This is a genomic window from Burkholderia sp. B21-005 (genome assembly GCF_020843965.1).
Classification (GTDB): Bacteria; Pseudomonadota; Gammaproteobacteria; order Burkholderiales; family Burkholderiaceae; genus Burkholderia; species Burkholderia ambifaria.
Map to the genome: position 1 here is coordinate 1,701,702 of NZ_CP086301.1, position 230,686 is coordinate 1,932,387.

The following is a 230,686-nucleotide window of genomic DNA, read 5'->3' on the forward strand; positions in this document are numbered from 1 at the left end:
ATCGTCGCGTTCGATACGGCGACGAATGCGCCGGTAGAGACCTATCCGGTCGATTCGGATTTCATCCAGGCTCAGCCTGGCGAGAAGGGCGCGGGCATCTGGATCTACAACAAGTCGTCGGTTCAGTGGCGAGATGCGTCGAGCCTTGCCGTACGCGACAGTTATCCGGTCTGCCAGGAGTCGATGCACAGCTTCGACGGCAGCGGCGACGGTTCGCTGATCGCCGTGACCGGCTATGACGACAAGCCGATGCGCGTGATCAAGACCGCGACGCGCCGCACCGTCGGCGAGTTTCCGGTCGCGGGCGGCGTGTCGCAGGTCATCTTCGCGCCGGATCACAAGACGTTGTTCGCGCTGGGCGCAGCGGGCACGCTCTCGTTCCTGCGCATGGACCGTTCGCTCGATTACCTGCAGGACGGCGGTGACGGCGAGTTCCTGTGCGCGGCGTCCGCGGCCGGCACCGACGACGACGGTAGCGAATGACCGCGAGCGCGGGTGCGTGCCGCGCGAGCGCGCGTCATCACGAAACCCGCAGAGCAAAGCACCATTTGTTGGTTCGGAATCGCCGCACGCGCTGATACGTTAGCGGCTTCGCGACGACACACCACGTCGCGACGTTCCTCGAACCGGGCCGCCGCGCGATCCGCGGCGGCCTTCATAACAAATCAGGTCGTGCTCATGAAAATCCACACTCTCGCCACGTGGCTCGTCGGGGCCGCACTCGTCACGGCAGGCACGGTCGCGCACGCGGACCGGCTCGACGACATCCGGAAGGCCGGCGTGCTGCGCGTCGCGACCTTCGACAGCAATCCTCCGTTCGGCTATGTCGACGGCAAGAGCAATCACATCGTCGGCCTCGACGTCGACTATGCGAAGGCGCTGGCCGACAAGCTCGGCGTGAAGCTGCAACTGCAGCCGACCAACCCCGCGAACCGCATTCCGTTCCTGACCTCCGGCAAGGTCGACCTGGTGCTCGCGAACTTCACGATTACCGACGAGCGCGCGAAGCAGGTCGACTTCAGCATCCCGTACTTCTCGTCGGGCCAGCAGTTTCTCGCGAAGAAGGGCGTGCTGAAATCGGCCGACCAGTTGAACAGCCTGCGCGTCGGCGCGGACAAGGGCACGACGAACGAGATCACGCTGCGGGAGAAGTATCCGAAGGCAACGATCGTCGCGTACGACGACACGCCGTTCGCGTTCGCCGCGCTGCGCGCCGGCAACGTGCAGGCGATCACGCAGGACGGACCGAAGCTGATCGGCCTGCTCGCGAACGTGCCCGACAAGCAGAACTACGAGATTCCGGCGTTCATGATCTCGAACGACTACATGGGCGTCGGCGTGCCGAAGGGCGAGACGCGCCTGCTCGGCTTCGTGAACGACACGCTGAAGGGGCTCGAGGCGAACGGCCGCGCGGGACAGATCTACGACGCGTGGTTCGGGCCGGCGACGAAGACGCCGCTCACGCGCATCTTCCGGATCGGCGACCGGACCTGAGTCGCGCACCGCGTGCGCCACCTGCGCCGCGATCCGCCGCCGGCTGTGCCGGTCTGCGCGGGGCGCGGCGCCTTCCGCTTGCTTCCGTCTTCGTTCGCCTTTTTCGATCGCGCGCGTCGCGACCGCACACAACAGCATGCTCGGCTTGGCTCCCAAATATCTGTCCTGGCTCTGGCAGGGCTTCCTGCTCACGCTCGGCCTCGCGGCCGCGTCGGCGCTCGCCGCGACCGTCGGCGGGCTGCTGCTCGCCGTCATGCGGCATGCGCGCGGCAGGGCAGTGCGCACGGTAGCGGCCGGCTACGTCGTCGCGTTCCGCAACACGCCGCTGCTCGTGCAATTGCTGTTCTGGTACTTCGGCGTCGCGTCGTTGTTGCCCGATACGTGGATCACGTGGCTGAACGCGCGTCATGAACTGAGCGCGGGCCCGCTCACGCTCGCGTGGCCGTCGTTCGAGTTCGTCGCCGGCTGGATCGGCTTGAGCGCCTACACGGCCGCGTTCGTCGCCGAGGAATGCGAAGCCGGGCTGCGCGGCGTGCGCCGTGCGCAACACGATGCGGCCGCGGCGCTCGGCCTCACGCCGATGCAGTCGCTGCGCTACGTGGTGCTGCCGCAGGCCGTGCGCATCGCGCTGCCGCCGCTGTTCGGCCAATACATGAATCTCGTGAAGAACTCGTCGCTCGCGATGGCGATCGGCGTCGCCGAGCTGTCGTATGCGTCGCGGCAGGTCGAGACGGAGACATTCAAGACCTTTGCCGCGTTCGGTGTCGCGACCGTGCTGTACGTCGCCGCGGTGGCCGCGATCGAGGCCGGCGCCTACGCGGCCACGCAATGGCGCGACCGGCTCGCGGCGGGGCGTTGACGATGGATGTCTCGCTGCTGCTCGACAACCTGCCGTACCTGCTCGTCGGCGCGTTCCCGGACGGCCCGCTCGGCGGCGCCGCGCTGTCGCTCGTGCTGGCGATCGCGTCGGCTGTCGCGTCGGCGGGGCTGGGGGTGGCGCTCGGCGTCGCGATGGCGCTCGCGCGCGGCCCGCTGCGCGTGCTGCTGCTCGCGTTCATCGGCTTCTTTCGCGCGATTCCGGTGCTGATGCTGATCTTCTGGACGTACTTCCTGCTGCCGATGCTGCTGCACGTGGATGTGCCGGGGCTCGCGACGGTCGTGTGTGCGCTGGCGCTGATCGGTGGCGCGTATCTCGCGCACGCGGTGCATGCGGGCATCGTCGCGGCCGGCGACGGGCAGTGGCAAGCCGGGCTGTCGCTCGGGCTCACGCGCTGGCAGACGGTGCGCTATGTGCTGCTGCCGCAGGCGATCCGGATCATGACGCCGTCGTTCGTCAACCAGTGGGTCGCGCTCGTGAAGGACACGTCGCTCGCATATATCGTGGGTGTGCCGGAACTGTCGTTCGTCGCGACGCAGGTGAACAACCGGCTGATGGTGTACCCGGCGCCGATCTTCCTGTTCGTCGCGGCGCTTTACCTGGTGCTGTGCACGTCGCTCGACGGCGCGGCACGCTGGCTGCTGTCACGTCGCCCCCGTGCGGCGCGCATCGCGCAGGCCGCGGCCGAACGCACGGAACCCGTGCGGTGACGGCGGGCCGCGTCGCTGCTGCGCGCGCGGCGACGGGCGTGGCGGTGTGCTTCGGCGCGTTGGCGCGTTGGCGTCAGGACGCGCTGTAGTGCGTATTGAAGACCGCGCGCAGCGTTGACGAGTCGGTCGCGAAGTCGCCCCACAGCGGGCCGTCGTTTTGCGCGAACGCGAACGGCGACGTATTGATCGACGCGAGGCGGAAGCGCCATTGCGCGGCTTCCTGGCGGAACGCGGTGAGCTGCATGTCGGACAGGCCCGTCTGCGCGTTCGCGAGCGTGACGAGCGGATCGACCGGATCGTTCGCGACGCGCACCTCGAAGTGCAGGTGCGGGCCGGTGGCCGCGCCGGTCATACCGACCGAGCCGATGCGCTGGCCTTGTTTCACGGTTTCACCCGTCTTCAGCCCGCGCGCATACGCGGACAGATGGGCGTAGTAGGTCGAATAGCCGTCCGCGTGATCGACGATCACGTAGTGGCCATAGCCGCCCGGATCGGTGCCGACGAACGACACGACGCCATCGGCCGCCGCGTTGACGGGCGTGCCGGACGGCGCGGCGAGATCGACGCCCGTATGGAACGCCATCGCCTGCGACAGCGGGTGGACGCGTTCGCCGAAGAACGAGCTGATGCGCGTCCACTTGACGGGCATCGTGAACGCGGCCGCCTCGAGCGGCGCGCCGTCGAGCGTGTAGTACGCGCCGTGGTCGGCGCCCGGTGCGCGGAACCAGATCGCACCGAACGTGCGGCCCGCGACGCGCAGCTCGAGCGCGGTGAGGTGCGGCGTGCCGTTGTTCGTGTCGTACGCGACGCGGTAGTAGTCGCCGCGCTGCGCGCTGGCGCGCATCGCGACCTTGCCCGTGACGAGATCGCCGAGCTGGATGCGCACCTCGGGCGGCACGTCGAGACGGTTCAGCGTATCGGAGAGCGTGAGCTCGATGTCGCCGGCGCGCGTCCCGTGCTGGTTTTCGGGCGCCGCGAACTGGAACAGGCTCGCATAGCCGAGCATGTCGTTGCGGTGCGCGCTGAGCGGCGCGAACAGGCCGGGTTGCGCGCTGCGGTCGCTATGTTCGTTGAGTTCGTTGCGCTCGCCGAGCGTGCGCGCGAGCTCGCTCGTCACGAAATGCTGCGCGGTGGGAAACGGCGTGTCGGACAGCACGCGCTGCGGCAGCGCGGCCGTGCCCGAATCGACGGCGCCCGGCAGTTGCGAGACGGCGGGCAGCGCGGCGGCGAGACCGAAGGCGGCGAGGGCGCCGAGCACGGCGGCCGGCACGAGCGCGCGCACGAGGCGCTGCGCGCGCCCGGGCGCGAAAGCATCAGGAGTTGCGGCAGGCTTGACCAAAAGTGTCCACATCCAGGAAAACGGTTCAAAGAGGTGTGGGCAGGAGCCATCGGCGGCACATCCGTCGGGTGACGACGGGGCGGGCGACGGGCGTGCAACAAAACAGGCCCCGCCAGGGGCCTGTGTCGTTTCCGTTCGACCCAACTTGCGGGGTGCCCGCTTCGAACGGCGGCGTGAGCTTTCCGGGTCGAACCCGGATTATCACGAAGACGCTAAAGAAAGATGACAGCGTCAGTCTACCGATGTTCCGCGGAATGTTAAAAATTTTAAAGAGGGTCAGCGTATTCGTTTCGCACTGCGGTAAATCGGGTTAAATCAGCATTTATTGCGCGGCTTTTCGTCAGACAGGCAATTTTTGCGTGCGCACGCGCAGTGCGCTGGAGGTCCTGACCGCGTCGAAACCGGCGTCGAGCATCGCTTCCGCGTCGTTCCACAGATTGCCGCGCAGGCGGTTGGTCCAGATCATCGACGCGAACACGCCTTCGAGCAGCGACACAAGGTGGACGGCCGCGAGGTGCACGTCGAGATCGGCGGCGATCTCGCCGGCCGCGATCGCGCGGCGCAGCAGCGCCTTCGTGATGCGCAGCATCTGCAGCTCGAGCAGCATGCGGCGCCGCTGCAGCGCGCCGTTCTCCTCGCTCTGCTCGCACTTCGTATAGAGGATCACCAGCACGCGCTGCATCGGGCCCGGCTCCCCGCATTGCTGCAGGTAGTGCGACGCCGCGCGGCGCAGCGTGGCGAACGCGGGCAGGCTGTCGACCGCGTCGAAGCCTTCCGAGGTCCGTGCGAACGCGCGGTCGCACATCGCGAGACACACTTCCATCTTGTTGCGGTAGTGGCCGTAGACGGCGCCCCGAGACATCCCGGCGGCCTCGGCGAGGTCCGCCATCGCGGTTTGCGCGACGCCTTTTTCGAGCAGGACGAGCTCGGCGGCGTCGAGGATCCGGTGCTTGATGGCGAGCGATTCTTCCCGGGTCTTGCGGGCCATGGCGTGAATTTCCTTACAGTTTGCTGTCGTTTTATTGAGACAGTATGGCGGTCGAATGGCAACCGCATGTATTTAATCAGTCGTGACTGATTATAATCGGCCACCCTGAGCCGCCGCATTGTATCGGCGGCGAACGATCCGAGGTCACACATGAATAACAAACGCTCCCTGGGGCGCCGCCTCCGGTTGGCGCCCGTCGCGCTCGCGGCCATGCTGGCCGTGGCCGGATGCGGAAAGGGCGACAAGGACAAGGCGCCGGAGGCCATTCAGAACGCGACGGTCGTGACGGTGCGTCCGACGGCCGTGCCGATGACCGTCGAATTGCCGGGCCGGCTCGACGCGTATCGGCAAGCGCAGGTGCGCGCACGGGTCGCGGGCATCGTCACCGCGCGGACTTACGAGGAAGGCCAGGAAGTGACGCAGGGCGCGGTGCTGTTCCGCATCGATCCCGCGCCGCTGAAGGCCGCGCGCGATGCCGCGCAGGGCGCGCTCGCGAAGGCGCAGGCCGCCGCGCTCGCGGCGAGCGACAAGCGCCGCCGTTACGACGACCTGGTGCGCGACCGCGCGGTCAGCGAGCGCGATCACACCGAGGCCGTTGCCGACGACACGCGGGCGAAGGCCGATGTCGCTTCCGCGAAGGCCGAACTCGCACGCGCGCAACTGCAGCTCGACTATGCGACCGTCACCGCGCCTATTTCGGGCCGCGCACGACGCGCGCTCGTCACCGAAGGCGCGCTCGTCGGCCAGGACCAGGCAACGCCGCTCACGACCGTCGAGCAGCTCGATCCGATCTACGTGAATTTCTCGCAGCCGGCGGCCGACGTCGACGCGTTGCGTCGCGCGGTGAAGAGCGGGCACGCGACGGGGATCGCGCAGCACGACGTCACGGTGACGCTGCGGCGCGCCGACGGCACCGCGTATCCGCTGAAGGGCAAGCTGCTGTTCAGCGATCTCGCGGTCGATCCGACCACCGATACCGTCGCGATGCGCGCGCTGTTCCCCAACCCCGAGCGCGAGCTGCTGCCGGGCGCGTATGTGCGGATCGCGCTCGACGCGGCCGTCGACCAGCGGGCGATCCTCGTGCCGCGCGATGCGCTGCTGCGCACGGCCGAGCGCACGTCGGTGCGCGTGGTCGGCACGAACGGCAAGGTGAAGGACGTCGAGGTCGTCGCCGACCAGATGAGCGGACGCGACTGGCGCGTCACGCGCGGCCTGTCCGGCGGCGAGCGCGTGATCGTCGACAACGCCGCGCAGTTCGCGCCCGATACCGCCGTCAAGCCCGTCGAGCAGGCATCGCCGACGAAGGCCGCGTCACCCGCGGCCGCCCGTCAAACCTGACCGGTTCAATAGACCAACATGGCACGTTTCTTCATCGATCGCCCCGTCTTCGCGTGGGTGATCGCACTCTTCATCATGCTCGGCGGTGCGTTCGCGATCCGCGCGCTGCCCGTGGCGCAATACCCGGACATCGCGCCGCCCGTCGTCAGCATCTATGCAACGTACCCCGGCGCGTCCGCGCGGGTCGTCGAGGAATCGGTGACCGCGCTGATCGAGCGCGAAATGAACGGCGCGCCGGGGCTGCTGTATACGTCCGCGACGAGCAGCGCCGGGGCCGCGTCGCTGTACCTGACGTTCAAGCAGGGCGTCAACGCCGATCTCGCGGCCGTCGAAGTGCAGAACCGGCTGAAGACGGTCGAGGCGCGGCTGCCTGAACCGGTGCGGCGCGACGGCATCCAGGTCGAGAAGGCCGCGGACAACATCCAGCTCGTCGTGTCGCTGACGTCGGACGACGGCCGGATGACCGACGTGCAGCTCGGCGAATACGCGTCGGCGAACGTCGTGCAGGCGCTGCGCCGCGTCGACGGTGTCGGGAAGGTGCAGTTCTGGGGCGCCGAATACGCGATGCGGATCTGGCCAGACCCGGTGAAGCTGGCCGGTCACGGCATCACCGCGTCGGACATCGCGTCGGCCGTGCGCGCGCACAACGCGCGCGTGACGGTCGGCGACATCGGCCGCAGCGCGGTGCCGGACAGCGCGCCGATCGCGGCGACCGTGTTCGCCGATGCGCCGCTGAAGACGCCGGCCGATTTCGGCGCGATCGCGCTGCGCACGCAGCCGGACGGCTCCGCGCTCCACCTGCGCGACGTCGCGCGCATCGAGTTCGGCGGCAACGACTACAACTATCCGTCGTACGTGAACGGCAAGGTGGCGACCGGCATGGGCATCAAGCTCGCGCCGGGCTCGAACGCGGTGTCCACCGAGAAGCGCGTGCGCGCGACGATGGACGAGCTGTCCGCGTATTTCCCGCCGGGCGTGAAGTACCAGATCCCGTACGAGACGTCGTCGTTCGTGCGCGTGTCGATGAACAAGGTCGTCACGACGCTGATCGAGGCCGGCGTGCTGGTGTTCCTCGTGATGTTCCTGTTCATGCAGAACCTGCGCGCGACGCTGATTCCAACGCTCGTCGTGCCGGTCGCGCTCGCGGGCACGTTCGGCGTGATGTACGCGGCCGGCTTCTCGATCAACGTGCTGACGATGTTCGGGATGGTGCTCGCGATCGGCATCCTCGTCGACGATGCGATCGTCGTCGTCGAGAACGTCGAGCGGCTGATGGTCGAGGAGGGGCTCGCGCCCTACGACGCGACCGTCAAGGCGATGCAGCAGATCAGCGGCGCGATCATCGGGATCACCGTGGTGCTGACGTCGGTATTCGTGCCGATGGCGTTCTTCGGCGGCGCGGTGGGCAACATCTACCGGCAGTTCGCGCTGTCGCTCGCGGTGTCGATCGGCTTCTCGGCGTTTCTCGCGCTGTCGCTCACGCCCGCGCTGTGCGCGACGCTGCTCAAGCCGGTGTCCGGCGACCATCACGAGAAGCGCGGCTTCTTCGGCTGGTTCAACGGCTTCGTCGCGCGTTCGACGCAGCGTTATGCGACGCGCGTCGGCGCGATGCTGAAGAAGCCGCTGCGCTGGCTGGTCGTGTACGGCGCGCTGACCGCGGCCGCGGCATTGATGCTCACGCAACTGCCGAGCGCGTTCCTGCCCGACGAGGACCAGGGCAACTTCATGGTGATGGTGATCCGGCCGCAGGGCACGCCGCTCGCGGAAACGATGCAGAGCGTGCGCGAGGTCGAGTCGTATATTCGCCGCGACGAGCCGGCCGCGTATACGTTCGCGCTCGGCGGCTTCAACCTGTACGGCGAAGGGCCGAACGGCGGGATGATCTTCGTCACGCTGAAGAACTGGAAGGAACGCAAGGCCGAGCGCGATCACGTGCAGGCGATCGTCGCGCGCATCAACGAGCGCTTCGCGGGCACGGCGAACACCACGGTGTTCGCGATGAACTCGCCGGCGCTGCCCGATCTCGGCTCGACGAGCGGCTTCGACTTCCGGCTGCAGAACCGCAGCGGGCTCGACTACGCCGCGTTCAGCGCCGCGCGCGAGCAACTGCTCGCGGCGGGCGGCAAGGATCCGGCGCTCACCGACGTGATGTTCGCCGGCACGCAGGACGCGCCGCAGCTGAAGCTCGACATCGATCGCGCGAAGGCGTCGGCGCTCGGCGTGTCGATGGACGAGATCAACACGACGCTCGCGGTGATGTTCGGCTCCGACTATATCGGCGACTTCATGCACGGCACCCAGGTGCGCCGCGTGATCGTGCAGGCCGACGGGCTGCACCGGCTCGATCCGGCCGACGTGAAGAAGCTGCGCGTGCGCAACGCGGGCGGCGAGATGGTGCCGCTCGCGGCGTTCGCGACGCTGCACTGGACGCTCGGGCCGCCGCAGCTCACGCGCTACAACGGCTATCCGTCGTTCACGATCAACGGCTCGGCCGCGCCCGGGCACAGCAGCGGCGAAGCGATGGCCGCGATCGAGCGGCTCGCCGCGAAGCTGCCGGCCGGCATCGGCCACGCGTGGTCGGGGCAGTCGTTCGAGGAGCGGCTGTCGGGCGCGCAGGCGCCGATGCTGTTCGCGCTGTCGGTGCTCGTCGTGTTCCTCGCGCTCGCGGCGCTGTACGAGAGCTGGTCGATCCCGTTCGCGGTGATGCTGGTCGTCCCGCTCGGCGTGATCGGCGCGGTGCTCGGCGTCACGCTGCGCGCGATGCCGAACGACATCTATTTCAAGGTGGGGCTGATCGCGACGATCGGGTTGTCCGCGAAGAACGCGATCCTGATCGTCGAGGTCGCGAAAGACCTGGTCGCGCAGCGCATGTCGCTCGTCGACGCCGCGCTCGAGGCCGCACGCCTGCGGCTGCGGCCGATCGTGATGACGTCGCTCGCGTTCGGCGTCGGTGTGCTGCCGCTCGCGTTCGCGTCGGGCGCCGCATCCGGCGCGCAGATGGCGATCGGCACCGGCGTGCTCGGCGGCATGATCACGGCGACGGTGCTCGCGGTGTTCCTCGTCCCGCTGTTTTTCGTGATCGTCGGCCGCCTGTTCGACGTCGGCCCGCGCCGGCGCGGCGGATCGCAGCCGGCGACGATGGAGGGTTCGCAGTGATGTTTGCATTGAAAGCATGCGCCGCACCGAGGCTTCAGCTCGCGCTGGCCGCCGTGCTCGCGCTCGCGGGCTGCTCGCTCGCGCCGCGTTACGAGCGGCCGGCGGCGCCGGTGCCGGCCAGCTATGCGACGGTCGATGCCGACACGCAGCAGGGTGCCGCGCCGGCTGAGGCGGCCGACGCCGCGCTGCTCGACAACTGGCGCGCGTATTTCACCGATCCGGCGCTGCAGGCGTGGATCGATGCCGCGCTCGCGAACAATCGCGACCTGCGGATCGCGGCCGGCCGGCTCGACGAAGCACGTGCGATGTACGGCGTGCAGCGCGCGGACCTGATGCCGTCGGTCGACGCGAACCTCGGCTACGAACGCACGCGCCAGTATGACCCGGTCGTGCGCGAGAGCGCGGTGAGCGGGCTGTATCGCGCGGGCGTCGGCGTCAGCGCGTACGAGCTCGACCTGTTCGGCCGCGTGCGCAACCTGTCCGATGCGGCGCTCGCCGAGTATTTCGCGACGGCCGACGCGCAGCGCACGGTGCGCATCGGCGTGATTGCCGAAGTCGCGGGGGCGTACGTGTCGGAGCGATCGTTGCGCGAGCAACTGGCGCTGGCACAGCGCACGCTCGACGCGCGCGAGCGCATCGCCGCGCTCACGCGGCGCCGCTACGCGGCCGGCACGAGCGACGCGATCGAACTGCGTTCGGCCGAGATGCTGGTCGCGTCCGCGCGGGCATCGCAGGCCGCGCTGCAGCGCGAGCATGCGCAATCGGTGCGCGCGCTGCAATTGCTCGCCGGCGATTTCGCGCGCAACGTGCCCGCCGACGGCACCGCGCTCGACACGCTCGCGATCGCGCCGGTGGCGCCCGGCGCGCCGAGCGCGCTGCTCGAACGGCGGCCGGACATCCGGCAGGCCGAGTCGCGGCTCAAGGCCGCGAACGCGCAGATCGGCGCCGCGCGCGCGGCATTCTTCCCGCGCGTCGCGCTGACCACCGACTACGGCTCGGTCAGCGATGCGTTCTCGAGCCTGTTCGCGGGCGGCACGAGCGTATGGACGTTCGCGCCGCGCATCACGCTGCCGATTTTCGCGGGCGGTCGCAATCGCGCGAATCTCGACGTCGCGAATGCGCGCAAGCACATCGCGGTCGCCGAGTACGAGAAGACCGTGCAGACCGCGTTCCGCGAAGTGGCCGACGCATTCGCCGCGCGCGACTGGATCGATCGCCAGCTCGCCGCGCAGCAGGACGTCTACGCGGCCGACGGCGCGCGCCTGAAACTCGCCGAGCGCCGCTATGCGGGCGGCGTCGCGACGTATCTCGAACTGCTCGACGCGCAGCGCAGCACGTACGAGTCCGGGCATGAGCTGATCCGGCTCAAGGCGCTGCGGCTCGCGAATGCGATTGCGCTGTATCGCGCGCTGGGCGGTGGCTGGGCGCCGGCCACGGCAGGCGAAGCTGCCGCGTGATGGCTTGACCGGGGCCGGCCAGGTGGCGGCGGTGCATTGCGATGCGTTGCCGCTGTCCCGGTCGGTGTTACTACTGTCGGGTCGCCGACCGCGATCGACGATGCGTGCATGCGCGCGTCGTCGACTCCGTTTTTCCTCCACGCAGTCGGGTTGAAGGGCCGCCTTCCACTCGACTCGCATCCCGGCGACCGATCGTGTCGCCGCCGGCCTCCGATCGCGCCGGACTTCCTCCTGATTCGACTCCATCCAGTGCCGCGCATGTCGTCCTGGCGCACGGCTTTATGCGTCGCTTTAATCCCGGGTTGACGATTCGATTAATTCGCGCATTGGGAACAATAAGGGGCGACAAAGTGTCGCGGTAAAACGTTTGTGCGAATTTCGCAATCGTTTGCGCGAAAGTTTCGCAGCGTTGAATATCGCTGGTTAATTTCCTGTCAGTTGAAAATCGTCGAATGTTTTCGTTGCGGTCGAACAACGATGGCGGGATCGGACAGAGTTTTGTCATTTCGTATCCGGTATCTGGAAAGTCCTTGTCCAGCAAGGAGGAGCGGGGAGATTTCAATCCGGAAAAGGAATTGTCTTTAATTTTCAGTCGGTTCCGGAAAATAAAAAAGGACTGCGGACGAAAATGTTGGGATTGAGAATCGGCGGGAAGTAGTCGGTTTAAAAATGCGTAAAACGAAGATTGTCATTGAGATTTGACAATGATTTACAGAATTCTTTCACCTGTATCTCGATAATGCCGCCTCGTGACGGACGGGAGCCAACCACATGCTGCCTTTTGTATCCGCCACGTCGTCTGTTCCCTTTGCAATTCTCACGGAAAACGTCATGAAAAAATCCCTCCTGAGCGCGGTCGCACTCGCAGCCCTGTCCAGCTCGGCCTTCGCAGCGGGCACCGGCACGATCAACTTCACGGGCGAGATCGTCGCGGGCGCATGCGGCATCGATTCGAACTCCGTCAACCAGACCGTGCAGCTCGGCAAGGTGCCGACCAACAAGTTCAAGCAAGCCGGCGACAAGTCGGACGCGGTGTCGTTCGACATCAAGCTGACGGACTGCGACACCAGCATCGCGCAGAACGCGTACTTCACGTTCACGGGCACGTCGAGCGCGGGCCAGCCGAAGCTGCTCGCGACGATCGGTTCGGCAACCAATGTGGGCATCCGCCTGCAGGCCGCGTCGGGTGAATACCTCGACAACGGCGCCGAACAGAAGGCGCCGACCCTGCTGCAAAACGGCACGAACGTCGCACGCTTCGCGGCGATGTACGAAGCCACGGCCGCCGGCGTGACGCCGGGTACGGCCGACGGCGTCGCGAACTTCACGGTCCGCTACCAGTAAGCGGCCGTGCCGGAGAAGGGGTGTGCACACCCTTTCTCCGTCTTCCTTGCCTTCACGTCTCTACTTCCTCGGATTTCCGGTAGCGCCGCGTGCGAATCAGACATTCCTTCCTTTGCGTCTCCGTGCTGGTCGTCGGCAGCCCGAGCCATGCGACGGAATTCAATTCGTCGTTCCTCGACATCGACGGCACGAGCAATGTCGACCTGTCGCAGTTCTCGCAGCCCGACTTCACGCTGCCGGGCGAGTACATGCTCGACGTGCAGGTCAACGACCTGTTCTACGGGCTGCAGGCGATCCAGTTCATCGCGCTTGACGCATCCGGCGCGGGCAAGCCGTGCCTGCCGCCGGAACTCGTCGCGCGGTTCGGGCTGAAGCCGTCGCTCGCGAAGGACCTGCCGCGCTTGCAGGGCGGACGTTGCGTCGATCTCGGCGCGATCGAGGGCGCGACCGTGCGTTACCTGAAGAGCGACGGACGGCTGAAGATCACGATTCCGCAGGCCGCGCTCGAATTCACCGATTCGACCTACCTGCCGCCGTCGAGCTGGTCCGACGGGATTCCGGGCGTGATGCTCGACTATCGCGTGATCGCGAACACGAACCGCAACTTCGGTTCGGACGGCGGACAGACGAATTCGATCCAGGCCTACGGAACGATCGGCGCGAACTGGGATGCATGGCGCTTTCGCGGCGACTACCAGGCGCAGTCGAACGTGGGCAACACGGCCTACGCGGACCGCACGTTCCGCTTCAGCCGGCTTTATGCGTTTCGCGCGCTGCCGTCGATCCAGTCGACGGTGACGTTCGGCGACGACTACCTGAGCTCGGACATTTTTGACACGTTCGCGCTGACGGGGGCGTCGATCCGCAGCGACGATCGCATGCTGCCGCCTTCGCTGCGCGGCTATGCGCCGCTGATCTCGGGCGTCGCGCGCACCAACGCGACCGTGACCGTGTCGCAGGCGGGCCGCGTGCTGTACGTGACGCGCGTGTCGCCGGGTGCGTTCGCGCTGCAGAACATCAACACGAGCGTGCAGGGCACGCTCGACGTCACGGTCGACGAGGAAGACGGCAGCGTGCAGCGCTTCCAGGTGACGACGGCCGCCGTGCCGTTCCTCGCCCGTACCGGACAGCTGCGCTACAAGGCCGCCGTCGGCAAGCCGCGGCAATTCGGCGGCGCCGGCATCACGCCGTTCTTCGGGTTCGGCGAGGCCGCGTATGGGTTGCCGTTCGACATCACGTTGTACGGCGGCTTCATCGCAGCCTCCGGCTATACGTCGATCGCACTGGGCGTCGGCCGCGATTTCGGCACGTTCGGCGCGGTATCGGCCGATGTCACGCATGCGCGTGCGCACCTGTGGTGGAACGGCGCGACGCGCAACGGCAACTCGTATCGCATCAATTATTCGAAGCACTTCGACGGCCTCGACGCGGACGTGCGCTTCTTCGGCTATCGCTTCTCCGAACGCGAGTACACCAACTTCGCGCAGTTCTCGGGCGACCCGACCGCATACGGTCTCGCCAACAGCAAGCAACGCTACTCGGCGACGATGTCGAAGCGCTTCGGCGACACGTCGACCTATTTCTCGTACGACCAGACGACCTACTGGGCCCGCGCGTCGGAGCAGCGCGTCGGCCTCACGCTCACGCGCGCGTTCTCGATCGGCGTATTGCGCAACCTGAACGTCAGCGTGTCGGCGTTCCGCACGCAAAGCGCGGGCGCGAGCGGCAACCAGTTCTCGGTGACCGCGACGCTGCCGCTCGGCGGCCGCCACACGGTCACGTCGAACCTGACGACGGGCAGCGGCAGCACGAGCGCGAACGCGGGCTACATCTACGACGATCCGGCCGGCCGCACGTACCAGATCAACGCGGGCGCGACCGACGGCCGCGCGTCGGCGAACGCGAGCTTCCGCCAGCGCACGTCGACTTACCAGCTGAGCGCGCAGGCGTCGACGCTCGCCAACGCGTATGCGGCCGCGTCGCTCGAAGTCGACGGCTCGCTCGTCGCGACGCAGTACGGCGTGTCCGCGCATGCGAATGGCAACGCGGGCGATACGCGCTTGCTGGTATCGACCGACGGCGTGCCCGACGTGCCGCTGTCCGGCACGCTCACGCATACCGACTCGCGCGGCTATGCGGTGCTCGACGGGATCTCGCCGTACAACGTGTACGACGCGACCGTCAACGTCGAGAAGCTGCCGCTCGAGGTACAGGTGTCGAACCCGATCCAGCGCATGGTGCTGACCGACGGCGCGATCGGTTTCGTGAAGTTCTCCGCCGCGCGCGGCAGCAACCTGTACCTGACGCTGACCGATGCGGCCGGCAAGCCGCTGCCGTTCGGCGCATCCGTGCAGGACGCGGCGAACGGCAAGGAGCTCGGCATCGTTGGCGAAGCCGGCGCCGCGTTCCTGACCCAGGTGCAGCCGAAATCCGCGCTGGTGGTGCGTGCAGGCGAACGCACGCTCTGCGCGGTGAACGCACTGCCGAACCAGCTTCAACTCGAAGGCACGCCGATTCCGGTGACGTGCCAGCCGCCCGGCGAGCCGCATGCAGCGGCCGCACGGGTCGACCGATGATTTCACGGATCCCGCATGAACCCTGTTTTCTCTCTTTCCTTCCCGCGCCGCGCATCGTGCGTGCTGGCCGTGGCCAGCACGCTGCTCGCAAGCGCCGCGCACGCGGCGATCGTGCCGGACCGCACACGCGTGATCTTCAACGAAGGCGAACCGGCCGCGATCGTCACGATCACCAACAAGAGCACGACGTATCCGTATCTCGTGCAGTCGTGGCTCGAGGACACGCGCGGCAACAAGATCACGTCGCCGCTGATGGTCGTGCCGCCGCTGCAGCGCGTCGAGGCGAACGAGCGCAACGTGCTGCGCATCGCGAAGCTGCCGGGGGCCGCGCTGCCGGCCGATCGCGAATCGGTGTTCTATCTGAACATCCGCGAAGTGCCGCCGAAGACCGATACGCCGAACACGCTGCAGATCGCGCTGCATACGCAGATGAAGCTGTTCTATCGGCCGAAGGGCGTGCAGCCGGCGCGTGACGAGGACTGGACGCTGCCGATGACGCTGCGCGTCGACGCGGCCGCGCACCGGCTCGTGTTCGACAATCCGACGCCGTACCACGTGACGGTGGTCGACGTGACGGCGGGCGCGCAGAAGACGCCGGTGCCGATCGAGCCCGTGATGGTGGACCCGATGAGCACGGCCGACGTGCCGTTCAAGGCCGCGACGCCGTCGACGCTGTTCATCACGCATATCGACGATTACGGCGGCCAGGTGGCGGTCGAATATGCGTGTGATGCGGGGGCTTGCAAGAGCGTGAAGCGATGAGCGGCGCAATGCATGAACGGCCCATGCCGGCGCAATGGTTGCGCTGGATCGTGCTCGCATTGCTGGTCGTGGCGGCGCAGCCCGCGTGGGCGTTGCGGTGCCTGACCAACAGCGGCGCGACCTCGCTGACCGAGCCGATCGGCGGCGTGGCGTCGTATCCGACCGATGCGCCGGACGGTTACGTGATCTGGGTCTCTCCGGTGCGCACGACGTCGGGGTATTGCTACAAGGACCTCGGTGACGCCGGCAGCCTGAAAGTCGTCGACAACATCTATTTCTACGCGAACCCGAATCGCACGGACCCGGCCGCATGGGGGCTCGAGATCGGCATCCGCTACCGGGGCATCGACTATTTCGACAAGACGAGCAATCGCGGCGGCGGCGTGTTTACCGGCTATTCGGTGCCGCCGTGCAGCAGATACGATTTCGATCGCGGGCGTTGTCAGCAGACCCGAATCAGCATCGACTATCAGGTCGTCGTGCGCAAGAAGGGCAACTGGGTCCAGCCGCCGAGCGATATCTACACGGTCTTCCAGTTCGACGGCGAGTTCGGGCTGAATGCGTACAACCCGAGCTTCCAGTACCGGTTGAGCGGCCTGCGCAACCTCAAGCCGACGCCGTGTTTCGTCGACGTGCTCGTCACGCCCGAACCGGGCGTTGTCAACTTCGGACAGGTGCAGGCGGCGGGTAACGGCTTCATGCCGGCGGTGCCGCGCAAGCGGTTCTCGTTGTCATTGACCAAGAAATGCAACGTCGCGGTGCGGGTCGACGGGTATTTCGAAACGAGCTTTCCGGTTCAGAACGGGTTGCTGGTGCCGGCGAAGGACAGCAATTTCGGTATTGGCATCGAGGACAGCCAGGGCAAGGCCATTCCGTTCAATCAGCAGTTCACGCTGGCGCAGTTCGCGTCCAACGTGATGAATCAAAGCGTGTTGATGGACGCGGTGCTGAAATCGTTCGGTCCGCCGAAGATCGGGCGATTCGATGCGACCGCAACGATCCGGTTGTTCATCTACTGACGTAACGTGCCACCTGCACGCGATGAAAAAAGCGCCGGCGTGCCGGCGCTTCTTGCTCAACCGCGCGGTGCGATGCTCAACGCACCCAGCGGCACACCTTGTGATGGTGATGCTCGAAGTGGCACACGCGGTGCGGATGCGCTTCGGCGATGGCCGGCACGAGCACGGCGGCGGCAACGGCCGCGGCGGTCAGGGTTTTCAGTAGCGTCTTCATGTCGAGGTCCTGTCGTTCGGTGTCGGGGCACGGGAGGGGAAGGCATTACCACTGCGGGCGCTGGTCGTCGCGGCGCTCGTCCCTGCGATCGTCACGGCGCTCGTCGCGACGGTCGTCCCGGCGATCGTCATAACCGCGCGGATGCCGCGCTTCCCAGTCGTGGCGCTCCCAGTAGCGTTGTCCGTCCCAGTAGCGATCGCCATGCCAGCCGATCGTCACTTCAGCCGGGCCAGGGTAGGCGACGCAACCGGTCAGCATCACGCTCGACAGCGCGCCAACCATGACAGCGGATAACACGATGGATTTCATGTCGTTCTCCCTTGGAAACGGCAATTCGATCGTACGAGCCCCCAAAATTTCGCGTGGTAATAAGTTGCTACGGCACATGACAGCCGTAGGCTTTTAGTCAAACCGATGAAAGCTTGTGCCATCGCCATCCACGCGATGTGCGTCGCGCGATCGCGCCGTGCGCGCGGCACGGTGGCGTGCACGGCATGGATGCGGGGCCGCTTCCGGCATCGGGCCTCTTCCTTTCACGCGGAAAGCTAGCTGAATGCAGCGGCATCCGTGACTCCCGGTCCGTCCGCCAAAACGCCGATCCCATCGATTGATCAGACAAATCCGGATAACCGAAAGGGGTATTTGTTAATCGGATTGAGAATGATTTGCGTTTACGCTAAATTGCCTTATCTCGGAATTCGACGGAGCAGATCGATGGCAATGGCGGAAGTGTTCGAACGCCCGGCAGCGGCAACGGCGAACCCGTTCCTCGGCGGTTATCCGGACCTGCCGTCGCGCCCCGCGCCGCGTGCGCGTCGTGCCGCGGAGCCGCATGCGCACGGCGCGCTGCTCGACGTGCTGATTGCCCATCGCGCGATGCTCGTCAACGTTGCGCGCGGCTTCGTCGGCTGCGCGAGCCGCGCCGAGGACGTCGTCCACGACGTATTCGTGAAGCTCGTCGAATTCCCGAACCAGGACGCGGTGCGCCAGCCGGTCGCGTACGTGACGCGGATGGTGCGCAACGCATCGATCGACGCGTGCCGCCGGCAAAGCCTCGAGAACGTCTATCACACGGAAGAGGACGACGGCTTCGACGTGCCGTCGCCGGAACCGACGCCCGAGGCCGCGCTGATGACGCGCGACACGCTGCGCCGCGTGTGGGCCGCGCTCGACGACCTGCCGGCGCGCAGCCGCGCGGCGTTCGAGATGGTGCGGCTGCGCGAGGAGACGCTGCAGACCGCGGCGCGCGCGTTGAACGTGTCGCAGACGCTGGTGCATTTCATGGTGCGCGACGCGGAGCGGCACTGCGCGGAGTGTCTCGACGCGTGCCATCGCGGCGTCGCGTGTCCGGTGTTTCTCGGCGGTCGCGCGCGGCGCCGGTAAAAAATCGCGCCGGCCAATCGTCTTCAAGACAGGAGCGGCCGATTCGACAGTTCGCCGCTTCGCTTCCTTCAACCGTCTCCCGCTTTTTTCCGATCATGACGCAAGCCACGACGCCTTCCGCCGACACCGACGACCTGGTCTACACGGTCGTCATCAACGACGAAGAACAGTATTCGATCTGGCCGACGTTCCGGCCCGTGCCGGCCGGCTGGCGCGAGGTCGGCGTGCGCGGCCCGAAGGCCGACTGCCTCGCGCACATCGAGACGGTCTGGACCGACATGCGCCCCGCGAGCCTGCGCCGCGCGATGGACGGCGAGCGCGCGACGCGCGCGTCGTGACCCGTTGCGCCGCGCTGGCGGCGCGCCACCTGAAGAGGACGTTGCATGACCCTGCTTTCGTTGCCGACGCTCGACGACCTGCGTATCGAGCCGGGGCTGCCCACCGTCGTGTCGCCGCGCAGCGCCGACGGCATGTCGATCGACGAAGTCGCGCCGCTGGCGCGTGCCATCGCGGCCGACACGCTCGAACGGGCGGGCGGTGTGCTGTTCACGGGCTTTCACGTGCCGTCGATCGATGCGTTCCAGCAGTTCGCGGCATCGTTCGGCGATCCGCTGATCGGCTATGAATACGCGTCGACGCCGCGCAGCCAGGTCGAAGGCGCCGTCTACACGTCGACCGAATACCCGCCGCACCGCGCGATTCCGCTGCACAACGAGCAGTCGTACACACGCGAGTGGCCGCTGCGGATCTGGTTCCATTGCGCGCTCGCGGCGCCGAAGGGCGGGGCGACGCCGATCGCGGACAGCCGCGCGGTCTATCGCGCGCTCGATCCGGCGCTCGTCGCGCGCTTCGAGCAGCGCGAGCTGCTGTACGTGCGCAATTTCGGCCAGGGGCTCGACCTGCCGTGGCAGCAGTCGTTCGGCACCGACGAGCCGGCAGAGGTCGAGCGGATGTGCGCGGCGCGCGGGATCGAATGCACCTGGCGCACCGACGACGACGGCGAACTGCTGCTGCGCACACGCGAACGCTGCCAGGCCGTCGCGCGCCATCCGCGCACCGGCGACCGGGTGTGGTTCAACCAGGCAAACCTGTTTCACCTGTCCGCGCTCGACGACGACATGCAGGAAGCGCTCGTCGATGCGGTCGGGCTCGAGAACGTGCCGCGCAACGTGTACTACGGCGACGGCGCGCCGCTCGAGGCCGACGCGCTCGCGGAAATCCGCGGGGTGCTCGAGCGCCAGCGCATCGTGTTCCCGTGGCGCACGGGCGACGTGCTGATGCTCGACAACATGCTGACCGCGCATGCGCGCGATCCGTTCGAAGGGCCGCGCAAGGTGGTCGTGGCGATGGCGCAGAGCTACACGGTCCCGCGCGCGACCGAACGGAGGACCGATGACGCGTAGTACCGCCGCGCTTGCCGCGCGCGGATTGACGGTGGGTTATCGCGACCATGTCGTGATCGACGGGCTGGACCTGTCGATCGCGGCCGGCCGCGTAACGGCGCTGTGCGGCCCGAACGGCTGCGGCAAGAGCACGCTGCTGCGTACGCTCGCGGGCCTGCAGCCCGCGCGTGCGGGCCACGTCGACGTGAATGGCAGGCCGCTCGCGTCGTTTCGCCGTCGCGCGCTCGCGCGCGAGCTCACGATGCTCGCGCAGTTCAACCAGATCCCGTCGGGGCTGACCGTGCGCGAGCTCGTCGCGTACGGACGCTACGCGTATGGCGGCTTCCTGCGCGGGCTGTCGCGTGCCGACCATGCGGCGATCGACGAGGCGCTCGACACAAGCGGCCTCGCCGGCGATGCCGAGCGTGACGTCGGCGCGCTGTCGGGCGGCGAGCGCCAGCGTGCGTGGATCGCGATGGCGCTCGCGCAGCAGGCGCCGATCGTGCTGCTCGACGAGCCGACGACCTATCTCGACATCCATCACCAGCTCGACATCCTCGACGCGCTGCGCGCGCTGAACCGCGCGCGCGGGCTGACGATCGTGTGGGTCCTGCACGACCTGAACCAGGCGGCCGCGTACAGCGACGAGATCGTGCTGATGCGGGCCGGCCGCCTCGTCGCGCAGGGGTCGCCCGACGCGATGCTGGAGCCGGCGCAGTTGCGCGCCGCGTTCGGCGTCGACATGCTGAAGCTCGCGCATCCCCAGACGGGCGCGCCGATGTGCGTGCCGGCCTACGGGCCGCCGGCGTCCGGCACGCCGCACGCGTTCGAGCACGCGGTCGACCGGGATATCGCCGTATGACGACGGTCGCGGTGCGCAAGCGGCTCGCGGCGAGCGGGCAGCGCACGGTATCCGGCCGCCGCGCCGGTGCGATCGCGCTCGGCCTCGTCGTGCTGATCGCCGTGCTGGCGGTGCTGCGCGTCGCGCCGGACCTGCGCGTGTGGTGGGGCGCCGTGCCGGGCAGCGACGCCGCCGCGCTCGCGGGCGTGTTCCTGTTCGATCTCAACCTGCCGCGCGTCGCGGCCGCGCTCGTCGCGGGCGGCTGTCTCGGCATTGCGGGCGCGCTGTTCCAGTCGCTCACGCGCAACCCGCTCGCGTCGCCCGACCTGCTCGGCGTGACGGGCGGCGCGCAGCTCGGCCTGCTCGCGGCGATGCTGGTGCCGGCGCTCGCCGGGGTCGCATCGGTGCCGCTGCTGTTCGTCTGCGGACTGATCGCCGCCGCATGCGCGATCGTCGCGGCCGGAGGCTGGCGCGCGACGCCGCTGAGGCTCGTGCTCGCGGGCAGCGTCTGCATGCTGCTGTTCGCGGCGCTGTCGACGCTCGTGCTCGCGTTCTTCGAGCAGAACATCGCAGGCGCCGCGCTGTGGACCAACGGTAGTCTCTATCAACCAGGCGCGACCGGGCTCGCGCTCGCCGCGCGCTGGCTCGTCGTGCCGCTGGTCGCGCTGCCGTTCGTGATCCGGCCGCTGAATCCGCTCGCGCTCGGCGACGAGGCGGCGGCCGCGGCCGGCGTGCGTGTCGATGCGACGCGGCTCGCCGCGACGATCGTCGCGGTCGCGTTCACGAGCGTCGCGGTCAGTATCGCGGGCCCGCTGTCGTACGTCGGGCTCGTCGCGCCGAACCTGCTGCGCCAGGTGCGCGGGGCCCGCGCGGCGCGGCTCGGCGTACTGGTGCCGCTGTCGGCGCTCGCGGGCGGTGCGCTCGTGCTGGTCACCGACAGCGCGGTGCTCGCGTCGGGCCTCGACGCGACGCTGTCGACGGGTGTCGCGATCGCGCTCGTCGGCACGCCGCTGATGCTCGCGATGATCCGGCGCGGCGCCGCGTGGTCGGGTGTGCTGCATGCGCAAGCCGAACGCGCGGCCGGCAGCGGCTCGACGCGCTTGGTCGGCTGGCTCGAAGGGCTCGGCTGGCCGCTGCGCACCGTGCTGTTCGTCGCGGCTGGCGTGCTCGCGGTGTTCGTCGGCGTGTCGGCCGGCCCCGAATGGCTGTCGCCCGCGCGCTGGTCCGCCGCGCTGTCGGGCCACGATGCGCTCGCGCGGATGCTGATCGACCTGCGCATGCCGCGGCTGCTGTGCGCGCTCCTCGCGGGCGCACTGCTCGCCGTGAGCGGCGTCGCGATGCAGAGCGTCGTGCGCAACCCGCTCGCCGGCCCCGAAGTGCTCGGCGTCACGCAGGGCGCGGGGCTCGTCACGTTGTTCGCGTTGTCGACGTGGCCGCTGATGGGCCACGTGACGCTCGCAGTAGCCGCATTGACCGGCGGTGCGCTGTCGCTCGCGATCACGCTCGTGCTGAATCATCGGCATCGTTACGCACCGCTCGCGGTCGCGCTGACCGGCATCGCGATCGGCGCGCTGTGGACCACGCTCGCGCAATGGCTGATCACGCAGGAAAGCGTGCAGCCCGCGCGCTTCGTCGTCTGGCTCGTCGGCGGCACCTACGGCCGCAGCTGGGGTGAGGTGTCGATGCTGCTGCCGTGGTGCGTGCTCGCGGTCCCCGTATTCGCATGGCTCGCGCGGCCGCTCGACATGCTCGCGCTCGGCGACGACCAGGCGGCCGCGCTCGGCCTGCCGGTCGCCGCGTTGCGGCCGCTCGCGCTGACGATCGCGACGCTGGCGGCTTGCGCGGCCGTCGCGGCCGTTGGGCCGGTCGGCTTCATCGGGCTGATGGCGCCGCACGTCGCGTCGATGCTCGGCGCACGCCGGCATCGCACACGGCTGTGGCTCGCGGCCGCCTGCGGCGCGCTGATCCTCGGCATGGCCGATCTGGCGGCCCGCACGGTCGTCGCGCCGCGCGAAGTGCCGGCCGGCGTGCTGACCGCGCTGATCGGCGCGCCGTACCTGCTCGGGCTGCTGATCGTCGAGGGGCGCCACGCCCGGCGCACGGGGCGATGACACCGGCGCTCGACGGCGCATGCGCCACGCGCTTCTCCGCGTTCGCGCCGGAACCGTTCGCCGAGCATCTCGACGTCGTGTGGCTCGGGATGCCCGACGACACGCACGCGCCGGGCCGGATCGTCGTGCCCGTGAGCGCGCTGCCCGAGCATCGAGACGCGGTGCTCGACGCGATGGTCCGCCACTACGGCGGCGATCCGGCGCAGCATGCGCGCGCGCTGATGTCGCAATGGAGCAAGTACTACTTCGGCCGCGCGGCGCCCGCCGGCGTGGTTGCCGCGCTGACGCTCGGCCGGCCGCTCGACATGGCGCCGGAACGCACGTTTGTCGCGCTCGACGACGGGATGCCGGCCGCGCTGTATTTCGCGCCGGACGCGCTCGGCGCGCCGTGCAGCGATCCCGCTCCGCGCTATGCGGGGCTCGTCGCGCATCTCGGCGCGGTGATCGACCTGCTCGCGGCAATGGGCCGCGTCACGCCGCGCGTGCTGTGGAGCAACGCGGGCAACCTGCTCGACTATCTGCTCGACACGTACCGGTCGCTGCCGTGCGCGGCGGATCCCGTTCGGGATGCGGACTGGCTGTTCGGCGCGTCCTGCGTGCGCGGCGAGTCGAATCCGCTGCGCCTGCCGGTGCGCGATGCCGTGCCGCGCTCGCCGCTGCTGCCGACACCGTTTCGCGCACGCCGCGTGTGCTGCCTGCGCTATGAAATTCCTGGAGAAACGCAACTGTGTGGAAGCTGCCCCCTGCTATTGACGATGGACGACGCGGCGCTGACCGGGCAGGACGCGATCCGGTGACGCGTGCCGGCCGCCGCCATGCGCTCGGCGCACTGGCCGCGCTCGGCGCCGCGTGCTGCGGCGCGCTGGTTGCACCGGCCGTCGCGCTCGCTGACGACGCGCACGGCGGGCCGGGCAGCACGGCCTCGCCACCGGGCCACTCGCTTGCCGGCAACCCCGTCGTATCGCAGGCGAGCGCGACGATGCCCGTGCGGCCGCAACGGGTGGTCGCGCTCGACTTCATGTTCGCGGAAAGCGTGATCGCGCTCGACCTCGTGCCGGTCGGCATGGCCGATACGGCGTTCTATCCGGGCTGGCTCGGCTACGGGAGCGACCGGCTCGCGCACGTGACCGACATCGGCTCGCGCCAGGAGCCGGGGCTCGAGGCGATCGCCGCGGTGAAGCCCGATCTCATCATCGGCGTCGGCTTCCGGCATGCGCCGATCTTCGCCGCGCTCGACCGGATCGCGCCGACGATCCTGTTCCAGTTCAGCCCGAACGTGTCGGAAGACGGCGTGCCCGTCACGCAGCTCGACTGGATGCGGGAGATCTTCCGGACGATCGGTGCCGTCACCGGGCGCGACGCGCGCGCGAAAGCGGTCGACGCGCAACTCGACGCGGGAATCGCCCGCAATGCGGCGCGGCTCAGCGCGGCCGGGCGCAGCGGTGAACGCATCGCACTGCTGCAGGATCTCGGTCTGCCCGACCGCTACTGGGCCTATACGGGCAACAGCACGTCGGCCGGGCTGGCGCGCGCGCTCGGGCTCGATCCGTGGCCGCGGAAGCCGACGCGGGAAGGCACGCTCTACGTGACGTCCGCCGATTTGCTCCGGCAACGCGATCTCGCCGTGCTGTTCGTCACCGCAACGGGGATGGATGTGCCGCTGTCTTCGAAACTCGATTCGCCGGTGTGGCGTTTCGTGCCCGCGCTGCGCGACCATCGGATCGCGCTCATCGAGCGCAATATCTGGGGGTTCGGCGGACCGATGTCGGCGCTCAAGCTGGCTGACGTGATGACCGATACGATGCTGAAGCTGCCGGCCGTCGTGCGTTGAACGGCAGCAGCGCATCGTGAGCGGGCGGGGTGGTGTGGTCGGGAAACCGCGTTGCCGTCCGCATGCCGCCCGAACGGGCTGCAACATCCCGTGGCGTCACGCGTATGCAGGCACGCCGGACAACATTTCCTTCTGAATTTTCCGAATCTTCCCGATCCTTCCAACCGGACGCCGCCTGCGCGCCGCAATCGCTGCGCGCAGGCGGGCGGTGTTCACCACATGCTTACGCACTCAGCGCATCGGCACCTGCTTGTGCGCGTGAACGCGCGGGCGTCGTGTCGCTGACGATCTGACCGTTGTCGAGCTTCAGCAGTCGATCGGCGAGATCGAAATAGCGGTCGTCGTGCGTGATCACGATCACGGCCTTGCCGCGTGCGCGCAGCTCGGGCAACAGCTGCTCGTAGAACACCGCCTTGAACGACGGATCCTGGTCGGCCGCCCATTCGTCGAACAGGTAGAACGGGCGGTCTTCCAGATACGCGACGACGAGCGCGAGCCGCTTGCGCTGCCCGGTCGACAGCGCACGGTTCGAGAACGCGCCGTCGACAACCTTCACCTTGTGATCGAGCGCGAGCTTCGCGACCAGCGCGTTCGCGCGCGCATCGGCCTGCGTGCGCGCCGGGTCGTCCGGATCGACGATGCCGAGCAGCGCATCGAACAGGTGGAAGTCGTTGAACACCGCGCTGAAGCGCTGCCGGTACGCGGCGCGCTCGCGCCAGCCGATCGTGCGGCCGTCGACCTCGATCGTGCCTTCCTCCGGCTCGTAGAGTCCGGTCAGCACCTTGGCGAGCGTCGTCTTGCCGCTGCCGTTGCCGCCGACGATGAACACGAGCTCGCCCGGCCGAATCGTCAGGTTGATCGGCCCGATGCGGAACATCCGCTCGTCGCGCTCGTGGAAGTACGCATGCGTGACGCCGCGCAGCGTGACGGCGCCGGCCGGCGGCACATCGGGCGCGTCGCTGGCGGGCGGCACCGTGCGCAGCGCGCCGAACTCGGCCATCACGCCTTCGATGCGCCCGAGCGACACGCGCGCCGCGTTGACGGTCGGCAGGTTGTTCAGCAGCCCGTCGAGCGGCACCAGCATGAACAGGAACACGACGACGTAGCCGGCCGCCGTACCGGCATCGGCATGCACGCCCAGCTGCGGCCAGAACGCGGCCGCGCCGAGGAACACGTAGAACAGGAAGATGATCCAGCCCACGCCGACCGCATACGCGCTGAACGCGCGGCGGCGGTGATCGCGCACCTCGCCGATCGCGGCGCCGAGCTGGCCGTCGACGAACTGGCGTGCGCGCGCGTCGTGCAGCTTCAGCTCCTTCGCGCCGGAGAACAGCGAGCCGAGATAGCCGAACAGGCGGTCCTGCGCCTGGCCGGCCGCTTCGAGCGACGCGATCGCGCGGCGATCGCCGGTGTGATAGCCGAGCGAGCCCGCGACGATCGCGGTCAGCGCGAGCAGGCACACGGGCCACGACAGCCACGCGAGATAGCCGAGGCAGCCGAACACGATCGAGCCGTGCATCACCAGGTTCGGCAGCGCGAAGAACAGCATCGACACGTTGGTCGCGTCGTCGGTCAGCACCGACTGCACGGGCGCCGCGCCGATCCGCTCGATGTCGCGCAGCTCGGCCGCGCCGACGCGCCGCGCGAGATGCACGCGCAGCCGCGCCATCGTGTCCTGCGACAGCCGGGCGAACAGCGTGCCCGACACGATGCGCGTGACGAGCGCGATCACCGCGCACAGCGCGAAGCGCCACGCGAGCGACGCCTCGGCCGCGCCGGGCTGCGCGAGCGCGCGGTTCAGCGTCGCGACGAGCAGCACGCTCGCGACGCCGTTGAGCACGCAGGCGACGAGCGCCAGCGTGAGCGACGCGCGGCTTTCGCGCAGCAGCGCGAGGATCAGGCGGGCCGCGGGGCGGCCGGGGGAGGCGTCGAGGGACGGCGGGGAAGAAGGCTCGTGGGCGGCTGTCATCGGCAACGTCGGTAAATGAAGGGCAAGCAAACCAGGCGGAAACGGCAAGACTGACGCGAAAGCAGCGTGCGGGCCGGGCCCGGTTGCGGCTTTCCTTCCTGATAGACGAACGGGCCGCGCAAATATTTAGCCGAGTCGTCAAAAAAAGCATCAGTTCGGACTTTGCACGCAAAACGGTAAAAAACCGGCCGCGCCGTTCGTCACACCAGTGAAGCCGCCCCTTGCGGCCCCGAGACTTGGCCGAAGCGGCCGGACCGAAGGACTTCACGCACATGACGAGTTTCCCGACTGCGTTGCACCACCGAATTCGCGACCTGGCGCGCCGTGCGCCCGACGCGCCCGCGCTCGCCGCGCCTTTCCAGAACGACCTGCGCCTGTCGCGCGGCGCGCTCGACGCGCGTGCGTCGCACCTGGCCCGTCAACTGCGCGCGGCCGGGGTCGGCGCGGAAGTGCGGGTGGGCGTCTGCGTCGAACGCTCGTGCGAGCTGTTCGTCGCGCTGCTGGCCGTGCTGAAGGCGGGCGGCGTGTTCGTGCCGCTCGATCCGCGTCATCCGGCCGCGCGCCTCGACTGGATCGTCCGCGATGCGCAGCTGCGTCACGGGATCGTCGATGCGGCGGGCCGCGCGGCGCTCGGCGCACCGTTCGAACACGCGTTCGACGCGATGTCGGCCGCCGGTGACGGCGCGGATGCCGCCGCGTTCGCCGACGACGAAGACGTGCCGGTGCATCCGCGCGCGGCCGCCTACATGATCTATACGTCGGGCTCGACCGGCACGCCGAAGGCGGTGGTCGTCGAGCACGGGCCGCTCGCCGCGCATTGCGACGCGCTCGCGGCCGCGCTGCCGATCGAAGGCGGCGACCGCCTGCTGCATTTCGCGTCGGTCAATTTCGACGCCGCGCACGAATGCTGGCTCGCGCCGCTCGCGGTCGGCGCGAGCGTGACGATTGCGCCGCCGCAGCCGTTCGCGCCGGATGCCGCCCATGCGCTGATGGTGCGCGAATCGGTGAGCGTCGCCGCGTTTCCGCCGGCCTACCTGCGCGAATTCGCGGCGCACGCCGCGCGCGACGGCGTGCCGCCGGCGCTGCGCGTGCTCGCGTTCGGCGGCGAAGCACTGCCGCAGCAGGCATTCGAATTCGTGCGCCGCACGTTCCCGTCGGTGCGCCTGATCAACGGTTACGGGCCGACCGAGGCCGTGATCTCGCCGATGCTGTGGCCGGTCGAGCCGGGCGACACGCCCGAGCTGGCCGTCCACGATGCGTATGCGTCGCTGCCGATCGGCCGCGTGATCGGTCCGCGTGTCGCGCGTATCGATGGCGACGAGGCCGGTGAGTCGGGCGAGGGCGGCGAGTTGCTCCTCGGCGGCGTGTGCATCGCGCGCGGCTATCACGGCCGCCCGGCGCTGACGGCCGAACGCTTCATTCCCGATGCGCACGGCGAGCCCGGTGCGCGCGTGTACCGCACCGGCGACCTCGCGCGCCTGCGCGCCGACGGGGCATTCGATTATCTCGGCCGTCTCGACGACCAGGTCCAGGTGCGCGGCGTGCGCGTGGAGCCCGCGGAAATCGCCGCGTGCCTGCGCACGCATCCGGCGGTGGCCGACGCGGCCGTGATCGCCGAAACCGGCAACGGGCCGACGCGGCTGATCGCGTGCGTCGCGCTGCGCGCGGCCGCCGCCGACGCCGCGCTGAAGGCGCACGTGGGCGCGCAGTTGCCCGCCGCGTGGCAGCCGCACCGGTTCGTGCGCTGCGCTGGGCTGCCGTATACGCTGAACGGCAAGATCGACCGTGCCGCGCTGCGCGAGCGTATTGCCGCCGCGCGCGACACCGAACAACAGGCGGGCGACGCACCGCGCACGCCGACCGAAGCGCAGATCGCCGGCTTCTGGCAGACGCTGCTCGGCCTCGATGCGACGCCGTCGCGCGACGACCGCTTCTTCGCACTGGGCGCCGATTCGCTCGCCGCGATGCAACTGCAGGCCGCGATTCGCGCCGCGTTGCGCGTGAACCTGCGGCTCGACTCGCTGTTCGCCGATCCGGCGCTGGCTGAACTCGCCGCGCACGTCGATCGCGCGGAACGCGAAACGGGCGGACCGCTGGCCGCGATCGCCGCGCGCCGTGTGCCGGCCGATCTGGATGTGCCGCACGTCGATCGCGCGGCATCGCTCGCCCAGCAACGCTTCTGGGTACTCGCGCAAACGCGCGACGCAAGCGCTGCCTATCACATCGCCGCGCACTGGACGATTGACGGCGCGCTCGACCGCGCGGCACTGCAGCGCGCGCTCGATCACGTGATCGAGCGGCACGACGCGTGGCGCACGACGCTCGTCGACAACGACGACGGCATCGTGATGCAGCGCATCCATGCACACCTGCCGGTGGCGATCACGACGCTCGACCTGCGCGAGCAACCGCCGGCGGCACGCGACGCGGAAGCCGCCCGCATTGCCGAACGCGACGCGGGCGCGCCGTTCGATCTGTCGCGCGGGCCGCTGCTGCGCGCGACGCTCGTCGTGCTCGCCGACGAGCGCCACCGGCTGCTGCTGACCGCGCACCACGCGATTACCGACGGCTGGAGCTCGCGCTGCGCATTCGACGAGTTGTCGGCCGCGTACCGCGCTTACGCACAAGGCCGCGAGCCGTCGTTGCCCGAACTGCCGATCCAGTACGCCGACTACGCGGACTGGCAGCGCGACATGCTCGCCGGCGGCGAAGGCGAGCGTCAGCTCGACTACTGGCGCGGCGCATTGCGCGACGTGCCGGGCCCGCTCGCGCTGCCGGTCGACCGCCAGCCGGGCGCGACGCGCACGCTGCAGGGCGCACGCGTGTCGGTCCGCCTGCCCGACGCGGCGGCGGCCGACGTGCGGTGTCTTGCGCGCGACGCGCAGGCCACGGTCTTCACGGTGCTGCTGGCCGCGCTCGACGCATGGCTGTCGCGCCTGACCGGCGAGACGGACGTGGTCGTCGCGGTGCCGGTCGCGCATCGTCAGCGCCCGGAGACGCGCGCGCTGCTCGGCCTGTTCCTGAATACGGTCGCGCTGCGCGTGCGCGTGGCGCCGACGCTGCCGTTCCGCGCGCTGGTCGACGCGGCACGCACGGCGGCACTCGACGCGGTCGCGCACCAGGACGTGCCGTTCGAGCGCGTCGTCGATGCGGTGAAGCCGCCCGTCAAGCGCGGCGACGAATGGCTGCGCGTGAAATTCGCGCAGCAGTTCGATGCGCGGCACGATAGCGTGCTGCCGGGCGCGACCGCGGTGGCGACGCCGGGCCCCGATCTCGCCGCGCGCTTCGACTTCGCGCTGGACTTCACCGACGACGCGAACGGGATCGAACTCGTCGCCGCCTACGCGACCGACTGCATCGACGCCGATACCGCGCGCGCATGGCTCGACAGCTATGCGGCGCTGCTCGCGTGCGCCGCACATGAACCGCAATGCGCGACGGCCGCGCTGCCGTGCGATGCGTCGCCGGCGACGCGCCAGCCGCGCGACGGCCGTGCGCTGAGTGTCGAACACGCCGACATCGTCGCCGCATTCGCGCGGCAGGCGGCCGCCTATCCGCATCGCGTCGCGTTGGCCGATGCGTCGGCGTCGCTGACGTTCGCCGAACTCGACGACGCGTCGAACCGCATCGCGCACGCACTGAAGCTGCAGGGCGTGACGGCCGAAGCGCCCGTCATCGTCTGCATCGAGCGTTCGGCCCGCTTCGTCGTCGGCCTGCTCGGCGCGCTGAAGGCCGGCGCGCTGGCCGTGCTGCTCGACCCGGCGCAGCCGGCCGCGCGCCTGGCGGCCGCGGCCGCCGATTGCGGCGCACGCCGGGCGCTCGTCGCGGATGTGGCCGCGTGGCCGGCCGGCCTCGACGCCCAGCCGCTCGACGTCGACACGCTCGCGCAGGACGCGACGCTCGCCCATGCGGCCGGCGTGCGCGTCGCACCGCATCCGGAACAGGGCGCCTATCTGATCTATACGTCGGGCTCGACCGGCACGCCGAAGGGCGTCGTCGTGTCGCACGGCGCACTGGCCGATTACGTGCAGGGGATGCTCGACGAACTCGCGTTCGCGCCGGACGCATCGTTCGCGATGGTGTCGACCGTCGCCGCGGACCTCGGCCACACGACGCTGTTCGGCGCACTATGCGCGGGCCGCACGCTGCATCTGCTGCCGGCCGCGTGCGCGTTCGATCCGGACCTGTTCGCGCAGGAAATGCGTCGCCGCGACGTCGGCGTGCTGAAGATCGTGCCGAGCCATCTGCAGGCGCTGCTCGACGCGCGCGTGCCGGCCGACGTGCTGCCGCGCCACGCGCTCGTGACCGGCGGCGAAACGCTGACGTGGGCGCTCGTTGCGCGCCTGGCCGCGCTCGCGCCGGCCTGCCGCGTGATCAACCATTACGGGCCGACCGAAGCGACCGTCGGCGCGATTGCATGCGACACCGCGTCGATCGCGGCCGATACGCGCGATCCGGCGAGCGGCGTGCCGCTCGGCGTGCCGCTGCCGAATGCGCGCGCGCTGGTGCTGGACGCGTTCGGCGCGTGCGTGCCGGCCGGTGCAACGGGCGAGCTGTATCTGGGCGGGCCGGGCGTGGCGCGCGGCTACCTGAACCGACCGGCGCAGACCGCCGAGCGCTTCGTGCCCGATCCGTTCACGCCCGGTGCACGCCTGTATCGCACCGGCGACCGCGTGCGTCTGCGCACGGACGGCCGTCTCGCGTTCCTCGGCCGCATCGACGATCAAGTGAAGATTCGCGGCTATCGCGTCGAGCCGGGCGAGGTGAGCGCGGCGGTGCGCGCGGCCGGCCCGATCGCGCAGGCCGAGACGCTCGCGATCGAGCACGACGGCCGCCTGCGGCTCGCGACGTTCGTCGTGATGCGCGACGGCGCGGCATTCGACGAGGCCGCCGTGCGCGCGGCGCTCGGCGCGACGCTGCCCGACTACATGGTGCCCGCGCAATTCGTCGCGCTCGCCGGCCTGCCGGTGACCGCGAACGGCAAGATCGATCGCGCGGCGCTGCGCGAACGGGCGGCCGCGCCGGTGGCGACGGCTTCCGGCGACGCGCCGCGGGGCCCGGTCGAGACGGCGCTCGCCGAAGTCTGGCAAGCGGTGCTGAAGGCGCCGCACGTCGGTCGCGACGACAACTTCTTCGAACTCGGCGGCGACTCGATCCTCGTGCTGCAGGTGATCGCGCGCGCCCGCAAGCGCGGCGTGCGCTTCACGCCGAAGCAGCTGTTCGATGGCCCGACGGTCGCCGAACTCGCACGCATCGCGAAGACCGGGGACGCCGCCGCTGCAATGACGACCACGCCGGCGCCGGCGCAGTCCGCACCCGCTGCCGCGGCGATCCTGACGCCCGCGCAGCAGCGCTTCTTCGCGCTCGACGTGCCGCATCCGGGCCACTGGAACCAGTCGGTCGCGTTCGACGTGCGCGGCCCGTTCGACGCCGATGCCTTCGCGCGTGCGTTCGATGCGTTGCTGACCCATCACGACGCATTCCGTCAGCGCTTCGCGCGCGGCGCGGACGGCAAGTGGCACGCGAGCGATGCGGCGAAGCCGTACGACGCGCTGCCGTTCGTCGAAGTCGCCGCCCGCGACGAAGCCGACGCACTGGCGCGCTTCGACGCGTTGCAGTGCCGCCTCGACCTTGGCCGCGGGCCGCTCGCCTGCGCCTGTGCGGCGCGGCTGCCGGACGGTTCGACGCAACTGTATCTGGCGATCCACCATGCGATCGTCGACGGCGTGTCGTGGCGCATCCTGCTCGACGACCTGGACGCCGCGTATCGCGCCGAATGCGAGGGCGTGCCGGCTCGCCTGTCGCTGCCGGGCCTGCGCGCGGATGCATGGGCCGCCCGCCTGGCGCGTGCCGCGACGCAGCCCGCATCGCCGTTCGCTGCTGAAACCGCATACTGGGCCGGCATGGCCCACGGCGACGACCTCGTGCCCGACCATCCCGACGCACCGGCGACGAACGCCGATGCGGCCGTGGTCGTGCAGACGATCGACGCGGCATTGACCCGCGCCGCGCTGACCGACGCACACGCCGCGTATCGCACGCAGACGATCGAACTGCTGGGCGCGGCGCTCGCCCTGGCGCTGGCCGGTGCCGGCAGCGCCGCGTCGTGCCGCGTCGAACTCGAAGGACATGGCCGCGAAGCGCTGTTCGACGATGCGGACGCGAGCCGCACGATCGGCTGGCTGACGAGCCACTATCCGGTGACGCTGCCGGTCGAAGCCACCGCGCGCGACACGCTGTGCGCGGTCAAGGATGCGTTGCGCGCGGTGCCGCACAAGGGGCTCGGCTTCGGCGTGCTCGCGCACTACGGCGATGCGGCGACGCGTGCGGCGCTGGCTGCCGTGCCGCGTCCGCGCGTCACGTTCAACTATCTCGGCCAGTTCGACGCGCCGCGCGCCGCGACGCTCGTGCCGCGCTTCGGCGGCACCGGCATCGAGCGCGACCGCCAAGGCCCGCTCGGCAACACGCTCGCGATCCATGCGTACCTCGATACCGATCGCGACGGCGCACGCACGCTGAAGGTTCACTGGGTCTACGGCGCGCCGCAGTTCGAGCGCGCGACGATCGACGCATTCGCGGAGCGCTTTGCCGCCGCACTGCGCGAACTCGCCGATGCCTGCGCGTCGCGGGTCGCGCATCGCGGCGGCGGCGCGACGCCGGGCGATTTCCCGCTTGCGCAGGCCGCCGGCCTCACGCAGGCCGCGATCGAACGCGCGCCGCTCGACTGGCGCACGATCGACGACGTGTATCCGCTGTCGCCGATGCAGCAGGGGATCCTGTTCCATGCGCTGTTCGTGCCCGGTCACGCCAGCTACGTGAACCAGCTCGTCGCGACCGCGACGGCGCTCGACGCCGACCGGCTCGCGGCCGCGTTCGGCGCCTCCGTCGCGCGCCACGACATCCTGCGCACCAGCGTGATGCCCGACGAGGCCGCGCCGCTGCAATGCGTGCATCGCCATGCGCAAATGCCGGTCGAGCAGCTCGACTGGCGCACGCGCGGCGACACGCTCGACGCCGATTTCGACGCGTGGCTCGTGGCTGACCGCGCCTGCGGTTTCGACTGGCGCGAGCCGCCGCTGATGCGGCTCACGCTGATCCGCGTGACGGACGACGCGTGGCGCGTCGTCTGGACGCGTCACCACGTGCTGCTCGACGGCTGGAGCACCGCGCGGCTGCTCGCGGACGTGCTGCGCGACTATCGCGACCCCGATGCGGTGTCGCCGTTCGCGAGCCGCCCGGCGCTGCGCTATCGCGACTTCATCGCGTGGCTCGGCACCCGCGATCGCGCCGCGGACGAACGCTTCTGGACCGACCGGCTCGCGCGGCTCGATGCGCCGACGCTGATCGCCGAACGCGTGGCCGATCGCGCCGACGCCGAGATGGTCACGTGGCGCGCGACGATCGACGCGGATGCGATGACGCGCATCGCACAAACGGCGCGTGCGCTGAAGCTGACCGTCAACACGCTGGTGCAGGGCGCGTGGGCGCTCGCGCTGCAGCGCATGACGCACCAGCCGGCCGTCGCGTTCGGCGCGACCGTCGCGGGCCGTCCCGATGCGCTGGCGGACGTCGACACGGTGCTCGGCCTCTTCATCAACACGCTGCCGGTGATCACGGCGCCGGCGCCGCAGCAGCGCGCGGCCGACTGGCTGCAGGCGCTGCAACGCGAGAACGCGGCCGCCGCCGAGCATGCGCACACGCCGCTCGCCGATATCCAGCGCTGGGCGCGCGGTGCCGGCGGCGCCCTGTTCGACACGCTGGTCGTATTCGAGAACTATCCGGTCGACGAGACGGTGCGCGACGCCGATCCGCGTGCGCTCGCGCTGAGCGACGTGCGCAGCATCGAAGCGACCGATTTCGCGCTGACGCTCGTGATCGAGAGCGGTGCCGAGCTGACGATCGACTACGGCTACGACACCGCGCGCGTCGATGCGCACCAGGTCGAGACCTGGCACCGCGCGTTCGCGTGCGCGCTCGACGCGCTGGCCCGCACGCCGGATGCGCTGCTCGGCACGCTGTCGATCGCCGATGACGCGGCGCGCGCCGCACTGGCGCGCGCGCAGGACACCGCGCGGACGTGGCCGCACGCGCAACGGCAGCCGCTGCATCTGCAATTCGCGGCCGCCGCACAGGCGACACCCGATGCGATCGCGCTCGAATACGCGGATGCCGACGGCGCCGTGCAACGCGCGACCTATCGCGAACTCGACCTGAACACGACGCGCGTCGCCGCCGCATTGCGCCGGCGCGGCGTGCGGCCCGATACGCCCGTGGCGTTGTGCGTCGAGCGCTCGTTCGACATGGTGACGGCGCTCGTCGGCGTGTTGAAGGCCGGCGCGGCGTACCTGCCGGTCGATCCCGACTATCCGGCCGAGCGCATCGCGTACCTGCTGCGCGACGCGCGGCCGGCGGTCGCGATCACGCAGGCTCATCTGCGCGAGCAGGTCGAGGCCGCGCTCGGCGACGACGCGACGACGCAGCTGCTGACGGTGGCCGATCTGCTCGCCGACGAAGCAAACGAGGCGAACGAAGCGAACGAAGCGAACGAAGCCGCCGCCGACGTCGCGACCGACATCGACGACGCCCGCCTTGCGTACCTGATCTATACGTCCGGCTCGACCGGCAAGCCGAAGGGCGCCGGCAACTCGCACGGCGCGCTCGCGAACCGGATCGCGTGGATGCAGCACGCGTACCGGCTCACGCGCGACGACGTCGTGCTGCACAAGACGCCGTTCGGCTTCGACGTGTCGGTATGGGAATTCGTGTGGCCGCTCGCGATCGGCGCGAAGCTCGCGATCGCCGCGCCCGGCGACCACCGCGATCCGGCCCGCCTCGCGGCCGCGATCCATGCGCACCGCGTGACGGTGCTGCACTTCGTGCCGTCGATGCTGGCCGCGTTCGCCGCGTATCTCGACGATTTCTCGGCCGCCGCGCAATGCGACAGCGTGCGCCTGATCGTCGCGAGCGGCGAAGCGCTCGCGCCCGAACTCGTCGCGAAGGTCGCACGGCTCATGCCGAACGCGACGCTCGTGAACCTGTACGGGCCGACGGAAGCCGCGATCGACGTGTCGCACTGGACCTGCGGCCCTGACGACGCGAGCGCCGTCGCGGTGCCGATCGGCCATCCGATCGCGAACCTGCAGTTGCACGTGCTCGACGCGGCATGGCAGCCGGTGCCGGCCGGCGCGACCGGCGAACTGTATCTGGCGGGCGCGGGCCTCGCGCGCGGCTATCTCGGCCGCCCCGGGCTGACCGCCGAGCGCTTCGTGCCCGATCCGTTCGTGCCGGGCGCGCGCATGTATCGCACCGGCGACCTCGCACGACGCCGCGCCGATGGCGCACTCGACTACCTCGGCCGCATCGACACGCAGGTGAAGCTGCGCGGCCAGCGGATCGAACCCGGCGAAATCGAGGCGCTGCTGCGCATGGCGCCGGGCGTGCACGACGCGGTCGTGATCGTGCGCGACGAGCAACTGATCGGCTATGTCGCACGCGGCGACGCGGCGTCGCTCGACCGTGCGGCACTGCTGGATTCGCTGCGCGCGCAGTTGCCGGCGTACATGGTGCCGTCGCAACTGATCGAGCTCGACGCGCTGCCGGTCACGCCGAACGGCAAGTGCGACCGCCATGCGTTGCCGGCGCCGGTGCGCGAGGCGGCCGCGGCCGTCGAGCTCGCAACCGACACGGAGCGCGCGCTCGCCGCGATCTGGCAGCGCGTGCTGCATGTGGACGCGATCGGCCGCGACGACGATTTCTTCCTGCTCGGCGGCCACTCGCTGCTCGCGACGCAGGCCCATGCGCAGGCGAACCTGCACTGGGGTCTCGCGCTGCCGCTGCGCACGCTGTTCGACACCCGCACGCTCGCACGCTGCGCGGATGCGATCGACGCGGCCTGCGCGGCACAGGGCGGGACCGACGCGGCGAGCGCGATCGACGCGCTGCTCGGCGAACTGGAAACCCAATAAGGACGACGGATGACGAAGGTTCAACCCGACTGGCTCGCGCTCGCGACGCGTTTCGCGCAACTGCCCGACGCGCAGCGCGCGGTGTTCATCGACAAGCTCGGCGCGGCCGGCATCGATTTCCGCGTGCTGCCGATCCCGCCGCGCACGCCGCGCAGCGATCGTGTGCCGGCGTCGTTCGCGCAGACGCGGCTGTGGCTGCACGCCCGGCTGATCGACGCGCCGGACGCATATCACATCACCGAGCGGCTCGCGCTGACGGGCCCGCTCGACGCGCACGCGCTGCGGCTCGCGTGCGATGCGCTGATCGCGCGCCATGAAGCGCTGCGTACGACCTTCGACGAAGCGGAGGACGGCGTCGCGCAGACGATTCATCCGCCGCTGCGCTGCCCGTGGCGCGAAACCGATCTCGACGCGCTGCCCGATGCGCAGCGCGTCGCGCGCGCCGAAAGCGTCGCCGCGGCCGACGAAGCCGCGGCGTTCGATCTCGGCGCGGCGCCGCTCGTGCGCGCACACCTGATCCGCTTCGACGCGACGCATCACTGGCTCGCGCTGACCGTGCACCACATCGTGTCGGACGGCTGGTCGTCGGGCGTGATGCTGGACGAGTTCGCGGCGTTCTATCGCGCGTATGCGTCGGGCCAGCCGGTGCCGCTCGCGCCGCTGCCGATCCAGTACGCGGACTATGCGTTGTGGCAGCGCCGCTGGCTCGATGCCGGCGAGCGCGATCGCCAGCTGGCGTTCTGGCGCGAACGGCTCGATCCGCAGCGCGGCGTGCTCACGCTGCCCGGTGCGGCCGCGCGGCCCGCTCGCCGCAGCGTGCGCGGCGCACGCCATGTGTTTTCGCTCGACGCCCGTATCGGTGCTCGGCTGCGCGCCTTCGCGGCCGCGTCGGGCGCGACGCCGTTCGCGGTGCTGCTCGCGGCGCTCGACGCGCTGCTCGCGCGTGCGACCGGCGATGCGCGGATCTGCGTCGGCGTGCCGGCCGCGAACCGCGAGCGCGGGGAAACGGCCGGTCTGATCGGCTTCTTCGTCAACACGCTCGCGATCGACGTCGACGTGCCGGCACACGGTGATTTCTCGTCGCTGGTCGCGCGCACGCAGCGCGCGCTCATCGATGCGCAGATGCACCAGGACGTGCCGTTCGAGCAGGTGGTCGACGCGCTCGGCGTGCCGCGCAGCGCCAGCCACCATCCGCTGTTCCAGGTGATGGCCGCATACGGCGAGCGCCGCGCGCTGCCGGCGCTCGGCGCGGCGTCGGCCGCATTGCTGCCGTCCGGCACGCCGTCCGCGAAATTCGACCTGACGCTTGCCGTCGAGGCGACGCCCGACGGCACGTTCGATGCTGCATTCATCTACGCGCTCGACCTGTTCGATGCGGACGCGATTGAGCGGCTCGCCGCACGCTTCGTCACGCTGCTCGGCGATGCGCTCGCTCGCCCCGAATTGCCGATCGGCGATCTCGACTGGCTGCCGGCCGACGAACGCGCGCAATTGTTCGCGTGGAACGCACCGGCGGGCGCGGCCGAGGCCGAGCCGTTCGTGGCGGTGCACGCGCGCATCGCCGCGCATGCGAAGGCACGGCCCGACGCACGCGGCGTCGCCGACATCGATCGCGCGCTGACGCGCGGCGAGGTCGACGCGCGCGCGGCACGCATCGCGCGCAATCTCGTCGCGGCCGGCGTGCGGCCCGAGATGCGCGTCGGCGTCGCGCTGCAGCGTTCGGTCGACCTGCTGGTCGCGCTGATCGCGGTGCTGAAGTCGGGCGCCGCGTTCGTGCCGCTCGATCCGGCTCATCCGCGCGAACGGCTCGCCCAGATCGTCGGCGATGCGGGCATCGCGCACGTGCTGACCGACGGCGCGAGCGTCGCCTCGCTGCCCGAGTTGCCGGCACTGCGCATCTGGCGCGCGGACGAAGTCGACGCGCTCGACGAGGCCGCTGACGTCGCGCTGCCGGACGTGCTGCCCGGCCATGCGGCGTATGCGATCTACACGTCGGGCTCGACCGGCAAGCCGAAGGGCGTGATCGTCGATCACGCGGCGTTCGCACGGCATTGCGTGGCGATTGCCGAGCGCTACGGCGCGGGCGAGAACGACGTGTTCCTGCTGTTCCAGTCGGTCAACTTCGACGGCGCGCACGAAGGCTGGTTTTCTCAATACCTGTCGGGTGCCGCCGTGTCGGTGACGGCCGACGTGCTGTGGCCGCCCGCGCAGACCTGCGCGATGATGGTCCGCGACGGCGTGACGATGACCTACGTGCCGCCCGGCTGCGCGGCTCAGCTCGCCGAATGGGCGCTCGCGCATGGGGCGCCGCCGACGCTGCGCTCGCTGACCGTCGGCGGCGAAGCGACGTCGCGCGAAGCGTTCGCGATGCTGCGCCGCGCGATGCCGAACGTGCGCGTGGTCAACGGCTACGGCCCGACCGAAACCGTGATCACGCCGACGCTGTGGATGTTCCGTCCCGGCGACGATCTCGCGAAGCTGGGTGACGCTGCGTATCTGCCGATCGGCACGCTGGTCGGCGCGCGCACCGCGCACGTGCTCGACGAGCGGCTGCATCCGCTGCCGGTCGGCGTGATCGGCGAACTCTACCTGGGCGGCGAGGGGATCGGCGTCGCACGCGGCTACCTCGATCGTCCCGCGCTGACGGCCGAGCGTTTCGTGCCGGATCCGTACGGCGCGCCGGGTGCGCGCCTGTACCGCACGGGCGATCTCGTGCGACGCCGCGCGGACGGCGTGTTCGACTTCATCGGCCGCGTCGATCACCAGGTGAAGCTGCGCGGGCTGCGCATCGAACTCGGCGAGATCGAGGCCCAGCTGGCCGCGCACGACGCGGTGCGCGAAGCATGCGCGGTCGTGCACGGGCAGGGCGCGCACGCGCAGCTCGTCGCGTACGTCGAACTGAGCGCCGATGCGCAGGCCGCCACCCAGCCGGTCGAGGCCGCGACCCTCGATGCGCACTTGCGCCGCACGCTGCCCGACTACATGGTGCCCGCGCAGCTGATCGTGCTCGACGCGCTGCCGCGCAACGCGAACAGCAAGGTCGACCGTGCGCGGCTGCCGGCCCCGGTGCGCGTCGAACGCACCTACGAAGCGCCGCACGACGGCGACGAAACCGCGCTCGCGGCGATCTGGCGCGACGTGCTGAACGTCGAACGCGTCGGCCGCGGCGATCACTTCTTCGAACTCGGCGGCCATTCGCTGGCGGCGGTGCGCGTCGCGACGCGCGTCGCCGAGCGGCTCGGCCGCGACGTGCCGGTGCGGGCGCTGTTCGAAGCGCCGGTGCTCACGCAATACGCGCGCCAGGTGGCCGACGCGCCGCGCGCCGCGCACGCCGGCGCCGCGGCGCCGGGCGTCGCGGTGGTCAAACCCGATGCGCATGGCGTGTGGCCGCTGTCGCCCGCGCAACTCGGCCTGTGGTTCCTGTGGCGCGCGCAGCCGGACAGCGCCGCGTACAACATCCCGGTCGCGCTGCGCGTGCGCGGTCCGCTCGACGTCGCTGCGCTGCGCGCGGCGTTTTCGGCGGCGGCGGCCGCGCATCCGGCGCTGCGCGCACGGCTCGTCGCGCGCGACGGCATGCTGCCGGGCCAGCGCATCGACGCCGCGGCGCCCGTCGCGCTGCCGCTCGTCGACCTGTCCGCGCAGCCCGACGTGCTCGCCCGCGCGGCGGCGCTGACCGACGCCGATGCGCTCGCGCCGTTCGATCTCGCGGCCGACGCGCCATTGTGGCGCGCACGCGTGCTGCGGCTCGGCGCGGACGATCACGTGCTGTCGGTGACGATCCATCACATCGTGTCGGATGGCGAATCGATCGAGCTGTGGCTCGACGCGGTGCGTGCGGGATATGTCGCGCTCGTGCGGGGCGACGCTTCGGCAGCGGCGGCACAGGCACCGGCAGCGTCAACGACGGAAAGCACGTCGCTCGTGCTGCCCGCGCCGTGCCATCCCGCCCGCGTCGCGTACTGGCGCGACGCGCTGGCCGACCTGCCGTCGTCCGTGCTGCCCCAGCGCGCAAACGCGCCGGCCGTCCCGCAATGGCGTGCGGCGCGCATCGCGTTCGCGTTCGACGCGGCGCTGATCCGTGCCGCTCGCGACGCCGCGTCGGCCGCGCACGCGACGTTGCCGATGCTGCTGCACGCGGCGCTCAACACCGCGCTGTTCCGCGTGACCGGCGCGGCCGACCAGCCGGTCGGCGTACTCGCGTCGACGCGTGAGCTGACGGGCGACGCGGCGCGCGATGCGCTCGGTCTGTTCATCAATTCCGTAGTCGTGCGCACGCGGCTCGATGTGGCAGCCAGCCGCACGGACGTGCTCGCGCAGGTGCGCGATACGGCGCTCGCCGCGTATGCGCATGCCGACGTGCCGTTCGCCGACGTCGTTGCGGCGCTGCGCGCGCCGCGTGCCGTGCACGCCAATCCGCTGTTCCAGGTGATGTTCAACTACCTGCGCCCGACCGGCGCCGCCGCGCGCGACTGGGGCGGCCTGTCGCTCGCCGAATTCGACGACGTGCGCCATCGCGTGGTGTTCACGCTGGAGCTGGACGTCGTCGAGCATCCGGACGGGCGCGTGAGCGCCGCGTTCTCGTATGCGGACGAACTGCTCGACGGCCGCGTCGTCGACGCGCTCGTCGATCTCTATCACGACGAAGTCGCGCGTTTTGCCGGTGCGCCGGAAGCGGCGCTCGGGGTGCCCGATGCGCTGTTCGCCGCGCAGGCGACCGCGGCCGCGCCGCGCGTCACGGCGTCGAGCGACGTCGCGCCGAACGCGGCAGCCGCGCTCGCCGCGCTGTGGTCGGACACGTTCGCGACGGCCGCGCCCGCACCCGACGCCGACCTGTTCGAGGCCGGCGCGACGTCGTTCGACGTCGTGCGCTTCGTCGACGCGGCCGGCCGCGCCGGTCATGCGCTGACGGTAGCCGACGTGTTCGCGTCGCCGACGCTCGCAGCGCTCGGCGCGCATGTCGAGGCCGCGGCCGAAGCGGAGCAGGAGGTGCGTGATGCTGGCTGAAGTGCGTCCGGACGGATTCACGATGCCCGACACCTGTCGTCTCGCGTTCGCGGACGGCCTGTTCGCCGTGCGTGACGACGCGGAGATCCGCGTCGCGCAGGGCGACGGCATCGGCGCGCAGTTGCTGCGCGCGCAACTCGCGGACGACGGCACGCTGCGCCTCGTCGCGTACAACCATCGCGCGGCGCCGGCCGACCAACGCCGTGCGCTGCTGGCCGCGCTCGCCGCCGCGTTTTCCGACGACGTGCGCCGCGCGGCGATCCGGCTCGACCCGGCCGCGTGGCCGGCGGTCGCGCGCGATGCGCTGCGCGCGAGCGGCGTGCTCGCCGACGGCGGCCTGTGCATGCGCGAAGGCTGGGCGCAGCAGGCCGATCTGTGGCGCGTCGGCACGCCGCTGCCATGCGCGACGCTGCCGATGCTGACCGACGGCCGGCGTCATCCGCGCCGGCCGCCCGCGCCGCGCGGCGACGTGTATGCGCGCGACCTGCCGGCGCTCGGCGTGCGCTTCACGTTGCGCGGCTGGCAGCCGGGCGAGGACGCCGCACGCGTCGCGCACTGGTTCGACGAGCCGCGCGTGCGCGACGGCTGGCCGGGCACGCAGCCCGGCGCCCACGGCACGGCGCCCGACGCCGATCCGCACGTCACGCCGCTCGTCGGCTGCTTCGACGGCGAACCGTTCGCGTATGTCGAGGCGTTCTGGCTGAAGGAAGACCCGCTCGCGCCGCACGTCGGCGCGCGCGACTACGACCGCGGGCTGCGGATGCTGGTCGGCGAGTCGCGCTGGCGCGGCCCGCATTGCGTGGCCGGCTGGCTGCCGTCCGTCGTGCATTACCTGTTTCTCGACGACCCGCGCACCGAAGCGGTCGGCTGCGCGGTCCCGGCCGGCCGCGCGCGGGTCGTCGACACCCTCGCGCGGCATGGCTTCGCGCGGCAGCGCCGTCTGGCGCTCGCCGACGCACAGCCGCTGTGGATGCGCACGCTGCGCGAGACCTTCTTTTCCGGCCGTCACGTCTGACGGGCCGGTTTCACCGACAAGGGAGCTGAGAGACATGCAGAGAGAAACCGTATTCGACCTGATCGGCGTCGGCTTCGGGCCGTCGAATCTGGCGCTGGCCATCCGTCTGGAGGAGCGGCGTGCGGCGCGCCCGCTCGCCCATTGCTTCATCGAACGACAGCCGGAATTCGGCTGGCACCGCGGCATGCTGCTCGACGACTGCCGGATGCAGATCTCGTTTCTGAAGGATCTCGTCACGATGCGCGATCCGAAGAGCCGCTACACGTTCATCAACTATCTGTTCGAACGCGGCCGTCTGAACGAATTCGTCAATCTGAAGAACTTCTATCCGACCCGCGTCGAATTCCACGACTACCTGAGCTGGGTCGCCGATGCGTTCGACGAGCACGTCCATTACAGCGAGACCGTCATGGCGATCGAGCCCGTGCGCGGCGACGGCGCTCGGATCGACGCGCTGCGCGTGCTGTCGCGCGACGCGACCGGCCGCGAGCGCCAGCGCGTGACGCGTGCGCTGTCGGTCGGCGTCGGCGGCACGCCGGCGGTGCCGGATGCGTTCGCCGCGCTCGGCCGCGATCGTGTGATCCATTCGTCGTCGTACCTGACCGACATCGACCGGCTGGTCGCCGCGCCGGACGGCGAACGCCGCCGCGTCGCGGTGATCGGCGCGGGGCAGAGCGCGGCCGAGGTGTTCATCGACCTCGCGCGCCGCTTCCCGCATGTCGACGCGAACCTCGTGATGCGCGCGGGCGCGTTGAAGCCGGCAGACGACAGTCCGTTCGTCAACGAGATCTTCAGCCCCGAGTTCACCGACGTCGTCTACGCGCAGCCGCACGATGCACGCCGCGCGCTGCTCGAGCGCTACCGCGACACCAACTACGCGGTGGTCGACCGGCCGCTGATCGAGCAGATCTACGAAATGCTGTACCTGCAGCGCATCGACGGCACGCCGCGTCATGCGCTGCTCGCGAACAGCGCGATCGAGGGCGCGGTGCGCACCGCCGACAGCCGCATCGAGCTGACGCTGCGCGACCGGATGAACGGCGCGACGCGCGTCGAACGCTTCGACGCGCTCGTGCTCGCGACCGGCTATCGGCGCGACACGCATTCGGCGTTGCTCGAAGGGCTCGCGCCGCATCTCGGCGATGCGCTCACGCGCGGCGACGTCACGCGCGACTACCTGCTCGCGACGCCCGAGCACTTCGCGCCGCGCATCTACCTGCAAGGCTGCTGCGAAGACAGCCACGGCCTGTCCGACACGCTGCTGTCGGTGCTGGCACGCCGCGCGGACGAGATCTGCGCGTCGCTCGAGGACGGGATCGCGCCCGCCCATGATGATGGCGCGGCCCGGGCACTGCATGAACAACGACATCAAAACGGGGCGAGCGCGGGCCGCATGGCTTTCGCTCTTTGACAAAGGCGCGGTCGGAGACCGCATCAAAAAAGTGGAGCAGAGAAAGATGGAGTGGGCAACAGGCACGCGTTTGCGTGCGATCGCGGCCGCGGCGAGCGTGACGTTCGGGATGGCGGCAGGGCACGCATTCGCGCAGACGGCACCGGCCGTGAACGCAGGCGCCGCGACGTCGGCCGACAGTGCGCGCAACGGTGCGGCGGCGAGTGCGGGGGCCAGCGCGCCGACCGGTTCGTCGACCGGTTCGTCGACCAACGCGCCGAACGGCCAGGCGACCGGCACGCTGCCGGCGATCAACGTCAACGCGGGCCCGGAAGGCGACGGCACGGTCGGTCTCGTCGCGAAGCGCAGCAGGACCGGCACCAAGACCGATACGTCGATCAATGAAATTCCGCAGACGATCAACGTCGTCACCGCGCAGCAGATCGAGATGACCGGCGCGACCGACGTGAACGCGGCGCTGCGCTACGTGCCGGGCTTCTCGTCGTACGGCTCGGACAACCGTTCCGACTGGTACGCGGCGCTGCGCGGCTTCACGCCGACGGCCTACGTGAACGGCCTGCAGGTGCCGAACACGCTGAACCTGTCGAGCTGGCGCGTCGATCCGTACATGATCGACAGCATCACCGTGCTGCGCGGGCCGACGTCGGTGCTGTACGGCGCGGGCGACCCCGGCGCGATCATCGACGTGCAGACCAAGACGGCCGACGGCGAGCGCGTGCGCGAAGCCGGCGTGCAGTTCGGCAACTATGCGCGCAAGCAGTTCATGATCGACGTCGGCGACAAGCTCGACGCGGACGGCAAGTACGCGTACCGGTTCGTCGGCGTCGCGCGTGACGGCAACGCGCTGACGGGCCCGAACAACGACCAGCGCGTCGCGCTCGCGCCGTCGTTCCGCTGGCGCCCCGACGCCGATACGTCGCTGACGCTGTCGGCCACGTACCTGCAGGACTGGGGCGACATCTCGTCGAACTTCCTGCCGGCGCAAGGCACGGTGCTGCCGAACCCGAACGGGCAGCTCGACAAGGACGTCTACGGCGGCGACCCGAATTTCAACTACTACCGCAAGAAGCAGTGGTCGCTCGGCTATCAGTTCGAGCGCAACCTGAACTCGATGTGGACGTTCCGGCAGAACGTGCGCTGGATGCACCTGTCGCTCGACAACGGTTCGGTGTTCGGCGCGGGCTTGGCGGACGGCAGCCTGACCGACATCAACCGCTGGGCCGGCGTGTTCCAGACGAACTACAGCCGCTTCGACATCGACAACAACCTGCAGGGCCGCTTCGGCACCGGGCCGCTCGAGCACACGCTGCTGCTCGGCTTCCAGTACAACCGGCAGACCGCGACCGACAGCGAATGGCTGGCCGCCGCGCCGCCGCTGAACATCTACAACCCGGTCTACACGCCGGTCACGCTGTCCGTGTTCTCGCCGCCGAACACCACGTACCGTACCAACACGTACACGACGATGAACACGTTCGGGCTGTACGTGCAGGACCAGGTCAAGTGGAACCGCTGGACGCTGACGCTCGGCGGCCGCGAGGACTGGGTCAACCAGCGGCTGGACGACCGCGAGGGCGGCACGCAGTCGAAGGCCGACATCACGGCGTTCACCGGCCGCGTGGGCCTCACGTACCAGGGCGACTACGGGCTGTCGCCGTACATCAGCTACGCGACGTCGTTCAACCCGGTGATCGGCGTGAACCTGTACGGCGGCGGCCTGCCGCAGCCCACGCGCGGCAAGCAGATCGAGGCCGGCCTGCGCTGGCAGCCGCCCGGCAAGAACATGATGCTGAGCGCTGCGATCTACCAGATCAACCAGACCAACGTGCTCACGCCGACGCCGCTGAATCTCGATCCGGCCGGCACGACGTCGATCCAGACCGGCGAAGTGCGCTCACGCGGGATCGAACTGAACGCGACCGGCAAGCTCACGCGGAACCTGTCGCTGATCGCGTCCTACGTGTACCAGGACGTGAAGAACGTGAAGGCCAACGACGCATCGCTGAACAACTGGCCGGTCGACATTCCGCGGCCGCGCCAGATGGCGTCGCTGTGGGCCGACTGGACGTGGCACACGGGGCCGCTCACGGGCTTCGGCCTGGGCGGCGGCGTGCGTTACCAGAGTGCGTCGGCCGGTGCGGCGGACAACTCGCTGACGGTATCGAGCTACACGCTGTTCGATGCGGGCGTGCATTACGACACGCGCAACTGGCGCTTTGCCGTGAACGGGACGAACCTGTTCAACCGCCACTACATCAGCGGTTGCCAGTCGACGAGCGTGTGCATTTTCGGTACCGACCGTACGGTGCTCGCCACCGCGAAATACAACTGGTGACGCCGCGCGCCGCGGCGCGCCGGCCGGCCTTCGTGCCGGTGCGGGCGGGTCGCGGCGCCGTCGTCCGCTTTTTCCACGACGCCTCCATGCCGAAGAAAAATCTCGTCTACATCCAGTCGCTGCGCAACGGCGCGGCCGATCGCGCCGGCCAGCCGGTCGCTTACCAGGGCGGCACGCGCTACATGAAGGCGCCGCTCGAATTCCTCGTCGAGCGCCTGAACGACTCGCCGCTCGGCGAGCGCTACACGCTCAAGGGCGTGATAGTCGACGACGACGAAGGGTCGCCCGCCGATCGCGCGAAGGTCGCCGACTACGGGTTCGCGCGCACGCCGGGCCGCCCGTGGATCCTGCCCGACGGGCTGACCGTGCAGGGCCGCCCGGTCGACGAACTGTTCTGCACGATCGCGTCGACGTACCGCCGGCTGCCGCGCGACGCGCGCGAGCGCGTGACGGGCAAGCAGGCGTTCGAGCGCCGCCTGCTCGAACGCCTGCTCGAACTCGACGCCGACGTGGTCGTGCTCGACGGGCTGCTCGTGATCCTCGACGAGCTCGTGCGTCCCGGCGCGCGCTTTCACCGCCGCATCGCGAACATCCACCCCGGCATCACGGCCGACGATTCGCCGTACCAGCGGCGCGGCGCGTGGGCGACGCTCGATGCGCTGCACGGCGCGCGCGGCGAACGGGTCGACTGGGCGAGCGGCGCGACGTCGCGCGTCGCTCCGGTGACGATGACGGGCGCATCGTTCCACTACGTCGACAACGGCATCGATTCCGGCGAGGTGATCTGCGACGTGCTCGACACGCCGATCGCGCCGGACGACACGATTCTCGAACTGCGCTGGAACAACTTCCAGCGCAGCCTGTTTCCGGCGCTCGAGCGGGGGCTGCACATCCTCGCCGACCGCCACGACGCGGGAGTACTGTGATGGAAGACACGCTCACGAAACCGGCCGGCACGGCGGACGCCGTCGAAGGCGAGGTGGCCGCGGCGCTCGACGGCGCCGCGCCCGCGCATGCGGCGGCTGCCGCCGAACGCACGCTCGACGCGTGGCGGCCCGACGATGCGCCGGCCGCGCTGCTTGCGGAATTCGTCGCCCTGTTCAACACGGACACGCGGCACGACGCGGCGACGGTATCGGTGCCGCTCGGCGGCGCCGAGCCGGCGGCCGTCGCGTCGTACGTCGAGCGCGCGGTGCGCGAGGGCGTGATTGACGGCGCGCAGGTCGTGGGCGACCGGCTGCGGCTGAGCACATCGCGCGCGACGTTCTGGCAGAACCCGCGGCCGTGGCTGAAGGCGCCTGCATCGGGCGGGATGCCGCTGCGCTATGCGATCACGAACGGCCACCGGCATCCGGTGCGGCCGCCGTCGCCGGCCGGCGAGATCTATGCGCGCTACATGCCGCAGGTCGGGATGACGTTCAGCCTGCGCACCGTCGACATCGACGAACATGCGCAGTTGTTCAGCGACTGGATGAACCTCGATCGCGTCGCGCATTTCTGGGATCAGCGCGGCACGCGCGACGAGCACGCCGCGTATCTCGCGGAGCGGCTCGCCGACCCGCACATGCATCCGATGATCGGCTATTTCGACGATACGCCGTTCGGCTATTTCGAGTTCTACTGGGCGAAGGAGGATCGCCTCGCGCCGTTCTACGACGCGCACGACTACGATCGCGGGCTGCATCTGCTGATCGGCGACTCGCGCTTCCAGAGCGCGGGCAAGCTGCATGCATGGTGGAGCGGGGTGCTGCACTACATGTTCGTCGACGAACCGCGCACGCAGCGGCTCGTCGGCGAGCCGCGCGTCGATCACGTGCGGCATATCGCGTACATGCATCGGCTCGGGTTCTACACGCTGAAGGAGTTCGACTTTCCGCACAAGCGCGCGGCGCTCACCGTGATGGAGCGCGAGACATTCTTCGACACTTTCCGGTTGCCGTGATGGGACGGGGGCGCGAAGCGTCGATGCGCCGATGCGTCAATTCGCAAGCGACGACGTTTCGCGCGGCTTGAAGGGCCGCCGACATCGGCCGTTCGGGATATGGATCGGGCGGGCGGCATGAGGAAGAATGGATTGCATCCTCATCACGGACAGGTCCCGCCGACATGGCAAGCACACCCGCGATAGCATCGGGCGCGATCCCCGGAGCACGTTCCCTAACGTTGACATATGTCAGCATATGCCTAGAATGGGCGCATCGTACTCCTGTGGAGTGGCTCATGCGCACCGTTTCCATTTTCAAGAACGCCCGTAACCAGGCAATCCGCATCCCGAAGGACATGGAGTTCGAGGGTGTGACGGAACTCGAGATCCGCCGCGAGGGCGACACGTTGCTGCTGCGTCCGGTGCGGCCGACGTGGCTGTCGTTCGCGAGTGAACCACGGGCCGATGCCGACTTCCTCGTCGAGCGCCCGACGGTCGTCGAACTTGGTCGTTTCGACCTGCCCGGCGCCGATGACGATGCACCGACGGAGTCGAACCGGTGACGACGCTCTACATGCTCGATACGAACATCTGTTCGTTCATCATGCGCGAGCGGCCATCCGCGGTGTTGTCCCGGTTGCAGTCGTGCGTCAATGCGCAGCACCGGATCGTCGTGTCGGCGATCACCTATGCCGAAATGCGGTTCGGCGCAGTCGGCAGAAAGGCGTCGCCGAAGCATGCGGAACTCGTGACGGCCTTTGTCACGCGGCTGGATGGCGTGCTGTCGTGGGACACCGCGGCAGTCGATGCAACGGCCGCGATTCGCGTCGACCTTGCCGCACGTGGCACGCCGATCGGCGCGAACGACGCGTCGATCGCCGGTCACGCGATCGCGGCCGGTGCCGTGCTTGTAACGAACAACAGTCGCGAATTCAGCCGTGTCGCGGGGTTGTCGCTCGAAGACTGGGCAGCCTCGGCCTAGGGTGGCGAATGCACGATGTCGTTACTGTCGCGCGGCAGCACGTCACGCGCGAGGAACGGGCGGTTCCGAGAGGAAAGCCCTGCGGAACGCGTCGAGATACCGGTCGGCGTCATCGTTGAATTCGCCGGGCAACAGCGCGAACGCGCGGGCCTGCAGGTCCTGCGCGAGGGTTGCGTAAACCGCTTCGTCCGATAACAGCGCGCGGATCGCATCGTGCGTTTGCGGCGAAGCAATCCGCTTCGCATCGCGCGCGAGCAACCCGGCGGCCGCCAACTCCGGCTGGAAACCGTGCCGTTCGAGCAGATCGGGCGCGACGTCCCAGATGCGCTCGCGATTGCCCGCGTCGTGAAAATGCGTGAGCAGGAACAGCAGGTCGTACGCGTCGCTGTTCTGGCGCGCGCGCCGATCCTTCCACGCGAGCAACTTCAGCAGCGCGAGCGCCGGCAGGCTCGCCACCGGCACCGCGATATCGGCGCCGATCGACACGGCCAGCGCCGTATCGACCGCCTCCTGAAAGCCCAGCACGTTCAGCACGAACTCGCCGCGCGGCGGCCACGCGATTTCGCCTGGCGGTGCTTCGAGCGGCCCGAACGGCACGAGATCGAGCTCCGTGCGAAATCCCCGCGTCCCGCTGTCGAACAGCAGTTTCTGCTGATGCTTCGGTGCGCGCGCGAATTGCCCGGTCGCGACGAGCGCATCGACGAGCCGCTCGTGAAACGGCCAGCTCACCGCGCACACCGCAACGTCGACGTCCCGCGTCGCTCGCACCGGCCGGATGCCGTGGACATGCCACATCAGGATGTCGCGCGCGGTTGCGCCGGCGACGACAAATGCCGTGTCGAGTTGCACGCAGGTCGTGCCGACCGCCTGCAGCAGCGCGGCCGCCGCCGGCTCGAGCGGCCGGCGCGCGTCGACCTCAAGCGGGCGGGTGGGCAAGGTATCGGTCATGGATGTGTTCAGCGGCGGCGAGATTGCGGCTGTCTCCGGACGAGACGAGATCCGCGTAGATCAGCAGCGGCGGCACGAGCGGCACGTCCTGCTCGCGCCAGTCGAGCGCCGGCGACGGCGGCCAGAACGCTTCGAGCAGCTCGACGTCGCCGCGCTCGTCCGGGCGCAGGCGCGCCTGGAGCAGCAGGCGGTTCGACACGGTGCCGTGCGTATAGACGGTGATCACAACTGGCTTCAGGTCGTGCGTCAGCAGGTCGGCCGCCGGTTCGCCGCCGAGCCGCGCATCGAATGCCGCGAAATCGAAGTCGCGCCACCAGTCGGGCGTGACGGCGGCAAACCGCCGGGCCGGCAGTTTCGCGCGCAGGCGGCTCGGATACAGCGCGACCCATTCCTGCACGAAGCGCGGCCAGTCGGGCATCAGGCGCTCGCCATTGCGCCGCTGCGCGACGAGGCCGCGCGCGAGGAGGTCGTCCATCGCGAGATTGACCGTGCCGAGCGCGACGCCCGACGCGGCGGCGATCGCCCGGTACGGTTGCGCGACGAGGCCCGGCTGCGTCGCGAGCGCGAACATCACGGCGAGCCCCTTGGGCGTCGTCGCGCGCGACGCCTGCCGGCGCGGCGTGCGGGCCGGTTTCGGCCGGCCGCAGATCAGCACGGTCGCCTCCGGCAGGATCAGGCTCGCGTTGCCGGCGGTATCGAGAAACGGGATGCCTTGATCGGTCAGGTGCGCGGCCAGCTCGGCCGACACATACGGCGCGACCAGCATCAGCTGCCGCTCGCCGGGCAGCGGGGCGCCGCCGCGCCGACGCAGCGCCGCGCGGGCGTCCTGCACCGATTCGACACCGACGGTCACGGCGGCGGGCATCTCGAAGGTCTGCCCGCCGATGCCGAAGCGGATCATCGCGTCGGCATGCGCGCGGGATGCGGCCGGCACGCGCACCGGCCGTGCGTTGAAGCGTCGGGTCGCGCGTTCGAACGCAGCGCAGGCTTCGTCGAGCACGTGCTGTTCCGCTATCGACAGGGTGGCGTTCTCGGGCATCGGGAGGAATCGCTTGTTCACTTTTCCGTCATCGTACACAAAAAATGTACAGACGTCAAAAAATGAACAAGAACGCTCAACTCTTTGATGTGACGGAATTATTCCGGAATGTCTAACGGCAATCAACACACCTTCCCACCTGAGAAATCGAGACCGTACACCCAGTGTCGCGAATCCGGCTCAGGCGCGGCAGTCGCCCGGATGGTCGGTTTCCGCCGACGGACGATTTCTCATGTGTTGAGATGACCGACCGGCAACTCCAGGTTGTCGCCGCGACGACTTTCTGTCTGTTCGGTTGCCGCTCAACGGACTATCCTTGCCTGCACATTCCCCACTGAACCCAGGAGACGACACTGTGACGCACAGCGTGATCCCCGCAGGCCTCGCCGACGAAATGATCGAGATCCGGCACCGCATTCACGCCCACCCCGAACTGGGCTTCGAGGAATTCGCGACGAGCGACCTCGTTGCCGAGCAGTTGCAGGCATGGGGCTATACGGTGTACCGCGGGCTCGGCGGCACGGGCGTGGTCGCGCAGCTGAAGGTCGGCAAGGGCACGCAGCGCCTCGGCCTGCGCGCCGACATGGACGCGCTGCCGATCCACGAGTCGACCGGCCTGCCGTACCAGAGCACGATCCCCGGCAAGATGCATGCGTGCGGCCACGACGGCCACACGGCGATGCTGCTCGCGGCCGCGAAGCACCTGGCGCGCGAGCGGCGCTTTTCCGGCACGCTGAACCTGATTTTCCAGCCGGCCGAGGAAGGGCTTGGCGGCGCGAAGAAAATGCTCGACGACGGACTGTTCGAGCAGTTCCCGTGCGACGCGATCTTCGCGATGCACAACATGCCGGGCTTCCCGACGGGCAAGTTCGGCTTCCTGCCGGGGCCGTTCATGGCGTCGTCGGATACCGTGATCGTCGACGTGCAGGGGCGCGGCGGCCACGGCGCGGTGCCGCACAAGGCGATCGATTCGGTCGTCGTGTGCGCGCAGATCGTCATCGCGCTGCAGACGATCGTGTCGCGCAACGTGTCGCCGCTCGACATGGCGATCGTCACGGTCGGTGCGATCCACGCGGGCGACGCGCCGAACGTGATCCCCGATCGCGCACAGATGCGCCTGTCCGTGCGCGCGCTGAAGCCCGAGGTGCGCGACCTGCTCGAGACGCGCATCAAGGAAGTCATTCATGCGCAGGCGGCCGTGTTCGGCGCGACCGCGACGATCGACTACCAGCGCCGCTACCCGGTGCTCGTCAACGATGCGCAGATGACCACGTTCGCACGCGGCGTCGCGCGCGAATGGGTGGGCGAAGCGAACCTGATCGACGAGATGGTGCCGCTCACCGGCAGCGAGGATTTCGCGTTCCTGCTCGAGAAGCGGCCGGGCTGCTACCTGATCATCGGCAACGGTGACGGCGAGGGCGGCTGCATGGTGCACAACCCCGGCTACGACTTCAACGACGCGGTACTGCCGAACGGCGCGTCGTACTGGGTCAAGCTGGCCGAGACGTTTCTGGTGTGACGGTGAATGCGGGGGTGGGGCCGTCCCGGTTCAATCGCGGCTCGTGCCGAACCAGAACCCATCCCCGCTGAACAACGCCACCGCCGCATCCGGATTCGACGGCCAGTACATGTGCATGTACGTCGCGACGATCGAGCCCGTGCGATACACGGCTTCGCCGCTGCCGGGTTCCCCATCGGGCCGGGCGGCGGCCGCCACCGGCGCCAGCGGCGTGTCGAGCCGCGAATAATGAAACGTATGACCGCGCATCGGCCCGCTGCGCGTGTCCAGCTGCTGCATGCCGAGCGCCGCGAACCGGCGCTGCATCGTCGCATGGCCTGACAGCAGCCCGAGCATCGATGTCGTCGCGCCTTCCACGTCGGTCAGCGACTCGCACAGATACACCATTCCCCCGCATTCGGCGACGATCGGCCGGCCGGCCGCCGCGTGCGCGCGAATCGTCCGCGCGGCCACGGCATTCGCCGCGAGCGTCGCCGCATGCAGTTCCGGGTAGCCGCCCGGCAGGAACAGCGCGTCGCACGCGTCGGGCACGGGTTCGTCGGCAAGCGGCGAAAAGAACCGCAGCTGCGCACCGAGCGCATCGAGCAGCGCGAGATTGGCCGGATAGATGAACGAGAACGCCGCGTCGCGCGCGATCGCGATTCGCTTGCCGGCGAGCGCGCGCGGCAGCGGGGCGCGGGCCGCCGGTTCCGCGAACGAGACGGCAGGCGGCAATTCGGCGAGCGCCGTCTGCGCGAGCACGTCGGCCGCACGGTCGAGCCGCGCGTCGAGATCGCCGATGTCGGCCGGCTGGTGCAGGCCGAGATGCCGTTCCGGCAGCGCGATGCCCGCATCGGCCGGCACGTGCCCGAGCCAGCGCAAGTCGTCCGGCAGCGCCTGCCGCAACAGCTCCGCGTGTCGCGGCGACCCGACGCGGTTCGCGAGCACGCCGTGGAACGGCACCTCCGGCCGGAACCGCGCGAGCCCGAACGCAATCGCCGCGAACGTCTGCGCCATCGCCTTCGCGGATATCACCGCGACGACCGGCACGCCGAACGCGGCCGCGAGATCGGCGCTGCTCGGCGTGCCGTCGAACAGCCCCATCACACCTTCGATCAGGATCAGGTCCGCGTCGCGCGCGGCATCGGCGAGCAGCGCGCGGCAGCCGGCTTCACCGACCATCCCGAGGTCGAGCACGTGCACGGGCGCGCCGCTCGCGCGTTCGAGCAGCATCGGATCGAGAAAATCCGGCCCGGTCTTGAACACGCGCACGCGCCGGCCGAGCCGGCGGTGCAGCCGCGCGAGGCCGGCCGTCACCGACGTCTTGCCCTGGCCGGACGCGGGCGCGCTGACGAACAGCGCGGGGCAGGCCGGCATCGCTCAGAACTCCACGCCGGGCTGTGCCTTCACGCCTTGTTCCTTGTACGGATGCTTGACGAGCCGCATTTCCGTGACGAGGTCGGCCGCATCGATCAGTGCATCGGGCGCATGCCGGCCCGTGACGACGACGTGCACCGAATCCGGCCGCGCGACGAGCGTCGCGAGCACTTCGTCGAGCGGCAGGTATTCGTACTTTAGCACGGTGTTCAGCTCGTCGAGGATCACCATCCGGTACTCGCCGCTTTCGATCATCCGGCGCGCCTCGTCCCAGCCCTTGCGCGCGGTTGCGACGTCGGCGTCGCGGTTCTGCGTATTCCACGTATAGCCGTCGCCCATCGTCACGAAGTCGCATTGCGCGACCGCGCCGAGGAAGTCGCGCTCGGACGTGTGCAGCGCGCCCTTGATGAACTGCACGACGCCGAGCCGCATGCCATGGCCGAGCACGCGCACGGCCATGCCGAAGGCGGCCGTGCTCTTGCCCTTGCCGTTGCCGGTGTTGACGATCAGCAGGCCCTTTTCCTGGGTGGCGGCAGCCTGCTTCTTTTCATGGCCGGCGCGGCGGCGTTCGGCCATCCGCTGATGGGATTCGGCATCGGTCTTCATCGGGAATCGTCCTGTCGAAAGCGAAACAAAGGGTTCAGAGCGGGCCGGCGAGCGCGACCGTCACGCCGTCCCGGCTGGATTTGGGGCCGAGCAGCCGGCCATGCGGCGCCGCGAGTTGCGCGCACGGCTCGGCCACGCCCGCGACGCCGAAACGCGCCAGCGCGGCAGCCGACGGGCCGCTCAATGCCGGTGCGGGGCAATGCGCGAGCTGTGCCGCGTCGAACGCGACGAGCGGCCAGCCGCGCCGCGCGCACAGCGTGCGCAGCGACCGGGCACGCGCCTTGTCGGCGAGCGTCGCGACGACGGCTGGCTCGGCGCCCGGGTGGCTTGCCAGCGCCGCGCGGATCGCGGCATCGAGTTGCGCGGCCGTCACGCCCGCGCGGAAACCGACGCCGAGCGCGACGCGCATCATGCGCGTCCGCCAAGCGCCGCGCGCACCGCGGGATCGTCGGCGAGCGCCGCGACGCGGCCGATCACGACGATCGCGGGCGAACCGATACCGGTCGCGCCCACGCGCTCGACGATCGTGTCGAGCGTCGCGAGCACGTGCCGCTGTCCGTCACGCGTCGCGTTCTCGATCACCGCGCACGGCGTGTCGCCGGCCACGCCGCCATCACGCAGCGCGGCCGCGATCGCGTCGAGCCGGCGAATACCCATGTAGATCACGATCGTCATCCGCGTCGCGGCCAGCGCGCGCCAGTCGGGTTCGTCCGCGCCCGCGCCGTGGCCCGTGACGAAGATCACGCCCTGCGCGTCGCCGCGATGCGTGACCGGAATGCCGAGCGCGGCCGGGGCGGCGATACCGGCCGTGATGCCGTTCACGATCTCGACCGGGAACCCGGCCGCGCCGAGCGCGAGCAATTCCTCGCCGCCGCGGCCGAACACGAACGGATCGCCGCCCTTGAGCCGCGCGACGCTGCGGCCCGCGCGCAGATGCGCGAGCATCGCGGCGACGATCGTTTCCTGCGGCGTCGACGCATGGCCGCCGCGCTTGCCGACGTGCTCGATCAGTGCGTCGGGGCGCGCGTGGCGCAGCACGTCGGGGTTCACGAGATCGTCGACGAGCAGCACGTCGGCCGCGGCGATCGCGCGCACGGCCTTCAGCGTGAGCAGATCGGCGTCGCCGGGGCCGGCGCCGACGAGCCATGCGCGGCTCATCGGGCGCGGCACGGCGCGCACCGTGTCGTGGCAGTGGAAAGGGGACAGCGAGCGGCACATCGGCGGCCGGCGGACAGGCAATGCATGACGGATCGAGCGAAGCCCGCGCGAGCGCGGGCGGAAAGCGCACCCCATCCGTCCCCCGCGGATCGGGCGTTCGGCGAGCAGCGGGCTCGCCCCTTGCGTCGGCCGGTATCCGGGCTGGCCGCTTGCCAGGCCGCAGCCTTCCCGCCCGCTGAAGGGCAGTGGCATCGCGGGCAGCCTGGGCGCGTGCGGGGAACCGCGACGCGCGGGCGGCGTACCGTTGCGGGGACAGCACAGGCCGGGCGGACTTCCGCCTCCTGTTTCCCGTTTAACTGCGTGCGCCGGAGGAGCGCGCGCGAGCACCGAACGCGGCGCATACGATAGCACAGCGTGTATCGGGCGCGGGGCCGGCGAATCGCGCCCGCATCCGTTCGCGATCCGATCCGGGGGCGATGCATTGCGCAGTCGTAAATTGGTGTGCAATTATCTGGCCAGAGTCACAAGCAAGGCTCAGTTTCGGGCTGCCGGTCGCACGAGCCTGACGAAATCCATACCAAAATCGGCTCGCTCTGCCGGACCTGCAGGGCGATGGCCACTACATCGCGAAGTGCCGCGCCTATGGCGAACGTACGCAGATGGACAACCTCCAGCGGGGCCGGCCATGCGCTCGCGATCGGCATGCTGGTCGTTTCGGCCGGATTGGCGCTGGGAGCCTGGCCGCATGTCACGAAGGCCGTGCTGGCGCAATCGGTTGCCGGGCTGGGGACGCAAGTCGTGCAGCAGATCGACGTTGTGTTCGATTCGGCGGCCACGACGCTTGCCGACTTGGACGCATCGCCGTACGCGGACTGCTCGCCGCAGGATCTGCGCCTGTTGCGATCGGCTTCCGTCCGGTCGAAGTACGTCAAGGACGTCGGACGCCTGTCGGGCGCCGATCTGCTCTGCATGACGATGCTCGGCGTGCTGCCGAGGCCCTTTTCCCCGAAGCAGCAGCCATTCCGGCTGACCGACGCGATGTCGGCCTTCTGGACCGTTCCGTTGTTGTCGAGCCCTGGGACGCTGGGGCTCGTGGTCACGGGAAGGAGGACGAACCTGCTGATGGATCTGGACGCCTTCAGGGTACTGCCGCCGCCGTCAGATCTGCACTACGTGATCGGGCTCAGGGGCCGCCCGGCCGCGCTCGTCATCGGACTCGCCAAGGGCGGCGTCCCGGAGTACGTCGATGCCGGCCTGGTGCCGGGGTTTCGGGACGGCAAATCATTCTGCTCGGCCCGGGTGCCGCTGTGCACCATCGTCGTCGCGACGCCGCGAGCGCTGGCGAGCGCCAGTCGGCGCGCTGCCTGGCTGCTGGGGATCGCCGGCGGCGCGGCGGGCTGCTGTCTGGGGCTCGGGGCGCTGATGCTGCACCGACGCTGGGCCGCGCTTCCGGCGCAGATACGGCGAGCGCTGGCAAACGGGCAATTTGTCATGCGCTATCAGCCGATCGTCGCGCCCGGCGCGTCATCGCGGATCGTCTCCGCCGAAGCGCTGATCCGCTGGATCGACGGGCCAGCCGCCCCGGACGTGTTCATTGCCGAGGCGGAACGCGCCGGAATGATCGTCGACGTCACGGCCTTCGTCGTGCGCACGGTCCTGCGGGAGATGCGCGTGCTGTTCGACGGCGAGCCGGACTTTCGCATAACCATCAACGTCAGCGCTCCCGAGTTGCTGGACGGCAGCCTGATGGCGACGCTGGACAGTTGCTGGCCAGCCGGATTGTCGCGCCAGCATGTCGGTTTCGAACTGACTGAGCGGTCGACCGTGGAACTGCCGGAGATTCTGCCGGCGCTTCGGCAATTGCGCGACCTCGGGCATCCCGTCTACATCGACGATTTTGGCACGGGCTACTCCAGCCTGAGCCTGCTGCAGCATCTTCCGATCGACTACATCAAGGTCGACCGTTCGCTGCTGCCGGCCGCGCCGCAGCATGACGGCACGTCAATCATTCCGGAGATCCTGGCGATTGCCCGTCGGCTCGGGGTCGGCCTGGTCTTTGAGGGTGTCGAGACCCGTGAGCAGGCGCACATGCTCGACATCCAGGGGCAGTCGATCGGAGCACAGGGCTGGTATTTCGGGCGTCCCGATACAGTGGAAGCGCTGCAGAAGGCGATCGCGGAGCAGCCGCTGCGAACAGGCTGAGCATCCGGACCGAAAAGCCGGCCGCGACGCGCGCCCGCATTGGCACGCGGGCCGCCACCTTGACGCTCCCCGCACCGCCGCCTACACTCGCACGCGTTTTGGTGCTCGCGCGCGCTCCTCCGACGCGCGCAGTTAAACGGGAAACAGGGAGCCTGCCTGCGCCGCAGTCGAGCCAACCTGTGCTGCCCCCGCAACGGTAAGCGAACGCGTCGCGCCCAGCGCGACGCAGCGCCGCTTCGCCGCATGCCTGCCGCATGCGGACGACCGCCACTGGATGCCGCGCATCCGGGAAGGCGAAGCGGCGTGTTCGTCAGCCCGGATACCGGCCGAAACGTTGGGGTTCAGCGCCGCGGGGAGGCGGCGCATCGTCCACGGCCGCAGCATGCCCGACACCCGAGTGTTTCCCGCTTCCTCCGCCGATCCGCCCGCCGCCGCACGCGCGCCGTGCCGGGCCGGCGCGATGAACGGCAGGCGGCGCGGGCAGGGCCGGCGGCAGCCGTGTTGGCATTGACCATGCCGACCGTTCACAAGGAAGCGTCATGTCCGATTCGTCGTTCCGTGCGTCGTGCGGCCGTCCGGCCGGACTGCGCCGCGCCATTCCCGCGATCCACCCGACGACATGCCGCGCCGCATTCGACGCGACGATCCCGGCCTGATTCCATTTTCGCCACAGGACCTACCATGACCCTACGCAAGCTTCCCGTCACGATCGTCACGGGCTTTCTCGGCAGCGGCAAGACTACGCTGATGCGCCACATCCTGCAGCACGCCGAAGGCCGCCGCATCGCGGTGATCGTCAACGAATTCGGCGAGCTCGGCATCGACGGCGAAATCCTCAAGGGCTGCGGCATCGGCTGCGACGATACCGACGGCGCGCAGGGGGAAACATCGGGCCAGCTGTACGAACTCGCGAACGGCTGCCTGTGCTGCACCGTGCAGGAAGAGTTCTATCCGGTGATGGAAGCGCTCGTCGAGCGCCGCGCCGACATCGACCACGTGCTGATCGAGACGTCGGGCCTCGCGCTGCCGAAGCCGCTCGTGCAGGCCTTCAACTGGCCGACGATCCGCAACAGCTTCACGGTCGACGCGGTCGTGACCGTCGTCGACGGGCCGGCCGCCGCGAGCGGCCAGTTCGCCGAGAACCCGCAGGCCGTCGACGCGCAGCGCCGCGCCGATCCGAACCTCGACCACGAATCGCCGCTGCACGAACTGTTCGCCGACCAGCTGTCGTCCGCCGATCTCGTGATCGTGAACAAGGCCGACCTGGTCGCCGACGCGCAGTTCGCCGAAGTCGAAGCCGCGATCCGCGAAGAGATCCCGCCGCAGGTGAAGATCGTGCGCGCGACGCGCGGCGAACTGGATCTCGCGATGCTGCTCGGGCTCGAATCGGCGTCGGAGGAAACGATCCACCTGCGGCACGACCATCACGGCTCGGCCGACGACGGCGATCACGACCACCATCACGACGATTTCGATTCGGTGGTGGTGTCCGGCGACGCAGGCTCGCGCGAAGCGACGATCGCCGCGCTGCAGCGCGTCGTCGAGACGCACACGATCTACCGCGCGAAAGGCTTCGCGGCGCTGCCCGATGCGCCGATGCGGCTCGTGATCCAGGGTGTCGGCCGCCGCTTCGACAGCTATTTCGACCGTCGCTGGCAGGACGGCGAAACGCGCGCGAGCCGCTTCGTGCTGATCGGCGAGGATCTCGACGCGGCCGAACTGCAGCGCGCGTTCGAGGCCGCGTGCGCGGCCCAGACGCAGCAGGCGTAACGCGCGATGCATCTGCTGCGCACCACGCCGGGCGGCTTCGTCGACGATACGCAGGGCGTCGTCCGGATCGACCAGCAACCGGCCGACATCGTGATCCTGAGTTCGGCCGATACGACCTTGTCGCTGCTGGCCAGCGTCGTGCCGAAGCTGCCGGCCGGCTTTCCGAGCGTGCGGCTCGCGAACGTCACGTTCCTGCGACAGCCGGCGTCGGTCGATTTCTATGTCGACGACGTGCTGCGTCATGCGAAGACGGTCGTGATCGATCATCTCGGCGGCGAAGCGTACTGGCCGTACGGGATCGAACAGGCCGTGTCGCTCGCGTCCAAGCGCAAGCAGCAGCTCGCGATGTTCTCGGGCGACCTGCAGGAAGACCCGAACCTCGTCGCGAAGAGCACGGTCGCGCCGGCGCTGTGCCGGCTGTGGTGGCGCTACCTGCGCGACGGCGGGATGCACAACGCCGAAGCGCTGCTGCGCAGCATCGCATTCCATACGCTCGGCTTCGGCGACGAACCCGAGCCGCCGCGCCCGCTGCCGGCCGCCGCGCTGTATCACCCGGCGCGCGACCCGGCGAGCGTCGACGACTGGCGCGCGCGCTGGACGCCCGGCGCGCCCGTGGTCGCGATCCTGTTCTACCGCGCGCACTGGCAGGCCGCGAACACGGCCGTGTTCGACGCGCTGGCCGATGCGCTCGTGCACGAAGGGCTCAATCCGCTGCCGATCGCGGTCACGTCGCTGAAGGACGCGGTGAGCCGCGAGGTCATCACGCAGCTCTGCGACACGCACGGCGTCGCGCTCGTGCTGAACACCACGGCCTTCGCGGCCGGCGCGATCGACAGCCCCGAGCCCGACGTACTCGCCGGCGACGCGCCGGTGCTGCAGGTGATCCTGTCCGGCGGCAACCGCGACGCATGGGTGGCCGACAACCAGGGGCTGCACGCGCGCGACATCGCGATGCACATCGCGTTGCCTGAAGTGGACGGGCGCATCGTCACGCGCGCGGTGAGCTTCAAGGGGCTCGCGTATCGGTGTCCGCATACCGAAGTCGACGTCGTGCGCTACCAGCCGGACGCCGAACGCATCGCGTTCGTCGCGGCGCTCGCGCGCGGCTGGTGCCGGCTGCGCACGCTCGACAACGCCGACAAGCGCATCGCGCTGATTCTCGCGAACTATCCGCAAAGCGAAGGGCGGATCGGCAACGGCGTCGGGCTCGATACGCCGGCGTCCGCGCTGCGCGTGCTCGCGGCGCTGCGTGACGCGGGCTATGCCGTGGCCGACCTGCCGGCCGACGGCGACGCGCTGATCGCGCGGCTCACCGAAGGCGTGACCAACGACCCGGCCGTGCGCGCACTGCGCCCCGCGTTCCAGAGTTTCGCGCTGGCCGACTACGTCGCGCATTTCGCGCGGCTGCCGGCCGCCGTGCGCGATGCGCTGAACGAGCGCTGGGGGCCGCCCGACACGGACCCGACGCTGCGCCAGGGGCGCTTCCCGATCGCCGGCTGGCGCGCGGGCAACGTGTTCGTCGGTATCCAGCCGTCGCGTTCGCGCGGCGAAAACGACTATGCGAGCTACCACGACGCGGACCTCGTGCCGCCGCACGCGTACCTCGCGTTCTATTTCTGGCTGCGCGATGCGTTCGGCATCGACGCGGTCATTCACCTCGGCAAGCACGGCAACCTCGAATGGCTGCCGGGCAAGAGCGTCGCGCTGTCCGACGCGTGCTGGCCGGACCTGACGCTCGGGCCGCTGCCGCACCTGTATCCGTTCATCGTCAACGATCCGGGCGAGGGCAGCCAGGCGAAGCGTCGCGCGCAGGCCGTGATCATCGATCACCTGATGCCGCCGCTCACGCGCGCGGAAAACTACGGCCCGCTGCAGGATCTCGAACGGCAGGTCGACGAGTACTACGAAGCGCTGATGGTCGATGCGCGGCGCGCGAAGCTGCTGCGCAAGACGATCCTCGCGACGATCGCCGAACACCGGCTGCATGACGAGCTGAGCGTGTCGCCGCCGCGCGACGCCGGCGACGAGGATGCGCTGCTCACGCGCGTCGACGCATGGCTGTGCGAATTGAAGGAAGCGCAGATTCGCGACGGGCTGCACGTGTTCGGCGCGTCGCCGATCGACCGTCAGCGGCGCGATACGCTGCTCGCGCTCGCACGCTTTCCGGTCGGCGACGGCAAGGGCGAACGCGCGGGGCTGATCGCGGCGCTCGCGCGCGATCTCGCGCTCGGCGACGATTTCGATCCGCTCGCGGCCGACTGGGCCGCGCCGTGGACGGGCCCGCGGCCGGCCGTGCTGCAGGCGCTCGACGCGTCGCCGTGGCGCCATGCGGGCGATACGCGCGAGCGGCTCGAGCGGCTCGCGCAGCAGTGGCTCGACGGACTGTGCGCGGCCCCCTCTGTCGACCGCAGCCTCGACATCCCGCCACCCGGCGACTGGCCGCACACGCTCGCCGTGATCAATCGTGCGCGTGCGACGCTGCTGCCCGCGCTCGACGCGTGCGGTGGCGAGGAACTGCGCCAGCTGCTGCGCGGGCTCGACGGCCGCTTCGTGCCGCCGGGGCCGAGCGGCTCGCCGTCGCGCGGCCGTCCCGACGTGCTGCCGACGGGCCGCAACTTCTATTCGGTCGATACGCGTGCGGTGCCGACGCAGGCTGCGTGGTCGCTCGGCCTGAAATCCGCGCAGCAGCTGATCGAACGCCATCTGCAGGATCACGGCGACTATCCGCGCGCGATCGGGCTGTCGGTCTGGGGCACGGCCACGATGCGCACCGGCGGCGACGATATCGCGCAGGCGTTCGCGCTGATCGGCGTGCGGCCGAAATGGGCGCACGGCAGTCATCGCGTGACCGACTTCGAGATCCTGCCGATCGAGATCTTCGACCGGCCGCGCATCGACGTGACGCTGCGCGTGTCGGGCTTCTTCCGCGACGCGTTCCCGAACCTGATGCACCTGTTCGACGCGGCCGTGCAGGCCGTCGCCGCGCTCGACGAGCCCGAGGCGCTGAACCCGATCCGTGCGCGCATCGAGCGCGAACGCGCGACCTGGATCGAGCGGGGCGTGGCGCCCGACGAAGCGCGACGCCGCGCCGGCTGGCGCGTGTTCGGCGCGCGGCCGGGCAGCTACGGCGCGGGCCTGCAGGACATGATCGACCAGCGCCGCTGGCAGACCGACGCCGATCTCGCCGACGCGTACCGCCAGTGGGGCGGCCATGCGTACGCGCAGAACAGCGCGGGCGACGCGGCTCCCGACGTGTTCGGCGAGCGGCTCGCGACGATCGACGTCGTCGTGCAGAACCAGGACAGCCGCGAACACGACATCCTCGACTCGAACGACTACTACCAGTTCCAGGGCGGGATGACGGCGGCCGTGCGCCACCTGTCCGGACAGCAGCCGAGCATCTACCACGGCGACCATGCGAACCCGGTCGCGCCGAAGATGCGCACGCTGCGAGAGGAGATCGCGCGCGTGATCCGCTCGCGCGTCGTCAACCCGAAATGGCTCGACGGCGTGAAGCGTCACGGCTACAAGGGCGCGGCCGAAATGGCCGCGACTGTCGACTACCTGTACGGCTATGACGCGACCGCACGCGTGCTGTCGGACCACCAGTACGCGCTCGTCGCCGATGCGTACCTGTTCGACGACGACACGCGCGCGTTCCTCGAACGACACAACCCGAAGGCGCTGCACGGCATCTGCGAACGCTTCGTCGAAGCGATGCAGCGCGGGCTGTGGCAGCAGCCGGGTGACTATCGCGAGCGGATCGAAGCGGTCTGGCTCGACAGCGAACAACTCCAGGAAGGAGGACGGCAATGACCGATCCGACGACGCCCCGCGCCCGCGCGGTGTTCCCGTTCGCGGCGCTGGTCGCGCAGCAACCGTTGCAGCAGGCGCTGCTGCTCGCCGCGATCGACCCGTCGCTCGGCGGCGTGCTCGTCAGCGGGCCGCGCGGCACCGCGAAATCGACCGCCGCGCGCGCGCTGGCGGAATTGCTGCCCGAAGGCGAATTCGTCACGCTGCCGCTGTCGGCGAGCGACGAACAGGTCACCGGCACGCTCGATCTCGCCCATGCGCTCGCCGCCAACGGCGTGCGCTTCCGGTCGGGCCTGCTCGCCCGCGCGCATCGCGGCGTGCTGTACGTCGACGAAGTGAACCTGCTCGCCGACGGGCTCGTCGATACGCTGCTCGACGTCGCCGCGAGCGGCGTGAACGTGGTCGAGCGCGATGGCGTGTCGCACGCGCACGATGCGCGTTTCGTGCTGGTCGGCACGATGAATCCCGAGGAAGGCGAACTGCGCCCGCAACTGCTCGACCGCTTCGGGCTGATGGTCGAGCTCGAGAACTGCTTCGACGCCGCGCAGCGCGAACGGATCGTGAAGGCGCGCCTCGCGTTCGATCTCGATCCGGACGCGTTTCGTGCGCGTCACGCAAGCGCACAGCGAGCACTCGGCGACGGGATTCACGCGGCGCGGGCCCGGCTGTCGACGCTGGATTTCGACGATGCGGTTCACGCACGCGTGAGCGCGCTGTGCATCGACGCGGCCGTCGACGGCCTGCGCGCCGACCTCGTGATGCTGCGCGCCGCGCGCGCGCTCGCGGCGCTGGAGCAGGCCGACGCAGTGACGGTGTCGCATGTCGAACGCGTGGCCGACGCGGTGCTGCGGCATCGGCGTCATGCGGGCACGCCGCCGTCGTCGGGCGCGTCGCCATCGCGCCGCGACGGCGAGCACGACCGCGACGAGCGTTCGCCACCGGACACGCGCCGGCAGCCCGACGATCAACCGGGCGCGGCACGCAACGATGCGACGGCGTCGCAAGGCGAGTGGGGCTACCTGCCGCCCGAACCGGCCGGCCTGCGCGACGTGAAAAGCGTGGTGCCGCTGCCGCTAAAAAAACGCTGAGCCATCGAGCCGACGCCGCCGCGAACGCCGTTCGCGGTCCTCGATGGCAGCCAGGCGCCGCCGCGCGCGTGCCGGGGACGGCACGCGCCGGCACGGCCGTGGCGTGGCCGGCGACGCTCGCCGCGAAGCGCGGCGGCCCGCTGCAGGCCGGCCATCTGCGTTTTCGCAAACAGGCCGGCGCCCCGCGCGCACTCCATTGCTTCGTGCTCGACTGTTCGGCGTCGATGCTGTCGCACGAACGGCTCGCGCTCGCGAAAGGGTTGATCGTCGCGTACTTCGACCAGGCCGCGCGCGACCGTGTGGAAACCGCGCTGATCTGTTTCGGCGGCAACGGCGCCGCACGACGTTTCGGACCGGCCGTGCCGCGCTGGTGGAACGCGCGCTGGCTCGAACCGGTGGACGGCGGCGGCGGCACACCGCTCGCGGATGGCATCGCGGCCGCCGCGCAATTGCTCGCGTGCGCGGCACGCCGTACGCCGGACCAGCAGCGTTGGCTATGGGTGCTGTCCGATGGGCGCACGCGCGAAACGCCACCGAAGCCGGCCGCCGCCGATCACGTCGTGTTCGTCGATTTTGATGACGCGGCCGTGCGGATCGGGCAGGGCAGGCGGCTCGCCGACGCATGGGGCGCACAATGGACGACGGCCGCGTCGCTGTGCCCCGGGCTGACCGGCTGACCGGCTGATCGGGGCAGCCGCCGCGCGGGGCGATCGCCGGCGCTGCGCTATGATCGCGGTTTCTGCTTACCGGAATGTCTGCCATGCAAGTACTCGTCGATGCCGACGCGTGTCCCGCCGTCATCAAGGACATGCTGTTTCGCGCCGCGCGTCGTGCCGAGATCTGCGTGACGCTGGTCGCGAACCAGTTCCTGCGTACGCCGCCGTCGCCGTTCATCAAGGCGGTGCAGGTGCCGGCCGGCTTCGACGTGGCCGATGCGCGAATCGTCGAGCTCGCGCAAGCCGGCGATCTCGTGATCACCGCCGACATCCCGCTGGCCGCGGCCGTCCTCGACAAGGGCGCGCATGCGCTCGACCCGCGCGGCAACTGGTTTAGCCGCGAGAACATCGAAGAACGCCTGTCGACGCGAGCGATGATGGATCAACTGCGCAGCTCGGGCGTCGACACGGGTGGCCCGGCCCCGTTCAGCGCACGCGACGGCAAGGCGTTCGCGTCGCAGCTCGACCGGTTCCTGGCGCGCCACGGCAAGCCCTGACGCCCCAAGGCGCCGGTCGTGCGGCGTGTGATGCGTCACCGGTTTCGCGTCGAATCGTCGGCTGCGGCAGAATACGGATTCGCGCCGACATCGATATCGTGGCGCGAACGAACCACCGGAGAGCATGGATGTCACCAACCCAACTTCTCGTTCCGACGTTGACCCAGATGCTGCGCGCGCAATCCGCGTGGCTCGACAAGGCCGTGGCGCACCGGCAGGCCGCCGGCGACGCACCCGATGCGGTGCTGACGCTGAAGCTCGCGCCCGACATGTATCCGCTCGCCGCACAGGTGCGGTTCTCGTGCTTCCAGGCGATGGAACCCGTCTACCGGCTGCGTGGCGAACCGCTGCCGGACGCGCTGCTCGCGCTGCGCGAAGCCGGCTGGCACGCCGATGCGCAGCCGGGCACGGTGAGCGACGCGCAAGGGATCCTCTCCGGCACGATCGCATTCCTCGGCGAACTCGCGCCCGACGCGCTCGATGGCGGCGCCGCGCGGCCGATCGCCCTCGAGCTGCCGAACGGCACCGCGTTCGACATGACGGGCGAGCAGTACGTGCGTGACTGGGCGCTGCCGCAGTTCTACTTTCACGCGATCGCCGCATACGCGATCCTGCGCCATTACGGCGTCGAGCTCGGCAAGGCCGACTACGTGCCGCACATGCTGGCGTACGTGCGGCCGACACGATTCCGCAGGGTTGAACGGATGACCGGACGATCGGGCCGCGGCGCGCCGGCATGACGCGGGCGCTCTTCATCTGCAGCCGCAACCGGCTGCGCAGCCCGACCGCCGAGGCGGTGTTCGCGGCATGGCCGGGTGTCGAAACCGACTCCGCGGGACTCACGCCCGACGCCGACACGCAAGTGTCCATCGAGCAGCTCGAATGGGCCGAGATCGTGTTCGTGATGGAACGCGCGCACAAGGCGAGGCTGTCCGCGCGGTTCGGCGCCCGACTGAAGCACAAGAGGATCGTCTGCCTCGACATTCCCGACCGCTACACGTACATGCAGCCCGAGCTGGTCGCGCTGCTCGAACGCAAGGCCGGGCCGTTGCTGCGCGCGTGAGCGGCGCGGGGCCGCTTCAGCGCAGACGAAGCGGGCCGTCCGCGAGCGGGGAAAAGCGGTCGAGGTGCAGCAGTTCGATGATCTTGCGGGTCGGCACGCTCGCGCGCAGCGTCTCGAGGCGTTCGACGTCGAACCACTTGCAGCGCGCGATCTCGTTGCTCGCGCGCGGAATCAGATGTTTCGGCACCTCGGCCACGAACACGTGGTGGAGCTTCGTGAGACCGCCGAACTGCACCGCATAGTCGAGCGCGAGCCCTTCGAGCCGCGTTTCCTCCGCCAGCTCCCGCTGCGCGGCCTCCAGCGGTGTCTCGCCGCGCCGGATCGTGCCGCCCGGCAGCGTCCAGCGCGCCGCGGTGCGCGCGACCAGCAGTACGCTGCTGCGCTGGCGGCACACGATCGTGGCGCGCTCCTTGATGCTGGCGACGGTATCCGGCCCGGTATTCATGTTCGGCAAAACAGGTACTGAATCGTGGAGTGAAATGCACGTCGACCGGCGTTGCCGGCCAGTCGCCCGATGGTCGGGCACGACGGCATGCAAAGCCGCCGCGCCGATCATACCGGCCGTTCGTGACAGTTCCGTGCGTTGCCGCGCGCCACGCGCATCGCGTCACGCGTGCGTGTAAAGCACCGGGCGTGCCGGCTTCCCGGACTGCCCGTGGCGCCGTTTGTGCAGGGCACGCCGGTGGTGCGGTGGCGTCACATGCCGACGCGCGGGCGCGGGCCGTGCCGCCGGCGCGGCGGCACGCGGCTGTAATTGTCCCTCGCCAAAATGGAAGGTCTGGGTTTGCGCGCGGGCGACGCCCAACGTCGACGCGAGCACGAGGGCCGCGAGCAGCATGCGTTTCATGAAATTTCCGCCTTGGTTCGGATGAGCACCGTCCGCAGCTTAGCGAACCGCGGCCCGGCGCGGCAACCGGCGCGCGTTCGGGGTCGTCCCCACGGCTGCCGCATTCTCCACCGGCTTACCGGCGTATGCCCGGCTTGACAATAAAATTCTCCAGTGTGAATATAAATTCACGCACAAGAATTATTATTCGAGCCAGGAAAACCGTGCCGCAAAGTCGACATGGCGAAACCGGCGGTCCGAACAACCGGAAGCAGGAGCGAGACGCATGGCGAAGCTGGAGCAGCAGGGCGCGTTGGCGGGGTTGCGCATCATCGATCTGTCGCGGGTGCTGGGCGGCCCGTACGCGACCCAGATTCTCGCCGACCACGGCGCGGAGGTGATCAAGGTCGAGCCGCCGTCGGGCGACGAGACGCGCACCTGGGGCCCGCCGTTCGACGGCGACACCGCGTCGTATTTCCTCGGCGTGAACCGCAACAAGCTCGGCATCGCGCTCGACCTGACGAAGCCGGACGATCGCGAGCGGCTGCTCGGGCTGCTCGAGCACGCGGACGCGCTGGTCGAGAACTTCAAGATCGGCACGATGGAACGCTGGGGGCTCGGCTTCGACGCGCTGCATGCGCGCTTTCCGCGCCTCGTCCATTGCCGCGTGTCGGGCTTCGGCGCGGACGGCCCGCTCGGCGGGCTGCCCGGCTACGACGCGGCCGTGCAGGCGCTGGCCGGGCTGATGAGCGTGAACGGCGAAGCAGGGGGCGCGCCGCTGCGCGTCGGCGTGCCGATCGTCGATCTCGTCACCGGGCTGAACGCGGCGCTCGGCGTGCTGATGGCGCTGCGCGAACGCGATGCGAGCGGGCGCGGCCAGTTCGTCGAATCCACGCTGTTCGACTGCGCGCTGTCGATCCTGCATCCGCATACGCCGAATTTCTTCCATTCCGGGAAGGCGCCGGTGCGCACCGGCAACGCGCATCCGAACATCACGCCGTACGACAGCTTTCCGACCGCGAGCGTCGACATCTTTCTCGCGGTCGGCAACAACGGGCAGTTCGCCGCGCTGTGCGACGTGCTCGGCACGCGCGACTGGCCCGACGACCCGCGCTTCGCCGACAACCGCGCGCGCAGCGCGAACCGCTCCGCATTGCGCACGCTGCTCGAAACGGCGCTGGCCGCACACGACGGCGCGGCGCTCGCCGAACAGCTGATGCGCCGCGGCGTGCCGTGCGCGCCCGTGCTGGGGCTGGATGCGGCGCTCGACCATCCGCACGTCGCGCATCGGCGGATGAAGGTCGAACTGGGCCGGCATCGCGGCATCGCGTCGCCGATCAAGCTCGGCCGCACGCCGGCCTCGTACCGGCGGCCGCCGCCCGCGCTGAACGAACATGCGGCGCAGGTGTTTGCCGACGCGCAACGAGACGACGCCGGCAAGCACGGCGACTGACACGCATCGCGGCCGGCGGCCGAGCGGTGGCGTTGCACGCCGCCGCACGGCCTCACGCCGCTTCGAACATCACGCCGCGCCGCGCCCGACGCGCGCCGGCGCCAGAGGAGACACATCATGCTCGCATGGATCGGCGCGATCGCGATCGTCGCGCTGTTCGGCCTGATCATCACGAAACGGCTGTCGCCGCTCGTCGCATTGATCGTCGTGCCGGTGGCCGCGTCGCTCGCGGCCGGCTTCGGACTCTCGACCGGCAAGTTCATCGTGCACGGCGTGCAGAACATCGGCCCGATCGCCGGCATGTTCGTTTTTGCGATTCTATTTTTCGGAATCCTCACCGATGCGGGGATGCTCGACCCGATCATCGCGGGCGTGCTGCGCGTGATCGGCTGCCATCCGCCGCGCATCGTGATGGGCTCGGCGCTGCTCGCGCTGTTGATCCATCTGGACGGCTCGGGCGCCGTCACGTTTCTCGTCACGCTGCCCGCGATGATGCCGCTCTATACGCGGCTCGGGATGGATCGGCGAATTCTCGCGTGCGTCGCGTCGATGGCGGCCGGCGTCAACTTCCTGCCGTGGGTCGGGCCGATGCTGCGCGCGTCCGCGGCGCTGCATATTCCCGGCTCGGCGATCTTCATGCCGATGATCCCCGTGCAGATCGTCGGGCTCGTGTTCGTGTTCGGCACCGCCTACGTGCTCGGTGTGCGCGAGGCGAAGCGGCTCGGGCTCGATCGCGCCGGCGCGGCGTCGCTCGCGATCGCGCCGCGCGAGCTGACCGACGCCGAACGCGCGCTGCGCCGGCCCGGGCGCTTCCGGATCAACCTGGCGCTGACGCTCGTCGTGCTCGGCACGCTGGTGTCGGGCATGGTCGACCCGATAGTGATGTTCATGCTCGGCACGGTCGCCGCGCTCGTCATCAACTATCCGGACGTGCAGGCGCAGCGCGAGCGGATCGACGCGCATGCGAAGGCCGCGCTGATGATGGCGAGCGTGCTGCTCGCGGCCGGCGCGTTCACGGGAATCATGTCCGGCACCGGGATGCTGAAGGCGATGGCCGAGGTCGTCGTCGCGCACGTGCCGGTCGAACATGCGCGCCACATGCCGTTCGTGCTCGGCCTGCTGTCGATGCCGCTCAGCCTGCTGTTCGATCCCGATTCGTTCTACTTCGGCGTGCTGCCGGTGCTCGCGGAAAGCGGGAAGCTGCTCGGCGTGCCGCCGATCCAGATGGCGCAGGCCGCGCTGCTCGGCCAGATGACGACCGGTTTCCCGGTCAGCCCGCTCACGCCGGCGACGTTCCTGATCGTCGGCCTGACCGGCGTCGAGCTGGCCGAGCACCAGAAATTCACGATTCCGTTCCTGTTCGCCGCCACCGTGCTGATGGTATTCGCCGCGGTGATCGTGGGCGTGTTTCCGTTGTGAGCGCGCCGGACGTGCCGCTTCGCGCCGATATTCCGGGTGGGCTATCCCGCAAAGGGACGTTTTTCGACGCGCAAGCCCTCGCGCCATCCGGCGTGTTGCTGAGAGCGGCGCGGCCGCTCGCCTATTTCCAGGAGAGCAATCCATGCAGTTCGACCTGACCGACGACCAGCGCGCGATCGAAAGCGCGATCGAGAAAATCTGCGAACGCTTCGGCGACGACTACTGGCTCGAACGCGATCGCGCGGGCGGGTTTCCGTCCGACTTTCACGCGGCGCTCGCCGAGGCCGGCTGGCTCGGCATCGCGATGGACCCGGCCCACGGCGGCGCCGGTCTCGGGATGACCGAGGCCGCGCTGATGATGCGCACGATCAGCGCGTCGGGTGCGGGCCTGTCGGGCGCATCGGCCGTCCACATGAACATCTTCGGGCTGAATCCGGTGCAGGTGTTCGGCAACGACGCGCAGAAGGCGCGCTTCCTGCCGCCGCTGATCGCCGGGCGCGACAAGGCCTGCTTCGCGGTGACCGAGCCCGACGCGGGCCTCGACACCACGCACCTGAGCACGCAGGCGCGCCGCGATGGCGACCACTACGTGCTGAGCGGGCGCAAGATCTGGATCTCGACCGCGCAGGTCGCGAACAAGATGTTGATCATCGCGCGCACGACGCCGCTCGACGCGGTTGCGAAGCCGACCGACGGGCTCAGCCTGTTCTATACCGACCTCGACCGGTCGTGCGTCGAGGTGCGCGAGATCGAGAAGATGGGCCGCAAGGCCGTCGATTCGAACATGCTGTTCATCGACAACCTGCGCGTGCCGCGCGACGACCTGATCGGCAACGAGGGCGACGGCTTCCGTTATCTGCTGCACGGGCTGAACCCCGAGCGGATCCTGATCGCCGCCGAGGCGATCGGCCTCGGGCAGGCCGCGCTGCGGCGCGCGACGCAGTATGCGTGCGAGCGCGTCGTGTTCGGCCGGCCGATCGGGCAGAACCAGTCGATCCAGCATCCGCTCGCGCAGGCGTGGATGCAGCTCGAGGCCGCGTGGCTGATGGTGATGAAGGCCGCGACGCGCTACGACGCGGGGCAGTCGTGCGGGGCGGAGGCGAACGCCGCGAAGTACCTCGGCGCGGAAGCCGCGTTCCAGGCGTGCCAGACGGCGATCGCGACGCACGGCGGGATGGGCTATGCGAAGGAATACCATGTCGAGCGCTACCTGCGCGAGTGTATGATTCCGAGGCTCGCGCCCGTGAGTCCGCAACTGATCCTCTGCTACATCGCGGAGAAGGTGCTCGGGCTGCCGAAGTCGTACTGATCGTACCGGCCCGGCGGCTCGCCCGGCGCGCGGCTTCCCGTTCCGAATCAAGCGCTCGTCATGGACGTCAAACTCGTTGCCCGCACGCTCGACCTGTTCGAGCTGTTCGCCGCCGAACGGCGGCCGCTGCCGCTCACCGAGCTCGCGCGCCTGCTCAATGTGCCGGCGTCGAGCTGTCTGGCGATGGCGCGCACGCTCGTGAGCCGCGGCTATCTGTACGAGGTGCGCAAGCGCGGCGGCTATTACCCGACGCGGCGCCTGCAGACGATCGCCGCCGCGATCGATGCGACCGATCCGGTCGTCGACATCGTGCATCCGCATCTCGTCGCACTGCGCGATGCGAGCCGCGAGACGGCCGTGCTCGGCAAGATCCAGGGCGCGTCGGTCACGTATCTCGACGTCGTCGAATCCGAGCAGGCGATCCGCTATACGCGCGAGCCGGGCGAACTGCGCCCGCTGCATGCGAACTCGATCGGCAAGGCGATCTTCGCGGAGCTCGCGAGCGATGCGCAGCAGGCGCTTGGCGCACAGCTGTCATTCGAACGCTTCACCGACGCGAGCGTCGCGGACCTGCCGGCGCTCGTCGCACAAACCGCGCGGTTTCGCGAACTCGGCTGGGCCGAGAACTTCGGCGAAAGCGCGCCCGAGCTGTCGGCGATCGCGGTCGCGCTGACGCTCGACGGCGACTGGTACGGGCTGTCGGTCGTCGGCCCGACCGAGCGGATCCGCCAGCATCGCGACACGCATGCGGCGCTGCTGGTCGACGCGAAGACGCGGTTGCTGGCCGAGCAGGGGCGCGGGTAGCAAGAGCCGCGAAGCAGGGCGCAGCGCCTGCTTCGGCGGCCGTTCGCCGCTGCGCCGGACAGCGCCCCGGGGAACGGCCGCGGCCGGTCTGTCATGCGCCGGCGCGTCACGACTTCACGACTTCACCCACACGCCACCCGCGCTCGGGTTGTCGCCTTGCGTCCACCATTTCGCGCAGTATTTAGCGCCCTGATACATCACGCACGTGCCGCCCTGGTATGCGGTCGTTGCCGACCACGTCGCCGTGCCGCCGCCGATCGCTTTCCACACGCTCGCCTGGCCCGGCACGTCGCCCTGCGTCCACCATTGCGCCTGATACGTCGTGCCCTGATAGGTGACCGTCGCGCCGGCCGTATAGACCTGGCCGGCCGACCAGGGCGCGCCGGGCTGCGGCGTTCCGCCGTTCGAGCCGCCTCCATAGTTCGGGTCCTGCGTGACGCCTGTGCCCCACTTGCCGTCGAGCTTGCGGAAGATCGACGCGAACGCGTACGGCTGCTGCGCGATGCCCGAGCAGGTCGGCGACACATACGCGCCGTTGTTCGGGCACGGCTGGTCGCGGCCCACCGACCAGTTGCCGAAGAAACCGTAACCGTTGTTGATCGCCGTATTCAGCACGCTCTGCGCATTGGCAAGCGTGAAGGTTTCGCCCTGCACGTCGTTCATCCCGATCATCGGCGTGACACCGACCATCTGCCATAGTTGCGCGCCGGTCTTCGGCTGGCCGGCCGACTTGAACGCCGTGTCGAGCTGCGCGTAGAGCGCCTGCGCGGCGCTGATTGCCGCCGCGCCCATGTCGATGTTCGCGGGGCCGTAATCCATCGTCATCAGGTTCACGGCGTCGAATGCGACCTTGTTCGCGATGGCCGCGGTCACGACGTTCACGCCATCCTGCGTGAGCCCGGTCGGCATCGTCGGCAGTGTCAGCGTGACGTGCAGCGGCCGGCCTTTCGCCGCGTAGTCGGACTGCAACTGCGCGAGCGCCTGGAAGTTGCGGGCGACGGCGGCGCTGTCCTGCTGCGAGGCGCCCTCGATGTCGAAGTCGACATGCGTGAGGCCGTAGGTGTCGATCACGGTCTGATAGGCCGTCTTCAGCGCGGGAACGGTCGAGCATGCCTGCATCAGCGGCGTGCCGTTCGCGCCGCCGAACGAGACCGCGATCTCGCCGCCTTTCGCGCGATAGCTCGCAATCGACGTCGACAGCGACGCGAGCAGATCGCCGCTCGCACCGTTGCCGATCGGCTGCACGCCGCCCCAGGACGGCGCACAGCCGCTGCCCGCGATCACAAATGCGAGCGTGAACTGCTGGATGCCTTGCTGGACGCCGATCCGGTCGACAAGCGGCGTCGGGTAGAGCGTCACGTCGACGAACGGCGCATAGACGCCGGCGCCATGGGACACGCTCGCGACGGCGAGCAGGCAGCCCGCGACGAGCGCGCGTGGATTGAAGCGCGGCAACACGTTGTTGTTCATTGTTTTCTCCAAGTGGAAGAGGGATACGCTGGCCCGCGTATCGCCGCCGGGCGGGCGGCTGAGCATGCCCGCCCGGCGGCATGCACATCTTGAAGGATTGGTTCCGAACAATGAACAGTTGCGCGCTATTTTTATTATTGCATCACGTAGGATTAACAATCCTACCGATTCGAGCACATATCGAAACGTAAAGCGGGCGATTTGTCCGCTTGATCGCGCGTTGAAGTGGAAGCGCCGGACGCGCGACCCGTGCCCACGGGGCACGGCCGACGCGTGCATGGACGAGTCAGCGCACCGGCAACGACGGCCGGCATGCTGGGCACGGGCGCGCCGCGATGTGCGCAGCGGCCTTCAGCGATACCAGCGCGGCGTATACACCCACTCGCGGCCGTCGCCGATCGCGAAACGCCGCGTCGTCGACGAACCGACGATCACCATCGTGCGCATGTCCACCTGGTCGCTGCGCAGCGCGCCGAGCGTCGTCGTCGCGAGCGTCGCGCCCGGCCGGCCGATATCGCGGCCGAGCACGACGACCGTGTCGGCCGCGCGGTGCGCGCGCACGACGTCGAGCGCACGATCGAGCTGCCACGGTCGCGCACGCGAGATCGGGTTGTAGAACGCCATCACGAGATCGGCTTGCGCCGCATGCCGCAGGCGTGTCTCGATCACGTCCCACGGCTTCAGGTTGTCCGACAGCGAGATCGCACAGAAATCGTGGCCGAGCGGTGCGCCGGCCTGCGCGGCGGTCGCGAGCGACGCCGATACGCCGGGTTCGACCCGCAGCTCGACCGCGGCCCAGCGCGGGTCGCGCGCTTCGTCGAGCGCCTCCAGCACGGCCGCGGCCATCGCGAACACGCCCGGATCGCCCGACGACACGACCGCGACGCGCCGGCCCTCGGCCGCCAGTTCGAACGCATGGCGCGCACGCTGCATTTCCTCGCGATTGTCGGTGCCGTGTACGCGCTGGTCCGCGCGGAACGGGCCGGCCATCGTCACGTAGGTCGTATAGCCGAGGATATCGGTCGCTTCCGCGAGCGCGCCGCGCGCGGCGGGCGTGAGCCACGCCGCATCGCCCGGGCCGAGGCCCAACACCGTCAGGCGGCCGCGCGCCCGGCCGAGCGCGGCGGGATCGACGGGTTGCGCCGCGACCGCGCAGGCGAGGCCGTCGGACGTTGCGCGCAGCGTGTGCGCGACACGCAATGTGTTGCCGAGCAGTGCGGCGGCATCGGTGTCGCCTTTGCCTTCGACATCGCCGAAGCGCAGCGGCACGCCCAGCGTGTGCGCCGCCGCTTCGACCCGCGCATCGCCGAGCAACGTTGCCGGCGCGACGAGCGCGGCGAGCGCCAGCCGCGCGAGGCCGTGTGCATCGAGCAGCGCCTCGATGCGTTCGGCGAGCGACGGCGAGGCGTCGGCCGGCACGCCGCGCGCGTCGATGCCGACCACCACGCTGCGCGGATGGATCACGAGTTCGTCGCGCGCGCCGCGCCACGCATCGGGCGTCACGCGGATCGCATGCGCGGCCGCGTCGTCGCGCGGCAGCGCGACGTCGTCGAGCCACGGCGCCGCGCCGTCGATGCGCGTGGCCGCGCCCGCGAGCAGGTCGGACACGAAGCGCTTGCCTTGCTGGAGATCGGCGAGCGCATAGCCGTCGGGCGGATTGAGTACGCACGCGCCGAAGCGCAGTTCGCCGCTCGTCGTGATCGCCGGCGCGACGCCGAGGCATTCTGCGATTTCGCGCGCGATCAGGTTCACGCCCGTCAAACCGCCGAGCAGCGGCACGACCGCCGAGCCGTCTTCCGCGACCGCGAGCACCGGCGGCTCGACACCCTTGTCGGCCAGCGCGGGCGCGACGCAGCGAATCACGATGCCGGCCGCGCACAGCGCGACGATCGGCAGGCCGCGCGCGTAAAGCGCGCGCAGGTGCGCGCCGAGTTCGTCGAACGGCACGTCGGCCTCGACGCGCGACGCGAGCCCATGCACGCGAGAGCCCGGATAACGCGCCTGGATGCGGCGCGCGGTGTCGAGCGCGCCTGCGCCGAGAATCACGATCGCGGGCGGAGTCGTCATCCTTGCCATTTTTCCCCCGGCACGACCAACAGCGAGAAATACGGCGACGCCATCGGATCGACTTCGTCGAGCGGCACGATGCGCTGGGCCGCCATCGTCGCGCGCTCGACGTACAGCGCGCGCTTCGCGAGCCCGAGTTCGTCGAGCACGCGCCGCACCTTGTCGAAGTTGCGGCCGAGCTTCATCACGACGGCCGCGTCGGCCTGCGCGAGCCGCACGCGCAATTCGTCCTCCGGCAGCACGCCGGACAGCACCGACAGGCTCTGGTTGCGATAGACGAGCGGCTGGCCGAGCACGGCCGTGCCGCCGAGCATCGCGCACACGCCCGGGATCACTTCGGTGTCGTAGCGCGTCGCGAGGCGATCGTGCAGGTACATGTACGACCCGTAGAAGAACGGATCGCCTTCGCAGATCACCGCGACGTCGCGCCCGGCGTCGAGATGCGCCGCGACGATCTCGGCGGCCGTGTCGTAGAAGTCGGCGATCACCGTCTCGTAGCAGAGCGGCGGCGGCAGCGCCTCGGTCGTCACCGGATAGACGAGCGGCAGTTGCGTCTGCGCGTCGAGCAGGTGCGCTTCGACGATCCCGTACGCATTGCCTTTCTTGCCCTTCGCGACGAAATACGCGACCACCGGCGCGGCCTGCAGCACCCGCAGCGCCTTGATCGTCATCAGTTCAGGATCGCCGGGGCCGACGCCGACCCCGAACAGGCGTCCGCGCGGGGCCGTCATTCGGCCTCCGTCGCGAGTGCGTTGACGGCGGCGGCCGCCATCGCGCTGCCGCCGCGCCGGCCAAGCAGCGTGACGTAGGGCACGCCGCGGCTGTGGGCGTCGAGCATCGCCTTCGATTCGGCCGCGCCGATGAAGCCGACCGGAAAGCCGAGGATCAGCGCGGGGCGCGGGGCGCCGGCGTCGATCATGTCGAGCAGGTGGAACAGCGCGGTCGGCGCATTGCCGATCACGACGACGCTGCCGGCCAGATGCGGGCGCCACAGTTCGAGCGCCGCGGCCGAACGCGTGTTGCCGAGATGCCGCGCGAGGTCGGGCACCTCCGGTTCGCCGAGCGTGCAGATCACGCGATTGCCGGCCGGCAGCCGCGCGCGCGTGATGCCTTCGGCGACCATCCGCGCGTCGCACAGGATCGGCGCGCCGGCTGCGAGCGCCGTGCGGCCCGCCGTGCCGGCGCCGGCCGAGAAGCGCAGGTCGTAGACGACATCGACCATCCCGCACGCGTGGATCACGCGCACCGCGAGTTTCTCGAGATCGGGCGGAACCTGCGACAGGTCGGCCTCGGCGCGGATCGTCGCGAACGACTGGCGGTAGATTTCCTGCCCGTCGCGAATGTAGTCAAGCATCAGTGGTGTCCTAGGGTCTGTTTGCATATGGAACGTGCATGCGTTGCCACGAGAACGGCCGCTCGCCACGTTGCGCTCCTTGCGAATACGTCAGTATTCGCGGCGTCGCGCGCCTCGCGAGCGGCCGTTCTCGTGGCAACCCCAAATTAAAAAACCATTCCAGGGGAATGCCCGAAATCGCCCGTATGGCGGCGTCGCTCGTCACTTGTCCCCCAAGGGGACTTCCTTCGGGGCGTTTGGCTCGGCCAAACGGCGCTCCTCACTTCTTGCCCTACGAGCGATTTCGGGCATTCGCATGTACGTTCCATATGTAAACAGACCCTAGCTGCGCCGCGTGCCCGTCAATCGGGCCGCGGCCTGGTCAATCGTCAGATGGCGCGCGAGCGGGGCGCCGAGGCCCGCGGCGGCGTCGCGCCGGTAAAGGTCGTAGTGTGCGGGCGCAACCGCGACGAGCGTGTACGTCGCGGGATGCGGCAGCGCGCAGTGGCGCTCGCAGCCGGTCAGGTGCACGTCGACCGGATGGCCGACGCGCGCGGCCAGCGCGAGCGCATCGTGTTTCGTATCGGCGCGCGCCTTCGCGCAGCCCGCGCTGCCGGTGCAGGCAACCAGCGCCGCCAGCGGGTCGGATGTCGTGCACACGAGACCGAGCGACGCGAGCGCATCGAGCACGGCCGGCGCGCGTTCGCGCCGCACGCCATGCACGAACACGCCTTGCCACGGCGTCATCGACAGCGTGGCGTCGCCTTCGGCCTCGGCAAGTGCCGCGAGCCGTTCCAGTTGCGTCGCGTCGAGCCGGCCGAGCACGAACTGCGCGCCGACGCTGCAGCGCGCCGCGTCGAGCGACGGCCGCGCGCCGAAACGCAACGCGGCATCCGCGGGCATGCGCCGCCAGCCGGCCAGTGCGGGATCGGTCTCGAGCGGGAAGGGGGCGTAGTGCCGCGCGCGCTCGCGCAACGCGCGTTCGCCGCCGGTCGCGAGCAACGCGCGCATCCGCGTGACGTCGGCCGGCGCAAGATCGAGGAAGGCGAGCAGCAACGCGCGCACCAGCGCAACGGCCTGCTCCGGCGTAACGTCGAACGAAGCGGGCGAATCGTCGGACGAGACGGGCGGACAGCCGGCCAGGCCCGCGGCGATGCGCAGCGCGCCGTCGCCGCGACGTCGCGCGGCAAGCCAGATATCGTGCGGATGATCGAGCGCCGCGACCGATTCGCCGCCGTCGAGCTGGATCGAGAATTTCGGCGACAGTTCGCCGCGGCGCGGCTCGTGGGTCAGCATGTCGAGCAACGGCAGCGCGAGTGCACGGCTGTCGAGCAGCGCGGCGGGATCGAGCCCGGCGAGCGGGCTGAGCATCAGGTTGCGGACGTCGTCGCTCGCGGCGAGCGCGGCCCGGTCGTCGGTGGCATCGGTGGCATCGGCTGCGCTCGCGCGCGGGCCGAGGCCCGCGTCGAGCAGTGCAGCGGCCAGCGGATCGCCCGCGCCGTCGCGAATGCCGCGCAGCTGGAGATTCGCGCGATTGGTCGCGTCGATCGCACCGGAGCCGTAGCTGCGCGCCGCGGCGGCGATCGCGCGCGCCTGCCGCGCGTCGAGCCGGCCGCCCGGCAGCTTGATCCGGCACAGCCCGCCGTCGGCGGCCGCGACGACGCGCACGAGCCCCGGGCACGCCGACGGGCGCACGACGGGCAACGCAGGAATCGAAACGGGGGCGGAACTCAACGGGATACCGGGGCAGTGTGGCGCCGCGGCCAACGCATCGGTACACCCCGCCCGACGCCGACTGGCACGCACGCACTTTCAGGCCGGCAGGTCTCCTGGCTGACAGGTCGGCGCCGGCTCCCGGCCTTCCCGGTGAAACCAGTGGCATGAGGGGGGAGATCGGCTCGCTGTCTACAGTTGCGGGGGCAGCCACAGCGGCGCGATGCGCGCCCTGTGTTCCCTCTTCGGCCCCGAAGGGCACCGGCGAACGAACGGCCGTAGGATACCCGATTTCACCGGCGCTTCGCGACCGTCGAGCGGGCGCCATGACCGAAGCGAAACGCGGCCCGGCGCGGGCAGTCCCGCAGATGAAACGTGCGGTGGAACACGGTACCATGCCGACTTTCGCAACGCGGACGGCCGCACCGGCGTCTTCACGGCCGGCGTGCGGCGACTCGATGGAATCGGACGATGGGGAAGGGTGCATGACGGCGTGGCTGACGGTAGTGGGCATCGGCGACGACGGTTACGCGGGGCTCGGACGCAGCGCGCGGCGCGCGCTGCTCGACGCCACGCGGATCGTCGGCGCGAAGCGGCACCTCGACATGCTGCCCGCGCGGCTGCGGGCCGCGCGCGAGCCATGGCCGTCGCCGTTCGACGTGTCGGGCCTGCTCGCGCGGCGCGATGCGCCCGTCTGCGTGCTGGCAAGCGGCGACCCGATGCTGTTCGGCGTGGGCGCCACGCTCGCGCGCGAGCTCTCCCCTGACGAATGGCGCGTGCTGCCCGCCCCGTCGTCGCTGTCGCTGGCGGCCGCACGGCTCGGCTGGGCGCTGCAGGACGTCGGCGCGGTGTCGCTCGTCGGCCGGCCGCTCGCGACGCTGGTGCGCCACCTGCTGCCGGGCCGGCGCCTGTTCGTGCTGAGCGCCGACGGCCGCACGCCGGCCACGGTCGCCACCGAACTCACGGCACGCGGCTTCGGCCCGACCCGCATCAGCGTGTTCGAGCATCTCGGCGGGCCGCTCGAGCGGCGTCTCGACGGCCTCGCGCAAGACTGGCCCATCGCAGAAACCGCCGCGCTCAACCTGATCGCGCTCGACTGCCGGGCCGGCCCCGATGCGCCGCGCCGCGCGCTCACGCCCGGCCTGCCCGACGACGCGTACCGCCACGACGGCCAGCTCACCAAGCGCGACATGCGTGCGTTGACGCTCGGGCGCCTCGCGCCCGCACCGGGCGAACTGTTGTGGGACGTCGGCGCGGGCAGCGGCTCGATCGGCATCGAATGGATGCGCGCGCATCCATCGTGCCAGGCGATCGCGATCGAGTCGCATGCGGAGCGTCAACGCTTCATCGAGCACAACCGCGACGCGCTCGGCGTGCCGGGGCTGCAACTCGTCGCGGGGCGCGCGCCCGACGCGCTCGCGGGGCTCGCCGCTCCCGACGCGATCTTCATCGGCGGCGGCGCGAGCGCGCCCGGCGTGCTCGATGCGTGCTGGTCGGCGCTGAAGCCCGGCGGCCGGCTCGTCGCGAATGCGGTCACGCTGCAGGGCGAGCTGGCGCTCGCGGCCTGGCGCGACGCCCATGGCGGCACGCTCACGCGCGTGTCGCTCGCGCATGCCGAGCCGCTCGGCCGCTTCGACACGTGGCGGCAGCCGTTGCCGGTCACGCTGTATGACGGGCGCAAGCCCGATCCCGCGGCAACGGAATTCACGGGCCCCGCGTAATGCGCGACGAAACCCCCGAACGACCGGCGCCGCTGCGGTTCGGCTATACGACCGGCAGTTGCGCAACCGCGACGTCGCTCGCCGCCGCGCGCCTGCTGCTCGCGGGCCACGCGGACGATGCGGTCGAGATCGTGTTGCCGAAGGGGCAGCGCGTGATGATGCGGCTCGAGTTCTGCCGGACCACCGCCGACGGCGCCGAGGCCGGCACCGTCAAGGACGCCGGCGACGATCCGGACGTCACGCACGGTGCGCTGGTGTTCGCGCGCGTCGCGCTGTCCGCCGCGCCCGGCGTGCGTTTTCATGCGGGGCCGGGGGTCGGCACGGTCACGCGCGCGGGGCTCACGCTGCCGGTCGGCGAACCGGCAATCAATCCGGTGCCGCGCCAGATGATGACCACCCATCTCGACGCGCTCGCGGCCGAATATGGTTACGCAGGCGGCTTCGACGTGACGATCGGCGTCGAGGGCGGCGAGGCGCTCGCACTGAAGACGATGAACCCGCGCCTGGGCATCGTCGGCGGATTGTCGATCCTCGGCACGACCGGCATCGTGCGGCCGTTCTCGTGCTCGGCGTACATCGCGTCGATCCACCAGGGCATCGACGTCGCACGCGCGAACGGCGTCGCGCACATCGCCGCGTGCACCGGCAACACGAGCGAGGATGCGATGCGCGCGCACTACGGCCTGCCCGACATGGCGCTGATCGAAATGGGCGATTTCGCGGGCGCGGTGCTCAAGCACCTGCGCCGTGCGCCGGTCGCCCGCCTGTCGATGTGCGGCGGCTTCGGCAAGCTCAGCAAGCTCGCGGCCGGCCATCTCGACCTGCACAGCCGCCATTCGAGCATCGACCTGCCGCTGCTCGCGCAGTGGGCGGCCGAGGCCGGTGCAAGCGATGCGCTGCAGGCCGCGATGCGCGCGGCGAATACCAGCCAGGAAGCGCTGAAGCTCGCGCATGCGGACGGCGTGCCGCTCGGCGACCTCGTCTGTGCGCACGCGCTGCGGGTCGCGCGCGACATCGTGCCGGCATCGGTGGCCGTGGAGATGTTCGCGATCGACCGGCAGGGCCGTTTCGTCGGACGTGCACGATGAGCGTGCGCATCCTGCTCCTCGGCGGCACCGGCGACGCGCTGACGATCGCGCGCGCGCTCGGCCCGCGACACGTCTATAGCCTCGCGGGCCTCGGCAAGGTGCCCGACGACCTGCGCTGCGACGTGCGTGTCGGCGGGTTCGGCGGAGCGGCAGGGCTTGCCGCCTATCTGCGCGGCGCCGGCATCGGTCTCGTGATCGACGCGACGCATCCGTATGCCGCGCAAATCAGCGCGAACGCGGTCGCCGCCGCGCACGACGCGGGCGTGCCGCTGTGGGCGCTGCGCCGCGCGCCGTGGACGCCAGGGCCCGGCGACGACTGGCGGATGGTCGACGACTGGGCCGGGATCGAGGCCGCGCTCGCGCCGTTCCGGCGGCCGCTGTTCACGCTCGGGCGCGAACCGCTGGCGCATCTCGACGAGATCCCGCCCCACCAGTTCTGGCTGGTGCGCTGCCTCGATGCGCATCCCGGCAACGCGCGCGCGCAGATCGTCGCGACGCGCGGGCCGTTCACGCTCGACGGCGAACGCGCGCTGTTCGCGCTTGCGGGCATCGACGTCGTCGTCAGCAAGAACAGCGGCGGCGCCGCGACCGAGGCCAAGCTCGAGGTCGCGCGCGAACGACGGCTGCCGGTCGTGATGCTGCGCCGGCCGCCGCTCCCCGACGCCGATCGCGCGTTCGACTCGGCCGCCGCGCTGCTCGAGGCGCTCGATCCGGCCGCGCGCACGTGATGCCGCGCGACCGGCTGCCCAATGAATGAATGGATGGAGATTTCTGGATGACGGTGTATTTCATCGGCGCGGGCCCTGGCGACCCCGAACTGATCACGGTGAAGGGCCAGCGCCTCGCGCGCACGTGCCCGGTGATCCTGTATGCGGGCTCGCTCGTGCCGCCGGCCGTGCTCGACGGCCATCGCGCGGAGCAGGTCGTCAATACCGCCGAACTCGATCTCGACGCGATCGTCACGCTGCTCGCCGATGCGCATGCGAAAGGGCAGGACGTCGCGCGCGTGCATTCGGGCGATCCGTCGCTGTATGGGGCGATCGGCGAACAGATCCGCCGGCTGAAAACGCTCGGGATTCCGTATGAAATCGTGCCGGGCGTGACGGCCACGGCCGCATGCGCGGCGACGCTCGGCGTCGAGCTGACGCTGCCCGGTGTCGCACAGACGGTGATCCTCACGCGCTTCGCGGGCAAGACGACGATGCCGGAAGGCGAAGCGCTCGGCGCGCTCGCCGCGCACCGCGCGACGCTCGCGATCCATCTCGGCGTGCGCCATCTCGCGCGGATCGTCGACGAAGTGCTGCCGCACTACGGACCCGACTGCCCGGTCGCGGTGATCTATCGCGCGAGCTGGCCCGACGAGGAACGCGTGACCGGCACGCTGGCCGACATCGTCGGCAAGGTGCAGGGCACGCAGATCGAACGCACCGCGCTGATTCTGATCGGGCGCGTGCTCGACGCGGAAGGGTTCGCGGATTCGACGCTGTATGCAAGCGGCAGCTGATTGCGCGTAAGCGAAACGCGATGCGCGCCGAGGCACACTCTCTACGCACGCGCGACGCGCCGCTCAAACTGCGGCGCGAAACCCGCCGCCAGCGCGAACAGCACGACACACAGGCAAGCCATCGCGACCCACGCAGGCGACAGATCCGCGAGATGCTGGCGCACGACGCCCGCCGCGAACGGAAACAGCCCCGCGACCAGATAGCCGACGCCCTGCACGAACCCCGTCAACGATGCCGCATCGGCCGGCGTCGCCGCATGATCGACCGTGACGATCAGCGATAGCGGGAACAGCGCGCCGATGCCCGCACCCAGCAGCAGCGCGGCCGGCAACGCAAGCGCCTGCGGCGCGGCCAGCATCACCAGCAGCCCCGCCAGTAGCAACGCGATCGCCGCGTGCAGCGCCGGCCGGCGATCGGGCAGGCGGTCGATCGTTGCGGAGATCGTCAGCCCCGCGACGACTTCCGCGAGTGTCACGCCGCCGAGCAGGCTGCCGGCCGCGGTCGGCGACCAACCGAGCCGCATGTAGTACGGCGGCAGCCACGCCAGCACGAGCGTGTAGGCGCCCGTCGCGATCCCGAAGAACACCGCGAGCCGCCATGCGCGCGGCGAGCGCGACGGCCGCCCATGCACCGCCGATGCCGAGGTCAAGGCCGATGCCGGCAGCGCCGCGGACGCCGGCGCGTCGCCGCCACGACTGGCCAGCGGCCACGCGAGCGCTGCAAGGGCGGCCGGCAGCGCCCAGCCCGCGAGCGCGACGAGCCAGCCCCAGCGGGCCGCGGCGAACGGCGCGACGACGCTCGCGAGCACCGCGCCGCCCATGATCGACGTCGAATAGACGCCCATCGCGCCGCCGATCCGCGTCGCGAAATGCGTCTTCACGAACCCCGGCAGCAACGCCTGCACCATGGCGATCCCGATGCCCGCGCAGCATGCGCTTGCCAGCAGCACCCACGCGTGCCGCGCGCCGATGCGCGACGCGCAGGCGAACCCGATCAGCACGACGCCGAGCCACACGCCGCCAGCGATCCCCGTCAAGCGTTGCAGCCGCCGAGCGCTCAGCGCGCCCATGCCCATCAGCAGGATCGGGATCGTGGTCAGCAGGCTCGCCGCGCCGTCGCCGATGCCGGTCGCGCGCTGGATCATGTCGAGCAGCGGACCGATCGCGGCCAGCGCCGGCCGCAGGTTCAATCCGACCAGCACGATGGCGGCAAGCCGCCAGCCGGGGGAAATGCAGCGATTCATGGAAGGCCCCTCGATATCGGTGCACGGCCCTGCGTGGGGGGCGCGTGCGTTTTCATGTAAAGTATCTCGACATCAAGATAAATCGTCATTTATCTCGACGTCAAGATAACTGGTGAGCCGAGGAGGGTTAATGGATCGAGCCGCGCATGCGCTCGCGCAATGGCGCGTCGAGCGCCCGTATCTGGATGCGTCGTCGATGCTCGTGATGGGACGGCTGCAGGAGGCCGCGCTCGTGATCGCGCGCGACGGTCTCAATCCGCTGTTCGCGCGCTACGGGTTGCAGCCGGGCGAATTCGACGTGCTGGCGACGCTGCGGCGCAGCGGCGCGCCGTTCGCGCTGACGCCGACCGCGCTGTACGACGCGCTGATGATGTCGTCGGGCGGGATGACCGCACGGATCGACCGGCTGCACAAGGCTGGCTGGGTCGAGCGCCGGCCGAACCCGGCCGACGGCCGCGGCACGCTCGTCGCGCTGACGGATGCCGGCCGCGCGCTGATAGACGAGGCGGTGGTCGCGCACGTCGACAATCAGCGCGCGATGCTGGCCGTGCTGTCGCAGGCGGAGCAGGCGCAGTTGTCGGCGCTGCTGGAAAAGCTGCTGGCGGGATTGGAAGAAGGGAAGCCGACGCCGGGCGAAAAGCAGCGGCGCGGATCGTCACGCTGAACGCGACGCGCGGAAAGCACAAACGCAGGAAAGCAGAAACGCAGGAAAGCAGGAAAGCAGGAAAGCAGGAAAGCAGGAAAGCAGGAAAGCAGGAAAGCAGGAAAGCAGAACGGTAACCAGCAAACCGCCCGCCGCGCGAGGCGGCGGGAAGGACAGGCAGCGGGCCACACCCGGCGCGCCCGCTGCCGCGATCAGCCGCGTGCCGGGATAGTGAGCCCGCGCGCGACGGCCGGACGCGCGACGAAGGCTTCGAGCGCCCGCGCGACGTGGCGGAACTCGCCGAAGCCGACGAGATCGCCCGCTTCGTAGAACCCGACCAGGTTGCGCACCCACGGGAAGATCGAGATATCGGCGATCGTGTACGTATCGCCCATCATCCACTTGCGGTTCGCGAGATGCGCGTCGAGCACGGCGAGCAGGCGCTTCGACTCGGCGGCGTAGCGGTCGCGCGGACGCTTGTCCTCGTAGTCGCGGCCGGCGAACTTGTGGAAGAAGCCGACCTGGCCGAACATCGGGCCGATGCCGCCCATCTGGAACATCACCCACTGGATCGTCTCGTAGCGGCCCGCGGCATCTTTCGGGATCAACTGGCCCGTCTTGTCGGCGAGATAGATCAGGATCGCGCCCGATTCGAACAGCGGCAGCGGCCGGCCGTCGGGGCCATTCGGATCGATGATTGCCGGGATCTTGTTGTTCGGGTTCAGCGACAGGAATTCGGGCGACATCTGGTCGTCCGTGTCGAAGCTCACGAGGTGCGGCTCGTACGGCAGGCCGGTCTCCTCGAGCATGATCGACACCTTGACGCCGTTGGGCGTCGGCAGCGAGTACAGCTGGAGACGGTCGGGATGCTGGGCCGGCCATTTTTTCGTGATCGGGAAGGCGGACAGGTCGGGCATGAAGGTTCGCTCGTCAACGTGGAGGATCCGCGATCCGCCGGCCGGCCGTGCGCCACGGAGCGCCCCCGGCACGGCGGCGGGGACGGGACGAGCGCATCGGCAAGCGGGCGGGCCGCGCCGAAAACGCCCACTGTAGCCGATCCCCGCGATCGCTGCAGACGGCGGCCGCACACCACTTCGTCGTCAGAAGTTGTGCCGCAGCCCGACCATCGCGGCCGTCGTGCCGACCCCGGGCGCGACCGGCTGCCCGTACACCAGCATCTGGTCCATCGTGCCGCGGTTGTTCACGTGGCCGGCCTGCGCATAGACCATCGTCCGCTTCGACAGGCTGTAGTCGGCCGTGAGCACGACGGCCGTCGACCGGTTCGCGGAGCGGTTGCGGTCCTTCAGGTAGTACACGGCGGAGGCGACCTGCAGCGCGGGCGTGAAGCGATAGCCGACACCGGCCGACAGCATGTCGAGGTTCACGCGGTCCGCATGCGCGGGATTCCGGCCGTTGCCATACGACGCCGACACCGAGAAATCGCGGATCGTGTATTTCGCGCCGACGTAGACGAAGCGGTTGTTGTCGACGCCGGTCGGCGCGACACCCGGTGCCGGATTCGTGTCGTGGCCGTTGTAGTAGACGGCCGATGCATTGAGCCCGTAGTTGGAATACCTGAGCACGACCGATTCGCGCGTGCCGCCCTGAAACTGTCCGGCGACGCCGCCGGGTGCGTATTCGAGCGCGAGCGACACGCCCGCGAACGTCGCCGACTGATACACGAGCGCATTGCTGTCGTACAGCGCGCCGATCGCGCCGTTGGTGCTCGTCGCCGGCCAGCCGGCCGCGGTGTTCAGGCCGAGCCAGGCGGTCAGCACGCTGCCGAAGAACTGCGCGTTGCGCACGTCGGTGTCGGCCATCGCGTAGATCATCGGCACGATCTGGCGGCCGGCCGTCACCGTGCCGAACGGCCCCGATACGCCGAGCGACGCAATCTGGTTGAAGATCGCGACGACGCCCGGCGTGTCGCTCAACTGGAGCCGGCCGGTGCCGCTGTCGAACGAACCCTGCAGCTTGAAGTTGACCTTGTAGCCGCCGCCGAGATCCTCGCTGCCCTTGATGCCCCAGAAGCTCGAGTAGATGCCGCCGTCCTTCATCCGGAACACCTTGCCGGTGTTCGGCGCGCTCGGGCTGAACGAAGCGGCCGACGTGCTCTGGTACAGCAGGCCCGTGTCGACCACGCCGTACAACGTGACGGAGGATTGCGCATGCGCGAGCGCCGAACAGCCGGCAAGCGCCGCGAGCGCGGCCAGTTTCGTCTTCATCGAAGTCTCCAGGATCGTAATGGACCCCGCACGGGATCGAGCCCGGGCGGGTAAAGCGAGTGAAACGGGGAAGCATCGAGGCAGGCGGGAAGGCGCGCGAGGCGACGCCGGTGCGAGCCGTGCGGAAAGACTACGCAACGGCGCGCGGCCGCTCCCCCCCATGCGCGGGGGGCAGGGTTGCGGAGAATCTAGAGGGGACTGGCGCCGATGCCGCCGTCAATAGCCGCAGGCGCAACAGCCGGCAACGCCGGCCTACGCAGCGATCAAGGCGCGCTTTCGAGCAACCCGAGCACCAGCGCGCGGCGCACGACGTGCTTGCGCGAGCTGGCGTCGAGCTTGCCGAACAGGTTCTTCAGGTGCCATTTCACGGTTTCCTCGCCGACGGCGAGCGCCACCGCGATCTCCTTGTTCGACAGGCTGCGCGCGAGCAGCTCGAGAATCGCGCGCTCCTTTGGCGTCAGCACGACGCTCGGCACCGCGCGCGGGCTGGCCGTGCTGCGCGGCGCGGGTGGCACGATGCGCGGCTGCGGTTGCGCGGACCTTGCCGGACCGTCGCGCTCGATCGCCTCGTCGCCGATGCGGCGCGCCCAGTCGGCGACGGCCGGATGCGTGTCGGCGAGCGTGCGCGTGAGGCCGAACATGTCCGCGAGGTTCATCGCCTCGTCGAGCCGCGCGCGGCCGTCGTGCCCCGACTGTTCGAGCGCGAACGCGCCGAGCGCCATGATCTCGATGCGCGCGCCCCCCATGCTCATCTCCCGGGCCAGCACGGCCGCTTCGTCGAGCGCCGCGCACGCATCGTCCCAGCGGCGCGCGGCAAGCGCGGCGCCCGCATGCGCGATCGCCTGCAGCAGCACGACGGGGCGCCGCCACAGCGGGCCGTGCGACGGAAACTCGGCCGCGGCGATCGCATCGATCCGTTCGACGAGCGCATGACAGGTCGCCTCGCGATAACGCGCCGCGTGAATGCGCACCTGCTCGGCGAGACTCGCCACCGACAGCCGCGGCAGCCGGCGCGCGACGCCCATCGCGTCGAGCGCCTCGAGCAGGTCGATCGCCCGATGCTCGACGCCGCGCAGCAGCGCGATGCGCGCGGCCGTCCGATAGCCGAGCAGCACGGTGTCGGGTGTGCCCGCATGCTCGAGCACGTCGAGCCGGTTCGCGAGCAGCGCGGCGGCCTGATCGACGCGATCGGCCTCGTATGCGATCGCCGCGCACATCGCCGCGAGCATGCAGGTCAGCGGATGGCGGCGCCCGAGGTCGGCTTCCGCGCGCGCGAGTGCCGGCGACAACGCGTCGTCCGCGAGCCGGATCTGGCCTTCGCACAGGTAGCTCAGGCCGGTGATCAGCTCGCCCCAGCGCGCGACGTAGCCGAAGCCGGCAGCCGTCCCGCCGCGCGGCGCGGCCTGCTGGTAGCGGCGCGCCTGCGCCGGCTCGCCGACGATGATCGCGCGTGCCGACAGGCGGTTCGCATGCATCTGCGCGAGCCACGTCGCCGCGGGCGGCGTGAAGTCGGCCCACGGCTCGAACAGCTCGACGAAACGGTCGATTTCGTCCGCGTAATAGGCCGCCGCGCTGAGGATCAGCGCACATTCGTAGCGCATCGCGGCCGGCGTGCCGGCGTCGGCGAGGATGCCGGCGATCTGGCGCTGCGCCTCGACGTGACGCTCGCCGAGCGCCAGCGCCCAGGCGACCGCGATCCGCAGCGTCGGACGCTTGTCGAGTTCCGCATCGGGCAGCAGCGCGAGCCAGTCGAGCACGTCGTTGATTCGGCCCTGCTTGATCGCATCCTCGAGGCAGCGCTGCGCGAGCGCGTACGCGGTCTCGACCTGGCCGGCCGCATACGCATGGCGCGCGGCTTCCTCCGTCATCCCGTGCGCATCGAGCCACGCGGCCGCGCGTCCATGCAGCGCGCTGCGCGCCGCGGCCGGGCCCGCCGCCAGGCGGTCGCGCAGCGTATCGCGCACGAGCGGATGCAGCCGGCACCAGTCGGAGTCATCCGACGCGATGAACAGCGGCGTATCGCGCGCGAGCCGCGCGAGCCGGTCGGGCGCATCCGCATCGTCGAGCAGCGCGGCGCACAGCGACGGATGCAGGCGGTCGGCGATGCTCGTGCGCGTCAGGAACGCGGTGTCGTCGGCGGACAGGTTCGCGAGCAGCAGCTCGACGAGCCGGTCGCGGGTGCCGTCCATGCGCGCGGCGAGCGCGTCGACGGCCTGGCGCGGATCGGCCGACCGCGCCATCGCGGCCATCGCGAGCTGCAACCCGAGCGGCCAGCCGTCGACGCGCTCGAACAGCCGCGCGCACGCATCGGCGTCGACCCGCTGCGCGAAGCGCGCACCGACCAGCGCGATCGTCTCGTCGAGCGTGAAGCGCAGCCACTCGGGGCCCGCGAGCGTGCATTGCCCGCCGGCGAGCAGGTCGCCGGCCGCGCGATCGAGCCCGCGCCGGCCCGCGACGATCACACGCAGGTTCTGTGGCGCGTTGTGCAGCACATAGGTCAGCGCGTCGAGGCCGGCGGCCGGCAGCCGCTCCGCGTCGTCGACGATCAACAGCGCGTCGATCGACAGTTGCGCGACTTCCGCCAGCCACGCGGTCAACCCCTCCAGCGCGCGCGCCGCGCCGCCCGCAATCAGGCGCCCGAAGCCGGGCCGCGCGCAACCGGTGCGCACCGCCTGCACGAGCCCCTGCAGCAGGCGCGGCGCGTCGTCGCGCTCGTCGGCGGACAGCCACACGACCGCGCGGCCGAGCGCGAGCGATTCGCGGCGCCATTGCGCGAGCAGCGACGTCTTGCCGTAGCCGGCCGGCGCCTGCACGAGCATCACGGGCCGGGCGTCGAACGCCGGCGCGGCGAGGCTCAGCCGCGCACGCGCGAGCAACTGCGCCGGCACGCGCGGCGCGGTCGTCTTCAGCACGAGTTCGGTGGGGGGCGCGTCGGCGCGATCGGGTGGGTGGGCCATCGGGGCAGCAGTGGGATTCCGGCGATGCCGTGCGGGCCAGCGTCCGGGGTGGGCGTGGGGGGAAGGATCGGTCGAACCGCGCTCGCGCGTCAATCCCCCCCACGACGAGTGGGGCCGCGCCGCGGCGCGGTCGATAGCATGGGTTCCGAAGCGTGACGAACGCAACTGAATGAATGCAATTTACCCCTGCAACGAGGAGCGGACCATGAACATCGTATCGACCGGCGCGCGACCCAGCGTGCCGAGCGCCGGATAAGCGGAGCGACACGATGTATCGCCATCTGCTCGTGACGGTCGACGGCGTGCCCGGCGGCATCGACGCGATCGGCCATGCGCTCGAACTGGCGCGTGCGGTCGGCGCGCGGGTCACGTTCGTGCTGTCGGGCGCCGTGCCCGACTCGCGTTTATCCGGAGCGCGGATGCCGCGACACGATGCGAAAGTGGAAGCCGCCGCGCGGGCGCAGGGCCTGTCCCATGCGATCGCGGGGGCCGGCCAACCGGGGGCCACCCACCCGGCGGCCGGCGACACGTCGCCCGCCACGCTCGCCGCCGAGCTCGGCTGCGACCTGATCGGCGTGGCGGCGCTGCCGCTCGACGCCGATGCCGCGGCAGCCGCGCAACGGCGGGGTCTGCTCGCGACCAGCAGCGTGCCGGTGCTCGTGTGCCCGGCGCGGCACGGGCCGGCCGAGGCGCGCGTGATGGCCCGCTGTCTCGCCGCGCATCGTGCGCTCGGCGAGCGGTTGGGGGCGCTGATGATGGCGAGCGAAGGCCCCGACGCTGCCGAGCACCCGACGGCCGACACGGGAGGCACGCTGGCCGCGCTGGAATCGCTCGCGGCGCTGCAGAACGCACGCTTCGGCACCTGCGCCGAAGCCCGTCTCTGCGCGGCATTGCGCATGCGGGCGCAGAGCACCGCGGCCGAACTCGACGAGCTCGATCGCCAGCGGCGCCGCGATGCGCACGCGCTCGACGCGCTGGCGCGGCTTGCCGCCGACGGGTTGCCGTCGAGCGCGTTCGATACCGCGCTCGCCGTCTATGCGCGTGGCGCATTCGAGCAGATGGGACGCATGGAAGGCGTGATTTTCCCGGCCGCGCGGCGCTATCTGGTCGACGCCGACTGGAACGAACTGGACGCGCCCCCGGCGAGCGGCGCAAGCGCGACGCCACCGGGCGCGGACGAACCCGACGATGCGTGACACGCATCCGACTGAATACCTACGGAGAACAACATGGCACATGCAGTGCGATTCCACGAAACCGGCGGCCCCGACGTGCTGCGCTGGGAAGAAGTCGACGTCGGCGATCCGGGCCCCGGCCAGGTGCGCCTGCGGCACGAGGCGGTCGGCCTGAACTTCGCCGACACGTATTTCCGCAGCGGCCTGTATCCGGTTGCGCTGCCGGCCGGCATCGGCGTCGAGGCGGCCGGCGTGGTCGAGGCCGTCGGTCCCGGCGTGACGAACGTCGCCGTGGGCGACCGCGTGACCTACACCGGCTTCCTGAACACGCTCGGCGCGTACAGCACCGAGCGGCTGATCGCGGCCGCGCCCCTCGTCCGGCTGCCGGCCGGCATCGCATGCGAAACGGCCGCGGCGATGACGATGCGCGGGCTCACGTCGGCCTACCTGCTGCGCCGCATCCATGCGTTCGCGCCGGGCGACACGATCCTGCTGCATGCGGCAGCGGGCGGCGTCGGGCTGATCGTGTCGCAATGGGCGAAGCTGCTCGGGCTCACGGTGATCGGCACCGTGTCGAGCGAACACAAGGCGGCAGTCGCCCGTGCGCACGGCTGCGACCACACGATCGACTACAGCCGCGAGGATGTCGCGAAACGCGTGCGCGAACTGACCGGCGGCGCCGGCGTCGACGTCGTGTTCGACAGCGTCGGCAAGGACACCTTCGAAGGCTCGCTCGATTCGCTGAAGCGGCGCGGGCTGATGGTCTGCGTCGGCACCGCATCGGGCCCGATCCCGCCGTTCGATCCGCAGCGCCTCGCGATGAAGGGCTCGCTGTACCTGACGCGCCCGGCGCTGGCCGACTACATCGCCGATCCGGCCGAGAAGAACGACCTGGCCGGCGAACTGTTCGCGCACGTCGCGGCCGGCCGCATCCGGATCGGGATCAACCAGCGCTATGCGTTGCAGGACGCGGCGCAGGCGCACCGCGACCTCGAGTCGCGCAAGACGACCGGCTCGTCGGTATTCATCGTCTGAGGAGACGCGCATGCGAGTCGAACCCCTGACCTGTGCGATCGGCGCGGAACTGCTGGACGTGAGCCTCGCCGACGCCGTGCACGACGACGGCCTGTTCGCCGAAATCCGCACGCAGTTGCTGCGCCATCGCGTGCTGTTCCTGCGTGACCAGGACATCACGCGTGCCGAGCATGTCGCGTTCGCGCGCCGCTTCGGCGAACTCGAGGATCACCCGGTCGCCGGCAGCGACCCCGAGCATCCGGGGCTCGTGCGGATCTACAAGTCGCCCGACCAGCCGAACGACCGCTACGAGAATGCGTGGCACAGCGATGCGAGCTGGCGCGTGGCGCCGCCGTTCGGCTGTGTGCTGCGCTGCATCGACGGTCCGCCGGTTGGCGGCGACACGATGTGGGCGAACATGGTGCTCGCGTACGAGAACCTGCCGGACCACGTGAAGCAGCAGATCGCGGACTTGCGCGCACGCCACAGCATCGAGGCGAGCTTCGGCGCGGCGATGCCGATCGACAAGCGCCTCGCGTTGAAGGCGCAGTATCCGGATGCCGAGCATCCGGTCGTGCGCACGCATCCCGAAACGGGCGAGAAGGTGCTGTACGTGAATGCGTTCACGACACATTTCACCAACTTCCACACACCGGGGCGCGTGCGCTTCGGGCAGGACGCGAACCCCGGCGCCGGCCAGCTGCTGCACTACCTGATCAGCCAGGCGGCGATCCCCGAATACCAGGTGCGCTGGCGCTGGAAGAAGAACAGCGTCGCGATCTGGGACAACCGCGCCACCCAGCATTACGCAGTAATGGACTACCCGCCGTGCGTGCGGCGGATGGAGCGCGCGGGCATCGTCGGCGACGTGCCGTTTTGAGCACGCGCGCACCGTAACCGATCCGCAACCGATACAACGCGCCGGGCTCGCCGCCCGGCACGGCGGGATACGCACGCCCGTACACCCGAAACACAACGATTTCCACTGGAGGACGACATGCAATTTTTCGACGATTCGCTGCACCCGGAAAACCAGGACAAGGTAGTCATCACGGTCGCGCCGTACGGCCCCGAATGGATGCCCGCCGATTTTCCGGAAGACATTCCGGTGACGATGGACGAGCACGTGCAGAAGGCCGTCGACTGCTACAACGCGGGCGCGACGGTGCTGCACATGCATGTGCGCGAACTCGACGGCCACGGCAGCAAGCGGCTGTCGAAGTTCAACGAACTGCTCGGCCGGCTGCGCGAGGCGGTGCCCGACATGATCCTGCAGGTCGGCGGCTCGATCTCGTTCGCACCGGAAGGCGAGGGCGCCGATGCGAAATGGCTGTCCGACGACACGCGCCACATGCTCGCCGAGCTGACGCCGAAGCCCGACCAGGTGACGGTCGCGATCAACACCGTGCAGATGAACATCACCGAGCTGATGAACCGCCAGGACATCGCCGGCACGTCGCTGAACGAACCCGCGCTGTGGGACGCGTACCGCGAGATGACGGTGCCGGCCGGCCCCGGCTGGGTCGACGAACACCTGCGCCGGCTGCAGGCGGCCGGCATCCAGCCGCATTTCCAGCTCACCGGCATGCATGCGCTCGAGACGCTCGAACGGATCATCCGCCGCGGCGTCTATCGCGGCCCGCTGAACGTCACGTGGGTCGGCATCGGTGGCGGCTTCGACGGCCCCAATCCGTACAACTTCATGGAATTCGTGCGGCGTTGCCCGGACGGCGCGTGCATCACGTTCGAATCGCTGATGAAGAACGTGCTGCCGATCAACACCGTCGCGATGGCGCTGGGCCTGCATCCGCGCTGCGGGATCGAGGACACGATCATCGACCAGAAGGGCAACCGGATGACGTCGGTGCAGCAGGTCGAGCAGTGCGTGCGGATTGCGCGCGAACTCGGCCGCGACATCGCGACCGGCAAGGAGGCGAAGGCGATCTACAAGATCGGTGTGCAGTACGACGGCATCGACGAGACGCTCGCGCAGCTCGGGATGGCGCCGAACCGCCGGCCGGGCCAGGCGAGCGTGCCGCTGCGCGCGGCCTGACGCGCCGCGCATCCGGGCGGCCTGCGAACGCCGCCCGCCGATCGATGTGGCGCGGCACCCACCCTCGCGCCGGGCGCGAGGCAAGCTCCGCTTGACGGAGCGGGGCCGCGCAAGCCGCGCCGGCGCGTTGCCGCACCGGTGCCGGAGGAGACACGCATGCTGATTCATCACGTCGAGCCGTCGCTGCAGGAGGCGGCCGCCACCGGCCGGCGCGCACCGGCCTATGCCTGGCTCGTGTTCGGGCTGACCGTCGGCCTGCTGCTGTCGGACTACATGTCGCGGCAGGTGCTCAACGCCGTGTTTCCGCTGCTCAAGCATGCGTGGGGGTTGTCGGACACGCAGCTCGGCTCGCTGTCCGGCGTCGTCGCACTGCTGGTCGGGCTGCTGACGTTTCCGTTGTCGGTGCTCGCCGACCGCTTCGGGCGCGTGCGCAGCATCGTGCTGATGGCCGCGCTGTGGAGCGTCGCGACGCTCGGCTGCGCGCTGTCCACCAATTACGCCGAAATGCTCGTCGCGCGCGGCCTCGTCGGGCTCGGCGAAGCCGCGTACGGCAGCGTCGGCGTTGCACTGATCCTCAGCATCTTTCCGGCCCGCCTGCGCGCGACGCTGACCGGCGCGTTCATGGCCGGCGGCGCATTCGGCTCCGTGTTCGGGATGGCGCTCGGCGGGCTGGTCGGCGCGCATCTCGGCTGGCGCTGGTCGTTCGGCGTGATGGCCGCGCTCGGCATCGTGCTTCTTGTCGCGTACCGCGGCGTCGTCACCGAACGGCGGCTCGCGGCGTGCCGCGTCGAACCGTGCCGGCCCCATCCCGATGCGCCGCGCGACCTGCGCGGCAGCGCGCGCGTGCTGATGTCGGGGCTGTTCGCGTCGCGTTCGGTGATCTGCGCGTATGTCGGCAGCGGGCTGCACCTGTTCGTGCCCGGCGCGCTGTTCGCGTGGCTGCCGAGCTACCTGAACCGCTATTACGCGATGGCGCCCGACCGCGCCGCCGTGCTCGCAGCCGGCTTCGTGCTGCTGTCGGGCGTCGGGATGGTCGGCTGCGGGATCGTCACCGATCGCGTCGGGCGTGCCGACGGCGCGAACAAATGGCTGACCGCGATCGCGTATTGCGTGCTGACGGGCGTGTGCCTCGCGATCGCGTTCCGGCTGCCGCCCGGTCCGCTGCAGCTCGCGCTGATCTGCGCGGGCATGCTGGTCGGCGCGGGGGCGTCCGGCGCCTCGGGCGCGATGGTCGCGAACCTGACGCCGGCCGCGATCCATGCGTCGGCGTTCGCGACGCTCACGCTCGCCAACAACCTGCTCGGCATGGCGCCGGGCCCGCTGCTGACGGGGTGGGTCGCCGATCGCGCCGGTCTCGTCGGCGCACTGCAATGGATTCCCGCCGTGCCGCTGGCGGCCGCCGTGCTGTTCGCGATCGGACGCGCGAGCTACTCGGCCGATATCGCGCGCGTCGAACGCGAACGGCGCGCATCCCGTCTTTCCTGAACCTTCCTGAACCGAACCCTCCCGGAGACTGCATGACCCTCGCGACCGCACCCACCATCCTGATCGTGCCCGGCTTGCGCGATCACGTCGAAGACCACTGGCAGACGCATCTGCAACGACGCCTGCCGAACGCGCGCGCCGTCGCGCCGCTCGAAGCCGACAAGCTGAGCCGAGCCGCGCGCGTCGCGGCGCTCGATGCGGCGCTGGCCGCGATCGACGGCCCCGTGATTCTCGTCGCGCACAGCGCGGGCGTGATGATCGTCGTGCATTGGGCGCTGCAGGCCACGCGTGCGATCGACGGCGCGCTGCTCGCCGCGCCGGCCGATCTCGATACGCCGATGCCCGCAGGCTATCCGGCGCCCGATGCGATCGACGCGCATGGCTGGACGCCGGTGCCGACCCAGCCGCTGCCGTTTCCGAGCATCGTAGCCGCGAGCCGCAACGATCCGCTTGCGCGCTTCGAACGCGCCGAGGCGTTCGCGGCGGGGTGGGGCAGCAAGCTCGTCGATCTCGGCGAGGTCGGCCACCTGAACCCAGCGTCGGGATATGGCGAGTGGCATGACGCGGAGCGGCTGATCGGGGAGGTGATCGCGCTCCGTGCGGCCTGAGCGGCCTGAGCGCGCACAACGCATCGCAACACGGCGCGCGGGATTTCATGCCTGCGCGTCCCCGTGAACCGATTCCATTTCAGCGTCGATTGATATACGACGTCCTAACACGCAGCTTGTCCGTTGCACCGTCGCGCCGCGAAATCGGTCAATCAGCCAATCGTTGGCGAACGGAAGGTTTTTGTCAGGGAAAGTCCCGCCCCGCGCCGCTCGGTTTTTTGTTGACCGACATCGTATAACGCCGTCATGATTCCCCGAAAGAAAGGTCCCATCCACCGACCGAAGCGAGGAGACATGAACACCACCACGATCGCGCGCCGTGTCCGCCGGATCACCCTGGCGCTGGGCCTGACGCTGTCGGCCGCGGCTGCCGTCGCGGCCCCCGTGTCGCTGAATGTCGTCGACGTCGCGGGTAACCTGCAGCTCACGCGGGGTGCCATCGAGGCGTTCAGGGAGAAGAACCCGAATCTCGTGTCGAACGTCACGTTCACGAACGCGCCCGCGCCGCAACTGCCGGGCAAGATCAAGGCGATGCAGGCGGCGGGGCGCTCCGACATCGACCTCGTGCTGACGGGCACCGACGCGCTGGCCGCCGGCATCGAGCAGAACCTGTGGATGAAGCTGCTGCCCGACAACGCGGGCGCCTTCCCCGGCGTGCTCGACAAGTACGCGCCCGGCCCGCGCAAGATGCAGGATGTCGCGCAGGGCTTCGGCCTCGAAGTCACCTACATGCCGGCCGGCCCGCTGCTCGAATACAACCCGGCGAAGGTCAGCGATCCGCCGAAGACGCCCGCCCAACTGCTCGCGTGGTGCAAGGCGCATCCGAACAAGCTGATCTACGCGCGCCCGGCGAACTCGGGCCCCGGCCGCACGTTCCTGATGGGGCTGCCGTACGTGCTGGGCGACAAGAATCCGCAGGATCCGATCAACGGCTGGGACAAGACCTGGGCGTTCCTGAAGCAACTCAACGACTGCGTCCCGTATTACCCGGGCGGCACGTCGGCCGTGATGAAGGAGCTCGGCGAGGGCACGCGCGACATGACCGTGACCGTCACCGGCTGGGACCTCAACCCGCGCGCGCTCGGCATCGTGCCGGCCGACTTCCGGATCCAGGCGTTCGACGACATGACGTGGGTCAACGACGCGCACTACATGGTGATCCCGAAGGGCGTGCCGAAGGAGAAGCTCGACGTGCTGTTCAAACTGATGAACTTCCTGCTCGAACCGGCGCAGCAGGCGATGACCTACGACGACGGCTACTTCTATCCGGGCCCGGCGGTGAAGGGCGTGACGCTCGAGATGGCGCCCGCGCACAGCCAGGAGGTGATCAGGAAGTTCGGCCGCCCCGAGTACGCGAAGCTGCTCGCGGATCGTCCGCACGTGCAGCCGCTCAATGCGCAGGCGATGGTCGCCGCGTTCCAGAAGTGGGACCGCGAGATCGGTTCGCAGAAGTCGAAATGACGCATGAACCCGCGGGCGCTGCGGCGCCCGCGCCGACGGAGTTCGCGTAATGAAGCACAGTTTCGAACGGTTGCGGCTCGACGGCGTGTGTCGCAGCTTCACCAATGCGGAGGGGGCGCAGGTCGCCGCACTGGACGGGCTCGATCTCGACATCCGGCGCGGCGAGTTCATCGCGCTGCTCGGCCCGTCGGGCTGCGGCAAGTCGACCGCGCTGAACTGCATCGCCGGGCTGCAGCCGCTCACGCGCGGCGGCATCTGGCTCGACGACACGCGCATCGACGTGCTGCCGCCCGAGCGCCGCGGCTTCGGGATGGTGTTCCAGAACTACGCTCTGTTTCCGCACATGTCGGTGCTCGACAACGTCGGCTTCGGGCTGAAGATGCGCGGCGTGCCGAAGCAGGAAACGCGGCGGCGCGCGCAGCAGGCGCTCGAACTCGTGCAGCTCGTCGGCCACGAGGGCAAGCTGCCCGGGCAGCTGTCGGGCGGGCAGCAGCAGCGCGTCGCGATCGCGCGCGCGATCGTCATCGAGCCGCCGCTGGTGCTGATGGACGAGCCGCTGTCGAACCTCGACACGAAGCTGCGCATCGAGATGCGCGCCGAGATCCGCCGCATCCACACGCAGCTCGAACGCGCGACGATCTACGTGACGCACGACCAGGACGAGGCGCTGTCGATGGCCGACCGGATCGTCGTGATGAAGGAGGGCGTCGTGCAGCAGGTCGCGTCGCCGAAGGACGTGTACACGCGCCCGCACAACCTGCACGTCGCGCGCTTCATGGGATATCGCAACGTGCTGCCGTGTACGCTCGAAGGGATGGCCGGCGACTACGTGAACGTCGCCGCCGCCGGCGTGCGCATCACCGGCGTGCCGATGGTCGGCTTCGACGGCAAGGACGTCGTGGTCGCGCTGCGTCCCGACGACATCGAGCGTGCGGAAGCCGGCGCCGACAACGCGTTCGATGCGACCGTCGAAACGGTCGAGTATGGCGGCCGCGATTCGCTGATCCGTGCGATCACGCCGTTCGGCTCGATCTGGGCGCGGGTCGCCGGCGAATTCGTGGAAGGCGAGCGGTTGCGGCTGCGGGTGGCGCCGGCCCGCACGCTCGTCTATGCGGGAGACGTGCAATGAACGGCCGCTGCGCCGCGTGCGCGGCAGCGCGCCAGCGGGAGGCCGCATGAGCACGCTCGCGACCGGCGGCACGCCGCGCGACGCGAAGGCGTGGCTCGTCACGCCCGCGCTCGCGTTCATCGTCGCGCTGTTCATCTATCCGTTCGCCTATGGCCTCGTGCTGTCGTTCCAGCCGATGAACGGCGGCGGCGCGCTCGCGAACTACGTGCAGTTCTTCACCGACATCGCGATGTGGCCGACCGTGCTCGTCACGCTGAAGCTCGCGGTGCCGGCGACGCTGATCAACGTCGGCATCTCGGTGCCGGTCGCGTTCGCGCTGCGCCGCAACTCGCCGTACCAGAAGTTCGTCACCACGCTGCTCGTGATTCCGGTCACGCTCGGCACGGTGCTCGTCGCCGACGGGATGCTCACCTACTTCGGCCCGAACGGCTGGTTCCCGCAAGCGCTGCAGGGGCTGCACCTGTACACGGACGAAGTGCGCCTCACGCACAACTACTGGGGCGTGCTGCTGTCGCTGATCGTGTCGGGCTTTCCGTTCGCGTTCCTGCTGATGCTGTCGTACATCAGCGGCATCGACCCGACGCTCGCGCGCGCCGCGGCCACGCTGGGCGCGAACCCGTGGCAGCAGTTCCGGCAGATCTACCTGCCGCTGCTCGTGCCGGGGCTCACGATGGCCGCGTGCCTGTCGTTCGTGCAGGCGTTCTCGGTGTTCCCGTCGGCCGTGCTGCTCGGTGCGCCGGCTGGGCCGACGCGCGTGATCTCGATCGCGGCCGCCGAAGCCGCGTTCGAGAGCTACGACTATTCGCTCGCGTCGGCGATCGCGATCGTGATGGGCTTCGTGCAGTTGCTGGTGGTCGCGTCGATGCTCGGCGCGCGCCGCTTCTTCTATACGGGGCCGGTGACTGGGGGCAAGGGCTGATGGCGACCGACAATCATGCCGCGCCGGCCTGGCCGCCGAAGCAGGACGCGCCCGATGCCCGCCCCGTCAACGCGAGGACACCGCAGAAGATGAGAAGCAACCTCGCCGGCCGGGCATGGAAAGCCCTCGTGTGGGGGCTGATGGCGTTCTTCCTGCTGAACGTGATGCTGCTGATCGCGACCGTCGCGGTGAACTCGGTCGCGACGCGCTGGTTCGGCACGCCGCTGCCGCAGGGCTTCACGCTGCACTGGTACGCGAAGGCGTGGGAAGACTTCCAGCTCGCGAGCGTGCTGTGGGTGACGGTCGAAGTCGTCGGCGCGGTCGTGCTGCTGTCGGTCGCGCTCGGCGTGCCGGCCGCCTATGCGCTCGCGCGTGTGCAGTTCCGCGGCAAGCGCTTCGCGCTGCTGGTGTTTCTGCTGCCGCTGATGGTGCCGCCCGTCACCTACGGGATCCCGATGGCGACCGTGATGTACAAGGTCGGGCTCGCCGGCACGCTGCCGGGCGTGATCCTCGCGAACCTCGTGCCGGCGCTGCCGTTCGTGATCCTCGTGATGACGCCGTTCATCGAGCAGATCGACCCGAATCTCGAGGCCGCCGCGCGCATCTTCGGCGCGAACACGTGGCGCTATTTTCGCTACGTGCTGCTGCCGCTGCTGGTGCCCGGCATGCTCGCGGCCGCGCTGCTCGTGCTCGTGCGCACGATCGGGATGTTCGAGCTGACGTTCTTCACCGCCGGCCCGAGCACGCAGACGCTCGTCGTCGCGCTGTATTACGCGGTGTTCTCGACCGGCGTGCGCGCGCCGCAGTCGATCGACGCGATGGCGATGATCTACATGGCCATCACGTTGATATGGGTCGTGATCGCGCTGCAGTTCGTGAGCCCGACGCAGCTCGTCAGCCGCGTGAAGCAGGAGCGGCAGTAAGCGCGAAGAAAAGCGGCGGGGTGGTGACGCGGGCGCGCCGTGCCGTGCAGGCCGTCCGTGCTTGCGCAAGCCTGCGTGCAATTCGTTACAAATGGATACCGCGAACGACGCGCCGACGTTGCAGACTACGCAGCGTACCGGCCCGGCGATGCGTTCACTGGCATCGCCGCATGCCGCCCGACGCTCACCCGATCCACGGAGTTCCATGAAGTTTCCCACGCTGCTGACGCTCGGCTGTGCCGCCACGCTGCTGGCCGCCTGCAACCTGCTTCACGACGGTCCCGGATCGAGCGACGTCGACGCCGCAGTGCGTCGCGCGCTCGAAGCGGAAAACCACGGCGGCCTGAATGCGCTGTTCGGCCAGCCGCTGCCCGTGTCGGCCGACGTGATTTCCGCGAAGCCCGACGGCGACTGCAGGAAGGTCCGCGAACGCACCTACACGTGCGATGTCGTGGTCACGTGGCGCAACAACGATTACGCGCCGTCGCGGGCGAACCTGACCTTCGTGCAGGCCGCCGATGGGTCGTGGCAGACCTCGGGCGTCGACGCCGCCATCGCGACCGGCGCCGCCAAATCGCTGATCGACAAGATCGGCAAGGCATGGCCCGGCAACGCGGCCAGCGGCGCATCGGCGCCGCAGTAAGTTGTCCATCTCGCCGCTTCGCATCTTCTCGAACCTTCTCCCGAATTTTCCGATTCGCCGGCACGACGGGCCCCGGCCCGCTCGAACCGATTCCGGCAACAACGCCCCGCATTGACGACCATATCGAAATTCCGCCAGCGTAATCCCGGCGCCGCCGCGGCCCCCTCACGCCGCATTGCTGCGGTGCACGGTCCGACGTGAACGGTGTCGTTCGCTCCTCGCCTTGCAGTCCTAAGGGATGCAACCTATATATATGACTAATTGACGCGTACCACGGCAGCGGCGCGGCGCACCATCACATCGACAAAACCGGGTGCCGAAGGGGAACCCAGCATGGACGAGAGCGTGTCTGTCGCACGGATGTGTTCGGGTACCTCGTCTTCGAACGTGTTGCACAGGCTTGCCCGTCACGGCTACCGACGCACGCTTGCGCTAATCGCGTGCTGCGCCGCGATGGCTGGGCCCGCCACGTGCATCGCGGCGGAGCCCGGCGTGAGCGACGACACGATCCGCCTGGGCATGGTCAACGCGCAGTCGGGCAATTCCGCCGGGCTCGGACGCGGTCTGCTGATGGGTGCGCAGGCCGTGTTCGACGATGTAAACGCGCGCGGCGGCGTGCACGGCCGGAAGATCGAGCTCGTGGTCGCCGACGATCGCTACGAGCCCGAGCGGACCGTCGACGACACGCTGGAGATGATCGAGCGGCGCAACGTGTTGGCGCTGTTCGGCTATGTGGGCACACCGACGACCACCGCGGTGCTGCCGATCATCCGGGACGCCGGCATTCCGCTCGTCGGCACGTTCAGCGGCGCGATGGCGCTGCGCAGGCCGGTCACGCCGGAGGTATTCAACATCCGCGCGAGCTACGAAGACGAAACGCGCGCGCTGGTCGAGCGTTTGCTCGCGCACGACCACGCCAAGCGTTTCGCGGTGTTCTACCAGGACGACGGCTTCGGGCTCGCGGTGCTGGCGGGCACGCGGCTCGCGCTGCAGCGCCATGGCCTCGACGTCGTCGCGACGGGAACGTTTCGCCGCGGCACCACAGCCGTCGACACCGGCCTGGCGGCCGTGCTCGAAGGGCGGCCGGACGTCGTCATCATGGTCGGCCCGTATACGCCGGTCGCCGCATTCATTCGCGCGGCGCACCGCGAAGGGCTGAACGCGCGGCTCGCGGCGGTGTCGTTCGTCGGCACCGACGACTTGCTGCGCCTGCTCGGCGAAGAAGGAAACGGCACGCTGATCTCGCAGGTCGTGCCGCTTCCGCAGAGCGAGCGCCCCGTCATCCGCGACTGCGTCCGGCTGATCGAGCAACGCTTTCCGGGCGAACGGGCAGGTGTGGTGCACATCGAGGGCTGCCTCGACGCGAAGATCGCGCTGATCGGGCTGGAGCGCGCGGGCCCGGCGCCGACCCGCGCGACGCTGAAGCAGGCGCTCGAATCGATCCGGCATGTCGACCTGGGCGGCCTGGTGGCCGACCTGAATGCCGACGATCATCAGGCGTTCGACGACGTGTTCCTCACCGAAATCGCACACGGCCGCGTCACGCCGCTCGACGCACCGGCCAGATAACCGGCCGGGCGGCCGCGCTGGCCATCCCGATTGGCCATCCCGATTGGCCATCCCGATCCTGGAGGGCTGCATGGACATCAAGGCGAAGCTCGTCACCAGCACCAGCCTGATGCTGCTCGGTGCGGTGGCGATTGCCATGACCAGCCTGATCGCCGTGCACGGTATCGCATCCGGCGTGCGCACGCTGACGACGGAATCGCTGCCTCTGCAGATGCACAGCAACGAGCTGCAGCGCGCGTACGCGGAACTCGCGGTGAATTTCGGCGAGCTCGAGCGGGCGCGGGACGCATCGGAGCGCGAGCAGTCTTCATCGGAGATCGACACGCAATTGCAGCGCATCGCGCGCATCACGACGGCCGTGCACGCGATCGACGGGCACGGCGGCCTCGATGCGCCGTCCGCCGATCTGCGCACGATGCTCGGATCGATGAACGAAGGCGTCGACAAGCGCCTGCGGGGCGACGCGCAACTCGTCGCCGAACGCCAGCTGATCGAACGCGTGCAGGCGCGGGGCACCACGCTGCTGAGCGAGATCGGCAAGGAAACCGATCGGTTGGGCGCCGACGCCGATGCCCGGGTGAACGACGCGCTCGCGGCCAATTCCGCCTACAACCGGACGATTCATGCGCTCGACCAGGTCCGGACGAACGTGAAGGACGTCACGACCGTTGCCAGCCGCGTCGACGTCGCGCCGAACCGATATCGGCTCGCGCCGCTGCGGGAGCGCATGCAGGCGTCCATCGACGGCGCGCGTAATGCACTTGCGATCGCGGCGCCGAACCTCGATGCCGCGACCGCGCAGGGCGTCACGAGCGCGCTCGGGCGCGTGGCGGCCGACATCCTCGACGGCAACGACGGGCTCGTCGCGCTGCGCGCCGGCATGTTCGCGCAACCGTCCGTCACGACACGCTACCGCGCGAAAGAGGACCAGGTGCTGCGCTCGCTCGACGCGCTGGATGTGAAGCTCGCGGAGATCGCCGATCCGTTCGCGTTGCGGATCGTCGCTGCGCGCCAGCGCCTCGACGAAGCGATCGCGTTCCGGGGGCGAGCCGCGCGGATTGCGTCCCTGTCGGCCGCCGTGAACGGCGGCATCAACGCACTGGCGTTCCAGCTGCGCATGGTCGCGCAAAGCGAGACGGCCGAGCATCTGCAGCATGCCGACGCCGAGCTGCACAAGCTTGCCGGCGCTCTCGCGCAGTCCGCGAGCGCCCTGCGCGATGCCCTCGTCACGGACGGGCAGGGCAACGCGAACCGCGCGCAAGCGGTGGTCGCGCTCACCACGGAACTCGCCGGCGCCGCGCGCCGCATCATCGCGGTGAAGTCGGACATGCTGTCCAACGACGTGGCGATGCAGCGCATCGTCGCGGACGTCGACACCACCGCCAATCGCCTCGCGGCCTATACGGAACAGCAGGCGGTGCGCGTCGATCTGCAACAGCGCGGCATCGTGTCGGACGTGTACCGCGCCGTGACGAGCGCGTTCCTGATGATCGTGGTGGTATCGTTCCTGCTCGCGATCGGCGGCTTCGTGATCAGTCATCGGCTCGGCACGTCGATCGCGCGCCCGCTGTCGAGCCTGACGCGCACGATGGCGCGCATCCGCAGCGGCAGCGACCTGTCGCTGCGCATGTCCCATAAAGGCCGCGACGAAATCGCGGCGCTGATCGCCGGCTTCAACATGATGCTCGACGAAATCGAGCGGCGCGACGTCGATCTGCAGGCCGCGATCGCGACGGCCGAAGCCGCGAATTCGGCGAAATCGGATTTTCTCGCGAGGATGAGCCACGAGATCCGCACGCCGATGAATGGCGTGCTCGGCATGACCGAGCTGCTGCAGCGCACACGGCTGACGTCGAAGCAACGCAAGTTTGTCGACACCGTGTATCGATCCGGCCAGACGCTGCTCGTCATCATCGACGACATACTCGATTTTTCGAAGATCGAGGCCGGCAAGCTGACGCTCGAGCGCATCGATTTCAACCTGCATCAGTTGCTCGACGACGTCGTCGCGCTGATGGAGCCCAATGCCCGGCGCAAGGAGCTCGAGCTCGTGTACCAGCGCGCGGATTCCGTTCCGCAGCGCATGCGCGGCGACCCGGTGCGCCTGCGCCAGATCCTGACGAACCTGCTCGGCAACGCGATCAAGTTCACCGAGCACGGGCACGTCGGGCTCAGCGCCGCGTATTCGGACGACGGGCGCATCGTGTTCAAGATCGCCGACAGCGGCATCGGCATCGCGCCCGATGTCGCCGCGCAGTTGTTCCGGCCGTTCCAGCAGGCCGACAGTTCGACCGCGCGCAAATACGGCGGCACCGGCCTCGGGCTCGTGATTTCCCGCCAGCTCGCCGAGATGATGGGCGGCACGCTCGCGCTGGACTCGACGCCCGGCAAGGGCTCGGTATTCACCGTGACGACGCCGTTCGAGCCGGCATCCGGCGAGGTCGGCGTGGCTGCGCACGGAAGGCCGTCGCTCGCCGGTCTGAGGGTGCTGATCGTCGACGACAGCGAGACCGATCGCAGCGTGCTGCTCGAACATGCGATCGAATGGCACCTGTGCGTCGCCTCGGCGATCGGCGGCGACGATGCGCTGTCGCAGTTGCGGGCCGCCGTCGCCGACGGTGCGCCGTTCGACCTCGCGATCATCGACGTGCGGATGCCGGGCATGGACGGCATCTCGCTCGTGCAGCACATCCGCCGCGATCCGGCGCTGCGTGCGCTGCGGATCATCACGCTGACCGCGTTCGAGATGATGGACAGCATCCAGGTCGCGCACGAACTCGACATCGCCGCCCGGCTGACGAAGCCGCTCCATGGCAACGATCTCTATACGGCGATCGCGGCGGCGGTGCACGTGATGCCGCCCGGGCTGGCGTCGGCCGCGCCGGTGTCGGATGAAGCCGGGCCGGACCCGGGCAGGCCGCTTGACGAGATCGCCGCGCGCGTGCTGCTGGTGGAGGACAACGCGGTGAATCAGCAGATCGCGCTCGCGATGCTCGAAGACACCGACTATCGGGTCGCCGTGGCCGACGACGGCGAGCAGGCATTGAAGATGCTCGAGCAAGACGCGTTCGACGTGGTGCTGATGGACTGCCAGATGCCGGTGCTGGACGGCTTCGAGGCGACGCGGCGGCTGCGGCGGCGCGAAGCCGAAGCCGGCGCGCCGCGCCTGCCGGTCATCGCCCTGACGGCCAATGCGCTCAGCGGCGACCGCGAGCGCTGCCTGGCCGCCGGCATGGACGACTATCTCGGCAAGCCGTTCCGCCGCGACGCGCTGCTGCAGACGCTCGCGCGCCATGTTCGCGGCGGCGCCCACGTGCCGGCCGCCGCGGGCGAGCACGCGGACGCGGTGGCCCGGGCCGGTATCGAAACGAACGTCGAAGCAAGCATCGAAACGCGTCCCGCAACGAGCGTGGCACCGAGCGCGGCAGCGGCCGCCGATCCGGACGAAGACGCGAACGTGATCGACCGCAAGGCGCTCGATGCATTGCGCGCGCTCCAGCGGCCCGGCCGCCCGGACGTGCTGACGCGGATCATCGATCAATTCACGATGGACGCGCCGCGGCTGATCCGCGACATGCACGCCGCGGTCGAAGCGGGCGATGCCGACGCGCTGAAGCTCGCCGCCCATACGCTGAAATCGAGCAGCGCGAACGTCGGCGCGCATCTGCTGTCGGCCCGCTGCCGCGAGATCGAGCGGCTGGCGCGCGCCGCCGACGTGAACGCGGCCGTCGAGCTCGTCGCCGGCACGGATGCGGAATTCGAACAGGCGCACGCAGCGCTGGTCGCGGAGCGCGTCGAAAGTTGACTGGCCGCCGGCCGATCGCCACCGCGATCGCGAAGCGACAGATACAGGAACAGGAGGACGGTCGTGAACCACGAACATGCCGATTTGCCGGCGATTCTGATCATCGACGACGACGCGATGACGCGGATGCTGGTCGTGGAAACGCTGGAGCCCGACGGTTTTCGCGTCGAGGAAGCGACGGGGCCGCAGGAAGGAATCGAAGCGTTCCTGCGTCATCGTCCCGCCGTCGTGCTGCTCGATGTCGAGATGCCCGGCGGCGACGGCTTCGACTGTTGCCGCGCGCTGCGCGCGTTGCCGGAAGGCCGCCGCGTGCCGATCGTGATGCTCACCGGCAACGACGACGACGCATCGATCGCCAGCGCGTTCGACGCCGGCGCGACCGATTTCGTGTCGAAGCCGATGCGATGGAAGCTGCTCGGCTACCGGATCCGATATCTGCTGCGCGCCGCCGCCGCGGTCGAAAAGCTGGCGACCACCGAGGTCAGCCTCACGCACGCGCAAGCGCTCGCGCATGTCGGCAACTGGGAATTCCAGGCGGGCCGCACGGATGGCTACTGGTCGCCGGAGCTGTACCGGATCCTCGGGCTCGACGCGGCGCATGCGCCACCGACGTTCGAGCGGCTGCTGCAGGCCGTGCCGGCCGACGAACAGCCGTTGCTCGTGCAGTCGTTCACGAGCCTGCGCACCGAAGGCGTGCCGTTCTCGCTCGAGCATCGGCTCGTTCACGCGGACGGCACCGAGCGCTGCGTGCTGCATCAGGCGGAGTCGGGGCGCGATCCGAATCACGCGATCATCCTGCGCGGCATCGTGCAGGACATCACCGAGCGCAAGATGCAGCAGGGCCGCATCGAATACCTTGCCAACCACGATGCGCTCACCGGGCTGCCCAATCGCAACCTGCTGAGCGACCGGATGGAGCAGGCGATGTCGCAGGCGCGCCGCACCGGGCAGCTCGTCGCGGTGATGGTGCTCGACCTGGACCGCTTCAAGCACATCAACGACAGCTTCGGCCACTCGGTCGGCGACGGGCTGCTGCGCGTGGTCGCCGCGCGGCTGAAGCGCTCCGTGCGCGACGGCGACACGGTCGCGCGGCTCGGCGGCGACGAGTTCGTCGTGATGCTGGTCAACCTCGCGACGCAAGCGGACGCGGACGTGATCGCACGCAAGATCCTCGACACGTTCATCGAGCCGTTCACGCTCGACGAACACGACCTGCACGTGACGACCAGCGTCGGCGTGAGCCTGTGCCCGACCGACGGCGCCAACGCCGAAACGCTGCTGAAAACGGCCGACGCCGCGCTGTATGCGGCGAAGGAACACGGGCGCAACTGCTACCGCTTCTATACGCGCGAGCTGGGTGCGCGGGTCGAGGAGCAGACGATCCTCGAGAACGCGCTGCATCAGGCCGTCGCCAACCACGAGCTCGAGCTGTACTACCAGCCGAAGGTCGATCTCAAGACCGGCCAGATCAGCGGCGTCGAGGCGCTGATTCGCTGGCGGCGGCCGGGTATCGGCGTGATTCCGCCCGACCGCTTCATCCCGATCGCCGAAGACTGCGGGCTGATCTTGCCGATCGGCGAGTGGGTGTTGCGCACCGCGTGCATGCAGGCCGTCGCATGGCGCCGGGAAGGCCATCCGCCGATCCGGATCGCCGTCAACCTGTCGGCGCGCCAGTTCCGGCAGCAGGACGTGGCCGCCATGGTGCGCACGACGCTCGAGGAAACCGGTCTCGCGCCCGACTCGCTCGAACTCGAACTCACCGAAAGCGTGCTGATGCAGGACTGCAACGCGATCGCGCACACGCTGCGCGAACTGAAGGCGCTCGGCGTCGTGCTGTCGCTCGACGACTTCGGCACCGGCTATTCGAGCCTGTCGTACCTGAAGGACTTGCCGATCGACGTCGTCAAGATCGACCGGTCGTTCCTCGACGACGTCACCACGAGCGCCGAAGGTGCTTCGCTGACGCGCTCGATCATCGCGATGGCCGAGTCGCTGCACATGGAGACGGTGGCCGAGGGCGTGGAGACCGAAGCGCAGCTGTCGTTCCTGAACCGGCATCGCTGCCATGCGATGCAGGGCTACTACTTCAGCCATCCGGTCACCGGTGATGAAATCGCCGACATGCTGTCCGCCGGCTCGCAGCTTCCCGAGCACTGCCGGCAACGCGAATTGCTGCACCGGACGCTGCTGCTGGTGGACGACGACCGCGAGGTCCTGCGCAGGCTCAGGCAGGCGCTCGGCCGCGACGGCTACGAGATTCTCGACACCACCGATCCCGACGAAGCGCTCGTCCTGCTCGCACAGCATCGCGTCGGCGTGATCGTGTCGGATTTCCGCATGCCGAGCCTGTCCGGCATCGACCTGCTGCAGCGCGTGAAGGCGCTGTACCCGGACATCGTGCGCATCCTGCTGTCGGGCTACGGGGAAGGGGCGTCGCTCGCCGACGCGGCCGGCAACGGCTCCGTCCAGAAATTGCTGATCAAGCCGTGGGATGTCGCGCTGCTGCGCAGGCATATTGCGGAGTCGTTCCAGCGGTTCGAGCACAGTTCGCTGCAGAACCGGGTGGGCCTCGGCGCGGGCCATCTCGGCATTCATCCGTCTCCGCTCAGGGCCGTCGACGTGGCGCAGGCGCCTGGGCGGACCTGAACGACGGTGGGAATCGACGGATAAAAGGGGTACGACCTGGGTGATGTTCGGTATGCAGCCGCGAATACAGGGAAAACCCTTATTCTTCGTTATAATGTCGGCCTAGAAGAAAGGTCGAGCCATGCCAGAACGTTTCCAACCCCTTGAAAAATTTGTGTTTTCCCTGGTCGTGATGTCCGCGGTCGTCTGCTCCGCCTTCCTGGCGTACGAGCGTCATCCCGAGATCAAGATCGCGCTGCACGAAGGCGAGGCGCTGATGCGCGAAAGCGCCAAGTATTCGGTTATCTGCTCGCCGTCCAAGGTCGATCCTTGCGTCGAGATGTCCGCTTACTGAAGCCTGGCCGTCCACTGACCGCTCCATACTGATTCCCGCCGACGCGCGGCCGATGGCCGACACGCGTCGGCGGCGCGCATCGCGCATCCGCGCGCACCGGTTCGGGCTGCGCGTCGGCTGAACACCATCTCCCCCGGTTGTCCGATCCCGCTGCGGCGAGTTGTCCGCAACGCGGCGTTGCGTCTTTCTCTCTTCCTGTCTTGATGCCCCCCCGAGCCGGCGCGTCGCTGCCGACGCCAGGCGCGCCCGGCGGGCGCGCAACGGTAACGATTCTGCCCACGGCGCGCGTGATCGGGCTTGAGCATTGGGCGAGCGCGCTTTCCCGCGCGGAAAGGCAGCGCGGCGTTTTTCCGTTCTCCGCCGTGCATGCCTTTCCGTTCAGGAAAGGCTGGTTGAGCATCGATCGATTTTCGCCGGGCGCGAACGCCGTCATGATCGCCGTCATCGACAACACGATTTCATCGGAGACAGTCATGACGCGACCCCTGGACGGTATCCGCGTGCTGGAACTCGGCCAACTGATCGCCGGGCCGTTCGCGGGCCGGATGCTCGCCGAATTCGGCGCGGACGTGATCAAGGTCGAGCCGCCCGGCGTCGGCGACCCGCTGCGCAAATGGCGGCTGCTGCACGACGGCACGTCGGTCTGGTGGGCCGCGCAGTCGCGCAACAAGACGTCGCTCACGCTCGACCTGCGCACGCCCGAGGGGCAGGACGTCGTGCGCCGACTCGTCGCCGAGACCGACGTGCTGATCGAGAACTTCCGGCCCGGCACGCTCGAAGGCTGGGGGCTCGGCTGGGAGACGCTGTCCGCGATCAACCCCGGGCTCGTGATGCTGCGCGTGTCGGGCTTCGGGCAGACCGGCCCGTATCGCGACCGGCCCGGCTTCGGCGTGATCGCCGAGGCAATGGGCGGCCTGCGCCACCTGACCGGCGAACCGGGCCGCACGCCGGTGCGCGTCGGCGTGTCGCTCGGCGATTCGCTGTCGGCGCTGCACGGCGTGATCGGCATCCTGCTCGCGCTGCGGCATCGCGAGCAGCAGGGCGGCAACGGGCAGGTCGTCGACGTCGCACTGTACGAATCCGTCTTCAACATGATGGAAAGCCTGCTGCCCGAATACTCGGCATTCGGCGCGGTGCGCGAGGCGGCCGGCAGCAGCCTGCCCGGCATCGCGCCGACCAACGCGTACCGTTGCCGCGACGGCAGGTACGCACTGATCGCCGGCAACGGCGACAGCATCTTCCGGCGCCTGATGGAGCTGATCGGGCGTCCCGACCTCGGCCGCGACCCGGCGCTCGCGCACAACGACGGGCGCGTCGCGCAGGTCGCGCGCATCGACGCGGCGATCGGCGAATGGAGCGCGCTGCACGACCTCGACGACGTGCTCGCCGCGCTGAACGACGCGCGCATCCCGTCCGGGCGCATCTACGACGTCGCGGACATCGCGGCCGATCCGCATTACCGCGCCCGCGACATGATCGTCGACGCCGCGCTGCCCGACGGCACGCCCGTGCTCGTGCCGGGCATCGTGCCGAAACTCGGCGCGACGCCGGGGCGCATCGAGCGTCCCGCACCCGCGCTCGGCGCCGATACCGACGCGGTACTCGAATCGATCGGCATCGATACCGCGACGCGCGACGCCTGGCGCACGCGCGGCGTGATCTGAACCGGCCAGCGGAGCGACGACATGAGCAAGCCCCCCCAACGACTCTACATCCACGAAGTCGCAACACGCGACGGTTTCCAGAATGAAGCGGCGTTCGTCGACACCGACGACAAGATCGCGCTCGTCGACGCATTGAGCGCCTGCGGTTACGCGAAGATCGAGGTCACGTCGTTCACGTCGCCGAAGGCGATCCCCGCGCTGCGCGACGCGGAGGCCGTGATGCACGGCATCGTGCGCGCGCCGGGCGTCGTCTATACGGTGCTCGTGCCGAACGTGCGCGGCGCGCAGCGCGCGCTGTCGTGCGGCGTCGACGAGGTGAACCTCGTGATGTCGATGAGCGAGAGCCACAACCGCGCGAACCTGCGGATGACCCGCGAGCAGTCGTTCGCCCAGCTGCGCGACGTGATCGACGCGGTGCGCGGCACCGGCGTCGCGATCAACGTGTCGCTGTCGACCGCGATGGGGTGTCCGATGGAAGGCGACGTGCGTGACGAAACCGTGCTCGCGTGGATGCAGCGCTTCGCGGATCTCGGCGTGCACGGCTTCACGCTGTGCGACACGACCGGCATGGCGTATCCGTCGCAGGTGCGCGCGCTGGCCGAACGCGCGCGCGAGCGCTTCGGCGCGCTGCAGCTCACGCTGCACTTTCACAACACGCGCGGGATGGCGCTCGCGAACACGCTCGCCGCGCTCGACGCCGGCATCGACCGCTTCGACGCGTCGCTCGGCGGGCTCGGCGGCTGTCCGTACGCGCCGGGCGCGACCGGCAACGCATGCACCGAGGAGCTCGTGCACATGCTCGCGCTCGACGGCTACGATACCGGCATCGACCTCGCGGCCGTGCTCGCCGCGGCCGCACGGCTGCCCGCGCTGATCGGGCATGACGTGCCGAGCCAGATCCTGAAGGCAGGCCGCCGCTCGGACCTGCATCCGCCGCCGCGCGCCGAAGTCGGCGACATGCCGGCGCAGCGGGCTTTCTCGTGAACAGTCGTCAACAGGAGCGAATCACATGGCGCTGATTGACCACCTCGACCATCTCGTACTGACTTGCGTCGATCCGGAGCGGACGAAGCATTTCTATACGGAAGTGCTGCAAATGCAGCTCGAAACCTTCGGCGCGGGCCGGCTCGCGTTCCGCTTCGGCAACCAGAAGATCAACCTGCACGTGCGCGGCGCGGAGTTCGAGCCGAAGGCGCACGTGCCGGCGCCCGGCGCGCTCGATCTGTGCTTCATCGCGTCGGTGCCGCTCGACGACGTGATCGCGCATCTGCAACGCGTCGAATGGCCGATCGTCGAAGGGCCCGTCGAACGCACCGGGGCGACGCAGAAGATCCGGTCGGTGTACGTGCGCGACCCGGACCTGAACCTGATCGAGATCTCCGAATTGATCTGAGCGGTGCTCGTCGTGCGCTTTGTCGTGCCGCTTTGTCGTGCCGCTTTGTCGTGCCGCTTTGTCGTACTGCTTAGTCATACTGCTTAGTCGCGCCGATCCGCCCGCTTGCTCGCGGGCCGGCAAGACGTGCGCGCCAAGCGGCAGTCCTCCGCCGAAAGCGGACAGGCGCACGCCGCAGCCGCCGATTCCGGATAGCCGGCCCCGGTCACGCTGCGGATAATGGTGCAACGGCGCTGGCCCGTCCGGCGCCTTCGCCGCGGGCACCGCGGGCACCGCGAATGTCCCGCGTAATCCGCCTATCCGCGTATTCGCCTATCCGACCGGACGCTTCCCGAATGACGATCCTCTATCGCGGCATGGACCGCGCGGCGCTCGACGCCGCCTACCTCAACACGAAGGCCGTTGCCGATTTCCCGGCCGTGCTCGCATCGTGCCAGGCGCGCAGCAGGGCGCTTTACGACGCGACGCCCGGGCAGCGCGACCTGCGTTACGGCGCGCGCCCCGCGCAGCGCTTCGACTGGTTGCGCTGCGGCCGGCCCGACGCGCCGCTGTTCGTGTTCATTCACGGCGGCTACTGGCAGCACTGCGCGAAAGAGGATTTCGCGTATGCAGCGGCCGGGCCGCTCGCGCGCGGCTTCGACGTCGTGCTCGCGGAATACACGCTTGCCCCGGCCGCATCGATGACCGACATCGTCGGCGAGATCGGCGCGTTGCTCGACTACCTCTCGACCGATCCCGACGGCATCGGCACCGCACGGCGGCCGATCCACCTGAGCGGTCATTCGGCGGGCGGCCACCTGACTGCCGTGCATCGCGCGCATCCGGCCGTCGTGTCGGCGCTCGCGATCAGCCCGCTCGTCGATCTCGAACCGATCTCGCTGTGCGTGCTCGACGACAGGCTGCAGCTCACCGCGCACGAAATCGCCGCGTACAGCCCGCTGCGTCATATCGGGCCCGGCGCGCCGACCGTCGTCGCGGTCGGCGCGGCCGAGTTGCCGGAGCTCGTGCGCCAGGCCCACGAATACGCGCACGCATGCGAGGCGGCCGGCGAGCGGATCGCGCGCGCCTGGCTGACCGGCATGCAGCACTTCACGGTGCTCGACGATCTCGCGACACCCGACAGCGCGATGCTCGCCGCGTTGCAGGCGGTCGCGCCGCGCTGAGCGCGCCGTATTGCACCGATTCGCACGAATTCGCATCGATTCGCGCCGCGCGCGGCCGGGCGTATGATCGGCATCAGGCCGGGCCGGCGTCGTTCGTCCACGCAGCATGGCTTTCCCCAGGACCTCATCATGGTGAACCCGCTTCATTTCGATCTGCAGTCGCTGCGCGTGTTCGCGCTCGTCGCCGAGCACGGCAGCCTGACCAAGGCGGCCGAACACGGCCAGCTCACGCTGTCCGCGGTCAGCAAGCGAATCGCCGAGCTCGAGAGCGTGACCGGCAGCGCGCTGTTCGTGCGGCATGCGCGCGGCGTCGAGCTGACGCCGGCGGGCCGCGCGCTGCTCGACCATGCGGCGAAGGTCATCGAGCAGGTCAACCGGATGGCGCACGAGATGAGCGACTACGTCGCCGGCGTGCGCGGCCACATTCACGTGTGGACCAACACGTCGGCCATCGTCCAGTTCCTGCCGGCCGATCTCGCCGCGTTCCTCACCGACAACCCCGGCATCAAGGTCAGTCTCGAGGAGCGGCTGAGCCACGAGATCGTCGACGCGCTCGGGTCCGGCAAGGCCGATCTCGGCGTGTTCGCGGACAACGTGCCCGCACCCGGCATCGAACGGCGGCTGTACCGGCGCGACGAGCTCGTGCTGCTCGTGCCGCGCGGGCATCGCTTCGCCGCGCACGACAGCATCCGCTTCGCGGATACGCTCGACGAAGACTACGTCGGCCTGAGCGACGGCAGCTCGCTGCTCGCTCGGATGACCGACGCCGCGTTCGCGGCCGAGCGCTCGCTGAAGCTGCGCATCCAGGTATCGAATTTCGACGGTGTGAGCCGGATGATCGAGGCCGGGCTCGGGATCGGCGTGCTGCCGCGCGACGCGGTGACCGGCGAGCGCGCGGCGCGGCTCGGGGTCGTGAAGCTCGACGACGCGTGGGCGACGCGCACGCTGTGGGTCGGCGTGAAGGCCGGCACCGTGCTGACCACCGACATCGCGAAGCTGTTCGATTTCATGTCGGCACGCTGAACGAGCGGAACGCGCCGCACGCGCGATGCACGCCGGGGCACGCATGCGCACGCCCCGGGCAGCGCGTCGCGTCATACCGGGTTGATGTCGTCCTGGCTGCGCCGCGTGGTCAGCGGCCCGAGCACGCGCAACGTGACGGCAACGATGCCGAGCGCGACCGATATCGCGCCGAACATCGCACCCGCGCCGTGTGCGACCAGCACCGGTAGCAGCACGAACGGCAGCGCGCCGCTGACGATGCGCGACAGTGCGTACGTGCTGCCGATCGCGGTCGAGCGTACACGCGCCGGGAAAATCTCCGCCTGGTACACGTGATAGGCGTTGCTGAACACGTTCGACGCGCAGGTCGTCAGGAAACCGAAGCAGACGATCAGCGCCGTATTGCCCGAATACGCGAAGCACAGCCCGAACGCGGCGATCGACAGGATCGACACGATCACGAGCGTGCGCCGCTCGATCCAGTTCAACAACGGAATCGACAGCAGCGAGCCGATTGGATAACCGATGAACGACAGCGCAATGAACAGCGTGCTGTCCGTCACGTCGAAACCGCGGCTCTTGACGACCGTGCCCGCGAGCGTGCCGAAGCCGTAATAGCCGAAGCCCTGGAACAGGTGGAACACCGCGAGCATCAGGTAGCGCGCACCGTAGGGCCGGCGGCGCAGCAGCGCGATGCGCTCGCCGAGACTCAGCGGCCGCTGCGGTTCGGCCGACGCCGCGAACTGCTCGGGCACGCGCACGCCGGCGCTGTCCGCGAAGCGCCGCGCCGCGGCATGCGCCTCCGCCGTGCGGCCCTGCGCGAGCAGCCAGCGCGGGCTCTCCGGCAGCCGGTGCTGGATCAGCAGCACGTATACGGCGCCGAGGCTGCCGATCGCGAGGATGATGCGCCAGCCGGCCACGCCCGCGATGTGAAGCGGGTTCAGCCAGAGCGCGAGGAAGCCGACCAGCGGCACCGCGACGTATGAAGTCGTATAGGCCCACGCGGCGAGCCGCCCGCGTTTTTCCCTCGGCAGGATTTCCGACAGGAAGCTGTCGGCGACCGGGTAGATCGCGCCGACACCGATGCCCGTCAGGAATCGGCATGCCACCAGCATGTCGGCATTCACCGAGAACGCGCCGATCAGCGAAAACGCGCTGTACCAGACGAGCGTCATCAGGAATGCCTTGCGCCGGCCGATGCGGTCCGCGAGGCTGCCGAGACACATCGCGCCGACGAACATCCCGATGAATGCCGATGCCAGCAGCAGCTTGAAATCGGCGCTTTGCCGGCTCAGCCCGTATTCGTTCTGCAACGCGGAACCGATCGTGCTGACGAGGAAGATCTCGTACATGTCGAAGAACAGCCCGATGCCGATCACCCAGACGACGAACCGGTGCAGCGCGCCGACCGGCAGGTCGTCCATGAATTCGCCGAGCGTGATGCCGCGGGCGGGCAGGGCCGTCGCATCGGCGCCGGCCCGGGCCGCGGGCGGTACGGCGGACGCGGGTCCACCCGCGGTGCCGCCAAGGTCGAGGGATTGGCTGTTCATCGTGTCTCCTGATTATCGATTTGCCGTGGCGCGACGCCCGGCCATTCGCGGCCGGCGTTGCGGGCCCGGTCGCACGACGCGACGCACGTGCCCGCCAGGCCCGTGAAAGGCCGGATGCGCGGGTGACGCCGATCGTCCGAAACATGGTGGGCGAATTTGCGCGGCGCGATAATTGCGGATGCCTCAAGCATCCTTTCCTGCGCAGAAAGGCTGCGGAACGCCCGTGGGACGGGCGTCGGACGGTGCGGCGGCCGCTGCGGGAACACGAGGGCAGGGAAAACCATGGGTGAAGTGGCGCGTGTCTGGCGTCCGTGATGCCGTAGCGCGCGGTTCGGTGTCGGCCAGATCGGCCGGCGTCGCACAACGGAGCCGCGGGCCTGGCTCCCGCGTTCGTCGGCGTCCGTCGATCGATGGAACGCATCGGGCGAGCACGTTGCCGGTCATCGCGACGCGCACGGATCGGAACGTCCGGCCGTCGCGGTCGCACCGGCATGGACCGCGGCGTCGCCCCGTTCATCCCGGACCGTATCGGACGCAACAGCCTGCAACCTTGCCGCCAGGTCGGGCGCGATGCCGAGCTGCGCGGCCGCTTGCTCGCGCGGGCCGAAGGTGCGGACGTCCACGCCGGCGATCTGCTGGAACAGCACGAGCGCGCTCAGGTAAGCGCCCGGTGCGCCCGGATGCAGATAATCGGGCCGCGAGATTGGCGGGTCGTTCTGCGCATGCATGCCGTACCACAGCAGCGGCGCGCCGGACGGCACATACGGGTCGGGATCGGCAACACCGGTCGCCCATGCACGCTGCCACGCGCGGCCGACCGGCGCGACCGCGGCGATCGACGGATCGGTGCGGCGCGCGCGATCAAAAGCATCGCGATACGCGGCGACGATCTCGGCGAGACGCTCGACGTAGCGTGCATGAAAACCGTCACTGCCCGGCTCGCCCGCGAGCGCTTTCGCGAGATCGGCGCGCGGCCAGGTTTCATACAGATAGACACGCGCTTGCAGCGCCGCCGCACGAATGCCGCGCGCCAGCTTCGCGACGCTCGCGCAGAAACCGGCCGGATCGCTCGCGCGGCTGTGCGTGAGCGCGAACGGCAGCGGCTTGACGCTCAGTTCCTGCAGGACGACCACATCCCACGCGGGCCGATCGATCACGTCCGATGCAACGCGGTCATGTTTCGCGAGACTCGTCGCCGACATCGCCTCGAGGTGCACGTCGTAGTCGAGCCCGGCTTCGACGGCAAGGCGCGCGAAGATACCCGGAATTCCGCCCCACGGGCCCGGCTCGCGTTCCGCGCGGGCATCGGTCCGCCCGAAGTTTTCGTCGACGACCTGCGCGGTGCCGGCGACGCCCTGGCCGCCGGTGCGCATTGCGCCGTACGAACGCACGGGCGCGTAACGGCCGTGTGTGAGGCTGTCGCCGACGAACAGGATGCGCTGCGGGACGTGGGCCGCCGGCACGTCCGCGGCAAAGGCGGCCGTCACCGGCCCGGCGACCAGCAACGCGGCGATGCACGTCAGCGCGCAACGCGTGACCAGGCAAAGGAACGAGGGTACGGCAGGCATGTCGGTCATCTCGAGGTTCCGGAAGGACGCGTGGCCGCAGTATTTCACGAAGCGGCGCGACGGGGCATCTGCCGTTCGGCAGACTTGGAGGCGGTTTCCCGGTCCGCTATCCTGAGCGCTGGATTTCTGAAACGCCGGCACGCCGGCCCCCCCGCGTGCCACCCGCGGCACGCTCCCCGTTTGCGTTCGCGCCGCCCACAGGAGACGCACGACATGATTCCCTCGACCGACAACCGGACGCTGTTGCGCACGCTCGGCATCCGCACCCCGATCATCCAGGCGCCGATGGCCGGCGTCAGCACGCCCGCGCTGGCGGCAGCCGTGTCGAACGCGGGCGGGCTCGGCTCGCTCGGCGTCGGCGCGACGAACGCCGACGGCGCGCGCAAGATGATCCGCGACACGCGCGCGCTCACCGACCGGCCGTTCAACATCAACCTGTTCTGCCACCAGCCGGCCCGTGCCGACGCTGCCGTCGAACGCGCGTGGCTCGACTGGCTCGCGCCCGCATTCCACGAACAGGGCGCGACGCCGCCGGCGTCGCTGTCGGAGATCTATACGAGCTTCGTCGCGGACGATGCGATGCTCGCGATGCTGGTCGAAGAAAAACCGGCCGTCGTGAGCTTTCATTTCGGGTTGCCGTCCGACGAGGCAATCGCGATGTTGAAGCGCGCGGGCGTCACGCTGTTCGCGGCCGCGACGAATCCCGACGAAGCCCGGCAGATCGCCGCGGCCGGCATCGATGCGATCGTCGCGCAGGGCATCGAGGCCGGCGGGCACCGTGGCGTGTTCGACTCGACGGTGCACGACGATCGGCTCGGCACGTTCGCGCTCACGCGCCTGATCGTGCGCGAATGCGCGCTGCCGGTGATCGCCGCCGGCGGCATCATGGACGGCGACGGCATCGCCGCGGCGCTCGCGCTCGGCGCGCAGGCCGCGCAGCTCGGCACCGCCTTCGTCGCGTGCCCGGAGACATCGATCGACGACGGCTATCGCCACGCGATCCTCGGCGACGCGGCGCGCCGCACGACGTTCACGAGCGCGATCTCCGGGCGGATCGCGCGCGGCCTCGCGAACCGGCTGACCGCGCTCGGCGACGATCCGCACGCACCGGCCACGCCGGCCTATCCGATCGCGTACGACGCCGGCAAGGCACTGCATGCGGCCGCGAAGGCGAAAGGCGAGTTCGGCTACGGTGCGCAGTGGGCCGGGCAGGCGGCGCCCCTCGTCCGGTCGCTGCCGGCGGCCGAGCTGTTCGCGACGCTCGAGCGCGAGACGCGAGCGGCTATCGCGCGGTTGCAGCACGTGCTGGACTGATTCCCGGGCCCGCGCCGCGCGCACCGGCGCTGGGCCAATGCGCCGCAATGCCACCGCAACGCGCGGTGCCGGGCACAAAATTGCAATGTTCTGTATCCGCACGCCGCGCGGATACAGCGCGATACAAAGCATGGGCCCGGGCCCGCTATAAAGCAGACATGACCTCCTGAGGAGCACGACATGTCTGCTACATGGTTCAACGGATCCTGCCATTGCGGCGCCGTGAAATTCGAAGTCCGGACGGCGCTTGCGCCGGCGGTCCGCTGCAACTGCAGCCTCTGCCGCCGCCGCGGCGCGCTGATGAGCCCGATGTTCGACGCAAGCGAACTGAAGATCGTCGCAGGCGAGGGCGCGCTGACGAGCTACCGGTTCAACACACGCACGGCCCACCACTTTTTCTGCAGCCAGTGCGGCATCTATCCGTTCCACCAGACTCGCAAGGATCCCGCGTGCTGGCGCGTCAATCTCGGCTGCCTCGAGGGCGTCGATCCGTACGCGCTCGAAGCCACGGTCGCCAACGGTGCGAGCCTTTCGGTCGTGGAGGACGCATGAAACGCTGGCTGATGATCCTGCTGTTCGCCGCGGGCGGCCTCGCGACCGAAATCGCCCATCCGGTGCAGTGTTCACTGCTGTCGATCAGCCGGCAGCGGGTCGGCACCCGCCGGGGCCGGAACGACAGCCAGTACTGAACATACAAGCGCGGGCGGGCGCCGCGCGAATCGCATCCTGTAGATCGGAAACGATAATCATGCTTCCGATAAGATCGCACGCGATATATAATCGGTTCATCTGCGACACGATCCCGTGTCGAGGGAGGACGCTCATGAAACCGACTGAAGCACCATCGCCCGCCACGCCGAAACTGTCCGAGTTCCTGTGTTTTGCGATCTACTCGACGAACCTCGCGTTCGGCAAGGCATACAAGCCGATCCTCGAAGAGCTCGGCCTCACGTACACGCAATACATCACGATCATTGCGCTGTGGGAGGAGGGCAACCAGACGGTCGGGCAGCTCGGTGAAAAGCTGTTCCTCGAATCGAACACGCTGACGCCGATCCTGAAGAAACTCGAGGCGATGGGCTATCTGGAGCGGCACCGCGATCCGTCGGACGAGCGCCAGGTGCTCGTGAGCCTGACGAAAAGCGGCCGCCGCGTGCGCGAGAAGGGGCTCGACATGGACCTCGTCGAAGCCACCGGGTTGAAGCCCGACGAATTCGCGAAGATGCAGAAGGCGATCGTCACGCTGCGCGGCAACCTGATCGATTCGATCGACGAATAGACACGAGCCGGCGGCGCACCTGCCGCCGGCCATTGCCGCAATTTCCGCACGCGTCCGGCGATCGCGTCCGACGCACCGCCGCGACGCGGCCGTTACGGCCGGCTCTCAGGCTGGCCCGTCCGGGTCTCCTCACGCTCCAGCACCAGCAAATGCATGTCGCGGCGCGTCACGAAGCCGAGTGCCCGATAGCGCTCGATCGCGACGTGATTCGACGTGAGCACGTGCAGGAATGGCGTTTCCGCCCGCGCGCGGATGGTCGCGATCAATGACCGGATCAGTCGGCCCGCGAGGCCCTGGCCCCGAAACGCGGCATCCACGCACACGGCGCTGATCTCCGCATGGCCGCCGGCCCTCAGCCGCTGACCGGTCATCGCGACGAGCCGGCCCTGCCTGCGCACACCGATATAGCCGCCGAATTCGACCGTACGCGGGCCGAACGGGCCGGGTTCCGTCGCCGCGATCAGCGCGAGCATCTCCGGCACGTCGGCTTCGGTCAGCGGCACATGCTCCGAAGGATCGGCGGCGTCGAGCGCTCCCTGCCAGATCATCTGATGCAGCGTCGCACGCCGGACTACCGAAAGACCGGCCGGCGTCGGGATCTCGTCCGGCGAGAACAGTGCCGCCGGCCCGTAGGCGTCGATCAGTCCGCGCAACGCGTCGAACGCGGCCGGGCTGCGGTCGGCCATGCCGGCAAATGGCGCGAGCGCCGGTGGAAACCGCCGCGCACGCGCGTCGCCGAGCGCAAAACGGTGCTGCTCGCCGGCGAGCGCATGCCATACGGCGTTGTCGAGCGGATGCGATCCGCCTTCTTCGTGTCCCGCCGTTGCTTCCTGCATCGAATGCTCCTTGATTGAACGCCGTCCGTCGCACAGCATAGACGCGATCGGTCGCGCAGGTTGCAGACAAACAAAAAGCGCACGCGATTACATCGCATGCGCTTTATTTGACGGACGGTATCGCCGATTTCGTCGTGACGTTCAATGACCGAAATAGATCGAGCGCTCGGCCATGCTAATCGCGCTGCGACCGCCGGATTGCGTCGCGCCGTCGGCGTTGCTGCCATAACCGGCTGACTGCGTGTCGGCCGCCGTCGCGCCGTTGTCGCGAACCCGCTTCAGCGCTGCCTGCAGGTTGTCCGGGTAGTTCGGATCGTTCGGGCGATTCGGCAAATAGCCGGCCTGCTGGAGCGCGGCCAGCTCCGCCCGCACCTGCGCGCGCGTCACGGTGCTTTCGGTTGCGAAGGCCGGTGCGGCAACGGAAGCCGACACGGCGACGAGCAGGGCTGCAATCAGTTGAGTCTTCATCATTCACCTCGATAGAAAAGAGCGTATTCAGGGTTGTCCGGGCACGCCGGCAATCAATGTCGGTCGCGGTTTCGTTCAATGGCCGAAGTAGATCGAGCGCTCGGCGACACGCGTGACGGCACGGCTGCCCGACTGCGTGACGGCGGCGGCGTCGCTGCCATAACCGGACGTCGCCGTATCGGCCGCGACGGTGTCGTTGGCGTGGATACGCGTCAGCGCGGCCTGCAGGTCGTCCGGATAGTGCGGATCGTTCGCGCGGCCCGGCACATAACCGGCTTGCTGCAGCTGGACGAGCTCGGCACGCACTTGTGCACGCGTCACGACGGCTTCACTGGCAAAGGCCGGGGCGGCAACGGCGGCGGACACGGCAACGAGAAGGGCAGCGATCAGTTGGGTTTTCATCATTTACCTCGACAAGAAAATAGCGGGAGATTCGTGAAGGCGGCGCCTGACCGCCCGATGCAATGCTCAGACGATGCGGATCTCGACATCGATGTTGCCGCGCGTCGCCTTCGAATACGGGCAGGTCTGATGCGCGGTATCGACGATGTGCTGCACGACGTCGCGATCGATCCCCGGCACGCTCACGTTCAGGCGAGCCTGCAGAAAGTACGCGTTGCCGCCCATGCCCAGGTCCACTTCGGTGTCCACCGCGAGATCGGCCGGCAGCGTCACCTTCGCCGCGCGCGCCGCAAGCTGCATCGCGCCGATGAAGCAGGCCGACCAGCCGGCCGCGAACAGTTGTTCCGGGTTGGTGCCGGTGCCGGCGCTGCCCGGCGACGACAGCTGGATGTCCAGGCGGCCGTCGGAACTGCGCGCCGCGCCGTCGCGGCCGCCGGAAGTCGTGTGCGTCTTGCCCGTGTACAGCACTTTTTCGATCTTGCTCATCATTCACTCCGTCAGGTTTGAAGGTTTTTTCAGATGCGATTCGATCGCATGCGATGCAGTTTCGTCGAGGCGCCGCCTCACGTCAAGCGTATTCGATTAAATCGGATGCGATATTTTGTATTCCAATGTATCAGGATCGTGTCGAGCCTTGCGGGACAAGGCTTTTCATCGATACGCCCCTTATATTAAAAAGGCGATGCGGAGAGGAAAATTCACGGCGGGCAGGGCAGACACCGGTCGGAATGGCCGTTGTCTCGGCGGCGGCAACCCGGTTATGCCGGACGGATTTCGGCGATCACGACCAGGATCACGGCCGCGTCGGCAGGCAACTGGCGCTGGGAAAAGGCCGAGCGAGCGTGTCCGGCCTTGTCGCCCAGCACCGCGGCGAACAGGTCGGAGGCACCGTCGATCACGGCCGGCTGGCCGTAGAAGCCGTCGGCCGACGCGACGTGGCCCTCGACCCGCACGATGTGATGCAGTCGATCGAACCCACCCAGGTACTTGCCGATCTGCGCGAGCACGTTCAGCGCCGCGAGCTGCGCCGCGTGCCGACCGTCATCGACGCTCAGTTGTTCGCCGACGCGGCCCGTATAGGCCACCTTGCCATCGGCGAGCGGCAGTTGCCCGGACACGAACAACAGGTTGCCGGCTTCGCTGACGGCCGTATAACTGCCGAGCGGTTGGGGCGGTTCGGGTAGCGTGAAGCCGAGTCCGGCCAGTTTCTGTTCGATCGTCATCGCGTTCTCCTTCGGGGATGATTGATGGGTCTGTCAGTCACTCTAGTGAGGCGGTCGGCGCCGGTAAATATCGTTCGCGCAATTGATTTGGCACACGATGTAACGAATCGCGCGCGGCATCGAACGACGCGAACGCGTGCCGGCGAAGCCGCCCGGTGCCGCCCGCCGTGTTCGCCGGTTCGCTGGTTTGCCGCCGGGGATTCATGCACACTCGTTGCTTCGACGTCCCACGACGCAAGCACCGGACACCGCTGGAGCCGCTTCATGCAACGAAAATTCGACGACCTCCTGCTCGGCAGCATCGAGCTGTTCTGCCTGGCAGCCGAACTCGGCAGCTTCACGCTCGCCGCGACGGCCGCGAGCGTCACGCCGGCCGCCGTCAGCCGGTCGGTCGCGCGGCTCGAGGAGCGTCTCGGCGTACGCCTGTTCGTCCGGACCACGCGGCAAATCCGCCTGACCGATTCCGGACGGCGCTACTTCGAGCAATGCCGTGATGCGCTGTCTCAGCTCGTCGATGCGGAGCGCGAGGCAACGGGCCAGCAGGCAACGCCGGCGGGCGTGCTGCGCATCAGCATGCCGACGCCGTACGGACACTATCGGGTGCTGCCGCTGCTGCCCGCGTTTCGCGAGCGCTACCCGGACGTATGCGTCGAAACGCATCTGAGCAACCGCAACATCGACTTCGCCGAGGAGGGCTTCGACCTTGCGATCCGCGGCCGTGCGCCGGCGGACTCGAGCCTCGTCGCGCGCAAGCTCGAGGACGCCGAACTCGTCGTCGTCGCGACGCCCGGCTACCTGAAGCGCGCCGGCGTGCCGCGCGCCGTCGACGATCTGCACGCGCACGAATGCATCCAGTTCGAGCTCCCGAGCAGCGGGCGGCCGATTCCGTGGCTGTTCAACGACGGCGCGGCAGAACTCGAAATCGCGACGACCGGCGGCTACGGCACGTCGGGCGACGTCCTCGCAGGCGTCACGCTCGCGCGCAGCGGTGCTGGCCTGTTCCAGACCTACCGCTTCATCGTCGAACGGGATCTGCGGGAGGGCACGCTCGCGGAGGTGCTGTCCGGCCAGGGCGGCCGGTCGCGGCCGTTCATGCTGCTGTATCCGCATGCACGCTACCTGTCGTCGCGCGTGCGCGTCTTCGTCGACTTTCTCGTCGAACATCTGGAGCAGGCGCCCGGCAAGCGGAAGCGCTAGCTGCGTGCGGCCGGTGCGCGAACGGCGCGGCTGAGCCGGTAGCGGGCCGGCTCGCGCCATCCGCACCGGCCGTTCTCACTACTTTGCCGCTCAGTGCCCGGCGCTCTGGCCGCCGTCCACGTGCAGGATCTCGCCGGTGACGAACGGCGCCGAATCGAGATACAGGATCGCGCCGACGATGTCGCTCATCTCGCCCATCCGGCCGACCGGATGCAGCGCTGCGAGCGTTGCATGCGTGTCGGGCGCATGCATCGGCGAGTTGATGATGCCGGGCGACACGGCGTTCACGCGGATACCGGCCTTCGCATATTCGATCGCGAGCGACTTCGTCGCCGCATTGAGCCCGCCTTTCGTCAGCGATGCGAGTACCGACGGCACGTTGCCGTTCGCGTGGTCGACGAGGCTCGTCGTGATGCTGACCACGTGTCCGCCGCCGTGCCGCTGCATCGCCGCGATCGCGCGCTGCGTGACGTGGAAGAAGCCGTCCAGGTTCACACGGGTGATGGCCGCATAGTCGTCCGCGGTGTATTGCGTGAACGGCTTCGCGATGAAGACGCCGGCGTTGTTGACGAGCGTGTCGACCCGACCGAAGCGCTCGATTGCGGTGTCGACCACCCGCCGCGCGACCGCCGGATCGCCGATGTCGCCCGCGACGGTGACGAGATCGGGATCGTCCGACGTCCCGATCGACCGGGACGTCGCGACCACCCGATGGCCCTGGGCTCGGAATGCGTTGACCGTTTCAGCACCGATGCCTTGCGATGCGCCGGTGACGATGATGACTTTGGACGTGCTCATGATATGCCTCGACAGGTGACTGGTATTCGGCTTCAGTGCCGACCGGATCGATGAATCCGATGGACCAGACTCTAGGCGTGTCGGGCCGGAGTTCGAACACCCACCATGGAGCAACAGTCTTGCGTCGCGGGAACAAATGCGGGGAGGGTGGTGGCGGTCGCAGCGGTGACTGGCGCGGTGGCGGTGTTGGCGCAGGGGGATCGACGTGATCGTCAACGAGCGGGCAATCGGGAGGGCACGCGCGTCGAATCTTCGTGAATGCGGGGGTTTGCGCGGTCAAATGCTGCGAACGCCGGGCGCTGGTTTGTTCGTAACACGGCGGGCACTTCGAAAATTTATCAATGCTATCCGGATAACTTTTCTTATCACAATAGCTCGATTAAAAAGACGAACTCGCTCATTCCAGAATGCGCCTGACGTGGGGCTCCGGCCGCCGGGTGCGTGGAAGAAGCGAATGCACGCAGTCAATCCGGCGCGTTCACCACGCATGCAGCACCGTCAATACGTTTGCCGTTGCCGCTCGTATGGGACGGCGAGCTGTTCGCGCTACCCGAGCAGCGGCGGTGTTGCGAAGCGGCGTCCGCGTACGGCATGCGCACCAGTGTCGTGCTGCCGGCGCGCGGCGCGAAAGGGGAGGTCGGCATGCTGTCGTGCGCGAGCGTGGACGACATCGCCCGTCCCGGAACGCCACGCTGGATATCACGCGCGCTCGTCCGTTCGTCCCCGATCGTAGAACATGGCAAACAGCTCGGATTGCGATCCGACGCCGAGCTTCGCGTAGATACGCTTTTTGTGCGCACGCACGGTCTCGAACGAGATCGACAGCTTCTCCCCGATCGCGCGTGACGAGAATCCGCTCAACGACAGCATTGCGACTTCGATTTCGCGCATCGTCAATGCGCCGCGCCCGTTCTTTCCGGTCAGCATGCCGAAGCGCGCATGCGGATCGGGCGCATCGATTTCCGCTGTGCGCGACGCGCCTTTGACCGCGAACGTTTCGAACCGCAAGCGCTGCTGCATCAGCGACAGCACCCATGGCGTGTACAGCGTGAGCAGTGCCATTTCGCGCTCGTCGTACTTGCTCGTCTTGCCGAGCGAGAAGCCGAGCGTGTGATCGCGATCGATCACGACGTTGAAATGCACTTCGTCGCCGACGATGTTCTTCTTGAAGTACCGCTCGTAGTACTCGGTCATCCGGAAGTTGTCCGGCGCGACGTCGGCAAGCGTGTAGAAGCCCGGCGACTGCGTTTCGAACGCGGCGAGATAGAACGGATCGAGCTGATAGAGCGCGGCCAGATAGTCCTGAAACATCAGGTCGATCTTGCCGTCGGGCATCGCCTGTTCGGCGAGCACGAGCGGGGCGGCGTCGCGCGCGAAACGCAGCGCGACCCAGTTGCCGACAGCGACGTGCCGTTCGAGCACCCGCGTGAGGCGTGCCCAGAAATGCGGGCCATCGAGGGCATCGATGGCCGAACCAATCTCCCGATGAAAAGCGAGATCTCGCCATTCGAAGTCCATCGTGTCCTCCGGTGAGGTAACCCTGGCGGGGAATTTCAGGTCAAAAATAATAACCCGATAATTTGCCTCACTTCGTCACGCAGCAGACCATGCAGCGCTTTGCTCGGCACGCATGGCTGAGACCTGCAACTGAAAGGCGATTGGAAGGAGATGACTTCATGCAGGTAGAACTCGCGCAACTGACGCTCGTCGACGGCGACGTCGTGCACAACACGCGCAAGGTGATCGATACGATCGAACACGTCGACAGCGCAGGCGGTACCCGGCTGATCGTGTTCCCCGAAACGACGCTGTCCGGCTTCCCGACGCGGGACACGGTGGCCGACGTCGCGCAGCCGCTCGATGGCCCCGCCTTGTCCGCGGTACGCGACGCGGCACGGCAAAAAGGTGTTGCCGTGGCCGTGGGCCTCGCCGAGCGCGACGGCGGCCGGTTCTACAACACCACGGTGCTCGTCGACGAGCAGGGCGATATCGTGCTGCGCTATCGCAAGACGCATCTTTGGGCGTCGGATGTCGGCGTCTTCACACCGGGCGACCGCTTCGCGACCTGCAGCTGGAACGGTCTGACGGTCGGCCTGCTGATCTGCTACGACATCGAATTCCCCGAGACGGCACGCGCCGTCGGTGCGCTCGATGCCGATCTGGTGATCGTCACGAACGGCAACATGGACCCGTTCGGTCCGGTGCATCGCCGTGCGATCGCCGCGCGCGCGATGGAGAACCAGATGTTCGCGGTCATGGTGAATCGCTGCGGTTCCGGCGACGGCAACCTGACGTTCGCCGGCCTTTCCACGCTCGTCGATCCATTTGGCGACACGGTGATCGAGCTGGGCCGAGACGAGGCGGTCGTGCACGCGAGCGTCGATCCGACGCGTCTCGAAGCGAGTCGTGAACACTACAGCTATCTGCACGATGCCCGTGTGGCGCTCGGTCTGTCGCCCGTCGAACAGGCCGGCGGGAACCGCGCGGTCACGATCGACCCGCGCCGTCACCGCGCCGAATAGCCGGAACCCACGGTCCATTGAACGCATGGGGCAGGGCGCAATGCCCTGCACGTGCTCGCCCGTCCCATTGAAATGCCGACCAGACGGCACACAGGCTTTCGTATTGGCCGCCGAGGCCCAGGAGACAACATGCAAGCATCATCATCCCATGAACCCGCACGCCTGAAGCGCACACTCGGCCTGCCGTCCGTGCTGCTGTTCGGGCTCGCCTACATGGCACCGCTGATCGTCTACGGTACTTACGGCGTGCTGGCCAAGGCCAGCGACGACACGGCCGCGCTTGCCTATCTGCTCGCGCTGATCGCCATCGCCTTCACCGCGCTCAGCTACGGCAAGCTCGCGCGGCTCCATCCGGCAGCGGGCTCGGCTTATACGTACACGCGCAAGACATTCAACCCGCATCTGGGTTTCATGATCGGCTGGGCAACGCTGCTCGATTACTTCTTCCTGCCGATGGTGATCTGGCTGATCGGCGCAGCGTATCTGAACGCGGCATTTCCGCACGTGCCGACCTGGATCTGGATCGTGGCGTTCATCGTGTCGACGAGCGGCCTGAACATCGTCGGCATCGATCTGGCCGCGCGGTTCAACATCGTGCTAATGGTCGTGCAACTGGCGGTCGTCGCGATGTTCGTCGTGCTGTGCGTGCACTATGCGTCGGCTGCGGCAGGCGCGGGCGGTATTGCAATGGCGCAGCCGCTCTTCAAGCCGCACGTGCCGTTCGGCGCGACGATGGCAGGCGCCGCGATTGCCGCATATTCGTACCTCGGCTTCGACGCGGTCTCGACGCTGACTGAAGAGACGATCGATCCGAAAAAGAACATGCCGCGCGCGATCCTGCTGATTGCGCTGATCGGTGGAGCAATCTTCGTGATCGCGGCGTACACGATGCAGCTTGCGCATCCGGGGGTCGAATTCAAGGATACGGATTCGGCCGCGTTCGAAGTGGCGAAGATGATCGGCGGCGATCTGTTCGTCACCGTGTTCCTCGCAGGCCTGATCCTCGCTCAGTTCGCGTCGGGCATCTCCGCGCAAGCGAGTGTCGGCCGGTTGCTCTATGCGATGGGCCGCGACGAAATCCTTCCGAAGCGCATCTTCGGTTTCATCCATCCGCGTTTCAAGACGCCCGCGATCAACATCGTGCTGGCCGGCAGCGTCGGATTGATCGCGCTGAAGCTGGATGTCGCCACCTCCACGTCGTTTATCAACTTCGGCGCGTTTCTGGCCTTTACAGCCGTCAATCTGTGCGTGATCCGCCTGTACCTCCGGGGGCATCGGGGCGAACACCGAATCGGCGTGGTCGGCGGACTCGTTTTTCCCGCGATCGGCGCGGTATCCGATATCTGGCTGCTCGTGAGCCTCGAGAGGGCTGCACTCGTGCTCGGCGTCGCGTGGTTCGTGCTCGGGCTGGTGTATCTGTGCTGGATTACGCGCCTGTTCCGCCAGGCACCGCCGGAAGTTGCGATTTGACCGGGCCGCGGAAGGATGGGCAGCGAGCATTCAAATCCGGTTGGGGACATCACACAAACCTTCGACGGTCGGTGCCGGCGCGGAATCTACAATCCAGCGTTCGGTCCGTTGCAGCGATCGCAGCGATCGCAGCGATCGCAGCGTCCGGCGCCGGACACCCGGCGGCCGTTCAGCTTACGCGGCACGAAAGCGGACATTTCTTATATGGTCGCCTCCCATTTGCAAGGTGATTTTTGATCGTGGCGAGGAGGGTGGTTGCGGACTTATATCCGGACTCGATCGCAGGACGTGCCTGCCGGCCCCGATGGATTTCGCCGCAAGGTTCCTAATCTAAATAGCGGACTCGAGGTCCGAGAAATGTCTCAGGCTTGCCCTTGCGCGGTCCAACCTGTCTTGCCATCTTTCAGCATCGCCTGTGCAACCGTGGATCGGTTAAAGGGATTGAAGCTTGACTACTGCGACGGTGCCGCCTCGTACGTTCGGCCATACGCCAGCAGCGCCCAGATTGTTCGCGCCATCTTGTTTGCGAGTGCAACAGCCACGACGTTCGTTGGTCGTCGGGACAGCATCTGACGCAAACGATCCGGCAAGTGCTTTGAGCTCGAGATGACCGATCGCGCGCCGTGGATCAGTAGCGTCCGCAGATAAACGTCACCGCGTTTGCTGATCCCACCGAGCTTGATCTTGCCTCCCGAGCCGTTCTGCCGCGGCACGAGACCGAGATAGGCGGCAAACTCCCGCCCCGAGCGAAACGTTCTTGCCTGTCCAATGACCGAAACCGCGGCAGTTGCCGTGAGCACGCCCACGCCCGGAATCTCCGAGATGCGCAGGCATGCATCGTCATTGCGCCGCCAATTGAGAATGCGTTGCTCGATCCGAGCAATCTGCTCATCGAGTGCACGGAGTCGCGAAAGCTGATCCTGCAGGCTGTCCAGCAGCATAGCCGGCAACTCGTCGGCCAGTGACGCCAGCGCGGCTTTGGCGGCGTCAATCGATGCACGACGGCCTTGAGGCAACACGACGCCGAACTCGTAGAGCAATCCGCGAAGTTGGTTGACCTGCATGACGCGAATCCGGACCAGTTGCTGGCGTATCCGGTGCATCGCCAGCATGGCCTGCTGGTCTTCGGTCTTAACGGCCACGAACCGCATGCCGGGACGCTGGGCAGCTTCCCAGATCGCCGCGGCGTCAGCTGCATCATTCTTGTTCGACTTCACGAACGGCCGCACGAACTGAGCCTGCGATGAGCCGCACGTCGTGGCCGAGCCGCGCCAGGACCCGGGCCCAATGATGAGCGCTGCCACAGGCCTCCATAACGACGCGGCTCGCCGGCCGGTTGGCGAAGAACGGCGCGAGCTGGGCACGTTTGAGTACCTTGCTGCGAATCGCGCCGGTTTCAGGCTCGACATAATGAATCTGGAAAACGCGCTTGGCCAGATCGATGGCAATGGTCGTGGGTTCCATCTGGTTCTCCTTGGCGGCTGGGTTGCCGAACCAGCAATGTCGCATGCTCTGGACGCGAGATTGCGGCGCCGGACGACCCGTTAAGGCGGGAGGCGACCATTCCATCTATGTAGCCAAAAGCGGACATTTCAATCTAGCCATTACAAGATTTTGTCATACCCGGATTCAGATGTCGTAGCGCCAGCTAAATACAGATGTCGCATGTTTCATCGGTCGTTCCGTCCTTCAGCGTTGAAGCGCCGAGCTTGAAGCAGCAGGGCGCTGACGCTCACCCCCGGGCCTTGGCAGACCGCCGATTCGATTCCGCTTGATGTGTCTGTGACGCGACCTGCAAGATGGCTGCTTCGATGTCGGCTTCCGTGAAGGCGCGCTGCTTCTTGGCACCTGGCAACGATCCCTTCGCCCGCACCGGTAGCCCTCGATTGGCGCGCGACGGCGAACCCGAGATCCGCCGGTTGTCACGCTGCGCCTGGATCGCTTCAGCCACCTGCAGCGCGTGACTCAGGCGCTTGTGTTCGATGATCGCGCCTTGATCGACCTCCGCCAGCTTGTCGTAAAGGCGGCATCGCAATATCTCGCCATCGGCCCGGATTTCAATCCGGCCATCCGGGTACTCCCAGACGTCGATATAGCGATGAATCAGCTTCCGATTCTCGAGCGTATCGTCCAGCAGATACAGCACACGGTCGTACAGCACCGTCAGCGACTTCGAGACCCGACGCGTTTCGCGCCAAGTCATCAACCGGTCCAGATTCTCGTCGTCCCGTAGCGGCCGATGCGCATTGAAGTCGCTGCGCGGCGGCTTCGCGAAGCGCGCGTTATACATGGCGATGAAGGAGGGCGCATAAGCGTTGGCGTCGGCCACCGTGTTGATCCCGCGCAATCGCATCTCCTTGACCAATCGATCCTGCAACGTCAGATGCGCACGCTCGACACGCCCCTTGGCCGAGCTGCTGTTTGCGCAGAACGTGTCGATGTTCAGCTCATACATGGCCCGGCCAAACTGCGTCACGCTGCGGCCGGTCTTGCCGGCCTTAGGACTGCGGAACACGCTGTACTTATCGCTGTAAAGCGCCACCGGCTTGCCATGGCGCTCCAGATACGCCCGCGTCGCCTCGAAGTAGCTGAAGGTCGATTCGGTCGCCGTAAAGTGCAGATGCTGCAGCCGGCTCGTCGCGTCGTCGACGTACACCAGCAGCGTGCAGGCCGGCGCCCGTTCCTCGAACCATCGATGATCGCTGCCGTCGATCTGGATCAGTTCGCCCAGGCAGGCACGGCGTGCTCGTGGCTGGTAGATCTTCGGCGGTCGTTGCCGGCGCGGAATCCAGAGCCCAGCGTCTGTCATCAGCCTTCTGACCGTTTCCTTCGACAACTGCAGCCCATGGCATTCCCAAAGCTTCTCGCAGGCCAGCGTCGGCCCAAAATCGGCGTAGCGCTCACGAATCAGGCTCAAGGCACGATGTGCCAAATCCTCGGGCAGTTGATGGTTGCTCGCGTGGCCACGGCGCTGCGAAAGCAACCCGCAGGGGCCAGCAGCCCGATACCGGGCGACCAGCCGTTCGATCTGCCGTCGACTGATCCCGAGCCGCTCCGCGGCTCGCCAAGGCATCAGACGCTGCTCGATCACGGCTTCCACGACCTTCAGACGATCCAGCTCCCGCATGCTCATGGTGATCAGTCCAGGTTGGCCCACGATGCGCTCCGGCAGTTCGACCCGCCGCCAGCATGCGCCGAAACCCTCGGGCTACGACATTTCAACTTTGCCCAGATGCGACATTACAACTTTGCTCTTACACCAGTCATATCGATAATTCACCTTATGTCAAATCACAAATTCACCCGAAAACACCTCTGAAATCCCGGCCAACCGCCGCCGCAATCCCGCCTCACCGGCCGCCTCCAGCCCCGTTTTCCAGGCAAAAACCGTCTGGACAAAAATCAATCGCCCACGATTTCCCCGACGGCCGCCCACCAGACGCCGTCTCCATCCACCGCAAACCGCCCGCATCACGACGATCAGGAAACCCACATCCCCTGCATCTTGTGCGAGAAATGCGCGCGCTCGGCCGTCTCCATCAGCGACAGGAATTCGTCCTGCGTCATGTGGATCAGCGCTTCGTGGTCGCCGGCCTCGAAATACACTTCCGGCTGCTGCGCGAGATGTTCCTCGAGGAACGTCTTCATCCCGTACGCCATGCATACCGGCGGCAACGCGCCCAGGTCGCAATCCTTGAACAGTTCGCGCAGTTCGATTTCCCTGGCGAGCACGAGATGGCGGCCGGTCTGGACCCAGAGGTCCGACAATCGCACCGCGTGCGATGTCGGCAGCACGGCGGCGACGTAGCCTTCGTCGTCCTCGAGCAGCACGGTTTTCGCGAGGCGATCGCCGGGGATATGCGCGGCGGCGGCCGTCTCCATGCTGGTATGGCTATACGGGTGGTACACGACTTCGTACCGCGATGACTTCTGGCGCAGGCAATCCTGCAGGGTGGCTGATACAGGCATGGCACACCTCGTCTGGGCGAATCGGGCGAACGAAGTTCGCTCCGGATTTGTCCAGCATAGGTCGCATTGCGGCCAATGGAAACGCCTTCCCGCGGCACCCCGTACGGACGGCCCCACACCCGGCTTCGGCCCCTTTTCCGATCACGCGACCGCCCTCGCCGGCATGTGAAATTCGGGCCCGGAATGCGCGTCCATACACTTGCCGAACCCACCTTGCCTGAAGACCAAACCTGCGATACGCCGTGCGGTGCGATGACGCAAACTCATGCGACGGCGGATCGGCATTAGACCGTTAGTTGCATTTAAGGGAAGGGTATCGAAATGCCGAACTCATCCCGGACAGCCGCCAGGGTTCGGCAACCCGCCACAAGCCGCCCCGACAAAGATCGGGCCGCGCCCTATACTGAGCCCAAGCGCCCGCCATCCCGCGGCGGCCGATTCCGGGAGCGACCATGCATTACCAGCTGATCTACGAACTCGTCGACGATTACCTGTCCCGGCGCGAGCCATACCGCGCCGAGCACCTCGCGCTCGCGAAGGCAGCAACCGAACGCGGTGAGCTAGTACTCGCCGGCGCGCTGCAGGATCCGTCCGACCAGGCCGTGCTCGTGTTCGAAGGCGATTCGCCGGAAGCCGCCGAATCGTTCGCGCGCGCCGATCCGTACGTGCAGAACGGCCTCGTCAAGTCGTGGCGCGTGCGGCCGTGGCGCGTCGTGGTCGGCAAGCACGCACCGCACTAGCCATCGCGGCTACAGCCACCCCGCCCGCTTGAAGCGCCACCACAGCGCGAGATCGGCCGCGACCATCACCGCGATGCAGCCGTAGAAGCCGTACTTGAGGTGCAGTTCGGGCATGTTCGCGAAGTTCATCCCATAGATGCCGGCGATCATCGTCGGTATCGCGAACAGCGCGGCGAACGAGCCGAGCCGCTTGGTCACCTCGTTCTCCGCGAGCGAGATCATCCCGAGGTTGACCTGGACCGCGGTCACGACCATCTCACGCCGCCCTTCGATCGTCTTCACGATCCGCTGCAGGTGGTCGTACACGTCGCGGAAGTAATGCTCCATGCCGCTGCAGACCTGCGGAATGCGGCCGCCGGTGAGCTTCGCGAGCGGCTCCATCAGCGGCGCCGTGTGCTGGTGCAGCATCACGAGCCGGCGTTTCAGCGAATAGAGATCCTCGATGATCGCCCGCGACGACGCGAGCGTGGCCTTCGCGAAGATGCGATCCTCGAGTTCTTCGAGCTCGTTGCCGAGCGTCTCGAGGATCGGGAAATAGCGGTCGACGACCTGGTCCATCAACGCATAGAACACGAACGCCGACCCCTCCTGCAGCAGATGCGGCTCGCGCTCGCAGCGCTTGCGCACCGCGCGGAAATCCTGCTCGGTATGGTTGCGGATCGACAGCACGTAGTTCGGGCCGACGAACACGTTCAGCTCGCCGACATTGAATTCGCCGTCGCCATCGAACTCGACCGTATGCAGCACCGCGAACAGCGAATCGCCGTACTCCTCGATTTTCGGGCGCTGATGCCCCTTGCGGGCATCCTCGAGCGCGAGCTCGTGCAGCGCGAACTCCTCGCCCATCAGGTCGATCTCTTCCGGTGTCGGATCCTTCAGGGCGACCCACACGAAACACTCGGGCTTCGACACGTAGTCGCTGATGGCGTCGATATCGATGTCGGCCAGCTTGCGGCCGTCCTGGTATGCAGCACAATTGATCAGCATGGTGTCTCTAATGTTGCGGTTTTCGCACCAGTTTACCGGTTTGGCGCGCGGGCGGCCCGCCTTGCGCGGTGCGCCGATATTGGTCATGATCGGAGTGCCTGCGCCGCAGCACGCGCGGCACCGCTTCGGCAGACGCACGGCACGGCTGTGCGGCCCAACCATCAAGGAGACAGGCCCATGTGGTATTTCTCGTGGATACTCGGCATCGGCGTGGCGCTCGGCTTCGGCATCATCAACGCGATGTGGCTGGAGGCGGAAGTGTTCTCGCGCGACGACAAGCGCACCGGCGCAGCGCGCTCGGGCTCGGGGAGCCGCTATTCGTGACGCATCTGGTGTTCTTCTGCGGTCATGCCGGCACCGGCAAGACCACGCTCGCGAAGCGGCTGATCGGGCCGCTGATGCGCGCCACCGGCGAGGCCTTCTGCCTGCTCGACAAGGACACGCTCTACGGCCGCTACAGCTCGGCTGCGATGGGCGCCCTCACCTCCGATCCGAACGATCGCGACAGCCCGCTCTACCTGAAGCATCTGCGCGATCCCGAATATCAGGGCCTGCTCGACACGGCGCGCGAGAATCTCGCGCTCGGCATCGGCGCGCTCGTGGTCGGCCCGCTGTCGCGCGAAGTGCGTGACCGGCGCATCCTCGACCGCGCCTGGCTCGGCATCGGGCCGGACATCGCGCTGACGGTCGTCTGGGTGCATACGGCGGAAGACGTGGCGCACCAGCGGATCGTCGCGCGCGGCAACCCGAACGACGCGTACAAGCTCGCGCACTGGGACGAATACCGGCAACGCCGCTTCGTGCCGACCGGCCATGAATGCGACGGCATCGTGATGTTCGACAACACCGCGCCGTCCGACGCGGACATCGATGCGCTGCTGTACCGCATCGTGCCGCCGGCGCCGCAGGCAACGATGGTCCCGCCGCTACCCGCCTGAGCGGCACGCACCGCCCCGCTCCTTTCCGCTTCGACCCGCCTCAAAAAACAACGCCGGAAGCGCTGTTGCGCTCCCGGCGTTGCACGGCCCTCGTGCCGGAGATCCGTCAGGCGACTTCGTGCACGCGCTCCATCGTGCCGCCTTCGTACAGCTTGCCGAAGCGGTTCGACAGGAACGCCTTCAGCGACACCTTTTCCTGCGGAATGAAACCGCTCTGCGGCAGCTTCTTTTCGCGGAACAGATCCAGCACCGCGCACATCGCGCCGGCCGTCGTGATCTGGATCGCGCTCATGTGCATGCCGCACACGTCCTTCGCGAAAATCTTGCGCGTGAACACGTCCTGCACGAGCTGGCCATCCTTCACGCCCGTTACCGTGACGAACACGAGCACGACGTCCTGCTTCGTCGACGGCACCGCGCGGCGCATGATCGACTTCAGCGTGTCGCGGTCGCTCGCCAGGCGCAGGTCCTCGAGCAGGAACTGCACGAGTTCGCGGTGGCCCGGATAGCGCACCGACTTGTAATCGAGCGTCTCGACCTTGCCCGACAGCGTCTCGCACAGCGTGCCCAGGCCGCCCGACGTGTTGAACGCCTCGTATTCGGTGCCATCGAGCGAGAAGTGCTCGAGGCCTTCGAGCGGCTGCACCCACTGCTTGCGGCCGTCGCGGATCGCTTCGCACGGCTGGCAGTATTCGTTGATCAGGCCGTCGACGCTCCACGTCAGGTTGTACTTCAGCGCGTTGGTCGGATACTCGGGCAGCGCGCCGACGCGCATCTTCACGTCGCGCACTTCGCTGAAGCCGTTCACGAGCTCGTGTGCGGCGATGCCGATGAAGCCCGGTGCGAGGCCGCACTGCGGCATGAACGCACGGTCCGAACCATCGGCCAGTTCGCGGATCGCGTGGGTGGCGCGCACGTCCTCGGTCAGGTCGAAGTAATGAACGCCGGCCGCCTTGGCCGCCGCGGCGACGTTGACCGCGAGGTAGTACGGCAGCGCGTTGACGAGCGCATCGAAGCCCTTCACGGCTTCACGGATCGCATTGGCGTCGGCCGAATCGACGCGTTGCGTCGCGATGCCTTCACGCGACAGCTTGGCGAGCGCATCCGCATCGCGGTCGAACGCAACGACTTCGTAGTCGCCCGTTTCACGCAGCATGTGAGCAATGGTGTGGCCGATCAGACCTGCGCCGACGATGGCGATTTTCATGCGCTTATCTCCTGATGATGGGTTTGGTGTTGGTGTACGGCGTCGAGCCATGAACACAGTTTAGGGACGCGCAAAATCAGTTCCAAGACGAAGAATGATGCGAAACGACCTATAAATTCGACGAAATGACGATGCATTTCGTCACAACGACCAAATCGTCTAAAAATTGCATATATGACGGCCCGCAAACGGGCCGCCATCGATGCGTCTGGACGGAGAGAAAGAAGCGGGCAAAGCGGGACAGGCGCCAAGCGAAGGAATCGTTACGCGTGTGCAGGCCGGCATTCGACCCGACGACGCTCGCGTGACGATGCGCGAGACAACGCCCCGCCCTGCGGCGAACGCAAACGGCGGGGGTTCAACGGAAGGTAAAGGAGCAACAACCTGCGCGACGAATCGCGCCGCGGCGTCACGCGCGACGCCGCATGCGACGCATCATCCGCCGATCGTGCCGCGATCGATCTTGCGCGACAGAATGATCGACGTCGTCGTGCGCTCGACGCCTTCGAGCGTGCCGATCTGGTCGAGCAGGTCGTTGAGCCGCTCCGGCGAATCGGCACGCAGCCACGCGACATAGTCGTATTCGCCGCTCACCGCGCACAGCAACTGCACTTCGGGCATCCGGTCGAGCCGGCGCAACACGTCCTTGCCGAACTTCGGCGTGAGGATGATGCCGACATACGCGTAAATGCTCGCATCGAGCACGTCCTGCCCGAGCCGCACGCTGTACCCGGCGATCACGTTGGTGCGCTCGAGCCGCGCGATGCGCGCGACGACCGTCGTGCGGGCGACGTCGAGCTGTCGCGCGAGATCGGCAACGCTTGCGCGCGCATCCGCTTGCAGCAGCGCAACGAGTTGCCGGTCGAGGTCGTCGAGTTGGTCGAGGCGAGGTGGACGCATGAGGCTGGGCCGGCGGCAGCGCGCCGGCGAAATGGAACGTGACGCGATGATAGCGCCGAACGCCGGTGCGCCCAAACGGCGTCGCACGCCTTCACGGGCTCACGCGTTCGCACCGCTCTTCCCGCTCGCGTGCGACGCGCGGCGTGCCGACACACACACAACCGAACGCCATCGACCGCCGCCCGTCCGCGATGTCCGTTTCCTTTCAATTTCGATTCGTTTCGGATGTAAGCAAGTGTCGCTTTCACTGCCGCGTGACACGCAACGTGCTACTAATAGCAGGCGACGCGAGATGCGTGCTCGCGGCACAGGCCGCGGCGCCCGCTCGCACGACACCACCCCGGAGAGCCAACCATGAAGAAAATCTCGCTCACCCTCGCGATGCTCGCCGTTGCAGCAGGCGCATTCGCACAAACGCCGCCGCAACCGCAGACGCCCGCCCCGGCGACGGCAGCGGCCGCGTCGGCGCCGAGCGCCGAACAACGCGCGGCACGCCGCGAAGCGCGCATCGAGCAGCGCATCAAATACCTGCACGATCAGCTGAAGATCACGTCGGCGCAGGAGCCGCAATGGAAGACGTTCGCCGACACGATGCGCGAGAACGGTGAAACGATGGGTCACCTGTATCGCGCACGGATGGAAAGCCACAACGTGTCCGCGGTCGACGACATGAAGCAGTACGCGGAACTCGCGCAGGCGAACGCGGACGGCGCGAAGAAGCTCGCCGACGCATTCGCGCCGCTCTACCAGAGCTTCCCGGCCGAACAGAAGGCACTGGCCGACACGACGTTCCGCAGCTGGCTGCACCATGGCGGCGAACACCGCGGCACGGGCAAGGCCAAGAACAAGGAAGGCAAGGCAGCCGCCGCGCCGGCCGCAAGCGCACCCGCGCAACCCTGACGTCCGCCTCGCCGGCGCCGCGTTGCCCGGACGGGCGAACGGCGTCGCGCATCCCGCGGGATTTCGGCGCGTCACACGGCGCGCCGGATTCGGGATAAGCTCCCGGCTTTTCCCGCACTTCCCCCGCCATGCTCGAACTCAAGCACATCGATCTGCGTACCGACCCGCAGGCCCGTCACGTCGTCAAGGACGAAACCGTCACGGTCGCCTTCGCGGCTGCCGACGGCGAACTGATGAGCCTCGAGGGCCCGAACCGCTATGTCGCGGGCGACGCACTGATCACCGGCTCGACCGGCGACCGCTGGGTCGTGTCGCGCGCACGCTTCGACGCGAAGTACCTGCCCGCCGACCCGGCGCTCGCGCACGGCACGCCGGGCGCGTACCGGAACCGGCCAGCTGTCGTGCTCGCCCGCCGCATGGACGAGCCGTTCACGATCGCCCGCTCGGAAAACGGCGACACGCTGCGCGGTGTCGCCGGCGACTGGGTGATGCAGTATGCGCCGGGCGACTACGGTGTCGTGCAGGCGCAGCGTTTCGCGCAGGTCTACCGCGACGCATGACGCACCGCAGCGGCGCGACACCAGCCTCGCGCCGGCGCGCGCTCACGTTCACGCGAAGTCTTCGTCGAGTTCGAGTTCCGCGTCACGCTCGATGGCCTCGCCGGCCGCGTGGCGCTCCTCGAGCGAGCCCAGCATCGCTTCCGTGTACGCATGCAGCACCGCATGGCTGCGGGCGCGCTGCATCGGCTTGAGCGCCAGATAGCGCGCCAGCGCGGGCGGCACGATGCGGATGTCGAGCGTCATCCGTTTCGGCGCGGAGCCGAAACGCATCGCAAGCCAGTGCACGGACAGGAACCGCCCGCGCTCGTCGCTGGTTTCGGCAAAGCGCGTCTGCTCCGGAAAGAGATCGCAGATCACGCGCGCGAGCGCGTCGAATTCGGCGCTCTGGCATTCGATCAGATAGTCGTCCATTCCGTCTCTCCCGTCAGGCAGCCGTACGCGACGGCCGGCACGCCTTCACCAGCACGACGACCAGGATCGCAGCCAGCACGAAATACCCGGCCTCGACCCAGGCGGGCGGCAGCACGCGCACCTGGTACAGCAGCGCCGGCGCTGCCGCCAGTGCATGCAGCACGATCGCGAGCGGCAGCACGCCCGCGCGGCCGGCGCGCACGCCGCGCCAGACCAGCACCGACAGCGCGAGCTGCAGCACGAATGCCGCACAGCGCTCGAGCAGCAACAGCAGGATCGACTGTGCCGACAGCGTTGCCAGCATCACGTGCAGCCGCACGACGGTATCGCCGGGGAGATCCGCGAGCTGCGTCTCGAGCTGCCCGCGGCTCGCGAGCCACGCGAGATACGACCACTGGCCCCATACGAGCACGCCGACGAACCAGGCTTCGGCACCGGCATGGCCGATCCCGTAGCCGATGCCGCGCCCGTCGCCGGCCGACGCGCCGTAGCGGCGGTTCAGGATCCGCATCCCGAGATAGCGGCCGACTTCCTCGAACACGGCGGTGGCGAGCGCGCTGTACGCGACGAACGCGAGCGGCTGCGTGAGCCAGCCGCCGGCGGGCGTCTGGCTCAGCACGAGGCCATGGAACGCGCGTTCGACGATCATCGCGAACAGCGTGAAGACGGCGACGCCGACGATCGTGTCGCGGCGGTCGAGTGCAAGCGGCTTGCGCAGGATACGGAAGAGAACGAACGGCAGTAGCGCGATGATCAGCGTGGCGGCGATCAGCACCGCCAGCGTGACGGGAGCGACAGTCATGAATTTCCTTGTTCGGGGCAGCGCACCTGGCGCGCTGCGTGCCCCGAATGATACTCAGCTTGCGGTCGACGCGCGCGCAATCAGCTCGCCGGGCAGCATCGCGACGCGCACGTCGCCGGCCGCGCCGTCGATGCGCTCGTGCACGAATTCGACGGCCTTGTAGCCGATCTCGTAGGTCGGCTGGCGGATCGTCGTGATGCCGATCAGTTCGGCCCATTCCGGATCGTCGATCGACAGCAGCGCGGCCTTCTCCTGCCACGCCGCGCCGAAACGCGCGCGCAGATGGCGCGCGATGGCGAGCGCGACCGGCGCATTCGCGGCGAACAGCGCCGCACGCACGCCGCGCCGGGTCGCGTCGTCGAGGCGCGCGTCGAGGTCGGCGAGCGCCGCGGCGGCCGCCGCCGGCTCGTTCAGGTCGAGCACGACCGTAGGCGGCACCGGCAGCCCGCGCGCGTCGAGCGCCGCGCGGAACGCGGCCTCGCGCAGGCGCCGCGAGCTGACGCGCTCGAACGGCTGCACGACGAAATGGATCGCATCGAAGCCGCGCGCGATCAGGTGCGCGAGCGCCGTCTCGATCGCATCGGTGTTGTCGAGCCCGATCAGGTCGGCCTCGAAGCCCTCGACCGTCCGGTCGACGAGCACGGCCGGAATGCCGGCGCCGCGCAGCGGGCGCAGCACGTCTTCATCGGCGCCGAGCGCGTTGACGATCAGCCCTTCGACCCGGTAGGTCGTGAGCAGCTGCAGGAAGCGCCGCTCCATCTCGACTTCGTTCGCCGCGTGACAGATGAGCGGCATGTAGCCAAGCGCGTGGCACGCGGCCTCGACGCCCTGCAGCACTTCGATGGTGTACGGATTGGTCAGGTCGGCCGCGAGCATGCCGAGCAGCCGGTTGCGGCCGCGCTTCAGCCCGCGCGCCATCTGGTTCGGCCGGTAGTTCAGGCGCGCGATCGCTGTCTCGATCCGCTGGCGCAGATCGGCGGACAGCACGTGCGTCTCGCCGTTCAGATAGCGCGAAACGCTGGTCTTGCCCGTGCCGGCTTCGCGTGCGACGTCGCTGATCGTCGCGGGACGCTGCGTGGAAGGTTGCGAATCGCTCAAGTCGTGCCTCGCGACGTACGATCCGCGCCGCTTCGTGTGCGGACGGACCTTTGTTGTTGGATACGAAAGCCACCGGGCGGACGCCGCCGATCCCCTGCCGCGCGCTCGCCCGAAGCCGGCGCACTCGCGCCCGCCCCGGTCACCTGAAACGCACGGCGATCGGCCGCACCCGACCTGGCACGGATGCCCGTCGCCGAACGCTGCCGGCCGCGTGGCCGGGTCATCGCTGCAACGAGCGGGCGATCATAACGCAGCCTGCCCTCCCGCACCAAGACCATCGACTCTAACCGCGCCTGAGGCCCCGCCGGCCGGCCCGCGCCGGTCAGGCGTGCGCGAGCGCGTCGGGATTGACGAGATTCGTGCGCAGCGTGCCGGCCAGCGCGCCGACCAGGTTTTCCGCGGCGCAGCGCGCCATCGCATGGCGCGTCTCGTGCGTCGCCGAGCCGATATGCGGCAGCGCGACCACGTTGTTCATCCGCAGCAGCGGCGAATCCGCCGGCAACGGCTCCTTCTCGAACACGTCGAGCCCCGCGCCGCGGATCGTGCCCGCGCGCAGCGCGTCGATCAGCGCGGCCTCGTCGACCACCGGCCCGCGCGACGCGTTGATCAGGATCGCGCCGCGCTTCATCTTCGTGAATTCGGCCGCGCCGATCAGGTGATGCGTTTGCGGCGACAGCGGCACCTGCAGGCACACGAAATCCGACTGCGCGAGCAACGCGTCGAGCGTCACGCGGCGCGCGCCGTACTGCGTCTCGGCTTCGGCGTGCGCGGAACGGTTCGTGTACAGCACCTGCATCCGGAAACCGAGCGCCGCGCGGCGCGCGACGGCGCCGCCGATCCGCCCGAGCCCGACGATGCCGAGCGTCTTGCCCTGCACGTCGGTGCCGTACAGATCGGGGCCGATGCTGCGATGCCAGTGGCCGGCCTTCACCCACTCCGCCAGTTCGACCACGCGCCGCGCGGACGCCAGGATCAGCGAGAACACGGTGTCGGCGGTCGATTCGGTCAGCACGTCGGGCGTATGCGCGAGCATGATCCCGCGCCGCGTGAGATCCGCGACGTCGAAGTTGTCGTAGCCGACCGAAATCGTCGACCAGGCCTTCAGCTTCGGCGCGCGATCGAGCATCTGCGGCGTGACCTTCAGGCTCGCGCCGATCGCGCCGTGCGCGTCGCCCAACGCATCGGCGAGCGCGGCGGGGCCGTCGGCCTGCACGACGTCCGCATGCTCGCGCAGGTACGCGAGAACATCATCGGGCAACGGCTTGTACGCGACGATACGAGGCTTCATCGTTTTCATTTTCCTTGCAGCGGCGCCGCGAGCGAGTGCGCATCGCGCGCCTGGGGTTTGACGGACAGCGTGAGGATCACCGCGGCGACGAGCGCGGCGCTCATGAACGCATACGACGCGACGGGCGACCCGGTCGCACCGTTCAGGTAGCCGACGAAATACGAGCCGACGAACGAGCCGAGCGCGCCCATGCTGTTGATCAGCGCCATCGCGCCGCCGGCGACGTTCTTCGGCAGCAGTTCCGGGACGATCGCGAAGAACGGGCCGTACGGCGCGTACATCGCGGCGCCCGCGACGACCAGGAGCGCATACGAGATCCAGAAATGCGACGAGCCGAGCGCATACGACGCGGCGAACGCGGCCGCGCCGATCAGCAGGAACGGCCACACGAAGCCGCGGCGCGAGCCGACCTTGTCGGACGCCCACGACGCAACCAGCATCGCGATCGTCGCCGCGAGGTACGGCAGCGCCGACAGCCAGCCGGTCGCGACCATCCCGAGCTCGGACCCGTTCTTCACGATCGACGGCAGCCACAGCACGAAGCCGTACACGCCGATGCTCCAGCAGAAGTACTGCGCGCACAGCTTGATCACGGCCGGCGAACGGAACGCCTCGCCGTAATTGCGCACCGGCTTGATCGCCGCCTGCTCGGCCGCGAGCACGGCGTCGAGGTCGCGCTTTTCCTGTGCGGTGAGCCACGGCGAATCGGCCGGCTTGTCCTGCACGAGGAACCACCAGCACACGGCCCAGATCACGGCCGGCACGCCTTCGGCGATGAACATGTGACGCCAGCCGAATTCGTGGACCAGATAGCCCGACACGATCGACATCCACAGCACGGTGACGGGGTTGCCGAGGATCAGGAACGTGTTCGCGCGCGAGCGCTCGCTCTTCGTGAACCAGTTGCTGATGTAGATCAGCATCGCCGGCATCACGGCCGCCTCGACCACGCCGAGCACGAAGCGGATCACCATCAGCGACGGGATGTCGGCGACCACGCCCGTGAGCGCCGCGCAAGCGCCCCACAGCACGAGGCTGACGAACACGAGCTTCTTGACGCTGCGGCGCTCCGCATAGATCGCGCCCGGAATCTGGAAGAAGAAGTAGCCGAGGAAGAACAGCGCACCGATCAGCGACGACAGGCCCTTGCTGATCCCGAGGTCCTGGTTGATGCCGGCCGCCGCCGCGAACCCGTAGTTCGCGCGATCGAGGTAGGCAAGGCTGTAGGTGATGAAGACGATCGGCATGATCGTCCACCAGCGTCGGACTGCGAGATTGGCTGCCATCAGAATGTCTCCTAGGTAGATCGGAGTGGCGAGTCGTCGCCTGGCTCCGCTCCCGTCCTGTCGGGAATCGACCGGCCTCGGCGTCTGGTCGCCTCGTCCGGCCTCATGCAAAACCGTGCGTGAAGCACGAAATGGGTCCGCGGATTGTGCCGTGTCCGGCCTCTCATTGCGCGGTGACGGTTTCCTCTAAGCGATCGGCGCGATTGCTGACGTTTTCGAGCTGATCGAGTGCCGCACGGGTCGGCAGGCCTTCCGAATCGCCGATCACCTGGATCGCGAGCGCGCCGATGCGGTTGCCGCGCGCGACAGCCTGCTCGACGGAGCGCCCTTCCAGCAGCGCGCTGACCACGCCGACCGCGAAGCCGTCGCCGGCGCCGACCGTGTCGACCACCTTCGCGACGCGCTCGCCCGCCACCGTGCCCGCGCGGCCGTCGGCCGTGCGGAAATACGCGCCTTCGGCGCCCAGCTTGATCACCACCCCGCGTGCGCCGCGTGCCAGATAGAAGCCCGCAATGTCGGCCGGCGTGTCGTGCCCGGTGAGTTGCCGCCCTTCGGCGAGCCCCGGCAGCACCCAGTCCGCGAGCGTCGCGAGCGCGTTCAGCGTCTTCGCCATCACGTCGGCGGACGGCCACAGGGTCGGGCGCAGGTTCGGGTCGAACGAGATCGTCTTGCCGGCCGCGCGCATCTCGCGCGCCAGCTGGAACGCGAGCTCGCACGACGTCGCGGAGATCGCCGGCGCGACGCCCGTCAGGTGCAGGTGCCGCGCGCCGAGCACGTAATCGGCGACGTAGTCGTCGCACGACAGGTGGCTCGCGGCCGAGCCCTTGCGGAAATATTCGACGGTCGGGTCGCTGCCGTCGTCGTTGCGCGACTTCAGCTGGAAGCCGGTCGGATAACGCGGATCGACGGTCACGCACGACGCGTCGATGCCTTCGCGTGCGAGCGTGTCGAGCACGTAGGTGCCGAACGAATCACGGCCGACCCGGCTCATCCAGCCGACCCGGAAGCCGAGCCGCGACAGGCCGATCGCGACGTTCAGGTCCGCGCCCGCGATCCGCTTCGTGAATTGCGCGGCGTGCGCGAGGTGGCAGGGCTCGGCGGCGACGAACATCGCCATCGCTTCACCGTAGGTCACGATATCGAGTGCTGCTTTCATGAGTGAACTCCTCCGTATCCTTCCGGCGTCACGCGGCGGCGAGCCACGCGACGCGCCGCCCGGCATCGCCCGCCAGGTCGGCCGCATCGAACGGGAACTCGATGCCGCGCGGCACCGCGTGCGGCAGGACCGCGAGCACGCCCGTGACGAGCGGATCGCCCGGCGCGGGCGCCACCGCGAAGCGGCGCGCGCCGTCGCCAACGACCGCCTTGCAATGAATGTATTCCACATGCGGCGCGAGCGCGTGCGCACACGCGAGCGGCGCTTCGCCCGGCCACTGCCAGTTGCCGATGTCGAACGTCATGCCCAGTGCATCCGGCGTGCCGGCCTCGGTGAGCGCATCGAACAGCCCGCGGAACTGCGCGAGCGCACCGCCCACCGGCAGTTGGCCGTTCTCGACCACCACGCGGGCACGCGCGCCGCGCGACAGCGCGACGATCTGCGCCGCATGCGCGTCGCCGGCAAAGCCGCCGAGCTGGAACTTGACGAAGCGCGCGCCGAGGGCATCGGCTTCCACAAGCGTGTCGCGCAGCGCGTCGGCGTCGAGCGCGCCCGCTTCCGTGTACAACGTGGCCGGCGTCGAATAGACCGACCACAGCCCGTGCGCGGAGAGTGCCGTGCCGAGCGCGGCCAGCGCGGCGGGCGTCGCGTCGTCGTCGGAGGCGAACAGCTCGCGGCGCACCTCGAAGCCGGTCGCGCCGGATGCCGCCGCGGTCGCGAGAAATGCTCGGTGGCCCTCCTGGCGCACACGGTCCATCCCGAATGCGCTCGCCACGATCACGATGTCTGCCATTTCTGCCCTTTTTTCACCGGCATGGAACCGGTTCCATTTGCTTGAGACGGATGGTGCGCTTCGCTGCGGGTGCGCACCATAGAGGAAATCCCTAAGGCTCGCCGACGCGCGAATCCGGTGGCCGCGCCCCTGCATCCGGCGTTCCCGGCAAGGGTTCGGCTGCTTATGCGGTGTCGTGCGTGAGGCTCATGTCGAGGAACCGGGCGGCCACGCGCGACGGCGCGGCGCCGTGCGGCACCAGAATCGAGAAATGGCGTGTGAGCGGCGCGGGGGCCAGCGAACGCGGCACGAGCGCCGCCTCCTCGTGACGCAGCGACATCGCGGACACGAACCCGACGCCCATCCCCGCACGCACGGCCTCCTTCACGGCCTCGACGCCCGCGATCTCGAACGCGACGCGCATCGGCGCGCCGCCGTGCGCGAACGCGCGTTCGACGAGCTGCCGCACGCCGGAGCCCTCCTCGCGCAGCACGAGCGGATGCGCGGCGAGTGCGTCGAGCGTGACGCCGCCTTCGTACTCGGGCGCGGCGAGCGGATGCCCGGCCGGCACGACCGCGACAATCTCGTCCTCGTGCCACGCATGCACGGCGGTGCCGGGCGGCAGCGCCTCGCCGGGCGGCCCTTCGATCATCGCGATATCGAGCGACGCGAGCGCGGCGACCACGTCGGCCGTATTGCCGCTCATCGTCTGGATCGTCACCCGCGGCACGCGCGGCTGGAACGCCGCGATCAGGTACGGCAGCAGGTAGCTGGCCGGCGTCGTGCTCGCGCCGATCCGCAGCGTGCCGGCGTCGAGCCCGCGCACCGCGTCGCGAAACGCGCGCGCCTGCGCGAACGTGTCGCGCTGCGCCTTCGCGTACTCCGCGAGCTGTTCGCCGACCGGCGTCAGGCGGATGCCGCGACCGTCGCGGTGGTACAGCAGCTCGCCGAACTCGTCCTGCAGCAGGCGCAGCTGCCCCGACACGGCCGGCTGCGACAGATGCAGCGCCACGGCAGCACGGCTGATGTTCAGATGTTCGGCGACGGCCGCGAACGTTATCAGTTGATCCGGGGTCATGGGATTGAATTATCGGCTTTCCGGATAGTTTATGTCACAAATCACAATTTTTCATATCGATATATCCAAATTAGGATTAGGCCATCACAACAGGCTTTGCCACGGTGCCCCATGTCCACTGCTCCGACTCCCCCTCTCAGCCACGCCGCGCCGTCGATGCGCGGCCAGTTGAACGGCGTGCTGTTCGTCGCGCTGTTCGCCGCCGCCATCACGAGCCTGTCGCAACTGCCGGTGATCGCCGGGCTCGGCCTGTCGCCGCTGATCGTCGGGATCGTCGCCGGCGCGCTGTACGGCAACGCGCTGCGCGACGGCATGCCCGCGAGCTGGGCGGCCGGCGTCAACTTTTCCGCGCGCAAGCTGCTGCGCATCGCGGTCGCGTTCTTCGGCTTGCGCGTGAGCCTGCAGGAAATCGCGCAGGTCGGCCTGCCCGGTCTGACGGTATCGGTGCTGGTCGTCGTCAGCACGCTCGTGATCGGCACCTGGGTCGGCATGAAGGTGATGAAGCTCGATCGCGACGCGGCGCTGCTGACCGCCGCCGGCAGCGCGATCTGCGGCGCGGCCGCCGTGCTCGCGTTCGAGTCGACGCTGCAGTCGAAGCCGCACCAGAGCGCGATGGCCGTGGGCAGCGTGGTGCTGTTCGGCACGCTGTCGATGTTCCTGTACCCGCTCGCGTATCACGCCGGCCTGCTCGGTCTCGACCCGACCGGCCTCGGCCTGTTCTTCGGCGGCACGATCCACGAGGTCGCGCAAGTGGTCGGCGCGGCGAGCGACATCAGCCCGCAGGTCACGCACGTCGCGACCATCGTGAAGATGACCCGCGTGATGCTGCTGGTGCCGGTGCTGCTCACGCTCGGCTGGTGGCTCGCCCGCTCGGCCAGCGCGAGCGCCGACGGCGCGCAAGGCAAGCGCAAGGTGGCCGTGCCGTGGTTCGCGCTCGGCTTCCTCGGCTTCGTGATCGTCAATTCGCTGAACGTGCTGCCCGCCGATGTCACGCATACGCTGAACCTGCTCGACACCTTCGCGCTGACGATGGCGATGACCGCGCTCGGCATCGAGACCCGCGTGTCGCAGATCCGCGAGGCAGGCCCGCGCGCCCTGACCACCGGCCTGATCCTGTACGTCTGGCTGATCGCCGGCGGTTACGGGATCACCTGGGCCGTGCAGCACTGCCTTGGCTGAGCCGCACATCCACGCCGCGACACGCGCCGCGCCCGACGGGAAGGTCCCGCGGGCGCGGCGCAGTGCTATGCTTCGCGTCGTTTTCCTTCGTCCTCTTCATCAATCTCTTTCAGCCGTGCTCTCGTTCCTGCTGAAGCTGCGCACTCGCGCCCAGACGCTGTTCCGCCTGTCGGACGCCCATACGATGCTGATCTGGTCGGCCATCGTCGGCGTCGGCGGCGCCTTCGCCACCATGACGTTCCGCGAAGGCATCGACCTGATGCAGCACCTGATCTCCGGGCACAGCGGCAGCTTCGTGCAGATGGCGAGAAGCCTGCCGTGGTACGTGCGCTTCTGGATGCCGGCCGCGGGCGGCTTCCTGGCCGGCTGCGTGCTGCTGCTCGCGACGCGCGGTGACAAGAAAACCGACAAGACCGACTACATGGAAGCCGTCGCGCTCGGCGACGGCGTCGTGCCGGTGCGCCAGAGCCTGTGGCGCAGCGTGTCGTCGCTGCTGACGATCGGCAGCGGCGGCTCGATCGGCCGCGAAGGCCCGATGGTGCAGCTCGCGGCGCTGGCCGCGTCGCTGGTCGGCCGCTTCGTGCACTTCGACCCGCCGCGCCTGCGCCTGCTCGTCGCCTGCGGCGCGGCGGCCGGTATCACGTCCGCGTACAACGCGCCGATCGCCGGCGCGTTCTTCATCTCCGAAATCGTGCTCGGCACGATCGCGATGGAGAGCTTCGGGCCGATGGTCGTCGCATCGGTCGTCGCGAACATCGTGATGCGGGAATTCGCCGGCTACCGGCCGCCGTACGAGATGCCGGTGTTCCCGGCCGTGACGGGCCCCGAGGTGCTGCTGTTCGTCGTGCTCGGCGCGCTGTGCGGCGTGCTCGCGCCGCAGTTCCTGCATCTGCTCGATGCATCGAAGAACCAGTTCAAGCGGCTGCCCGTGCCGCTGCCGGCGCGGCTCGCGCTCGGCGGCCTCGTGGTCGGCGTGATCTCGGTGTGGATTCCGGACGTGTGGGGCAACGGCTACAGCGTCGTGAACCAGATCCTGCATGCGCCGTGGACCTGGCAGGCGCTCGTCGCGGTGCTGGTGTTCAAGGTGATCGCGACCGCCGCGACCGCCGGCTCGGGCGCGGTCGGCGGCGTGTTCACGCCGACGCTGTTCGTCGGCGCCGTGTTCGGCTCGCTGTTCGGCCTCGCGATGAACGCGCTGTGGCCGGGCCACACGTCCGCGTACTTCGCGTATGCGATGGTCGGGATGGGCGCGTTCATGGCCGGCGCCACGCAGGCGCCGCTGATGGCGATCCTGATGATCTTCGAGATGACGCTGAGCTACCAGGTGGTGCTGCCGCTCCTGGTGTCGTGCGTGTTCGCGTATTTCGTCGCGCGCGCGACCGGCACGACGTCGATGTACGAGATCACGCTGCGCCACCACCAGGACGCGCAGGAACGGCTGCGGCTGCGCACCACGCAGATGCGCGAACTGATCCAGCCCGCGCAGACGGTCGTGCCGCTCACCGCGAGCGTCGCCGACATGACGCGCGTGTTTCTCGAATATCCGGTGAAGTATCTGTACGTGACCGACGACGCCGGGCGCTTCCGCGGCGCGGTCGCATTGAAGGACATCACGTCCGACCTGCTCGACAAGCGCGACACGACCGACAAGACGGCCGCGCACTACGCGCACACGCCGTTTCCGCTGCTCACGCCCGACATGCCGCTCGCGACCGCGCTCGAACGCTTCATGGCGTTCCAGGGCGAACGGCTTCCGGTGATCGAAAGCGAAGCCGAGCCGACGCTCGCGGGGGTCGTCTACAAGACGTCGCTGCTCGACGCGTACCGGCGCATGACCGGCGAGCGCTGACGCACAAGGTGCGCGGCGCCCGGTGCGGCGGTGCCGCATCCCAGGCCGGCGCGCCGCCCGCCTGATCGTTCAGCCCGGCTCGCGACCCAGCACGACCCGTGCGAAGAACCCCGCCAGCACCGCTTCGGCCGCGTCGGCCGACACGTGCTGCGGATCGGCCGTGTAGTACGACTGCACGCCGTCGCACAGGCACATCAGCCCGAATGCGAGCGTGTCGGCCGGCAGCAGCAGCGGCGTGCCCGCGCGCTCGGCGAAGCGCTGGATGAACTCGGCCATCTGCAGCCGCTTGCCGTGCAGGAACTGGTTGAAGCGCACGCGAAACTTCGCGTCGCGCGCCGCCTGCAGCTTCGCCTCGCCCCACAGCAGCGAATACTCGTCGTCGCGAAACAGCGTCCGGTAGTACGCGAGCGCCATCGACTCCATCTGTTCGCGCGGCCCGCCTTCCTCGAAGATCGCCTCGAAATCGGCCCGCACCGAATCATGGTCGCGCTCGAGCAGCTCGAGGAGCAGCTCCGACTTGCTGCGGAAGTTCGAGTAGAACGCGCCGCGCGTATAGCCAGCCGCCGCCGCGACGTCCTCGACGCTCGCGGCGACATAGCCTTTCTTCAGAAAAATCCGGTGCGCGGCTTTCAGCAGACGTTCGCGCGTCTGGTCCCGGCTCTGCTCGCGAGTTAAGCGCTGTGGTTTCATGGCGCGCAGTCTAGCATCAACCCCCTTTCGGATTCATCTTTGCATTCAGATACAGGTGTGTATTAGAATTCGCCGCAGTTTCCGAACGACCTCGTTCGGCACTGTCCGTGCGCGCCGACCCGGCGCCACTCGGGGCAAGCGCTCGCCGCGCTTGCCGGCTTCGTTCCGCTCTCACCTGATCTGGGGGTTTCGTGAATCGCTCCGGTTCCCGCGCCGTGCTGCTGATCGGCACCGCGCTCATCCTTGCCGCCTGTCACCCGAAGGAAGCCGCGCCGCCCGCGCCGCGCCCGGTCGTCGCGCTGCCCGCGCACGCCGACGGCGCCGCGGTCGCGGCCACGCTGCCCGGCGAGATCCAGCCCCGTTATGCGACGCCGCTGTCGTTCCGCATCGCGGGCAAGATCGTCGAGCGCAAGGTGCGGCTCGGCGATACGGTCAAGGCCGGCCAGGTCGTCGCGCTGCTCGATCCGTCCGACGTCGAAAAGAACGCCGCGAGTGCGCAGGCGCAATTCGATGCCGCGACGCACAGCCTCGCGTTCGCGAAGCAGCAGCTCGACCGCGACCGCGCGCAGGCGCGCGAGAACCTGATCGCGACCGCGCAGCTCGAACAGACCCAGAACAGCTACACGTCGGCGCTCGCGCAGCGCGACCAGGCGCAGCAGCAGCTCGCGCTCGCGAAGAACCAGCTCCGCTATGCGACGCTCGTCGCCGATCACGCGGGCACCATCACCGCGGAACAGGCCGACACCGGCCAGAACGTATCGGCCGGCCAGGCCGTCTACCAGCTCGCGTGGTCGGGCGACGTCGACGTCGTCAGCGACGTGCCCGAGGCCGCGCTCGCGTCGCTCACGCCCGGTCATGCGGCGAGCGTTACGCTGCCGTCGCTGCCGGGCCGCCAGTTCGCCGCGAAGGTGCGCGAGATCGCGCCGGCCGCCGATCCGCAGAGCCGCACCTATCGCGTGAAGCTCACGCTCGCCGCGCCCGATCCGGCCGTCCGCCTCGGGATGACCACGAACGTCGCGTTCGACGGCGCACCGGTTGCCGGCAACGCGCCGAGCATCACGCTGCCCGCGACCGCGCTGTTCCACGACGGCCCGCATCCGGCCGTGTGGGTCGTGCGCGCCAAGGACGACACGCTCGAACTGCGCCGCGTCGACGTCGCCCGCTTCAACGAACGCACCGTCACCGTGTCGCAAGGGCTGCAGCCTGGCGAACGCGTCGTGCTGCAGGGCGTGCATACGGTCAGCGCGGGCGAGAAGGTGCGGCCGGTCGCGCCGCTGCACCCGCAGGACTTCGCATCATGAGCGGCCCCCGCGAAGAAGGCCGCTTCAACCTGTCGGCATGGGCGCTGCGCCACCAGGCGCTGGTGGTCTACCTGATCGCGCTCGCGACGCTCGCGGGCATCCTCGCGTACACGCGGCTCGCGCAATCCGAAGACCCGCCGTTCACGTTCCGCGTGATGGTGATCCGCACGTTCTGGCCCGGCGCGAGCGCGCGGCAGGTGCAGGAACAGGTGACCGACCGGATCGGCCGCAAGCTGCAGGAAACGCCGGCCATCGACTTCCTGCGCAGCTATTCGCGGCCCGGCGAATCGCTGATCTTCTTCACGATGAAGGACGCGGCGCCCGTGAAGGACGTGCCCGAGACCTGGTACCAGATCCGCAAGAAGGTCGGCGACATCGGCTATACGCTGCCGCCCGGCGTGCAGGGTCCGTTCTTCAACGACGAGTTCGGCGACGTCTACACCAACATCTGGACGCTCGAAGGCGACGGCTTCACGCCCGCGCAGCTCCACGACTATGCGGACCAGCTGCGCACCGTGCTCTTGCGCGTGCCGGGCGTCGGCAAGGTCGATTACTTCGGCGACCCCGATCAGCGGATCTTCATCGAGGCCGACAACACGCAGCTCACGCGCCTCGGCATCTCGCCGCAGCAGCTCGGGCAGGCCATCAACGCGCAGAACGACATCTCGTCGGCCGGCGTGCTGACGACCGCCGACGATCGCGTGTTCGTGCGGCCGAGCGGCCAGTTCGACAACGTCGCGGCGATCGCCGACACGCTGATCCGGATCAACGGCCGCACGTTCCGGCTCGGCGATCTCGCGACGGTGAAGCGCGGCTATGACGATCCGGTCGTCACGCAGATGCGAACGAACGGCCGTGCCGTGCTCGGCATCGGCGTGACGATGCAGCCGGGCGGCGACGTGATCCGGCTCGGCAAGGCGCTCGATGCCGAATCGAAGGACCTGCAGGCGCAACTGCCGGCGGGCCTCAAGCTGACGTTGGTGTCGAGCATGCCGCACGCGGTCGCGCATTCGGTCGACGATTTCCTGGAAGCCGTCGCCGAAGCCATCGCGATCGTGCTGGTCGTGAGCCTCGTGTCGCTCGGCCTGCGCACCGGGATGGTCGTCGTGATCTCGATTCCGGTCGTGCTCGCCGTGACCGCCCTGTTCATGTACCTGTTCGACATCGGGCTGCACAAGGTGTCGCTCGGCACGCTGGTGCTTGCGCTCGGGCTGCTCGTCGACGACGCGATCATCGCGGTCGAGATGATGGCCGTGAAGCTCGAGCAGGGCTACAGCCGGGCGCGCGCCGCCGCGTTCGCGTACACCAGCACCGCGTTCCCGATGCTGACGGGCACGCTCGTCACGGTGTCGGGCTTCCTGCCGATCGCGCTCGCGAAGTCGAGCACCGGCGAGTACACTCGCTCGATCTTCGAGGTGTCGGCGATCGCGCTGATCGCGTCGTGGTTCGCGGCCGTCGTGCTGATCCCGCTGCTCGGCTATCACCTGCTGCCCGAGCGCAAGAAGCACGCGCACGAAGCCCACCTGCCGGACGATCACGAGCACGACATCTACGACACGCGTTTCTACACGCGGCTGCGCGGCTGGGTCGAGTGGTGCATCGAGCGGCGCTTCGTCGTGCTGCTGATCACCGGCGCGCTCTTCGTCGTCGCGCTGATGGGCTTCTCGCTCGTGCCGCAGCAGTTCTTCCCGAGCTCGGATCGCCCCGAGCTGCTCGTGGACGTGCGATTGCCCGAAGGCGCGTCGTTCGCCGCGACGCTGCGCGAGACCGAGCGCCTCGAGAAGGTGCTCGACAAGCGGCCCGAGATCGATCATTCGGTGAGCTTCGTCGGCAGCGGCGCGCCGCGCTTCTACCTGCCGCTCGACCAGCAGCTGCAGTTGCCGAACTTCGCGCAGTTCGTCGTCACCGCGAAATCGGTCAAGGATCGCGAGAAGCTCGCCACCTGGCTCGAAACCACGCTGCGCGACCAGTTCCCGGCCGTGCGCTGGCGCCTGTCGCGGCTCGAGAACGGGCCGCCCGTCGGCTACCCCGTGCAGTTCCGCGTGAGCGGCGACGACATCGCGACCGTGCGCTCGATCGCCGAGAAGGTCGCGGCGACGATGCGCGGCGACGCGCGCACGGTGAACGTGCAGTTCGACTGGGACGAGCCGGCCGAGCGCTCGGTGCGCTTCGAGCTCGACCAGAAGAAGGCGCGCGAGCTGAACGTCACGTCGCAGGACGTGTCGAGCTTCCTCGCGATGACGCTGTCCGGCACGACCGTCACGCAGTATCGCGAACGCGACAAGCTGATCGCGGTCGACCTGCGCGCGCCGCGTGCGGACCGTGTCGACCCGGCGAAGCTCGCGGGCCTCGCGCTGCCGACGCCGAACGGCCCCGTGCCGCTCGGCTCGCTCGGCCGCTTCACGCCGGCACTCGAATACGGCGTGGTGTGGGAGCGCGACCGCCAGCCGACGATCACCGTGCAGTCCGACGTACGCGCCGGCGCCCAGGGCATCGACGTCACGCATACGATCGACGGCAAGCTGAATGCGTTGCGCGCGCAACTGCCGGTCGGCTACCAGATCAACATCGGCGGGTCGGTCGAGGAAAGCGCGAAAGCGCAGAAGTCGATCAACGCGCAGATGCCGCTGATGGCGATCGCCGTGTTCACGCTGCTGATGATCCAGCTGCAGAGCTTCTCGCGCGTGCTGATGGTCGTGCTGACCGCGCCGCTCGGGCTGATCGGCGTGGTCGGCACGCTGCTGCTGTTCGGCCAGCCGTTCGGCTTCGTCGCGATGCTCGGCGTGATCGCGATGTTCGGGATCATCATGCGCAACTCGGTGATTCTGGTCGACCAGATCGAGCAGGACATCGCGGCCGGCCACGGACGCCTCGACGCGATCGTCGGCGCGACCGTGCGGCGCTTCCGTCCGATCACGCTGACGGCCGCGGCCGCCGTGCTCGCGCTGATCCCGCTGCTGCGCTCGAACTTCTTCGGGCCGATGGCGACCGCGCTGATGGGCGGGATCACGAGCGCGACCGTGCTGACGCTGTTCTACCTGCCCGCGCTGTACGCCGCGTGGTTCCGCGTGAAGCGTGACGAACGCGACCCGCACGAACCACACGACGGCACACCTGCCGCGCCGTCGGGAGCCTGACCATGGAACTGTCGATGAACCTGAAAACGAAGGCCGCGCGGGCGCTCGCGGCCGCGAGCCTCGTCGGCCCGCTGGCCGGCTGCGCATGGTTCGCGCCGAGCGGCGAGCCGCCCGCAATGCCGTCGCCCGCGCATTACGGCGCCATGCCCCAAGTGCAGCAAACGGTATCCGCGCAAGGCGTCGCGCAGCAGTTCGAGGTCGGCGCACAGCCGGTGCCCGACTGGTGGACGCAGTATCGTTCCGATGCGCTGAACGCGCTCGTCGACGAAGGGCTGCGCAACAGCCCGACGCTCGGCGCGGCGTCGCATTCGCTGGATGCCGCGCGCGAGCAGCTGCGCGGGCAGATCGGCAGCTCGATGCTGCCGTCGATCGACGCGGGCGCCCAGGCCACGCGCCAGCGCGCGCTCGGCGTGCCGATTCCCGCCCTCGGCGCGCCGACGCTGCTGTACGACACGTTCGTCGGGCAATTGCAGGCGAGCTATACGATCGACCTGTTCGGCGTGTCGCGCTTCGCGAATCGCGCGCTCGCGAAACGCGTCGACGTCAGTGCGTTCCAGCTCGAATCCGCACGGCGCGCGCTGGCCGCGAACATCGTCACCGCGTCGATCACCGTGGCGGTGCTCAATGCGCAGATCGAGACGACCGAGCGGCTCGTCGCGCGCGCGAACGATCAGGCGCACGACGCCGAACGCCGCCATGCGCTCGGTTCGGCGTCGCGCAGCGACGCGCTGACTGCACGGCAAAGCGCCGACACGTTCGCGGCGAGCCTGCCCGCATTACGCCAGCAACGCGACTCGGCCCGCCATGCGCTCTCGGTGCTGGTCGGCCGCACGCCCGACCGGCCGCCGGCCGATCTCGCGCTCGCCGACCTGCACCTGCCCGAGCAGGTGCCTGTCGTCGTGCCGTCGGACCTGCTGCAAAGCCGCCCGGACATCCAGGCCGCCGACGCCGGGCTGAAGGCAGCTGCGGCCGAAGTGGGCCTCGCGACCGCGCAGATGTTCCCGCAGCTATCGCTGTCGGCGGCGATGGGCAAAGGTGGCTTCAGCTGGCCGACGATGCTGTCGGGCGCCGGCTCGATCTGGAATGTCGGCGCGTCGCTGAGCCAGCCGATCTTCCACGGCGGTGCGCTACTCGCCCAGCGCCGCGCGGCGAAGGCGACTTACGAGGCCGCGGTCGACCAGTACAAGCAGGCCGTGCTCGGCGCGTTCCAGAATGTGGCCGATTCGCTCGCGGCGCTCGAGCACGATGCCGAGGCGCTCGACGCGTCGTCGCACGCCGCGCTTTCCGCGCGCGGCGCGTACGACGACGCGGCCGCCCGCGTGCGGCTCGGCGCGCTGCCGCCGTCGGCCGCGCGCGCCAGCGAGCTGCAGTACCGCAATGCGCGGCTCGACGAGCTTCGCGCGACCGGCGCACGGTTCGCGGATACCGCACGGCTTTACCAGGCGATGGGCACGCCGCCGGTCGACGGCGCCGGCAAGGACGGGAAAGCCGGGAAAGCCGATATGGCCGGCAATCCCGGCAACGCGGCTCACGACGCCCCCGCCACCCAGGCGCGCACGGCCGCGCCCGACGCGCCGCCGTCACCACCGTCGCCGCAATAACGCGCGGTTTCCTTCGGGCGCACGGCGCGCGGGGCCATCCCGCGCGCCGATCCGCGATCTTCCGCTTGACCCTCACGTAGCGTAACGTTCGAGACTCCAGTGTGCGCACCGAACGGAGGAACGAATGCGACTGAAAGTGGGAGAGCTGGCGAAACGCAGCGGGCTGACCGTCCGCACGCTTCATCACTATCACGCCATCGGTCTGCTGACGCCTTCGGCGCGCGCCGACAACGGCTACCGGCTGTACGACCGTGACGACATCGCCCGGCTCCACCAGATCCAGGCGTTGCGTCGCTTCGGACTGTCGCTCGCCGAAATCGGCGACCACCTGAACCAGCCCGGCACCACCCCGCTCGTCGATCTCGTCGCCAAGCAGATCGCGCTGCTCGACCTTCAGCTCGCGCAGACCGCGCAGCTACGCGAGCGGCTCGTGAGCCTGCACGCCCAGCTCGCGGCGGGCACGGAGCCGGAACTGGCCGATTGGCTCACCACACTGGAGTTGATGACCGTGTACGACAAATATTTCTCCGAGGAAGAACTTGCGCGCCTGCCGATGTACCAGAAGAGCCAGGCGGGCGATGCGGAATGGATCGCGCTCATCGGCGAGGTCCGCGCGCTGCACGACGCGGGCGTGCCGCCCGAGGACGAGCGCGTCCGAGCGCTCGCCGCTCGCTGGATGGCGCTGCTCGTGCGCGACACGAACAACGACCCGCGGCTGCTCGCCAAGCTGAACCTGATGCACGAACGGGAACCGGCGATGCAGTCGAAGATCGGCATTTCGACCGCGCTGCGCGACTATGTGCTGCGCGCGACGGCGGAGTCGAAAATGCGCATTTTCGAGAAGTATCTCGCGCCGGACGAGATCCGCTTCATGCGGGCGCACTACGGCGAACGCGCGATGGAATGGCCGCAACTGATGGCCGATGTACGCGACGCGATCGACGCGGGCGCGACGCCCGATTCGCCGCAAGGCCGCGCGCTCGCGCAGCGCTGGCTCGATCTGTTCTGCAGCTACGCGGGCCATGATCCGGCCACGCACGCGAAATTTCGCCATGCGCTGATGAACGAGCCGGCGCTGACGAAGGATTCGTGGGTCGACGACACGCTGCTCGGTTTCGTGCGGGAGGCGATGGCGCAGCTTGTGCCTGCGCGCTGAGCGTGTTGAGCGTGTTGAGCGTGTTGAGCTTGTTGAGCGTGTTGAGCTTGTTGAGCTTGTTGAGCTTGTTGAGCTTGTTGAGCTTGTTGAGCTTGTTGAGCTTGTTGAGCGCATGAAGGTGCGGGCGGCAGACGGGTTTCCCGCATGCCGCCCGTTTCACCATTTGCAGCCGGTGTCGCGAACCGCATCCAGTGCGAGCATCGGCAATGCGAGCAGGCCCGCGCCCGAATAGGCGTGCCGGCAGTCGGCGCGACGGGCGTCCGACATGCCATCGGCCAGCCTCGCGTCGACGGTGTCGCGGCTCACAGCCGAGCCGCCGGACGACGCGCCCAATGCACCGACCGCCGCCTGCACCGGACTGCGCGCCGCCGCATGCCGCGAGCCGATTGCATCCAGATCGCGGCGCCAGTCGAGGTCGGGGCTTGATGCGGTCTCGGGATGATTTTCAAATCGGTTTGCGATTGCGCCGGCAGGTGTCTCGCCTTGCCGATGCGAAACGCCCGCCACATCCGAAGTCGACCGCATCGTCATGCGCGACGTTGCAACCGCGGCGGATCGTTTCGTCGATCGCACGGCGCTCTCGACGCCGCCCTCACCCGCGACCGGGCCGGTTCGCCCGGCGTCACGCGCGCCCCCCCCGGGCGCGGGCCGCGCGGGAATCAGTTCGACACGCAGCGTGATCCGGGGCGGCGCCCCGGCTTTCGGGCCGGTAGCCGTCGATGCCTGTTGCAGCACGAACCATCCGAGCAGGTGAATCGATACGGAGACTGCGACGGCCAGCGCGACGATGCGCGGCCGACGGCACCCTGCCGTCTCGACACGTCGCGGCGGCGATGTGTCAGTCCGGCTCGCCGACACCGTCATCGCTGAACGCGAGCAGGTCGCCGGGCTGGCAGTCGAGATAGCGGCAGATGGCCTCGAGCGTCGCGAAGCGGATGCCCTTGACCTTCCCTTGCTTGAGCAGCGACAGATTCTGTTCGGTGATGCCGACGGCCGCCGCCAGATCCTTCGAGCGGACCTTGCGCGTCGCGAGCATCACATCGAGCTTGACCACGATCGTCATCGCGCGCCTCAGACGAACTGCCGATGTTCGGCATCGAGTTCGCTTGCCTGCCGGAGGATGTGCGCGATGACCGCGATGCAGGCCGCGGTGAACAGCGCGACCACGTACGGCAGGCTGAAGCCGATGCTGACCACGCGATTGCCGACCGGTTCGCGCAGCGTCGCCCACACGCTCAGCAGCGGTTCGCACAACAGGCTCAGCAACACCCACAGGCCGATCGCACGGCCCGTCTTGCCGAGATGGCCGGCCGCTTGCGCGGAGAAATAGTCGCGGCGCGCGTAGGTGCGAAACAACGCGCGCAGATGACGCAGGCCGTTCGCGAGCGCAATCAGCGGCACGCTCGACAGCAGGATGCCGACGGCCTTCTGCCACCACGGGAAGGCGGCGACGTCCACGCGCAGGTTCGAGATCACCGAATCGGTGAGGCCGAACACGAGGCCGGGCCCGGAGGCCGCGTTCAGTGACGGAAACGCCCAGCACGCGGCGTTGAGCACCAGCATGCCGACGATGAACCCCAGCGTGACGGTGGCCATCTTCTGGCTGATACGGGCGATGCGATCGGAATGCATGCGAAGTCCTCGACGGGGAATGAACGTGCGTCGATTGTACGTCGATAATTATCGTGAAACGATAATTAATTGTTGTTCGATTGTGATTTTTTATTGTTCAGCATGCTCAGCTGGTGTCGGCCGCCCGCCTGTAGCGCGCGCAACGGCCCGGCGGCCGCCTAGTCGTAGTCGCGCATGCTGATCGCGCGCCAGTGCTTCGTCATGTAGCGCAGGAACACGGGCTGGGCCTTCAGGTCCGCATTCGGCACCGGCGCCGCGCCGCCATCCATGAACTTGCCCTTGACCGTGACGGTTTCCTCGCCGCGCAACACGTATTTCGTGCCGGCGTCGATCAGGAAGTACTTGACCTGGTCGGCGCTGATGTCGCCGCGGCAGCCGATCCTGTAGGCGAACAGGAACTGCTTGCGGCCGTTGCCGAGCAGGTCGCGCATCTCGATCGACGCGGGCACGACGTCGAGGATCACGTCGACCGGGCACGCCTTCACGTAATCGCGCACGGTCCAGTCGGGCCGGCCGTCGAGCGTCGCCGACACCTTGAGCTCGACGTCGTCGCCGGACGCGGTTCGGGCAAGCGTCACCGCATGCGCGCCGGCCGCATCGGTCCACGTGTAGTCGGCGGCCCGGGCCGGATTGGCCAGCGCTGCGACTGCAAGCAACAGGCAACGCGAAAGGAAACGTCTTTTCATCGGCGATGGCATGGGAATCGAACGCGCCATTATCGACAAAGCCGCGTGCGACCACCAGCCTCGCGCTACCGTTCAGCGCTCGCGCGAGCCGAGACCGAGCGCCTTCATCCGCCGGTACAGCGTCCGTTCGCTCATCCCGACCTGCTCGGCCAGCGCCTTGCGCGTGCCGTCGAACGTGCGCGCGATGCGCACGAGCTCCGCGTCCGACAGGCCGCGCGCGTCCGCGTCACGCTCCTGCGGCGCCGCTGCCGCCGCGACGAGTTCGGCCGGCAGGTGCTCGACGCGGATCGTGCCGTCGTCCGCGAACAGGCATGCGCGTTCGAGCACGTTGCGCAGTTCGCGGATGTTGCCGGGCCATGCATATGCATCGAGGCACGCGCGTGCGCGCTCGGTCAGCACGAACGGCCGGGCCGCGAATGGCCGCGCGCTCACGTCGCCCGCGTTGCCGCGCGCGTTCGCGATGCGGCGCAGGATCGATTCGGCCAGCAGCGCGACGTCCCCGCGCCGTTCGCGCAGCGCCGGCAGCGGAATCGGAAACGCGTTGATCCGGTAGTAGAGATCCTGCCGGAACCGCCCGTCGTCGATCATCTCGCGCAGCGGCTTGTGCGTGGCCGCGACGAGCCGGAAATCGGCGCGCAGCGCCTCGACGCCGCCGACGCGCCGGAACGTCCCCGACTCGATCAGCCGCAACAGCTTCACCTGCATCGGCAGCGGCACGTCGCCGATTTCGTCGAGAAACAGCGTGCCGCCCTGGGCGGTCTCGACGAGGCCCGGCTTGCGCTGGTTCGCGCCGGTAAACGCGCCCTTCTCGTAGCCGAACAGTTCGCTCTCGAACAGCGTCTCGGCGATGCCCGAACAATCGACGACCACGAACGGCCCCATCGCGCGTGCGCTCGCCTCGTGCAGCGCTCGCGCGAACAGTTCCTTGCCGGTACCCGATTCCCCGAGCAGCAGCACAGGCAGCATCGACGGCGCGACGCGCTGCAGCGCGCCGAGTGCCGCATTGAACGCGTCGGCGCCGCCGACGAGCCCTTCCGCGCTGGGCTGCGCGGACGCGCTGCGCACCGTCGTCAGCCGCTCGACGTACGCGATCACGTCGCCGCGCGCGTCGAAGATCGGCCGCAATTCCACGTCGACGTGCTCGGGGCCGCGCGGCGTATGGTGAATGTGCAGCACGCGGTTCAGGCTGCGCGACTCGAGCGCCTGCTTCATCGGGCAATGCTCGCCGGCCTGGTCGCACGGCACGTCGTAGTGATGCGAGACCTGGAAGCAGTGCCGGCCGACGTGCTCGACGCCCGCCACGCCGAACTGGCGCCGGTACGCATCGTTCGCCGCGAGGATGCGGTAGTCGGGATCGAGGACGATCATCGGCTGCGGATCCTGTTCCAGATACGCGACGAGCGCGCGCACGTCGGGCATGACGGCGCGCGACGGCGCGGGAACGATCGGAATGGTGTCGTGCGGATTCATGGGGAGGCGAGAGAACGAATGGCCGGACGAACTGCCAGGCGGACTGCCAATTCTGCCACGACACTGCCAGACATGGCAGTGCGCACTGGCGGTCATCGGCCGGCCGCGCCCGCGACGCATCGCGATCGCGCGGAAAATCCGAACCGAATCAATTACCTGCCGGATCGACCCGCCTCGCGGCGCGGATTGGCACGCTTCTTGAACATGGGATTGCCGATTGCTGATGCAGAACCCGATCGAGGACATCCCGTGAGCCATGCCCCCCTGCTGTCGGTCGAAGGCTTTTTCGACCCGGCGACCCACACCGTCAGCTATCTGCTGCTCGATACCGAGAGCCGCGCGTGCGCGCTGATCGACAGCGTGCTCGACTACGACCCGAAGTCCGGACGCACGCGCACCGCCAGCGCCGACCGGCTGATCGCCCGCGTCGCCGAACTCGGCGCGACCGTGCACTGGCTGCTGGAAACGCACGTGCACGCCGACCACCTGTCGGCCGCGCCGTACCTGAAGGCGCACGTCGGTGGCCGGATCGCGATCGGCTCGCACGTGCGCCGCGTGCAACACGTGTTCGGCACGCTGTTCAACGCCGGCCCCGGCTTCGCCCAGGACGGCAGCCAGTTCGATCGCCTGCTCGACGACGGCGACACACTCGCGCTCGGCGCGCTGACAATTCGCGCGCTGCATACGCCGGGCCATACGCCCGCATGCCTGACCTACTGCGTCGACGATGCGACGCAGCGCGCGGCGTTCGTCGGCGACACGCTGTTCATGCCCGACTACGGCACCGCCCGCTGCGACTTCCCCGGGGGCGACGCACGCACGCTGTACCGCTCGATCACGCGCGTGCTGGGCCTGCCGCCCGACACGCGCCTGTACCTGTGCCACGACTACCAGCCGGGCGGGCGCGACGTGCAGTTCGTGACGACGGTCGCCGAGCAGCGCCGCGCGAACGTGCACGTGAAGGACGGCGTGACCGAGGACGATTTCGTCGCCATGCGCACCGCGCGTGACGCGACGCTCGACATGCCGGTGCTGATGCTGCCGTCCGTGCAGGTCAACATGCGCGCCGGCCACCTGCCCGAGCCCGAAAACAATGGCGTGCGCTACCTGAAGATCCCGCTCGACGCGATCTGAGCCGCCGCCCCGACCGGAGAACCCCGACATGACCATCCGCCCGCTGACCGACCTGCTGTCGGTCTCGCCCCAGATCGCCGCGACCGACCTGCCCGCGCTGCACGCAGCGGGCATCCGCGCGATCGTCTGCAACCGTCCGGACGGCGAAGGCGCCGACCAGCCGACCGTCGCCGAGATCCGCGCCGCCGCCGCGCCGCTCGGCATCGCCGTGCATGACCTGCCCGTCGACACTGGCAAGGTCACCGACGATCAGGCCGCGCAGTTCGGCGCGCTCGTCACGACGCTCGCCGGCCCGGTCCTCGCGTACTGCCGCAGCGGCACGCGTTCGGCGACGCTGTGGGCGCTGTCGCAGGCTGGTCGGCGCCCGGCCGGCGACATCATCGCGATCGCCGCCGCGGCCGGCTACGACCTCGGCGCGCTCGCGCCGCGTCTTGCGCAGGGCCTCGCGCCAGGCGGCCATCAGGCCGCACCGGCCGTCGACGCGCGGCACGACATCGTGATCGTCGGCGCGGGCGCGGCCGGCGTCGCGGTCGCGTCGAGCCTGCTTGCGCGCGACGCGTCGCTCGATATCGCGGTGATCGACCCGGCCGATACCCACTACTACCAGCCGGGCTGGACGATGGTCGGCGCGGGCGTGTTCCGGCCCGACACGACCGCGCGCCGGATGGCCGACCTGCTGCCGCGCGGCGTGAAATGGATCCAGGCAGCGGTCGCCGGCTTCGAACCCGACGCGCATACGGTCGTGCTCGACGGCTGCCGGCGCATCGGTTACCGCAGGCTGGTCGTGTGCCCGGGGCTCAAGCTCGACTGGCACGCGATCGACGGCCTCGCGCAGACACTCGGCCGCAACGGCGTCACGTCGAACTATCGCTACGATCTCGCGCCGTACACGTGGGAACTGGTACAGGCGTTCCGCGGCGGCAATGCGCTGTTCACGCAGCCGCCGATGCCGATCAAGTGCGCGGGCGCGCCGCAAAAGGCGATGTACCTGTCGTGCGATCACTGGCGGCGCACGGGGCGCCTCGGCGCCGCGAACGTCGAGTTCCTGAATGCCGGCGGCGCGCTGTTCGGCGTCGCCGACTACGTGCCGGCGCTGATGGAGTACGTGAAACGCTATGACATCGCGCTGTCGTTCGGTCACAACCTCGTCGCGATCGACGGCCCGGCGCGACGCGCGACGTTCACGCGTGCGCTGCCCGACGGCGGTACGGAAACCGTCGAACGGGCGTTCGACATGATCCACGTCGTGCCGCCGCAGAAGGCGCCCGATTTCGTGCGCGCGAGCCCGCTCGCCGACGCAGCCGGCTGGATCGACGTCGATCCGGCGACGCTGCGGCACCGGCGGTTCGCGGACATCTTCGCGCTCGGCGACGTCACCAACACGACCAACGCGAAAACCGCCGCGGCCGCACGCAAGCAGGCGCCCGTGGTCGCGCACAACCTGCTCGCGTCGCTGGGCCGCGCGCTCGGCAACGCCGCGTACGACGGCTACGGATCGTGCCCGCTCACCGTCGAGCGCGGCAAGATCGTGCTCGCCGAATTCCTGTACGGCGGCAAGGTCGCGCCGACCTTCCCCGCGTGGCTGATCGACGGCAAGCGTCCGTCGCGGCTCGCGTGGCTGCTCAAGGAGCGCGTGCTGCCGCCGCTCTACTGGAAGGCGATGCTCAAGGGCCGCGAATGGCTCGCGAAGCCCGCGATCGCCCGTTGACCGGAACCCGCTGACATCATGCTGATTTCCCTCGTACTCGGCGGCTTCGTCGGCGCCGTGCTCGGCCTCACCGGCGCGGGCGGCGGTATTCTCGCGGTGCCCGCGCTCGTCGCCGGGATGGGCTGGCCGATGCAGCAAGCCACGCCCGTCGCGCTCGTCGCGGTCGCAGGCAGTGCCGCGCTCGGCGCGCTCGAAGGGTTTCGCCGCGGGCTCGTGCGCTATCGCGCGGCGCTGCTGATGGCCGTGGCCGGCGTGCCGCTCACGACGCTCGGCGTGCGGCTCGCGCACGTGCTGCCGCAGCGCGTGCTGCTGGCGCTGTTCGCGCTGACGATGCTGGTCGTCGCGGGCCGCCTGCTACGGCAGGCGCTACGCAACGCGCCCGGCGACACGGCCGAATCGCCGCTGTGCGTCGGTCGCGTGAATCCCGATACGGGCCGGCTCGTGTGGTCCTGGCCGGTCGGCGTCGCGCTCGCGTCGACCGGCGCGGTGACGGGACTGATGACGGGGCTGCTGGGTGTCGGCGGTGGCTTCGTGATCGTGCCGATGCTGCGCAAGTTCACGAACGTGTCGATGAACGGCGTGGTCGCGACGTCGCTGATGGTGATCGCGCTGGTCGGCACCGGCGGCGTGTTCGCGACGCTCGTGTCGGGCACGCGCGCGCCGCTCGACATGATGCTGTGGTTCACGGTCGCGACCGCGCTCGGGATGGCCGTCGGCCGCAGCGCGTCCCGGCACCTGTCCGCGCGGCACGTGCAGGCCGGCTTCGCGGCCGTGCTCGTCTGCGTGGCGTGCGGGCTGCTGGCGAAGGCGGCGTTCGGCGCCTAAGCCGCGAGCCGCACTCGGCGCGCACCCCAAAACAAAACGCCCGGCCCGACTCATCGTCGGCACCGGGCGTTTTTCGTTGCGTGCGCAACCTGTGCGCGAGAACGTCAGACGGCGAACGCGGCCATCCGCTTGCGTTCCTGGCGCAGCATCACGAAGTTCGCGATCACGACGCCGGCCGTCACCGCGACGATGAACAGCGTCGCGAGCGCGTTCATCTCCGGGTTCAGGCCGAGGCGCACGCGCGAGAACACGACGAGCGGCAGCGTCGTCGAACCGGGGCCCGACAGGAACGCCGACAGCACGAGGTCGTCGATCGACAGCGTAAACGCCAGCAGCCAGCCCGCGACCAGCGCCTGCGAGATCAGCGGCAGCGTGATCGTGAAGAACACCTTCAGCGGCGTCGCGCCCAGATCGAGCGCGGCTTCCTCGAGCGACGGATTGAGCTCACGCACGCGCGACTGCACGATGATCGCGACGTACGAGATGCACAGCATCACGTGGCCGAGCCAGATCGTGAACACGCCGCGCTCGGCCGGCCAGCCGATCCACTTCGCCAGCTCGATGAACAGCAGCAGCAGCGAGATGCCCTGGATCACCTCGGGGATCACGAGCGGCGCGTTGATCATCCCGCTGAACAGCGCGAAGCCGCGAAAGCGGCCCATCCGCGCGAGCACGAAGCCGGCCCACGTGCCGATGAACACCGACGCGAACGCGGTCAGCACGCCGATCTTCAGCGACAGCCACGCGGCCGTCAGCAGCTCGTCGTCGTCCACGAGCGCCGAGTACCACCGCAACGAGAAGCCCGACCATACGGTGACGAGCTTCGACTCGTTGAACGAATAGACGATCAGGCTGATGATCGGGATGTACAGGAACGCGAAGCCGGCAAACAGCGCCGCGAACTGCAGGTAGCGATTCGGCTTCATCGACGGCGGCCCTCCTGCTCCTTCGCCTGGAAGTGCTGGAACATCGCCATCGGCACGAGCAGCAGCAGCACCATCGCGCAGGTCACGGCCGACGCCATCGGCCAGTCTGCGTTGTTGAAGAACTCATTCCACATCACGCGGCCGATCATCAGCGTGTTCGCGCCGCCGAGCAGTTCCGGAATCACGTACTCGCCGACCGCCGGAATGAACACCAGCAGACAGCCCGCGATGATCCCGTTCCTCGACAGCGGCAGCGTGATCTGGACGAACGCCCGCCACGGCCTGGCGCCCAGGTCGTATGCGGCTTCGAGCAGGCGCAGGTCCATCTTCACGAGGTGCGCGTACAGCGGCATCACGAGGAACGGCAGGTACGAATACACCATCCCGATATACACCGCGTAGTTGGTGCGGTACAGCTCGATCGGCGTATGGGTCAAGCCGATCCACATCAGGAAGTTGTTCAGCAGCCCGTTGTTCTTCAGGATCCCGATCCATGCGTACACGCGGATCAGGAACGACGTCCAGAACGGCAGCATCACGCCCATCATCAGCAGGTTGCGGGTCGCCGGGTTCGAACGCGCGATGTAGTACGCCATCGGATAGCCGATCAGCAGGCACAGCAGCGTCGTGATCGCGGCGACCACCACCGAATTCACGTAGGTCGCGAAATACAGGCTGTCGGTGAGCAGGAACGCGTAGTGCGACAGGTTCAGCGCGATGTGCACCACGCCGTCGGTGTACGACGCGAGCTCCGTGTACGGCGGGATGCCGAGCTGCAGCTCCGCGAAGCTGATCTTCACGACCAGCACGAACGGCACGAGGAAGAACAGCACGAGCCACGTGTACGGCCCCGCGACGACCGCCGAGGCGCCGGTCAGGCTGAAGCGCCGCACGGGCCATGCGAGCAGGGACTTGAGCGTGTTCATGACGTCAGCACCACGCCTGCGGTCGCGCTCCAGCGCACGTAGATCTCGTCGCCGAGCGACGGCGTGTCGAGCTCGGTGATCGCGAGGCTCGACACGTTCGCGATCACCGTCTTGCCCGCATCGAGCTTCACGTGATACAGCGAATAGCCGCCCATGTACGCGACGTTGGTGATCCTGCCGCGCGCCCAGTTGAACGCGCCTTCGGGCGGCTTGCGCGTGAGCGCGATCCGCTCGGGGCGCACCGACACCGTGACCGGCATCCCGAGCGGGCCCGTGATCCCGTGGCTCACGTACAACCGGCTCGGCAGCTCCGGGGATTCGATGTACACGTAGTCGGGTTCGTCCTCGACCGTGACGCCGTCGAACAGGTTCGTCGAGCCGATGAACTCGGCCGAGAAGCGGCTGTTCGGATATTCGTAGACTTCGTTCGGCGAGCCGATCTGCACGATCTGCCCTTCGCTCATCACGGCGAGCCGGTTCGCCATCGTCATCGCCTCTTCCTGGTCGTGCGTGACCATGATGCAGGTGACGCCGACCTTCTTCAGGATGTTGACGAGCTCGATCTGCGTGCGCTGGCGGATCTGCTTGTCGAGCGCCGACATCGGCTCGTCGAGCAGCAGCACCTTCGGGCGCTTGACGAGCGAACGCGCGAGCGCGACGCGCTGCTGCTGGCCGCCCGACAGCTGGTGCGGCTTGCGCTTCGCGTACTTGCTCATCTGCACGAGCTCGAGCGCCGCGGCGACGCGCTCCTTCAGCTCCGCCTTCGGCGTGCCTTCCTGCTTCAGGCCGTAGGCGACGTTCGATTCGACCGACATGTGAGGGAACAGCGCATACGACTGGAACATCATGTTCACGGGCCGCTTGTACGGCGGCATCTGCGCGAGGTCCTCGCCGTCGATCAGGATCTTGCCCGAGGTGACCGTCTCGAGGCCCGCGAGCATCCGCAGAAGCGTCGACTTGCCGGAACCCGAGCTGCCGAGCAGCGCGAACAGCTCGCCCTGGCGTACCGTCAGGTTCACGTTGCGCACCACTTCGGTCTCGCCGAATTTCTTGACGGCGTCGACGATCTGGACAAAGTTCTCGGCGCGCGCATTCGCGCCGGACGAAGGAACGAAGGACGGCGCGCCCGCAACCGGCGCACCCGACTGGCTATTCATGATGTGCTGCTTCTCTCCTGCGTTTGACGAACAAAGCCCCCGGGGGCACCAGGGGCTTCATGACTGCTGGCTCACTTCGGCTCGCGTCAGCGGCCCGATTTCAGCTCGGTCCACAGACGCGTCTGCAGACGCTGGATTTCAGGCGGCAGCGGCTTGAGCAGGAACAGCGTCTTCACGACGTCGGCCGGCGGGTAGACGGCCGGGTCGTTCGCGACGTCCGGCCGCACGTACTTGCGGGCCTCGGCGTTCGCGCTCGGGTAGTACACGGCGTTCGTGATCGCCGCGTGCACCTTCGGATCCTCGATGTAGTTGATCCATTGCAGCGCGGCGTCCTTGTTCTTCGCGTCCTTCGGGATCGCCATCACGTCGAACCAGACCGGTGCGCCGCCCTTCGGAATGTAGTACTCGACCTTGTACGGCTTCTTCGCTTCGAGCGCGCGATGCTTCGCGATCACGACGTCGCCCGACCAGCCGTACGCGAAGCAGATGTCGCCGCCGACCAGGTCGTTGATGTAGCCCGACGAGTTGAACTGCGTGATGTACGGGCGGATCTTCTTCAGCACTTCCATCGCGGCCTTGTAGTCGGCCGGGTTCGTGCTCATCGGATCCTTGCCGATGTAGTGCAGCGCCGCCGCGAACATCTGGTCCGGCGCGTCGAGCACCGACACGCCGCAGGTCTTCAGCTTCGAGAGGTTTTCCGGCTTGAACAGGATGTCCCAGTTGTCGAGCGGGACCTTGCCGAGCGCCTGCTGCGCCTTCGTCAGGTTGTAGGCGAGACCGGTCGTGCCGTATGCCCAGGGCACCGTGTACTTGTTGCCCGGATCGGCGCCGGCGACGAGCGCCATCAGTTGCGGATCGAGATGCTTGAGGTTCGGCAGCTTCGACTTGTCGAGCGGCGTGAAGATGCCGGCCGCGATCTGCTTGCCCGCGTAGTTGCTGGTCGGCACGACGATGTCGTAGCCCGAGCTGCCCGTCAGCAGCTTCGCCTGCAGCGTGTCGTCGCTGTCGTAGTTGTCGTAGCGAACCTTGACACCGGTCTGCTTCTCGAAGTTCGGGATCGTGTCCTTCGCAATGTAGTCCGACCAGTTATAGATATTGAGCTGCGTATCCTTCGCCGCTGCGGCCGACGCACCCACGCACAGCGCGAGCGCTGCGAACCGGCCCACTACCTTTGCTTTCATCCCGTTCTCCCTCCGGCCGGACCGCGTGTCCGGCTGCCGTCTGCCTCGTCATGGCGGCGCATTCTGGCACGCCGCCCCTCGAAAACCCCGAACGCTACCATCATTCGCGTGCCGTCACAAAAAAATCATGCCCGTGTCGCGCAAACGGAACAGATTCCCGCCGCAAGCCGCCCGGGCGGCCCGCACGGCGGGGCGTTCCGGGGGAATTCTATCGGTTAATCGACGCCTGTCCATCAGGAAAAGAAAGCGGTGGCGAAACCGCGTGCGCACCGGCGTCGCTCCGGCATCCGGCCGGCCGCCCGGCCTCCATGCATTAAAATGACGCCCTGACGATTTCACGGCGCAAAACCTTCCGATGGCCTCCAATCTCCACGACCTGCCTGACAGCCCCTGCATCGGCGTCTGCTCGACCCTCTTCGACGAAGTCTGCAAGGGCTGCGGTCGCACGGCCGCCGAAGTATCGAACTGGGTGTTCCTGAGCGACGACGAAAAGCGGGCCGTGTGGGAGCGCATCAAGCGCGAAGGCACCGCGATGCGCTTCCAGTACGACAAGCTGTAAGCCATCCCGCGTCGGCGCATGCCGACGCGATGCGCCCGCCCGGGCGCCGCGGGCCCGATCACGGGCTGCCCGCTGGCGGGCCTGCCCGGCCGCACCTCACTCCCCCCGCGTCACCACCGCACTCGCTCCGTCGCAATCGACGCGACGCACTCCGTTTCCGTTCCGACTTCCCGCTGCCGGCAAGCGTCATGGGCGCGATGACGCCGCGCGTCCTTCGTCACGATCGTCCGTCGCCAACAGGCATGCCGGGGTCGCGCCGCCCGTTCTTCGATATTGTCCGCTCAGATTGAATCCAATCCGCCCGATCCTTATCGAAGCTGAAAAATATTACATCTGACATTCGTAACGATCGAAACACCAGTTTCCATCGATAAATCGGATTATTTTCTCGATTAAACTCTATAAATACTATAGAAATCGCCGTAAAAATCTGTACAAGTACGATTTCAATTCTTAAATCTAATTGATAAATTCCATCCGCTCTCCGGAAATTATGGCGAGCGATTTATCTTCCACCAATCGAAAAACCGGATCACCGAATTGACTTCGGAATTCCGGGTAGTTAAAGGAAACCGCTCAGATGAAATTCGTTAAGATGACGAACCAAGCGTCGCACGTCGTGATGGCAGGTCTGCTCGCCCTGGGGAGCGCATCGGCGTTCGCCGACTCGTTCGACGTCAAGGTCACCGGGACGATCAAGCCCGGCGCCTGCACGCCGACGCTCGCCGGCGGCGGCACGTTCGATTACGGACTGATCGGCTCGGCCGAACTCAGCCCGACCGCGCCCACGCTGCTCGCGGTCCTGTCGGATTCGATCACGATCACCTGTGACGCCGCCGCCCGCGTCGCACTGAGCGCGCAGGATAATCGTGCCGGCACCCGCGCATTTACCGGCAATATCAATTTCTTCGGCTCGGCCAATTCGGTTAACACGCAATTCGGCCTCGGCTCGGCCGGCGACAAGAATATCGGCGCTTTTGCATTCCGTTTCAGAACGAACTCATTCACGGCGGATGGCGCGGCGGTCGATTCGATTTATTCGAGCACCAGCGGCGCCACCTGGGGGGCGTCCAACGGGATTGTCAATAACACCGGCGGCTACGAGTCGTGGGCGAAGAAAGGTCAGACCGTCCCGGTCGCGGCGAAGGTCTTCACCGGCACGCTCGACGTGCAGGCCGCGATCGACAAGACGTCGAATCTCGACCTGAGCCAGGAAATCAATCTCGACGGCCTCGCCACCGTGTCGCTCGTGTACCTGTAATTCCGGTACGCGTCTTTCCTCCGATCGCGTCGATTGCCTGACAGGCATCGACCGCACCGCCGCTTCGCCGAAGCGGCGGTGCGCAGCACGATTACCGCCTAACCTGCCACCGCCATGAAATTCCCTGCACGCCATACCCTGCGGGCGTCGTTGCTCGCCCCGCTCCTCGGTTGCCTGATCGGTTCGAGCGTCGTACACGCGATGGGCGTCGTGCCCGAGACGTCCGTGGTGATCGTCGACGAAGCCGACGGCGAAGGAACGATCTCGGTCAGGAACACCGACACCCACCCGACGCTCCTGCATACGACGGTCGAGCCCATTCCCGAGGACAAGGCCGAGCTCCTCATCGTGACGCCCCCGATCGCGCGAGTCGAAGGCGGTGCGGTGCAGCTCGTCCGGTTCGTTCTCGCCGGCAACGCGCCGCTCGCCACGCAGCGCCTCGCCCGCGTCTCGTTCTCCGGCATTCCGCCGAAACGCCAGAACAAAAACGAGATCCAGACGATCATTCGCCAGAACCTGCCGGTGCTGATCCAGCCGCAAGACCTCGCGCGCAACGACCGGCCATGGGAACTGCTGAAGTGGTCGATCGAGGACGGCAAGCTGATCGTGCGCAACGACAGCCGCTATGTGGTGCGTCTCGAACAGAAAGTGCAGTTGCTGCCGTCGGGGCAGATCGTGTCGCTGCCGGCACCCTACGTGCTGGCCGGACAGACCCGCCGGATCGCACTGGCCCGCGAGGCCGCGACGCCGGAGCGCGTGCGCCTCTTCCCCGCCACCGTCTACGGCTACTCGGTCGATCACTACGACGCGGCGCTGGTCCCCGCTGCGGCCGCTGCGGCCGCTGCGGCCGCTGCGGCCACGCAACGGTAAGCACCGCGTATTCGATTCCGGATCTGCGATGTCAGGTGCCATTCGTGGCCCGCGCGGCCTCTTCGCGCTCGGGCTGTTCGCCGTTGCGAGCTGCATGCCGTGCGTCGCCGCCACCGACCCGGGCCCCACCGCACCCGACACGCTCGAGTTCGATACCGGCGTGCTGCGCGAGCACGGGATCGACGCCGCGGCGAGCCGCTATTTCGCGCACGCGCCGCGCTTCATGCCCGGCACGGCTTCCGTTCGGCTGACGGTCAACGGCAAGCGCGCCGGACGCGCCGATGCGCGATTCGACGACAACGGCAACCTGTGCGCGACGCCCGGCCTGCTGCGCGCGGCCGGCCTGGTCGTGCCCGACGCGCTCCGGGATGCGACTGCGGCGACCGCGCGGAGCCCCAGCGCCGACACGCCGCCCTGCTACGACTACCGGCGCGCCTATCCGCAGGCGATCGTCACGCTGCGCCCGGCCGACGGCGCCGTCGACTTGGTCGTGCCGCCCGACGCACTCGACACGGGCCGGCGCACGCCCGGTATGTTCGAGCACGGCGGCTTCGCCGGGCTCGTCAACTACGACCTGCTCGCGATGACGACGCGTAACCCGGCCGGCACGTCGCAATACTGGCAAGCCACGACCGAAGCCGGCTTCAACGCGGCGGACTGGATCGTGCGCAGCAGCCAGATCGCCACGGTCGTCGACGGCCATGCCGGCATCGATCATCAGGCAGCCTACGCCCAGCGCACGTTCGCATCGCGCGGCACGACGCTGCAGGCCGGGCAGATCGTCCCGCGCTCGACGCTGTTCGCGATCGGCCGGACGTTCGGTGTGCAGATGTTTCCGGACGAAGCACTCGCCGTCACGCCCGGCGCGGCCGCACGCGTGACCGGGATCGCGCGCACGCAGGCGCGCGTCGAGGTGCGCCAGCTCGGCGTACTGATCCATGCGTCGCAGTTGCCGCCGGGGCCGTTCACGCTGACCGACCTGCCGCTCGTCAGCGGCAGCGCGGATCTCGACGTGACCGTCGTCGAGGCCACTGGCGACGTGCAGCATTTCATCGTGCCGGGTTCGTCGCTGCCCGGTGCCGGGCTCGCCGCCGCGCAAGGGCTGGCGATCGCGGTCGGCCGCCTGCAGAACGACGGATACGCACAAGCCCCGTGGCTCGCGACCGCCACGCGCGGCTGGCAGATCGGGCAACGCGCGCGGCTCAACGCCGGCATCCTCATGTCGTCGCCGTTGCAGGCGGGCGCTGCGAGCGTGGAATTCGCACCGCTTGCCGGCGTCGCCGCGGCCGTCGGCGTCGACGTCACCCGCGCCGCCGGTCGCCACGGCGCCCAGACGCGTCTCGCGCTATCGAACAACGGCGACACGCCATTGCGCGCCGATGTGTCGTTCGTTCGCCGCACGTCCGGATACCGTGAACTGACCGATGCGGTGCGGTCGATCGACGCATTCACGCCGCCGGCGCGCACCCAGTTCGCGGCGGCGCTCGGCTGGCGCGATCGCACGTTCGGCATGCTGTCGTTCGACTACACGCGGGTCGCGGTGGTCGACGGCCCCGCGATGCAGCGCATCGCCGGCGCATGGACCCGCCCGCTCGGGCGGGGCTCGCTCGCGCTGAACGTGAGCCGGACGTTCGGCACCCGCGGCGCCGTCGGCACCCACGTTTATGTGAGCGCGACCGTGCCGATCGGCACGCGCAGCGTCAGCGCCTTTGCGAACGTCACCGGCGACTCGGTGCGTTCGGGCGCCCGCTATTCCGACACGTTCGGCCGGACCGGCAGTTACAGCGTCGCGGCCGACTACGACACCGCGATCCGGTCGCCGTCGATCCGCGCGACGGTCAGCGCCACGCCGAAGCATGTGCGCGCGATCGTCAACGCGGGCCTCTACGGCGCCGATCGCGCCACGCTCGGTATCAATCTGCGCGGTGCGGTCGCGCTGCTCGATGGCGTCGGCATGCTGTCGCCGTATGAGATCCGCGACACGCTCGCACTCGCCCGCGTCGGCGATCGCGCCGGCATCGAACTCATCACGCCGTCAGGCCCGGTCTGGACCGATCGCCACGGCCGCGCCGTCATCGCATCGCTGCCCGCGTACGCGCGAACACTCGTCCGGATCAACACGAAAAGCCTGCCGCGCAATCTCGACCTGAAGAACGGCATACAGACCGTCGAAGCCGGCCGAGGCTCGGTCAGCCGCGTCGAATTTGCCGTCGAGCAAACGCGGCGCGTGCTGCTGACCGTGACGCTGGCGGACGGCGTGCCGCTGCCGGTGCTGTCGACCGTCACCGACGACGACGACCGGTTCGTGACCGTCACCGGAAGCGAAGGCAGGTTGCTGCTCACGGGCGCCCAACTGACGACGCCGCTGCGGGTCGCGTTGCCGGACGGCGCGTCCTGCCGCCTGGCGATCGCGTTGCCGGCCAAGCCGCCTGCGACGACGCGCTATTACGAGCGGGCCGACGCGCGCTGCGAATCGTCGCCCGCGTCCGTCGCGCAAGCCGCACAAAAAAAGAGCGGCATGCCGACTGCCATGCCGCCAACCCCAACTCTGTTCTTTTCCGCGCGCGCCTAGAACTTCATCCCGACGCCCACGCCGACGATCAGCGGATCGATGTGCAGCGTGCCGATGCCCTTGTCGCCGAGCGTCGCATCGGTGCTCATCCAGATCTTCTTCACGTCGACGTTCATGAACACCTTCTTCGTGAGCTGCACGTCGACGCCGAACTGCAGCGCGGGACCGAAGCTGCTCTTGTTGATCGACACGCCCTCGCCGCCGACATTGAGCCCGTTGTTGTAGAAGTACGTGTAGTTCAGGCCCGCGCCGACGTACGGGCGCACCTTGCCGGCATGGTTGAAGTGGTACTGCAGCAGCAGCGTCGGCGGCAGCACGCCGACGCCGCCGAGATTGCCGAGGCTCGACGTCATCTGGTGCCGCGACGTGCCGAGGATCAGTTCCACGCCGAGGTAGTCGCGGATCATGTACGTGAAGTCGAGCTCCGGCACGATCGCGTTGTTCACGCCGGTGTTGATCGCGCCCAGCGTGTCGCTCGCGCGTTCGTTCGGCTGGATGCTGATCGCGCGCAGCCGGACCAGTACGTCCCCCTGGTTGATGCCGTCGCCCGGCGAAGCCGCGTGCGACAGCGAAGGCAGCGCGGCGAGACTTGCCGCAATGGCCGCGGCGGTGACACAAGTTCGAATCGTTTTATGCATGGTGCGGACCCCTGAAGAATGCATTCCATTCTCCCTGTAGGGTCTTTGGGGTATCTTGATATTCGTCAAGCCAGCGTAAACATCGGACGGTTTGTCGCAGGCTCCGCCGCGCGGCCCGTCAGCAGCAGATCGAGCAGATCGCGTACGCTGCGGATCGCGTTGCCGAACGGCAGCGCTTCGCGGCCGCGGAAGAACAGGCCGTTCGCGACGTCGCCGCGCAGCGCGGCCGCGAGCCGCGTGTCGATGCAGAAATGGCCGAACTTCTCGATGCCGTCGCGCAACCCGCAGACGCTCAGGCATTCGAGCGCGGTCGGGCAGCGCTGCCGGAACGCGCCGAGCTTGTCGCGAATACGCGTTTCGTTGCGCAGGTAACGATCGAGCCAGGGGGTCTTCACCGCGCGCGCCGGCAGCCCCGTCACGCTGACGAATTCGACGATGTCGTCGGGCAGCGCATCGGCCAGCACGCGCTTGAAGTTCGGATGCGCATCGCCCTCCTCCGTCACCGCGAACGGTGTTCCCACCTGCACGCCGTTCGCGCCGGCCGCGAGCGCCGCGCGCACCGTGTCGTGACTGTTGATCCCGCCCGCGACGATCAGCGGGATCGTGTCGCGCGCGAGGCCGAGCGACGCCATCACCTGTGCGGTCTCGTCGAGCACGCGCGCGAAATCGAAGCGCGCATCGTGCATGTCGTCGATCTGCGTGACGCCGAGGTGGCCGCCCGCATGCGCGGGATGCTCGATCACGATCGCATCGGGCAGCCGCCCCTTCTTCATCCACTTCTTCAGCACCAGCGCGATGCCGCGGCTGTCCGACAGGATCGGGATCAGCGCGATGTCGTGCCCCTGCGTGAGGTCGGGCAGATCGAGCGGCAGGCCGGCGCCCATCACGATCGCGTCGGCGCCTTCGTCGCATGCGACGCGCACGTAGTCCGCATGCGCGCTCACCGCCTTCATCACGTTGACCGCGATCATCCCGCGCCCTTCGCTGTAGGTTTTCGCGAGGCGAATCTCGCGTGCGAGCGCGTCGAGGTTCGCGGCCTCGAGCATCGGGCGATCGGGATTCGCGCGGCAGCGCGCGAGCAGGTCCGCGTGGTGGTGACGCAGGTCGATGCTGGCGATCGTGCCGAGCGCGCCTTCGCGCGCGACGCTGCCGGCGAGGCGGTGCGCGGAAACGCCGACGCCCATGCCGCCCTGCACCACGGGCAGCAACGTGCGGCCGCGAATCTTGAGCGGCGGGAAGGAAGTGCGTGCGGTCATCTGAACCTCGTCGAAACAAACGAAAATCGGAAACGCGATGATCGACGATCCACCGGCGCGCACCTTGACGGCCGTCAATAAAAAACGGCACGCGAGCGTGCCGTTTCGGGTCATGCGGGGTAAAACGCTCAGGCCGGATTCGCCGGCTTGAGCTGCATCGACTTGTACTCGAGATACTCTTCGAGCCCGTACACGCCGTTCTCGCGGCCGTGTCCCGACTGCTTGTAGCCGCCGAACGGCGCGGCGCCGTTCCACATGCCGCCGTTGATGTCGACCTGACCCGTGCGGATGCGGCGCGCGACGCGCATCGCGCGTTCGTCGCTGCCCGCCCACACCGCGCCGCCGAGCCCGTACGGCGAATCGTTCGCGATGCGCACCGCTTCGTCTTCGTCGCGATACGTGATGATCGACAGCACCGGCCCGAAGATCTCTTCCTGCGCGATCGTCGATTTCGGATCGACGCGGCCGAACACCGTCGGCTTCACGAAGAAACCCTTCGCGAGCCCTTCCGGCAGGCCCGTGCCGCCCGTCACGAGTTCCGCGCCGTCGTCGATCCCGCGCTGGATATACGCCTGCACGCGCTGCTGCTGCGCCGCCGACGCGAGCGCGCCGAGGCGCGTCGTTTCCTCACGCGGATCGCCCGCGACATACGCTTCGGCCGCCTTCTTCGCGATCTCGCGCGCCTCGTCGTAGCGTGCCTCCGGCACCAGCATCCGCGTGTGCGCCGAACAGGTCTGGCCCGCGTTCAGGTAGCAAGCGTTGACCGTGCCCTTCACCGCCGCCGCGAAATCGGCATCGTCGAGGATCACCGACGCCGACTTGCCGCCGAGTTCGAGCGCGACGCGCTTCACGCCCGCGGCCGCGAGTTCGGCCACGCGCTTGCCAGCACGCGTCGAACCGGTGAACGACACCATGTCGACGTCCGGATCGGTCGCCAGCACCTCGCCGACGACAGGGCCATAACCGCATACGAGATTGAACACGCCCGGCGGCAGGCCCGCTTCGTGAATCGCTTCGGCGAGCATGAACGCGTTGAGCGGCGCGACTTCGGACGGCTTCAGGACAACCGTGCAGCCGGCCGCGAGTGCCGGTGCGACCTTCAGCGTGACCTGATTGAGCGGATAGTTCCACGGCGTGATCGCCGCGACGACGCCGACCGGCTCGCGCACGACCAGCGAGTTGCCGACCGTTGCCTCGAATTCGAACGATTCGGCGAGCTTCGCGTACGCCTTCCAGTTGTAGATCGGGCCGCCGACCTGGATCGCGCGCGACAGCTTGATCGGCATCCCGACTTCGCCGGTGATCGACTGCGCGAGTTCCTCGCTGCGCGCCTGCAGGCGCTCGACAATCTTGCGCAGGTAGCCCGCGCGCGTCGCGGCCGGCGTCGCGGCCCATGCGTCGAATGCCGCGCGCGCCGCGCGGATCGCGTCCTGCGCATCCGACGCGACGCCTTCGGGAATCCGGCCGATCACGGCCTCGGTACCCGAGTCGATCACGTCGATCGTGCCCGTTCCGGCCGGTTTGCGCCATGCGCCGTCGATGTAGAACTGGTCGTAGATTTTCATCGCTTCCTGTCTCCCGGAAAACGGCCATTCTAACGAGTGTGACGCGGCACGGCGATGACGTCGAACGCGGCCGCAGCGCGCACGGACGGTGCGCCGCACGCCCGCTTCCCGCGGCTGCGGCATCCGCGCCACGCGGGTGCACGACGTGGTCCGCATCGTGCTATGTTTTTAGTATCGGCGCCGGCCGCTGCAGGCCGCGCCACCCGGAATCGATGCCTTTCGCGAGCGCTGCCATGACCGACGCATCCCGTACCCTCGGTTCGCAAGATCGCCTGGAGCTGCTGTGCTGGCTCACCTGCGGCAATCTCGGCGCGTTTTATCTGAATGAATCCTGGCCGGACGCGTCTTTCCAGGTGCAGGCCGCGCACCGCTGGCTCGACCGCCATCACCGGCAGGCCGACTGGCTCGCGATCGCGAAGCTGGCCGCGCTGGCGCAGGACATCGCCAAGCGGCACGCCGGCTTCGTCGATGCGTCATGGGCGCGCGACGCGGTCGAGGAAATCGTCGATACCGACGATCTCGACTACCGGGCGAAACTCGTGCAATGGGTCTACGAAGACTGCTGCAAGGCGCTCGCCGACAAGCGGCTGGCCGACTGACCGCTCGCGCATGCGCGAGCGCCGGTTTGCGCCATCACGCTATCGGCAGCCGCTGCGTCGACTTCAACTGCCGCAGCGACAGGTTCGAGCGGATGCTCAGCACGCCCGGCAATCTGCGCAGCACCCTTTCAACGAAATGACTGTAGTCGTCAAGGTCGGCCGCCACCACCTGCAGCAGAAAATCCGCTTCGCCGGTCGTGTTGTCGCATGCAAGCACGTTGGGGCTTGCCTGGATCAGACGCTCGAACTCGGCCGCCACCTCCTCGCTGTGCTGCGTGCAGACGATCTGCACGAACGCCATCACGCCGAGCCCGAGCTTTCGACGGTCGAGCCGCGCGTGATAGCCCGCGATCAACCCCGCTTCCTCCAGCCGCCTGAGCCGGCGCCAACAGGACGTCTCGCTCAGCGAGAACGCTTCGGCGAGCCGCGCATTCGATACGCGCCCGTCCTGCTGGAGCATGTCGAGCATGCCGCGATCGATCCTGTCCAGTTGTTCCATGAAAGCTCCTTGCGGCATTCGCCCGATCTTCGCAAGGCTATCTCAAGAATACCCGTTTCTCAATCGCAAAATGAAAGATAAATCCGCTTTCGTCCGGCTATATTGAAAGACTCATTCGATCCAGGAGGAGATAGTGAAAGCAGTCGTTTATGAAGCGTTCGGCGCGGCGCCGCGGTTGATGAATGTCGACGATCCGACACCGGCACCCGACGGCGTCGTGATCGAAGTGAAGGCGACCGGCGTGTGCCGCAGCGACTGGCACGGCTGGATGGGGCACGACCCGGACATCGTGCTGCCGCATGTGCCGGGGCACGAACTGGCCGGCGTCGTGGTCGCGGCGGGCGCGGCGGTCACGCGCTGGAAGGCCGGCGACCGCGTCACGGTGCCGTTCGTCGGCGGCTGCGGGCACTGCCCGGAATGCCATTCCGGCAACCAGCAGGTATGCGAGCGGCAGTTTCAGCCCGGCTTCACGCATTGGGGCTCGTTCGCCCAGTTCGTCGGCATCCATCACGCGGACCTGAACCTCGTACGGCTGCCCGACGCGCTCGATTTCCCGACCGCGGCGAGCCTCGGATGCCGCTTCGTGACGTCATTTCGCGCGGTGGTCGACCAGGGGCGCACGTCGGCCGGCCAGTGGGTCGCCGTGCACGGCTGCGGAGGCGTCGGTCTGTCGGCGATCATGATCGCGCATGCGATCGGTGCGAACGTCGTCGCGATCGACATTTCGGACCAGGCGCTCGCGCTCGCGCGATCGGTCGGCGCAGCGGCGACCGTCAATGCGTCGCAAGTCGCGGACGTTGTCGATGCGGTGAAGGAGATCACGCGCGGTGGCGCCCACGTGTCGCTCGATGCGCTCGGCCATCCGACCACCTGCTTCAACTCGATCAGCAATCTGCGCCGCCGCGGCAAGCATGTGCAGGTCGGGCTGATGCTCGGCGAGCATGCGACGCCGGCCGTGCCGATGAGCAAGGTCATCGCGCACGAACTGGAGATTCTGGGCAGCCACGGGATGCAGGCGCATCGTTACGACGCGATGCTCGACATGGTGCATGCCGGCACGCTCGCGCCGAACCGGTTGATCGGCAAGGAAATCAGTCTCGCCCAGTCGATTGATGCGCTGATGAACATGAACCGGTTCGAAGGCGCCGGTGTGACGGTCGTGACGGACTTTTCGGGTTGACGCGACCGGACGTTACCGCCGGCGATGGCGACAGCCGGCTTCTGCCGCCGCCACATCGGCCTTTTCTGCCGTTCGCGCACGGACTCGACGTGCGCGAACGGTCCGCGACGCCGGCTTACAACAGCGACTTCCCTTGCGCCAGCACCTTGTCGCAGATCTGCTTGGTGACCTGCTGCTTCAGGCCGCCGCCGCTCAGGTCGACCTTGCTGCCGTTGCCTGCGTCGAGGATCCCGCTCGCGCCGCTCGTACACACCAACACACCTGGGCGATCGTGTCGCGCCCGTCTATCGAACACCGTCACGCCGCCGTCGTACCCGCCCCGTCGGCGCGGGCCGCGACGAACACGACGACGAGCACCATGCCGATCGAAGCGAACGGCGCCGCCGGATGCAGTTCGTACAGCATCGTACCGACCAGCGGCGCAACGACCATGCTGAGCCCCTGGGCCATCGACATCGCGCCCGCGCACGCGGCCTGCTCGTGCGGTTCGACGCGCGTGCTCGCGAGCGCCGCGACCGTCGGAAAGGCCGCGCCCATGCCGCACGCCGCGACCAAATAGCTTGCGCACAGCAGCAACGGATGCGCAGCCCCCACCGCCAGCGTCGACACGAACCCGGCGCCGCCCGCCAGCGCGCCCCAGCTCAGCCATTGACGCGGCGCGACCGCGCGCAGGCGGCCGACCAGCGACTGCATCGCGATCAGGCCGACCCCGGCGCTGCCGAGCGCATAGCCGACCACCCTCGATGCATCGCTCGTCCGGACCTGCAGCCGGTCGATCACGTAAAAACCGAGCACGCTGTTCGCGATCATCACCGCGCTGTACAGCGCGAACGCGCTGCCCCACGGTAAGCGCAAGCGCGGATCGGTCGGTTTCAGCCGGGGCGGCGCATGCCGTGCGAGATGCGGACCGTCGCTGCGCAGCCGCCGCAGTCCAGCGAATCCGGCAAGCGGCAGCAGCGCGAAAACGGCGAGCGCGAGCGTCATGTCCACCCCCGCGAGCCAGCCCGCCAACGGCGGCGCGAGCGCCATCCCGATTGCGCCCGCCGCGCCGAATCGCGCGAGCGCGGACGCCCGTCCGGCGACCGGCGTCCGGTCGGCGATCCACGCGGTGGCGGCGACCGGCAGCCCCGCATAGCAGCCGCCCATCGCGGCGCGCGTCACGAGCAATGCAAGAAAGCCGGCCCACGCCGGCGGCACGGCGTGGCCGCCGCCGCGCAACGCCCAGCCGACGTAGCCCGCCAGCAGCAGCGAACTCGCGACGAATCCGCCGATCGCCGCGCGCATCGTCGGCAACCGCCCGCGGATGTCCGCGGCCCGCCCCCAACGCGGAGCGACGGCCATCCATACGAGTCCGACGATACCGATGATCGCGCCGAAATGCAGCGGCGCGAGATGCATGCGCCGCGCCATCGGGCCGGCGATCGTGACGAACGCGTAGGTGCCGGCCACCATCGCGAAGTTCGCAAGCAGCAGCGGAATGAAAGAGGTGCCGGCGTCAGCCGGCGCTTGCAGGGAATCTGCGGGGGCAGTCGACATACATGTTCCGATGGAGAAAAAAGTCCGACCGCGGTTCCGGCGTGCATCGCCGCCGGTCAACCGGCGATGTGCGCACAGCAACGCGGCCTCGGTGGCTTCTCAGCCGACGCACGGGTCCGTGACCGAACTGCCGTAGCGCAACTCGCCGTCGAGCGGGCGCCGATCGCAGCCCAGCTCACAAGGTCGGACAGATAGTGCGGCGGCGCGACATCCAGCACCTCGGCCGCGACCGGCAGCCCGAGCGCATTGATGTCCGCGAGCAGCCGCCCGAACGCGCCTGCCGCCGCGTGTGCGGCGCAAGCCGAAATCTGTTTCATGACCATGCTCCTGATACGAAATGCCGACGGACGTCACGAACGATCACACGCCGAGCGTCGCGCCGCCATCAACGCACAGCGTATGCAGCGTCACGTGCCGCGCCGCGTCGGACAACAGGAACAGCACCGCGTCGGCGACGTCTTCGGGTTCCGCGATGCGGCCGAGCGGAATGCCGGTGCGAAAGGTTTCGAGCGCGCCCGCGATGACGCCTGCGGCACCGTCCGGCCCGCGCCACAGCTGACGCTGCATCGGCGTGTCGGTCGAGCCCGGGGCGACGATGTTGCAGCGGATGCCGTGCCCGGCCAGCTCGAGGCCGAGGCAGCGAGTGAACTGATGCGCGGCGGCCTTCGACGCCGCGTAGGCGGCCATCTGCGCACGCGGCACAAGCGCCGCGTTCGATCCGACGGTCACGATGCTGCCCGCGCGCCGCTCGATCATGTACGGCGCGACCGCACGCGCCAGATGGAACACCCCGTGCGTATTCACGGCGAAGCAATGCGCCCAGTCGTCGTCGGTCAGCGACGTCGCCTGCGCGAGCCGCAATACGCCGGCCACGTTCGCGAGCATGCCGATCGGGCCGGTCGTCGCGGCCACGCATTCGACCGCAACGCGAACCGCGTGCGGGTCGGCCACGTCGAGCGCGAACGGATGGACGCGGCCCGGCGCCGGCGGACGGTCCGCCGCGGCACGCGCCAGCGTGTCCCCATCGGCATCGAACGCCGCTACGTCGACGCCGCGTGCGGCGAGCCCGCGAACCACGGCGGCGCCGATCCCGCGGGCCGCGCCGGTGACGACGGCCACGCCCGCCGGAAACGTCATGTCGATTGTCGTGCTCATTGCATCTCGCTCCTCGTTTCGAACGCCAGGTCGGCCCACCCTGCGAGCCGTTCGGCCAGTGCGGCACCGATCGCCGCCATCGGCGCCGGATCGGACATCCCGTCGTGCGAGCAGTCGAGCGCCACGCAGATCGGCAACGCCGCGGGCCGATGTACTGTCCAGCTGTCGGGACCCGGTATGCCGGGCTGTTTGCACGTCGCGTCGAACAGCAGCAGTTCGCCGCCGTAGTGCGGTGTGGGTGCCGCGCGAAATTGCCGCATCTGCCGCAGCGTCGCGTCGACCAGCGCATCGGGCCCCGCGCCGCCGAGCGCCGCGAACGGACTGTTCGCGCGCAGCAGGCGCTGTCGCAGCGACGTGTCGGACAGCGCCGCCGTATCGAAATCGCCGTTCACCGTCAGCAGGATCCGCAGCGCATCGCTGCGCACGGGCTGCGGCCTGGCTGTCCACGCGGAAGACGGATAGCTGTCCATCAGCGCGACCACGCCGACCAGCGCACCCGCGCGATCGAGGGCCGCCGCGACGGCGTAGGCGAGCGCGCCGCCCAGCGACCAGCCGAGCAGGTGGTACGGCCCGTGCGGCTGCAGTGCCCGCACGCGCCGTACGTACGTGTCGACGAGTGCATCGAAGTCGACCGCGCCGTTCGTATCGTCGAGCGACAGTTGCAGCCCGTCGATCGTCGTGTCGGGCAGGTACGCCGCCAGCCGCAAGTAACTCCATGCGAGACCGTCGGCCGGATGAATGCAGATCAGCCGTTGCGCGGCGCCGCTCGCCGTCTGGATCGCGAGGTGCGGGCCGAATGCGTCGCGCTGCGCGCGCGGTCGGTACGGTAGCGGCGCACGTAGCGCGGCCGTCAGCGCCGCGACCGTTGCATGACGGAACAGCATCGACACCGGCACGTCGCGTCCGAGCGCACTCGCGAGCCGCGCGCTTGCCTGGATCGCCTGCAACGACTTGCCGCCGATCTCGAAGAAATTCGAGTCGGCCGTCAGTGCTACGCCGCCGAGCACGCTGCGCCACGCATGCATCACCTGTCGTTCGAGCGCGTCGGCGGCCGGCGCGTCGTCCACACCGACGCGGGCCGCCATCGCAAGCTGGCGCAGCGCATTGCGATCGGTCTTGCCGTTGATGTTGCGCGGCAAGCGCTCGAGCACGTGCCACGCGTCGGGAATCGCGACGGCCGGCAGCGCGTCGGCGAGTTGCGCACGCAGTGCGGCCGTGTCGTCGGTGCCCGCGACGAACGCCGCGAGCGTCGTCACGTCGGCGTCGCCGCGCAACGCGATCACCGCAGCCTCGCGCACCTCCGGCGTGCGCAACAGCCAGTCCTCGATCTCGCGCGGGTTGATCCGTACACCGCTGATCTTCACCTCGTGGTCGATCCGGCCGTCGAATACCAGCCGGCCGTCGATAACGGCGGCAAGGTCACCAGTCCGGTACGCGCGCGCGCCGGTGCCGGGCAGCGCGACGAAGCGCTCGGCCGTCAGCGCCGCATTGCCCGGGTAACCGAGCGCTAGGGCGTCGCCGCACAACACCAGTTCGCCCCTGCGCCCTTTCGCCACCGGATACAGCCGTTCGTCGACGACATACGCGTCGATCCCTGCGCGCGGCATGCCGATCGGCACGGGTTCACCGTCGCGCCAGACCGCGTCGGGGCCGCTCACGCGCGCGGCAGTCGCGATGATCGTCGTCTCGGTCGGCCCATAGGTGTTCAACAACACGCGATGCGGCAAGTGCGCACGCCAGCGCCGAATCCGCTCCGGCAAGGCGGCTTCGCCGCCGATGATCGTCAGCCGCACGCCGGCAAGGCGTCGGGCATGGCGAGCGTCCAGCGCGTGTGCGAGCACATGCCAGTAGGCGGTCGGCAAGTCGAGCACCGTGATGCGGAGCCGCTCGACTTCCGCGGTAAACGCATCGACCGAATCGAGCATCGCGTCGTCGCGCAGCACCAGCGTCGCGCCATTGCAAAGGCTCGCGAAGATTTCCTCGAAGCTCGCATCGAAATGCAACGGCGCGAACTGGAGTACGCGGTCTTCCGGGCCGATCCGATACAGGTCGCGTGTGCTTTCGACGAAATGGGCGAGCGCGCCGCGCCCGACCCGCACACCGTTCGGCCGGCCGGTCGAGCCCGACGTATACAACTGATAGGCGGATTGCGCAGCGTCGGTTGCGTACGTCCCCCATGACGGCGACGGCGGTCGCGCCGCATCGAGATCGAGCACCGCGCGACCGTCTGCGCATCCGCGCCATGCATCGCGCGTGATCACGAGCGCGGGTGCGGCGTCCGCCAGCATCGCGACGACCCGCTGAGGCGGTCCGTCCGGATCGACCGGCACGATCACCGCGCCGACCTTCAGTACCGCGAGCATCGCTGCGATCACATCGGGCGCACGCGGCGCGGCGATCGCAACGCATGCGCCGCGCGCGATGCCGCGCTGCACGAGTTCCCCCGCGAGCGCATCGGCGTCGGCGAGCAGCGTCCGATAGTCGATGCAGCGCTCGCCCGCTTCGATCGCCGGATGCGCGGGCGCCGCGCGAGCGACGCGTTCGATCCGTTCGAGCACGTCGTCGCACGGCCCGGTCAGCGGTGCGCCGCGCACGATCGACGGTGTCGGCATCCCGCCGAGCAGCACGCCGACGGGCTCGTCCGGCGCATGCGCAGCGAACGCGTCCAGCCACGCCGAAAGATCGTCGGCATGCGCGGCGAGCACGGCCTCGTCATAGGCGTTCGGGTTCGCTTCCAGCGTCAGGTGCCACGCGCCGCCGCGCACGGCGAGCGTTACGTTCAGATCCTTCACCGGGCCGCCGCTAACCGCACGCGTGTCGCTCGCGAGCCCGTGGAATGCGACCTGCCGTTCGAACGGCATCACGTTGACGGCCTGGTTGAACAGGAATGCGTCGCGCTCCAGCAGGCCGAGATCGCCGCGAATCCAGCCGTAGCGGTAATACAGGTGCGGCCGGATCGCGCGCAGTCGCGCCGCGCATTCGCTCGCCAGTGCGCGCGACGAACACGCGGCATCGACATGCGCGCGCAACGGCACGATGTTCATCGCCATGCAGGGCACGGCGAGCGCCGGCGTGCCGAGCCGGTTCATCACGGGCAGCCCGAGCGTCAGATCGCACTGCCCGCCCTGCTTCGCGAGCCACAGACCGATCGCGCACAGCAGCCATGCGTTCCAGTCGACGTCGACCCGCTCGGCGGCCGCGCGCAACGCCTGCACGCGGCCGGCGTCGAGCACGCGTGTCTCGCGCCGCGCGTCGAGCGCGATCTCGTGCTTCGGCACGAGCACGAGCGGTGCGGGCACGTCGCGCAGATGCGCTCGCCAGAACGCGCGATCGGCTTCGAACCCGCCGTCGGCGCGATAAACCGCTTCGGCGTCCACGACGCGCCCGAGTCGCCAGTCAGGCAGCACCGGCAGCGGCGCATCGCCGACGCGCGCGTTGTAGCGGGCCGCCACGGCCTGCTGCAGCAGACCGTAGCCGAAGCCGTCGAGCGCGATGTGATGGACCTGCAGATACCACCAGTGCCGGGTCGGCGACAGTCGCAGCAGTGCGGTGCGGTACAGCGGATCGGCGGTCACGTCGCAGCAGGTGGACAGCGACGCCTTCATCCACGCGCGCGCCGCCTCGACGGGGTCCGCACGGGCCGACAGGTCGACCAGCGGCAGTCTCGTGCGCGGCGTGCCGCGCGCCTGCCACAGCGCATCGTCCTGCCACGCAAAGCGCATATGCAGTGTGTCGGCGTGGTCGAGCACGGTCTCGACGCTGTCGGTCAGCGCAGCGACGTCGAGCGCACCGTCGAGTTCGATGATCTCGGCCGTCAGATAGCCCGGATCGTCGGGATCGACCTGTTGCGCGACCCAGATGCCATATTGCGCGGACGTTGCGCGAAGCGGAGAAGAAGCGGGTTCGGTTTGCATGAGCGGACACATCACGAAGTTCGTTGAACCGGAAGCGGGCCGCATCATGCGCCGCGCGCCCAAGCGACCACCAGCGCGCGGTTGCGCGACATCAGGCCCAGGTGTTCGTCCATGACGTACTGGACCTGTTCGAGTCCCTCCGGCGAATCGGCCTCGCAGCGAAGCTGCAATACGTCGTCGGTGCGCACCATCCGGCACACGCCGTATGGAAAATCGACGGTCGCGCGATGCGTGTCGAACACGACGGGCACCTTGATCGCGAAATGCTTGCACAGCTTGAACAGCACGCGTTCGGCCTGCGGCACCGACACCGCCGCGGTACTGACAAACGGTGCCGGACGCGCGTCCTGCATCGCCGGGCCGGCCTTCACGCGCTCACCTGCGCCGCGCGCTGCAGTACCCGCGTCCACGCGCCGAGCGTCGGCTGCTCGGCCAACTGGACGAACGTGACGTCGTACCCTTGTCCGCGCCACTGTTCGACGAGGGTCATCATCCGGATCGAATCGAAACCGCAGTCGACCAGGTTATCGTGCTCGTGCAGATCGGCGGCCGGCATCCGCAGACTGTGGGCAACCTGTGCGGCGATCGCGGCAAGTGTCGGCGCCGCCGCAGCGTTGCCGACGAGCCTGTCCGTGGTCACAGTCATCCCGCAGCGACCAGCCACGTAGTCGAGCGCCATCCGGTGCTCGCGCTCGGAAAAATCCGCGAGCGCATCGGCAACGAAGAATGGCTTCACGTCACGCATGAACGCATCGCATGCCGTCATCAGGCAGCCGATGTGCGCATAGACGCCGCAGATCGCGAGTTGATCGCGCCTCTGCTCGCGCAGGCGAGTGTCGAGCAGCGAGCGCTGGAATGCGCTGTAGCGCCACTTGTCGAGCACCGTATCGCCGGATGCCGGCGCAAGCGCTTCGCAGATCGACGCGCACGACGGCTGCGCGGTGAGGCCCGGCCCCCACATGTCGGTCAGAAGCGCCCGGTCGACCGTCGCCTGCATCGCCGGCTGCGCGGTGTAGAAGACCGGCATCCCGGTCGCGTGCGCAAAATCGATCAGGCGGCGCACATGCGCGATCAGCGTCGGCACCGGCGCCGCCGTGCGGTCGTAGAAGTCGAGGAAGTAGTCCTGCATGTCGTGCACCAGCAGCGCCGCACGGCGTGGTTCGAACTGCCAGTTCACGCGGTTCGCCGGCAACTCCGCCGGCATCGGATAGGAAGCGATTTTCGGAATGGCCATGATGGTCCTGATCTGGAATGCGGAAATAGGTGCGGCAGTGCCGGCGCGGTCACGCAACGGCGGCCAGCCGAGCGGCGATGTGCTGGCGCAGCGCACGCTTGTCGATCTTGCCCACCGGCGTCTTCGGGAATGCGTCGACGAACTCGATCCGGTCGGGCACCTTGTAGGCGGCCACGCCCTGCCCGCGCACGAATCGCACCAGGTCTGCCGCGGCCGGTGCGGGTGTGCCGCGAATCACGTATGCGCAACTGCGTTCACCGAGATACGGGTCCGGCATCGCCACCAGGGCGGCGTCGACGACGCCCGGATGCGCGAGCAGCAGGTGCTCGATCTCTTCGGCCGGAATCTTCTCGCCGCCGCGGTTGATCTGATCCTTTGCGCGCCCCTCGACGACGAGATGGCCATTCGCCGTCAGACGAACGCGATCACCCGTGCGATAGAAGCCGTCCGCCGTGAACGCACGCGCGTTGTGCGCGGCCGCGTCGTAATAGCCGCGGATCGTGTACGGGCCGCGCGTCAGCAGATGGCCGACTTCACCGGGCCGGACCGGACGATCGTCGTCGTCGACGATGAGGATCTCGTCGTCCGGCGAGATCGGGCGCCCTTGCGTGGCAGTCACCACGTCGAGCGGATCGTCGAGCCGCGTGTAATTGACGAGCCCTTCCGCCATCCCGAATACCTGCTGCAATTGCGCACCGAAGCCGTCCGCCGCACGGGTCGCGAGCGCCGGATCGAAACGCGCGCCGCCGACCTGCACGAGCTCGAGGCTGGCCAGCGCCTCGCGCCGCTGCGCGGCGGCGGCCAGCCACACGGGTACGAGCGGCGGCACGAGCGCCGCCACCGTCACGCGCTCGCGTTCGATCAACGCAAACGCGACATCGGGGCTCGCACCGTCGGCGAGCACGACGATGCCGCCGGCATGAAAAACGCCGAACGAACCCGGCGAGCTCAGCGCATAGTTATGCGCGGCCGGCAGCGCCGCGAGATAGACGCTGCGCTCAGAGAGTCCGCAGAGACGCGCGCTCTCCCGCACGCTGTACAGATAGTCGTCGTGCGTGCGCGGAATCAGCTTCGGCGTCCCCGTGCTGCCGCCCGACAATTGCAGGAACGCGGTCGCGTGCGCGCCGGGCCCCGGCGGCAGCGTGCGTTCGCCAGCCGCGTCCAGCGCGTGGGGCAACGCAACCCGCGCGTTACCGGGTGCCGTGAACAGCACGTGGCGCAGCGTCGGCGCATCGGCACCGATCTCGCCCGCAAGCGTCCGGTAATCGAATCCGTCGTGCCGTTCCGCCGCAACATAGGCGACCGCCCCCGCGTGACGGCAAAAGTAGCCGATCTCGCGCCGGCGATGCGCGGGCAACGCAAACACCGGCAGTGCGCCGATCCTGAACAATGCGAACGTCAACGCGAAAAACGCGACGCAGTTCGGCAATTGCACGACGACCCGGTCGCCCGGCACGATCCCGATGGCCGTCAATGCGTGCGCCGTGCGTTCCGCCTCGGCCGCGAGCGTGCGGTACGACCAGCGCAAGTCGCCCTGCACCAGCGCGATGCGCTCGCCATGCCGCGCGACACGTTCGTCGAGCCACTGGTCGAACGACTGACCACGCCAGTATCCCTTGCGGCGGTATGCGTCGGCGAACGCGTCCGGCCAGGGCGTGCGGCTCTCCAACGTCATGCGGCCTCCCGCGCGGCGCCCGACGCCGCATCGTGACGAATCCCGAGCGCATCCAGCATCGTGCGGAATTTGGCGGCGGTTTCCGCACATTCGCCCTCGGGCGTCGATTCGCCGACGATACCCGCGCCCGCATACAGCCGAAGCGTGCGGTCGCATGCTTCGGCGCAACGAATCGTGACGACCCACTCGCCGTCGCCCTGTCCATCGACCCAACCGAGCATCCCCGCATAAAAACCGCGATCGAACGGCTCTGCATCGCGGATGCAGTCGCGCGCCGCTGCGCGCGGCGTGCCGCAGACGGCGGGCGTCGGATGCAGCGCGAGCGCAAGCGTCAACGCATCCGCATCGGTCTCGCCGCACACTTCGGTGGACAGATGCCACATCGTTTCCGTGTGAACGAGCGACGGGCGTGCCGGTACGTCGAGGCGCCGACACAGCGGTGCGAGGCAATCACGCACCGCTTCGACGACGACCCGATGCTCGTCGAGGTCCTTCGCGGACGCCAGCAGCGCCTGCGCGCGGCGCCGGTCCTCGACGGGATCGCGGCTGCGCGGCGCAGATCCCGCGAGCGGGTTCGCCCGTACGACGCTGTCGAAGCGGTTCACGAGCAGTTCCGGACTCGCGCCGAGCAGCGTGCGGCCCGCGCCGAGATCGACCGAGAACGTATAGCCGTGCGGATTGCGCGCCGCGAGCCGTGCCACGAGCGAGGCGACGTCCACCGCGGCGTCACCGGTCGCCTCCAGCGTGCGCGCCAGCACGACCTTGTCGAGCTCGCCCGCACGGACCCGGGCGATCGCATGCGCGACCGCCTCCGCGTAAGCCTCCGCCGGCGGCACCTCGCGCGTCGCGTAGCGCATGCCGCCCGGCTCGGGTGCGCTCAGCGCGCCGAGAGGCCGGGCGCGCAGCATCGTGCGCGCGACCCGCAATGCGGCCGGCGCGTCGGCATCGAACGGCACGGCGCCGACCACGGCCGCGCCGGCATGACCGTCTGCCCGCGCGCGACGCAGCGCATCGTTCACGCGCGCCGCGAGCGGAACATCCGCATGCGCAATCGCCTCGGCAACGTCGCCGGCCAGCAGCGTATGGGCCGGCGTCGCCAGAAACAGCGGGGTATCCGCACGATAAACATCCCATACGTTGTGGAATGCTAATAGATCGGACGATCGGGAAATCGCATTCATGACATTTGCCTCCAGATTGAACGAGCCGGCGCCCGGTGCCGGCGATGCCGTCACATTTCGGCGGTCAGGCTCACCGCGATGCGGCGCCCCTGGTCGACGAGCCAGTTGTCGCTCAGCCCGGTCGTCCGGGTACGATCGTCGATCGGCACCCTCTTGTTGGTGAGGTTCAGCACCGCGAAATTGACGGAGAAACGCTTGTCGATCCGGTAACGGCCGCCGAGATCGAAGGTCGTTGTCGACGGCCGTTCGCGCACGCCCTGCGCGCCGTTGCGGAATGCAGCCCAGTACTGGCTGCCGATATAGTTCGCCGCCGCATAGAGATCGAGTTTGGCCGTCGGGATCCAGTCGACCTGCACGTTGAATTTGTTCTTCGGCGTCTTGTCGAGCGGGTAGCCGTCGAGCGAGCTGCCGTTGAATGCCTTCTCGCCGCTGCCCTCGCGGCGCGATTCGGTCAGCGTGTACGCACCGGACACTTTCAGCGTGCGCGACAGGCGCGTGCCCACGCCGATCTCGAGCCCGTACAGCTTGACCCGATCGATGTTGTCGTACACATAGATGTTGCGCCCCGGCGAGCGCGGATCGGGCTTGCCCGTGTCGTAACTCGACACCTTGTTCTTGAACAGGTTGTTGAACAGCGTCAGGCCCGCATAGGTATCGCCCATGTCGTAGCGCACTCCGAGTTCCTCGGTCAGGCTCGTCTCCGGCTTGAGGTCCGGATTGCCGCACAGCGTGCCAGGGGTCGCGCCAGCCGCGCCGCCCGACGTCATGCAATAGCCGCCTGTGCTCTGACGCAGCGCCGGCGGTCGAAAGCCCGTCGACATGCCGCCGCGCACCGTCCATGCATTGCTGAGCTGGTACACGCCGTAAATGCGCGGGCTCACGTGGCTGCCGTATCGGTCATCGTGATCGAGCCGCACGCCGGTCGTCAGCGTGAAACGGTCGTTGAAGAAGTAGTCGTTCTCGCCGAACAGCGCCCATGCGTTGCGCGTCACGCGAGCCGCATTGGTGCCATGGCCTTTCGGCACTGCGTCCTGCACGCTGACGCCCGACAGTCGCGACCAGATGTGCTGGCCGCCCACCGTCAGGATGTTGCGTTCGCCCCACCACGGCACCTCGGCCTTGCCTTCGAGGATCGTGTCGGTGAGCACCGGCTGCACCGCCGTGCGCCCTACCGGCGTCCACTGATCCTGCACGCCGCGCTCGCCGTACAGCGACACCGTCGTATTGCCGAAGCCCCAGCGGCCGTCGTGCGCGATGCCCCAGTAGTCGCGCACGTGCCGCGTCTCCGTGACGGCGGACTCGGCCGTCCGCGGCGTGAGCGGCGCAGCGCTCTTGCCCGGCGTGCTGAGATAGGTGAGCTGCTCGCGGCCGACGCTCAGGCTCACGTCCTGGTTGCGCGCGGGTTTCGCGGACAGCTTCACGTCGAAGCTGCCGATTCGTTGCCCGTTCGCACCGCCCGTGCCGCTGTTCGGGTAATAGATGTCGTCCTCGCCGCGATGCAGCAGCCGCCCCGACGCCTGCAGCCCGAGCACGTCGGATTTCAGCGGGCCGCCGAGCCAGAAGTCGACGCTCTGCGTGTCGCCCTGGTTCGATTCGAGCTGCCATACGCTGCCGGCCGTGATCGTGCCCCCCCAGCGCTTCGGCACCTTGCGCGTGATCACGTTGATCACGCCGCCCATCGCGTCCGCGCCGTAGAGCGACGACATCGGCCCGCGCACGACCTCGATGCGCTCGATCGCCGACAGCGGCGGCATCAGGTTCGATTGCACGCCGGCCGTGCCGCGGTTCATCGTTTCGCGCGTATTCTGACGACGGCCGTCGACGAGGATCAGCGTGTACTCGCCCGGCATCCCGCGAACCGAGATGTCCTGATCGTTCGGCGACGACCCCACCACGCTCACCCCTTCCACGTTGGCGACGATCTCCGCGACCGACGTATAGGGTTTCGCCTCGATGTCTTCGCGGCTGATCACCGAAATGCTCGCGGGCGCTTCGCGGATCGCCTGCTCGCGGCGGCTTGCCGTAATGACGATTTCCTTCATCGTCGGACCGGGGACCGCGTTCGGCGGCGGCGGTTCACCCGGCTTGTCCGGTTCGCCAGGTCCGGCGGCGGCACGCACGGCGGCGGCCGAGGACGCAGCGACGGGTTCCGCCGCCGGTTCGGGCGTCTGCGCCCATGCGCACGACGCACCCATCAGATACAGGCTGGCAACGACGACCGGTTTCAATGCAAAGCTTGCGGCTTGACTCGACATGATGGCGCTTTCGATGTTTCACAATGGAATTGATTCTCATTTGCATTATGAAATATGAAAGCAACCGAAATATTTGCGCAAACTTCAAACTCGTTTGAGCGCCGCCCCGACTCCGTCAACGGCGGTCGCTGCGCCGCGCGAGCGTCGGCGTCACGCCGAAACGACGCTTGTACGCCGTCGCGAAATTCGCAGGGCTCGTATAGCCCGCCAGCGCCGCGGCCTGTTTGACGCTCACCGCATCGCGCTCGAGCGCGAGCCGCGCGCGCTGCAGATGATGCTCGCGGATGAAGTCGAAAACGGTCGTGCCGTAAGCCGAGCGGAACTGCCGCTGCATCGCGTTCGCGCTCATCCCGACATGGCGGGCGATGTCGTCGAGCGACAGCGCCTGCGCCGCGTCGCTCGCAAGGAATGCGCGCAGCTCGGCCATCCGGCGGTAGTCCCGCGACCCGAGCGACGTCTCCACCACGTGCCCCGCGTCGTTTTCGAGCGGCGCGAACGCTTCGGCAAGCAGTTCGAGCATGCGGCTCTCCAGATAGATCGCCTGCAGCATCGGCTGATAGGCCGGTGGCCGCACGATCTGCTCGGCGAGCGCCGTCGCGCGCGGCGTCGGCCGCCAGAAGCGGATCGCCAGATGCGCTGACAACATCGCATCGAGTTGCTGCGGCAACCTGCCGCGGCATGCCGTCTGCAGATGGCCCAGCCATTCGCCGGACATCGCAAGGCTCAGCCGCCGCGCGTAACCGCCCTTGCTGAGCCGCCGGCGGAACGTGTCCGGCTCGACCGCGTTGAGCAGGAACGACTGCATCCGCACGGCAGGCTGCGCATCGTCGCGCCCCGCACGGCGCCCGCCCGTCGTCAGCACCACGCGACGGTCGCCATACGACACGTCGAGCGCACCCTCTAGCAGCAGCACCAGATGCAGGCCCGGCGAACACTGCCCCGACAACACGGCATCGAATTCATCGGTGGCGTCGTCCGAGTGAACCCGCAGGCCCGGCCGCACTTCACGGATTCGCGCGACGTGCGCATCGTGCCGATGCCGGTCGGATTGGAAAGCAGTTGGCGGCGACGCCGTCATATGGTCTTACCCCCGCGCAGGCCCGTTGCGCCCGCACAAACTATTTTGGCGTTCGATCAAACAGCCGACCTCCGCTGTCACGGCATCGGCTCGGCTACGATCAAATGAGAATTATTCTCGTTTATATCGTATCGGGAGTGGCATGAGAAAGACAAGCGGAATGTGGGCCCGACTCGGCGTATGGCTATGCGGCTGGCTGGTGATGCACGCCGCACAGGCGGACACGACCGTCACGGACCTCGCCGGAAGGCAGGTCCGAATCCCCGCGCGCGTCGAGCGCGTACTGCTCGGCGAAGGCCGTCTGCTGCCGGCGCTCGCGGTCGTCGACGGCGATGACCCGACGCGGCGCCTCGTCGGCATGATGAGCGACTTCGAGCAACTCGACCCTGCAAGCTACGCGCAATGGCTCGCCCGTTTCCCGCACTTGAAGGCGGTGCCGCGGATCGGGCGTTCGCAGTCGGGCAGCTTCAGCGACGAGCGCGCGCTCGCCCTGCGCCCACAGGTCGCGATCTTCGGGCTCGGCGGCGGCCACGGCCCCGGCGAGCGCGATCGCGAAACGCTCGCGCGGCTCGAGGCGGCCGGCGTCGCGATCGTATTCGTCGATTTCCGGCACGATCCGCTCGCCAATACCCCGCGCAGTGTCGCGCTGCTCGGCCAGGTGCTCGGTTCGCCGCAGCGCGCGGCGAAATTCAACGCGTACTGGCGGCAGCAGCTCGAGATCGTCCGCACCCGGCTCGCGGCCGCGCACCCTGCCCCACCGAGCGTGTTCCTGGAGAGCCGCGTCGGCCTGTCGAACGGCTGCTGCGACACCATGACCGGCATGATGGGCCATCTGCTCGATGCGGCCGGCGGCAACAACGTCGCGAAAGGCCGCGTGCCAGGCGAACACGGTACGCTGAATCCGGAGTACCTGCTGAGCAGTCAGCCCGACTTCTATATCGGCACCGCGATCGGCTCGGTCCAGACGCTGCCGAGCGCGCCGCAGCGCATCGCGCTCGGCGCCGGCGTGCCGCACGACGTCGCCGCACGCTCGCTCGACCGCTCGCTGCAGCGGCCGCAACTCGCGCCGCTGCGCGCGGTGCGCGAACGGCGTGCGTATGCAATCTGGCATCACTTCTACAATTCGCCGTTCAATGTCGTCGCCGTACAGGCGATGGCCAAGTGGCTGCATCCGGCGCTGTTCGCCGATCTCGATCCGCGCGCCACGTTCGACACGATGGTGCGGCGCTTCCAGCCCGTTGCGCTGCAAGGCGAATACTGGGTACAGGAAGGATCCTGACATGCGCATGCTGCCCTCCTCCATGCGCCGCTCCCTGCTCGTCGCGGGGCTGGCTAGCCCGCTCGGCGGCCGCCTCGCGCCCGCGCTCGCCGCCGATGCGCCCACCTGGCCCGACCTCGACGCCGCGCCGCCTGTCGCGGTGCCGCACAGCCGCCAGTTCGACGTCACGATCGCCGGCCACACGCGACGCCTGTTCGTCGCATTGCCGGCCGAACGATCGAGCACCTCGCCCCATCCGGTGCTCACCGTGCTGGACGGCAACGCGACGTTCCCGCTCGCCGCCCAGCTCGTCCGCAATCGCCGCGCACGCCCGGAGGGCGCGCGCGATGCCGAGGCCGTCGTGATCGGCATCGGTTATCCGGTGGACGGCCCCTACGACATGGCCGCGCGCGCGGCCGACTACACGCTCGCGCCATTGCCGGACGGCCGCGGTGTCGTCGCGGACCGCTTTCTCGACTTCGTCGAGCACGACGTGCAGCCGTGGCTTGCCCGCCAGTTGCCCGTCGACCTTGAGCGGCAGACGCTGTTCGGCCACTCGTACGGCGGCCTGCTGACGCTGTACGCGATGCTCACGCGCCCGCACCTGTTCCGGCGCTACGTGGCCGCCAGCCCGTCGATCTGGTGGGGCGATCGTGCGCTGCTGCCCTATGCCGAGCGGTTCGCCGCGCAGACGGCCCGGCTCGCGCCGCCGCTGCGTCTGCTCGTCACCGTCGGCAGCCTCGAGGAGGGTGCGCCGAACCCCGATGCCGAGCGGATGCGCCGCCAGCAGGTGCGCAAGCAGGTCAGTTCCGCCCGCGACTTCGTCGCGCGCGTGAGCGGCCGAGCCGGCCTCGACGCCGCGTTCCGCCTGATCGACGGCGAGGATCACGGCGGCGTCGTGATGCCGAGCCTCGCGCTTGCGGCACGCGTGCTCTACGCGCCGTCGACAGGAACCCCCGCATGAGCACGACGACACCCGTTTCACCCGCGTCGCTGCGGCTACGCTACCGGGCGATCGCAGCACGGCGCATCGGCGCGCTCGCCATGCTCGCATGCGTGCTCGTCGCGCTACTCGTCGTCGACATCTCGACCGGCCCGTCGCCGTTTCCGGTCGCCGACCTGGTCGGCGGCCTGTTCCGGCCCGACGGCCTGCCGCTCGAACAGCGCGTGATCCTGTGGGACGTGCGCCTGCCTTACGCGCTGATGGCCGTGCTCGTCGGTGCGTCGCTCGGCCTTGCCGGCGCGGAAATGCAGACTGTCCTGAACAACCCGCTCGCCAGCCCGTTCACGCTCGGCATGTCGGCTGCCGCGAGCGTCGGCGCGTCCCTCGTCGTGATTTCCGGCTGGCACCTCGTGCTGTGGAACGAGAACGTCGCGCTGTCGCTCGGCGCGTTCGCATGTGCCAGCGCCGCAACGCTGCTGATCGTCTGGCTCGCGTGGCGCCACGGCGCGACGACCGAAACCGTCGTGCTATTCGGCATCGGCCTGATGTTCAGTTTCGAGGCGCTGCTGTGGCTGCTCCAGTTTCTCGCCGACGCGAATGCGCTGCAGCAGATCGTGTTCTGGAGCATGGGCAGTCTGGCGCGAGCGACCTGGGGCAAGATCGCGCTGCTGACCTGCGTGTTCGCCGTCTGCGCGCTGTGGGCGAGCATCGACGTCGCCGCGCTGACGGCGCTGCGCGCCGGCGACGAGCAAGCGCGCAGCATGGGTATTGCGGTCGAACGGCTACGACTCGTCGCACTCGTGCGCATCAGCCTCTTGTCTGCGACGGCGCTCTCGTTCGTCGGCACGATCGGCTTCGTCGGTCTCGTCGGGCCGCACGTCGCACGGCTGCTGGTCGGCGACGAGCATCGCTACTATCTGCCGGGCGCGGCGCTCGCCGGTGCGATCATGCTGGCCGGCGCGTCGGTGCTCAGCAAGACGCTGATTCCGGGTGTAACGCTGCCGATCGGCATCATCACGGCGCTGGTCGGCGTGCCCCTGTTCATGCTGCTCGTCAGCCGGCGCAGGAGGCTCGATGGCTGAGCCGATGCTGCATCTCGACTCGTTGTCCGCCCGCTACGGCGCCCGGGTCGTGCTCGACGGCCTGTCCCTGGCGCCTGTCGAACCGGGCGCGACGATCGGGCTGCTCGGGCCGAACGGCGTCGGCAAATCGACGCTGCTGCGCGCGCTGGCGCGGCTCGCGGACGCAACCGGCCGCGCGACGTTCGGCGGCTTCGACCTCCTGCACGGGCCGCGCCTCGAGCACACACGACAAGTCGGCTACCTGCCGCAGACCTTGCCGCAGCCTTCATCGCTGCTCGTGTACGAAGCCGTGCGGAGCGCGTTGCGCGCGACCTGCGGCGGCCTCTCCGACGCCACGCGCGACCACCGGCTGCAACAGGTGTTCACGCGGTTGCGGCTGCACGCGCTGGCGATGTCGCCGCTCGACCGGTTGTCGGGCGGCCAGCGGCAGATGGTCGGGCTCGCGCAGGTGCTCGTGCGCGACACGCCGCTGCTGCTGCTCGACGAGCCGACCAGTGCACTCGATCTACGCTGGCAATTGCTCGCGCTGGAGGCGGTCGGCGACGCGGCCCGCCGGTGCGGCGCAATCGTGCTTGTCGCGATGCATGACCTGAATCTCGCGTCGCGTTTCTGCGACCGGCTCGTGCTGCTGGGCGCCGACGGGCTCGTCGCGGATGGTGCGCCGGTCGACGTGCTGACGCCGCAAAACCTGCGGCGCGCGTACCGCGTCGATGCGCGGATCGAGCGCACGGCGTCGGGCGACTACGTCGCGCTGGCCGAACGCGCGATTCCGGATGATGTTGCCGTTGCGTTCGACGCATGACGCGGGGATGGGTATGAGGGCCGTCGGGCTTGTCGATGGCGTCGGGCGACGTAGCCGGCCGTAAGCCGCACGACAACGGAATATGCGGGAGCTGCCGCGCTTCACCGGCCCGGAAATGAAAAACCCGCATCGGCGCGGTGCCGATGCGGGCCTGACGGATTGCCAGCGGCTGCGCTTCACGCGCGCGGCGTCGTACTCGCTCGCCGCGGCACTCAGGCATCCGGCGGTATTACTCCTGCCCCTGACTCGTCAGGAATTCCTCGTAATTGCCGCCGAAGTCGAACAGCGTGCCGTCCGTGCGCACTTCGATGATCCGGTTCGCCAGCCCGCTCACGAACTCGCGGTCGTGCGACACGAGACCCCTTTCATGTTCTTAATCAATCACTTGGAGAACATGAATGGCCACAATCACCCTGCGTGGGACAAAATGGCAGGTCAAAATCCGCCGTAAAGGGCTTCCCAGCCTGTCCGCAACTTTCGCCAGTGAGGAAGCCGCTACGCGCTGGGCTGCGGAACACGAGTGCGGACACGCGGCCAAGCCCATCGATACCGGCCCCACCGTCGGGGACCTGTTCCGGAAGTACATAGAACATCCTACGCCCGGAAAGCGGTCAAGTGAGTGGGACCGCCGCACGCTGCAACGTCTGCTCAAGAAGGAAAAGAAACTCTGTTCCGTTCCTGCTGCCCAGCTCAACAAGTCCCATCTTGCCGAATGGCGCGACCGGCGCATAACGGAAGTGCTCGGTAGCTCCGTAGGTCGTGAGCTGGACGCCATCTCAGCCGTCTACCGAGTCGCGATAGACGAGTGGGACCTGGGCATCACGGACAACCCAGTGCGTGGCTTCCGCCGCCCTAAGCTCCCCCTCCCGCGTGACGTGCGGCTAATGGCCGGTGACGACGAGCGGCTGATTGAGAAGGCCATAGACTTCAACCGCGAGATTGCCCCGGCAATCATTCTTGCCATCGAGACCGCCATGCGTCAGGGGGAAATTGCCAAGCTACGATGGGAGCACATCGACCTTGAGGCGCGCACCGCCTTTCTTCCCATGACGAAGAATGGAACGCCCCGCAAAGTCCCGCTATCGACTCGGGCCATCGAGGCTCTAACGTGGTGTCCCCCACCTCACAAAGGCCGCGTCTTCAAGCTGACGCAGTCCGCTATGAAGTACGCCTTCTGCCGTGTCCGCGATGAATGCGGGCTGGGTACGCTCCACTTCCATGACCTGCGGCATGAGGCAGCTAGCCGCCTGTTTGAGAAGGGGCTGAATGTGATGGAAGTGGCAGCCATCACCGGCCATAAGAATCTGAAGCACCTCCAGCGCTACACACACCTTCGTGCGGAAGATCTAGCGCTCAAACTGGGATAACGGTTCGCGGGCATGCATACTCACTACGCGTGCCCGCCCCGCTGCGCGAGCTCAAAAAAACAGCGCGCGGCGCTTTTTCACGCGCGACTGAGGCTGAGTCATATAGCAAGGTCATCCAACATCGGAACACATTCGCAAGTGGAATGCTGAGCAGCGAATGTTGGTTTTCCACTATACCCCATGGGCTTACGCAAGCCCCCCTCCCGTTGCTACCGTGCCCCCTGACAGTCCATCAGAGGGGTACCAATGGAGCACATCATCAAACTCCCTAGCGGGCGGTTTCAGGCCCGTATCTCCTATTCGGACGGGAAGGTAAAGACCCGTAGCTTTGCCACCCTTGAAGAAGCCGAGCAATGGCTACAAGGCCACCTCCCGGACGGGAAGATGCTCTCCGTCAGCAATGCGATCAAGCACGCGTCGAAGGTGGCGATACCTGTCGTACAACCTCCCTCCCCGCTCCGTGACCTCACGCTAAGAGAGGCCCTTGAGAAATACGCGCAAGAGGTAACACCGCTCAAGAAAAGCGCGCGTACTGAGCTCGGCATCCTTGGGCGCTGGCTCAAAAATCCACTGGCGGACCGGCCCCTCTACAGCATCCGTGGGGCCGATTTGACAGCGTACATGAATCAACGCTTGGCGCGGGGAATCGCAATTGCCACCATACGCACTGAGATTGCATTGATTTCCCACCTGTACGAAGTTGCGCGCACTGACTGGGGTTATGAGAGCCTACTGAATCCCAGGAAGGCTATGCGTAGAATCAAGCAGGGGAATGTTAGGGACCGCCGGCTCCGGCCGGGGGAGTTCGATAAGATCATGGCGTGGTGCGACCGGAATGGAGACCAATGGCTCAAGGTCGCCGTAATCGTTGCGGTGGAAACGGCGATGAGAAGCGGTGAGATAGCCTCGCTCACTTGGCCGAATATCAACCTAGACTGTCAGCTCGCATATCTCCCCGATACCAAGAACGGCACACCCCGCATGGTCCCCCTATCCCGTGCAGCAGTTGCAGCGCTCCGAACGCTCCCAGTGAACTCAGACAGGTACGTCTTCGACATCCTCAAGGGGAGCATAGCGCGGCGCTTCAAGCTGGCCCGCATTGCTTGTGATATGGAGGACTTCAAATTCCATGACCTCCGGCATGAGGCCGTATCTCGCCTATTCGAGAAGGGTTTCAACATGATGGAGGCTGCAGCCATCAGCGGACACAAGACGCTTCAAATGCTCAAGCGCTACACACATCTGGACCCTAGGAGCCTGCTGGTGCGGCTGGGGTAGAGTTTCCCAGGAGGGCCAGCAGATTATTCACAGGTGCTACCGCCGGGGCCTGTTGTGGCGGTGACGGTGAGTCGAAAGTCTGCACATTAACCGGCTTGCCGCTCGTGCCTACTGACTGGACAGGCCCTAGCTGAACCCAGTCAACAGCGCCGCTGTTAATCTCTGCCACTAGTTGAGATTCAAACGCGACCAAATCTGCGGAAACTCTTCTACGGCCACGCCCCAAAATCGCAATAAGCCCACGCGGCCCAGAACCGGCCGAAGCAGCCAGATTAGCCTTAACCAGACCCTTAAAATCATCGTAGTTATCAATGATTTGCTCAAGAGTGCCCGCAAGATTCCTTATAATATAAACCGCATGCAGAAGATGATCAATAATTCTGAGCGCAACCATGAGATTTTTCTCGCTCGCCGCCGTCATTTCATGAGCTGCGTCGTTCCCAAGGAAACGAATTGAATGGAGCAAATTCGCATCAGTTTGGGAAAGCAGCCCCATTTTCGCAAGGTTATTAATTCGCGCACTCAGATCTCTCCCAGAAACAGAACGCTCATTGCATATTGCCTCAACAGTTGCCCGGAACCCAATACCCGTCAAAATATATAGATTGTTTTTGAAAGCCGATAGACTCTCCTGATAAATCTTTCGAACAACCTCCGGTATTGAATGAACTTCCTCCGCCTCCTTATGACCCTCTATTGATTTAGGGTATATGCTTATATTTGTATCATGCTCCCACTCATCATCACCCACTTGATAGAGTGACTCGTAATCATGGAACTCCTGCCGAAATGAAAAGGTATCACAACCCAAACAGCGCACAATTCGGTATTTCGTTTCCGCGTGATAGCCGTCATAGTCCGTATCTGACTGTTCGGCGCACACCTCGTGATTAGTAGAACAGTTACACGACCGACAATAATTTCTGATTTTATTCATCGCTAACCCCGATTTTTCTGGCTCGCTGCTGGAAGCAGACGCCCAAGCATACCCCACGCTTACGCCCCCTACTAAGGTGGCTGAGGGTGAACTGATGATTATAGGAGACGGATGGCCAGAGGGTGGGTGCTCCGGTGCATGCCCCGTCCTCCTTTATACCCAATTCATCGATAGAGTCACACCGCATGGCTCCAGTAGTCAGCCAAGATATGCCTATGCCCCGTTACTGGATTCCATGCGGACACCCATCAGGCAACGCTTACCGCCCCTTCCAAGCCTGTATAAGTGTGAAACTCTTCGAGCATGATGGCCCTAGCCTCATCCGCCCTGCCAGCAGCCACGATGGCAGCATCGTGAACAGGCAGTGCGACGATGCCCGCATCCTTCATGCGCAGCAGCGCCGAAACCATGATCTGGCTCTCCTTGAACATGACCGCCAAACCCTCCTGCTTATGGAAGTGGTCCGCAATGGCTGGGTGATGCCTCAGGATTGCGCTACCTACGCTCGCCACCTTCGTCCCCCTGGGAAATAACTCTTGGACCTTCCCAGGGAATCTGACGAGCTGAGTTCTAGTGTTAATCATCGCTGCAAAAAGTTTCTTGATTCCATCCCGGTACGCTTCGTATCCGGGAATGGCATACGCGTCGCGGTCCATCTTGGCTCCAGCGATGCCGTAGAGAATTCGCGGCCCCACTTGGCTGAAGTCCAGTTCCACCGCTCGCTCTCCATCAATGAGCAAGTCCTTCCGCTCGTTCTTGTTCATTCGCTGCCAGAATCCACCAAATAGCCGCCCGCCCAGTTCGAAGCTGCCCGAGTTGAAATAGCGCTTTAAGTGCCGGTCCTCTAAGTCAACGTCGGACCATGATGAGCTGACTAGCTTGATGTCTGCGCTGCGCACCCAACCGTTAATCTCACGTACCTGCTCACGATATCGGCGTGTCTCTTCTGTGTCGTCATATTCCAGCCGTTCAGGGTCATCCCAGTGGTCTTCCCGCGCGTCTTTGAGGACAATGACCTCTTCCCCCTCTCGCCTATCAAAATCGCCCCAGCCAATGCCAAGGCGGAAAGCACGAGCAAGCAACGCTTCGGATGCTCTAAACGTCGTCTGCGGGCCTCTTGCGAATGCTGAGGGCTCACCCTTGCGCTGCTCCAGGAGGCCCACAGTGCCGCTTGAAAGGGCATCCAATACCACCGCGATACTCTCGCGTAGCACGGGGGCCCTGTACCGACTCTTCCGCCCCAGCTTCGATTTTGCTCGGGGGATTGTCACCCATTGCTCTGAAGCCTCTAGCTCGCGATACACCGCTTCGCACACAAGCGCTTCCACCTGAGCCTCAAACATCTGTTGGTCTGCTGCGCGTCTTGCTCGCTTCCTCAGCATAGCCGCTTCGGCCTTGCTCACTACCTCTCGAACAAGCTCATCCATCGGCTCACTTCCCGAGACCAGGAAGCCGCTAAAGTGTCGGTCTCGTGCCTCCGACTCATCGACCAGCACACCGCCCATATTCATCCCTCTATAAAAGCGAAAGCCCCCACCGAAGTGAGGGCTCAAATTGACTTGATGTCGTTCGTTGCGCGCGCATCTTTCCTTGAATTCCTACCGAATCTTGACTAGCCTGCCGCTGGCAGGCTATGCAGTAGCGGCCTCAATCGCGGCGCCTTTCCGCTTTCGCGGCGTCATCCCGGTTCTCCCAGCGTTGCCGTGAATCCCGCCCAGAGCTTGCCGTTCCGGATGTTGCTGATGGTCATGGCCGACACGCCGTAACGAGCCGCGAGCGCTGCGCCCGTATCAGTAGACCGCCAGATTTCCGCCACCTGAGTCTCAGTCAGCTTAGACTTTCCGGCATGGCTCGCAGGTGCGGGTTTCTGATTGCCCGCGGCTGCCCGCTCCGCGTGGACACGTGCGCTGATCTTTGCGTTTTCCTCCCTGGCCTTCTGAAGCCATGCCGGTAGCTGTCGTGCAGGAGTCTGGATGCTGTCCGCAGTCTTGGATTCAGGCAGGGTGGAGCTGGCCTCTACATCGGCCCACGTGCGTTCCCTGCGGGGAGCCGGTGGCTTTGCATGAGCGGGACTGCGGGTAGGCTCAGCGGCCTCACCTGCTTTGCGCGCGGCCTCCCGCGCTTCCGCCAGTAGGTCCTGACCTTCCCAAGGCGGAATGTCTTTAGTGTCAGTGGTCATGCCAGCGCCTCCAGTGCAGCATCCAGCTTCGCGGTACGCGCTGTTGCCCGGCCCATCTCAGCGGTTTCAAGCCCAGCGATGTACAGGCCAGCGCGGCCATACACTTCCACCAGCCATCCACCCAGTAGTCGGGTTACTCGGGGAGGCAAATCGCGGTAGACGCGCACTGCCCGACCGGTCCGCGAGTTGTGCGAGATACCTACGTTGACATCCGTAAGGCGCATCACTCGGCGCACGAGCTGGAACATGAAAGCTTCGTCCGATGGGAACCGTGCGGGACGCTCATGCTGGAGCAGATACAGCGCCAGGACTACGCTCGCAATCTCATCGGGCTTCACGTTGTCAGCCAGCTTGATGACCTCCTTGTTGGCGCGCGCTTCGTTACGGTTGTACGGTTCCCCCTGGAACATGCGCGCTTGCGATGCTCTGCTGTGGTCGGCAAGTGCCGCCCAGCTTGCCCTGAGCATTCCCCACGCCGGGTTGTCTGGATTCCGTTTGAGGCAACTAGCGATGCGCTGGCGGTACGGCTTCAGCTCGCTGACTTCCACACCCTGCATGCGCGGGTGGCCGTGGCGCTGCTGGGCGCGCCTATGTGTATTGCAGAGTGGCGAATAGCCGCCTGCCTTCAGGCCGCAGCCCAATACAGAACATAACTTCATGGTCGATTGAATTTGATGAAATGGAGTGCCCGTAAGAACGGAGACAAGCGAACACGCAAAAACACAGAGGTATCCAGAGAATGTCCATAGGAACCCACCAGAGTCTCTGTAGCGGTCTCGTTGAGCCGGCCCGCCTGTAACGCCTGAGTGGCGTCCCTCTGGTTCTCTAGGTTGACGTACTCCAGGAACTCGGGATTGAACGTTTGGAGCGCCGTTAGAAGCCTGAGAAGCTGCGGTGCTGAGTAGTTATCAACAGGCCGCTCCTGAGACGGAGAGAAGACCTGACGGCCCGTAACGCGAACCTCTGGGCGGCTAGTGATGGACAGCGGCGAGTTTGGCGATTAAGGCCCGATGGCGGCGTGAGGTCGTTAGGTCAATGATTCAGGCATCTTGAAACCGTAGGCGTTCGAGCCGGGGACTCCGCCCGTAACGCGGTTGTTGATGGATTCCTGGGAGGTGTATGCATTGACGGCACCGCCAGCAATCTGGAGGCCTGTACCAATGAGGCTCGGCTGTTGGATGCTGGCTGTTCGGGAGACTGCTTGTGCGTAGCTGCCGCTGAGCTGGTTGACCATCTGCCGCTGCTGCGATGACGCATTCGCCTGCATTGTGGCGATGTCCTGACCAGCGTTGAAGTTGGCTTCGTTCGCCACGCGGTCGTTACTACCCCCGCCGTTGGTCCCAGAGTCGGCCGCAAGGGCCTGGAGGTGTCCCGTTTCGATCATCGCCTGGCGGGCTCGCTCTGACATCTGCTCGGCCGCTGCCTGGTTCTGCTGGGTCATCTCGTTCTTCGTCTGCACTACCTGCGAGTCATAGGCTTCCTGAGCTGCATGCTCTTGCCTCCGCGAGGTGTCGCTAGCCTGCACATAAGAGGCAGCCGCTGCCGCCGCGCTCATAGCCATGCTCGCGATGGTCATGGTCGATAGCGTGAGGCTCGTCGGCTCACACATGGCGCGCCACCTCATAGAAGAAGCGGAAGCTGCCCGGCGGCCCTTGGTCGGGCGCTACTTCACCGATGACAAAGCCCAAGTGCTCCAGCAGCGTCATTGCTTCCGCATTGTTCGATGCGACGGTATTGGCCAGCGGTACATCAGCATCACGGACGCCATCGAGCCAAGCGCGCGCATGCGACAGGAGCTCACGGGTATGGCCCGCAACGGCTGCGGAACAGCGCATCCACGGTACGTTGACCATCGGATAGCGGACGAGAACAAACAGAGCCTCAGTCTCGCCATCGAAGAGCAAGGCCCAGGTCTCAGCCGATACCCGGACGGATTCCGAAAGGCGCGCTTCCGGCGAACCGGTCCAGGTCAGGGCCATCTCAGCGATATCCGATTGGCGAAGCTTAGGGACCAGCTCGGTCGCATCTTCGGGAGTCGCTGGGCGGTACGTGATGCGACTGGATGTGGAGACCGGAGGCCAGCCGGATGGAGGTGTGAAGGGGGCCGCAGTTCCGTTGGTCGGGTGCTGGGAATCGAGTGGTTCAGGCATGTTGGTGTACCTACTTGCACGGACGAGTGGGAATGAAAAGGCCCCAGCAGAATTAACTACTGGGGCCGTGATGAAACGCTGGAGTCACAACGCGATCAACGAGCGTGAAGGATTGCGTCTTGCTGGTTACTGGACATGATTCGATAGCCGAGTTCGTGCGGATGGAGGCCATCACCAGTGAACGCCATGACAGGAGCACCAACGAACGGTTCGGTGTTGTCGATGTGGTCCTTTCCGACAGATGCAGCTACATCGCGGATTGCGGCCCGGACATCCCGCATGCCCAAGTAATAGGTTGGCAGCCCATCATTGAGCGCCGCATTGGCTGACATCAGGATGGCGTCACAACCGATGGGAAGCAGAGACAGCATCTTTTTCAAGTTGGTCTTCAGTTGCTGAACCGTGTTCCAGCTCCCGTTCAGGGACTTGATGCGGTCATTGGTGCCAAGCTGGAAGAATGCGAACGAATCACTGGTCTCCAGCGCTACACCCTTACCGAACCCGTTGTTGGTCGGGTACGTAGTCGATGCGGTGTAGTTGAACGCAACCAGCCCCTCCAGATAGAGGGAAGCCGGGTTCTCCGCCACTCGGTTTTTAAGAGTCAGCGAGGTGGCACCAGGAGGCACGGTTACGATGTGCTGCTGTTGGTAGGACGGCTGGCCCTGAGTGCTGAATGAGTCGATGAGTGCGCCGCCGTTGAACACGTCAACAGTCCCACCATTGCCAATCTGGGAATACGCGATGCCAAGTCGATCAGCTCCAGCAGGAATCGGACAGACGACTGTGTAAGCGCCATCCGTGTACATATCGAGCTGAATCTGCTCGCCCGTGATGGTGGGCCGTGAGGCTACGCTTTTGTTGCTGTTCCCGGTTACCGTGATGGTCGCGCCAAATTCCGATTCAGCTTTTTTGTACGGCGGCTGAGTGGTGTTCGTGGTCGGAAAGTTGTACGTGAGATACGAGCGGGTGTCAGCGCCGTTGATCCCCTGGTTCTTGATCCGAATCTTCTTGGTGATGAGAATGCCACCCATGTAGTTCGTCACTGTGGCCGCGCCAGTGTTGCTCATGTAGACCCGCACCGTGGCGTTACGGACGAACGGGAAGGAATACTTGGTGCGCCGGTTGTAATACACCGTGGCCCCTTGCATGTTGTCTCCACCGATATCCGTTCCGTTCAGCAGGACGCGATAGGAGCCGCTTGCTCCGGTTCCATCGTGGACCACGTAGAACTCTTCGCCCGTGAGCTTGAACTCGAACCATGCGTTTTGATTCTGGGCAATTGACCAGCGGCGCTGACGACCGGCATCAGAGGCCGGGGAATCATCCGTGCTCATCACGCCCGTCCCGCCGTAGGTGAAGCCCCCATCATCCACAAGGCCCAGCGTAAGGTCCCGTGAGTGCGTTGTGATGCACTGCCCGTTACCAGCACCTACGGTTGCATAAGGCCAGTCCTGGTGAGTAGTGGTTACCGCCCACGATGAGCCAAGCTGTTCAGCAAACCAGCGCTTCATGTTGTTCACGTAGCTACCGGTGGCGGCGCTGTCTCGGGGATCACCAAGGGTGCCGTTACGGGGCTCCGTTGCTTCCATACCGGAGGCCCCACTGCCCCACGTGATTGAGTCTCCGATGTACGCGATTCCAAGGAGCTGCGTGAACGGATCAGAGAGCGCGGCAAGCAGCCTTTTCAACTGCCCACCGTAGTACTGCGCCGAGCCAGAGCGCCCGAAGAAGCTAGCAGGTTCGTGGGTCCATCGCACTTTTCCGCCAAGCTTGAACCCGCCATTGCGGTACGAGTTCTGAGTAGGGATTGCGGAAACAGCGTAGACCTTGCCCTCCAGGTCAACAACGGTGTTCTTGAATTTCGCTTCGAACTTCGAGAAGGCCGAATCATCGGTGGTTGAACCGTCACCCACTGCCCCAAAGTCTGCAACCTTCTTGCTTTCCCGTGCCTTGTCCTGGAAGGTACGCGGGACGGCTCCAGTGCCATCCTGAATGAACACACCAGTGCCGCTACCGGCCCCGGCCATGATCTGCTCAGCGTATCGCTTTGCGGTGTCTACTGCGACCACATCGGCTGCTGTAGCAAATGCACGTGTGCTGGCATCCCCCGCATCCGCATATGCGCGGTCTGCTACTGAGTTCGATGCAGACGTGGAATCCACGTAGCGTTTAGTAGCTGCATCCGTAGCGGCAGCCGGATCACCGAGATTGACGATGCGGTTTCCCAGGGCGTTAAACATACCGGGATAGACATAGCCCATTTTGGTGCTGGCTTCGTCAATCGCCTCCTGCATGCAGTACAGGAGTTGAAGCGTCTCCAGATTCAGATCCGATTCAGTGAGCGTGGAGGCGTCCTGATACGTGACCTCGGCGGGGGTCTTCGGGGTGTTCCGCCGGATTTCAACCGTGGACCCTACCGGCGCATTGACGCTGACCGCGCTGGAGTTGATCCAGGAAAATGCGCCCGTAGGCACGTCATTAATCCGCACCTCGATGTGAGCCTTGTCGAGATACTGAAATGGGAATGTATAGGGCGTGACTGCGCCCGTTCCTGTAAAGGAAGCGCGAGAGTACATAGGGGATGTCTTAGGAGAAAGGAAATGCCCGCTGAGGGAACGGGGCTTGTGTGCGGACCGTGCGACTTCTCAGCCACACGGCGGTTTGATCATCGGAAATGTGCGCTCCCCAGGAGACAGGCGAGCGCGGTGGGCAGTTAGTGTGCTGAGCTAACGCGCGTTATTCAGCTGATTGCTGAATCTGGTAAGCCGCGCGCTGCTGGCTTGCCCCTGCTACGGCAGCGGAACAACGCATCCACGGCACGTTATCGCCATGCTGGTGGACGAGGCCAAACAGGGCCTCTACTGCGCCGTCAACCAGCAACGCCCAGGACTCGAAGGAGGCACGGATAGATTCCCGTAGGCTGGTCTCTGGGGATCCCGGTGAGCTGCCCCAACGCGCGCCCAATTCGGCAATGTCGATGTTGCTCAGCTTGGGAGCCAATTCAGCCGCATCTTCGGGGGTCGCTTGGCAAAACGTAACGCGGCCGGAATGCGAGACCGGCGGGAGGTCGAATGGAGGCTTGGAGGGGTTCATAAGGGTCCTTATGGTGGGCGGAGGATGGACGCGACCAGCCCTGCCCGGTGGGCATGGAAGCGAGGGGGATGGGATTGATGCAAACGAGACGGGGCCGCGCTATTCGCGAGGCTGGTATCCAAGTGCTCGTTACGGCGAGAGTGGTCTTTTAGCCGTGCCCATCTGCGAGAGTCGGGGTTAAGAACAGTGCCCGTATCTACGAGAGTGAGGGTTTAGCAAGCGAATCGCCGCAAAAGTCCCGTCCAGCTTGCCGCTCGGACTGGTCGACAAAAACAAAAAGCGCCAGCCGTTTCCGGGAGGCGCTTCTACGGGATTACTGGCTGATCTCTCAGCCACTAAGGGGCACTCAGGCCGGGGAGCTGGAGACCAACCAGCGGCGCACCACCAGCGCCTCCCAGCTACGGGCTTCGGTGTCGCGGAAGGTTTCCAACAGACGGGGCTTACGGTTGCGCTCAACGTAGTCACGGAGCAGCAGGAATTCACGGGAGCCGATGCGGAGGGACGTGGTGCCCTGGTCGATGCTGAAGGAGAAACGGCGGGTGCTGATGGTGAACTGGAACATGCAAAACACTCCTGGGAGCAAGTGCGCTTGGCGGTTTGCTTCGCGTCACGGGAAACTCATGATACATACAGTGTATGTATATCGTCAACTCATGCACGCGGCCCGTAATCAGGATGTTCACCTAGCTTGACTAGCAACAGCTCCCAGGCTGCCAGAGGCATTGGGCGGTGATTCGAGCTGCCCTCTGGTGCACTCCAGGCATGCCATGCGGTGAGCGATGCGTGTACGAGCTGGGCCGCTTCCCCACGCGTTAGACCGTGCCGCTTGATGGTCTCTCGCAATTGCTCAGGGCTGGGTTTGGTGATTTCGGTCATAGCGTTCCTACGGTTCGTGATGTGGAACCGAAAGTTTACGCGCCGTGGTTAACCGGTGTCACGCTACATCACTGCTTCTGGCTGTCGAAATATTCGCGATATCGCTCAAGCACCGTGCCGAACGCGTCGCGCAGCCATACTTCCTCATCTCCGATGTCTAGGATGAGGTGCTCATCGCCTAGCGAATCCCCCGCCCTGGTCACGCCTGCGAACGCCCCCACTCTCCGCTTCTTTGCATAGGCAGGCCGGTAACCGTCAAGCTCACGGTGCTTTGAGTTGTTTGCTGCGCTCACTACTGCGCGAAACTCTGGCAACTCATGAATAGCCAGCGCGGTTACCTCTTCCGGGGTCCGGTCACCCAGTTCCTTAGCCTCAATTGAGAGTTTCGCCCTGCGTGTCGTGCCGTCTTTAACTAGCCAGTCAAGCAGGTGAAACAGCGTAACCGACACCAGATAGGCATTGACTGGAGACTGGTCGTGATAAAAGCTTTCGTATTGACCGCACGCGAGCCTGAACAGGTCCGGCGCGGTCAGGTCGAAGAATCCCTCTTTGGGAAATTGCTGTTCCATGCTCAGCTCACCTCCGGCGTAATCACCTTCTCACGCAGCCGCATGATGGTCTGACGGCTGGTCTTAAAGTCCCGCGCCAAGGCCGCGACAGCTTCCCCATTGGCCAGTCGCTGAGCTACTTCCGCCTGTTGCTCACTGTTCAGCGCTGATGGCCTGCCGAATTGCTTCCCCTCCGCACGAGCTCGCTGGATGCCTGCATTGGTCCGCTCAATCAACAGGTCCCGTTCAAACTCAGCTACGGCGTTCAGGACCTGCATCGTCATCTTCCCCGCTGCGCTGGTCAGATCAACGCCACCCAGGGCAAGACAGTGGACCTTCACTCCCAAGCCCGCCAAGGCCTCTACGGTAGCCCGCACGTCCATCGCATTGCGGCCCAGCCGGTCCAGCTTGGTCACGACCAGGACATCGCCTGATTCCATGCGGTCCATCAAGCGAGTGAAACCGGGGCGCTCAGAGGCAGCTACAGAGCCACTGATGGATTCCTCCACGATGCGCCGCTTGTCGATAGCGAATCCAGCCCGTTCAATCTCCAAGCGCTGGTTCTCGGTGGCTTGGTCGTGGGTGGACACGCGGCAGTAAGCGAAGACACGGGACATAACGGACACCTGTACGAAAGAGATGTACGAATCATATGCAGTGTCCGAATAGTTTACAAGCATACTTTCGTACACTCCTGGCGACCCCTGTCCGAAAGGGAACGGTTTTAGACTCCCTCAATATCCATCCATGAAGGTCACTTCGCCCGCGATGTGATCCCCCTTCCAATACCTAAGTAGCGTTGCGTACACATCCTTCATGAGTTCGTCATCCAAAGCGGCTTCCGCTCCCACATAGCCAGCTCCTTGCTCGAAAGTCGGGTACCTCATCAGCATCGTGGGGTTGCTGTCTTCTAAACCTATCGGAGTCAGCTCTTCCGGAAGAGTAGACAGATGAACCTGACCGGCTTTGTCAACCCAAAGAACGTGATGCCCCTGCTCGTCGTCGGCAGCCGCAAAGACCGTACGCAGCTGGTCAATGGACGGGGACTTGTTCAGATTCATGGCAACCTCCGGTAGTTGATGAGCGGAAAAGTATCCACCCTGCTTGTCCATATGAAAAGTGCCGAAGGGCCGATGAGACGCGCCCCCGCATCAGGGTATCGCGCGGGTTACCTGATGCGCGGCAGAGGGGCTGCGCGTGACGATGCGCGCGCGCGTAGAAACGGGAGGGCCACCGGGGGGATTTTCGCGGCGGGACTTTATCAGATGCCCTCTCGAAAATTTGCCAAAAACAATTGCGCCTTTCGCTGTCCACTCTTGCGAAACTGAAGCACCTCCTTTATATTCAAGAGGCTCATCGGATTTGCCGATGAGGAAAGTGACAGGTTGTCAAGCCACGCGAATCCGCTCCATGAGCTGAGACGCAACGCGGACAACACGTAGAACAGGACTTCCGTCATACGGACCTCTACGATGATACTGCCATGATACTGCATTTCTAACATTTAGCGGCCAAAGCTCAGTTTTCGGACTGAGTGAGATAATGTGAAGAACATTGTTGTATATCCGGGGAGGCGGTTACTGGAATGCCGCCAACCATCGCCCCCCCGGTTTGCTAGGTATATCGATGAGCGAGCCAGCCGAGTGGTTTAAGCGACGAAGGTATTTGCACTTTGACTTACCAATCAGCGAACCCGCTGCGGTCGCAATCACCGGAAATCCAACTGTAGTCGCACGTCACGCCTTCTATCCGTTTATCCGATTCACGGTTAAAAGTCGAAAAGTGAAATGGGACAAACTGTCTAAGCGCCTAATGACGAGCGAGAAGGAGCGTCCTGTCAGTTATGCATCACACGTCGATAGCCATATCTACGCCTTCTACGCCTCGATATTGAGCCAACACTACGAGGATTATCTCAAAGAAGTTGGGTACCAATCTTCCGTGCTCGCTTTTCGGAAACTCGGAAAGAGTAACATTGAATTTGCCAAAGACGCGTTCGACGCCATCAAGAAAATGGAAGGCGCTGATGTCATCGCCGCCGACATCAGCGATTTCTTTGGAAGTCTAAATCACCAAATTCTGAAGGCAAGCTGGGCAAAAATCCTCAAGACCAAGGAACTGCCGAGTGACCATTACAACGTTTTCAAGTCACTCACCCGATTTACATGGGTCGACAAGAATTATTTATATAAGTGCCTGGGAATTTCAATCCACAATCCCAGAGGCTTCGGGGCTCGCATTTGCGAACCAGAAATCTTCCGCACTGTGGTTCGCAAGCTCGGCCTTATTCAACGAAATGCGACAGACAGAGGGATCCCCCAAGGATCGCCTATCAGCGCCCTGCTGTCTAACATTTACATGACCGACTTTGATCAAGCGATGTGGACTTCCGTCGCGTCAATAGGCGGACAATACTTCCGATACTGCGATGACATGCTGATCATTGCACCGGAAGGAAAGGGCAAAGAGTTTATGCAGCTTGCGCGTGAGCTCGCGGATTTGTATGCACTCCCCTTACACCCGAAGAAGACTGAAGAGAGATTCTTTACATCAAGCTCAGGGAAGTTGCTGGCTGACAAGCCACTGCAATACCTTGGATTTATTTTCGACGGTCAGCAGGTATCGCTTCGGTCAGCGTCGCTCGCTCGTTATTCCGAACGCATGAGAAGAGGTATCCGCTTGGCGCGAGTGACCATGCAGGCTCGGAATACTCTTCGCGTAGAACGGGGCGAAAGTCCCAGACCTCTGTACAAGGGCAAACTGTATCGACGTTACTCTTACCTCGGGCGTCGGAACTTTGTCTCTTATGCGATACGCGCAGCAAACATTCTGGACGAAAAAGCCATAAAACGGCAGGTGAAGCCCCTCTGGAAAAGGCTACGTAACCAGATGAAATAAGTGTAATCTGTACTCTTAACTTAGCCTTGGTTTAACCTTGTGTTGTTTACCAGGAACGTCTCCAAGAGGTAAAGAGCAAGGGCTCCCGAGAGATTGACCGCAAGTTCAGCATGTCTCGGAGCTGGCTTGATTGCGCGCCTTCCTGTACCGTGCGCATCGCTCAAGCGGTTCCGTAGAGCACCCAGCCCCTCAACCACTGACTGGCAACCACCAAGAATCTGTTTGAAAATACCCTCGGTATGCTGGCTAGGGGCCAGATTCAATGCTTTCGAGGTCAGACGGTAAAGCTCCGGCAATTCAGGCGATTCACCATAGCCGACCTCAAGCTCATCCAAGATGTGCTTACACGTAGATTCAAGTAGTGTGCGAGCCATCGTAATGGCCCCCTCTGGGTCCGATTCTCTCCGCTCCAGCGACTTCCGCCACGCCATCTGCAGATGCTCAGCATCAAATTTCTCAATTGCAATAGCGACCGCGTGGTCCACCGGACCCGACCCAGAGCCCTCTATTCGCTCTAATAGGGGTCTAAACTCATCCCAAATATATGAGCGCCGCTCCGCATAGGTTGGAAACTTGTGTTTGATGAACTGCCAGAACTGGCTGAGGTCCCTACATGTTCGGACAAACTTTGGAATAAGCGCCGCATGCTCCGACTGAGCCAATAGCGATGCTCGTAGCGTCACATAGTCACCGTCGTAAGCCGGGCCATTAGTAGCGTGAGATACAAGGATGTTTTGCAGCAGTTCAACTTCATCCAAACGAGACGTTGACTGACTCACTCATTCCTCCTCGCGGCAACATATGCAAACGCCCAATAGGCGTGAGCGCGCGCCCTCTGAAAGCGCGAACCCACACCGACACTCGTCAATGTGGGTTCTACATTTGCTCGCAGTCTTGCTTAGGCAAACGCCCTTCAAAGTCACTACTAGCTGATCATACGCTGTCCCAACGGGACAATTCCGTGGGACAATCCGGGACACATGAAGGGCGGTCTTGGGACAAACCAGCGGTTTTACTCCTGCCCCTGACTCGTCAGGAATTCCTCGTAATTGCCGCCGAAGTCGAACAGCGTGCCGTCCGTGCGCACTTCGATGATCCGGTTCGCCAGCCCGCTCACGAACTCGCGGTCGTGCGACACGAAGATCAGCGTGCCTTCGAACTGCTCGAGCGCGATCTGCAGCGACTCGATCGATTCCATGTCCATGTGGTTGGTCGGCTCGTCCATCAGCAGCACGTTGTGGCGGCCGAGCATCAGCTTGCCCCAGATCATGCGGCCCTTCTCGCCGCCCGACAGCACCTTCACCGACTTCTTGATGTCGTCCGACGAAAACAGCAGGCGGCCCAGCGTGCCGCGCACCATCGTCTCGTCATCGCCGTCCTTGCGGTACTGGTCGATCCAGTCCATCAGCGTGATGTCATTCGGGAACTCCTCGTACGTATCCTGCGGCATGTAGCCGACATTCGCGTTCTCGGACCACTTCACCGTGCCGTGATCGAGCGAGAGCGCGCCGAGCAGCGAACGCAGCAGCGTCGTCTTGCCCGCGCCGTTCTCGCCGATGATCGCGATGCGCTCGCCCGGCTGCACCGACAGGTTGAAGTTCTGGAAGATCGTGCGCTCGTACTTCTTCGTGATGTCTTCGGCAACCACCGCGACGTTGTGCAGCTTCTTCTCGAACTCGAAGCGGATGAACGGGTTCTGACGCGACGACGGCTTGAATTCCTCGATCTTGATCTTGTCGATCTGCTTCGCGCGGCTCGTTGCCTGGCGAGCCTTCGACTTGTTCGCCGAGAAGCGGCGCACGAAGTCCTGCAGCTCGGCCACACGTTCCTTCGCCCGCGTGTTCGCCGCAGCCTGGCGCTCGCGCGCCTGTGCCGATGCCAGCATGTAGTCGTCGTAGTTGCCCGGCCAGACCTTCAGCGTGCCGAAGTCCATGTCGGCCATGTGCGTGCACACCGAGTTCAGGAAGTGACGATCGTGCGAGATGATGATCATCGTCGAGTTGTACTCGTTGAGCGTTTGCTCGAGCCAACGGATCGAGTTGATGTCGAGGTTGTTGGTCGGTTCGTCGAGCAGCAGCACATCCGGCTTCGAGAACAGCGCCTGCGCGAGCAGCACGCGCAGCTTCCAGCCCGGCGCGACGTCGGCCATCGTGCCGGTGTGGAACTTCTCCTCGATGCCGATGCCGAGCAGCAGCGCGCCCGCGCGCGCCTCGGCGTCGTAGCCGCCGTATTCGGCGAACTTGCCTTCGAGCTCGGCCGCGTGCATGTAGTCGTCGTCGGTGGCTTCCGGGTTCGCGTAGATCGCGTCGCGCTCGGTCATCGCGGCCCACATCTCGGTGTGACCCATCATCACGACGTCGAGCACGCGCACGTCTTCATACGCGAACTGGTCCTGGCGCAGCTTGCCGAGACGCACGTTCGGCTCCAGCGCGACGTTGCCGCCGCTCGGCTCGAGGTCGCCGCCGAGGATCTTCATGAAGGTCGACTTGCCACAGCCGTTCGCGCCGATCAGACCATAGCGGTTGCCCTCGCCGAATTTGACCGAGATATTCTCGAACAAGGGCTTCGGCCCGAATTGCATCGTGATGTTGGCAGTAGAAAGCACGGCAGGTCCCGTAAGAGAGAAATCGACGGAAAACCGTGTATTTTAGCAGGTGTCGGAGAAACTGCCGACCGCACCGCTGCGGCCCCCGTGATACGGTCGTTGGCCGGTGCCGAGCTGTCCCGTCAACACGACGGCATACGCACCCTCGCCGTCACACCGGAACCCCGCATGCCAACCAGCCAGCTTCGCGATCAACTCGTCGGCGCATGGCGCCTCGTTTCGTACGAAATCCGCCCGCGCGACGGCGGCACCATCACCTACCCGCTCGGCCGCGACGCGCGCGGCTGGATCCTGTACACGCCGGACGGCTACATGTCCGCGCAGTTGATGGCGCCCGGCCGGCCCCCTTATGCGGACGGCGACCTGCAGGGCGGCAGCGCCGAGGAACGCGCCGCCGCGGCGCACGGCTACATCGCGTATTCAGGCCCTTTTAACGTCGACGACAACGGCACGCTGACCCATGAAATGGACGTGAGCCTGTATCCGAACTGGATCGGCAACGTCCAGCAGCGCGTTGTCGGTATCGACGGCGACCGGCTGCAACTCGGCACCGCCGGGCCCGTCGTCATCAGCGGCCGGCAGGTTGACGCGGTACTCGTCTGGGTGCGCGCCCGCCGCTGAGCAGCGGCCGCGGGAGACACGGCGCGACGGTGACGGAACCAAACGGAGCGACCATGCCCGGCGTGGCAACGAGCGCGGCCGGCCAGCGCGCAGCCGTGCCGCATGCCGCACCGCCGTCGCGGGTCACTTGCCGGCTTTCGCCGCTTCTTTCTGCGCCGCCTTGGCCTTCATCTGCCCGAACAGCTGCGAACACGGCACGTCGCGGTTGTTGCTCGGCGCGATCAGCGGAATCAGCGCCGCGAACGGGTTGATCAGCCCGAGCCCGACCATCGCGCCGGCGCGCAGCGCGAGCGCGCCCGCCTCGACACCGACCTTCGGGTTCTTGAACGTGCCCTTCGCATACAGCGGCGAGCGCAGCGAGAAGATCCGGAAACCCTTCGTGTGCGGATGGATCTTCAGGTCGATCGATTCGTCGCGCAGGTTGATCGGGCCGTCGACGTTGATCAGCGCATCGTCCGTATCGAGCGCGAAGACTTTCGGGTCGAGCATGCCGTCATTCGCGACGAAATCGAACGCCGCGCAATTGATGTTCACGTCGCGGGTGCCGAACAGCTTCTCGTAGACGACGTTCGCGACGTTCAGGCCCGCCGCCTCCATCAGTAGGAGGCTGATGCGGCCGTCCGTGATGAGCGCCTTCACTTCGCCGGTCGACGTCGCGGCGAGCGCGGCCGGCGAGTTGCCGGTCGCCGACAGCGACGCGTCGCCGTTGATCTCGCCGAGCGCGGTCTGCATCACCTTCTGCGTCGGGAACAGCTGCTTGAGCTTCAGGTGGCGCGCGCTCAGCGTGAAGCGGCCCTTGAGCGGCGTGCGGCTGCCGTCAAGATGCGCATTCGTCGAGAGCGTGCCGCCCGCGACGCCGAATTGCAGCGGCTCGAGCGTCAGCACGCCGTCCTGCAGCAGGATGTGCGTGTAGAGGTTGGTGATCGGCAACTGCGGGCTCTTGATCAGCTTGCGGCCGGTGAATTTCACGTCCGCGTCGATCGCGCTCCAGCGCTCGGTGCGGAACGCCGCGACCGGCAGCACGCGGTCCGGCGGCTGGCGCGTCGTGTCGCCGCGCTTCGCCTTGCTCGCGGCCGAGTCGGCGCCGATCACCGGCGCGAGGTCGGAGAACTGCAGCAGGTTCGACACGACTTCGCCCGACAGCTTCGGCCGCGGCTGACGCTGCGCCCAGGTGAGCGTGCCGCGCAGATCACTGCTGCCCACGCGGCCGTTGAAGTTCTCGTAGCGGAACGTGCTCGCGGGCGGATTGAAGTTGCCGATCAGCCGCCCTTCGGTCGCATACGGCGGCGTGTCGGGCAGCGTGATGCCGGTGAGCTGGTAGAGGTGCGACATCGACGTGCCCTGCAGCCACAACCGCAGGTCGAGCGCCGCGAGATGCCTCGGATCGGTCAGCGTGCCGACGAGCGCGAGCCGCGTATCGCCGGCCTTCACGTCGGCCTGCAGCGGGAACGGCTGCGTTGCGTTCTCGACCGCCAGCACGCCGCCCACCTTGCCTGTACCGTTGATCGGCACGTTCTTGTAGCGGCCGTCGACCTTGAGGCCGAACGCATACGTCGGCTCCGACGGCTTCGCGGGCACCGCGGCGCCGGATGCCGGCACGGCCGTCGATGCGGAGGAAACCGGCGTCGCCGCGGAAGCGGACGCCGCCCCCGATGCGGCCACCGGCGTCGACGCCGCGCTCGCGCCCTGCGCCGCCGATGCACCCGATGCGCCCTCGGCATTCGCCTTCGCGCTCAATTGCGCGGCCCCGTGCTTGCCGACGCGCTCTGCCGACGCCGCGCGCGAAGTCTGTTCCTGCTCCTTCAGCACGTCGCCGATCGGAATCGGATGACCAAGCGTATCAACGGCGATCGTGAGATCGGCCTTGGTGATCGCGTCGCGATAGACGATGGTCCCCTTCGCGAACCCGAAGCTGTCGAGCCGCAGCTTCCAGGCCGACGGCTGCCCCGATTGCTTGAACTCGAAGGTCCACGTGTTGCGGCCGTCGGCGAGCCGCTCGAGGTCGACCGCGGGATTGACGACGTCGATCGACGGAACGACGATCTGGTGCGCGAAGAGCGGGAGAATCGCGAGATCGAAGTGGGCGGCGTCGAGCGTGACGAACTTTGGGCCCTTCGCCCAATCGGGGTTGCCGATCTCGAGCTGCGTGGTCGAGAACCGCGGCCAAGGCACCCAGGCGCGCCAGCCGGTCTCGCCTTGCGGGCGTCGCCAGTCGACCTTGAGATCGCCGTTGATCGCAAACGAACGGCCAAGTGCGGTACTCACATGTTCGTTGACCCACGGTTTCGCGCGGTTCCAATCGAACGTGAAAATAAAGACGCCGGTGGCCGCGATGATCAGTGCGACGATACCGACGGTCCATGCAGCCGATTTGCCGATGGCTCGGGCTAGCGTCATGGCGGTTCCGTTGTTGTTCTGCAGAGTTTGCGCGCCATGTCGGGCCCCTCGCGTGAGTGAACGGAACACGACACCGGCGGCTTTCAATCGGTATTATGGCGCACGCTGCGGCAACGCTTCGGCGCCATTAACGCTTTTTTTCATTTGTGACATGACAGCCCCCACCGGTCTCATCGATGCGCAACAGATCACGCGCCGCGACGCCAGCCGCGGCAAGACATTGCTGACGCCGACCGACTTCAGCCTCGCCGCGGGATCGCGAATTGCTATTACCGGAGCGTCGGGTTCCGGCAAGAGCGTGCTGCTGCGCGCGCTCGCGTTGCTCGATCCGCTCGACGGCGGTCACATCCTGTGGCGCGGCAAACGCATCCGGCGCGGCGCGATTCCGGGCTACCGGCGCCGTGTTGCGTACGTGCGCCAGCGGCCCGCGCAGATGGACGGTACCGTCGAAGCGCAATTGCGCTACCCGTACTCGCTCGCGATCTATCGCGACGCGACGTTCGACCGCGCGCGCGCCGAAGCGCTCGCGGCGCGCGCGGGTCGCGGCGCCGACTTTCTCGACAAGCGTGCGAGCGAATTGTCGGGCGGCGAAGCGCAGATCGCCGCGCTGCTGCGCGTGCTGCAGCTCGACCCCGACGTACTGCTGCTCGACGAGCCGACGTCCGCGCTCGACCCCGATTCGACACGCGCGATCGAAGCGCTCGTCGGCGCCTGGTTCGACGCGGCGCCCGACGCGCGCGCGTACATGTGGATCTCGCACGATCCGGCGCAGGTCGCACGAATCGGCACGATGCGGCTCGTGATGCAGGCCGGCGTGCTGCACACCGCGCGCGCGACGCAGGCGGCGCAATGAGCCCGTCACTGCAGGACCTGAGTCTCGTCGACGTCGGTATCGCCGCCGCGCTCGTCGCGGTCAACGGCGCGATCTCGGCCGCGCTGTCGCTCGGCCTCGGGCGCAAGCTCGCGCTCGCCGCGGTGCGCACCGTCGTGCAGCTGCTCGCGATCGGCTACGTGCTCGGCTGGGTGTTCGGCCACCCGCACTGGAGCGTCGTGCTGCCGATCACCGCGCTGATGACGTTGATCGCCGGCTTGGCGGGCGCCGGTCGCGGCAAGCATGCATATCGCGGACAACGCGTCGACAGCATCGCATCGATCTGGTTCAGCAGCTGGTTCGTCGCGGCGATCGGGCTGTTCGTCGTGATCCGAATTCATCCGTGGTACGCGCCGCAATATGCGATCCCGATCCTCGGGATGATCCTCGGCAATACGCTGACGGGCGTGTCGCTCGGCGTCGAACGGATGATGGAGGAACTGACCGCGCGGCGCGACCGCGTCGAGACCGCACTCGCGCTCGGCGCAACGCGCTGGGAAGCCGCGCAGGACGCCGCGCGCCAGGCCGTGCGCGCGGGCATGCTGCCGACGCTCAACCAGATGGCCGTGGTCGGCGTCGTGAGCCTGCCGGGGATGATGACGGGCCAGGTGCTGGCCGGCCAGTCGCCGCTGCAGGCGGTGCGCTACCAGATCGTGATCATGTTCCTGATCGCCGCGGCGTCCGCGCTCGGTACCGTCGGCGCGGTGCTGATGACGTATCGCCGGCTGTTCTCGGCCGACCACCGCTTTCTCGCGTCGCGGCTCGAGGAGCGCGCGCAGTGACGCGCGCATGCCGCCACGCACGCGGCCTTCGCGCGGCGGGCGGTCAGCGGGCGGCGCGGCGTTTTCCGAGGGCCTGACGCAACGCGGCCGTCACGTCGGCGTCGGGCGCAAGCCCGTCCACCGACGCGACGAGCCGCACCGCGCGCGGCGTCGTCACATAGGCCTGTGCACCGACATAACCGCCGCTGCCGGCCGAGCGCGTCGTGACGACGAGCGCCTGCGGCGCACGTGCGCCGAGATCGGCCGTGAACGCATCGGCGACGGTGCCGTCGCGCGCATGCAGCACGCCCGTCACGTAGTCGTCCGTATCGAAGCCGGGCGCGGCATGCGCGGTCGAATACACGCGCACCGCATAGCTGCCCGCCGAGCACGGTTCGAGCGCGCCGCTCGACACGACGGCCGTCTGCTGTCGTGACGGCAGCTCGACTTTTTTCGCGAAGCTGCAATCGTCGGCCGCCTGCGCATGGGCGGCGACGAACGCAGCGGCCGACAGCAGCGCGCGCATGCGATGTTTCATGGAATGTCGTTCGGGCAAGAAGGTGGCGGATGCCGCGAGGATAGCGTGACACCGGCATGACGTCACGCACGCCCGGCTCGACGAAGTCGATCATCAAACGATGAAAAGCCCGAAGCCGCGCGCCACGAAACCGTCACGCGCGGCTCGGCAACGCATCGCGATTGGTTGCGCGCGCACCGGACACCGCCGGCCCGCGCGCAGCGCTCAGCGCTTGATCGACACCGTCACCCTGGTGCCGTCGCTCATCGTGACGGACTTCGAACCGCCATTGGTCGAAATCGACACCCACTTGACCTGGCTCACCGACACGACGTCCGGGCATTGCAGCGACTTGCCGCCCGCGCTCGCGTTGCGCGTGCCTTTCGGCGCGGCCGCCTGGAAGCTCATCTGCACGTTCGCGATCCCCTTCGCGTCGACCGACGGCGCGAGCCGCACCTGGGTCTGGCGCACCATCGCGCCGTTCGCGTCGCGCGGCAGGTTGTCGGCGTTCGGACAACCGTCCGGCATCGCGACCGCGCCGCTCGGCGGCACCGACTTCCAGTTGAAGTCGTCCGTTTCGCCCGAGCGAATCTTGCGGGTCTCCTGCGTATTGCCGAAGGTCTTCGAGTCGACCTTGACGGTGTATTCGAGCTGCCCTGTCCCGCCGCCCTTCAGGCTGCCCTTGACCGGCGGCGCCGCGAATACGCTCGCGCTGACGCACGCCGCCGCGAACACGGCCGACCACGATGCGGCGACTGACAAGCTGCGTTGGCTCATGCTGACCTCCTTGTAATGCGGCGGCACGCGCGTGCCGCGCGGTTTTCGATGCATGATGCGTTGCCAGTCTACCGCCAAGCGGCATGCAATGCGCCGCAAACGCATCGGGTGTTACCCCGCTTGCGTTCGCGACGCTGCGCCCCTCTTACGCGCGACGCCGGCTCAGAAGCCGCTCAGCACCAGCTTGCCGATCGCGCGGCCGGCCTCGAGCAGCTGGTGCGCGCGCCGCACGTTCGCCGCGTTGATCGTGCCGAGCTGTTCGCCGACGGTCGTGCGCAGCGTGCCGCCGTCGACGAGCCGGGCGACCTCGCTCAGGATCTTGTGCTGCTCGATCATGTCCGGCGTCTCGAACATCGCGCGCGTGAACATGAATTCCCAGTGAAACGCCGCGCTCTTCGCCTTCAGCAGTTCGACCGGCACCGGCTTGCCGTTCTCGACGATCGTGCAAATGCCGCCCTGCGGCCGGATGACTTCCGCCGCGGCCGGGAAATGACGGTCCGTATCGTTGAAGATCAGCACGTAGTCGACGTCCGGATGGCCGATGTCACGCAACTGCGCGGGCAGGTCGCCGAAATGATCGACCACGTCGTCCGCGCCGAGCGAGCGCACCCATTCGGCCGACGCCGGACGCGACGCGGTCGCGATCACGCGCAGCTTGGCGAGCGTCTTCGCGAGCTGGATCGCGATCGACCCCACCCCGCCCGCGCCGCCGATGATCAGCACCGACTTGCCCGCGTCCGCGCCCTGCGGCGACACGCGCAGCCGGTCGAACAGCGCCTCCCACGCGGTCAGCGCGGTGAGCGGCAACGCGGCCGACGCCGCGAAATCGAGCGTGCGCGGCTTGCGTGCGGCGATCCGCTCGTCGACCGCGTGGAATTCGCTGTTCGCGCCGGGGCGCGTGATGCTGCCCGCATAGAACACCTCGTCGCCGGGCCGAAACAGCGTGACCTCGGCACCGACCGCGACGACCGTGCCGGCCGCATCCCAGCCGAGCACGCGCGGCACCGCCTCGACCTGCGCCTTCGGCGCGCGCACCTTGGTGTCGACCGGGTTCACGGAAATCGCCTCGACCTTCACAAGCAGGTCGCGCGGGCCCGGCACCGGTTGCGGCAGTTCCACGTCGAGCAGTGCCTGCGGGTCGTCGATCGGCAGGTAACGGGTCAGTCCAACGGCTTTCATCACGAAACTCCTTCAGGGAAATCGGGCGGGCCGCGGCGCAGCCCCATGCATGCCATCGTAGGCCGCCCGATCTTTCGCGAAAACCGCTATATTTCCTGAAACATTTTCAGGAATTTCAGAATAATGAGGTCCGATCCGATTCCGGCCCCGGACAAGCCGCTCGACCTGCTCGACGTCGGCCTGTTCGTGCGCGCCGCGCTGCTCGCGAACGTGACGGCGGCCGGGCGCGAGTTCGGCGTGTCGGCCGCGGTCGCCAGCGCGCGCATCGCGCAGCTCGAGCGCCAGCTCGGGGCGCGATTGCTGCACCGCACCACCCGCCGCATCAGCCTCACGCAGGACGGCGAAGTCTTCATGGCCCGGGCCGAAGCGCTGCTGTCGGCCGCCGACGCCGCGCGGGCGTCGGTCGGCCACGGCCGCAGCGAGCCGTACGGACGGCTGAAAGTGTCGATGTCGTCGTCGTTCGGCCGCCAGCACGTCGCGCCCGTGATTCCCGCGTTCCTGCGCCGCTACCCGTCCGTGTCGCTGGACCTGCGGCTCTCCGACGAAATCGTCGATCTCGTCGACGACGGCTACGACGTCGCGATCCGCCTCGGCGCGCTGAAGGATTCGACGCTGGTCGCGCGCAAGCTCGCCGCGAACCGGCGCGTGCTGTGCTGCTCGCCCGCGTATCTCGCCGAACACGGGACGCCGCGCCATCCGGCCGACCTCGCGCAGCACGAATGCGTGATCCTCGGCGACCAGCGCGACTGGTCGTTCGTCACGCCGCAGGGCCCGCTCACCGTGCGGGTCGGCGGCCGACTCGTCGCGAGCAACGGCGAGGCGATCCGCGAAGCGCTCGTCGACGGCTTCGGCATCGCGATCAAGTCGACCTGGGACGTCGGCCCGCTGCTCGCGAACGGCACGCTCGTCACCGTGCTCGACGATTACCCGTTCGCGCAGGACGTCGCGATCTGGGCCGTCTATCCGAGCCGCGCGCACGTGCCGCTGAAGACGCTTGCGTTCATCGCGTTCCTGGCCGAACACTTCGGCGATCCGCCTTACTGGGATCGCGCGGACGCACGCTGAACGCCATCCTGTGGGCGGTGCTGGAGGCAGCGCCGGCCGGCCATCCGCGGCAATCCGGCCGCGACCGGATAGCAACTGGATACCAACCGGATACCTGTCGGATAGCTATCGGATACCAACCGGCTACAATGGCGCGTCCGCGGCGCAGCGGCCCGACGCCGGACAGGGCCCGCGTTCGCAGGCGGCCGCATGCCGGCCGCGCACGCGTTTCATTCGCTTTCAATCATTCCGCCATGACCCACAACCTCGTCATCCAGAGTCTCGCGCCGCTGTCGGACGCGCATCACAAACCGCTGCTCGCGCTGTCGCGCGGCGCCCGCATCGTGCAGACCCACGATCACGCGCTGCGCATCGAAAACGCGAACCCTGCGCAGCGTCTCGACATCGACGCGTACTGCGGCACGCATGCGCTCGACTTCGGCTTCGTCGAAGCCGGCCGCACGCTCGGCGACTTCGGGCTCGCCGTGATGGACATGGATTCGACGCTGATCACGATCGAATGCATCGACGAGATCGCCGATTTCTGCGGGCTGAAGACGCAGGTCGCGGAGATCACCGAAGCGGCGATGCGCGGCGAGATCCGCGACTTCAACGAAAGCCTCACACGCCGCGTCGCGCTGCTCGCGGGGCTCGACGCGCAGGCGCTCGAGCGCGTGTACGAGGAACGGCTGCAGCTGTCGCCGGGCGCGGAGACAATGCTCGCCGGCGTGAAGGCCGCGGGCCTGAAGACGCTGCTCGTGTCGGGCGGCTTCACGTTCTTCACCGAGCGCCTGAAGGCACGTCTCGGCCTCGACTACGCGTATGCGAACACGCTCGAGATCGTCGACGGCAAGCTGACCGGCAAGGTGCTCGGCGAGATCGTCAACGCGGACGTGAAGGCGCGCCTGCTGAGCGAGACCTGTGCATCGCTCGGCATCGAGCCGAGCCGCGCGATTGCAATGGGCGACGGGTCGAACGACATGAAGATGATGGCCGAAGCCGGGCTGTCGATCGCGTTCCACGCGAAGCCCGTCGTGCGCGGTGCGGCCACCGTCGCATTCGACCATGTCGGTCTCGACGGGCTGCTGCGGCTGTTCTGATCGCGCAAGCCGCCAATGAAAAACGCCGGCGCGATGTTGCATCGCGCCGGCGTTGTGTTTTTTTCGCTGCGGTTTCGTTATCAGCCGAGCGTAGCCTGCATCGCGCGCTCGATGTCCGCGCGCAGGTCGGCTTCGTCCTCGAGACCGACGTAGAAGCGCACCAGCGTGCCGCGATGCGGCCAGTCCGCACGCATCGACGCCACGTCGTAAGGCATCGCGAGGCTGCACGCGCCGCCCCAGCTCCAGCCGATCGCGAACAGTTCGAGCGCCTCGACGAAACGATCGATCTGCTCGCTGCTGTAGCGTTCGTCGAATATCACCGAGAACAGCCCGCCCGCGCCGGTGAAGTCGCGCACGAACGACGCGTGTCCCGGACAATCGGCCAACTGCGGATGCAGCACGGCCGCGATCTCCGGCCGCGCCTTCAGCCACTGCGCGAGCGCGAGCGCGCTCTTGCTGTGTGCATCGAAGCGCACCTGCATGCTCGGCAGGCTGCGCAGCACGAGCGAGCAATCGTCGACCGAAACGCCGATCCCGCAGCGCATCCGCGCGAGCTTCAGTTGCGCGTGCAGTTCGGCGTTCGCGGTGATCGTCGCGCCCATCAGCACGTCGCTGCCGCCCGATTGATACTTGGTCAGCGCCTGCACCGAGATGTCGACGCCCTGCTCGAACGGCTTGAACGCGAGCCCGGCCGAATACGTGTTGTCGATCGCGGTGACGATGCCGCGCGCCTGCGCGACCGTCGTAATCGCGCGCACGTCGGGCACTTCCATCGTCACCGAGCCCGGCGCCTCGATCCAGATCAACCGCGTGTTCGGCTGGATCAGGTCGGCAATCCCGGCGCCGACGAGCGGATCGTAGAAGCGTGCGGTGATGCCGAAATCCTTCGCGAGCCAGTTGCCGAAATCGGCGTTCGGCCCGTAGACGTTGTGCGGGATCAGCACGTCGTCACCCGCCTTCACGATCCCGAAATAGACGTTCATGATCGCCGCGAGGCCCGACGGCTGCAGCAGCGCATGCGTGCCGCCCTCGATGTCGGCAAGCCGCTGCGCGAGCGCCAGCGACGTCGGGGTCGCGTGCAGGCCGTAGCGCCATTGGTTGTCGTTGTGCCAGACCAGCGCGCGCATCGTCGCGAGATCGGGGAACACGACCGTCGACGCACGCGCAACCGGCGGCACGAACGAACGGAAGCCTTCCGGAATGACGTCGTCGGGTTGAACGATGCGGGTCTGGAGTGCGCGCTTCGGAGTGGATGCAGTCATGGCAGGAGGCCGGGGGAAAGGCCGTTCGGTTGCGGAATGTGTCGCTAGATTAGCCAAATTCGGCGCGGTTGGCCCGGTACAATGCGCGCCGCACGCACCGAGCCAGCGCGCTCAGTCGTCGGTGCGCAGGTTGACGATGCCGCCGACCGTCTCGATTTCGTGCACGCGGCCGTCGCGTACCTGCAGCGCCGCGCGCTTGCCCGGCGCCGCGCGCAGCACGACCGGTTGCGGATCCGATTCATCCGAGTTCATCCGGTCGGCCTTCAGCTCGCCCGTCGAATCGAAGCGCCCGATCCACACGCCCGTGATGTTCGTGCCGTCGTTCGATTCCTCGATTTCGAGCGTGTCGCCGTCGCGATCGCCGGCGAGCAGGATCACCTCGCCCGTGTCCGTGAACTGGTATTCGCCGTGCACGCCTTCCTCGTCCGTCTTCGGGCCGAGATGCGCGACGATCGGCCGGTCGCCAAGCGTGCCCTCATAGCGCGGCAAGCGGGCGAATTCCGGGTTCGGCCGCAACGGCCGTACGGGCGCCGCTTCATCCTGCTGCGCGCCCGGCGCGGCGGCCTGGGCCGCGACCATGCCAGGCATCGCGAGGCCCGCCGCCAGCGCGCCGGCAATCACCAGCGCCCGTTGCCATTCCAGATATCGACCCACCTTGTGTTGCTCCCTTGCTTCAGATTCGCTCGACAAACGCGGCGATGAGTTGCTGATCACCGATGCACATCGTCACGAGCGTTTAGCAGCCGCCGATGCGGCATGCACGCCGCCCGCCCCGTTCAGGTCGCCCGTCATCCGGGGTTCGAATGAGTGCGTCGCGTGGCCGGCGTGCGGGATCCGCGTCAGCCCTGCACCAGGCGTTCCACCGCATCGCGGTGCGGAATCGGCGCGACCGCGCCGTAGCCCGTCGTCGACAGCGCCGCCGCCGCGTTCGCATAACGCGCGGCCGCGAACGGATCGTCGCCCGCGACGATCCGCGCGACGAACGCGCCGCCGAAGCAGTCGCCCGCGCCCGTCGCGTCGACGGCCTCGACCGCGAAGCCCGGCACCACGCGCCGTTCGTTCGGGGTCGCGACATACGCGCCTTCCTTGCCGAGCTTCAGCGCGACGACCCGCGGCCCGTGTTCGAGCATCGCATCGACGATCGCATCGCGATCGTTCGCGCCCGTGAGCGCCGTGACGTCGTCCCAGCTCGGCAGGCAGATGTCCGTCTGGCGCAGCGCCTCGCGCATCACCGCACGGGCGCGCGGCAGCGGCCACAGCTTCAGGCGCAGGTTCGTGTCGAAGCTGACCTGCGCGCCGTTGCTGCGCGCATGGTCGATCGCCGCGAACGCGGCATCGCACGCGGCCGCGCTGATCGCGAGGCTGATGCCCGACAGGTGCACGGCCTTCGCCGCGGCCAGCGCGTCGAGCGGCAGGTCGGCCACCGTGTAGCGGCTCGCCGCGGAGCCCGCGCGCAGATAGTCGAACTGGTGGCCGTCGGCGCCGTGCGTGACGAAATACACGCCGGTCGGCGCCGTGCGGTCGATCCGCACGTAGGTCGTGTCGACCTGCTCCGCCGCCCACATCCCGGTCAGCAAGCGGCCGAACGGATCGTCACCGATCGCCGACACGAAGCCCGTCGACGCGCCCTGGCGCGCCGCGGCGATGCAGAAGTTCGACGTGTCGCCGCCGAAGCCCTGCAGGAACTCAGGACGACCCGGCTGCGACTGGTTGAATTCGATCATCGCCTCGCCGAGCGCGAGGATCTCCGGAAATGCGGCGGTCATCGCTTAAACCTCGCCCCACAGGTCGTGGCCGTCCGCGCCCGTGATCTTCACCGACACGAAATCGCCGACCTTGTAGCGCTTCGACGCCTTCGTCGCCGGCTCGACAT

At 67.9% G+C, this 230,686-nt stretch carries 194 protein-coding genes, 5 pseudogenes and 3 riboswitches (2 of these 202 only partly in view); of the genes and pseudogenes, 105 read left to right on the plus strand and 94 right to left on the minus strand.

Translation table 11 applies throughout. From position 1 onward, the window contains the following. From LMA02_RS08075 to LMA02_RS08090, 4 genes are all read left to right on the plus strand, one after another. Positions 1–483, plus strand: the 3' portion of a protein-coding gene (locus tag LMA02_RS08075) for a rhomboid family intramembrane serine protease (protein WP_228907554.1). 1,440 nt of this gene lie to the left of the window's left edge; only the last 483 of its 1,923 coding nucleotides appear in the window; its start codon lies off the left edge, out of view; its stop codon occupies positions 481–483. Between the two features lie 195 nt (positions 484–678). Further along, the gene (locus LMA02_RS08080) at positions 679–1,494 is read left to right on the plus strand and encodes an ABC transporter substrate-binding protein (RefSeq protein ID WP_228907555.1); all 816 of its coding nucleotides are present in this window, start codon (positions 679–681) and stop codon (positions 1,492–1,494) included. A gap of 136 nt (positions 1,495–1,630) precedes the next feature. Then, entirely contained in the window at positions 1,631–2,353 is a 723-nt protein-coding gene (locus LMA02_RS08085) for an amino acid ABC transporter permease (RefSeq protein ID WP_228907556.1), read from the plus strand. A gap of 2 nt (positions 2,354–2,355) precedes the next feature. Further along, on the plus strand, positions 2,356–3,081 hold the full coding sequence (locus LMA02_RS08090; protein ID WP_011656806.1) for an amino acid ABC transporter permease: 726 nt from the start codon (positions 2,356–2,358) through the stop codon (positions 3,079–3,081). Between the two features lie 73 nt (positions 3,082–3,154). On the opposite strand, the gene LMA02_RS08095 is transcribed toward LMA02_RS08090, so the two are convergent. Next, positions 3,155–4,432, minus strand: a complete 1,278-nt coding sequence (locus LMA02_RS08095) for a M23 family metallopeptidase (protein WP_228907557.1) — start codon at positions 4,430–4,432, stop codon at positions 3,155–3,157. Between the two features lie 328 nt (positions 4,433–4,760). Then, on the minus strand, positions 4,761–5,408 hold the full coding sequence (locus LMA02_RS08100; protein ID WP_228907558.1) for a TetR family transcriptional regulator: 648 nt from the start codon (positions 5,406–5,408) through the stop codon (positions 4,761–4,763). A gap of 150 nt (positions 5,409–5,558) precedes the next feature. Here LMA02_RS08100 and LMA02_RS08105 point away from each other — a divergent pair, with 150 nt between their 5' ends. The 7 genes from LMA02_RS08105 (at position 5,559) to LMA02_RS08135 (ending at position 17,060) form a co-directional block, all read left to right on the plus strand. Continuing rightward, on the plus strand, positions 5,559–6,746 hold the full coding sequence (locus tag LMA02_RS08105) for a MexX/AxyX family multidrug efflux RND transporter periplasmic adaptor subunit (protein ID WP_228907559.1): 1,188 nt from the start codon (positions 5,559–5,561) through the stop codon (positions 6,744–6,746). A gap of 18 nt (positions 6,747–6,764) precedes the next feature. Continuing rightward, positions 6,765–9,902 carry a multidrug efflux RND transporter permease subunit gene (locus LMA02_RS08110; protein ID WP_228907560.1) on the plus strand — a complete coding sequence of 1,046 codons (3,138 nt, stop codon included), beginning with the start codon at positions 6,765–6,767 and terminating at the stop codon, positions 9,900–9,902. Continuing rightward, positions 9,902–11,359 carry an efflux transporter outer membrane subunit gene (locus LMA02_RS08115; protein WP_228907561.1) on the plus strand — a complete coding sequence of 486 codons (1,458 nt, stop codon included), beginning with the start codon at positions 9,902–9,904 and terminating at the stop codon, positions 11,357–11,359. Before LMA02_RS08110 ends, LMA02_RS08115 begins: the two co-directional genes overlap by 1 nt. An 831-nt stretch (positions 11,360–12,190) precedes the next feature. Beyond that, complete coding sequence (locus LMA02_RS08120) at positions 12,191–12,703, plus strand: fimbrial protein (protein WP_228907562.1); 513 nt, start codon at positions 12,191–12,193, stop codon at positions 12,701–12,703. Between the two features lie 122 nt (positions 12,704–12,825). Further along, the gene (locus tag LMA02_RS08125) at positions 12,826–15,279 is read left to right on the plus strand and encodes a fimbria/pilus outer membrane usher protein (RefSeq protein WP_228907626.1); all 2,454 of its coding nucleotides are present in this window, start codon (positions 12,826–12,828) and stop codon (positions 15,277–15,279) included. A 15-nt stretch (positions 15,280–15,294) separates the two neighbouring features. Further along, positions 15,295–16,041, plus strand: coding sequence for a molecular chaperone (locus tag LMA02_RS08130; RefSeq protein WP_228907563.1), 747 nt, complete (start codon positions 15,295–15,297; stop codon positions 16,039–16,041). Beyond that, positions 16,038–17,060: a fimbrial protein gene (locus LMA02_RS08135; protein WP_228907564.1), complete on the plus strand. Its 1,023-nt coding sequence runs from the start codon at positions 16,038–16,040 to the stop codon at positions 17,058–17,060. The genes LMA02_RS08130 and LMA02_RS08135 overlap by 4 nt, the downstream gene beginning before the upstream one ends. Positions 17,061–17,136: 76 nt before the next feature. Here LMA02_RS08135 and LMA02_RS08140 read toward each other — a convergent pair whose 3' ends face one another. Together LMA02_RS08140 and LMA02_RS08145 are read right to left on the minus strand one after the other, a co-directional pair. Continuing rightward, a complete protein-coding gene (locus LMA02_RS08140; protein ID WP_014897078.1) occupies positions 17,137–17,274 on the minus strand; it encodes an HHHH-motif protein in 138 nt (45 codons plus the stop codon). A 45-nt stretch (positions 17,275–17,319) separates the two neighbouring features. Further along, entirely contained in the window at positions 17,320–17,583 is a 264-nt protein-coding gene (locus LMA02_RS08145) for a hypothetical protein (protein ID WP_228907565.1), read from the minus strand. A gap of 405 nt (positions 17,584–17,988) precedes the next feature. Here LMA02_RS08145 and LMA02_RS08150 point away from each other — a divergent pair, with 405 nt between their 5' ends. The 7 genes from LMA02_RS08150 to LMA02_RS08180 all read left to right on the plus strand — a co-directional run bounded on the left by LMA02_RS08150 (position 17,989) and on the right by LMA02_RS08180 (position 24,822). Further along, positions 17,989–18,657: an RNA polymerase factor sigma-70 gene (locus tag LMA02_RS08150; protein ID WP_228907566.1), complete on the plus strand. Its 669-nt coding sequence runs from the start codon at positions 17,989–17,991 to the stop codon at positions 18,655–18,657. 95 nt (positions 18,658–18,752) lie between these two features. Next, on the plus strand, positions 18,753–18,995 hold the full coding sequence (locus LMA02_RS08155) for an MbtH family protein (RefSeq protein ID WP_006753776.1): 243 nt from the start codon (positions 18,753–18,755) through the stop codon (positions 18,993–18,995). A gap of 45 nt (positions 18,996–19,040) precedes the next feature. Further along, the gene (locus LMA02_RS08160; protein WP_175660743.1) at positions 19,041–20,060 is read left to right on the plus strand and encodes a TauD/TfdA family dioxygenase; all 1,020 of its coding nucleotides are present in this window, start codon (positions 19,041–19,043) and stop codon (positions 20,058–20,060) included. Continuing rightward, entirely contained in the window at positions 20,050–20,901 is an 852-nt protein-coding gene (locus tag LMA02_RS08165) for an ABC transporter ATP-binding protein (RefSeq protein ID WP_165751372.1), read from the plus strand. The genes LMA02_RS08160 and LMA02_RS08165 overlap by 11 nt, the downstream gene beginning before the upstream one ends. Further along, complete coding sequence (gene fhuB / locus LMA02_RS08170) at positions 20,898–22,991, plus strand: Fe(3+)-hydroxamate ABC transporter permease FhuB (protein WP_228907567.1); 2,094 nt, start codon at positions 20,898–20,900, stop codon at positions 22,989–22,991. Before LMA02_RS08165 ends, fhuB begins: the two co-directional genes overlap by 4 nt. Further along, entirely contained in the window at positions 22,988–23,788 is an 801-nt protein-coding gene (fhuF, locus tag LMA02_RS08175) for a siderophore-iron reductase FhuF (protein ID WP_228907568.1), read from the plus strand. Before fhuB ends, fhuF begins: the two co-directional genes overlap by 4 nt. After that, positions 23,785–24,822 (plus strand): ABC transporter substrate-binding protein, encoded by a 1,038-nt coding sequence (locus tag LMA02_RS08180; protein ID WP_228907569.1) that lies wholly within the window; start codon positions 23,785–23,787, stop codon positions 24,820–24,822. The genes fhuF and LMA02_RS08180 overlap by 4 nt, the downstream gene beginning before the upstream one ends. Positions 24,823–25,045: 223 nt before the next feature. Here LMA02_RS08180 and LMA02_RS08185 read toward each other — a convergent pair whose 3' ends face one another. Further along, the gene (locus LMA02_RS08185; protein ID WP_228907570.1) at positions 25,046–26,791 is read right to left on the minus strand and encodes a cyclic peptide export ABC transporter; all 1,746 of its coding nucleotides are present in this window, start codon (positions 26,789–26,791) and stop codon (positions 25,046–25,048) included. 272 nt (positions 26,792–27,063) lie between these two features. Between LMA02_RS08185 and LMA02_RS08190 the strand changes: the two genes are divergently transcribed. From LMA02_RS08190 to LMA02_RS08230, 9 genes are all read left to right on the plus strand, one after another. Then, entirely contained in the window at positions 27,064–36,756 is a 9,693-nt protein-coding gene (locus LMA02_RS08190) for a non-ribosomal peptide synthetase (protein WP_228907571.1), read from the plus strand. Between the two features lie 9 nt (positions 36,757–36,765). Further along, entirely contained in the window at positions 36,766–41,760 is a 4,995-nt protein-coding gene (locus tag LMA02_RS08195) for a non-ribosomal peptide synthetase (protein WP_228907572.1), read from the plus strand. After that, the gene (locus LMA02_RS08200; protein ID WP_228907573.1) at positions 41,750–42,775 is read left to right on the plus strand and encodes a GNAT family N-acetyltransferase; all 1,026 of its coding nucleotides are present in this window, start codon (positions 41,750–41,752) and stop codon (positions 42,773–42,775) included. Before LMA02_RS08195 ends, LMA02_RS08200 begins: the two co-directional genes overlap by 11 nt. Positions 42,776–42,809: 34 nt before the next feature. Continuing rightward, complete coding sequence (locus tag LMA02_RS08205; protein ID WP_228907574.1) at positions 42,810–44,186, plus strand: lysine N(6)-hydroxylase/L-ornithine N(5)-oxygenase family protein; 1,377 nt, start codon at positions 42,810–42,812, stop codon at positions 44,184–44,186. A gap of 46 nt (positions 44,187–44,232) precedes the next feature. Then, the gene (locus tag LMA02_RS08210; RefSeq protein WP_228907575.1) at positions 44,233–46,521 is read left to right on the plus strand and encodes a TonB-dependent siderophore receptor; all 2,289 of its coding nucleotides are present in this window, start codon (positions 44,233–44,235) and stop codon (positions 46,519–46,521) included. 86 nt (positions 46,522–46,607) lie between these two features. Further along, the gene (locus tag LMA02_RS08215; RefSeq protein ID WP_228907576.1) at positions 46,608–47,447 is read left to right on the plus strand and encodes a formyltransferase family protein; all 840 of its coding nucleotides are present in this window, start codon (positions 46,608–46,610) and stop codon (positions 47,445–47,447) included. Further along, positions 47,447–48,463, plus strand: a complete 1,017-nt coding sequence (locus LMA02_RS08220; protein WP_228907577.1) for a GNAT family N-acetyltransferase — start codon at positions 47,447–47,449, stop codon at positions 48,461–48,463. Before LMA02_RS08215 ends, LMA02_RS08220 begins: the two co-directional genes overlap by 1 nt. A gap of 278 nt (positions 48,464–48,741) precedes the next feature. Next, complete coding sequence (gene vapB / locus LMA02_RS08225; RefSeq protein WP_228907578.1) at positions 48,742–49,008, plus strand: type II toxin-antitoxin system VapB family antitoxin; 267 nt, start codon at positions 48,742–48,744, stop codon at positions 49,006–49,008. Continuing rightward, on the plus strand, positions 49,005–49,427 hold the full coding sequence (locus LMA02_RS08230) for a PIN domain-containing protein (protein ID WP_228907579.1): 423 nt from the start codon (positions 49,005–49,007) through the stop codon (positions 49,425–49,427). The genes vapB and LMA02_RS08230 overlap by 4 nt, the downstream gene beginning before the upstream one ends. Before the next feature lie 42 nt (positions 49,428–49,469). Here LMA02_RS08230 and LMA02_RS08235 read toward each other — a convergent pair whose 3' ends face one another. Together LMA02_RS08235 and LMA02_RS08240 are read right to left on the minus strand one after the other, a co-directional pair. Continuing rightward, the gene (locus LMA02_RS08235) at positions 49,470–50,375 is read right to left on the minus strand and encodes a nucleotidyl transferase AbiEii/AbiGii toxin family protein (RefSeq protein WP_228907580.1); all 906 of its coding nucleotides are present in this window, start codon (positions 50,373–50,375) and stop codon (positions 49,470–49,472) included. Beyond that, positions 50,344–51,414 carry a type IV toxin-antitoxin system AbiEi family antitoxin gene (locus LMA02_RS08240; RefSeq protein WP_228907627.1) on the minus strand — a complete coding sequence of 357 codons (1,071 nt, stop codon included), beginning with the start codon at positions 51,412–51,414 and terminating at the stop codon, positions 50,344–50,346. Before LMA02_RS08240 ends, LMA02_RS08235 begins: the two co-directional genes overlap by 32 nt. 355 nt (positions 51,415–51,769) lie before the next feature. On the opposite strand from LMA02_RS08240, the gene LMA02_RS08245 reads away from it, so the two are divergent. Then, positions 51,770–52,933, plus strand: coding sequence for a M20 aminoacylase family protein (locus tag LMA02_RS08245; protein WP_228907581.1), 1,164 nt, complete (start codon positions 51,770–51,772; stop codon positions 52,931–52,933). Between the two features lie 30 nt (positions 52,934–52,963). On the opposite strand, the gene LMA02_RS08250 is transcribed toward LMA02_RS08245, so the two are convergent. From LMA02_RS08250 to cobA, 4 genes are read right to left on the minus strand one after another with little or no spacing between them, the layout of a single operon-like run. Further along, positions 52,964–54,289 carry a cobyrinate a,c-diamide synthase gene (locus tag LMA02_RS08250; protein WP_228907582.1) on the minus strand — a complete coding sequence of 442 codons (1,326 nt, stop codon included), beginning with the start codon at positions 54,287–54,289 and terminating at the stop codon, positions 52,964–52,966. A gap of 3 nt (positions 54,290–54,292) precedes the next feature. Further along, on the minus strand, positions 54,293–54,895 hold the full coding sequence (gene cobO, locus LMA02_RS08255) for a cob(I)yrinic acid a,c-diamide adenosyltransferase (RefSeq protein ID WP_011656839.1): 603 nt from the start codon (positions 54,893–54,895) through the stop codon (positions 54,293–54,295). A 34-nt stretch (positions 54,896–54,929) separates the two neighbouring features. After that, positions 54,930–55,307 carry a cobalamin biosynthesis protein gene (locus LMA02_RS08260; protein ID WP_228907583.1) on the minus strand — a complete coding sequence of 126 codons (378 nt, stop codon included), beginning with the start codon at positions 55,305–55,307 and terminating at the stop codon, positions 54,930–54,932. After that, positions 55,304–56,053 (minus strand): uroporphyrinogen-III C-methyltransferase, encoded by a 750-nt coding sequence (gene cobA / locus LMA02_RS08265; protein ID WP_228907584.1) that lies wholly within the window; start codon positions 56,051–56,053, stop codon positions 55,304–55,306. Before cobA ends, LMA02_RS08260 begins: the two co-directional genes overlap by 4 nt. Positions 56,054–56,243: 190 nt before the next feature. Further along, a riboswitch (cobalamin riboswitch) is annotated at positions 56,244–56,409 on the minus strand. Positions 56,410–56,755: 346 nt separating this feature from the next. Here cobA and LMA02_RS08270 point away from each other — a divergent pair. The 8 genes and pseudogenes from LMA02_RS08270 to LMA02_RS08305 all read left to right on the plus strand — a co-directional run bounded on the left by LMA02_RS08270 (position 56,756) and on the right by LMA02_RS08305 (position 67,202). Then, positions 56,756–58,255 (plus strand): EAL domain-containing protein, encoded by a 1,500-nt coding sequence (locus tag LMA02_RS08270; RefSeq protein ID WP_228907585.1) that lies wholly within the window; start codon positions 56,756–56,758, stop codon positions 58,253–58,255. Positions 58,256–58,337: 82 nt separating this feature from the next. Next, a riboswitch (cobalamin riboswitch) is annotated at positions 58,338–58,601 on the plus strand. A 335-nt stretch (positions 58,602–58,936) separates the two neighbouring features. Continuing rightward, the gene (gene cobW, locus LMA02_RS08275) at positions 58,937–60,025 is read left to right on the plus strand and encodes a cobalamin biosynthesis protein CobW (protein WP_228907586.1); all 1,089 of its coding nucleotides are present in this window, start codon (positions 58,937–58,939) and stop codon (positions 60,023–60,025) included. A gap of 6 nt (positions 60,026–60,031) precedes the next feature. Further along, entirely contained in the window at positions 60,032–63,841 is a 3,810-nt protein-coding gene (gene cobN / locus LMA02_RS08280; protein WP_228907587.1) for a cobaltochelatase subunit CobN, read from the plus strand. Beyond that, the gene (locus LMA02_RS08285) at positions 63,838–64,926 is read left to right on the plus strand and encodes an ATP-binding protein (RefSeq protein ID WP_228904157.1); all 1,089 of its coding nucleotides are present in this window, start codon (positions 63,838–63,840) and stop codon (positions 64,924–64,926) included. The genes cobN and LMA02_RS08285 overlap by 4 nt, the downstream gene beginning before the upstream one ends. 68 nt (positions 64,927–64,994) lie before the next feature. Continuing rightward, the gene (locus LMA02_RS08290) at positions 64,995–65,603 is read left to right on the plus strand and encodes a vWA domain-containing protein (RefSeq protein WP_228904159.1); all 609 of its coding nucleotides are present in this window, start codon (positions 64,995–64,997) and stop codon (positions 65,601–65,603) included. A gap of 83 nt (positions 65,604–65,686) precedes the next feature. Then, positions 65,687–66,139, plus strand: a complete 453-nt coding sequence (locus tag LMA02_RS08295) for a YaiI/YqxD family protein (RefSeq protein ID WP_175715654.1) — start codon at positions 65,687–65,689, stop codon at positions 66,137–66,139. Between the two features lie 128 nt (positions 66,140–66,267). Next, positions 66,268–66,839: pseudogene (locus LMA02_RS08300) on the plus strand (DUF1993 domain-containing protein). A gap of 36 nt (positions 66,840–66,875) precedes the next feature. Then, a complete protein-coding gene (locus tag LMA02_RS08305) occupies positions 66,876–67,202 on the plus strand; it encodes a low molecular weight protein tyrosine phosphatase family protein (RefSeq protein WP_228904160.1) in 327 nt (108 codons plus the stop codon). Positions 67,203–67,218: 16 nt separating this feature from the next. Here the strand turns inward: LMA02_RS08305 and LMA02_RS08310 are convergent, their stop codons facing one another. Next, positions 67,219–67,647 carry an NUDIX hydrolase gene (locus LMA02_RS08310; protein ID WP_006755936.1) on the minus strand — a complete coding sequence of 143 codons (429 nt, stop codon included), beginning with the start codon at positions 67,645–67,647 and terminating at the stop codon, positions 67,219–67,221. A gap of 162 nt (positions 67,648–67,809) precedes the next feature. Further along, positions 67,810–68,049, minus strand: coding sequence for a hypothetical protein (locus LMA02_RS08315; RefSeq protein ID WP_228904162.1), 240 nt, complete (start codon positions 68,047–68,049; stop codon positions 67,810–67,812). 265 nt (positions 68,050–68,314) lie between these two features. On the opposite strand from LMA02_RS08315, the gene LMA02_RS08320 reads away from it, so the two are divergent. The 4 genes from LMA02_RS08320 (at position 68,315) to LMA02_RS08335 (ending at position 73,013) form a co-directional block, all read left to right on the plus strand. Further along, on the plus strand, positions 68,315–69,481 hold the full coding sequence (locus LMA02_RS08320) for a CaiB/BaiF CoA transferase family protein (protein ID WP_228904163.1): 1,167 nt from the start codon (positions 68,315–68,317) through the stop codon (positions 69,479–69,481). A 117-nt stretch (positions 69,482–69,598) separates the two neighbouring features. Then, complete coding sequence (locus LMA02_RS08325) at positions 69,599–70,900, plus strand: CitMHS family transporter (protein WP_228904165.1); 1,302 nt, start codon at positions 69,599–69,601, stop codon at positions 70,898–70,900. A 142-nt stretch (positions 70,901–71,042) separates the two neighbouring features. Then, a complete protein-coding gene (locus LMA02_RS08330; RefSeq protein ID WP_228904166.1) occupies positions 71,043–72,209 on the plus strand; it encodes an acyl-CoA dehydrogenase family protein in 1,167 nt (388 codons plus the stop codon). A 60-nt stretch (positions 72,210–72,269) separates the two neighbouring features. Beyond that, positions 72,270–73,013: an IclR family transcriptional regulator gene (locus LMA02_RS08335; protein WP_228904167.1), complete on the plus strand. Its 744-nt coding sequence runs from the start codon at positions 72,270–72,272 to the stop codon at positions 73,011–73,013. Between the two features lie 114 nt (positions 73,014–73,127). Here the strand turns inward: LMA02_RS08335 and LMA02_RS08340 are convergent, their stop codons facing one another. The 5 genes from LMA02_RS08340 to cobG all read right to left on the minus strand — a co-directional run bounded on the left by LMA02_RS08340 (position 73,128) and on the right by cobG (position 79,578). Next, positions 73,128–74,483 (minus strand): chitinase, encoded by a 1,356-nt coding sequence (locus tag LMA02_RS08340; RefSeq protein ID WP_228904168.1) that lies wholly within the window; start codon positions 74,481–74,483, stop codon positions 73,128–73,130. Between the two features lie 351 nt (positions 74,484–74,834). After that, the gene (cobJ, locus tag LMA02_RS08345) at positions 74,835–76,550 is read right to left on the minus strand and encodes a precorrin-3B C(17)-methyltransferase (protein WP_228904169.1); all 1,716 of its coding nucleotides are present in this window, start codon (positions 76,548–76,550) and stop codon (positions 74,835–74,837) included. Continuing rightward, positions 76,547–77,281, minus strand: coding sequence for a precorrin-2 C(20)-methyltransferase (locus LMA02_RS08350; protein WP_166726671.1), 735 nt, complete (start codon positions 77,279–77,281; stop codon positions 76,547–76,549). The genes cobJ and LMA02_RS08350 overlap by 4 nt, the downstream gene beginning before the upstream one ends. Beyond that, positions 77,278–77,904: a precorrin-8X methylmutase gene (locus LMA02_RS08355; protein WP_228904170.1), complete on the minus strand. Its 627-nt coding sequence runs from the start codon at positions 77,902–77,904 to the stop codon at positions 77,278–77,280. Before LMA02_RS08355 ends, LMA02_RS08350 begins: the two co-directional genes overlap by 4 nt. Positions 77,905–78,225: 321 nt before the next feature. Further along, on the minus strand, positions 78,226–79,578 hold the full coding sequence (gene cobG, locus LMA02_RS08360; RefSeq protein WP_324251294.1) for a precorrin-3B synthase: 1,353 nt from the start codon (positions 79,576–79,578) through the stop codon (positions 78,226–78,228). Positions 79,579–79,684: 106 nt separating this feature from the next. Further along, positions 79,685–79,877: riboswitch (cobalamin riboswitch) on the minus strand. A gap of 204 nt (positions 79,878–80,081) precedes the next feature. Here cobG and cbiE point away from each other — a divergent pair. The 4 genes from cbiE to cobM are packed head-to-tail and all read left to right on the plus strand — an operon-like array spanning position 80,082 to position 83,909. Then, positions 80,082–81,317 carry a precorrin-6y C5,15-methyltransferase (decarboxylating) subunit CbiE gene (gene cbiE / locus LMA02_RS08365; protein ID WP_228904174.1) on the plus strand — a complete coding sequence of 412 codons (1,236 nt, stop codon included), beginning with the start codon at positions 80,082–80,084 and terminating at the stop codon, positions 81,315–81,317. Then, positions 81,317–82,405 (plus strand): cobalt-precorrin-5B (C(1))-methyltransferase, encoded by a 1,089-nt coding sequence (locus tag LMA02_RS08370; protein ID WP_228904176.1) that lies wholly within the window; start codon positions 81,317–81,319, stop codon positions 82,403–82,405. Before cbiE ends, LMA02_RS08370 begins: the two co-directional genes overlap by 1 nt. Beyond that, positions 82,402–83,133, plus strand: coding sequence for a cobalt-precorrin-6A reductase (locus LMA02_RS08375; RefSeq protein ID WP_228904178.1), 732 nt, complete (start codon positions 82,402–82,404; stop codon positions 83,131–83,133). Before LMA02_RS08370 ends, LMA02_RS08375 begins: the two co-directional genes overlap by 4 nt. Before the next feature lie 47 nt (positions 83,134–83,180). Then, on the plus strand, positions 83,181–83,909 hold the full coding sequence (cobM, locus tag LMA02_RS08380) for a precorrin-4 C(11)-methyltransferase (RefSeq protein WP_228904180.1): 729 nt from the start codon (positions 83,181–83,183) through the stop codon (positions 83,907–83,909). 41 nt (positions 83,910–83,950) lie between these two features. Here cobM and LMA02_RS08385 read toward each other — a convergent pair whose 3' ends face one another. Further along, complete coding sequence (locus tag LMA02_RS08385) at positions 83,951–85,153, minus strand: MFS transporter (protein ID WP_228904182.1); 1,203 nt, start codon at positions 85,151–85,153, stop codon at positions 83,951–83,953. Between the two features lie 130 nt (positions 85,154–85,283). On the opposite strand from LMA02_RS08385, the gene LMA02_RS08390 reads away from it, so the two are divergent. Then, positions 85,284–85,817, plus strand: coding sequence for a MarR family winged helix-turn-helix transcriptional regulator (locus LMA02_RS08390; RefSeq protein ID WP_228904184.1), 534 nt, complete (start codon positions 85,284–85,286; stop codon positions 85,815–85,817). 191 nt (positions 85,818–86,008) lie between these two features. On the opposite strand, the gene LMA02_RS08395 is transcribed toward LMA02_RS08390, so the two are convergent. The 3 genes from LMA02_RS08395 to LMA02_RS08405 form a co-directional block, all read right to left on the minus strand. Continuing rightward, entirely contained in the window at positions 86,009–86,713 is a 705-nt protein-coding gene (locus LMA02_RS08395; protein ID WP_228904185.1) for a glutathione S-transferase N-terminal domain-containing protein, read from the minus strand. Positions 86,714–86,896: 183 nt separating this feature from the next. Then, positions 86,897–88,021 (minus strand): porin, encoded by a 1,125-nt coding sequence (locus tag LMA02_RS08400; protein ID WP_228904187.1) that lies wholly within the window; start codon positions 88,019–88,021, stop codon positions 86,897–86,899. 263 nt (positions 88,022–88,284) lie between these two features. Continuing rightward, the gene (locus tag LMA02_RS08405) at positions 88,285–90,978 is read right to left on the minus strand and encodes a LuxR C-terminal-related transcriptional regulator (RefSeq protein ID WP_228904190.1); all 2,694 of its coding nucleotides are present in this window, start codon (positions 90,976–90,978) and stop codon (positions 88,285–88,287) included. Positions 90,979–91,247: 269 nt separating this feature from the next. Between LMA02_RS08405 and LMA02_RS08410 the strand changes: the two genes are divergently transcribed. The 20 genes from LMA02_RS08410 to LMA02_RS08505 all read left to right on the plus strand — a co-directional run bounded on the left by LMA02_RS08410 (position 91,248) and on the right by LMA02_RS08505 (position 115,985). Next, on the plus strand, positions 91,248–92,174 hold the full coding sequence (locus LMA02_RS08410; RefSeq protein ID WP_228904194.1) for a universal stress protein: 927 nt from the start codon (positions 91,248–91,250) through the stop codon (positions 92,172–92,174). 33 nt (positions 92,175–92,207) lie between these two features. Further along, complete coding sequence (locus LMA02_RS08415) at positions 92,208–93,188, plus strand: quinone oxidoreductase family protein (RefSeq protein ID WP_228904197.1); 981 nt, start codon at positions 92,208–92,210, stop codon at positions 93,186–93,188. 10 nt (positions 93,189–93,198) lie between these two features. Next, positions 93,199–94,047 (plus strand): TauD/TfdA dioxygenase family protein, encoded by an 849-nt coding sequence (locus tag LMA02_RS08420; protein WP_105834409.1) that lies wholly within the window; start codon positions 93,199–93,201, stop codon positions 94,045–94,047. Positions 94,048–94,164: 117 nt separating this feature from the next. Continuing rightward, positions 94,165–95,220 (plus strand): 3-keto-5-aminohexanoate cleavage protein, encoded by a 1,056-nt coding sequence (locus LMA02_RS08425; RefSeq protein ID WP_228904201.1) that lies wholly within the window; start codon positions 94,165–94,167, stop codon positions 95,218–95,220. Between the two features lie 156 nt (positions 95,221–95,376). Then, complete coding sequence (locus tag LMA02_RS08430) at positions 95,377–96,705, plus strand: MFS transporter (RefSeq protein WP_228904205.1); 1,329 nt, start codon at positions 95,377–95,379, stop codon at positions 96,703–96,705. Between the two features lie 32 nt (positions 96,706–96,737). Beyond that, on the plus strand, positions 96,738–97,313 hold the full coding sequence (locus tag LMA02_RS08435; protein WP_228904210.1) for an RBBP9/YdeN family alpha/beta hydrolase: 576 nt from the start codon (positions 96,738–96,740) through the stop codon (positions 97,311–97,313). 294 nt (positions 97,314–97,607) lie between these two features. Next, on the plus strand, positions 97,608–98,774 hold the full coding sequence (locus LMA02_RS08440; protein WP_228904211.1) for an ABC transporter substrate-binding protein: 1,167 nt from the start codon (positions 97,608–97,610) through the stop codon (positions 98,772–98,774). A 49-nt stretch (positions 98,775–98,823) separates the two neighbouring features. Beyond that, positions 98,824–99,903, plus strand: coding sequence for an ABC transporter ATP-binding protein (locus tag LMA02_RS08445; protein WP_228904213.1), 1,080 nt, complete (start codon positions 98,824–98,826; stop codon positions 99,901–99,903). A gap of 46 nt (positions 99,904–99,949) precedes the next feature. Beyond that, positions 99,950–100,822, plus strand: coding sequence for an ABC transporter permease (locus LMA02_RS08450; protein ID WP_228904214.1), 873 nt, complete (start codon positions 99,950–99,952; stop codon positions 100,820–100,822). Next, a complete protein-coding gene (locus LMA02_RS08455) occupies positions 100,822–101,745 on the plus strand; it encodes an ABC transporter permease (RefSeq protein ID WP_228904216.1) in 924 nt (307 codons plus the stop codon). The genes LMA02_RS08450 and LMA02_RS08455 overlap by 1 nt, the downstream gene beginning before the upstream one ends. Before the next feature lie 205 nt (positions 101,746–101,950). Continuing rightward, positions 101,951–102,388, plus strand: a complete 438-nt coding sequence (locus tag LMA02_RS08460; protein WP_166723583.1) for a hypothetical protein — start codon at positions 101,951–101,953, stop codon at positions 102,386–102,388. Positions 102,389–102,880: 492 nt separating this feature from the next. Next, the gene (locus LMA02_RS08465; RefSeq protein WP_228904218.1) at positions 102,881–103,957 is read left to right on the plus strand and encodes an ABC transporter substrate-binding protein; all 1,077 of its coding nucleotides are present in this window, start codon (positions 102,881–102,883) and stop codon (positions 103,955–103,957) included. A 70-nt stretch (positions 103,958–104,027) separates the two neighbouring features. Next, the gene (locus LMA02_RS08470) at positions 104,028–107,762 is read left to right on the plus strand and encodes a hybrid sensor histidine kinase/response regulator (protein WP_228904220.1); all 3,735 of its coding nucleotides are present in this window, start codon (positions 104,028–104,030) and stop codon (positions 107,760–107,762) included. Between the two features lie 63 nt (positions 107,763–107,825). Beyond that, complete coding sequence (locus tag LMA02_RS08475) at positions 107,826–110,408, plus strand: EAL domain-containing protein (RefSeq protein ID WP_228904221.1); 2,583 nt, start codon at positions 107,826–107,828, stop codon at positions 110,406–110,408. 121 nt (positions 110,409–110,529) lie between these two features. Beyond that, positions 110,530–110,742, plus strand: coding sequence for a hypothetical protein (locus LMA02_RS08480; protein WP_006753449.1), 213 nt, complete (start codon positions 110,530–110,532; stop codon positions 110,740–110,742). A 473-nt stretch (positions 110,743–111,215) separates the two neighbouring features. After that, complete coding sequence (locus LMA02_RS08485; RefSeq protein WP_228904223.1) at positions 111,216–112,406, plus strand: CaiB/BaiF CoA transferase family protein; 1,191 nt, start codon at positions 111,216–111,218, stop codon at positions 112,404–112,406. 21 nt (positions 112,407–112,427) lie between these two features. Then, positions 112,428–113,390 carry a hydroxymethylglutaryl-CoA lyase gene (locus LMA02_RS08490; protein ID WP_228904224.1) on the plus strand — a complete coding sequence of 321 codons (963 nt, stop codon included), beginning with the start codon at positions 112,428–112,430 and terminating at the stop codon, positions 113,388–113,390. A 25-nt stretch (positions 113,391–113,415) separates the two neighbouring features. Further along, on the plus strand, positions 113,416–113,799 hold the full coding sequence (locus tag LMA02_RS08495; RefSeq protein ID WP_228904225.1) for a VOC family protein: 384 nt from the start codon (positions 113,416–113,418) through the stop codon (positions 113,797–113,799). A 335-nt stretch (positions 113,800–114,134) separates the two neighbouring features. Continuing rightward, positions 114,135–114,962 (plus strand): alpha/beta hydrolase, encoded by an 828-nt coding sequence (locus LMA02_RS08500; protein WP_228904230.1) that lies wholly within the window; start codon positions 114,135–114,137, stop codon positions 114,960–114,962. A 129-nt stretch (positions 114,963–115,091) separates the two neighbouring features. Further along, positions 115,092–115,985, plus strand: a complete 894-nt coding sequence (locus tag LMA02_RS08505; protein WP_166723577.1) for a LysR family transcriptional regulator — start codon at positions 115,092–115,094, stop codon at positions 115,983–115,985. A gap of 71 nt (positions 115,986–116,056) precedes the next feature. Here the strand turns inward: LMA02_RS08505 and LMA02_RS08510 are convergent, their stop codons facing one another. Continuing rightward, entirely contained in the window at positions 116,057–117,514 is a 1,458-nt protein-coding gene (locus LMA02_RS08510) for an MFS transporter (RefSeq protein WP_228904232.1), read from the minus strand. Between the two features lie 440 nt (positions 117,515–117,954). Next, positions 117,955–119,082, minus strand: a complete 1,128-nt coding sequence (locus LMA02_RS08515; RefSeq protein WP_228904234.1) for a hypothetical protein — start codon at positions 119,080–119,082, stop codon at positions 117,955–117,957. Between the two features lie 213 nt (positions 119,083–119,295). Here LMA02_RS08515 and LMA02_RS08520 point away from each other — a divergent pair, with 213 nt between their 5' ends. From LMA02_RS08520 to LMA02_RS08535, 4 genes are all read left to right on the plus strand, one after another. Further along, a complete protein-coding gene (locus tag LMA02_RS08520) occupies positions 119,296–120,396 on the plus strand; it encodes an NAD(P)H-dependent flavin oxidoreductase (RefSeq protein ID WP_228904236.1) in 1,101 nt (366 codons plus the stop codon). A 180-nt stretch (positions 120,397–120,576) separates the two neighbouring features. Then, positions 120,577–120,948, plus strand: coding sequence for a GFA family protein (locus LMA02_RS08525; RefSeq protein ID WP_228904238.1), 372 nt, complete (start codon positions 120,577–120,579; stop codon positions 120,946–120,948). After that, positions 120,945–121,085, plus strand: coding sequence for a hypothetical protein (locus LMA02_RS08530; protein ID WP_166723572.1), 141 nt, complete (start codon positions 120,945–120,947; stop codon positions 121,083–121,085). The genes LMA02_RS08525 and LMA02_RS08530 overlap by 4 nt, the downstream gene beginning before the upstream one ends. Before the next feature lie 134 nt (positions 121,086–121,219). Next, on the plus strand, positions 121,220–121,675 hold the full coding sequence (locus tag LMA02_RS08535; RefSeq protein ID WP_006754188.1) for a MarR family winged helix-turn-helix transcriptional regulator: 456 nt from the start codon (positions 121,220–121,222) through the stop codon (positions 121,673–121,675). 92 nt (positions 121,676–121,767) lie between these two features. Here the strand turns inward: LMA02_RS08535 and LMA02_RS08540 are convergent, their stop codons facing one another. The 5 genes from LMA02_RS08540 to LMA02_RS08560 all read right to left on the minus strand — a co-directional run bounded on the left by LMA02_RS08540 (position 121,768) and on the right by LMA02_RS08560 (position 124,604). Beyond that, positions 121,768–122,511 (minus strand): GNAT family N-acetyltransferase, encoded by a 744-nt coding sequence (locus LMA02_RS08540; RefSeq protein WP_228904240.1) that lies wholly within the window; start codon positions 122,509–122,511, stop codon positions 121,768–121,770. 141 nt (positions 122,512–122,652) lie between these two features. Next, positions 122,653–122,982: a DUF4148 domain-containing protein gene (locus tag LMA02_RS08545; RefSeq protein WP_228904242.1), complete on the minus strand. Its 330-nt coding sequence runs from the start codon at positions 122,980–122,982 to the stop codon at positions 122,653–122,655. Between the two features lie 72 nt (positions 122,983–123,054). Next, positions 123,055–123,381 carry a DUF4148 domain-containing protein gene (locus LMA02_RS08550; RefSeq protein ID WP_166723568.1) on the minus strand — a complete coding sequence of 109 codons (327 nt, stop codon included), beginning with the start codon at positions 123,379–123,381 and terminating at the stop codon, positions 123,055–123,057. 66 nt (positions 123,382–123,447) lie between these two features. Beyond that, on the minus strand, positions 123,448–123,867 hold the full coding sequence (locus LMA02_RS08555) for an organic hydroperoxide resistance protein (protein ID WP_228904244.1): 420 nt from the start codon (positions 123,865–123,867) through the stop codon (positions 123,448–123,450). A 272-nt stretch (positions 123,868–124,139) separates the two neighbouring features. Beyond that, entirely contained in the window at positions 124,140–124,604 is a 465-nt protein-coding gene (locus LMA02_RS08560) for a RidA family protein (protein ID WP_228904249.1), read from the minus strand. A 264-nt stretch (positions 124,605–124,868) separates the two neighbouring features. Here LMA02_RS08560 and LMA02_RS08565 point away from each other — a divergent pair, with 264 nt between their 5' ends. After that, a complete protein-coding gene (locus tag LMA02_RS08565) occupies positions 124,869–125,801 on the plus strand; it encodes a LysR family transcriptional regulator (RefSeq protein WP_228904252.1) in 933 nt (310 codons plus the stop codon). A 90-nt stretch (positions 125,802–125,891) separates the two neighbouring features. On the opposite strand, the gene LMA02_RS08570 is transcribed toward LMA02_RS08565, so the two are convergent. Next, positions 125,892–126,599, minus strand: coding sequence for an SDR family NAD(P)-dependent oxidoreductase (locus LMA02_RS08570; protein ID WP_228904254.1), 708 nt, complete (start codon positions 126,597–126,599; stop codon positions 125,892–125,894). A 441-nt stretch (positions 126,600–127,040) separates the two neighbouring features. On the opposite strand from LMA02_RS08570, the pseudogene LMA02_RS35510 reads away from it, so the two are divergent. Beyond that, a pseudogene (locus LMA02_RS35510) lies at positions 127,041–127,205 on the plus strand (hypothetical protein); the annotation flags it as partial. Positions 127,206–127,298: 93 nt separating this feature from the next. On the opposite strand, the gene LMA02_RS08580 reads toward LMA02_RS35510, so the two are convergent. Further along, positions 127,299–128,117: a response regulator transcription factor gene (locus LMA02_RS08580; protein ID WP_228904258.1), complete on the minus strand. Its 819-nt coding sequence runs from the start codon at positions 128,115–128,117 to the stop codon at positions 127,299–127,301. A 158-nt stretch (positions 128,118–128,275) separates the two neighbouring features. Between LMA02_RS08580 and LMA02_RS08585 the strand changes: the two genes are divergently transcribed. Next, complete coding sequence (locus LMA02_RS08585) at positions 128,276–129,121, plus strand: carbon-nitrogen hydrolase family protein (protein ID WP_228904260.1); 846 nt, start codon at positions 128,276–128,278, stop codon at positions 129,119–129,121. Positions 129,122–129,250: 129 nt separating this feature from the next. Then, a complete protein-coding gene (locus tag LMA02_RS08590; protein WP_228904262.1) occupies positions 129,251–130,591 on the plus strand; it encodes an APC family permease in 1,341 nt (446 codons plus the stop codon). Between the two features lie 452 nt (positions 130,592–131,043). On the opposite strand, the pseudogene LMA02_RS08595 reads toward LMA02_RS08590, so the two are convergent. The 4 genes and pseudogenes from LMA02_RS08595 to LMA02_RS08610 form a co-directional block, all read right to left on the minus strand. Next, positions 131,044–132,055: pseudogene (locus LMA02_RS08595) on the minus strand (IS110 family transposase). A gap of 268 nt (positions 132,056–132,323) precedes the next feature. Beyond that, on the minus strand, positions 132,324–133,724 hold the full coding sequence (locus LMA02_RS08600) for an ISNCY family transposase (protein WP_416378663.1): 1,401 nt from the start codon (positions 133,722–133,724) through the stop codon (positions 132,324–132,326). Positions 133,725–133,877: 153 nt separating this feature from the next. Further along, positions 133,878–134,084, minus strand: coding sequence for a hypothetical protein (locus tag LMA02_RS08605; protein ID WP_228904264.1), 207 nt, complete (start codon positions 134,082–134,084; stop codon positions 133,878–133,880). Then, positions 134,072–134,560 carry an aminoacyl-tRNA deacylase gene (locus LMA02_RS08610; protein WP_166723561.1) on the minus strand — a complete coding sequence of 163 codons (489 nt, stop codon included), beginning with the start codon at positions 134,558–134,560 and terminating at the stop codon, positions 134,072–134,074. Before LMA02_RS08610 ends, LMA02_RS08605 begins: the two co-directional genes overlap by 13 nt. Before the next feature lie 452 nt (positions 134,561–135,012). Here LMA02_RS08610 and LMA02_RS08615 point away from each other — a divergent pair, with 452 nt between their 5' ends. Continuing rightward, on the plus strand, positions 135,013–135,300 hold the full coding sequence (locus tag LMA02_RS08615) for a YciI-like protein (RefSeq protein WP_228904266.1): 288 nt from the start codon (positions 135,013–135,015) through the stop codon (positions 135,298–135,300). A 9-nt stretch (positions 135,301–135,309) separates the two neighbouring features. Here LMA02_RS08615 and corA read toward each other — a convergent pair whose 3' ends face one another. Next, positions 135,310–136,287, minus strand: a complete 978-nt coding sequence (gene corA, locus LMA02_RS08620; RefSeq protein ID WP_228904267.1) for a magnesium/cobalt transporter CorA — start codon at positions 136,285–136,287, stop codon at positions 135,310–135,312. A gap of 177 nt (positions 136,288–136,464) precedes the next feature. On the opposite strand from corA, the gene cydX reads away from it, so the two are divergent. After that, the gene (gene cydX, locus LMA02_RS08625; RefSeq protein WP_166723559.1) at positions 136,465–136,611 is read left to right on the plus strand and encodes a cytochrome bd-I oxidase subunit CydX; all 147 of its coding nucleotides are present in this window, start codon (positions 136,465–136,467) and stop codon (positions 136,609–136,611) included. Further along, positions 136,608–137,225, plus strand: a complete 618-nt coding sequence (locus LMA02_RS08630; RefSeq protein ID WP_175679824.1) for an AAA family ATPase — start codon at positions 136,608–136,610, stop codon at positions 137,223–137,225. The genes cydX and LMA02_RS08630 overlap by 4 nt, the downstream gene beginning before the upstream one ends. A gap of 106 nt (positions 137,226–137,331) precedes the next feature. On the opposite strand, the gene LMA02_RS08635 is transcribed toward LMA02_RS08630, so the two are convergent. After that, positions 137,332–138,432, minus strand: coding sequence for a saccharopine dehydrogenase family protein (locus LMA02_RS08635; RefSeq protein WP_228904268.1), 1,101 nt, complete (start codon positions 138,430–138,432; stop codon positions 137,332–137,334). Between the two features lie 435 nt (positions 138,433–138,867). Then, positions 138,868–139,332 carry an Lrp/AsnC family transcriptional regulator gene (locus LMA02_RS08640; protein WP_006755043.1) on the minus strand — a complete coding sequence of 155 codons (465 nt, stop codon included), beginning with the start codon at positions 139,330–139,332 and terminating at the stop codon, positions 138,868–138,870. Between the two features lie 354 nt (positions 139,333–139,686). Between LMA02_RS08640 and LMA02_RS08645 the strand changes: the two genes are divergently transcribed. Then, a complete protein-coding gene (locus LMA02_RS08645) occupies positions 139,687–140,232 on the plus strand; it encodes a Spy/CpxP family protein refolding chaperone (RefSeq protein WP_166723556.1) in 546 nt (181 codons plus the stop codon). A 128-nt stretch (positions 140,233–140,360) separates the two neighbouring features. Continuing rightward, the gene (locus LMA02_RS08650) at positions 140,361–140,792 is read left to right on the plus strand and encodes a PGDYG domain-containing protein (protein ID WP_011656930.1); all 432 of its coding nucleotides are present in this window, start codon (positions 140,361–140,363) and stop codon (positions 140,790–140,792) included. 48 nt (positions 140,793–140,840) lie between these two features. Here the strand turns inward: LMA02_RS08650 and LMA02_RS08655 are convergent, their stop codons facing one another. The 8 genes from LMA02_RS08655 to LMA02_RS08690 form a co-directional block, all read right to left on the minus strand. After that, positions 140,841–141,203: a DUF3022 domain-containing protein gene (locus LMA02_RS08655; protein ID WP_228904269.1), complete on the minus strand. Its 363-nt coding sequence runs from the start codon at positions 141,201–141,203 to the stop codon at positions 140,841–140,843. A gap of 13 nt (positions 141,204–141,216) precedes the next feature. Further along, on the minus strand, positions 141,217–142,005 hold the full coding sequence (locus tag LMA02_RS08660) for a YhfC family intramembrane metalloprotease (RefSeq protein WP_228904270.1): 789 nt from the start codon (positions 142,003–142,005) through the stop codon (positions 141,217–141,219). Positions 142,006–142,059: 54 nt separating this feature from the next. Then, a complete protein-coding gene (locus LMA02_RS08665) occupies positions 142,060–143,103 on the minus strand; it encodes a LacI family DNA-binding transcriptional regulator (protein ID WP_228904275.1) in 1,044 nt (347 codons plus the stop codon). A 322-nt stretch (positions 143,104–143,425) separates the two neighbouring features. After that, positions 143,426–144,391 carry an NAD(P)-dependent oxidoreductase gene (locus LMA02_RS08670; RefSeq protein WP_228904277.1) on the minus strand — a complete coding sequence of 322 codons (966 nt, stop codon included), beginning with the start codon at positions 144,389–144,391 and terminating at the stop codon, positions 143,426–143,428. A gap of 5 nt (positions 144,392–144,396) precedes the next feature. Further along, entirely contained in the window at positions 144,397–145,677 is a 1,281-nt protein-coding gene (locus tag LMA02_RS08675) for an MFS transporter (protein ID WP_166725619.1), read from the minus strand. Between the two features lie 163 nt (positions 145,678–145,840). Beyond that, the gene (locus LMA02_RS08680) at positions 145,841–146,833 is read right to left on the minus strand and encodes a sugar kinase (protein ID WP_228904279.1); all 993 of its coding nucleotides are present in this window, start codon (positions 146,831–146,833) and stop codon (positions 145,841–145,843) included. 28 nt (positions 146,834–146,861) lie between these two features. After that, entirely contained in the window at positions 146,862–147,626 is a 765-nt protein-coding gene (locus tag LMA02_RS08685) for a sugar phosphate isomerase/epimerase (RefSeq protein ID WP_228904281.1), read from the minus strand. A 163-nt stretch (positions 147,627–147,789) separates the two neighbouring features. Then, positions 147,790–148,683, minus strand: a complete 894-nt coding sequence (locus LMA02_RS08690; protein ID WP_228904284.1) for a LysR family transcriptional regulator — start codon at positions 148,681–148,683, stop codon at positions 147,790–147,792. 111 nt (positions 148,684–148,794) lie between these two features. Here LMA02_RS08690 and LMA02_RS08695 point away from each other — a divergent pair, with 111 nt between their 5' ends. Together LMA02_RS08695 and LMA02_RS08700 are read left to right on the plus strand one after the other, a co-directional pair. After that, positions 148,795–149,862 (plus strand): YeiH family protein, encoded by a 1,068-nt coding sequence (locus tag LMA02_RS08695; RefSeq protein ID WP_228904285.1) that lies wholly within the window; start codon positions 148,795–148,797, stop codon positions 149,860–149,862. Positions 149,863–149,977: 115 nt separating this feature from the next. Then, entirely contained in the window at positions 149,978–151,711 is a 1,734-nt protein-coding gene (locus tag LMA02_RS08700; RefSeq protein ID WP_228904287.1) for a ClcB-like voltage-gated chloride channel protein, read from the plus strand. A gap of 69 nt (positions 151,712–151,780) precedes the next feature. Here LMA02_RS08700 and LMA02_RS08705 read toward each other — a convergent pair whose 3' ends face one another. Then, positions 151,781–152,401: a TetR/AcrR family transcriptional regulator gene (locus LMA02_RS08705; RefSeq protein ID WP_006754789.1), complete on the minus strand. Its 621-nt coding sequence runs from the start codon at positions 152,399–152,401 to the stop codon at positions 151,781–151,783. Between the two features lie 191 nt (positions 152,402–152,592). On the opposite strand from LMA02_RS08705, the gene LMA02_RS08710 reads away from it, so the two are divergent. From LMA02_RS08710 to LMA02_RS08725, 4 genes are all read left to right on the plus strand, one after another. Then, positions 152,593–153,702 (plus strand): efflux RND transporter periplasmic adaptor subunit, encoded by a 1,110-nt coding sequence (locus LMA02_RS08710; protein WP_228904289.1) that lies wholly within the window; start codon positions 152,593–152,595, stop codon positions 153,700–153,702. Beyond that, positions 153,699–156,839, plus strand: coding sequence for an efflux RND transporter permease subunit (locus LMA02_RS08715; RefSeq protein WP_228904291.1), 3,141 nt, complete (start codon positions 153,699–153,701; stop codon positions 156,837–156,839). Before LMA02_RS08710 ends, LMA02_RS08715 begins: the two co-directional genes overlap by 4 nt. A gap of 2 nt (positions 156,840–156,841) precedes the next feature. Next, the gene (locus LMA02_RS08720) at positions 156,842–158,440 is read left to right on the plus strand and encodes an efflux transporter outer membrane subunit (protein WP_228904293.1); all 1,599 of its coding nucleotides are present in this window, start codon (positions 156,842–156,844) and stop codon (positions 158,438–158,440) included. Positions 158,441–158,564: 124 nt separating this feature from the next. Beyond that, positions 158,565–159,596 (plus strand): MerR family transcriptional regulator, encoded by a 1,032-nt coding sequence (locus tag LMA02_RS08725; protein ID WP_228904294.1) that lies wholly within the window; start codon positions 158,565–158,567, stop codon positions 159,594–159,596. A gap of 156 nt (positions 159,597–159,752) precedes the next feature. Here LMA02_RS08725 and LMA02_RS08730 read toward each other — a convergent pair whose 3' ends face one another. From LMA02_RS08730 to LMA02_RS08750, 5 genes are all read right to left on the minus strand, one after another. Then, a complete protein-coding gene (locus LMA02_RS08730) occupies positions 159,753–160,460 on the minus strand; it encodes a hypothetical protein (RefSeq protein ID WP_228904295.1) in 708 nt (235 codons plus the stop codon). Beyond that, positions 160,435–160,659 (minus strand): helix-turn-helix domain-containing protein, encoded by a 225-nt coding sequence (locus LMA02_RS08735; protein ID WP_006754510.1) that lies wholly within the window; start codon positions 160,657–160,659, stop codon positions 160,435–160,437. The genes LMA02_RS08730 and LMA02_RS08735 overlap by 26 nt, the downstream gene beginning before the upstream one ends. Before the next feature lie 8 nt (positions 160,660–160,667). Continuing rightward, positions 160,668–161,228 (minus strand): DUF2975 domain-containing protein, encoded by a 561-nt coding sequence (locus tag LMA02_RS08740; protein ID WP_228904297.1) that lies wholly within the window; start codon positions 161,226–161,228, stop codon positions 160,668–160,670. Positions 161,229–161,386: 158 nt separating this feature from the next. Beyond that, the gene (locus tag LMA02_RS08745; RefSeq protein WP_228904299.1) at positions 161,387–161,914 is read right to left on the minus strand and encodes a M949_RS01915 family surface polysaccharide biosynthesis protein; all 528 of its coding nucleotides are present in this window, start codon (positions 161,912–161,914) and stop codon (positions 161,387–161,389) included. A 72-nt stretch (positions 161,915–161,986) separates the two neighbouring features. Then, complete coding sequence (locus tag LMA02_RS08750) at positions 161,987–163,384, minus strand: sigma-54 interaction domain-containing protein (protein WP_228904301.1); 1,398 nt, start codon at positions 163,382–163,384, stop codon at positions 161,987–161,989. A gap of 204 nt (positions 163,385–163,588) precedes the next feature. On the opposite strand from LMA02_RS08750, the gene LMA02_RS08755 reads away from it, so the two are divergent. Genes LMA02_RS08755 through LMA02_RS08765 form a run of 3 tightly spaced genes read left to right on the plus strand, consistent with a single transcriptional unit; the run spans position 163,589 to position 167,051 of the window. Further along, positions 163,589–164,518, plus strand: a complete 930-nt coding sequence (locus LMA02_RS08755; protein ID WP_416378646.1) for an MBL fold metallo-hydrolase — start codon at positions 163,589–163,591, stop codon at positions 164,516–164,518. A 28-nt stretch (positions 164,519–164,546) separates the two neighbouring features. Next, positions 164,547–166,226: a bifunctional protein tyrosine phosphatase family protein/NAD(P)/FAD-dependent oxidoreductase gene (locus LMA02_RS08760; protein ID WP_228904305.1), complete on the plus strand. Its 1,680-nt coding sequence runs from the start codon at positions 164,547–164,549 to the stop codon at positions 166,224–166,226. An 18-nt stretch (positions 166,227–166,244) separates the two neighbouring features. Beyond that, positions 166,245–167,051: a sulfite exporter TauE/SafE family protein gene (locus LMA02_RS08765; RefSeq protein ID WP_228904307.1), complete on the plus strand. Its 807-nt coding sequence runs from the start codon at positions 166,245–166,247 to the stop codon at positions 167,049–167,051. Positions 167,052–167,155: 104 nt separating this feature from the next. On the opposite strand, the gene LMA02_RS08770 is transcribed toward LMA02_RS08765, so the two are convergent. The 4 genes from LMA02_RS08770 to LMA02_RS08785 form a co-directional block, all read right to left on the minus strand. Continuing rightward, complete coding sequence (locus LMA02_RS08770) at positions 167,156–167,977, minus strand: ABC transporter permease subunit (protein WP_228904308.1); 822 nt, start codon at positions 167,975–167,977, stop codon at positions 167,156–167,158. Then, positions 167,974–168,903: an ABC transporter permease subunit gene (locus LMA02_RS08775; protein WP_228904309.1), complete on the minus strand. Its 930-nt coding sequence runs from the start codon at positions 168,901–168,903 to the stop codon at positions 167,974–167,976. The genes LMA02_RS08770 and LMA02_RS08775 overlap by 4 nt, the downstream gene beginning before the upstream one ends. Beyond that, positions 168,900–170,060 (minus strand): ABC transporter ATP-binding protein, encoded by a 1,161-nt coding sequence (locus LMA02_RS08780; RefSeq protein ID WP_228904310.1) that lies wholly within the window; start codon positions 170,058–170,060, stop codon positions 168,900–168,902. The genes LMA02_RS08775 and LMA02_RS08780 overlap by 4 nt, the downstream gene beginning before the upstream one ends. 86 nt (positions 170,061–170,146) lie before the next feature. Next, entirely contained in the window at positions 170,147–171,241 is a 1,095-nt protein-coding gene (locus LMA02_RS08785) for a polyamine ABC transporter substrate-binding protein (protein WP_105788906.1), read from the minus strand. 355 nt (positions 171,242–171,596) lie between these two features. On the opposite strand from LMA02_RS08785, the gene LMA02_RS08790 reads away from it, so the two are divergent. The 4 genes from LMA02_RS08790 (at position 171,597) to LMA02_RS08805 (ending at position 176,503) form a co-directional block, all read left to right on the plus strand. Continuing rightward, a complete protein-coding gene (locus LMA02_RS08790) occupies positions 171,597–171,800 on the plus strand; it encodes a DUF1289 domain-containing protein (protein WP_228904312.1) in 204 nt (67 codons plus the stop codon). A 622-nt stretch (positions 171,801–172,422) separates the two neighbouring features. After that, positions 172,423–173,061, plus strand: coding sequence for a DUF1120 domain-containing protein (locus LMA02_RS08795; RefSeq protein WP_228904314.1), 639 nt, complete (start codon positions 172,423–172,425; stop codon positions 173,059–173,061). 114 nt (positions 173,062–173,175) lie between these two features. Then, the gene (locus LMA02_RS08800) at positions 173,176–173,931 is read left to right on the plus strand and encodes a fimbria/pilus chaperone family protein (protein WP_228904316.1); all 756 of its coding nucleotides are present in this window, start codon (positions 173,176–173,178) and stop codon (positions 173,929–173,931) included. Positions 173,932–173,959: 28 nt separating this feature from the next. Beyond that, entirely contained in the window at positions 173,960–176,503 is a 2,544-nt protein-coding gene (locus LMA02_RS08805; RefSeq protein ID WP_228904318.1) for a fimbria/pilus outer membrane usher protein, read from the plus strand. Here LMA02_RS08805 and LMA02_RS08810 read toward each other — a convergent pair. The 3 genes from LMA02_RS08810 to LMA02_RS08820 form a co-directional block, all read right to left on the minus strand. Continuing rightward, a complete protein-coding gene (locus tag LMA02_RS08810) occupies positions 176,500–177,141 on the minus strand; it encodes an OmpW/AlkL family protein (RefSeq protein WP_012363958.1) in 642 nt (213 codons plus the stop codon). The genes LMA02_RS08805 and LMA02_RS08810 overlap by 4 nt on opposite strands. A gap of 65 nt (positions 177,142–177,206) precedes the next feature. Next, a complete protein-coding gene (locus LMA02_RS08815) occupies positions 177,207–178,397 on the minus strand; it encodes an NAD(P)H-dependent flavin oxidoreductase (RefSeq protein WP_228904320.1) in 1,191 nt (396 codons plus the stop codon). Between the two features lie 128 nt (positions 178,398–178,525). Beyond that, a complete protein-coding gene (locus tag LMA02_RS08820; protein ID WP_228904322.1) occupies positions 178,526–179,962 on the minus strand; it encodes an aldehyde dehydrogenase family protein in 1,437 nt (478 codons plus the stop codon). Between the two features lie 233 nt (positions 179,963–180,195). On the opposite strand from LMA02_RS08820, the gene LMA02_RS08825 reads away from it, so the two are divergent. Continuing rightward, positions 180,196–180,561: a hypothetical protein gene (locus tag LMA02_RS08825; RefSeq protein WP_006753485.1), complete on the plus strand. Its 366-nt coding sequence runs from the start codon at positions 180,196–180,198 to the stop codon at positions 180,559–180,561. A 34-nt stretch (positions 180,562–180,595) separates the two neighbouring features. Here the strand turns inward: LMA02_RS08825 and LMA02_RS08830 are convergent, their stop codons facing one another. Then, on the minus strand, positions 180,596–181,060 hold the full coding sequence (locus LMA02_RS08830) for an Lrp/AsnC family transcriptional regulator (RefSeq protein ID WP_228904324.1): 465 nt from the start codon (positions 181,058–181,060) through the stop codon (positions 180,596–180,598). Positions 181,061–181,193: 133 nt separating this feature from the next. Between LMA02_RS08830 and LMA02_RS08835 the strand changes: the two genes are divergently transcribed. Then, positions 181,194–182,240: a zinc-dependent alcohol dehydrogenase family protein gene (locus tag LMA02_RS08835; protein WP_228904326.1), complete on the plus strand. Its 1,047-nt coding sequence runs from the start codon at positions 181,194–181,196 to the stop codon at positions 182,238–182,240. 115 nt (positions 182,241–182,355) lie between these two features. Here LMA02_RS08835 and LMA02_RS08840 read toward each other — a convergent pair. From LMA02_RS08840 to LMA02_RS08890, 11 genes and pseudogenes are all read right to left on the minus strand, one after another. After that, positions 182,356–182,487 (minus strand): annotated as a pseudogene (locus LMA02_RS08840) (DUF2501 domain-containing protein); the annotation flags it as partial. A gap of 50 nt (positions 182,488–182,537) precedes the next feature. Further along, entirely contained in the window at positions 182,538–183,776 is a 1,239-nt protein-coding gene (locus LMA02_RS08845) for an MFS transporter (protein WP_228904328.1), read from the minus strand. Between the two features lie 56 nt (positions 183,777–183,832). Next, positions 183,833–184,093 carry a hypothetical protein gene (locus LMA02_RS35515; protein WP_416378647.1) on the minus strand — a complete coding sequence of 87 codons (261 nt, stop codon included), beginning with the start codon at positions 184,091–184,093 and terminating at the stop codon, positions 183,833–183,835. Positions 184,094–184,136: 43 nt separating this feature from the next. Beyond that, a complete protein-coding gene (locus LMA02_RS08855; RefSeq protein WP_228904333.1) occupies positions 184,137–184,931 on the minus strand; it encodes a 2,3-dihydro-2,3-dihydroxybenzoate dehydrogenase in 795 nt (264 codons plus the stop codon). Beyond that, positions 184,928–188,845 (minus strand): non-ribosomal peptide synthetase, encoded by a 3,918-nt coding sequence (locus LMA02_RS08860; RefSeq protein WP_228904339.1) that lies wholly within the window; start codon positions 188,843–188,845, stop codon positions 184,928–184,930. The genes LMA02_RS08855 and LMA02_RS08860 overlap by 4 nt, the downstream gene beginning before the upstream one ends. A 44-nt stretch (positions 188,846–188,889) precedes the next feature. Next, a complete protein-coding gene (locus LMA02_RS08865) occupies positions 188,890–189,216 on the minus strand; it encodes a DUF2218 domain-containing protein (protein ID WP_228904341.1) in 327 nt (108 codons plus the stop codon). Beyond that, positions 189,213–190,079 carry an isochorismatase family protein gene (locus LMA02_RS08870; protein WP_228904343.1) on the minus strand — a complete coding sequence of 289 codons (867 nt, stop codon included), beginning with the start codon at positions 190,077–190,079 and terminating at the stop codon, positions 189,213–189,215. Before LMA02_RS08870 ends, LMA02_RS08865 begins: the two co-directional genes overlap by 4 nt. Positions 190,080–190,128: 49 nt before the next feature. Beyond that, a complete protein-coding gene (locus LMA02_RS08875) occupies positions 190,129–191,754 on the minus strand; it encodes a (2,3-dihydroxybenzoyl)adenylate synthase (RefSeq protein WP_228904345.1) in 1,626 nt (541 codons plus the stop codon). Further along, on the minus strand, positions 191,751–192,935 hold the full coding sequence (locus LMA02_RS08880) for an isochorismate synthase (protein WP_228904347.1): 1,185 nt from the start codon (positions 192,933–192,935) through the stop codon (positions 191,751–191,753). Before LMA02_RS08880 ends, LMA02_RS08875 begins: the two co-directional genes overlap by 4 nt. A 50-nt stretch (positions 192,936–192,985) precedes the next feature. After that, positions 192,986–195,190, minus strand: a complete 2,205-nt coding sequence (locus LMA02_RS08885; protein ID WP_228904350.1) for a TonB-dependent receptor domain-containing protein — start codon at positions 195,188–195,190, stop codon at positions 192,986–192,988. Between the two features lie 115 nt (positions 195,191–195,305). Beyond that, positions 195,306–196,268: a helix-turn-helix transcriptional regulator gene (locus tag LMA02_RS08890; RefSeq protein WP_229050231.1), complete on the minus strand. Its 963-nt coding sequence runs from the start codon at positions 196,266–196,268 to the stop codon at positions 195,306–195,308. 160 nt (positions 196,269–196,428) lie between these two features. On the opposite strand from LMA02_RS08890, the gene LMA02_RS08895 reads away from it, so the two are divergent. The 4 genes from LMA02_RS08895 to LMA02_RS08910 are packed head-to-tail and all read left to right on the plus strand — an operon-like array spanning position 196,429 to position 200,353. Beyond that, positions 196,429–197,547, plus strand: a complete 1,119-nt coding sequence (locus tag LMA02_RS08895; protein ID WP_228904358.1) for an ABC transporter substrate-binding protein — start codon at positions 196,429–196,431, stop codon at positions 197,545–197,547. A gap of 1 nt (position 197,548) precedes the next feature. Further along, positions 197,549–198,490, plus strand: coding sequence for an alpha/beta hydrolase (locus LMA02_RS08900; protein ID WP_228904360.1), 942 nt, complete (start codon positions 197,549–197,551; stop codon positions 198,488–198,490). Beyond that, on the plus strand, positions 198,487–199,551 hold the full coding sequence (locus tag LMA02_RS08905; protein WP_228904363.1) for a FecCD family ABC transporter permease: 1,065 nt from the start codon (positions 198,487–198,489) through the stop codon (positions 199,549–199,551). Before LMA02_RS08900 ends, LMA02_RS08905 begins: the two co-directional genes overlap by 4 nt. Beyond that, positions 199,544–200,353, plus strand: a complete 810-nt coding sequence (locus LMA02_RS08910; RefSeq protein WP_228904364.1) for an ABC transporter ATP-binding protein — start codon at positions 199,544–199,546, stop codon at positions 200,351–200,353. The genes LMA02_RS08905 and LMA02_RS08910 overlap by 8 nt, the downstream gene beginning before the upstream one ends. Before the next feature lie 229 nt (positions 200,354–200,582). Here the strand turns inward: LMA02_RS08910 and LMA02_RS35250 are convergent. Next, positions 200,583–200,708 (minus strand): annotated as a pseudogene (locus tag LMA02_RS35250) (hypothetical protein); the annotation flags it as partial. Between the two features lie 43 nt (positions 200,709–200,751). Between LMA02_RS35250 and LMA02_RS08915 the strand changes: the two are divergent. Both LMA02_RS08915 and LMA02_RS08920 read left to right on the plus strand, forming a co-directional pair. Next, the gene (locus tag LMA02_RS08915; RefSeq protein ID WP_228904366.1) at positions 200,752–201,720 is read left to right on the plus strand and encodes a site-specific integrase; all 969 of its coding nucleotides are present in this window, start codon (positions 200,752–200,754) and stop codon (positions 201,718–201,720) included. Positions 201,721–201,966: 246 nt separating this feature from the next. Then, positions 201,967–202,998, plus strand: coding sequence for a site-specific integrase (locus LMA02_RS08920; RefSeq protein ID WP_228904368.1), 1,032 nt, complete (start codon positions 201,967–201,969; stop codon positions 202,996–202,998). On the opposite strand, the gene LMA02_RS08925 is transcribed toward LMA02_RS08920, so the two are convergent. The 12 genes from LMA02_RS08925 to LMA02_RS08980 form a co-directional block, all read right to left on the minus strand. Beyond that, positions 202,970–203,935: a DUF4145 domain-containing protein gene (locus tag LMA02_RS08925; RefSeq protein ID WP_228904370.1), complete on the minus strand. Its 966-nt coding sequence runs from the start codon at positions 203,933–203,935 to the stop codon at positions 202,970–202,972. The genes LMA02_RS08920 and LMA02_RS08925 overlap by 29 nt on opposite strands. A 248-nt stretch (positions 203,936–204,183) precedes the next feature. Further along, complete coding sequence (locus LMA02_RS08930; protein WP_228904372.1) at positions 204,184–205,338, minus strand: hypothetical protein; 1,155 nt, start codon at positions 205,336–205,338, stop codon at positions 204,184–204,186. 275 nt (positions 205,339–205,613) lie between these two features. Then, positions 205,614–206,114: a hypothetical protein gene (locus LMA02_RS08935; RefSeq protein WP_228904373.1), complete on the minus strand. Its 501-nt coding sequence runs from the start codon at positions 206,112–206,114 to the stop codon at positions 205,614–205,616. Then, positions 206,111–206,671: a hypothetical protein gene (locus LMA02_RS08940; protein WP_228904375.1), complete on the minus strand. Its 561-nt coding sequence runs from the start codon at positions 206,669–206,671 to the stop codon at positions 206,111–206,113. The genes LMA02_RS08935 and LMA02_RS08940 overlap by 4 nt, the downstream gene beginning before the upstream one ends. Before the next feature lie 470 nt (positions 206,672–207,141). Continuing rightward, the gene (locus LMA02_RS08945; RefSeq protein WP_228904377.1) at positions 207,142–207,690 is read right to left on the minus strand and encodes a hypothetical protein; all 549 of its coding nucleotides are present in this window, start codon (positions 207,688–207,690) and stop codon (positions 207,142–207,144) included. 25 nt (positions 207,691–207,715) lie between these two features. Further along, positions 207,716–208,093 carry a hypothetical protein gene (locus LMA02_RS08950; protein WP_228904379.1) on the minus strand — a complete coding sequence of 126 codons (378 nt, stop codon included), beginning with the start codon at positions 208,091–208,093 and terminating at the stop codon, positions 207,716–207,718. Between the two features lie 266 nt (positions 208,094–208,359). Beyond that, a complete protein-coding gene (locus tag LMA02_RS08955) occupies positions 208,360–210,840 on the minus strand; it encodes a phage tail fiber protein (RefSeq protein ID WP_228904381.1) in 2,481 nt (826 codons plus the stop codon). A gap of 160 nt (positions 210,841–211,000) precedes the next feature. Then, complete coding sequence (locus LMA02_RS08960) at positions 211,001–211,357, minus strand: hypothetical protein (RefSeq protein ID WP_228904383.1); 357 nt, start codon at positions 211,355–211,357, stop codon at positions 211,001–211,003. 346 nt (positions 211,358–211,703) lie between these two features. Next, a complete protein-coding gene (locus LMA02_RS08965; RefSeq protein ID WP_228904386.1) occupies positions 211,704–211,919 on the minus strand; it encodes a hypothetical protein in 216 nt (71 codons plus the stop codon). A gap of 382 nt (positions 211,920–212,301) precedes the next feature. Continuing rightward, a complete protein-coding gene (locus LMA02_RS08970) occupies positions 212,302–212,802 on the minus strand; it encodes a hypothetical protein (RefSeq protein ID WP_228904387.1) in 501 nt (166 codons plus the stop codon). 2 nt (positions 212,803–212,804) lie between these two features. Then, positions 212,805–213,398, minus strand: coding sequence for a recombinase family protein (locus LMA02_RS08975; protein WP_228904389.1), 594 nt, complete (start codon positions 213,396–213,398; stop codon positions 212,805–212,807). 117 nt (positions 213,399–213,515) lie between these two features. Then, a complete protein-coding gene (locus tag LMA02_RS08980; RefSeq protein ID WP_228904391.1) occupies positions 213,516–213,842 on the minus strand; it encodes a hypothetical protein in 327 nt (108 codons plus the stop codon). 565 nt (positions 213,843–214,407) lie between these two features. On the opposite strand from LMA02_RS08980, the gene drt2 reads away from it, so the two are divergent. After that, a complete protein-coding gene (drt2, locus tag LMA02_RS08985) occupies positions 214,408–215,679 on the plus strand; it encodes an antiviral reverse transcriptase Drt2 (RefSeq protein ID WP_228904393.1) in 1,272 nt (423 codons plus the stop codon). A 20-nt stretch (positions 215,680–215,699) separates the two neighbouring features. Here the strand turns inward: drt2 and LMA02_RS08990 are convergent, their stop codons facing one another. After that, on the minus strand, positions 215,700–216,458 hold the full coding sequence (locus LMA02_RS08990) for an abortive infection family protein (protein WP_228904395.1): 759 nt from the start codon (positions 216,456–216,458) through the stop codon (positions 215,700–215,702). 233 nt (positions 216,459–216,691) lie between these two features. Continuing rightward, entirely contained in the window at positions 216,692–218,284 is a 1,593-nt protein-coding gene (locus LMA02_RS08995) for an ABC-F family ATPase (RefSeq protein ID WP_228904397.1), read from the minus strand. Between the two features lie 168 nt (positions 218,285–218,452). Here LMA02_RS08995 and LMA02_RS09000 point away from each other — a divergent pair, with 168 nt between their 5' ends. Next, positions 218,453–218,905: a lipocalin-like domain-containing protein gene (locus LMA02_RS09000; RefSeq protein WP_228904399.1), complete on the plus strand. Its 453-nt coding sequence runs from the start codon at positions 218,453–218,455 to the stop codon at positions 218,903–218,905. A 123-nt stretch (positions 218,906–219,028) separates the two neighbouring features. Here LMA02_RS09000 and LMA02_RS09005 read toward each other — a convergent pair whose 3' ends face one another. Beyond that, on the minus strand, positions 219,029–221,302 hold the full coding sequence (locus LMA02_RS09005) for an AsmA family protein (RefSeq protein ID WP_228904401.1): 2,274 nt from the start codon (positions 221,300–221,302) through the stop codon (positions 219,029–219,031). Between the two features lie 151 nt (positions 221,303–221,453). Between LMA02_RS09005 and LMA02_RS09010 the strand changes: the two genes are divergently transcribed. Continuing rightward, positions 221,454–222,155, plus strand: coding sequence for an ABC transporter ATP-binding protein (locus tag LMA02_RS09010; protein WP_228904402.1), 702 nt, complete (start codon positions 221,454–221,456; stop codon positions 222,153–222,155). Beyond that, positions 222,152–222,955 carry an ABC transporter permease gene (locus LMA02_RS09015; protein ID WP_228904403.1) on the plus strand — a complete coding sequence of 268 codons (804 nt, stop codon included), beginning with the start codon at positions 222,152–222,154 and terminating at the stop codon, positions 222,953–222,955. Before LMA02_RS09010 ends, LMA02_RS09015 begins: the two co-directional genes overlap by 4 nt. A 43-nt stretch (positions 222,956–222,998) precedes the next feature. On the opposite strand, the gene LMA02_RS09020 is transcribed toward LMA02_RS09015, so the two are convergent. From LMA02_RS09020 to LMA02_RS09030, 3 genes are all read right to left on the minus strand, one after another. Further along, positions 222,999–223,472, minus strand: coding sequence for a PliI family lysozyme inhibitor of I-type lysozyme (locus tag LMA02_RS09020; protein WP_228904404.1), 474 nt, complete (start codon positions 223,470–223,472; stop codon positions 222,999–223,001). Positions 223,473–223,676: 204 nt separating this feature from the next. Then, entirely contained in the window at positions 223,677–224,228 is a 552-nt protein-coding gene (locus tag LMA02_RS09025; RefSeq protein WP_006754360.1) for a DUF6013 family protein, read from the minus strand. A 162-nt stretch (positions 224,229–224,390) separates the two neighbouring features. Next, a complete protein-coding gene (locus LMA02_RS09030) occupies positions 224,391–225,407 on the minus strand; it encodes a zinc-binding alcohol dehydrogenase family protein (protein WP_228904405.1) in 1,017 nt (338 codons plus the stop codon). Between the two features lie 123 nt (positions 225,408–225,530). On the opposite strand from LMA02_RS09030, the gene LMA02_RS09035 reads away from it, so the two are divergent. Beyond that, positions 225,531–226,472 (plus strand): LysR family transcriptional regulator, encoded by a 942-nt coding sequence (locus LMA02_RS09035; protein WP_228904407.1) that lies wholly within the window; start codon positions 225,531–225,533, stop codon positions 226,470–226,472. 233 nt (positions 226,473–226,705) lie between these two features. Then, positions 226,706–227,551: a phosphoserine phosphatase SerB gene (gene serB / locus LMA02_RS09040; protein WP_228904409.1), complete on the plus strand. Its 846-nt coding sequence runs from the start codon at positions 226,706–226,708 to the stop codon at positions 227,549–227,551. A gap of 80 nt (positions 227,552–227,631) precedes the next feature. On the opposite strand, the gene LMA02_RS09045 is transcribed toward serB, so the two are convergent. The 4 genes from LMA02_RS09045 to rimO all read right to left on the minus strand — a co-directional run. After that, complete coding sequence (locus LMA02_RS09045) at positions 227,632–228,813, minus strand: cystathionine beta-lyase (RefSeq protein ID WP_228904410.1); 1,182 nt, start codon at positions 228,811–228,813, stop codon at positions 227,632–227,634. A gap of 111 nt (positions 228,814–228,924) precedes the next feature. After that, entirely contained in the window at positions 228,925–229,467 is a 543-nt protein-coding gene (locus LMA02_RS09050) for a hypothetical protein (protein WP_228904413.1), read from the minus strand. A gap of 185 nt (positions 229,468–229,652) precedes the next feature. After that, on the minus strand, positions 229,653–230,579 hold the full coding sequence (locus LMA02_RS09055) for a sugar kinase (RefSeq protein WP_228904416.1): 927 nt from the start codon (positions 230,577–230,579) through the stop codon (positions 229,653–229,655). A 3-nt stretch (positions 230,580–230,582) separates the two neighbouring features. Continuing rightward, positions 230,583–230,686, minus strand: the final stretch of a protein-coding gene (gene rimO, locus LMA02_RS09060; protein WP_006754352.1) for a 30S ribosomal protein S12 methylthiotransferase RimO. It continues 1,258 nt past the right edge of the window; the window shows 104 of its 1,362 coding nt (coding positions 1,259–1,362); the start codon falls outside the window, past its right edge — the gene reads right to left on this strand; the stop codon is at positions 230,583–230,585.

Coding starts and splice junctions, on each gene's coding strand:
- LMA02_RS08640 (WP_006755043.1), bottom strand. CDS start 139,332: ATGCGTCCACCTCGCCTCGACCAACTCGACGACCTCGACCGGCAACTC.
- LMA02_RS08530 (WP_166723572.1), top strand. CDS start 120,945: ATGAAACGCTGGCTGATGATCCTGCTGTTCGCCGCGGGCGGCCTCGCG.
- LMA02_RS08815 (WP_228904320.1), bottom strand. CDS start 178,397: ATGACCGCACGCACTTCCTTCCCGCCGCTCAAGATTCGCGGCCGCACG.
- LMA02_RS08200 (WP_228907573.1), top strand. CDS start 41,750: ATGCTGGCTGAAGTGCGTCCGGACGGATTCACGATGCCCGACACCTGT.
- LMA02_RS08270 (WP_228907585.1), top strand. CDS start 56,756: ATGCTGGTCGTTTCGGCCGGATTGGCGCTGGGAGCCTGGCCGCATGTC.
- LMA02_RS08830 (WP_228904324.1), bottom strand. CDS start 181,060: ATGGAACAACTGGACAGGATCGATCGCGGCATGCTCGACATGCTCCAG.
- LMA02_RS08445 (WP_228904213.1), top strand. CDS start 98,824: ATGAAGCACAGTTTCGAACGGTTGCGGCTCGACGGCGTGTGTCGCAGC.
- LMA02_RS08150 (WP_228907566.1), top strand. CDS start 17,989: ATGGCAATGGCGGAAGTGTTCGAACGCCCGGCAGCGGCAACGGCGAAC.
- LMA02_RS08480 (WP_006753449.1), top strand. CDS start 110,530: ATGCCAGAACGTTTCCAACCCCTTGAAAAATTTGTGTTTTCCCTGGTC.
- LMA02_RS08800 (WP_228904316.1), top strand. CDS start 173,176: ATGAAATTCCCTGCACGCCATACCCTGCGGGCGTCGTTGCTCGCCCCG.
- LMA02_RS08770 (WP_228904308.1), bottom strand. CDS start 167,977: ATGAAGCCGAATCGCTACCTGCAGTTCGCGGCGCTGTTTGCCGGCTTC.
- LMA02_RS08920 (WP_228904368.1), top strand. CDS start 201,967: ATGGAGCACATCATCAAACTCCCTAGCGGGCGGTTTCAGGCCCGTATC.
- LMA02_RS08615 (WP_228904266.1), top strand. CDS start 135,013: ATGCATTACCAGCTGATCTACGAACTCGTCGACGATTACCTGTCCCGG.
- LMA02_RS08110 (WP_228907560.1), top strand. CDS start 6,765: ATGGCACGTTTCTTCATCGATCGCCCCGTCTTCGCGTGGGTGATCGCA.
- LMA02_RS08545 (WP_228904242.1), bottom strand. CDS start 122,982: ATGATGAAGACTCAACTGATTGCAGCCCTGCTCGTCGCCGTGTCGGCT.
- LMA02_RS08370 (WP_228904176.1), top strand. CDS start 81,317: ATGCGCGACGAAACCCCCGAACGACCGGCGCCGCTGCGGTTCGGCTAT.
- LMA02_RS08305 (WP_228904160.1), top strand. CDS start 66,876: ATGACGCGGGCGCTCTTCATCTGCAGCCGCAACCGGCTGCGCAGCCCG.
- LMA02_RS08885 (WP_228904350.1), bottom strand. CDS start 195,190: ATGTCGAGTCAAGCCGCAAGCTTTGCATTGAAACCGGTCGTCGTTGCC.
- cobJ (WP_228904169.1), bottom strand. CDS start 76,550: ATGACGACTCCGCCCGCGATCGTGATTCTCGGCGCAGGCGCGCTCGAC.
- cobW (WP_228907586.1), top strand. CDS start 58,937: ATGACCCTACGCAAGCTTCCCGTCACGATCGTCACGGGCTTTCTCGGC.
- LMA02_RS09055 (WP_228904416.1), bottom strand. CDS start 230,579: ATGACCGCCGCATTTCCGGAGATCCTCGCGCTCGGCGAGGCGATGATC.
- LMA02_RS08870 (WP_228904343.1), bottom strand. CDS start 190,079: ATGGCCATTCCGAAAATCGCTTCCTATCCGATGCCGGCGGAGTTGCCG.
- LMA02_RS08375 (WP_228904178.1), top strand. CDS start 82,402: ATGAGCGTGCGCATCCTGCTCCTCGGCGGCACCGGCGACGCGCTGACG.
- LMA02_RS08860 (WP_228904339.1), bottom strand. CDS start 188,845: ATGCAAACCGAACCCGCTTCTTCTCCGCTTCGCGCAACGTCCGCGCAA.
- LMA02_RS08330 (WP_228904166.1), top strand. CDS start 71,043: ATGCAGTTCGACCTGACCGACGACCAGCGCGCGATCGAAAGCGCGATC.
- LMA02_RS08650 (WP_011656930.1), top strand. CDS start 140,361: ATGCTCGAACTCAAGCACATCGATCTGCGTACCGACCCGCAGGCCCGT.
- LMA02_RS08580 (WP_228904258.1), bottom strand. CDS start 128,117: ATGGACTTCGAATGGCGAGATCTCGCTTTTCATCGGGAGATTGGTTCG.
- cobM (WP_228904180.1), top strand. CDS start 83,181: ATGACGGTGTATTTCATCGGCGCGGGCCCTGGCGACCCCGAACTGATC.
- LMA02_RS08220 (WP_228907577.1), top strand. CDS start 47,447: ATGGAAGACACGCTCACGAAACCGGCCGGCACGGCGGACGCCGTCGAA.
- cobN (WP_228907587.1), top strand. CDS start 60,032: ATGCATCTGCTGCGCACCACGCCGGGCGGCTTCGTCGACGATACGCAG.
- serB (WP_228904409.1), top strand. CDS start 226,706: ATGACCCACAACCTCGTCATCCAGAGTCTCGCGCCGCTGTCGGACGCG.
- LMA02_RS09030 (WP_228904405.1), bottom strand. CDS start 225,407: ATGAAAGCCGTTGGACTGACCCGTTACCTGCCGATCGACGACCCGCAG.
- LMA02_RS08500 (WP_228904230.1), top strand. CDS start 114,135: ATGACGATCCTCTATCGCGGCATGGACCGCGCGGCGCTCGACGCCGCC.
- LMA02_RS08635 (WP_228904268.1), bottom strand. CDS start 138,432: ATGAAAATCGCCATCGTCGGCGCAGGTCTGATCGGCCACACCATTGCT.
- LMA02_RS08285 (WP_228904157.1), top strand. CDS start 63,838: ATGACCGATCCGACGACGCCCCGCGCCCGCGCGGTGTTCCCGTTCGCG.
- LMA02_RS08350 (WP_166726671.1), bottom strand. CDS start 77,281: ATGACGGCCCCGCGCGGACGCCTGTTCGGGGTCGGCGTCGGCCCCGGC.
- LMA02_RS08440 (WP_228904211.1), top strand. CDS start 97,608: ATGAACACCACCACGATCGCGCGCCGTGTCCGCCGGATCACCCTGGCG.
- LMA02_RS08950 (WP_228904379.1), bottom strand. CDS start 208,093: ATGGCCCTGACCTGGACCGGTTCGCCGGAAGCGCGCCTTTCGGAATCC.
- LMA02_RS08695 (WP_228904285.1), top strand. CDS start 148,795: ATGTCCACTGCTCCGACTCCCCCTCTCAGCCACGCCGCGCCGTCGATG.
- LMA02_RS09020 (WP_228904404.1), bottom strand. CDS start 223,472: ATGAAACATCGCATGCGCGCGCTGCTGTCGGCCGCTGCGTTCGTCGCC.
- drt2 (WP_228904393.1), top strand. CDS start 214,408: ATGAGCGAGCCAGCCGAGTGGTTTAAGCGACGAAGGTATTTGCACTTT.
- LMA02_RS08975 (WP_228904389.1), bottom strand. CDS start 213,398: ATGTCCCGTGTCTTCGCTTACTGCCGCGTGTCCACCCACGACCAAGCC.
- LMA02_RS08845 (WP_228904328.1), bottom strand. CDS start 183,776: ATGTCGACTGCCCCCGCAGATTCCCTGCAAGCGCCGGCTGACGCCGGC.
- LMA02_RS08240 (WP_228907627.1), bottom strand. CDS start 51,414: ATGCCCGAGAACGCCACCCTGTCGATAGCGGAACAGCACGTGCTCGAC.
- LMA02_RS08590 (WP_228904262.1), top strand. CDS start 129,251: ATGCAAGCATCATCATCCCATGAACCCGCACGCCTGAAGCGCACACTC.
- corA (WP_228904267.1), bottom strand. CDS start 136,287: ATGCTGATCAATTGTGCTGCATACCAGGACGGCCGCAAGCTGGCCGAC.
- LMA02_RS09045 (WP_228904410.1), bottom strand. CDS start 228,813: ATGACTGCATCCACTCCGAAGCGCGCACTCCAGACCCGCATCGTTCAA.
- LMA02_RS08195 (WP_228907572.1), top strand. CDS start 36,766: ATGACGAAGGTTCAACCCGACTGGCTCGCGCTCGCGACGCGTTTCGCG.
- LMA02_RS08485 (WP_228904223.1), top strand. CDS start 111,216: ATGACGCGACCCCTGGACGGTATCCGCGTGCTGGAACTCGGCCAACTG.
- LMA02_RS08185 (WP_228907570.1), bottom strand. CDS start 26,791: ATGACAGCCGCCCACGAGCCTTCTTCCCCGCCGTCCCTCGACGCCTCC.
- LMA02_RS08415 (WP_228904197.1), top strand. CDS start 92,208: ATGGCACATGCAGTGCGATTCCACGAAACCGGCGGCCCCGACGTGCTG.
- fhuF (WP_228907568.1), top strand. CDS start 22,988: ATGACACCGGCGCTCGACGGCGCATGCGCCACGCGCTTCTCCGCGTTC.
- LMA02_RS08540 (WP_228904240.1), bottom strand. CDS start 122,511: ATGCAGGAAGCAACGGCGGGACACGAAGAAGGCGGATCGCATCCGCTC.
- LMA02_RS08385 (WP_228904182.1), bottom strand. CDS start 85,153: ATGAATCGCTGCATTTCCCCCGGCTGGCGGCTTGCCGCCATCGTGCTG.
- LMA02_RS08515 (WP_228904234.1), bottom strand. CDS start 119,082: ATGCCTGCCGTACCCTCGTTCCTTTGCCTGGTCACGCGTTGCGCGCTG.
- LMA02_RS08740 (WP_228904297.1), bottom strand. CDS start 161,228: ATGCATTCCGATCGCATCGCCCGTATCAGCCAGAAGATGGCCACCGTC.
- LMA02_RS09010 (WP_228904402.1), top strand. CDS start 221,454: ATGACAGCCCCCACCGGTCTCATCGATGCGCAACAGATCACGCGCCGC.
- LMA02_RS08660 (WP_228904270.1), bottom strand. CDS start 142,005: ATGACTGTCGCTCCCGTCACGCTGGCGGTGCTGATCGCCGCCACGCTG.
- LMA02_RS08325 (WP_228904165.1), top strand. CDS start 69,599: ATGCTCGCATGGATCGGCGCGATCGCGATCGTCGCGCTGTTCGGCCTG.
- LMA02_RS08260 (WP_228907583.1), bottom strand. CDS start 55,307: ATGATGCGCGTCGCGCTCGGCGTCGGTTTCCGCGCGGGCGTGACGGCC.
- LMA02_RS08705 (WP_006754789.1), bottom strand. CDS start 152,401: ATGAAACCACAGCGCTTAACTCGCGAGCAGAGCCGGGACCAGACGCGC.
- LMA02_RS08490 (WP_228904224.1), top strand. CDS start 112,428: ATGAGCAAGCCCCCCCAACGACTCTACATCCACGAAGTCGCAACACGC.
- LMA02_RS08655 (WP_228904269.1), bottom strand. CDS start 141,203: ATGGACGACTATCTGATCGAATGCCAGAGCGCCGAATTCGACGCGCTC.
- LMA02_RS08140 (WP_014897078.1), bottom strand. CDS start 17,274: ATGAAGACGCTACTGAAAACCCTGACCGCCGCGGCCGTTGCCGCCGCC.
- LMA02_RS08435 (WP_228904210.1), top strand. CDS start 96,738: ATGACCCTCGCGACCGCACCCACCATCCTGATCGTGCCCGGCTTGCGC.
- LMA02_RS08450 (WP_228904214.1), top strand. CDS start 99,950: ATGAGCACGCTCGCGACCGGCGGCACGCCGCGCGACGCGAAGGCGTGG.
- LMA02_RS08760 (WP_228904305.1), top strand. CDS start 164,547: ATGACCATCCGCCCGCTGACCGACCTGCTGTCGGTCTCGCCCCAGATC.
- LMA02_RS08890 (WP_229050231.1), bottom strand. CDS start 196,268: ATGACGGCGTCGCCGCCAACTGCTTTCCAATCCGACCGGCATCGGCAC.
- LMA02_RS09005 (WP_228904401.1), bottom strand. CDS start 221,302: ATGACGCTAGCCCGAGCCATCGGCAAATCGGCTGCATGGACCGTCGGT.
- LMA02_RS09000 (WP_228904399.1), top strand. CDS start 218,453: ATGCCAACCAGCCAGCTTCGCGATCAACTCGTCGGCGCATGGCGCCTC.
- LMA02_RS08235 (WP_228907580.1), bottom strand. CDS start 50,375: ATGACCGATACCTTGCCCACCCGCCCGCTTGAGGTCGACGCGCGCCGG.
- LMA02_RS08105 (WP_228907559.1), top strand. CDS start 5,559: ATGAATAACAAACGCTCCCTGGGGCGCCGCCTCCGGTTGGCGCCCGTC.
- LMA02_RS08675 (WP_166725619.1), bottom strand. CDS start 145,677: ATGGCAGCCAATCTCGCAGTCCGACGCTGGTGGACGATCATGCCGATC.
- LMA02_RS08735 (WP_006754510.1), bottom strand. CDS start 160,659: ATGACGATCGTGGTCAAGCTCGATGTGATGCTCGCGACGCGCAAGGTC.
- LMA02_RS08900 (WP_228904360.1), top strand. CDS start 197,549: ATGCGCATGCTGCCCTCCTCCATGCGCCGCTCCCTGCTCGTCGCGGGG.
- LMA02_RS08395 (WP_228904185.1), bottom strand. CDS start 86,713: ATGCCCGACCTGTCCGCCTTCCCGATCACGAAAAAATGGCCGGCCCAG.
- LMA02_RS08165 (WP_165751372.1), top strand. CDS start 20,050: ATGACGCGTAGTACCGCCGCGCTTGCCGCGCGCGGATTGACGGTGGGT.
- LMA02_RS08090 (WP_011656806.1), top strand. CDS start 2,356: ATGGATGTCTCGCTGCTGCTCGACAACCTGCCGTACCTGCTCGTCGGC.
- LMA02_RS08820 (WP_228904322.1), bottom strand. CDS start 179,962: ATGAAAATCTACGACCAGTTCTACATCGACGGCGCATGGCGCAAACCG.
- LMA02_RS08525 (WP_228904238.1), top strand. CDS start 120,577: ATGTCTGCTACATGGTTCAACGGATCCTGCCATTGCGGCGCCGTGAAA.
- LMA02_RS08115 (WP_228907561.1), top strand. CDS start 9,902: ATGTTTGCATTGAAAGCATGCGCCGCACCGAGGCTTCAGCTCGCGCTG.
- LMA02_RS08825 (WP_006753485.1), top strand. CDS start 180,196: ATGACCGACGCATCCCGTACCCTCGGTTCGCAAGATCGCCTGGAGCTG.
- cbiE (WP_228904174.1), top strand. CDS start 80,082: ATGACGGCGTGGCTGACGGTAGTGGGCATCGGCGACGACGGTTACGCG.
- LMA02_RS08940 (WP_228904375.1), bottom strand. CDS start 206,671: ATGCAGGGTGTGGAAGTCAGCGAGCTGAAGCCGTACCGCCAGCGCATC.
- LMA02_RS08935 (WP_228904373.1), bottom strand. CDS start 206,114: ATGACCACTGACACTAAAGACATTCCGCCTTGGGAAGGTCAGGACCTA.
- LMA02_RS08355 (WP_228904170.1), bottom strand. CDS start 77,904: ATGCTTGACTACATTCGCGACGGGCAGGAAATCTACCGCCAGTCGTTC.
- LMA02_RS35515 (WP_416378647.1), bottom strand. CDS start 184,093: ATGAAACAGATTTCGGCTTGCGCCGCACACGCGGCGGCAGGCGCGTTC.
- LMA02_RS08895 (WP_228904358.1), top strand. CDS start 196,429: ATGTGGGCCCGACTCGGCGTATGGCTATGCGGCTGGCTGGTGATGCAC.
- LMA02_RS08535 (WP_006754188.1), top strand. CDS start 121,220: ATGAAACCGACTGAAGCACCATCGCCCGCCACGCCGAAACTGTCCGAG.
- LMA02_RS08925 (WP_228904370.1), bottom strand. CDS start 203,935: ATGAATAAAATCAGAAATTATTGTCGGTCGTGTAACTGTTCTACTAAT.
- LMA02_RS08100 (WP_228907558.1), bottom strand. CDS start 5,408: ATGGCCCGCAAGACCCGGGAAGAATCGCTCGCCATCAAGCACCGGATC.
- cydX (WP_166723559.1), top strand. CDS start 136,465: ATGTGGTATTTCTCGTGGATACTCGGCATCGGCGTGGCGCTCGGCTTC.
- LMA02_RS08495 (WP_228904225.1), top strand. CDS start 113,416: ATGGCGCTGATTGACCACCTCGACCATCTCGTACTGACTTGCGTCGAT.
- LMA02_RS08155 (WP_006753776.1), top strand. CDS start 18,753: ATGACGCAAGCCACGACGCCTTCCGCCGACACCGACGACCTGGTCTAC.
- LMA02_RS08250 (WP_228907582.1), bottom strand. CDS start 54,289: ATGCCGGCCTGCCCCGCGCTGTTCGTCAGCGCGCCCGCGTCCGGCCAG.
- LMA02_RS08215 (WP_228907576.1), top strand. CDS start 46,608: ATGCCGAAGAAAAATCTCGTCTACATCCAGTCGCTGCGCAACGGCGCG.
- LMA02_RS08205 (WP_228907574.1), top strand. CDS start 42,810: ATGCAGAGAGAAACCGTATTCGACCTGATCGGCGTCGGCTTCGGGCCG.
- LMA02_RS08295 (WP_175715654.1), top strand. CDS start 65,687: ATGCAAGTACTCGTCGATGCCGACGCGTGTCCCGCCGTCATCAAGGAC.
- LMA02_RS08970 (WP_228904387.1), bottom strand. CDS start 212,802: ATGGAACAGCAATTTCCCAAAGAGGGATTCTTCGACCTGACCGCGCCG.
- LMA02_RS08315 (WP_228904162.1), bottom strand. CDS start 68,049: ATGAAACGCATGCTGCTCGCGGCCCTCGTGCTCGCGTCGACGTTGGGC.
- LMA02_RS08455 (WP_228904216.1), top strand. CDS start 100,822: ATGGCGACCGACAATCATGCCGCGCCGGCCTGGCCGCCGAAGCAGGAC.
- LMA02_RS08715 (WP_228904291.1), top strand. CDS start 153,699: ATGAGCGGCCCCCGCGAAGAAGGCCGCTTCAACCTGTCGGCATGGGCG.
- LMA02_RS08080 (WP_228907555.1), top strand. CDS start 679: ATGAAAATCCACACTCTCGCCACGTGGCTCGTCGGGGCCGCACTCGTC.
- LMA02_RS08905 (WP_228904363.1), top strand. CDS start 198,487: ATGAGCACGACGACACCCGTTTCACCCGCGTCGCTGCGGCTACGCTAC.
- fhuB (WP_228907567.1), top strand. CDS start 20,898: ATGACGACGGTCGCGGTGCGCAAGCGGCTCGCGGCGAGCGGGCAGCGC.
- LMA02_RS08785 (WP_105788906.1), bottom strand. CDS start 171,241: ATGAAAGCAAAGGTAGTGGGCCGGTTCGCAGCGCTCGCGCTGTGCGTG.
- LMA02_RS09015 (WP_228904403.1), top strand. CDS start 222,152: ATGAGCCCGTCACTGCAGGACCTGAGTCTCGTCGACGTCGGTATCGCC.
- LMA02_RS08335 (WP_228904167.1), top strand. CDS start 72,270: ATGGACGTCAAACTCGTTGCCCGCACGCTCGACCTGTTCGAGCTGTTC.
- LMA02_RS08875 (WP_228904345.1), bottom strand. CDS start 191,754: ATGACGTTGGAGAGCCGCACGCCCTGGCCGGACGCGTTCGCCGACGCA.
- LMA02_RS08570 (WP_228904254.1), bottom strand. CDS start 126,599: ATGAGCACGTCCAAAGTCATCATCGTCACCGGCGCATCGCAAGGCATC.
- LMA02_RS08880 (WP_228904347.1), bottom strand. CDS start 192,935: ATGAATGCGATTTCCCGATCGTCCGATCTATTAGCATTCCACAACGTA.
- LMA02_RS08585 (WP_228904260.1), top strand. CDS start 128,276: ATGCAGGTAGAACTCGCGCAACTGACGCTCGTCGACGGCGACGTCGTG.
- LMA02_RS08425 (WP_228904201.1), top strand. CDS start 94,165: ATGCAATTTTTCGACGATTCGCTGCACCCGGAAAACCAGGACAAGGTA.
- LMA02_RS08130 (WP_228907563.1), top strand. CDS start 15,295: ATGAACCCTGTTTTCTCTCTTTCCTTCCCGCGCCGCGCATCGTGCGTG.
- LMA02_RS08095 (WP_228907557.1), bottom strand. CDS start 4,432: ATGTGGACACTTTTGGTCAAGCCTGCCGCAACTCCTGATGCTTTCGCG.
- LMA02_RS09035 (WP_228904407.1), top strand. CDS start 225,531: ATGAGGTCCGATCCGATTCCGGCCCCGGACAAGCCGCTCGACCTGCTC.
- LMA02_RS08135 (WP_228907564.1), top strand. CDS start 16,038: ATGAGCGGCGCAATGCATGAACGGCCCATGCCGGCGCAATGGTTGCGC.
- LMA02_RS08505 (WP_166723577.1), top strand. CDS start 115,092: ATGGTGAACCCGCTTCATTTCGATCTGCAGTCGCTGCGCGTGTTCGCG.
- LMA02_RS08765 (WP_228904307.1), top strand. CDS start 166,245: ATGCTGATTTCCCTCGTACTCGGCGGCTTCGTCGGCGCCGTGCTCGGC.
- LMA02_RS08910 (WP_228904364.1), top strand. CDS start 199,544: ATGGCTGAGCCGATGCTGCATCTCGACTCGTTGTCCGCCCGCTACGGC.
- LMA02_RS08775 (WP_228904309.1), bottom strand. CDS start 168,903: ATGAACACGCTCAAGTCCCTGCTCGCATGGCCCGTGCGGCGCTTCAGC.
- LMA02_RS08645 (WP_166723556.1), top strand. CDS start 139,687: ATGAAGAAAATCTCGCTCACCCTCGCGATGCTCGCCGTTGCAGCAGGC.
- LMA02_RS08915 (WP_228904366.1), top strand. CDS start 200,752: ATGGCCACAATCACCCTGCGTGGGACAAAATGGCAGGTCAAAATCCGC.
- LMA02_RS08725 (WP_228904294.1), top strand. CDS start 158,565: ATGCGACTGAAAGTGGGAGAGCTGGCGAAACGCAGCGGGCTGACCGTC.
- LMA02_RS08610 (WP_166723561.1), bottom strand. CDS start 134,560: ATGCCTGTATCAGCCACCCTGCAGGATTGCCTGCGCCAGAAGTCATCG.
- LMA02_RS08855 (WP_228904333.1), bottom strand. CDS start 184,931: ATGAGCACGACAATCGACATGACGTTTCCGGCGGGCGTGGCCGTCGTC.
- LMA02_RS08670 (WP_228904277.1), bottom strand. CDS start 144,391: ATGAAGCCTCGTATCGTCGCGTACAAGCCGTTGCCCGATGATGTTCTC.
- LMA02_RS08310 (WP_006755936.1), bottom strand. CDS start 67,647: ATGAATACCGGGCCGGATACCGTCGCCAGCATCAAGGAGCGCGCCACG.
- LMA02_RS08320 (WP_228904163.1), top strand. CDS start 68,315: ATGGCGAAGCTGGAGCAGCAGGGCGCGTTGGCGGGGTTGCGCATCATC.
- LMA02_RS08680 (WP_228904279.1), bottom strand. CDS start 146,833: ATGAAAGCAGCACTCGATATCGTGACCTACGGTGAAGCGATGGCGATG.
- LMA02_RS08470 (WP_228904220.1), top strand. CDS start 104,028: ATGGACATCAAGGCGAAGCTCGTCACCAGCACCAGCCTGATGCTGCTC.
- cobA (WP_228907584.1), bottom strand. CDS start 56,053: ATGAGCCGCGCATGGCTCGTCGGCGCCGGCCCCGGCGACGCCGATCTG.
- LMA02_RS08790 (WP_228904312.1), top strand. CDS start 171,597: ATGGCCTCCAATCTCCACGACCTGCCTGACAGCCCCTGCATCGGCGTC.
- LMA02_RS08560 (WP_228904249.1), bottom strand. CDS start 124,604: ATGACGATCGAACAGAAACTGGCCGGACTCGGCTTCACGCTACCCGAA.
- LMA02_RS08420 (WP_105834409.1), top strand. CDS start 93,199: ATGCGAGTCGAACCCCTGACCTGTGCGATCGGCGCGGAACTGCTGGAC.
- LMA02_RS08945 (WP_228904377.1), bottom strand. CDS start 207,690: ATGACCATCGCGAGCATGGCTATGAGCGCGGCGGCAGCGGCTGCCTCT.
- LMA02_RS08400 (WP_228904187.1), bottom strand. CDS start 88,021: ATGAAGACGAAACTGGCCGCGCTCGCGGCGCTTGCCGGCTGTTCGGCG.
- LMA02_RS08750 (WP_228904301.1), bottom strand. CDS start 163,384: ATGAATCCGCACGACACCATTCCGATCGTTCCCGCGCCGTCGCGCGCC.
- LMA02_RS08805 (WP_228904318.1), top strand. CDS start 173,960: ATGTCAGGTGCCATTCGTGGCCCGCGCGGCCTCTTCGCGCTCGGGCTG.
- vapB (WP_228907578.1), top strand. CDS start 48,742: ATGCGCACCGTTTCCATTTTCAAGAACGCCCGTAACCAGGCAATCCGC.
- LMA02_RS08430 (WP_228904205.1), top strand. CDS start 95,377: ATGCTGATTCATCACGTCGAGCCGTCGCTGCAGGAGGCGGCCGCCACC.
- LMA02_RS08340 (WP_228904168.1), bottom strand. CDS start 74,483: ATGAACAACAACGTGTTGCCGCGCTTCAATCCACGCGCGCTCGTCGCG.
- LMA02_RS08965 (WP_228904386.1), bottom strand. CDS start 211,919: ATGTTCCAGTTCACCATCAGCACCCGCCGTTTCTCCTTCAGCATCGAC.
- LMA02_RS08520 (WP_228904236.1), top strand. CDS start 119,296: ATGATTCCCTCGACCGACAACCGGACGCTGTTGCGCACGCTCGGCATC.
- LMA02_RS08810 (WP_012363958.1), bottom strand. CDS start 177,141: ATGCATAAAACGATTCGAACTTGTGTCACCGCCGCGGCCATTGCGGCA.
- LMA02_RS08755 (WP_416378646.1), top strand. CDS start 163,589: ATGGGATTGCCGATTGCTGATGCAGAACCCGATCGAGGACATCCCGTG.
- LMA02_RS08730 (WP_228904295.1), bottom strand. CDS start 160,460: ATGACGGTGTCGGCGAGCCGGACTGACACATCGCCGCCGCGACGTGTC.
- LMA02_RS08510 (WP_228904232.1), bottom strand. CDS start 117,514: ATGAACAGCCAATCCCTCGACCTTGGCGGCACCGCGGGTGGACCCGCG.
- LMA02_RS09025 (WP_006754360.1), bottom strand. CDS start 224,228: ATGAGCCAACGCAGCTTGTCAGTCGCCGCATCGTGGTCGGCCGTGTTC.
- LMA02_RS08210 (WP_228907575.1), top strand. CDS start 44,233: ATGGAGTGGGCAACAGGCACGCGTTTGCGTGCGATCGCGGCCGCGGCG.
- LMA02_RS08745 (WP_228904299.1), bottom strand. CDS start 161,914: ATGAAAAGACGTTTCCTTTCGCGTTGCCTGTTGCTTGCAGTCGCAGCG.
- LMA02_RS08690 (WP_228904284.1), bottom strand. CDS start 148,683: ATGACCCCGGATCAACTGATAACGTTCGCGGCCGTCGCCGAACATCTG.
- LMA02_RS08390 (WP_228904184.1), top strand. CDS start 85,284: ATGGATCGAGCCGCGCATGCGCTCGCGCAATGGCGCGTCGAGCGCCCG.
- LMA02_RS08460 (WP_166723583.1), top strand. CDS start 101,951: ATGAAGTTTCCCACGCTGCTGACGCTCGGCTGTGCCGCCACGCTGCTG.
- LMA02_RS08795 (WP_228904314.1), top strand. CDS start 172,423: ATGGCAGGTCTGCTCGCCCTGGGGAGCGCATCGGCGTTCGCCGACTCG.
- LMA02_RS08145 (WP_228907565.1), bottom strand. CDS start 17,583: ATGAAATCCATCGTGTTATCCGCTGTCATGGTTGGCGCGCTGTCGAGC.
- LMA02_RS08405 (WP_228904190.1), bottom strand. CDS start 90,978: ATGGCCCACCCACCCGATCGCGCCGACGCGCCCCCCACCGAACTCGTG.
- LMA02_RS08565 (WP_228904252.1), top strand. CDS start 124,869: ATGCAACGAAAATTCGACGACCTCCTGCTCGGCAGCATCGAGCTGTTC.
- cobO (WP_011656839.1), bottom strand. CDS start 54,895: ATGAAGACCGATGCCGAATCCCATCAGCGGATGGCCGAACGCCGCCGC.
- LMA02_RS08550 (WP_166723568.1), bottom strand. CDS start 123,381: ATGAAAACCCAACTGATCGCTGCCCTTCTCGTTGCCGTGTCCGCCGCC.
- LMA02_RS08685 (WP_228904281.1), bottom strand. CDS start 147,626: ATGGCAGACATCGTGATCGTGGCGAGCGCATTCGGGATGGACCGTGTG.
- LMA02_RS08780 (WP_228904310.1), bottom strand. CDS start 170,060: ATGAATAGCCAGTCGGGTGCGCCGGTTGCGGGCGCGCCGTCCTTCGTT.
- LMA02_RS08955 (WP_228904381.1), bottom strand. CDS start 210,840: ATGTACTCTCGCGCTTCCTTTACAGGAACGGGCGCAGTCACGCCCTAT.
- LMA02_RS08410 (WP_228904194.1), top strand. CDS start 91,248: ATGTATCGCCATCTGCTCGTGACGGTCGACGGCGTGCCCGGCGGCATC.
- LMA02_RS08120 (WP_228907562.1), top strand. CDS start 12,191: ATGAAAAAATCCCTCCTGAGCGCGGTCGCACTCGCAGCCCTGTCCAGC.
- LMA02_RS08600 (WP_416378663.1), bottom strand. CDS start 133,724: ATGAGCATGCGGGAGCTGGATCGTCTGAAGGTCGTGGAAGCCGTGATC.
- LMA02_RS08555 (WP_228904244.1), bottom strand. CDS start 123,867: ATGAGCAAGATCGAAAAAGTGCTGTACACGGGCAAGACGCACACGACT.
- LMA02_RS08085 (WP_228907556.1), top strand. CDS start 1,631: ATGCTCGGCTTGGCTCCCAAATATCTGTCCTGGCTCTGGCAGGGCTTC.
- LMA02_RS08960 (WP_228904383.1), bottom strand. CDS start 211,357: ATGAACCCCTCCAAGCCTCCATTCGACCTCCCGCCGGTCTCGCATTCC.
- LMA02_RS08980 (WP_228904391.1), bottom strand. CDS start 213,842: ATGAATCTGAACAAGTCCCCGTCCATTGACCAGCTGCGTACGGTCTTT.
- LMA02_RS08160 (WP_175660743.1), top strand. CDS start 19,041: ATGACCCTGCTTTCGTTGCCGACGCTCGACGACCTGCGTATCGAGCCG.
- LMA02_RS08190 (WP_228907571.1), top strand. CDS start 27,064: ATGACGAGTTTCCCGACTGCGTTGCACCACCGAATTCGCGACCTGGCG.
- LMA02_RS08720 (WP_228904293.1), top strand. CDS start 156,842: ATGGAACTGTCGATGAACCTGAAAACGAAGGCCGCGCGGGCGCTCGCG.